This window comes from Enterococcus sp. DIV0561 (assembly GCF_050539875.1).
GTDB classification, from domain to species: domain Bacteria; phylum Bacillota; class Bacilli; order Lactobacillales; family Enterococcaceae; genus Enterococcus; species Enterococcus faecalis.
In genome coordinates, this window is record NZ_CP172927.1 from 731,543 (window position 1) to 957,500 (window position 225,958).

204 protein-coding genes, 2 tRNA genes, 1 rRNA gene, 5 pseudogenes, 1 riboswitch and 2 other annotated features (2 of these 215 cut by a window edge) are annotated in these 225,958 nt (G+C 37.3%); of the genes and pseudogenes, 160 read left to right on the plus strand and 52 right to left on the minus strand.

Annotation, left to right across the window (positions count from 1 at the left end):
* The 16 genes from IGM13_RS03585 to lepB form a co-directional block, all read left to right on the plus strand.
* On the plus strand, positions 1–38 hold the final stretch of the coding sequence (locus IGM13_RS03585) for an amidohydrolase/deacetylase family metallohydrolase (RefSeq protein ID WP_002420099.1). 1,072 nt of this gene lie to the left of the window's left edge; 38 of the gene's 1,110 nt are visible here — the last part of the coding sequence; its start codon lies off the left edge, out of view; the stop codon is at positions 36–38.
* The gene (locus IGM13_RS03590) at positions 28–1,134 is read left to right on the plus strand and encodes a DgaE family pyridoxal phosphate-dependent ammonia lyase (protein WP_010816354.1); all 1,107 of its coding nucleotides are present in this window, start codon (positions 28–30) and stop codon (positions 1,132–1,134) included. Before IGM13_RS03585 ends, IGM13_RS03590 begins: the two co-directional genes overlap by 11 nt.
* A 3-nt stretch (positions 1,135–1,137) precedes the next feature.
* Positions 1,138–1,881: a 2-dehydro-3-deoxy-phosphogluconate aldolase gene (gene dagF / locus IGM13_RS03595; RefSeq protein ID WP_010816355.1), complete on the plus strand. Its 744-nt coding sequence runs from the start codon at positions 1,138–1,140 to the stop codon at positions 1,879–1,881.
* A 9-nt stretch (positions 1,882–1,890) separates the two neighbouring features.
* Positions 1,891–2,901 carry a sugar kinase gene (locus IGM13_RS03600; RefSeq protein WP_002415894.1) on the plus strand — a complete coding sequence of 337 codons (1,011 nt, stop codon included), beginning with the start codon at positions 1,891–1,893 and terminating at the stop codon, positions 2,899–2,901.
* Between the two features lie 93 nt (positions 2,902–2,994).
* Positions 2,995–4,023, plus strand: a complete 1,029-nt coding sequence (locus IGM13_RS03605; RefSeq protein ID WP_002419389.1) for a hypothetical protein — start codon at positions 2,995–2,997, stop codon at positions 4,021–4,023.
* A complete protein-coding gene (locus tag IGM13_RS03610; RefSeq protein ID WP_002376042.1) occupies positions 4,020–4,466 on the plus strand; it encodes a YaiI/YqxD family protein in 447 nt (148 codons plus the stop codon). The genes IGM13_RS03605 and IGM13_RS03610 overlap by 4 nt, the downstream gene beginning before the upstream one ends.
* Positions 4,467–4,606: 140 nt before the next feature.
* Positions 4,607–5,677, plus strand: a complete 1,071-nt coding sequence (locus IGM13_RS03615; RefSeq protein ID WP_002355721.1) for a D-alanine--D-alanine ligase — start codon at positions 4,607–4,609, stop codon at positions 5,675–5,677.
* A gap of 78 nt (positions 5,678–5,755) precedes the next feature.
* Positions 5,756–7,129 (plus strand): UDP-N-acetylmuramoyl-tripeptide--D-alanyl-D-alanine ligase, encoded by a 1,374-nt coding sequence (locus tag IGM13_RS03620; RefSeq protein ID WP_033591598.1) that lies wholly within the window; start codon positions 5,756–5,758, stop codon positions 7,127–7,129.
* Positions 7,130–7,431: 302 nt separating this feature from the next.
* Entirely contained in the window at positions 7,432–8,979 is a 1,548-nt protein-coding gene (cshA, locus tag IGM13_RS03625) for a degradosome RNA helicase CshA (protein ID WP_002355724.1), read from the plus strand.
* Positions 8,980–9,610: 631 nt separating this feature from the next.
* Positions 9,611–9,964 carry a holo-ACP synthase gene (gene acpS, locus IGM13_RS03630; RefSeq protein WP_002355727.1) on the plus strand — a complete coding sequence of 118 codons (354 nt, stop codon included), beginning with the start codon at positions 9,611–9,613 and terminating at the stop codon, positions 9,962–9,964.
* Between the two features lie 29 nt (positions 9,965–9,993).
* A complete protein-coding gene (gene alr, locus IGM13_RS03635; RefSeq protein WP_002419384.1) occupies positions 9,994–11,109 on the plus strand; it encodes an alanine racemase in 1,116 nt (371 codons plus the stop codon).
* 15 nt (positions 11,110–11,124) lie between these two features.
* Positions 11,125–11,502 (plus strand): type II toxin-antitoxin system PemK/MazF family toxin, encoded by a 378-nt coding sequence (locus tag IGM13_RS03640; protein ID WP_002355729.1) that lies wholly within the window; start codon positions 11,125–11,127, stop codon positions 11,500–11,502.
* Between the two features lie 322 nt (positions 11,503–11,824).
* Positions 11,825–12,520 (plus strand): hypothetical protein, encoded by a 696-nt coding sequence (locus IGM13_RS03645; RefSeq protein ID WP_010816360.1) that lies wholly within the window; start codon positions 11,825–11,827, stop codon positions 12,518–12,520.
* A gap of 24 nt (positions 12,521–12,544) precedes the next feature.
* Complete coding sequence (locus IGM13_RS03650; RefSeq protein ID WP_002419382.1) at positions 12,545–13,840, plus strand: hypothetical protein; 1,296 nt, start codon at positions 12,545–12,547, stop codon at positions 13,838–13,840.
* The gene (locus tag IGM13_RS03655; RefSeq protein WP_002368127.1) at positions 13,821–14,147 is read left to right on the plus strand and encodes a hypothetical protein; all 327 of its coding nucleotides are present in this window, start codon (positions 13,821–13,823) and stop codon (positions 14,145–14,147) included. Before IGM13_RS03650 ends, IGM13_RS03655 begins: the two co-directional genes overlap by 20 nt.
* Before the next feature lie 58 nt (positions 14,148–14,205).
* Positions 14,206–14,955, plus strand: a complete 750-nt coding sequence (lepB, locus tag IGM13_RS03660; protein ID WP_048945249.1) for a signal peptidase I — start codon at positions 14,206–14,208, stop codon at positions 14,953–14,955.
* Positions 14,956–15,009: 54 nt separating this feature from the next.
* Here the strand turns inward: lepB and IGM13_RS03665 are convergent, their stop codons facing one another.
* Positions 15,010–16,488 (minus strand): helix-turn-helix domain-containing protein, encoded by a 1,479-nt coding sequence (locus tag IGM13_RS03665; protein ID WP_002419380.1) that lies wholly within the window; start codon positions 16,486–16,488, stop codon positions 15,010–15,012.
* A 173-nt stretch (positions 16,489–16,661) separates the two neighbouring features.
* Here IGM13_RS03665 and IGM13_RS03670 point away from each other — a divergent pair, with 173 nt between their 5' ends.
* The 5 genes from IGM13_RS03670 (at position 16,662) to IGM13_RS03690 (ending at position 24,060) form a co-directional block, all read left to right on the plus strand.
* Positions 16,662–17,414, plus strand: a complete 753-nt coding sequence (locus tag IGM13_RS03670) for a tyrosine-protein phosphatase (RefSeq protein WP_010715057.1) — start codon at positions 16,662–16,664, stop codon at positions 17,412–17,414.
* A gap of 78 nt (positions 17,415–17,492) precedes the next feature.
* A complete protein-coding gene (locus IGM13_RS03675) occupies positions 17,493–17,723 on the plus strand; it encodes a hypothetical protein (protein ID WP_002355737.1) in 231 nt (76 codons plus the stop codon).
* Positions 17,724–17,843: 120 nt separating this feature from the next.
* Entirely contained in the window at positions 17,844–20,549 is a 2,706-nt protein-coding gene (locus IGM13_RS03680; RefSeq protein WP_080348966.1) for a YhgE/Pip domain-containing protein, read from the plus strand.
* A 220-nt stretch (positions 20,550–20,769) separates the two neighbouring features.
* Positions 20,770–21,939 carry a cation diffusion facilitator family transporter gene (locus tag IGM13_RS03685; RefSeq protein WP_002419378.1) on the plus strand — a complete coding sequence of 390 codons (1,170 nt, stop codon included), beginning with the start codon at positions 20,770–20,772 and terminating at the stop codon, positions 21,937–21,939.
* Positions 21,940–22,236: 297 nt separating this feature from the next.
* Positions 22,237–24,060, plus strand: a complete 1,824-nt coding sequence (locus IGM13_RS03690) for an APC family permease (protein ID WP_002379167.1) — start codon at positions 22,237–22,239, stop codon at positions 24,058–24,060.
* Between the two features lie 35 nt (positions 24,061–24,095).
* Here the strand turns inward: IGM13_RS03690 and IGM13_RS03695 are convergent, their stop codons facing one another.
* The 6 genes from IGM13_RS03695 to IGM13_RS03720 form a co-directional block, all read right to left on the minus strand.
* On the minus strand, positions 24,096–24,560 hold the full coding sequence (locus IGM13_RS03695) for a GNAT family N-acetyltransferase (protein ID WP_002361333.1): 465 nt from the start codon (positions 24,558–24,560) through the stop codon (positions 24,096–24,098).
* A gap of 71 nt (positions 24,561–24,631) precedes the next feature.
* Positions 24,632–25,294 carry an ABC transporter permease gene (locus IGM13_RS03700; RefSeq protein ID WP_002363261.1) on the minus strand — a complete coding sequence of 221 codons (663 nt, stop codon included), beginning with the start codon at positions 25,292–25,294 and terminating at the stop codon, positions 24,632–24,634.
* A 3-nt stretch (positions 25,295–25,297) separates the two neighbouring features.
* Positions 25,298–26,218, minus strand: a complete 921-nt coding sequence (locus tag IGM13_RS03705; protein ID WP_002355743.1) for an osmoprotectant ABC transporter substrate-binding protein — start codon at positions 26,216–26,218, stop codon at positions 25,298–25,300.
* 2 nt (positions 26,219–26,220) lie between these two features.
* Positions 26,221–26,856 carry an ABC transporter permease gene (locus IGM13_RS03710; RefSeq protein WP_002355744.1) on the minus strand — a complete coding sequence of 212 codons (636 nt, stop codon included), beginning with the start codon at positions 26,854–26,856 and terminating at the stop codon, positions 26,221–26,223.
* A gap of 3 nt (positions 26,857–26,859) precedes the next feature.
* Positions 26,860–28,053 carry a betaine/proline/choline family ABC transporter ATP-binding protein gene (locus IGM13_RS03715; RefSeq protein ID WP_002355745.1) on the minus strand — a complete coding sequence of 398 codons (1,194 nt, stop codon included), beginning with the start codon at positions 28,051–28,053 and terminating at the stop codon, positions 26,860–26,862.
* Positions 28,054–28,679: 626 nt separating this feature from the next.
* On the minus strand, positions 28,680–29,570 hold the full coding sequence (locus IGM13_RS03720; protein ID WP_002361334.1) for a ring-cleaving dioxygenase: 891 nt from the start codon (positions 29,568–29,570) through the stop codon (positions 28,680–28,682).
* A gap of 165 nt (positions 29,571–29,735) precedes the next feature.
* On the opposite strand from IGM13_RS03720, the gene queA reads away from it, so the two are divergent.
* Positions 29,736–30,767, plus strand: a complete 1,032-nt coding sequence (gene queA, locus IGM13_RS03725) for a tRNA preQ1(34) S-adenosylmethionine ribosyltransferase-isomerase QueA (protein ID WP_002355747.1) — start codon at positions 29,736–29,738, stop codon at positions 30,765–30,767.
* 344 nt (positions 30,768–31,111) lie between these two features.
* Here the strand turns inward: queA and IGM13_RS03730 are convergent, their stop codons facing one another.
* Positions 31,112–31,417, minus strand: coding sequence for a helix-turn-helix transcriptional regulator (locus tag IGM13_RS03730; RefSeq protein WP_002355748.1), 306 nt, complete (start codon positions 31,415–31,417; stop codon positions 31,112–31,114).
* An 823-nt stretch (positions 31,418–32,240) separates the two neighbouring features.
* Here IGM13_RS03730 and IGM13_RS03735 point away from each other — a divergent pair.
* Together IGM13_RS03735 and IGM13_RS03740 are read left to right on the plus strand one after the other, a co-directional pair.
* Positions 32,241–34,886, plus strand: a complete 2,646-nt coding sequence (locus tag IGM13_RS03735) for a calcium-translocating P-type ATPase, PMCA-type (protein ID WP_002415907.1) — start codon at positions 32,241–32,243, stop codon at positions 34,884–34,886.
* Positions 34,887–35,219: 333 nt separating this feature from the next.
* Positions 35,220–37,226 (plus strand): KUP/HAK/KT family potassium transporter, encoded by a 2,007-nt coding sequence (locus IGM13_RS03740; protein ID WP_086269742.1) that lies wholly within the window; start codon positions 35,220–35,222, stop codon positions 37,224–37,226.
* Between the two features lie 69 nt (positions 37,227–37,295).
* Here IGM13_RS03740 and IGM13_RS03745 read toward each other — a convergent pair whose 3' ends face one another.
* The gene (locus IGM13_RS03745; RefSeq protein ID WP_002415909.1) at positions 37,296–37,994 is read right to left on the minus strand and encodes a helix-turn-helix domain-containing protein; all 699 of its coding nucleotides are present in this window, start codon (positions 37,992–37,994) and stop codon (positions 37,296–37,298) included.
* A 125-nt stretch (positions 37,995–38,119) separates the two neighbouring features.
* Here IGM13_RS03745 and IGM13_RS03750 point away from each other — a divergent pair, with 125 nt between their 5' ends.
* The 16 genes and pseudogenes from IGM13_RS03750 to IGM13_RS03825 all read left to right on the plus strand — a co-directional run bounded on the left by IGM13_RS03750 (position 38,120) and on the right by IGM13_RS03825 (position 59,096).
* Complete coding sequence (locus IGM13_RS03750; protein WP_025189178.1) at positions 38,120–40,264, plus strand: heavy metal translocating P-type ATPase; 2,145 nt, start codon at positions 38,120–38,122, stop codon at positions 40,262–40,264.
* A 123-nt stretch (positions 40,265–40,387) separates the two neighbouring features.
* Entirely contained in the window at positions 40,388–41,812 is a 1,425-nt protein-coding gene (locus tag IGM13_RS03755) for a helix-turn-helix domain-containing protein (protein ID WP_002419375.1), read from the plus strand.
* A gap of 68 nt (positions 41,813–41,880) precedes the next feature.
* Entirely contained in the window at positions 41,881–42,792 is a 912-nt protein-coding gene (locus IGM13_RS03760) for an aldo/keto reductase (protein WP_010715059.1), read from the plus strand.
* Positions 42,793–42,979: 187 nt separating this feature from the next.
* Positions 42,980–45,628 carry a DNA polymerase I gene (polA, locus tag IGM13_RS03765; protein ID WP_002415913.1) on the plus strand — a complete coding sequence of 883 codons (2,649 nt, stop codon included), beginning with the start codon at positions 42,980–42,982 and terminating at the stop codon, positions 45,626–45,628.
* Positions 45,629–45,727: 99 nt separating this feature from the next.
* Entirely contained in the window at positions 45,728–46,570 is an 843-nt protein-coding gene (gene mutM, locus IGM13_RS03770; RefSeq protein WP_002419374.1) for a DNA-formamidopyrimidine glycosylase, read from the plus strand.
* A complete protein-coding gene (coaE, locus tag IGM13_RS03775; RefSeq protein ID WP_002390402.1) occupies positions 46,567–47,166 on the plus strand; it encodes a dephospho-CoA kinase in 600 nt (199 codons plus the stop codon). The genes mutM and coaE overlap by 4 nt, the downstream gene beginning before the upstream one ends.
* Positions 47,167–47,345: 179 nt before the next feature.
* The gene (gene nrdR, locus IGM13_RS03780) at positions 47,346–47,828 is read left to right on the plus strand and encodes a transcriptional regulator NrdR (RefSeq protein WP_002381296.1); all 483 of its coding nucleotides are present in this window, start codon (positions 47,346–47,348) and stop codon (positions 47,826–47,828) included.
* A 15-nt stretch (positions 47,829–47,843) separates the two neighbouring features.
* Entirely contained in the window at positions 47,844–49,253 is a 1,410-nt protein-coding gene (locus tag IGM13_RS03785) for a replication initiation and membrane attachment family protein (protein WP_002385033.1), read from the plus strand.
* Positions 49,253–50,182, plus strand: coding sequence for a primosomal protein DnaI (gene dnaI, locus IGM13_RS03790; protein ID WP_002355760.1), 930 nt, complete (start codon positions 49,253–49,255; stop codon positions 50,180–50,182). The genes IGM13_RS03785 and dnaI overlap by 1 nt, the downstream gene beginning before the upstream one ends.
* An 81-nt stretch (positions 50,183–50,263) precedes the next feature.
* Positions 50,264–51,472, plus strand: a complete 1,209-nt coding sequence (locus IGM13_RS03795; protein ID WP_002415916.1) for a hypothetical protein — start codon at positions 50,264–50,266, stop codon at positions 51,470–51,472.
* 13 nt (positions 51,473–51,485) lie between these two features.
* Positions 51,486–53,006: pseudogene (locus IGM13_RS03800) on the plus strand (hypothetical protein).
* Positions 52,996–54,579 carry a hypothetical protein gene (locus IGM13_RS03805; protein ID WP_002419371.1) on the plus strand — a complete coding sequence of 528 codons (1,584 nt, stop codon included), beginning with the start codon at positions 52,996–52,998 and terminating at the stop codon, positions 54,577–54,579. Before IGM13_RS03800 ends, IGM13_RS03805 begins: the two are co-directional and overlap by 11 nt.
* Positions 54,576–55,838 (plus strand): glycosyltransferase, encoded by a 1,263-nt coding sequence (locus IGM13_RS03810; protein WP_002415919.1) that lies wholly within the window; start codon positions 54,576–54,578, stop codon positions 55,836–55,838. The genes IGM13_RS03805 and IGM13_RS03810 overlap by 4 nt, the downstream gene beginning before the upstream one ends.
* Positions 55,839–55,852: 14 nt before the next feature.
* Complete coding sequence (locus IGM13_RS03815; protein ID WP_002419370.1) at positions 55,853–57,919, plus strand: cellulose biosynthesis cyclic di-GMP-binding regulatory protein BcsB; 2,067 nt, start codon at positions 55,853–55,855, stop codon at positions 57,917–57,919.
* Positions 57,909–58,769, plus strand: a complete 861-nt coding sequence (locus IGM13_RS03820) for a hypothetical protein (RefSeq protein WP_002419369.1) — start codon at positions 57,909–57,911, stop codon at positions 58,767–58,769. The genes IGM13_RS03815 and IGM13_RS03820 overlap by 11 nt, the downstream gene beginning before the upstream one ends.
* 15 nt (positions 58,770–58,784) lie before the next feature.
* Positions 58,785–59,096: a hypothetical protein gene (locus tag IGM13_RS03825; RefSeq protein WP_002419368.1), complete on the plus strand. Its 312-nt coding sequence runs from the start codon at positions 58,785–58,787 to the stop codon at positions 59,094–59,096.
* 46 nt (positions 59,097–59,142) lie between these two features.
* On the opposite strand, the gene IGM13_RS03830 is transcribed toward IGM13_RS03825, so the two are convergent.
* From IGM13_RS03830 to IGM13_RS03840, 3 genes are read right to left on the minus strand one after another with little or no spacing between them, the layout of a single operon-like run.
* A complete protein-coding gene (locus tag IGM13_RS03830) occupies positions 59,143–60,297 on the minus strand; it encodes a pyridoxal phosphate-dependent aminotransferase (protein ID WP_002355768.1) in 1,155 nt (384 codons plus the stop codon).
* Between the two features lie 15 nt (positions 60,298–60,312).
* Entirely contained in the window at positions 60,313–61,035 is a 723-nt protein-coding gene (locus IGM13_RS03835; RefSeq protein ID WP_002355769.1) for an amino acid ABC transporter ATP-binding protein, read from the minus strand.
* Positions 61,028–62,491: an ABC transporter permease subunit gene (locus tag IGM13_RS03840; protein ID WP_002355770.1), complete on the minus strand. Its 1,464-nt coding sequence runs from the start codon at positions 62,489–62,491 to the stop codon at positions 61,028–61,030. The genes IGM13_RS03835 and IGM13_RS03840 overlap by 8 nt, the downstream gene beginning before the upstream one ends.
* 170 nt (positions 62,492–62,661) lie before the next feature.
* Between IGM13_RS03840 and IGM13_RS03845 the strand changes: the two genes are divergently transcribed.
* From IGM13_RS03845 to adhE, 5 genes are all read left to right on the plus strand, one after another.
* Entirely contained in the window at positions 62,662–63,768 is a 1,107-nt protein-coding gene (locus tag IGM13_RS03845) for an iron-containing alcohol dehydrogenase family protein (RefSeq protein ID WP_002376081.1), read from the plus strand.
* Between the two features lie 158 nt (positions 63,769–63,926).
* On the plus strand, positions 63,927–65,072 hold the full coding sequence (gene tgt / locus IGM13_RS03850; RefSeq protein WP_002355772.1) for a tRNA guanosine(34) transglycosylase Tgt: 1,146 nt from the start codon (positions 63,927–63,929) through the stop codon (positions 65,070–65,072).
* A 60-nt stretch (positions 65,073–65,132) separates the two neighbouring features.
* Complete coding sequence (yajC, locus tag IGM13_RS03855) at positions 65,133–65,531, plus strand: preprotein translocase subunit YajC (RefSeq protein ID WP_002383336.1); 399 nt, start codon at positions 65,133–65,135, stop codon at positions 65,529–65,531.
* 261 nt (positions 65,532–65,792) lie between these two features.
* On the plus strand, positions 65,793–66,098 hold the full coding sequence (locus IGM13_RS03860) for a post-transcriptional regulator (protein WP_002383337.1): 306 nt from the start codon (positions 65,793–65,795) through the stop codon (positions 66,096–66,098).
* A gap of 155 nt (positions 66,099–66,253) precedes the next feature.
* Positions 66,254–68,851 (plus strand): bifunctional acetaldehyde-CoA/alcohol dehydrogenase, encoded by a 2,598-nt coding sequence (adhE, locus tag IGM13_RS03865; protein WP_002388933.1) that lies wholly within the window; start codon positions 66,254–66,256, stop codon positions 68,849–68,851.
* A gap of 44 nt (positions 68,852–68,895) precedes the next feature.
* Here adhE and fni read toward each other — a convergent pair whose 3' ends face one another.
* The 6 genes from fni to IGM13_RS03895 all read right to left on the minus strand — a co-directional run bounded on the left by fni (position 68,896) and on the right by IGM13_RS03895 (position 74,946).
* The gene (gene fni / locus IGM13_RS03870; protein WP_002381302.1) at positions 68,896–69,939 is read right to left on the minus strand and encodes a type 2 isopentenyl-diphosphate Delta-isomerase; all 1,044 of its coding nucleotides are present in this window, start codon (positions 69,937–69,939) and stop codon (positions 68,896–68,898) included.
* Entirely contained in the window at positions 69,923–71,029 is a 1,107-nt protein-coding gene (locus IGM13_RS03875) for a phosphomevalonate kinase (protein WP_002355777.1), read from the minus strand. Before IGM13_RS03875 ends, fni begins: the two co-directional genes overlap by 17 nt.
* Positions 71,030–71,031: 2 nt before the next feature.
* Complete coding sequence (gene mvaD / locus IGM13_RS03880; protein ID WP_002355778.1) at positions 71,032–72,027, minus strand: diphosphomevalonate decarboxylase; 996 nt, start codon at positions 72,025–72,027, stop codon at positions 71,032–71,034.
* Positions 72,027–72,971: a mevalonate kinase gene (gene mvk, locus IGM13_RS03885; RefSeq protein WP_002383342.1), complete on the minus strand. Its 945-nt coding sequence runs from the start codon at positions 72,969–72,971 to the stop codon at positions 72,027–72,029. Before mvk ends, mvaD begins: the two co-directional genes overlap by 1 nt.
* Positions 72,972–73,240: 269 nt before the next feature.
* Positions 73,241–73,876 carry a pentapeptide repeat-containing protein gene (locus IGM13_RS03890; protein WP_002383343.1) on the minus strand — a complete coding sequence of 212 codons (636 nt, stop codon included), beginning with the start codon at positions 73,874–73,876 and terminating at the stop codon, positions 73,241–73,243.
* Positions 73,873–74,946: an FUSC family protein gene (locus IGM13_RS03895; RefSeq protein WP_002383344.1), complete on the minus strand. Its 1,074-nt coding sequence runs from the start codon at positions 74,944–74,946 to the stop codon at positions 73,873–73,875. Before IGM13_RS03895 ends, IGM13_RS03890 begins: the two co-directional genes overlap by 4 nt.
* Positions 74,947–75,189: 243 nt before the next feature.
* Here IGM13_RS03895 and opp1A point away from each other — a divergent pair, with 243 nt between their 5' ends.
* Entirely contained in the window at positions 75,190–76,860 is a 1,671-nt protein-coding gene (opp1A, locus tag IGM13_RS03900; protein WP_002381303.1) for an oligopeptide ABC transporter substrate-binding protein Opp1A, read from the plus strand.
* Between the two features lie 78 nt (positions 76,861–76,938).
* Here the strand turns inward: opp1A and IGM13_RS03905 are convergent, their stop codons facing one another.
* Positions 76,939–77,289, minus strand: coding sequence for a DUF3899 domain-containing protein (locus IGM13_RS03905; protein WP_002355784.1), 351 nt, complete (start codon positions 77,287–77,289; stop codon positions 76,939–76,941).
* Between the two features lie 90 nt (positions 77,290–77,379).
* Here IGM13_RS03905 and opp1B point away from each other — a divergent pair, with 90 nt between their 5' ends.
* The 8 genes from opp1B to rplT all read left to right on the plus strand — a co-directional run bounded on the left by opp1B (position 77,380) and on the right by rplT (position 84,162).
* The gene (gene opp1B / locus IGM13_RS03910) at positions 77,380–78,321 is read left to right on the plus strand and encodes an oligopeptide ABC transporter permease Opp1B (RefSeq protein WP_002381304.1); all 942 of its coding nucleotides are present in this window, start codon (positions 77,380–77,382) and stop codon (positions 78,319–78,321) included.
* The gene (opp1C, locus tag IGM13_RS03915; RefSeq protein WP_002355787.1) at positions 78,321–79,373 is read left to right on the plus strand and encodes an oligopeptide ABC transporter permease Opp1C; all 1,053 of its coding nucleotides are present in this window, start codon (positions 78,321–78,323) and stop codon (positions 79,371–79,373) included. Before opp1B ends, opp1C begins: the two co-directional genes overlap by 1 nt.
* Positions 79,374–79,382: 9 nt before the next feature.
* Entirely contained in the window at positions 79,383–80,441 is a 1,059-nt protein-coding gene (opp1D, locus tag IGM13_RS03920) for an oligopeptide ABC transporter ATP-binding protein Opp1D (RefSeq protein ID WP_002355794.1), read from the plus strand.
* Positions 80,441–81,397 carry an oligopeptide ABC transporter ATP-binding protein Opp1F gene (gene opp1F, locus IGM13_RS03925; RefSeq protein ID WP_002355795.1) on the plus strand — a complete coding sequence of 319 codons (957 nt, stop codon included), beginning with the start codon at positions 80,441–80,443 and terminating at the stop codon, positions 81,395–81,397. Before opp1D ends, opp1F begins: the two co-directional genes overlap by 1 nt.
* Positions 81,398–81,437: 40 nt before the next feature.
* Positions 81,438–82,508, plus strand: a complete 1,071-nt coding sequence (locus IGM13_RS03930; RefSeq protein WP_002413564.1) for an RNA-guided endonuclease TnpB family protein — start codon at positions 81,438–81,440, stop codon at positions 82,506–82,508.
* A gap of 212 nt (positions 82,509–82,720) precedes the next feature.
* Positions 82,721–82,852 (plus strand) — a sequence feature (ribosomal protein L20 leader region).
* A 54-nt stretch (positions 82,853–82,906) separates the two neighbouring features.
* Entirely contained in the window at positions 82,907–83,428 is a 522-nt protein-coding gene (gene infC / locus IGM13_RS03935; protein ID WP_086269743.1) for a translation initiation factor IF-3, read from the plus strand.
* Between the two features lie 113 nt (positions 83,429–83,541).
* Complete coding sequence (rpmI, locus tag IGM13_RS03940; RefSeq protein ID WP_002355798.1) at positions 83,542–83,742, plus strand: 50S ribosomal protein L35; 201 nt, start codon at positions 83,542–83,544, stop codon at positions 83,740–83,742.
* A gap of 60 nt (positions 83,743–83,802) precedes the next feature.
* A complete protein-coding gene (gene rplT / locus IGM13_RS03945; RefSeq protein ID WP_002355799.1) occupies positions 83,803–84,162 on the plus strand; it encodes a 50S ribosomal protein L20 in 360 nt (119 codons plus the stop codon).
* 45 nt (positions 84,163–84,207) lie between these two features.
* On the opposite strand, the gene IGM13_RS03950 is transcribed toward rplT, so the two are convergent.
* The gene (locus tag IGM13_RS03950) at positions 84,208–84,588 is read right to left on the minus strand and encodes an MmcQ/YjbR family DNA-binding protein (RefSeq protein WP_002419367.1); all 381 of its coding nucleotides are present in this window, start codon (positions 84,586–84,588) and stop codon (positions 84,208–84,210) included.
* A gap of 67 nt (positions 84,589–84,655) precedes the next feature.
* On the opposite strand from IGM13_RS03950, the gene IGM13_RS03955 reads away from it, so the two are divergent.
* The 3 genes from IGM13_RS03955 to IGM13_RS03965 all read left to right on the plus strand — a co-directional run bounded on the left by IGM13_RS03955 (position 84,656) and on the right by IGM13_RS03965 (position 86,110).
* The gene (locus IGM13_RS03955) at positions 84,656–85,015 is read left to right on the plus strand and encodes a DUF1304 domain-containing protein (protein WP_002370721.1); all 360 of its coding nucleotides are present in this window, start codon (positions 84,656–84,658) and stop codon (positions 85,013–85,015) included.
* Positions 85,016–85,082: 67 nt separating this feature from the next.
* Positions 85,083–85,577 (plus strand): GNAT family N-acetyltransferase, encoded by a 495-nt coding sequence (locus tag IGM13_RS03960; RefSeq protein ID WP_002383352.1) that lies wholly within the window; start codon positions 85,083–85,085, stop codon positions 85,575–85,577.
* A 17-nt stretch (positions 85,578–85,594) separates the two neighbouring features.
* Positions 85,595–86,110: a GrpB family protein gene (locus IGM13_RS03965; protein ID WP_048945250.1), complete on the plus strand. Its 516-nt coding sequence runs from the start codon at positions 85,595–85,597 to the stop codon at positions 86,108–86,110.
* A 15-nt stretch (positions 86,111–86,125) separates the two neighbouring features.
* Here IGM13_RS03965 and IGM13_RS03970 read toward each other — a convergent pair whose 3' ends face one another.
* Both IGM13_RS03970 and IGM13_RS03975 read right to left on the minus strand, forming a co-directional pair.
* Complete coding sequence (locus IGM13_RS03970; RefSeq protein WP_002419366.1) at positions 86,126–87,301, minus strand: SulP family inorganic anion transporter; 1,176 nt, start codon at positions 87,299–87,301, stop codon at positions 86,126–86,128.
* Positions 87,302–87,583: 282 nt separating this feature from the next.
* Positions 87,584–88,612, minus strand: a complete 1,029-nt coding sequence (locus IGM13_RS03975; protein WP_002383354.1) for a YeiH family protein — start codon at positions 88,610–88,612, stop codon at positions 87,584–87,586.
* 112 nt (positions 88,613–88,724) lie between these two features.
* Between IGM13_RS03975 and IGM13_RS03980 the strand changes: the two genes are divergently transcribed.
* From IGM13_RS03980 to IGM13_RS04020, 9 genes are all read left to right on the plus strand, one after another.
* On the plus strand, positions 88,725–89,555 hold the full coding sequence (locus IGM13_RS03980) for a LysR family transcriptional regulator (RefSeq protein ID WP_002358839.1): 831 nt from the start codon (positions 88,725–88,727) through the stop codon (positions 89,553–89,555).
* Between the two features lie 64 nt (positions 89,556–89,619).
* A complete protein-coding gene (locus IGM13_RS03985; protein ID WP_002355807.1) occupies positions 89,620–90,492 on the plus strand; it encodes a VOC family protein in 873 nt (290 codons plus the stop codon).
* A gap of 274 nt (positions 90,493–90,766) precedes the next feature.
* The gene (locus IGM13_RS03990; protein WP_002355808.1) at positions 90,767–90,991 is read left to right on the plus strand and encodes a hypothetical protein; all 225 of its coding nucleotides are present in this window, start codon (positions 90,767–90,769) and stop codon (positions 90,989–90,991) included.
* A gap of 88 nt (positions 90,992–91,079) precedes the next feature.
* Positions 91,080–91,754 carry a two-component system response regulator SapR gene (sapR, locus tag IGM13_RS03995; protein WP_002355809.1) on the plus strand — a complete coding sequence of 225 codons (675 nt, stop codon included), beginning with the start codon at positions 91,080–91,082 and terminating at the stop codon, positions 91,752–91,754.
* Positions 91,755–91,767: 13 nt separating this feature from the next.
* Positions 91,768–92,793 carry a two-component system sensor histidine kinase SapS gene (sapS, locus tag IGM13_RS04000; protein ID WP_002358842.1) on the plus strand — a complete coding sequence of 342 codons (1,026 nt, stop codon included), beginning with the start codon at positions 91,768–91,770 and terminating at the stop codon, positions 92,791–92,793.
* 147 nt (positions 92,794–92,940) lie between these two features.
* Positions 92,941–93,804 (plus strand): GRP family sugar transporter, encoded by an 864-nt coding sequence (locus IGM13_RS04005; RefSeq protein WP_002355811.1) that lies wholly within the window; start codon positions 92,941–92,943, stop codon positions 93,802–93,804.
* Positions 93,805–93,844: 40 nt separating this feature from the next.
* Positions 93,845–95,236 carry an amino acid permease gene (locus IGM13_RS04010; protein WP_002383357.1) on the plus strand — a complete coding sequence of 464 codons (1,392 nt, stop codon included), beginning with the start codon at positions 93,845–93,847 and terminating at the stop codon, positions 95,234–95,236.
* 187 nt (positions 95,237–95,423) lie between these two features.
* Positions 95,424–97,433, plus strand: a complete 2,010-nt coding sequence (gene metG, locus IGM13_RS04015) for a methionine--tRNA ligase (RefSeq protein WP_002355813.1) — start codon at positions 95,424–95,426, stop codon at positions 97,431–97,433.
* A 99-nt stretch (positions 97,434–97,532) separates the two neighbouring features.
* The gene (locus IGM13_RS04020; RefSeq protein ID WP_002366304.1) at positions 97,533–97,754 is read left to right on the plus strand and encodes a hypothetical protein; all 222 of its coding nucleotides are present in this window, start codon (positions 97,533–97,535) and stop codon (positions 97,752–97,754) included.
* 57 nt (positions 97,755–97,811) lie between these two features.
* Here IGM13_RS04020 and IGM13_RS04025 read toward each other — a convergent pair whose 3' ends face one another.
* Both IGM13_RS04025 and IGM13_RS04030 read right to left on the minus strand, forming a co-directional pair.
* Positions 97,812–98,417 carry a hypothetical protein gene (locus IGM13_RS04025; RefSeq protein WP_002419364.1) on the minus strand — a complete coding sequence of 202 codons (606 nt, stop codon included), beginning with the start codon at positions 98,415–98,417 and terminating at the stop codon, positions 97,812–97,814.
* A 120-nt stretch (positions 98,418–98,537) separates the two neighbouring features.
* Positions 98,538–100,760, minus strand: a complete 2,223-nt coding sequence (locus tag IGM13_RS04030; RefSeq protein WP_002419363.1) for a HelD family protein — start codon at positions 100,758–100,760, stop codon at positions 98,538–98,540.
* Between the two features lie 134 nt (positions 100,761–100,894).
* On the opposite strand from IGM13_RS04030, the gene IGM13_RS04035 reads away from it, so the two are divergent.
* The 4 genes from IGM13_RS04035 to IGM13_RS04050 all read left to right on the plus strand — a co-directional run bounded on the left by IGM13_RS04035 (position 100,895) and on the right by IGM13_RS04050 (position 103,896).
* Positions 100,895–101,665 (plus strand): TatD family hydrolase, encoded by a 771-nt coding sequence (locus IGM13_RS04035; RefSeq protein WP_002358846.1) that lies wholly within the window; start codon positions 100,895–100,897, stop codon positions 101,663–101,665.
* The gene (gene rnmV, locus IGM13_RS04040) at positions 101,662–102,246 is read left to right on the plus strand and encodes a ribonuclease M5 (protein ID WP_002358848.1); all 585 of its coding nucleotides are present in this window, start codon (positions 101,662–101,664) and stop codon (positions 102,244–102,246) included. Before IGM13_RS04035 ends, rnmV begins: the two co-directional genes overlap by 4 nt.
* An 18-nt stretch (positions 102,247–102,264) precedes the next feature.
* Positions 102,265–103,152, plus strand: coding sequence for a 16S rRNA (adenine(1518)-N(6)/adenine(1519)-N(6))-dimethyltransferase RsmA (gene rsmA, locus IGM13_RS04045; RefSeq protein WP_002358849.1), 888 nt, complete (start codon positions 102,265–102,267; stop codon positions 103,150–103,152).
* Between the two features lie 126 nt (positions 103,153–103,278).
* Positions 103,279–103,896: a hypothetical protein gene (locus IGM13_RS04050; RefSeq protein ID WP_002355821.1), complete on the plus strand. Its 618-nt coding sequence runs from the start codon at positions 103,279–103,281 to the stop codon at positions 103,894–103,896.
* A 50-nt stretch (positions 103,897–103,946) separates the two neighbouring features.
* Here the strand turns inward: IGM13_RS04050 and IGM13_RS04055 are convergent, their stop codons facing one another.
* Positions 103,947–105,050 carry an ABC transporter ATP-binding protein gene (locus tag IGM13_RS04055; protein ID WP_002355822.1) on the minus strand — a complete coding sequence of 368 codons (1,104 nt, stop codon included), beginning with the start codon at positions 105,048–105,050 and terminating at the stop codon, positions 103,947–103,949.
* A gap of 185 nt (positions 105,051–105,235) precedes the next feature.
* Between IGM13_RS04055 and mgsA the strand changes: the two genes are divergently transcribed.
* A complete protein-coding gene (mgsA, locus tag IGM13_RS04060; protein WP_002355823.1) occupies positions 105,236–105,658 on the plus strand; it encodes a methylglyoxal synthase in 423 nt (140 codons plus the stop codon).
* Between the two features lie 66 nt (positions 105,659–105,724).
* A riboswitch (THF riboswitch) is annotated at positions 105,725–105,892 on the plus strand.
* Between the two features lie 30 nt (positions 105,893–105,922).
* Positions 105,923–106,471: a folate family ECF transporter S component gene (locus IGM13_RS04065; RefSeq protein WP_002385065.1), complete on the plus strand. Its 549-nt coding sequence runs from the start codon at positions 105,923–105,925 to the stop codon at positions 106,469–106,471.
* A gap of 51 nt (positions 106,472–106,522) precedes the next feature.
* On the opposite strand, the gene IGM13_RS04070 is transcribed toward IGM13_RS04065, so the two are convergent.
* Positions 106,523–108,289, minus strand: a complete 1,767-nt coding sequence (locus IGM13_RS04070) for an ABC transporter ATP-binding protein (protein WP_002355825.1) — start codon at positions 108,287–108,289, stop codon at positions 106,523–106,525.
* Entirely contained in the window at positions 108,279–110,006 is a 1,728-nt protein-coding gene (locus tag IGM13_RS04075; protein WP_002419362.1) for an ABC transporter ATP-binding protein, read from the minus strand. The genes IGM13_RS04070 and IGM13_RS04075 overlap by 11 nt, the downstream gene beginning before the upstream one ends.
* 125 nt (positions 110,007–110,131) lie before the next feature.
* Between IGM13_RS04075 and IGM13_RS04080 the strand changes: the two genes are divergently transcribed.
* The 3 genes from IGM13_RS04080 to IGM13_RS04090 all read left to right on the plus strand — a co-directional run bounded on the left by IGM13_RS04080 (position 110,132) and on the right by IGM13_RS04090 (position 113,028).
* Positions 110,132–110,899, plus strand: coding sequence for a putative ABC transporter permease (locus IGM13_RS04080; protein ID WP_002383366.1), 768 nt, complete (start codon positions 110,132–110,134; stop codon positions 110,897–110,899).
* 248 nt (positions 110,900–111,147) lie between these two features.
* Complete coding sequence (locus tag IGM13_RS04085) at positions 111,148–112,368, plus strand: 3D domain-containing protein (RefSeq protein WP_002383367.1); 1,221 nt, start codon at positions 111,148–111,150, stop codon at positions 112,366–112,368.
* A gap of 96 nt (positions 112,369–112,464) precedes the next feature.
* Entirely contained in the window at positions 112,465–113,028 is a 564-nt protein-coding gene (locus IGM13_RS04090; RefSeq protein ID WP_002383368.1) for a GNAT family N-acetyltransferase, read from the plus strand.
* A gap of 184 nt (positions 113,029–113,212) precedes the next feature.
* Here IGM13_RS04090 and IGM13_RS04095 read toward each other — a convergent pair whose 3' ends face one another.
* The gene (locus IGM13_RS04095; protein ID WP_002355833.1) at positions 113,213–113,737 is read right to left on the minus strand and encodes an LURP-one-related/scramblase family protein; all 525 of its coding nucleotides are present in this window, start codon (positions 113,735–113,737) and stop codon (positions 113,213–113,215) included.
* A 51-nt stretch (positions 113,738–113,788) separates the two neighbouring features.
* Positions 113,789–114,658 carry a Cof-type HAD-IIB family hydrolase gene (locus IGM13_RS04100; RefSeq protein ID WP_002383369.1) on the minus strand — a complete coding sequence of 290 codons (870 nt, stop codon included), beginning with the start codon at positions 114,656–114,658 and terminating at the stop codon, positions 113,789–113,791.
* A gap of 133 nt (positions 114,659–114,791) precedes the next feature.
* Here IGM13_RS04100 and IGM13_RS04105 point away from each other — a divergent pair, with 133 nt between their 5' ends.
* From IGM13_RS04105 to IGM13_RS04125, 5 genes are all read left to right on the plus strand, one after another.
* A complete protein-coding gene (locus IGM13_RS04105; RefSeq protein ID WP_002363309.1) occupies positions 114,792–115,472 on the plus strand; it encodes a uracil-DNA glycosylase in 681 nt (226 codons plus the stop codon).
* Positions 115,473–115,627: 155 nt separating this feature from the next.
* Entirely contained in the window at positions 115,628–116,611 is a 984-nt protein-coding gene (gene pta, locus IGM13_RS04110) for a phosphate acetyltransferase (protein ID WP_002355836.1), read from the plus strand.
* A gap of 141 nt (positions 116,612–116,752) precedes the next feature.
* The gene (gene tsaE / locus IGM13_RS04115; RefSeq protein ID WP_002419361.1) at positions 116,753–117,247 is read left to right on the plus strand and encodes a tRNA (adenosine(37)-N6)-threonylcarbamoyltransferase complex ATPase subunit type 1 TsaE; all 495 of its coding nucleotides are present in this window, start codon (positions 116,753–116,755) and stop codon (positions 117,245–117,247) included.
* Entirely contained in the window at positions 117,240–117,761 is a 522-nt protein-coding gene (locus IGM13_RS04120) for a GNAT family N-acetyltransferase (RefSeq protein ID WP_002383374.1), read from the plus strand. The genes tsaE and IGM13_RS04120 overlap by 8 nt, the downstream gene beginning before the upstream one ends.
* Positions 117,762–117,930: 169 nt before the next feature.
* A complete protein-coding gene (locus IGM13_RS04125; protein ID WP_002355840.1) occupies positions 117,931–118,140 on the plus strand; it encodes a hypothetical protein in 210 nt (69 codons plus the stop codon).
* A gap of 73 nt (positions 118,141–118,213) precedes the next feature.
* On the opposite strand, the gene bopD is transcribed toward IGM13_RS04125, so the two are convergent.
* The 4 genes from bopD to IGM13_RS04145 are packed head-to-tail and all read right to left on the minus strand — an operon-like array spanning position 118,214 to position 123,200.
* Positions 118,214–119,224, minus strand: coding sequence for a LacI family transcriptional regulator BopD (gene bopD / locus IGM13_RS04130; protein WP_002358859.1), 1,011 nt, complete (start codon positions 119,222–119,224; stop codon positions 118,214–118,216).
* 23 nt (positions 119,225–119,247) lie between these two features.
* Positions 119,248–120,255 (minus strand): aldose epimerase family protein, encoded by a 1,008-nt coding sequence (locus tag IGM13_RS04135; protein WP_002419360.1) that lies wholly within the window; start codon positions 120,253–120,255, stop codon positions 119,248–119,250.
* Positions 120,245–120,913, minus strand: a complete 669-nt coding sequence (pgmB, locus tag IGM13_RS04140) for a beta-phosphoglucomutase (protein WP_002355844.1) — start codon at positions 120,911–120,913, stop codon at positions 120,245–120,247. The genes IGM13_RS04135 and pgmB overlap by 11 nt, the downstream gene beginning before the upstream one ends.
* Positions 120,906–123,200 (minus strand): glycoside hydrolase family 65 protein, encoded by a 2,295-nt coding sequence (locus IGM13_RS04145; RefSeq protein WP_025188637.1) that lies wholly within the window; start codon positions 123,198–123,200, stop codon positions 120,906–120,908. Before IGM13_RS04145 ends, pgmB begins: the two co-directional genes overlap by 8 nt.
* 280 nt (positions 123,201–123,480) lie before the next feature.
* Here IGM13_RS04145 and IGM13_RS04150 point away from each other — a divergent pair, with 280 nt between their 5' ends.
* Both IGM13_RS04150 and mapP read left to right on the plus strand, forming a co-directional pair.
* Entirely contained in the window at positions 123,481–125,649 is a 2,169-nt protein-coding gene (locus IGM13_RS04150) for a PTS transporter subunit IIBC (protein WP_002419358.1), read from the plus strand.
* Between the two features lie 65 nt (positions 125,650–125,714).
* Positions 125,715–126,539, plus strand: coding sequence for a maltose 6'-phosphate phosphatase (gene mapP, locus IGM13_RS04155; protein WP_002383379.1), 825 nt, complete (start codon positions 125,715–125,717; stop codon positions 126,537–126,539).
* 59 nt (positions 126,540–126,598) lie between these two features.
* Here the strand turns inward: mapP and proC are convergent, their stop codons facing one another.
* Positions 126,599–127,414 carry a pyrroline-5-carboxylate reductase gene (gene proC, locus IGM13_RS04160; RefSeq protein WP_002419357.1) on the minus strand — a complete coding sequence of 272 codons (816 nt, stop codon included), beginning with the start codon at positions 127,412–127,414 and terminating at the stop codon, positions 126,599–126,601.
* Positions 127,415–127,540: 126 nt separating this feature from the next.
* On the opposite strand from proC, the gene IGM13_RS04165 reads away from it, so the two are divergent.
* From IGM13_RS04165 to IGM13_RS04175, 3 genes are read left to right on the plus strand one after another with little or no spacing between them, the layout of a single operon-like run.
* On the plus strand, positions 127,541–128,503 hold the full coding sequence (locus IGM13_RS04165) for a helix-turn-helix domain-containing protein (protein WP_002419356.1): 963 nt from the start codon (positions 127,541–127,543) through the stop codon (positions 128,501–128,503).
* Positions 128,484–128,783: a hypothetical protein gene (locus tag IGM13_RS04170; protein WP_002419355.1), complete on the plus strand. Its 300-nt coding sequence runs from the start codon at positions 128,484–128,486 to the stop codon at positions 128,781–128,783. Before IGM13_RS04165 ends, IGM13_RS04170 begins: the two co-directional genes overlap by 20 nt.
* Complete coding sequence (locus tag IGM13_RS04175; RefSeq protein ID WP_002419354.1) at positions 128,776–129,090, plus strand: nucleotide pyrophosphohydrolase; 315 nt, start codon at positions 128,776–128,778, stop codon at positions 129,088–129,090. The genes IGM13_RS04170 and IGM13_RS04175 overlap by 8 nt, the downstream gene beginning before the upstream one ends.
* A 159-nt stretch (positions 129,091–129,249) precedes the next feature.
* On the opposite strand, the gene IGM13_RS04180 is transcribed toward IGM13_RS04175, so the two are convergent.
* From IGM13_RS04180 to IGM13_RS04200, 5 genes are all read right to left on the minus strand, one after another.
* Positions 129,250–129,930: a peptide ABC transporter permease gene (locus IGM13_RS04180; protein WP_002401553.1), complete on the minus strand. Its 681-nt coding sequence runs from the start codon at positions 129,928–129,930 to the stop codon at positions 129,250–129,252.
* 37 nt (positions 129,931–129,967) lie between these two features.
* The gene (locus IGM13_RS04185; RefSeq protein WP_002385078.1) at positions 129,968–130,609 is read right to left on the minus strand and encodes an ATP-binding cassette domain-containing protein; all 642 of its coding nucleotides are present in this window, start codon (positions 130,607–130,609) and stop codon (positions 129,968–129,970) included.
* Position 130,610: 1 nt separating this feature from the next.
* A complete protein-coding gene (locus tag IGM13_RS04190; protein ID WP_002378120.1) occupies positions 130,611–131,363 on the minus strand; it encodes a hypothetical protein in 753 nt (250 codons plus the stop codon).
* Positions 131,347–132,315, minus strand: coding sequence for a YydG family radical SAM peptide epimerase (locus tag IGM13_RS04195; protein WP_002383387.1), 969 nt, complete (start codon positions 132,313–132,315; stop codon positions 131,347–131,349). Before IGM13_RS04195 ends, IGM13_RS04190 begins: the two co-directional genes overlap by 17 nt.
* 74 nt (positions 132,316–132,389) lie before the next feature.
* A complete protein-coding gene (locus IGM13_RS04200) occupies positions 132,390–132,539 on the minus strand; it encodes an epipeptide YydF family RiPP (protein WP_002383388.1) in 150 nt (49 codons plus the stop codon).
* Positions 132,540–132,902: 363 nt separating this feature from the next.
* Here IGM13_RS04200 and IGM13_RS04205 point away from each other — a divergent pair.
* The 3 genes and pseudogenes from IGM13_RS04205 to IGM13_RS04215 form a co-directional block, all read left to right on the plus strand.
* A pseudogene (locus IGM13_RS04205) lies at positions 132,903–133,103 on the plus strand (MerR family transcriptional regulator); the annotation flags it as partial.
* A gap of 144 nt (positions 133,104–133,247) precedes the next feature.
* Positions 133,248–133,679, plus strand: coding sequence for a VOC family protein (locus tag IGM13_RS04210; protein ID WP_025187508.1), 432 nt, complete (start codon positions 133,248–133,250; stop codon positions 133,677–133,679).
* A gap of 241 nt (positions 133,680–133,920) precedes the next feature.
* Positions 133,921–135,813, plus strand: coding sequence for a TPM domain-containing protein (locus IGM13_RS04215; protein ID WP_002419353.1), 1,893 nt, complete (start codon positions 133,921–133,923; stop codon positions 135,811–135,813).
* An 87-nt stretch (positions 135,814–135,900) separates the two neighbouring features.
* Here the strand turns inward: IGM13_RS04215 and IGM13_RS04220 are convergent.
* Positions 135,901–135,974 (minus strand) — tRNA-Arg (locus IGM13_RS04220).
* 172 nt (positions 135,975–136,146) lie between these two features.
* Positions 136,147–136,222, plus strand: a sequence feature (ribosomal protein L21 leader region).
* A 19-nt stretch (positions 136,223–136,241) separates the two neighbouring features.
* Here IGM13_RS04220 and rplU point away from each other — a divergent pair.
* The 4 genes from rplU to psiE all read left to right on the plus strand — a co-directional run bounded on the left by rplU (position 136,242) and on the right by psiE (position 137,877).
* Positions 136,242–136,550, plus strand: coding sequence for a 50S ribosomal protein L21 (rplU, locus tag IGM13_RS04225; RefSeq protein ID WP_002355866.1), 309 nt, complete (start codon positions 136,242–136,244; stop codon positions 136,548–136,550).
* 32 nt (positions 136,551–136,582) lie between these two features.
* Positions 136,583–136,927: a ribosomal-processing cysteine protease Prp gene (locus IGM13_RS04230; protein WP_002355867.1), complete on the plus strand. Its 345-nt coding sequence runs from the start codon at positions 136,583–136,585 to the stop codon at positions 136,925–136,927.
* Between the two features lie 12 nt (positions 136,928–136,939).
* Complete coding sequence (rpmA, locus tag IGM13_RS04235) at positions 136,940–137,227, plus strand: 50S ribosomal protein L27 (RefSeq protein ID WP_002355868.1); 288 nt, start codon at positions 136,940–136,942, stop codon at positions 137,225–137,227.
* Positions 137,228–137,424: 197 nt separating this feature from the next.
* Positions 137,425–137,877 carry a phosphate-starvation-inducible protein PsiE gene (gene psiE / locus IGM13_RS04240; protein ID WP_002355869.1) on the plus strand — a complete coding sequence of 151 codons (453 nt, stop codon included), beginning with the start codon at positions 137,425–137,427 and terminating at the stop codon, positions 137,875–137,877.
* A gap of 70 nt (positions 137,878–137,947) precedes the next feature.
* On the opposite strand, the gene IGM13_RS04245 is transcribed toward psiE, so the two are convergent.
* A complete protein-coding gene (locus IGM13_RS04245; protein ID WP_002355870.1) occupies positions 137,948–138,763 on the minus strand; it encodes a metallophosphoesterase in 816 nt (271 codons plus the stop codon).
* A gap of 171 nt (positions 138,764–138,934) precedes the next feature.
* On the opposite strand from IGM13_RS04245, the gene IGM13_RS04250 reads away from it, so the two are divergent.
* From IGM13_RS04250 to IGM13_RS04305, 12 genes and pseudogenes are all read left to right on the plus strand, one after another.
* Positions 138,935–139,999 carry a M24 family metallopeptidase gene (locus tag IGM13_RS04250; RefSeq protein WP_002391500.1) on the plus strand — a complete coding sequence of 355 codons (1,065 nt, stop codon included), beginning with the start codon at positions 138,935–138,937 and terminating at the stop codon, positions 139,997–139,999.
* Between the two features lie 13 nt (positions 140,000–140,012).
* Positions 140,013–140,333: a MazG nucleotide pyrophosphohydrolase domain-containing protein gene (locus IGM13_RS04255; RefSeq protein WP_002383393.1), complete on the plus strand. Its 321-nt coding sequence runs from the start codon at positions 140,013–140,015 to the stop codon at positions 140,331–140,333.
* A 332-nt stretch (positions 140,334–140,665) separates the two neighbouring features.
* Positions 140,666–141,097, plus strand: coding sequence for an Asp23/Gls24 family envelope stress response protein (locus IGM13_RS04260; RefSeq protein ID WP_002355874.1), 432 nt, complete (start codon positions 140,666–140,668; stop codon positions 141,095–141,097).
* Positions 141,090–141,542, plus strand: a complete 453-nt coding sequence (nusB, locus tag IGM13_RS04265) for a transcription antitermination factor NusB (RefSeq protein ID WP_002355875.1) — start codon at positions 141,090–141,092, stop codon at positions 141,540–141,542. The genes IGM13_RS04260 and nusB overlap by 8 nt, the downstream gene beginning before the upstream one ends.
* Positions 141,543–141,645: 103 nt before the next feature.
* Positions 141,646–142,491, plus strand: a complete 846-nt coding sequence (locus IGM13_RS04270; RefSeq protein WP_002419352.1) for a bifunctional methylenetetrahydrofolate dehydrogenase/methenyltetrahydrofolate cyclohydrolase — start codon at positions 141,646–141,648, stop codon at positions 142,489–142,491.
* A gap of 9 nt (positions 142,492–142,500) precedes the next feature.
* On the plus strand, positions 142,501–143,847 hold the full coding sequence (gene xseA, locus IGM13_RS04275) for an exodeoxyribonuclease VII large subunit (protein ID WP_002419351.1): 1,347 nt from the start codon (positions 142,501–142,503) through the stop codon (positions 143,845–143,847).
* Position 143,848: 1 nt separating this feature from the next.
* Entirely contained in the window at positions 143,849–144,079 is a 231-nt protein-coding gene (locus IGM13_RS04280) for an exodeoxyribonuclease VII small subunit (RefSeq protein WP_002383396.1), read from the plus strand.
* A complete protein-coding gene (locus IGM13_RS04285; RefSeq protein ID WP_002355879.1) occupies positions 144,079–144,960 on the plus strand; it encodes a polyprenyl synthetase family protein in 882 nt (293 codons plus the stop codon). Before IGM13_RS04280 ends, IGM13_RS04285 begins: the two co-directional genes overlap by 1 nt.
* Positions 144,961–144,973: 13 nt before the next feature.
* On the plus strand, positions 144,974–145,789 hold the full coding sequence (locus IGM13_RS04290; RefSeq protein WP_002419350.1) for a TlyA family RNA methyltransferase: 816 nt from the start codon (positions 144,974–144,976) through the stop codon (positions 145,787–145,789).
* 138 nt (positions 145,790–145,927) lie between these two features.
* Positions 145,928–146,377, plus strand: a complete 450-nt coding sequence (locus tag IGM13_RS04295; RefSeq protein WP_002358881.1) for an arginine repressor — start codon at positions 145,928–145,930, stop codon at positions 146,375–146,377.
* 17 nt (positions 146,378–146,394) lie between these two features.
* Positions 146,395–148,068, plus strand: coding sequence for a DNA repair protein RecN (gene recN / locus IGM13_RS04300; protein ID WP_002419349.1), 1,674 nt, complete (start codon positions 146,395–146,397; stop codon positions 148,066–148,068).
* A gap of 102 nt (positions 148,069–148,170) precedes the next feature.
* A pseudogene (locus IGM13_RS04305) lies at positions 148,171–149,573 on the plus strand (IS3 family transposase).
* A gap of 102 nt (positions 149,574–149,675) precedes the next feature.
* Here IGM13_RS04305 and IGM13_RS04310 read toward each other — a convergent pair.
* Both IGM13_RS04310 and IGM13_RS04315 read right to left on the minus strand, forming a co-directional pair.
* Positions 149,676–149,786: a DUF4044 domain-containing protein gene (locus IGM13_RS04310; protein WP_002383399.1), complete on the minus strand. Its 111-nt coding sequence runs from the start codon at positions 149,784–149,786 to the stop codon at positions 149,676–149,678.
* 67 nt (positions 149,787–149,853) lie between these two features.
* Positions 149,854–150,818, minus strand: a pseudogene (locus IGM13_RS04315) (magnesium transporter CorA family protein).
* Between the two features lie 244 nt (positions 150,819–151,062).
* On the opposite strand from IGM13_RS04315, the gene IGM13_RS04320 reads away from it, so the two are divergent.
* The 17 genes from IGM13_RS04320 to ileS all read left to right on the plus strand — a co-directional run bounded on the left by IGM13_RS04320 (position 151,063) and on the right by ileS (position 169,557).
* Positions 151,063–151,455 (plus strand): DUF3397 domain-containing protein, encoded by a 393-nt coding sequence (locus IGM13_RS04320; protein WP_002383401.1) that lies wholly within the window; start codon positions 151,063–151,065, stop codon positions 151,453–151,455.
* Positions 151,456–151,688: 233 nt separating this feature from the next.
* Positions 151,689–152,174 carry a division/cell wall cluster transcriptional repressor MraZ gene (gene mraZ, locus IGM13_RS04325; RefSeq protein WP_002383402.1) on the plus strand — a complete coding sequence of 162 codons (486 nt, stop codon included), beginning with the start codon at positions 151,689–151,691 and terminating at the stop codon, positions 152,172–152,174.
* 14 nt (positions 152,175–152,188) lie between these two features.
* Complete coding sequence (gene rsmH, locus IGM13_RS04330) at positions 152,189–153,145, plus strand: 16S rRNA (cytosine(1402)-N(4))-methyltransferase RsmH (RefSeq protein ID WP_010710705.1); 957 nt, start codon at positions 152,189–152,191, stop codon at positions 153,143–153,145.
* A gap of 16 nt (positions 153,146–153,161) precedes the next feature.
* Positions 153,162–153,569: a cell division protein FtsL gene (ftsL, locus tag IGM13_RS04335; RefSeq protein ID WP_002419342.1), complete on the plus strand. Its 408-nt coding sequence runs from the start codon at positions 153,162–153,164 to the stop codon at positions 153,567–153,569.
* Entirely contained in the window at positions 153,569–155,797 is a 2,229-nt protein-coding gene (locus IGM13_RS04340; protein ID WP_002383404.1) for a penicillin-binding protein, read from the plus strand. The genes ftsL and IGM13_RS04340 overlap by 1 nt, the downstream gene beginning before the upstream one ends.
* A gap of 26 nt (positions 155,798–155,823) precedes the next feature.
* Positions 155,824–156,789, plus strand: a complete 966-nt coding sequence (gene mraY / locus IGM13_RS04345) for a phospho-N-acetylmuramoyl-pentapeptide-transferase (RefSeq protein ID WP_002419341.1) — start codon at positions 155,824–155,826, stop codon at positions 156,787–156,789.
* A 22-nt stretch (positions 156,790–156,811) separates the two neighbouring features.
* The gene (murD, locus tag IGM13_RS04350) at positions 156,812–158,182 is read left to right on the plus strand and encodes a UDP-N-acetylmuramoyl-L-alanine--D-glutamate ligase (RefSeq protein ID WP_002419340.1); all 1,371 of its coding nucleotides are present in this window, start codon (positions 156,812–156,814) and stop codon (positions 158,180–158,182) included.
* Positions 158,183–158,186: 4 nt separating this feature from the next.
* On the plus strand, positions 158,187–159,278 hold the full coding sequence (gene murG / locus IGM13_RS04355) for an undecaprenyldiphospho-muramoylpentapeptide beta-N-acetylglucosaminyltransferase (RefSeq protein WP_033591586.1): 1,092 nt from the start codon (positions 158,187–158,189) through the stop codon (positions 159,276–159,278).
* A gap of 8 nt (positions 159,279–159,286) precedes the next feature.
* A complete protein-coding gene (locus IGM13_RS04360; RefSeq protein ID WP_002419338.1) occupies positions 159,287–160,411 on the plus strand; it encodes a cell division protein FtsQ/DivIB in 1,125 nt (374 codons plus the stop codon).
* Between the two features lie 173 nt (positions 160,412–160,584).
* A complete protein-coding gene (gene ftsA, locus IGM13_RS04365) occupies positions 160,585–161,907 on the plus strand; it encodes a cell division protein FtsA (RefSeq protein WP_002355898.1) in 1,323 nt (440 codons plus the stop codon).
* Between the two features lie 26 nt (positions 161,908–161,933).
* Complete coding sequence (ftsZ, locus tag IGM13_RS04370; protein ID WP_002355899.1) at positions 161,934–163,166, plus strand: cell division protein FtsZ; 1,233 nt, start codon at positions 161,934–161,936, stop codon at positions 163,164–163,166.
* 16 nt (positions 163,167–163,182) lie between these two features.
* Entirely contained in the window at positions 163,183–163,860 is a 678-nt protein-coding gene (locus IGM13_RS04375) for a YggS family pyridoxal phosphate-dependent enzyme (protein ID WP_002358890.1), read from the plus strand.
* Between the two features lie 13 nt (positions 163,861–163,873).
* Positions 163,874–164,518, plus strand: a complete 645-nt coding sequence (locus IGM13_RS04380; protein ID WP_010713807.1) for a cell division protein SepF — start codon at positions 163,874–163,876, stop codon at positions 164,516–164,518.
* 28 nt (positions 164,519–164,546) lie between these two features.
* The gene (locus tag IGM13_RS04385; protein WP_002355902.1) at positions 164,547–164,804 is read left to right on the plus strand and encodes a YggT family protein; all 258 of its coding nucleotides are present in this window, start codon (positions 164,547–164,549) and stop codon (positions 164,802–164,804) included.
* Between the two features lie 26 nt (positions 164,805–164,830).
* Positions 164,831–165,613, plus strand: coding sequence for an RNA-binding protein (locus IGM13_RS04390; protein ID WP_002355903.1), 783 nt, complete (start codon positions 164,831–164,833; stop codon positions 165,611–165,613).
* Between the two features lie 151 nt (positions 165,614–165,764).
* A complete protein-coding gene (divIVA, locus tag IGM13_RS04395; protein WP_002355904.1) occupies positions 165,765–166,466 on the plus strand; it encodes a cell division protein DivIVA in 702 nt (233 codons plus the stop codon).
* A 310-nt stretch (positions 166,467–166,776) separates the two neighbouring features.
* Positions 166,777–169,557 carry an isoleucine--tRNA ligase gene (gene ileS, locus IGM13_RS04400; protein WP_010715079.1) on the plus strand — a complete coding sequence of 927 codons (2,781 nt, stop codon included), beginning with the start codon at positions 166,777–166,779 and terminating at the stop codon, positions 169,555–169,557.
* A gap of 51 nt (positions 169,558–169,608) precedes the next feature.
* Here the strand turns inward: ileS and zwf are convergent, their stop codons facing one another.
* The 3 genes from zwf to IGM13_RS04415 form a co-directional block, all read right to left on the minus strand.
* The gene (zwf, locus tag IGM13_RS04405) at positions 169,609–171,132 is read right to left on the minus strand and encodes a glucose-6-phosphate dehydrogenase (RefSeq protein WP_002383412.1); all 1,524 of its coding nucleotides are present in this window, start codon (positions 171,130–171,132) and stop codon (positions 169,609–169,611) included.
* Positions 171,132–171,800, minus strand: a complete 669-nt coding sequence (locus IGM13_RS04410; protein WP_002358896.1) for a metal-dependent transcriptional regulator — start codon at positions 171,798–171,800, stop codon at positions 171,132–171,134. The genes zwf and IGM13_RS04410 overlap by 1 nt, the downstream gene beginning before the upstream one ends.
* Positions 171,801–171,971: 171 nt before the next feature.
* Positions 171,972–172,340, minus strand: a complete 369-nt coding sequence (locus IGM13_RS04415) for a DUF4828 domain-containing protein (protein WP_002355908.1) — start codon at positions 172,338–172,340, stop codon at positions 171,972–171,974.
* A gap of 198 nt (positions 172,341–172,538) precedes the next feature.
* On the opposite strand from IGM13_RS04415, the gene sfsA reads away from it, so the two are divergent.
* From sfsA to IGM13_RS04495, 16 genes are all read left to right on the plus strand, one after another.
* Entirely contained in the window at positions 172,539–173,270 is a 732-nt protein-coding gene (gene sfsA / locus IGM13_RS04420) for a DNA/RNA nuclease SfsA (protein ID WP_002355909.1), read from the plus strand.
* Between the two features lie 105 nt (positions 173,271–173,375).
* Entirely contained in the window at positions 173,376–174,374 is a 999-nt protein-coding gene (locus IGM13_RS04425; RefSeq protein ID WP_002383416.1) for a Gfo/Idh/MocA family protein, read from the plus strand.
* Positions 174,375–174,400: 26 nt separating this feature from the next.
* Complete coding sequence (locus tag IGM13_RS04430; protein WP_002419336.1) at positions 174,401–175,702, plus strand: DEAD/DEAH box helicase; 1,302 nt, start codon at positions 174,401–174,403, stop codon at positions 175,700–175,702.
* Between the two features lie 44 nt (positions 175,703–175,746).
* The gene (locus IGM13_RS04435) at positions 175,747–178,452 is read left to right on the plus strand and encodes a sigma 54-interacting transcriptional regulator (RefSeq protein ID WP_002355912.1); all 2,706 of its coding nucleotides are present in this window, start codon (positions 175,747–175,749) and stop codon (positions 178,450–178,452) included.
* 228 nt (positions 178,453–178,680) lie between these two features.
* Entirely contained in the window at positions 178,681–178,998 is a 318-nt protein-coding gene (locus IGM13_RS04440) for a PTS sugar transporter subunit IIB (RefSeq protein WP_002355913.1), read from the plus strand.
* Positions 178,999–179,139: 141 nt separating this feature from the next.
* Positions 179,140–180,603: a PTS sugar transporter subunit IIC gene (locus IGM13_RS04445; RefSeq protein WP_002364646.1), complete on the plus strand. Its 1,464-nt coding sequence runs from the start codon at positions 179,140–179,142 to the stop codon at positions 180,601–180,603.
* A gap of 43 nt (positions 180,604–180,646) precedes the next feature.
* Complete coding sequence (locus tag IGM13_RS04450; RefSeq protein ID WP_002355915.1) at positions 180,647–180,865, plus strand: hypothetical protein; 219 nt, start codon at positions 180,647–180,649, stop codon at positions 180,863–180,865.
* Positions 180,866–180,878: 13 nt separating this feature from the next.
* A complete protein-coding gene (locus IGM13_RS04455; protein ID WP_002355916.1) occupies positions 180,879–181,079 on the plus strand; it encodes a DUF3188 domain-containing protein in 201 nt (66 codons plus the stop codon).
* Positions 181,079–181,489 carry a DUF3284 domain-containing protein gene (locus tag IGM13_RS04460; RefSeq protein WP_002355917.1) on the plus strand — a complete coding sequence of 137 codons (411 nt, stop codon included), beginning with the start codon at positions 181,079–181,081 and terminating at the stop codon, positions 181,487–181,489. The genes IGM13_RS04455 and IGM13_RS04460 overlap by 1 nt, the downstream gene beginning before the upstream one ends.
* Before the next feature lie 275 nt (positions 181,490–181,764).
* Positions 181,765–182,091, plus strand: coding sequence for a PTS sugar transporter subunit IIB (locus IGM13_RS04465; RefSeq protein ID WP_002355918.1), 327 nt, complete (start codon positions 181,765–181,767; stop codon positions 182,089–182,091).
* A gap of 22 nt (positions 182,092–182,113) precedes the next feature.
* A complete protein-coding gene (locus IGM13_RS04470) occupies positions 182,114–182,434 on the plus strand; it encodes a PTS lactose/cellobiose transporter subunit IIA (RefSeq protein ID WP_002355919.1) in 321 nt (106 codons plus the stop codon).
* 65 nt (positions 182,435–182,499) lie between these two features.
* On the plus strand, positions 182,500–183,777 hold the full coding sequence (locus IGM13_RS04475) for a PTS sugar transporter subunit IIC (RefSeq protein WP_002355920.1): 1,278 nt from the start codon (positions 182,500–182,502) through the stop codon (positions 183,775–183,777).
* An 83-nt stretch (positions 183,778–183,860) separates the two neighbouring features.
* Positions 183,861–185,255 (plus strand): glycoside hydrolase family 1 protein, encoded by a 1,395-nt coding sequence (locus IGM13_RS04480; RefSeq protein WP_002355921.1) that lies wholly within the window; start codon positions 183,861–183,863, stop codon positions 185,253–185,255.
* Between the two features lie 57 nt (positions 185,256–185,312).
* Positions 185,313–186,506 (plus strand): GNAT family N-acetyltransferase, encoded by a 1,194-nt coding sequence (locus IGM13_RS04485; protein WP_010816387.1) that lies wholly within the window; start codon positions 185,313–185,315, stop codon positions 186,504–186,506.
* Positions 186,507–186,826: 320 nt separating this feature from the next.
* Positions 186,827–186,900, plus strand: a tRNA-Arg gene (locus tag IGM13_RS04490).
* A 34-nt stretch (positions 186,901–186,934) separates the two neighbouring features.
* Positions 186,935–187,267, plus strand: coding sequence for a putative quinol monooxygenase (locus tag IGM13_RS04495; RefSeq protein ID WP_002358903.1), 333 nt, complete (start codon positions 186,935–186,937; stop codon positions 187,265–187,267).
* Positions 187,268–187,380: 113 nt separating this feature from the next.
* On the opposite strand, the gene ppdK is transcribed toward IGM13_RS04495, so the two are convergent.
* Positions 187,381–190,026 (minus strand): pyruvate, phosphate dikinase, encoded by a 2,646-nt coding sequence (ppdK, locus tag IGM13_RS04500; protein ID WP_430598724.1) that lies wholly within the window; start codon positions 190,024–190,026, stop codon positions 187,381–187,383.
* A gap of 169 nt (positions 190,027–190,195) precedes the next feature.
* Between ppdK and IGM13_RS04505 the strand changes: the two genes are divergently transcribed.
* Together IGM13_RS04505 and IGM13_RS04510 are read left to right on the plus strand one after the other, a co-directional pair.
* The gene (locus IGM13_RS04505; RefSeq protein ID WP_002355926.1) at positions 190,196–190,825 is read left to right on the plus strand and encodes a helix-turn-helix transcriptional regulator; all 630 of its coding nucleotides are present in this window, start codon (positions 190,196–190,198) and stop codon (positions 190,823–190,825) included.
* Between the two features lie 12 nt (positions 190,826–190,837).
* Complete coding sequence (locus IGM13_RS04510; protein WP_002355927.1) at positions 190,838–191,650, plus strand: pyruvate, water dikinase regulatory protein; 813 nt, start codon at positions 190,838–190,840, stop codon at positions 191,648–191,650.
* A 70-nt stretch (positions 191,651–191,720) separates the two neighbouring features.
* Here IGM13_RS04510 and mprF read toward each other — a convergent pair whose 3' ends face one another.
* Positions 191,721–194,252: a bifunctional lysylphosphatidylglycerol flippase/synthetase MprF gene (mprF, locus tag IGM13_RS04515; protein ID WP_002419110.1), complete on the minus strand. Its 2,532-nt coding sequence runs from the start codon at positions 194,250–194,252 to the stop codon at positions 191,721–191,723.
* Positions 194,249–194,983, minus strand: coding sequence for an alpha/beta fold hydrolase (locus tag IGM13_RS04520; protein ID WP_002358908.1), 735 nt, complete (start codon positions 194,981–194,983; stop codon positions 194,249–194,251). The genes mprF and IGM13_RS04520 overlap by 4 nt, the downstream gene beginning before the upstream one ends.
* A 176-nt stretch (positions 194,984–195,159) precedes the next feature.
* On the opposite strand from IGM13_RS04520, the gene IGM13_RS04525 reads away from it, so the two are divergent.
* The 3 genes from IGM13_RS04525 to IGM13_RS04535 are packed head-to-tail and all read left to right on the plus strand — an operon-like array spanning position 195,160 to position 197,495.
* Positions 195,160–195,744, plus strand: coding sequence for a hypothetical protein (locus IGM13_RS04525; RefSeq protein ID WP_002419111.1), 585 nt, complete (start codon positions 195,160–195,162; stop codon positions 195,742–195,744).
* Positions 195,745–195,766: 22 nt separating this feature from the next.
* A complete protein-coding gene (locus tag IGM13_RS04530; RefSeq protein ID WP_002419112.1) occupies positions 195,767–196,822 on the plus strand; it encodes an endonuclease subunit UvrC in 1,056 nt (351 codons plus the stop codon).
* A gap of 16 nt (positions 196,823–196,838) precedes the next feature.
* A complete protein-coding gene (locus tag IGM13_RS04535; protein WP_002379209.1) occupies positions 196,839–197,495 on the plus strand; it encodes a 5'-methylthioadenosine/S-adenosylhomocysteine nucleosidase in 657 nt (218 codons plus the stop codon).
* Positions 197,496–197,598: 103 nt separating this feature from the next.
* Here the strand turns inward: IGM13_RS04535 and IGM13_RS04540 are convergent, their stop codons facing one another.
* Positions 197,599–199,836, minus strand: a complete 2,238-nt coding sequence (locus tag IGM13_RS04540) for an ATP-binding cassette domain-containing protein (RefSeq protein ID WP_002383429.1) — start codon at positions 199,834–199,836, stop codon at positions 197,599–197,601.
* Between the two features lie 161 nt (positions 199,837–199,997).
* Between IGM13_RS04540 and IGM13_RS04545 the strand changes: the two genes are divergently transcribed.
* From IGM13_RS04545 to IGM13_RS04570, 6 genes and pseudogenes are all read left to right on the plus strand, one after another.
* Positions 199,998–202,154 carry an amidase family protein gene (locus IGM13_RS04545; protein ID WP_002419113.1) on the plus strand — a complete coding sequence of 719 codons (2,157 nt, stop codon included), beginning with the start codon at positions 199,998–200,000 and terminating at the stop codon, positions 202,152–202,154.
* 76 nt (positions 202,155–202,230) lie between these two features.
* Entirely contained in the window at positions 202,231–203,175 is a 945-nt protein-coding gene (locus IGM13_RS04550; RefSeq protein WP_002419114.1) for an aminoglycoside phosphotransferase family protein, read from the plus strand.
* A 42-nt stretch (positions 203,176–203,217) separates the two neighbouring features.
* A pseudogene (locus IGM13_RS04555) lies at positions 203,218–203,860 on the plus strand (DUF4767 domain-containing protein).
* 109 nt (positions 203,861–203,969) lie between these two features.
* A complete protein-coding gene (gene ndk, locus IGM13_RS04560; protein WP_002419116.1) occupies positions 203,970–204,383 on the plus strand; it encodes a nucleoside-diphosphate kinase in 414 nt (137 codons plus the stop codon).
* Between the two features lie 159 nt (positions 204,384–204,542).
* On the plus strand, positions 204,543–206,153 hold the full coding sequence (gene aspD, locus IGM13_RS04565) for an aspartate 4-decarboxylase (RefSeq protein WP_033591557.1): 1,611 nt from the start codon (positions 204,543–204,545) through the stop codon (positions 206,151–206,153).
* 142 nt (positions 206,154–206,295) lie between these two features.
* The gene (locus IGM13_RS04570) at positions 206,296–207,381 is read left to right on the plus strand and encodes a hypothetical protein (RefSeq protein WP_002419118.1); all 1,086 of its coding nucleotides are present in this window, start codon (positions 206,296–206,298) and stop codon (positions 207,379–207,381) included.
* Between the two features lie 115 nt (positions 207,382–207,496).
* Here the strand turns inward: IGM13_RS04570 and IGM13_RS04575 are convergent, their stop codons facing one another.
* Positions 207,497–208,300, minus strand: a complete 804-nt coding sequence (locus tag IGM13_RS04575; RefSeq protein WP_002383439.1) for a Cof-type HAD-IIB family hydrolase — start codon at positions 208,298–208,300, stop codon at positions 207,497–207,499.
* A gap of 205 nt (positions 208,301–208,505) precedes the next feature.
* On the opposite strand from IGM13_RS04575, the gene IGM13_RS04580 reads away from it, so the two are divergent.
* The 3 genes from IGM13_RS04580 to IGM13_RS04590 all read left to right on the plus strand — a co-directional run bounded on the left by IGM13_RS04580 (position 208,506) and on the right by IGM13_RS04590 (position 212,044).
* The gene (locus IGM13_RS04580; RefSeq protein ID WP_002383440.1) at positions 208,506–209,081 is read left to right on the plus strand and encodes a DUF1361 domain-containing protein; all 576 of its coding nucleotides are present in this window, start codon (positions 208,506–208,508) and stop codon (positions 209,079–209,081) included.
* 151 nt (positions 209,082–209,232) lie between these two features.
* Complete coding sequence (locus IGM13_RS04585; protein WP_002419119.1) at positions 209,233–210,639, plus strand: NCS2 family permease; 1,407 nt, start codon at positions 209,233–209,235, stop codon at positions 210,637–210,639.
* 208 nt (positions 210,640–210,847) lie between these two features.
* Entirely contained in the window at positions 210,848–212,044 is a 1,197-nt protein-coding gene (locus tag IGM13_RS04590) for a multidrug efflux MFS transporter (protein WP_002381323.1), read from the plus strand.
* Positions 212,045–212,098: 54 nt separating this feature from the next.
* Here the strand turns inward: IGM13_RS04590 and IGM13_RS04595 are convergent, their stop codons facing one another.
* Positions 212,099–212,284, minus strand: a complete 186-nt coding sequence (locus tag IGM13_RS04595) for a YjzD family protein (protein WP_002355945.1) — start codon at positions 212,282–212,284, stop codon at positions 212,099–212,101.
* 117 nt (positions 212,285–212,401) lie between these two features.
* Between IGM13_RS04595 and dnaE the strand changes: the two genes are divergently transcribed.
* The 9 genes from dnaE to IGM13_RS04640 all read left to right on the plus strand — a co-directional run.
* Positions 212,402–215,731, plus strand: a complete 3,330-nt coding sequence (gene dnaE, locus IGM13_RS04600; RefSeq protein WP_002419120.1) for a DNA polymerase III subunit alpha — start codon at positions 212,402–212,404, stop codon at positions 215,729–215,731.
* A 172-nt stretch (positions 215,732–215,903) separates the two neighbouring features.
* Entirely contained in the window at positions 215,904–216,866 is a 963-nt protein-coding gene (gene pfkA, locus IGM13_RS04605) for a 6-phosphofructokinase (protein WP_002355947.1), read from the plus strand.
* Positions 216,867–216,930: 64 nt separating this feature from the next.
* Positions 216,931–218,688: a pyruvate kinase gene (gene pyk, locus IGM13_RS04610; RefSeq protein ID WP_002355949.1), complete on the plus strand. Its 1,758-nt coding sequence runs from the start codon at positions 216,931–216,933 to the stop codon at positions 218,686–218,688.
* A 372-nt stretch (positions 218,689–219,060) separates the two neighbouring features.
* Positions 219,061–219,630, plus strand: a complete 570-nt coding sequence (locus IGM13_RS04615) for a YceD family protein (protein WP_002383443.1) — start codon at positions 219,061–219,063, stop codon at positions 219,628–219,630.
* A gap of 56 nt (positions 219,631–219,686) precedes the next feature.
* Positions 219,687–219,866 carry a 50S ribosomal protein L32 gene (gene rpmF, locus IGM13_RS04620; RefSeq protein WP_002355952.1) on the plus strand — a complete coding sequence of 60 codons (180 nt, stop codon included), beginning with the start codon at positions 219,687–219,689 and terminating at the stop codon, positions 219,864–219,866.
* Positions 219,867–220,070: 204 nt separating this feature from the next.
* On the plus strand, positions 220,071–221,492 hold the full coding sequence (gene gndA / locus IGM13_RS04625) for an NADP-dependent phosphogluconate dehydrogenase (RefSeq protein WP_002383445.1): 1,422 nt from the start codon (positions 220,071–220,073) through the stop codon (positions 221,490–221,492).
* Positions 221,493–221,649: 157 nt separating this feature from the next.
* A complete protein-coding gene (locus tag IGM13_RS04630; RefSeq protein ID WP_002355954.1) occupies positions 221,650–222,336 on the plus strand; it encodes a response regulator transcription factor in 687 nt (228 codons plus the stop codon).
* A 10-nt stretch (positions 222,337–222,346) separates the two neighbouring features.
* The gene (locus IGM13_RS04635; RefSeq protein ID WP_002416339.1) at positions 222,347–223,876 is read left to right on the plus strand and encodes a HAMP domain-containing sensor histidine kinase; all 1,530 of its coding nucleotides are present in this window, start codon (positions 222,347–222,349) and stop codon (positions 223,874–223,876) included.
* A 768-nt stretch (positions 223,877–224,644) separates the two neighbouring features.
* Positions 224,645–225,958: ribosomal RNA gene (locus IGM13_RS04640) — 16S ribosomal RNA — on the plus strand; it runs 247 nt beyond the window's last position.

Here is a 225,958-nt window from a genome sequence, read left to right on the forward strand (position 1 = left end):
TCAAAACAATTATTGGAGGAGAAATCTATGACAATTAGTTACGAAAAATTCCACTTAAAAGAAGTCATTAATGCTTCTGGGAAAATGACCATTCTAGGTGTCTCAAAAGTTTCGGAGGCAGTCCTCGCGGCTCAACGATTCGGCGGCGAACATTTCTTTGAAATGAGTGAACTTAGTGTGCAAACAGGGGCCTTTTTAGCCAACTTGTTGAAGGTAGAAGATACCCAAATCGTTTCCTCGGCTTCAGCGGGGATTGCCCAATCGGTGGCTGCCCTGATTGGAAAAGGCAGCTTGTACCACGCGTATCATCCCTATACAGAAAAAATTGAACAGCGAGAGATTATTTTACCTAAAGGGCACAACGTGGACTACGGCACGCCTGTAGAAGTCATGGTAGCGCAAGGCGGCGGCCAAGTGGTGGAAGCTGGCTACGCCAACATGTGCAGTCCAGAACACGTGGAAATGATGATTTCTGAAAAAACAGCGGCCATTCTATACATCAAAAGCCATCATACCGTGCAAAAAAGTATGCTGACGGTGGCCGAAGCGGCCAAAGTGGCGCAACGCCACAAGGTGCCGCTAATTGTTGACGCGGCAGCAGAAGAAGATCTTTTCAAATACACTGAAGCAGGCGCTGATTTGGTGATTTACAGCGGCGCCAAAGCCATTGAAGGGCCAAGTGCCGGTTTAGTGGTCGGGAAAAAAGAATACATTGATTGGGTGCGCCTACAAGGCAAAGGCATTGGTCGAGCAATGAAAATTGGCAAAGACAATATCCTGGGCTTTACGCAAGCAGTGGAAGAATACTTGGCGCATGGCAGTGAATCAGGGGCTTCGATGCAAGAGCGCTTAAAACCGTTTGTTGAAGCTATCAACAACTTGTCAGATTTAACCGCCAAAATCGTCCAAGATGGCGCTGGCCGAGACATTTATCGCGCCAGTGTCAAAGTGGACGGCAGAAAAACCGCTAAGGAAGTCATCCAAGCATTAAAAGCAGAAAGTCCAGCCATTTATACGCGAGAATATCAAGCCAACAATGGCATCATTGAATTTGACATTCGTTCTGTCAATCAAGAAGAAATGAACAAAATCGTGCAACGATTACAAGAAATTATGGACACAAAGGAGAAATAAGTCATGTCATTAAAACCTAATTATTTAGAAGAACGCATTTGTTTAAACGTCTTAGCCAATTCAGTAGAAAATGCCCAAGCCTGTTATGAAGCAGCAGAAGGGCATGTTGTGTTAGGCGTCCTTTCAAAAAACTATGAAACCGATGAAGCAGCCATTGAAGATATGAAAAAATACCAAGCAGCAACCAACAACGCTTTATCTGTCGGCTTAGGGGCTGGCGATCCTAATCAAAGTCAAATGGTGGCTCGCTTATCAGAAGTTCTACAACCGCAACACGTGAATCAAGTCTTCACAGGTGTCGGCGCTTCGCGGGCCTTACTTCGTCAAGACGAAACAGTGATTAATGGCTTGGTGTCACCCACAGGCAAAGTTGGCTATGTTAATATTGCGACAGGTCCGTTAAGCTCGGGTGCGCCAGCGGCGGAAGTACCTATCGAAACTGCCATCAAATTGTTGAAAGACATGGGAGGCAGTTCTATTAAATATTTCCCGATGAAAGGCTTGGCTCACAAAGAAGAATACCAAGCAGTAGCAGCAGCTTGTGCCAAGTATGACTTTTATTTAGAGCCAACAGGGGGCATTGATTTAGAAAACTTTGAAGAAATTGTTCAAATTGCGGTGGATGCCGGCGTTAAAAAAATCATTCCTCATGTCTACAGCTCAATTATCGATCAAGAAACAGGGGACACTAGAACAGAAGACGTGAAAACGTTACTAACCATGATGAAAAACACATTGAATAAGTAGGTGGCAAAGATGAAAATTGCTGCGTTTGGTGAAGTCATGCTTCGTTTCACTCCGCCAGAGTATCTAATGTTAGAACAAACAGAGCAGTTAAGAATGAACTTTGTAGGGACTGGCGTAAATCTCTTAGCAAATTTGGCTCATTTTCAACTAGAAACAGCATTGATTACGAAATTACCTGCCAATCGTCTTGGTGAAGCTGGCAAAGCAGCGTTAAGGAAGTTAGGAATTTCAGATCAATGGGTAGGAGAAAAGGGCGATCATATTGGTAGTTTTTTTGCAGAAATGGGTTATGGAATCCGACCCACACAAGTAACTTATCAAAATCGCCATCAGAGTGCTTTTGGCATCAGCGAGGCGAAGGACTACGATTTTGAGGCTTTTTTAGCGGAAGTAGATATGGTGCATATTTGTGGTATTTCGTTAAGTTTAACTGAAAAAACTCGTGATGCTGCTTTGATACTTGCTCAAAAGGCGCATGCTTGTCAAAAGAAAGTTTGTTTTGACTTTAATTATCGACCTAGTTTGAATACAGCAAATAGCGCACTCTTTATGCGTCAACAGTACGAACGCATTTTACCCTATTGTGATATTGTTTTTGGCAGTCGACGTGATTTGGTCGAGCTATTAGGTTTCATTCCGCGAGAAGATTTAGAAGGTGAGGCACAAGAAACTGAACTGATTCAGCGCTTCATGTCTCAATACAATTTGGAATGGTTTGCTGGGACAACGAGAAGTCATTCCCAAAATCAAAACTACTTAAGTGGGTATTTATATACCCAAAATGAGTACCAACAGAGTGAAAAAAGACCGCTTCTTAATCTTGATCGAATTGGTGCTGGTGATGCTTATGCGGCGGGGATTTTATATGGCTATAGCCAAAATTGGTCGTTAGAAAAGGCAGTTACCTTTGCCACAGTCAATGGGGTCCTTGCACATACGATTCAAGGAGATATTCCTTTGACAACGGTCAAACAAGTGAATCATGTTCTCGAGCATCCGAATATTGATTTAATTCGTTAAAGAAGAAAACCAGAAGAAAAGTCGTGTGTGGCTTTTCTTCTGGTCTTTTTTTCATTATAATTAAAAGAAACAGATTGCAAAGGAGGCAGCAGGATGAGTGTTGCACATCTTTTAACAGTTTTAGAAAATGATGAATTTATTGAACGGATTCAAAAACGACCAGAAGCGTTCATTGGAACGACTGGCTTAGTCGGCTTAGAGAATTTACTTGTTCAGACAATTAACGGTTTATTAGAGTTTTTCATTGAAAAGAATCAAGGGAAAATTGCAATACAGTTATCGCGTCAACAAATCTCTTTTCAGGTATCTTCCACACGACCGCTTGTTTTTGAACAAAAGCAAGTCGATTTAGAACCACCTTTTCTGTATTTATCTGTTTTACAAGCCTTCTCAAAACAAGTAGGAATCAGTATCGATCAAGAAAAACAGCGGACTATTTTTATTTACCATCGAGGGCAATTGAAAAAACGATTATTATTACCTATTGAAGAAACCCAGGAACGAATTGAAGTCTTGTTTTGGCCAGATACGCAAATTTTTGGTACAGAATCACTTTCTTATATGCGTGTTTTACAACAATGTCAACAGATTGCCATGTTGAATCCAGGCTTAAAGATTCTCTTAACACAAGAAGAGGAACAAAAAAATCTTTGTTATTACCCTAAAGGTTTAAGTAATTATTTATTTGAAAAAGATAACCCATTAACTAGAAAAGCTGCACCGATTATTCAAGCAAAGCAAACAGAATTGGCCCTTGTTCAATTTATTTTGAGTAAAAATCATGCGCCGCAAGTGCAAAAAACATTTGTTAATGGGCATTATCCCAGTCTTGGTGGAACCCACTATGAGGGTTTTCTTGATGGCGTAGTGGTCGCCTTTAATCAATTTTTAGAGGAGCAACATTATTCATTATCTGTGACAGCAGATAGTTTTTTAGCAGAATTTGATTTTGTTTTAGCCATTACGATACCAAAGCCCCGCTACACGGATGCAACGAAAACCATTTTAAGAAATACAGAGTTATATGAAGTGGTTAAAGAAGTCGTTTTTGACGAATTACAACACTACTTTCAACGTCATCCCAAATGGTTAGAGCAAGGAAGAATCGAGGGAAATGAATGAAAATTTTTGTCGATGGCGATGGTTCACCTGTGAAAGAGACGGTTATTGAAGTCGCTGTAGAGAAAGCTTTAGATGTGGTGATTGTTACTAGTGTAGATCATTATTCCTTAAAAGATTATCCAGAAAATGTCTCTTTTGTGTATGTTGATAAAGGAGCGGATGCTGCTGATTTTAAAATTGTGCAGTTAATAAAAAAAGGGGATCTTTTAATTACACAAGATTATGGCTTAGCTTCCTTGGTTTTGCCAAAAGGAGTGTTGGTTTTACATCAACTGGGTTATCAATATACGAAAGAAAATATTGATGGATTGTTAGAACAACGCTATTTTAGTGGCCAAATTCGGCGAAAAGGTGGCCGAACGAAAGGACCTAAACCTTTTACAGACAAAGATAGAACAACGTTTAAACAAGCCCTTATTGAGCTGGTGGAACGGAGTCTTTAGTAAGGAAAAGGCAAGCAAAGAATTTTTCCTTCACTAAATTTGCTTCTATTATGAAACTGGGTTTTATGCTAAAATAAGTAAGGATAATTTGAAAAATAATTTTTTCTAAAAGACAGGAAAGAAACTAGGAGGACAAGCATTTGAAGATTATTTTGTTGTATGGCGGCAGAAGTGAAGAGCACGATGTGTCTGTTTTGTCTGCATATTCCGTTTTAAATGCAATCTATTATAAATATTATCAAGTACAGTTAGTCTTTATTAGTAAAGATGGTCAATGGGTAAAAGGCCCTCTCTTATCTGAACGACCACAAAATAAAGAAGTTTTACATTTAACTTGGGCACAAACACCTGAAGAAACAGGCGAATTTTCAGGAAAACGAATCAGTCCTTCGGAAATTTATGAAGAAGAAGCGATTGTTTTCCCTGTTTTACATGGACCAAATGGCGAAGATGGAACAATTCAAGGATTCATGGAAACCATTAATATGCCTTATGTGGGCGCAGGTGTCTTAGCTAGTGCTAACGCAATGGACAAAATCATGACGAAATATCTTTTACAAACTGTTGGAATTCCACAAGTACCATTCGTGCCAGTTTTAAGAAGTGACTGGAAAGGAAATCCAAAAGAAGTCTTTGAAAAATGTGAAGGTTCTTTAATCTATCCGGTCTTTGTTAAACCTGCCAATATGGGTTCTAGTGTCGGAATTAGCAAAGCGGAAAATCGTGAAGAATTGCAAGAAGCATTGGAAGAAGCTTTCCGTTATGATGCCCGAGCAATTGTTGAACAAGGGATTGAAGCACGTGAAATTGAAGTAGCCATTTTAGGAAATGAAGATGTCCGTACGACTTTACCTGGTGAAGTGGTGAAAGATGTCGCTTTCTATGATTATGATGCAAAATACATCAATAACACGATTGAAATGCAAATCCCAGCGCATGTTCCAGAAGAAGTAGCTCATCAAGCGCAAGAATACGCTAAAAAAGCGTATATTATGTTAGATGGAAGTGGCTTGAGTCGCTGTGATTTCTTCTTAACAAGCAAAAACGAATTATTCCTGAATGAATTGAACACCATGCCTGGTTTTACTGACTTTAGTATGTACCCTTTACTATGGGAAAATATGGGCTTGAAATACAGTGATTTAATTGAGGAATTGATTCAGTTAGCTTTGAATCGTTTTAAACAACGCCAAGAATTTTATAATAACTAAGAAGAAAAAATCACACAAGACTGGGACATGACAAGACTTTGGCATGTCCCAGTCCCTGTGTCAGAGGAGCAAAACATAATGAAATTAACCTTCTGGGAAGTAGCGCAAGCGGTTGAAGCCAGTAATGATTGGCAACAATGGCCTGATTTTCCTTTAACAGGCATTGAATTTGATAGTCGTAAAATTGTGAAAGGAAATCTCTTTGTTCCTTTACAAGGTGAAAATGATGGTCATCGTTTTATTGAGAGTGCCATGGCTAATGGCTGTCAGGCCGCTTTTTGGGGACAGGATTTAGTCGATGCACCGCAACAATTGCCTGTTTTGCATGTTACTGATCCACTGGTTGCTATGCAAAAATTAGCTACCTATTATTTAAATAAAATGCAACCGAATGTCGTCGCTGTGACTGGCAGTAATGGAAAAACCACCACTAAAGATTTGATTGCTGCTGTGTTATCTGAAAAGTTTGTGACTTACAAAACGCAAGGCAATTACAATAATCAAATTGGCTTACCCTATACTATTTTACACATGCCTGATGAAACAGAAAAACTGATTTTAGAAATGGGGATGGATCACGCTCAGGAAATTTCTTTCCTTTCCAATCTGGCTCAGCCAGAAGTTGCCGCCATCACAATGATTGGCGAAGCCCATGTGGAAAATTTAGGCTCACGAGCAGGCATTGCACAAGCAAAAATGGAAATCGTAGATGGTTTAGCCAAAGACGGTAGTTTATTTGTGCCAAGCGATGAACCTTTGCTAGAACCATTGGTGGAAAAAGTCACGCAACAAGTGATTACTTTTGGTTTTAGCCAGGAAAGTCAACTTCAAGGAATCGTCACAAATGAAGCCAAAGAGCAAACCTCATTCAAAATCAGTGATACACAAATGACGTTTACGATTCCAGTGCCAGGAACCTATAATGTCACCAATGCATTAATCGCAATTGGCATTGGTCGGTATTTCCAATTAACGGATAGTGAGATTCAAAAAGGGTTGGCTACAGCGGAACTAACAAAGAATCGGACAGAATGGCTGAAAGCAGCGAATGGGGCCGAAATTTTAAGTGATGTGTACAATGCCAATCCGACAGCTATGGGTCTTGTTCTGGACAGTTTTAGCAAAATGTCCAAAGTAGGAAAACGAATTGCTGTTTTAGGAGACATGCTGGAATTAGGTCCTGATTCTGCTGCCATGCATCAAGCAATGGCGCAGCATTTAGCCCCAGATGCGATTGAAGAAGTCTTTTTATATGGTTCTGAAATGGCTTATTTAGCTGATAAATTGCAAGAAACCTATGCACCAGCTAACATTCATTCTTTTAAAAAAGAAGAAAAAAATGAGTTGATTGAAGCTGTCAAAAAAGTCTTACAGCCAGAAGACATGGTGGTTTTAAAGGGAAGTAACGGGATGGGACTTCGTGAAGTCATCGATGCACTTTTGGAAAAGTAAATAAGTTTCATAAAACTTGCTGAAAATAGGATTCTATGATAGAATGACCTATTGCCGGAAGATGACGAGAAAAATTGAATCGTAGTAAATAAAATAGATCTATTTCTATGTTTAATAATAAATGTGAAGCTGAACGACCACGTTTGGCTTTTCTAATGCCATAAGGTGAATTTTTCGGTGAAATCAGGAAAGAAGAAATAGTTGGCACACTATAATGGATTTCTTTTTAACAACTGAAAGTGAAGACACCTGAAACTAGGAAGAAATCGTTCTTTCCGAAACAAAATCTAGGAGGATATCATTTGAAATTTAAAGAACTTGGTTTAGCGCCAGAATTATTATCAGCGGTAGAACGCGCAGGCTTCGAGGAAGCAACCCCTATTCAATCAGAAACAATTCCGTTAGCGTTAGCAGGAAAAGACGTAATCGGACAAGCACAAACAGGAACAGGGAAAACCGCTGCTTTTGGCTTACCAATGCTTAACAAAATTGACGCAGACAACCGCGTTATTCAAGGATTAGTCATTGCACCAACCCGTGAGTTGGCTATCCAAACACAAGAAGAGTTATTCCGTTTAGGCCGCGATAAAAAGATTCGCGTCCAAGCCGTTTACGGTGGGGCTGATATCGGTCGCCAAATTCGTGGACTAAAAGATCGTCCACATATCGTTGTAGGTACACCAGGACGTTTACTAGACCATATTAACCGTCGTACCTTGAAATTAGAAACTGTTGAAACATTAGTTTTAGACGAAGCAGATGAAATGTTAAATATGGGCTTCTTGGAAGACATTGAAAAAATCATCTCACAAGTGCCAGAACAACGTCAAACACTTCTATTTTCAGCAACTATGCCGCCAGCAATCAAGAATATTGGCGTGAAATTCATGAAACAACCAGAACATGTGAAGATTAAAGCCAAAGAAATGACGGCTGATTTAATTGATCAATATTATGTACGTTCAAAAGACTTTGAAAAATTTGACATTATGACACGTTTACTAGACGTGCAAACCCCAGAATTGACCATTGTCTTTGGTCGGACAAAACGCCGTGTTGATGAACTTGCCCGCGGGTTAGAAGCGCGTGGTTACAAAGCAGAAGGCATCCATGGCGACCTATCACAACAAAAACGGATGAGCGTTTTACGTTCATTCAAAAATGGTAACTTAGATATCTTAGTGGCAACAGATGTAGCAGCACGTGGGTTAGATATTTCAGGTGTCACCCATGTCTATAACTACGATATTCCACAAGATCCAGAAAGTTATGTTCACCGTATTGGTCGGACAGGTCGTGCTGGTAAAGGTGGTATGTCTGTGACGTTTGTAACACCAAACGAAATGGGTTACTTACATGTCATCGAAAACCTAACGAAAAAACGGATGACACCATTACGTCCACCAACCGAAAAAGAAGCATTTAAAGGACAATTAAGTGCAGCTGTTGAAACCATCGAAAGTGATCTAGAAGAAAATGGTTTAGACAAATATCTAGAATCTGCTGAAGCATTATTAGAAAAATATTCAGCGACAGACTTAGCTGCGTTATTATTAAAAACAGTAGCGAAAGATCCAGCAGATGCGGTTCCTGTAAAAATTACCCCAGAACGACCATTGCCTTCAAATAAAAAAGGCTTTAACAAAAATGGCCGTGGTGGTGGCGGTGGTAACAACCGTAATCGTAACCGTGGTGGCAATGGTAAAGGTGGCAGCTATCGTGGCAACAAAAACCATAAAGATGGCGACCGTAATTACAAAAATAGCGACCGCAAAAATAAAGATCAACGTGGCGGCAAACGTCATAACGATAAAAAACGTGGTTTCGTCATTCGCGAAAACGCTAAATAATCAAAAGAGCGAGTGTTCCGTCTATGAACGGAACACTCGCTCTTTTTTGGTAGATAATCGTTAAATAGAAAAACTCAAAAAAAGTAAAAAAGGCATCAAAATGATATAAAAAAAGAAAAACGCCAAAATCATCCAAGTTTTCAACGAGGAAGTTAGACTGAAGAGTTTCAGTTTTTGTTGTAGCAAATGAATGGTTATAATCCAAACCAGTTGCAAGAGAAAAAATAGGCTGGGATTTTTAAAGAAGATTGGAAATATGTAGAGTAACAAAGTAAAAATAAATAGGGCGCAACGAAGTAACTTTTTTTGCCGAGAAGTTAAAGTCATACGTTTTTCTCCTTTTTCTTTTTATTCTCCCATAAGTAGCCAAAATTTGCTATAAAATATTAGAACATCCGCTTAGTTTCCTGATTTTTTTCCGATACTTCTTAGTTGTTGTCTTACTTTTATAAAAATTCAGAAAAATTTTATAAAAATGTAAATAGGAAGAAAACGTATGGTACTTCAATTTGTGTGAGGATCTTGTAAAACATTCTTTATTTTTTTAGCGAATCAGTGGAAAAATTTTGAAATTTTGTTAAAATGAAAGGTAATTCGGAGTAACTATATTAAATAGGAAGTAAGGCGGAAAATGATAAAGGGAATTGGTATTGACGCAGTAGAATTAAGTCGGATAAAACCGATTGTTGAAAAACAAGGATCGTTTATTCAACGGGTTTTAACACCTAACGAATTGACCCTTTTTGAAAAGTTATCTACAAAACGTCAAATAGAATTTTTAGCTGGTCGTTTTGCTTGTAAAGAAGCGTTTTCTAAAGCATGGGGCACAGGGATTGGTAAAGTTGGTTTACAAGATATTGAGGTGCTGACTGAAAAGACAGGTGCACCGTACGTAGCAAATTCGCCCCATAATGGTAAAGTGTTTGTCTCGATTACGCACACAGATACTATGGCGATTGCACAAATTGTTTTAGAAAGCGAATAACAGAAGCAACGAAGAAAGAAGGATGTACAATGGTCGTTGGATGGCATCGTCCTACACGGTTACATATCGATACGCAAGCAATTACTGAAAATGTCCAAAATGAATGTCAACGTTTGCCAGAAGGAACTGCTTTATTTGCGGTTGTGAAAGCGAACGGCTATGGGCATGGCGCCGTAGAATCCGCCAAAGCGGCGAAAAAAGGTGGCGCGACAGGTTTTTGTGTCGCCTTATTGGATGAAGCAATTGAATTGAGAGAAGCAGGTGTTCAGGACCCCATTTTAATTTTGAGTGTGGTAGACTTAGCTTATGTGCCTTTGTTGATTCAATATGATTTATCTGTAACGGTAGCTACACAAGAATGGTTAGAAGCTGCTCTTCAACAACTAACGCCTGAGAGTAACACGCCATTACGTGTTCACTTAAAAGTCGATACTGGCATGGGACGGATTGGCTTTTTAACCCCAGAAGAGACTAAGCAAGCAGTGCGGTTTGTTCAATCCCACAAAGAATTTTTATGGGAAGGGATTTTCACTCATTTTTCAACAGCTGATGAAATCGATACAAGCTATTTTGAAAAACAAGCAGGGCGTTTTAAGGCTGTTCTAGCAGTTTTAGAAGAGTTACCTCAGTATGTCCATGTTAGCAATAGTGCGACAGCGTTATGGCATCCTGATGTGCCAGGAAACATGATTCGCTATGGTGTAGCCATGTATGGGTTGAACCCTTCAGGTAATAAGCTGGCCCCAAGCTATGCGTTAAAGCCGGCCTTGCGGTTGACCAGTGAACTCATCCATGTAAAACGCTTAGCGGCTGGCGAAGGAATTGGCTATGGCGAAACCTACGTGACTGAATCCGAAGAGTGGATTGGGACAGTGCCAATCGGTTATGCAGATGGCTGGTTGCGTCATCTCCAAGGATTTACAGTGCTCGTGAATGGCAAGCGTTGCGAAATCGTTGGACGAGTGTGTATGGATCAATGTATGATTCGTTTAGCAGAAGAAGTTCCTGTCGGCTCAGTCGTTACATTAGTTGGAAAAGATGGCAATGAAGAAAATACGTTACAAATGGTAGCCGAAAAATTAGAAACCATTCATTATGAAGTTGCATGTACTTTCTCACAAAGAATCCCCAGAGAATATAACTAGATAGGAGGTTCCACTATGGTCAAACGCGGAGATATTTATTTTGCAGACCTTTCCCCAGTAGTGGGCTCGGAACAAGGTGGCGTCAGACCTGTCCTTGTTGTCCAAAATAACTTAGGTAATCATTTTAGCCCAACGATTATCGTTGCGGCGATCACAGCCAAAATGGCAAAGCCAAAATTGCCAACACATATCGGGATTAATTCTGATGAAACAGGCATTGAAAAAGATTCAGTGATTCTTTTAGAGCAGATTCGAACAATCGATAAGGGCCGCTTGAAAGAAAAAGTTTGTCATTTGAGACTTGATATTATGGAAGAAGTTGATCGTGCCTTAGGCATCAGTGTTGGACTTAGTAGCGATTCAGCCCCAGCAAAAGCAAATTCAGCTACATAAAGAACGATAGCTACTATGAAATCAACAAAGACGAATTGGATTTTTGAAAAAGCAACTGATTGAATTTGGTTTGCTAAACATAGTTTGAGTAAAAGCGAGAGGGATAGCCAAGTGGCATCTCTCTTGTTTTTTTTGTTTTGTATTTAAAAAATTAAAATATAAATATAAAATTCAAATTTTTATCATCTTATTTTAAATAAAGTTGTTGGCAAGGCTTAAACGGAATGTTACAATCAATACTATATAGAGTTTTTAAAGAGCGTAACAGGTGATTTTACAAGTTTTGATTGTTGAGTGATGACATAAAGGAGATTATATTGGTATGATGATTGTTGTACTTTTAATGAGTAGTTGCTTATTTTTATTTGTAAGCTATCAATTGTATTTGCGATTACTTGTCGAAAAACTGGATTCAGAGGACAGGACATTAAAGAGGAAAATAAATTTCTATAAGTATCAGAAAAATAGTCGTTTAATGATTTATTTATTGTTTAGTGTTTGTCTACTTAGCGTATTATTGTTAGGAATTGTTTATACATATTATCAATTAAATCAACGAAATATCCGCATGGAACAGCGGATCGAGCGTTTGGCACAGGGCCAAGCTACTCAAGGTGACAAAATAAAAAAACAAGCGATTAAAAAAACAGCCTTAAACCAGTTTCCCTGGAAGCAAGCTGTTTCGACAGAATCGGCCGCTGTCTTGACTAATTATGAATTACAATTAGCGCGTGAATGGCGTCCTTACTTCGGAGAGACGAGTATCACAATAATTAGAAGTGAAAAAACACAAACCTTGACACTGTCTGTTTTTTCAGTTGGCTTAAGTTACCCTGAATTTCAAACAGCCCAAGACAATATTTTAGCACTTATTTCAGCATTGGATTCAGTCAAAGAAATTACCATGATTGATTTTAATTTTACTTATCGAGATCAAGAGCAAACCCTTGTCAAATCCATTGATACGTATGCTCGTGAGACACTTGAAACAAATTTGGAGCCTGTCGTGATTAGTTAAAAGGACGAGAGAAAGGACATATAAATGACAAAAAGACGTTTAATCAAAAAAATTAAAGATATTTCGGATGATACGCTTGAAAAAGAAGTCTTTTTTCAGCCAGGATTCGAACCAGAAAAAATAATTAGCGGAATCAAACCAGAACAACAGGAAAAAGAAATGGCGACGTTAAGAGAAAGGCTCGCCTACTATCAGAAAAAAGAAACAGCCTTTAAAAAACTTCAAGAAGAAAATGAGCAATTAAAGAACCAACAAGAAACGGAAAAACAAGCATTAGAAGAAAAAAATCAGGCATTACTTGAAACACTAAATCAAAAAGAACATGAAATTTTTGAATTGGAAGAGCAACTGGAAACAGACAGTGAAACCACGACAGAGGCTACTACTCTTCAAACAAATCTGCAAAACGCAGAAAAACAATTAACCACTGTACATAATCAAATGGAACGTTTAGAAAGTGAATTAACGCAGCAAGTGGCAGAATTAGAAAAAGAATCGGCTGAACAGCAACAACATATCCAGACATTATACAACCAGTTAGCAGAAGAAAAAGGAAAGTTGGAGAAAAAAGGGGATATTACAGGAATGGAAAAGCAAGTAGAAACGTTAACGACAGAATTAGAAGAAAGCACAACGACTCAACAAGCATTGCAGGAACAAATTGAAAAACTAACTGTACAATTACAAAAAGTAGAAGCCGAAAAACAAACCTTACAAGAGGCTGCCCAACAAGAAGTGATTGTGCAACAACGCATGGAGGAGTTAAAGAATGAGCTTCAGAATAGTTTACAGCAAAAAAATGAAGCGGAAGTAAAATTAGGGCGACTGCAAGGTGTCAATGACAAACATCTTGCTGAAAAGCAAGTTTACGAAGGGGAATTAGCTGCTCTAAGAAAAGAAGTAGAGTCCAAAGAAGACAGTTTGGAACAAGTTCAAAAAGAATTGAAGACACTACAAGCCGTTTCAAAAAATATTGAACCGAGTAGTGAGCAGTTAACAGAACTGCTACGCGCAAAACAGCAAATTAACGATTTATTAATGAAAAATCAGCAATTACAAGAAGAGGCTTTAAAATCGCAACAAGAAATTGGCGAAGTGATGGTTTCTGCCAAAAAAGAAGCCAATCGGATTGTTAATGAAGCGAAAGTAGAAGCAAAACACCTAATCAATTCTGCAGAATTAGAAATGTTAAATATTGGTAATCGAGCGAAAAGTATTTCGAATGAAGTCGAAGCGTCAAAAGTAGAAGTACTTGAGATTTATCGCGAATTAGAGGAACGCTTAACTAAACTGACACGTCTTGAACAAGATAATTATTAATAAAATGGTCAGTAAAAAGTTAATGGGAGCAAGGAAACTACATTGTCTTGGAGTCCTTTTTTTAGCTGTTACACTAAGTGGCTCTGCAGAACGATTACAGGCTGCTGTTGTCTCAAAGGAAGAGCAGTCACTAAGGCAACCGCTTATCAGGAAAAACATAGTAACAGAGAAGAGCGAATATCTTGTACAAGCAAATCAAAGTATCTGGGAGCTGGCACAAGATGCGCAGAAACCACTGAATCAGTTTATGAAGGAGAACCAGTTACGTAGTAGTTATATAAAAAAAGGAACGCAATTAGTCAAATAGAAAAAAGGAGTAAAGAAAGGAAAAGTTTATTTAAGGAGCTTTTCCTTTTAAGAAAACGATGGAAGAATGGATAAAGCCAGTTATGCGAACAATTTGCCACATTAAGCGCGCCTTCTTGAAGCAAAAGTTGCCTGCGACATATCAGCTAAAAAAGCAAAAGACTAACAAAGCAACGGAATATTTGCTTGAGCAAACAGATAACCATCGATCAATAAGAGGACCGCAAAGAAAAATGACCGCTGAAGAGATTAAAAAAAAGCGGCAAGCCTACCAAAAGAAACAACGCATCCAAGTCGTTAAATTTTTTATGCCAGCTATTCTTTTCGCCATTTTTGTGTTCTTTTTTGTGTTAAAGACATCTAGCTACCCAATTGCTGGGCAATCCATGAAGCCGACACTTAACGAAGGGGAACGAGTCTTAGTACAACGGACGAAGCAAGTAACAAGGTACGATGTGATTGCATTTAAAGCACCGCTAGCTAACAAAGGTACGTACGTCAAGCGAATTATCGGGGTTCCTGGTGATCGAATTTGGGTAAATGAGGGAAAACTTTATCTTTCAGAAGAACCTATAGCAAGCGATAATGAGGCACTGCCTGAGAATGCCAGTCGTTTTGACTTATCAGAAGAAGCAGCAGCCCAACTTCACCTATTTCAGAAGATTCCAGCCGGTCATTACTTTGTCTTAGGGGACAATCGTACGCATTCAAGTGATAGTCGTACGTTCGGCTTTGTCGAGATACAGACGATTGAAGGCATCGTGGTGTTTAAAATGGCGCCGTTTAAGGAAATAGGGAAAGTAAAATAAAAAGCTTAAGTCAGCCATCTGAGAGTCGGGCACTTAAGCTTTTCTTATTAGAGATTATTTACCCAATAACAATTGAATGATTTTTTCAATTGATTGCAGGTCATAACGATTACTAATATCCGAAAAAATATAGTAATGGTCATACTGGGCAACGAGCGGTTCATTATTGGTATTCATTAAAAGCAAATCATAATGGTTTTCTGCGTTGTAAGGCTCAATTTTCAGCGGATATTTTCCAGCGATACTCTGTTGTATTTTTTGTGCTACCAACTCGCTATAGGCACTGCTCAGTGAGTGATAAACACCAATCGTTATTTTTTTTTCATTTAATTCAGCAATGTGATTCAAAATAAGCGTATAATTAATTTCAGTAAATTGATTTTGGTATTTAGAAATAGTGGCTTCTGTGGCAAAGTTCGTTGTAGCGATTTCCACTAATTCGTAAACTTCACTTTCACTAAAAGGATGACGTAAGACTTTCAAAAGTGACTGAATTGTCCAATAATCAAAGGGTAAAATAAATCCAGAAAAATAGTAGAGTTGCGCATGTAATTGAAAAAGTAAATTTTCAATATAAAGTAATCGAATAGGCAGTACGTAATGAGATAGATAACCATGTGCTTTAAGATACGTTAAAATAACTCGGTTCATTTCGTTAAGATACGTTTTTTCGATTCGTTGTTGTTTTGCTAAACGAAAGGCGAAAGCAGCATTCGCAGAATAATTATGCATGGAACAAAAAAAGTCATAAAACATATAGGCTTCGTTGCTTGTATATGGACGGTCGATTCTTTTCATATATGTATGTATAGATAAATTAATTTCTTCAAATAAAGGTCGATCGAGTTGGGCATCCTGTGGACTAATCGTTGGCAGGGGTTCTAAAATCATGCGACGAAAAGAAATTTTCATCCAAAGTTTAATTTGGAGAATTTCTGTATGATCAAAGGTAATTCTGGGAATTTCTTGTAATATCTCAATTAATCCTAGGTATTGATTGGCCAGCTCTTTTTCCAAATCTGTTTTTTCTTCAAAGATAAACCAGAAAAAATTAAAAAAGAAAAAGCGAATTTGTTTTTCTTCGCCAACAAGTTTTCCTCGTTTGATACGTAAATTAAACTCATTGAGTAAATCATTTAATTCAACAATTTTTCGATAATACGTAGCAGAGCTAATGGCATAATTCTGTTGAAAATACCCGCCATTTATTTCATTCTTATGGAAGAGCTGCTGGACCATGTGAAACTTAATAGATTTATCCAAGAACAACATGATCATTGATTTCATGGAAAAGGTTGGTGCTTTGTTTAGATAAAGGGTATCACCTAATGCAGTCACGGTGAGGCTTTCTTGAAGTTGCTCTTCTTTCAAAAATTGCTCTAAAAAAGAAAGGTATTCATTCAATGTTGGTAAACTAATATTGAAAAAATCTATTAATTCATTTCGTGTTGCTTGGCCTTTATTATTATATAGGAATAATAAAATATCATTCATATAATCATAAGGTTTCTCTAAAAAATCTCTTTTTAACATCGTTGCTCACCTCTCTTTTAAGAATACTGCATCTATGATAAAATGGCAATAAACAACTGATAAAAAGATTGCTTTTTGAAGTGTTTTTTATTATCATTGAAAAAAAGAAATAAAAGAAAAAAACAAAGCATTTAAATGACAACAAAATAATTAAAATGAAGGAGCGACAGAATATGAACAGCGTAGTGAATTTTAGAGATATCGGAGGATTTCCAACGAAACAAGGCACATCCGTCAAGACAGGGCATTTTTTTCGGAGTGGGGAACTCGTTAATGTTGCACAAGAGGATCAACAGATGCTAGTAGAGGATTATCAAATTAAACGGATTTATGATTTTAGAAGTGCAGCAGAAACGCAAGAACGACCAGATGATTCAATTCAAGGAACCAACTATTTACATATAGATATTTTGGCCGATATTCAGGCACAGACCGCTTCATTAGAAGGAATGCTTAAAACGGTTGGTTCACCCGATGCAGCAATGGACATGGCTTATAAAGAGATGGTTCTTTCCAATTCGGGCCGCAAAGGTTACCAAACATTTTTTGAAAACTTTTTAAGTTATCCACAGGAAGCTATTTTATTTCATTGTTTCGCAGGAAAAGATCGAACAGGAATCGGTGCAGCCTTGATATTAAGTGCTTTAGGTGTGGAACATTCATATATTTTAGAAGATTATTTAAAGACGAATGAGCAAAGAAAAGCCGCTAACGAGCAGATTATTGCACAATATCAAGCAAATGGAACCTCTTCAGCAGAAATTCAACAATTAGAAACGATGCTTTATGTGAAAAAAGAGTACTTAGCGACCGCTTTACAGGCGATTGAAAAAGAATTTGGTTCGGTAGAGGGCTATTTAAAAGAGGGACTCGGCTTACCTTTATCCGCCAAAAAAGACATGCTAAGTCTGTACACAAAATCATAGATCCTAAAAAAAGGACTATCCTTTCTAAAAAAGAAGTTTTATAATAGAAAAGAATCTGTTTGTAAGGAGGGATAGGGAATGAAAGAAGGACAAGAACAATTCTTAACGTTCATACTAGATCGAACAAAAGAAGATAAAAAAGAAAAAATGCAAGCGCTACTTGCAGAAATGTTTGAACGCCAACAAACAGGCAAACTAGATAAAATGTACTTGATGACAAAAGCACCAAAACTTTTGGCTTATTTAAAACCAGAAGCCATTGATGAAGTTAAACAAGTCGTTTCGGAATTTTCTAAAAATATGAAATAAACAATCTTAGCTTGAACTTACGACATTTTAAAAATGTGTCGTAACATTCAAGCTTTTGTTTGTTATTCTCTTGTATTTTATGCTAAAGTTATTCAGGCACAAAAAAAAGCAGGTGATTTTATGAAACATATAAAAAATACATGGGAACTATTTATTTTAGATTGGAAAAGAATTTTTAAAAACCCAGTAGCAACATTTTTGATTGTTGCCTTAATGATTATTCCATCATTATATGCATGGTTTAACATTAAAGCACTATGGGATCCGTATTCAAATACAGGAGAGTTACCAATAGCGGTCTATAGTGATGACCAAACAGCAACTTTTCAAGATAAATCGGTCAATATTGGTGATGAAGTCTTGAAAAACTTGAAGAAAAACAAGCAATTAGGTTGGCGTTTTGTTGATTCGAAAAAGGAATTAGACAAAGGGGTCCAATCAGGAAAATATTTTGCCGGGATTTATTTACCTAAAGATTTTTCCAAGGATTTGCTAAGTTTTACTTCTGGTGATATCAATAAACCTAAAATTGAATACTCAATTAACGAAAAAATTAATGCAATTGCGCCGAAAATTACGTCAAAAGGCGCTTCTTCCATTCAGTCACAAATTTCGGAAGAATTCATTAAAACGGCAAGTAGTACGTTAATCAAAACATTCAATGATATTGGCTATGATATTGATAAAAACATGGTCAGCATTCAAAAAGTTAAGAGCATGATTTTAGATACAGATGCCAACATTGGAACCATTGATACGTATGCAAAACAAGTCACAGACTTACATGGTAAGATGCCTGAGCTAAAAGAAAAATTAGCGAAAGCCAACGATGCGATGAAATATTTACCTGAAGTTGATGCTTTAGGAGAGAAGATTGTTGAGCTAAATGGCAAAATGCCAAGCATCAAAGAGCAAGCTAGTGTTATTTTGACGTTACAAGAAAAAATTCCAGAAATTCAAAACGCTGGCCGACAAATTGCTATGATTGATGAAGACTTTGCCTCTGTGGAACAAACAATGAGCGAAGGAATCCAAGAAGCAAAACAAGGATTAGAAATCATTCAACAAGTTCAAACGGCGTTACCAGATATTCGTAAACTAGGTGATCAAGCCAATGATTTAGGGAATGTCACATTAGATGGCGCTAATAAATTGCAAGAGGCGTTACCAAGCATTACGAATAGCGTTGAAGTGACTTTGAAATCTATCCAGCAAGTTGCTACAACAACAACTTCCGTAGTCGCTACTATTCGTCAAGCGTTAGATGATGGACAGTTAACGCCAGAAGAAAAACAACATATTAATGAAGTAGTACAAGATTTCACAACTAATATCCAACGGCAACAGCAAGCAATTAACGACATTATTGCGTTTATGAAACAACTCCAAGAAAATGCTGGTAATCATGACTTAGATGGTGCGATTGCTCAATTAAGCCATGTAAATGATTTATTAACAGATTTTAGCAATCGCTTGAATCAATTAAATGCTTTAGTCCAAGCGGGTGATATCTCTGGAGTACAAAATTATTTAAATGAGATTGACGCAATGGCAACTAATATTTCTAATATTGTGGGCAGTGTTGATGTAAACGGAATTAGTAATACCGTTTCAACCATTTTAAACAAATTAACCAGTACAATCCAAAACGCTCAAGGCCAACTAAACAAAGCACAACAAATTGACTTTGAAGGATTATTGAGCTCAACAAGTCAAACGGTCACTAATGCGATTTCTTTATTAGAAAAATATCAAGCCGAAATGCCGGCAATTAAACAAGAAATTCATGATGCGAATACGATGTTGAATGGCAATATGGAAACCATTGTCAATGGCATTAATCGTGGTGCTGATTTGTATAAAAACGATTTACCAGTCATTCAAGACAAAGTCAGCAAAGCGGCAGCCTTTATGCAAAATGACTATCCAGGTATCCGAAAAGATTTAACGAATACCTTGAAAACAGTCAATGAGAAAATGCCAGATGTTGAAGCGGCCTTAGACAAAGCCAACGAGCTGATTATTAATGATTGGCCAAATATCAAAACAGGATTACACAAAGCAGCGAATGCAATCCGTAAAGGTGAAAAAGAAGTTGATTTAGGTGAAATTCTTAAATTACTAAAATTAGATGCCAATAAAGAAAGTGACTTCTTTACACAACCAGTTGAAGTCAAAGAACATGCTGTTTATCCGATTGCTAATAATGGTTCGGCAAGTACGCCATTCTATACAGCTTTGTGTTTATGGGTTGGCGCTGTGTTATTCTCAAGTGTTGCGACAACGGATGTTTATCTCGAAGGAAAAGATAAAAAACGCTTCTCTAAACGGGAACAATTTTCAGCACGGATGTTTACCTTCATTGTCATGGGGATTGGTCAAGCACTGATTGTAACCTTAGGTAATTACTTTGCGTTAGGCGTAGATGTTCGTAATCCAGCGTATAGTGTCTGGTTTGCTGTATTGATTGCCATTACGTTTATGATAATGGTTTATGTGCTCGTTGCTCTCTTTGGCAATGTAGGGAAAGGAATTGCGATAATAATCTTGGTACTATCCATCTCTGGTGGGGGTGGGAACTACCCAATTCAAGTCTCAGGTAAATTCTTCCAAATGATTAATCCGTTCTTGCCGTTTACGCATGCCGTGAACTTGCTAAGGGAATCAGCAGGAGGCATTTACTGGCCAAATGCTTGGTTTGCAATTTGGATTATGGTGGGGATTTCAGTCGTCTTTAGTATTGGCGGTGCAATTCTTTATCCACATCTGGAACACAGATCGAAAAAATTTGCGGCTTTAGCACAAAAGAGCCATTTATTCCATTAAAAAACAAAAAGCTGAAAACGTCTCTAGCGTTTTCGGCTTTTTGTTTTTCTTTATTTTCAAGGCATCCCTAACAAAGAAGTTTTGGGGGCTCTTGCTTTTGACTTTTTGGCAATGCTAAATAATAAAATCTCCCTCAGAAAGTGAGGTTTTTTGTGTACAAATGTATAAAAAGGTTTTATAGTATTTTTTTAAGAAATAAAAAGTGGGTAGGGGTTGTAAAATGATTCAAGCATTGCTTCAACGATATGAGAAAAAAATTGAACGTCGTAAATTGGAAAAACGAACAGCATTCGGTGCTTTTGCCGGGCGGATTGGGCTTGTTTCTAATTTATTTTTATTCGTTAGTAAATTTATGATTGGCTTGCTTTCAGGTAGTGTTTCAATCATGGCAGATGCCATTAATAGCTTGTCCGATACTATTTCTTCAGTTTTAACATTAGTCGGTTTTTATATTGCTGGTAAGCCAGCGGATAAAGAACATCCCTATGGCCATGAACGTTTTGAATATATTAGTGGAATGCTTGTATCATTAGTGATTACGTTTATTGGATTTGAGTTTCTAACGACCTCCGTTGATCGCATCCTGCATCCAGAATCAATCAAGGTGACACCCATTTTATTTGCTGTTTTAGCTTTGTCAATTGGGATTAAAATTTGGCAAGGGCTGTTTTACAAAAAAGTATCAGCAAAAATTGATTCTCAAGCATTAGTTGCTTCTGCTAAGGATAGCTTTAATGATGTTTATACTACATTAGCTGTTTTGATTTCTGCATTTATTGAAGGCGTCACTGGTTTGCGAATTGATGGATATATTGGTTTTTTTATTGCTGCATATATTATTTATAGTGGCTTGCAGTTAATTCGCGAATTTATTAATGAGTTGATGGGCATGCGTCCGAGCCAAACAGAAATTGATGAAATGAAAAATGTCTTATCAAAAATGGAAACAATTGTAGGATATCACGATTTACTGATTCATAATTATGGTCCCAGCCAAACGTTTGCGTCTGTTCACATTGAAATTGATGATCGCTGGGATTTAAATAAAGCCCATCAGACAATCGATGCGATTGAAGCGAAGTTTAAAGAAGAGTTGGATGTTAATCTTGTTTGTCATATTGATCCAGTGAATTTGTATGACCCAACACAACAATTTGTTCATCAAACAATCAAAAAGATTATTCGTTCTTTTGATGCGTCTTTAAAAGTCCATGATATCCGCTTAGTTACTTATGGTGAAGAACCGAAGATTTTGTTCGACTTGGTTTTGCCTACAGAATCAAAATTATCTGAATTTGAACTGGGTGTGGAAATTCAGCGGCAAGTTTATGAAAAAATTGGTCGTTATAAAGTGGAAATTACCTTCGATCATACGTACTTGTTACAATAAAAGGGAATAATTAACTAAGTTTTCAAGCGTGAGCCAAAAGGTCAAATAGACTTTTAGCTCTCGCTTTTTTGTTTAGAGAATGCAAATCCTTTTGTTATCTAGATTCTCTTGATAAGATAAAGGAAGCGGGGGACTGTAAATGAGTGTCTGATTAAAAAAAAATGGTGATTTTTTTATCTTTTTCAGTAACATAAATCAATTGACTTTTCATTGTGAGAAGCGTAGCATATGGATTTGTTTGATAAAAAATAATGAAAAAAGTGAGCGGGTCACTCTAGAGAAAAGGAGTCGAAAAAAATGGCGGATTTAAAACGACTGTTCATTGGGAAACCATTGAAATCAGCCGAAAATGATGAACATAAATTAAGCAGATTTGCAGCGCTTGCGTTGTTATCTTCTGATGCACTTTCATCCATTGCGTATGGTACAGAACAAATAGTGGTGGTTCTGGTTACTTTGTCGGCGGCTGCGATTTGGTATTCATTGCCAATTGCTGCATTTGTTATTATTTTACTTATTTCTTTAACATTGTCGTACCGACAAATTATTCATGCTTATCCGCATGGCGGCGGTGCATACGTTGTTAGTAGTGAAAACCTCGGCAGAAATGCCGGTTTATTGGCTGGTGGTTCGTTGTTAGTCGATTATATGCTAACAGTAGCCGTTTCAGTTTCAGCGGGCGCAGAGGCGATTATATCGGCGATTCCGGCGTTATATGGGCATCAAGTAGCAATTTCTATTGGGATTGTGATATTGATTACCTTAATGAACTTGAGAGGCCTGCGAGAATCTGCTTCGTTCTTAATGTTGCCAGTGTATAGTTTTATCGCAATTATTACCTTACTGATTGTTGTCGGGCTATTTAAAATTGTGACTGGCGCACAGCCATTGAATGCGACAGCTTTACCAGGAGCCGTGGTTCCAGGAATTTCTATTGCCTTAGTTCTACGGGCTTTTTCATCTGGTTCTTCTTCCTTAACAGGGGTCGAAGCAATCAGTAATGCAGTGCCATTCTTTAAGAAACCACGAGCAAAAAATGCTGCTGGGACGTTAGCGTTAATGGCAACGATTTTAGGGTTCTTCTTCGTGGGGATTACGTTTATTAACTATTGGTATGGGATTGTGCCAAAAGAAGAAGTGACAGTTCTTTCCCAAATTGGGAAAGCGGTCTTTGGTCAAAATATTTTATATTATTTATTACAGTTTGCGACAGCCTTAATTTTAGCGGTTGCCGCTAACACAGGATTCTCAGCCTTTCCAGTTTTGGCTTATAACTTAGCCAAAGATAAGTTTATGCCGCATATGTATATGGATCGTGGCGACCGTTTAGGCTATTCAAACGGTATTTTAACTTTAGCTGCTGGTTCCATTGTTTTATTATTGATTTTCCAAGGTTCCACAGAACGTTTAATCCCATTATATTCAATTGGTGTGTTTATTCCGTTTGCTTTGTCTCAATCGGGGATGGTTGTAAAATGGCGAAAAGAAACTAAAAATTGGTTGCCAAAATCAATTGCTAATATTGTCGGCGCCTTTATCTCTTTCGCAATTATCGCCATTTTGTTTATTTATCGATTAGGGGACATCTGGCCGTTTTTTATTATTATGCCAGTGTTGATTTATGCATTTTATCGGGTCAATACTCACTATAAAAATGTGGCGGAACAGCTACGTTTAGAAGATGGGGCACAGTTACATGAGTTTGACGGGAATACAGTTATTGTTTTAGTAGGGAACGTAACCAAGGCAAATGTCGGCGCCTTGAACTATGCGCGTTCCATTGGTGATTATGTTGTTGCCATGCATGTCTCAATGGATGAAAACGTTGAAAAGGAAAAAGAAATTCAGGAAGAGTTTAAAAAACACTTCCCAGACGTTCGTCTATCAATTGTCCATTCTTCGTATCGCTCACTGCAAAACCCTATCTTACGTTATGTTGATTTAGTTAGTAAAAATGCTACGAAGCATAACTACAGTACAACGGTTTTAGTACCACAATTTGTACCAAATAAACGTTGGCAAAATATTTTGCATAACCAAACAAGTTTACGCTTGCGGATTCGTTTAGCGTGGCGGGAAAATATTATTGTGGCTACCTATAGTTATCACTTGAAAAAATAAATAAAAAAGTCTGCCATTTTGATGGCAGACTTTTTTTATTGACGTAATTGTTTTTGATAAATTCTAGCGCAAGACTGCTCTTCAGTGGTTACCATTGTCAAAAATTCCCAGTCATATCTTTCATAAAAAGTAGTATGGTCTGTAAGCAAATAAAGCTTTTTAAATCCAGAATTAGCAAGAAAATCACCAACTGTTGTTAAAAGAATTCCTGCTAAGCCTTGGTGACGAAATGTTGGTTCGACATACAATGCACAAAGGTTTGGCGTAAGGTCTGCACGATTGTGGAAGTCATTATCAATTACGCCCACGCCTGCAACGATGTCCTGCTGCTTATTCAAGCAGACCCACCAATGTGGTACGTGGTTTTCGCTAGTTAGCATTTCCTGCATACTTGCTTGATACGCTTCAGCGGGGATTTGCCACTTTTGGCTAAACCATTGAGCAGCTGACGGAATTAAGTGTGGCTGTTGGTTTAAATCGATAATAGTATAGTTAGACATTATTGATCTCCTAGATAAAAGAACAGATCCCATTGAAAAGAAACAATGTTGGATCTGCTCTGTATTTTTTATTAATTGGAATGTTTGCTAGCTGGGTCTAAACGACGTTCAATAATCCCTAGAACCCAATCTGTGATAATCGCCATAAAGGCCGTTGGTAAGGCACCGACTAAAATGATAGAAGCACCATCTGTGGCATTGGTTCCACGAATAATAATATCCCCTAAACCACCAGCACCAACGAAAGCACCAATCGCAGTAATCCCGATTGCGACGACTAACGCATTTCGAATACCTGCCATGATGACTGACACAGATAAAGGTAACTCGACCATATAAAGAAGTTGTACTTTTGTCATACCCATTCCTTTACCAACATCTAAAATATTGCGATCTACTTGAATCATGCCAGTGTACGTATTTTTGATGATTGGTAGGAGAGAATAAAGGAAGACCGTTACAACCACCGTGTTGACGCCTAAGCCCATCCCCAACATTAAAATCGAAAGCATTGCCAAAGCTGGTACTGTTTGGATAATGTTCGCTAAACGGATAATCCAGTTGGCTAAGCTACGTTTACGTGAAATCATAATCCCGATAGGAATCCCGACAATTGCAGCAAAGATTACGCCATAAATCGAAATTAAAAAGTGACGTAAAAATTGTTGAAAGACGTAGCCGCCATTTTGTTGGAAATAGTAGATAAATTGTTGGAATAAATTCATATTATTCATCTGTTACTCCCCCTCAAAATAGTTGTTTTCTTTTAAGAAACGTTCGGCTACGACAGCAGGTTCAATTAAATCATTATCTGCTTGATAGTTCAATTCTTGCATTTTTTTGGTAGAAATTTTACCATCTAAGCGATTTAATACATCTTTGATTTCCGGCGTTTCTTTTAATAATTTGTCACTAACCACAGGAGCGGCATCATAAGGCGGGAAGAAGCGCTTGTCATCTTTTAACATGACTAAATCGTAACTACCAATCCGGCCATCTGTTGAGTAACCTAAGATAACGTCCATTTTTCCAGCGTTGACTGCATCGTACACCAAGCCAATTTGCATTGGTAAAATAGATTTAAATTGGAAGTTGTATTCCTTTTTAAAGCCTTCATAACCGTCGCCTTCACGTGTGATCCACGCAGTATCGACACCAGCAACTAATTTGTCTGCGACTTTCCCTAAATCACTGACTGTTTTTAAATTGTATTTCTCAGCCGTTTCTTTTGTAACTAAGAATACATAAGTATTTTCAAATCCATATGAAGGGAACCAAGTTTGTTGATAACGTTTTTCAAATTCTGATTGAACTAGATTGAACGCTTTTTTAGGGTCTTTTTCCGCTGGTAAACCAAGCGTAGTAGTCACGTCAGTACCAGTATAACGAGCTGCAGAAATTGAGGCATCTCCGTTTAACATTGCTTGGTGATTGATGGTAGTAGTGGCTAAGTTGTTAATCACATTTGTTTTTTTATCTGTGTAATGCTCAACCATATCCGCTACAATGCTCCCTAAAATCTGCGCTTCTGAAGTAATCCCACCTGTAATGGCGACAGTGTTATCATCAGAAGTTGAAGCGAGACCAGGTAAAGAACAACCTGCCAATAAAAGTAAACTACTTAAGAAGAGTAAGCTTAACTTGAGTTTCTTTTTCATCATTATTCGCCCTCCCTTAAAGCTTTTGGCGTTAAACGATTTTCTAATAATCCAAGAAGAACATCTGCTAAAAGCGCTAAAATAGTTACCGGAATAGTCCCGCCAAAGATTAATTCTGGCTGATAGTTATTTAATCCACTGAAAATCATATCACCAAGACCACCTGCACCAATATAAGAAGCCAGTGTAGCCCAAGCAATGACATAGACAGCAGCTAAACGAATGCCGGCCATAATTGTTGGCATGGCAATGGGTAATTCAACACTAAAAATAGACTGTAAATTGGTCATGCCCATGCCTTTAGCAACATCTCGGTAATTTTCATCGACATTTTTCATTCCGATATACGTGTTTCTTAAAATAGGTAGAAGGGAATAGATGAATAGCGCGATAATAGCGGGTGTTTTGCCGACACCAAAAATTGGAATCATCAAAGCTAATAAAGCCAACGAAGGAACCGTTTGTAAGGCACTTGTTAAACCAATGACAATATTGGCTACTTTGGGCAAACGTGTTAACCAAACGCCAACGGGCACAGCGATAGCGACCCCTAATAAAAGTGCAAAGAATGAAATATAAATATGTTCAATACTTTTTGAAATCATTTCTGATCCATATTCTTGAAAGAAGCTACTCATTGCTTACGCCTCCTCTTTATCAGTTTCGGACTCGCTTTGTTTTGCTTCTACAGCTTCACTAATCGTTGTTTCATCGCCCCAGATAACATCATAAACAATGTCAACAAGGGAAGCACGTGTTAAGATGCCCACCACTCGTTTTTGTTCATCAACGACTGGCACATATTTTAAGCCACGTTTTAAGATTCTTTGTAAAGCATCACGTAAAAGAGCGGTTTTTTGAACAAAGAAGACATCTTTATTCAAGATATCACCAACACTAGAAGCTTTGCCACGTTGCTGATCTAATGTTTCAACATCGATAAAGCCTTTAAGCACATGGGAATTATCAACAACTAATAAGGTATCAACCCGTTTTTCACGCATCAATTTAATCGCTTCTTGTAAAGATTTTTCCGGCGTGATAGTAATAGCTGAATTTAACATGACTTCATCCACTGTGGTGAAATCAGGTTTGGCTTGTAATAAGCGATCTTCTCCGATGAGTTCTTCTACAAATTCATTGGCTGGATGACGTAAAATATTATCTGGTGTGTCAAATTGAATTACTTTGCCTTCGCTCATAATGGCAATTTTATTTGCTAATTTCAACGCTTCATCCATATCATGGGTAACAAAGACAATCGTTTTTCCTAAACGTTCTTGCAAATCTTTCACTAAATCTTGTAATGAATCACGGGTGATAGGATCTAAAGCACCAAAAGGTTCATCCATTAGAATAATATCTTGATTGGCAGCTAAAGCCCGCACAACGCCGATTCTTTGTTGTTGTCCCCCAGAAAGTTCATTGGGATAGCGGTCCAACATTTCTCGTGGTAACTCAACCAAATCAATCATTTTTTCGGCTATCTTATTGCGTTCTTCCACAGGTACTTTTAATAATTTAGGCACTAAAACGATATTTTCACGAATGGTCATGTGAGGCATCAAGCCGATATTTTGAATGACATACCCAATTTGGCGACGTAACTCTACAGGATTGATTTTTTGAATATCTTGGCCATCAATTAAAATTTTTCCTTTCGAAGGGTCGGTCATGCGGTTAAGCATCCGCATTGATGTCGTTTTTCCACTACCACTTGTTCCGATGAAGCAGATAAATTCACCTTTATCGAAAGACAAATTAATGTCATCGACGGCGACTTTTCCGCCTTTATAAAATTTTGATACATGCTGAAATTCTATCAACTTACTCACCTCAACTAAATATTTTGAAAATGTATCTTATTACTAGTATGCTATAAAAATGCGATTTCGACAAATGTAATCTATTTTTAATGGGAAAAAGAAGGCGGTAAAAATTTTTTAATTCGTTCTAAAAAAAAGAAAAGACAACTATTGTTTAGTAAAAGTTGTCTGAACGAAACAAGATGTTAAAAAGAGTATTCTGAGAAGGGGAAAAAGCCGCTATAACAAAGAAAAGTGTCCTTTATAGCAAGTTGACGGGAGCTGAGTTTTTCATTAGAATGGAAAGAGAACAAGGGAATAAAATAAAAAAAGGCGCTTCATGATTTAGCGGCAACTAAATCACGAAGCCTTGAATAGTCACCTGTGCAAGTGGACCATCAAGTTGCCCGTTCAATCAATGGAAACCATTGATCACTTTTATTTTACTGAATTTTTGAAAAAATTACCAGTTTTTTTAAGAAGTAAGAAGTGGAAGAACGAAGGATGCTTTTTATGGAATGTGCAATGACGTTCAGAAAAATCTGAAGGTCATTTTTTATTCTCTTGTTCAAACATTCAAACATAGGGGAAGAGAGACGGACGTAATTTTGTCACCGATTATTACGTCCGTTTTCCGCTGTCTTCTGAAGCGTTGGTTACATGTCTTTGTAGAGGTTGGCTTCAATTGCAGTCCGTTTTGGTTCTAAAAAAGGCGGTAAAGCCAATGTTTCCCCTAAATGTTCCAGAGGCTCATCCAATGTAAAGCCAGGAGCCAAAGTAGCAAATTCAACCCGATTCCCGCCTGGTTCACGAATGTATAAACTTTTAAAATATCCACGACTTACATACATTTCAATCTCCCAGCCTTGTGCTAAAGCGCGCGTGTGTAGTTCTTGTAATGCTTCATCATCAGCCACAGAAAAAGCGATATGATCCATACTACCACGCCCCATTCGACTTGTTTTATCCGACGTTGTTTGATGAACAGAAAAGCTTTCCGTCTCACTTAAAATAATCGTATTGCCAACTGCTTGCCAACCAAGAAATGTTTCAAAAAAGGCCAAGGTTTTTTCAGAATCTGGTACATGAAATTCAGTAGAGGCCAAACCGATAATTTGAACCGCTGCTGGAATGTCGTTAGAAACAACGAGTGTTTCTTTTAATGGATTTTCAGGAACTTCTGTCAGGATAATATGCGTATCATCTGGATCACTGAAATGGAGGCTCTTTTCTTTTTTGTTAAATGGAATTTTGTTTTCTGTTAAACGTTGTTCCCAAAAGGAAAGGCTGTTTTGGGGAATTTTTAAGCCAATCGTGGCTAAATAATTTTTTTCTTCATAGCGGTTGCCTAATAAGGGCACGATAAAAAAAGTTACTAAGCTTCCCGGCGTGCCTTGATAATCGCCATAAAAATAATGAGGCATGCGATTGTTGTCTTGATTGACGGTATTTTTGACAAAACGTAAGCCTAACAATTTTGTATAGAATGATTGGTTTTCTTGACCATGACGCGCTAATAGTGAAACATGATGAAATTGAGCATGCATTTTGAGTTCCTCCTCTAAATAACTATGTATACTTACTTAAAGTAAGTATAGAGCTTCTGACATTTTTTGACAACTATTTAGTTTGATTCAGAAGGCTGACATAGCCAGAAACAAGAAAAAGTGTTAGAATAACCAAGATAAAAACTAGTAGAAAGAGTGACGGAAATGCTAAGTACAGAAGATTTTGATTTTGATTTACCAGAAGAATTAATTGCTCAAACCCCACTAAAAGATCGCGCTAGTTCACGATTATTAGTTGTAAATAAAGAAACAGGGGACATGGAGGATAAACATTTCCATGATATTCTTGATGAATTACAGCCTGGGGATGCATTAGTCATGAATAATACCCGGGTACTGCCGGCCCGTTTATATGGAGAAAAACCTGAAACAGGCGGTCATTTGGAAGTTTTACTTTTAACAAATACAGAAGGCGATACATGGGAAACCTTGATTAAACCTGCGAAACGTGCAAAAGTCGGCACGGAAATTCAATTTGGTGATGGTCGCCTAAAAGCGGTGGTTAAAGAAGAGTTGGAACATGGTGGTCGAATCATTGAATTTAAATATGATGGTATTTTCTTAGAAATTTTAGAATCGTTAGGAGAAATGCCATTGCCGCCATATATCAAAGAACGTCTAGATGACCCAGATCGTTATCAAACGGTTTATGCTGAAGAAAATGGTTCAGCTGCAGCACCAACAGCGGGTTTGCATTTTACAAAAGAACTATTAGAAGAGATCAAAGCAAAAGGTGTTCATCTCGTTTATTTAACTTTACATGTCGGTTTAGGAACATTCCGTCCCGTGAGCGTTGATAATATAGAAGAACATCATATGCATAGCGAATTCTATCGTTTAACTGAAGAAGCGGCTAAGCAATTAAATGAAGTGCGCCAAGCAGGCGGTCGGATTGTTGCCGTTGGAACAACTTCTATTCGTACGTTGGAAACAATTGGCACAAAATTTAATGGTGAAATCCAAGCTGACAGTGGCTGGACTGATATTTTTATCACGCCAGGGTATCAATTTAAAGTCGTAGAGGCTTTTTCAACGAACTTCCATTTACCAAAATCTACGTTAGTGATGCTTGTGAGTGCCTTTGCAGGAAAAGACTTAACATTGGCTGCTTACCAACATGCAATTGAGGAAAAATATCGTTTCTTTAGTTTTGGCGATGCAATGTTTATTAAATAAGCGACACTTTGTGAGCAGAATACTTGGGATTGAAACAAAAATATATTATGATAAACACGTGATTTTTGGAATCACAGTAAAGGTGTGCTTTATTTTTTCTTCCCCTGTAAATAATAAAGTTAGAAACCAAAACGCTACTAGAGCAAAAGTGCTTAGTAGACAATCTTAGAATAAAAAGAACGGCGCAACCACGGTTGCGCCGTTCTTTTTTTATGTAAGAAAAGATTAATTATTGAAACAACAATACGAAGAAGTGCTTTCTTCGTATTGCCGGTACTAAGTTGTACCTCGGCAACTCCAAGTACAATCAGAAAAATTGTCTTGTTAAGTACAGCTTATACTGTTTAGGCTTCTTGTTCTACATCGTCATTCAGTGTTTCTTTGAAGGTGAACACATCATCAATGGTTACGCCAAAGACGTTCGCGATGTCATGCGCAAGAAGTAATGAAGGATTGTACTTGTTTCGTTCCAGTTGAATAATTGTTTGTCGAGAGACACCGACTCGATTGGCCAAATCTTGCTGGGTCATACGAGCCATAGCACGATAAACATGAATTGAACTTTCAAACGAAGATTTTTTCTTTTTTCGCATAGCATTCCCTCCTTTAAAAGAAGATAAAATAGAATGTGCACCTTGAATATAACACATATGATTATTTGATACAAATATATTTTATTGCCTAAAAGAAAAAACCGAGCTTAAATTTAAGCTCGGCCTTGTTAACGGGAAGACATCAATTGGTTGAATAAGTGTTTACATTTCGCGATACATGTAAAGCAAAAGGTGAACGTGATGTGGTGAAACTAAAACCTTGTTTTCATACAGTTTCGACGCTTGGATGGTGGATAACTTGCGTTAGGTGATAACAGATAGGGTAAATGCTTTATAGAAACTCCATCCTTCTATAACCTTTCCCTATTTTCCGATACGAGTTATCACTAACAATTACTCTACACGTATTGTTTACAGGTGAATCTTGCAATTCTAACAACTTTGAGTTTACCGATTTTTATCTACTGAGAAAATCTTCAACCAATTGATTTGCATGTCCTCCTTACACTTAAAGAATAGCACCTTTTGGAAGCGTTTGCAAGTTATAACACTTATTAATAAGATTAAATATAATATTTTTCTGGTTATTTTATAACATGTAAAATAAATAATCGTGCGAACCAAATAACATTGTATTTTTTGTTGTTTTTGTGTTGAATATATAGAAATAAACTATTTTTTTTATCAGACAAAATGAAAAAAATGTCCATTGCTTTTTGGCTGAATTCGTTTCTTTTTTCATAAAATTCCCATAATTGAATAGAAACATTGTTGTAGCAACAACGAAAATACCAGTTTTTTTCGGGCATATGAGAGAACGCTAAGCCAAAGATGAAAAAAGTTGCGTGTTCAAAAAAAATCATGTTATATTTAATAGAGACACTATTATATAGGAAGAAAAAATTAGAGGGGGAATAGGATGGAAGCTTACAAGCAAACTGTCGATACTGTCACAAAAGAAGTTTCAGTCAATACTGAAACTGGTTTAACACAACAAGAGGCCCAACAACGGCTGAAAGAAAATGGCCGCAATCAATTTGAAGAGGCTAAGAAGGATTCTGTGTTAAAGAAATTCATTCACAGTTTATCTGATTTTACGACGATTATTTTATTAGTTGCTGCGGCAATTTCGTTTTATACAGCAATCGTAACAGAACATGGCGAATATTTTGAAGGAATCTTAATTATTGCAATTGTGATTATCAATGCTGTTTTAGCCATTGTTCAAGAAGGAAATGCTGAAAAATCTCTGGCGGCTTTACAAGACATGAACAAGCAAAGTAGTGCAGTCTTACGAGATGGCAAGGTAATCGAAGTCGATGCTGAAGAACTAGTAGTAGGAGATGTTCTAGTTCTTGAAGCTGGTTCAATGATTACAGCCGATGCACGACTTATTCAAGCTTCTCAAATGCGCGTAGAAGAGTCAGCACTAACAGGTGAAAGTGAACCTGTTGAAAAAGATCCTACATACGTGGGGCATGACGATGATGGCTTAGGAGATCAAATAAATATGATTTTCAAAGGCTGTACCGTTGTGAATGGCCGCGGACGAGCAGTAGTAACTGCAACAGGAATGAATACAGAAATGGGTAAAATTGCTGGGTTACTGAATAACAGCGATCAGCAAAAAACACCATTACAAAAACGCTTGAATCAATTAGGCAAACGTATTAGTTTGTTAGCCTTAGGGGCTGCGGCAATTGTTTTCATTATTGGTGAACTGCAAGGAGAACCGCTTCTTGAAATGTTTATGACAGCCGTTTCCTTAGCGGTGGCAGCTGTACCAGAAACACTAACCGTGATTGTAACGTTAACCTTAGCATATGGTGTTCAAAAAATGGCTAAAAAACATGCGATTATTCGCCGATTGCCAGCAGTAGAAACGCTAGGAACTGCGAATGTTATCTGTTCTGATAAGACAGGAACACTGACACAAAATAAAATGCGTGTCCGCCGAGTATGGCATCGTGGTGATGAAGTAACGGATACGGAAGATGCCATGACCGATGAAGCCATGGAAGTACTGAAAATGGCTGCTTTATGTACAGATGTCATTGTGGAAAAAGAAGGCGATGAACTAACTGTTACAGGGAATCCGACAGAAGCGGCAATTGTTCGTGCTGTCGAAGAGAATTATCATACGAAAGAAGAACTTGAAGAAAAATATCCTCGTATTGGTGAAATTCCCTTTGATTCAGAACGTAAAATGATGACTACGGTCCATCAATGGGGGAAAAAGTACATCTCAATTACTAAAGGAGCCTTTGATGTGTTACTACCTCGTTTTGGTTTCGGGGATGTCGATCAAGCGGCTATTGTTAATGATCGTTTCGGAAAACGAGCGTTACGAGTTATTGCTGTCGGTTATGCCGTATATGATGAACCACCCAAGGAAATTACATCGGAGGCTTTAGAAAAAAATCTTCGCTTGTTAGGCTTAATTGGCATGATTGATCCACCACGTCCAGAAAGTAAGGGCGCCATTGCTCGTGCGAAAAAAGCTGGAATTAAAACAGTCATGATTACTGGTGATCACGTGGTAACAGCCAGTGCAATTGCTAAAGAATTAGGAATTTTAAAAGATAAAAGTGAAGCCTTATCTGGTTCAGAACTGAAAAAAATGAGTGATGAAGAATTAGATAAACGGGTTAAAGATTTATCCGTTTATGCACGTGTAACCCCTGAAGATAAAATTCGAATTGTTCAATCATGGCAACGTTCTGGCGCTGTTGTAGCAATGACTGGAGATGGCGTGAATGATGCGCCAGCCTTGAAAGCTAGTGATGTCGGTTGCGCAATGGGGATTACTGGAACAGATGTGGCTCAAGGCGCTTCAGATATGATTTTGACGGACGATAACTTTGCAACCATTGTTGATGCAGTGGCGCAAGGACGTGCCGTGTACCGAAATATTCGTAAAGCCATTAACTTCTTGTTAAGCTGTAATATTTCTGAGATCTTTATTGTTTTAATTGCCATGTTACTTGGTTGGGGTGCGCCATTTACTGCAGTTCAACTGTTGTTTGTTAACGTGGTCGCAGATGGGTTACCTGGTTTTGCATTAGGAAAAGAACCAGCAGAAAAAGGAATTATGGATGAGGCACCAATTCCTAAAAATGAAGGGATTTTTGCACGAGGCTTATGGCAAAAGATTGGGATTAATTCAGCAGTGTTCACAGTCATTACTTTGTTTGGTTTTTACCTAGGTGCTTTTGTACCAGGTGTTTCAGCCTATGTTTCAAACAGCTATGAAGTTGGACAAACAGTGGCATTTTTAATCTTAGCTTATTCCTCTATCTTACATGTCTTTAATGTTCGTAGTGCGAACTCTGTTTTCCGTGTAAAATTATCAAGCAACAAGTCCCTCTTTGAAATGGTCGTTTTAGCATTACTAATTACCACAACCATTGCTTTATTACCATTCACACAAGAACTATTCGGATTAGTGCATATTAGTTTAAATCATTGGATGTTAGCAATTTTCCTATCCTTTGTGCCAATTTTCGTCAATGAAATGATTAAGTTCCATTTCTCTGAAGTTGATGAGGAAGAAGAAGTGATTTAAATTTAACAGGAATAAAAGGAGCTACTTTTGTTCAGAAAATTATCTTAATAGTTAGCAAGTGGGGCAGCAGTCGTTTCGACTGCTGCCCCACTTATTTTTGATTTTCCTTTTTTCAAAATAGGTGGGTTTCTTATCTAAGATGAACATTCTCTAATAAAAAGACTTGCTAAACGATTTAAAACGTATTATAGTGAGTAGCATCGTTAGTCAAAAAGCGCTTTTTGACTAATGAAAAAGATATATAAAACGTTATATAATAAAGAGTTTTAAAAGTTTTTATGGAGCTGTTGGTTAAACTAAACGAAGTCATTTCTTTTGTAGGAGGAAAGTATTGTGTTACACAAAGCAGAGGGGTTTGATCGTCGGAAATTTACGATGGCAGGGATCTTAGTTGCCATGGGCGTTGTCTATGGAGATATTGGAACGAGCCCTTTATATGTAATGAAAGCTATTGTAGGAGATAATGGTGGCTTGGCACGGGTCTCTGAATCGTTTATTTTAGGTTCGGTCTCGTTAATTTTTTGGACATTGACTATCTTAACCACGATTAAATATATTGTTATTGCTTTAAATGCTGATAACCATGGAGAAGGTGGGATTTTCTCTCTTTATACATTGGTTCGTAAAAAAAGTAAGTATTTGATTATTCCCGCAATGATTGGCGGTGCCGCTTTACTGGCTGATGGCGTTTTGACCCCAGCTGTGACAGTGACGACAGCGATCGAAGGCTTACGGGGGATTCCGGCATTTTTTGAACGTTTTGGTAATGACCAAACGATTATAGTGGTTATTACGTTGACGATTATTTTAATTCTTTTTTCTGTTCAACGATTTGGAACAGAATTGGTCGGGAAAGCTTTTGGGCCGATTATGTTCATGTGGTTTACTTTTTTAGGCATCATTGGTTTAATGAATTTTAGCCAAGATTGGACGGTTATTCGTGCATTAAATCCATATTATGCTTTGCAATTACTAGTCAGTCCAGAAAATAAACTAGGTCTATTTATTTTAGGGAATATTTTCTTGGCTACAACTGGTGCTGAAGCTTTATATTCTGATTTAGGGCATGTAGGAAAAATGAATATCCGCATTAGCTGGCCGTATATTAAGATTTGTTTGATTCTTAATTATTTAGGTCAAGCTGCATGGTTGTTAACGGTCAAAGAAAACCCTGAAATGCAGGCATTAGCTGAAATTAACCCATTTTTCCAAATGATTCCACGAGGTATTCTCGTATTTGGCGTTGTTTTTGCAACAATCGCCGCAGTGATTGCTTCGCAAGCGTTAATATCAGGTTCGTATACTTTAGTTTCTGAAGCGATTAAATTGAAGTTATTACCAAGACTCAAAATTATTTATCCTGGGAGCAATATCGGTCAAATGTATATTCCAGCGGTGAATTTAATTTTATGGTTAGCTTGTTCAGCAATCGTGCTGGCTTTTAGAACATCGACACACATGGAGGCTGCGTATGGTCTATCGATTACGATTACGATGTTGATGACAACCATTTTATTGTTGTTTTATCTTTTGGATAAAATTCCAGCTTGGTCTGCGTATCTAATTTCCTTGTTCTTTGCTGCCATTGAAGTTGTCTTTTTCTTTTCAAGTGCTGCGAAGTTTTTCCATGGTGGATATGTTGCTGTGGGAATGGCAGTCTTCTTGTTATGCATCATGATTATTTGGGAACGCGGCAACGAGATTAAGGAAGCAACGGCGGAACAAGTGTCGTTGGAAAAATATGTACCACAACTTAAAGCTTTGAAAGAAGATACATCTGTACCTATGTATCAAACCAACGTGGTCTTTTTAACCTCCGATCGAGTGGACGGCGAAATTAATCGTAATATTATTTATTCGATTTTGGACAAACAACCAAAACGAGCGAATGTTTATTGGTTTGTTAATGTTCAGGTAACAGATGAACCCTTTACTCAAGAGTATTCTGTTGACATGTTAGGAACTGATTTTATTGTGCAAGTTCAGCTATATTTAGGCTTCCATATTTCTCAAGAAGTGAATGTATATTTAAGACAAATTGTTCATGACTTGATGAAAACAGGCCGCTTGCCAAAACAGCCACAACGTTATTCATTAACGCCAGGAAGAGAAGTTGGCGATTTCCAATTTGTATTAATTCAAGAAGAATTATCTAACGTTTCTGAACTGAAAAAATGGGATCGACAAATTATGCAGGCAAAATTAGCTATCAAAAATTTAACTACCTCTCCTGAAAGCTGGTTTGGCTTGGAATACAGTGAAGTCAAATATGAATCCGTTCCTTTAATCATTGGCCCACAACGGAAAACGCACTTAGTCGAACGAAAGAATCGTTCATAAATAGAAGAAATTTAACTAAAAGATTGAGCCTAGGTCCTTGAGATACATGGCTCAATCTTTTTTGTAGAATCAGAGTAAATACTGTAATTCCACAAAGAATTCATTTAAAAGTGTTTGGTCTTTAAAGGAATTCATTCGCTTAAAGATGGCCAGTAAGACTTCTTTTTGTGGTTCAGTTAATTGATCTACTTTTAACAAAGGAAGAAAAGCGATAATCAGAGAATAATCCAATTCTGGATTTTGAGAATGTGTAAATAATTCATGGAGTTCCGACAAAATAAACGGATGATAATAAGATTGGTCAGACTGTTCTTCTGCAGTTGTTGGTTCATAAATAGAAATACTCTCTTGGGAATGAGAGGGGGCTTCTACTGTTAAAGGAAAAGCATAAAAGGACTGCTGTAACTTTTGCGCTTGAATCATAATTTTTAAGGAATCGTGATAGGATAGCTGTTCTTCAGATAAACGTATCATCAACTGAGTAAAAAAAGGTGGTTTTAGCAGTTGTTTATTTTGAAAATTTTCTTTTAATAGCTGGCGCACAAATCGATCGAAATCACCATAAAGTAGCCAATCTACTGTTGTGTCGCAGGCTTTAGCGATTTTTTTTAAGTATCGTTTATTGGGTAAATTCAAACCTAATTCCCAGTTACTAATTGTACTTCCACTAGATAAACCAATTTTATTGGCTAAATAACGTAAAGTGTACTTCTTCTTTTTTCGAGCTTCACGCATGCGCGCCCCGACTTGCTTTGTAGTAATTTTCATTGAAACACTCCTTTTGTAATAAATATGAGGATAAGGTGTTCTTAAAATATACATACGCAAAATTCGGCTCTTTTTTTTTCTAAACTAAAAAAAGTAATTATTTCTAACAATTTTCATCTTGTGCTATGCTTAAGATGAAAATACTTAAGAAGAGAAGGGATCATATGTCAGCAAAACATAATCATGAACAACACCAGGAAAAACAGCCAACAATGTCCCACGATAAAATGAATCACATGAATCATGATATGGCGCATGAACAAATGGCTATGTCACACCAACATGAAGGAATGAAGGGAATGGACCATTCAATGCATATGGGGAATTTTAAACAAAAATTCTGGCTGTCATTGATTTTAGCTATTCCGATTATTGTTCTTTCACCAATGATGGGTTTTCAATTACCTTTTCAATTTACTTTTCCAGGTTCTGATTGGTTGGTCTTAATTTTAGCAACTGTGCTATTTTTTTATGGTGGACAACCATTTTTAAGTGGCGCTAAAATGGAATTACAGCAAAAGAGTCCAGCAATGATGACGTTAATTGCGATGGGGATTTCGGTATCATATTTTTACAGCCTATATGCGTTTTACATGAATCATTTTACGAATCAGGCCCACGTGATGGACTTTTTCTGGGAATTAGCCACTCTGATTGTTATTATGCTTTTAGGCCATTGGATTGAAATGAATGCTATTTCTAATGCTGGTGATGCCTTGAAAAAAATGGCTGAACTGTTACCTGACACAGTCAAACGAATGACTGAACACGGGGAAGAAGAAATTCCTTTGCAAGATGTTCAAGAAGGCAATCGCTTGATTGTTCGTTCGGGAGATAAAATTCCGACAGATGGTAAAATTTTGAAAGGAAGCACAACAGTCGACGAATCGATGGTTACAGGGGAATCAAAAACAGTAGAAAAAAACATTGGTGACTCCGTGATTGGTGGAGCTGTCAATGGCAACGGAATGATTGAAATTTCGGTAACTGGCACGGGTGAAAATAGTTACCTGTCAAAAGTTATGGAGATGGTTAAACAAGCGCAATCGGAAAAATCAAAACTAGAATCCATTTCAGACCGTGTAGCCAAGTGGTTATTCTATATTGCCTTATTCGTAGGTGTGTTAGCATTTATCGGTTGGTTACTCGTAACGAAAGATTTGTCGCTAGCATTTGAACGAATGGTTACAGTTTTTATTATTGCCTGTCCCCATGCGTTAGGCTTAGCAATTCCTTTAGTAATTGCTAGAAGTACCTCCATTGCTGCTAAAAATGGCTTACTTTTAAAAAATCGGAATGCATTAGAACAAGCCAATAAGGTTGAATATGTGTTGCTGGATAAAACTGGTACTTTAACAGAAGGACAATTTACAGTTACTGGTTTAGAATTAATGAGTAAACAATTCACTAGAGAAGAAGCACTTAAATATATTGGGGCATTGGAAAAAAATGCAAACCATCCGTTGGCAATTGGGATCATGAACTATTTAAATAAACAAGCCGTTCAACCTTATGAAGCCCATAATCTGCAAGCTTTATCAGGCGTAGGACTGGTTGCTACTGTTCAAAACCAAGAAGTCAAAATAGTCAATGAAAAAGAAGTTGCACGGTTACAGTTAACCTTCGATGAAACAATTAAAACAAACTATCAAGAGCAAGGAAATACTTTGAGCTATTTAATCATCGCTGGTCAATTAGTCGCACTGCTTGCTTTAGGAGATAAAGTCAAACCAGAAGCTAAAACATTTATTGCAGAGTTACAAGCGCAAGGCATTACGCCAGTCATGTTGACAGGGGATAATCAAACAGCTGCCAGTGCAGTTGCTAATTATTTAGGAATGAAGGAATACTACGCAGAGCTCTTACCAGAAGATAAAGAAAAAATTGTGCAACAGTATCTTACTGAGGGGCATCAGGTCATGATGGTAGGAGACGGTATTAACGATGCACCAAGTTTAGCCCGTGCTTCAATCGGCATTGCGATAGGCGCTGGTACAGATGTAGCGATTGATTCGGCAGATGTTGTACTGACGGATAGTGATCCTAAAGATATTTTAAGGTTCTTAGATTTAGCCAAACAAACACGACGTAAAATGATCCAAAATCTTTGGTGGGGAGCTGGGTACAATATTGTCGCTATTCCTTTAGCGGCTGGGGTCCTTGCACCAATTGGGATTGTTTTAAATCCAGCTGTAGGTGCTGTGTTGATGTCATTAAGTACAATTATTGTAGCAGCAAATGCTATGACACTGCATATTTCAAAAAAATAATTCGATATAATTGTAGAGAATGGAAAGTAATCAATACTTTTTGTTCTCTATTTTTTTCTTCTTAAAAAAATTTTTGCCTTATTTGACGTATTCTTATAACAAGGGAGTGAAAGGGGACGATATATGGATTTTAAGGAATTATTGTCTTTTGAACATAAAAATATGTTGGAATTGTTGGATTTACTGCAACAAGAGCAGACATTTTCTGTTTTGATGGCTGCAGAAAAACTAAAGGTGAGCGACAAAACCATCCATTGTTACATTCAACGTTTTGAAAAAAAGCAGGAAACGTTTAAGATAGAAGGGCTTTGTAAGATTTATACAACGACTAAAGGAATTGTAAAATATCATGAATTATGCGTTTGTGGCTTGGCTCGGTTTAGACAAAAATTTTGTTATTTTATTCCCGAATTTTATATTTTACGTTGTCTAATTGAAGAGCGAATCAATTATGCGCAATTGACCCAGGTATTGGGATTACAGGAATCAACTCTTCGGAAGAAACTGTCTAATATTCGACGTTGGCTAGTTAATTTTGATATTATTGTACGTCAAAAACATTACGATTTAACTGGCAATGAATGGCAAATTCGACAGTTAATCCTTTGTTTTTATTTGTTTTTTCAAGAAAGCTGTCTGGAAGAAAACAGAGACATGACTCGGAAAATCATTACCTTTTTTGAGTTGGATTTAAATGTGGCACAACAGAATCATCTTAGTTGGCTAATTTATATTTGGGAGAGACGATATCGAGACGGGCATGGAATTTCAGTGCCAAATGCTAATTTATTTCAACAAACAAGTGCTTTTTTTTATTTATTTCGTGTGGAAGTGTTGAGCACTTCCTTTATATCTCTTAAAGAACAAAAAGCGTTATTTGTGATTCTTGAAGCACATTTTGGTGGTTGCTTTGGCAAGAGAGCGCGAAAGTATTTTATTCATGAGCAAATGAAAATAGAAAGTTTATGCTTAAAAACAGCTATTTTTATTATGAAAGAAATTAGGAGAAATTTTACACAACATCATTTTAATTATCAAGAAATTCATTTATGTCGATTTTTAAGTACGCATATGAATAGTTTATTAGACGGACAAACATGGTTGCCAGCTCATAAACAGGAACAAATACTCGCTGTACGTTATCAGCAAACTTGGCACAGATTACAGAAACTAATTAGGCTTTTAAAACGCCTGTATCCAGTCTTTACTTCAGTAAAAGAACGGGAATTGACGAGTTGCTATTTTTATCACATCCTAGATTTATTTGACCCGATTTTATATGAAAAAAAATATATTATTTGCCTATTGACGGACTTTCCTCCAGAAAAGGAACAAGCGCTGGGGCAATCTATAAAAAACTATTTCAGTGAAAAAAAGAATATTACAATTATTCATGGAAAACCAACGTATCAACTTCACCAAGCACACCTCTTAATTGTCAATCATTTGTTTCAGATGAACGTAGCGCTTTCTTCTGAGACAGTTGTTTATTTGCCAGAGGAATTATCTCCTGCTTTTTTTGAAAAAGTCGAAGCGAATCTACCATAAGAAGTCCAATTTTGTCTAAATAGTGTTAAAATGAAGAAGTAAGAGGAATGGATGAGGAGGATATTAAAATGAAACAACTGCAATTTGGTACAAGTGACGAAACTGTTTCTTCGGTTGTCTTAGGATGTATGCGCTTAAATGGTGCTGAAAATCCTCAACAGGTAATTGAAACTGCTTATGATCACGGCATTACATTTTTTGATCACGCCGACATTTATGGTGGCGGCGACTGCGAAACCATTTTTGGTAAGGCCTTAAAAGAAAGTGCCATTCGTCGTGAAGATATTTTTATACAAACGAAATGTGGGATTCGCCAAGGCTTTTTTGACTTTTCGAAAGCACATATTTTAGAAGCGGTTGAAGGGAGTTTACAGCGTTTAGGTGTAGATTCAGTCGATGCATTATTGTTGCATCGTCCAGATACTTTAGTGGAACCAGAAGAAGTAGCTGAAGCTTTTCATTTATTAGAAAAACAAGGGAAAGTTCGCTATTTTGGTGTAAGTAACCAAACGCCAGGACAAATTGAACTTTTAAAAACAGCTGTTAAACAACCATTATTAGCCAATCAATTACAATTTGGCATCAAGCATACTGGCATGGTGGATCAAGGCTTACAAACAAATATGGAAATATCAGGAAGCATTGATTATGATCATGGTATTTTAGATTATTCACGGTTGAAACAAATGACTATTCAAGCATGGTCACCGTACCAATATGGTTATTTTGAAGGTGTCTTTATTGGAAATGAAAAATTCCCTGAGTTAAATCAAAAATTAAGCGAATTGGCTGAAAAATATCAAACAACGCCAACTGGCTTAGCCAGCAGCTGGATTCTGCGCCACCCTGCTAATATGCAAGTCATCGCAGGAAGTATGAATCTTGGTAGAATTGAAGAAATTGCTAAAGCAGCAGACATTGTGATTAGTCGCGAAGATTGGTACGATATTTATCGTGCAGCGGGAAATGTTTTGCCGTAAAAAGATTTTCATACTTGTGAAGATCCAGCGTGTATTGCTGATTGATTTTGGTATTTGATATAGTTGTCACTAAGGAACTATGTCAAATACCTTTTTCTTTCATTCTGCAATCGCCGTCTACTGCAAATTCTGTAGTTTTTTGTTAAAATAGAAAGGAAACTAGTTTGCTAAAGATGAGGGGAAAAAAATGACCAAAAAAAAATTATTACTCGTTGATGGAAACAGTGTAGCCTTTCGTGCATTTTTTGCGCTACATAACTCATTAGAACGATTCAAAAATAAGAACGGCTTGCATACAAATGCTATTTATGCATTTAACAATATGTTTGAAAATGTAATGCAAAAAGAAATGCCTACTCATGTTTTAGTCGCTTTTGATGCAGGGAAAACCACATTCAGAACAGAATTTTATTCAGAATATAAAGCCGGACGTTCAAAAACACCGGGCGAATTTAAAGAACAAATGCCGTATATTCGTGAACTTTTAGAAGGTTTAGGCGTAAAATATTATGAACTACCTAACTATGAAGCAGATGATATTATTGGTACATTAGCCAACAAAGTTGATAAAGATGAATATGATGTTGTCGTGTTATCAGGGGACCGAGATTTGACACAATTAGCGACGGACACTGTCAAAGTAGATATCACTGTTAAAGGAGTTAGCGATATTGAATCATATACGCCTGAGCATATTGCTGAAAAATATGATGGATTAACGCCTAAGCAAATTATTGATATGAAAGGGTTGGCTGGCGATACATCGGATAATATTCCAGGTGTAACGAAAATCGGTGAGAAAACCGCGATTAAGCTGTTAAAACAATATGGCTCAGTTGAAGGGGTTTATGAGAATATCGATGAAATGAAAAAAAGCAAAATGAAAGAAAACTTGATTAATGATAAAGAGCAAGCCTTTCTTTCTAAACGTTTAGCGACAATTGAAGTCAATGCACCAGTCGAAGTCAATGTGGAAGACTTGGCATATGAAGGGAAAAACTTAGAAAAATTGGTTCCTTTTTATAAAGAAATGGACTTTAAACAATTTTTAGCTAAGTTGGACATTACAGAAGAACCTGTTGAAATGGAAGATATTTTATTTGAAGTAGTCGAAGATCAGTTAACCAATGAAATGTTTACAGACGATATGGCTCTTTATGTTGAGATGATGGAAGATAACTATCACACGTCACCGATTGTCGGCCTTGCTTGGGGCAACGACAAGAAGATTTATACCACGAATAATTTAGCTGTTTTTGAAAGTCAGCCATTTATTGACTGGTTGATGGATGAGACACGTAAAAAAAATGTCTACGATGCAAAACGGACGTACGTTGCACTAAATCGCTATGTAGGAAAAATGACAGGGATTGCCTTTGATGTTTTATTGGCTGCTTATTTACTTGATACCAATGACAATAACGCTGATATTGAAGGTGTAGCACAACATTACGGATATGATGCGATTCAATCTGATGAAGCCATTTATGGAAAAGGGGCCAAAAAAGGCTTGCCAGAGGACGAAGAAGTTTTCTTTGGTCATTTAGCACGTAAGATTAAAGCAATTCAATTTTTAACAAGCAAATTAGATAGCGAATTAACAGAAAAGAATCAAGCTGATTTATTCTATAAAATGGAATTACCACTTTCTCGTATTTTAGGCGATATGGAAATAACTGGGATCCGTGTTGATGCCACGCGCTTAAAAGAAATGCAAGTAGAATTTTCAGAACGCTTGAAAGAAATCGAAGAAAAAATCTATGCAGAAGCTGGCGAAGAATTTAATTTGAATTCACCTAAACAATTAGGCGTTATTTTATTTGAAAAAATGGGCTTACCTGTGATCAAAAAGACGAAAACTGGTTATTCAACAGCGGTGGATGTTTTAGAACAACTAAAAGAACAAGCACCAATTGTGGCAGATATTTTAACTTATCGTCAAATTGCCAAAATTCAATCAACCTATGTTGAAGGACTCTTAAAAGTAATTCAGCCAGATAATAAAATTCATACTCGGTATGTACAAACACTGACACAAACAGGACGACTAAGCTCAGTAGATCCTAATTTACAAAACATTCCTATCCGTTTAGAAGAAGGCCGAAAAATTAGAGAAGCGTTCGTACCAAGAGAGGATAATTGGTTGATTTTCTCTTCTGATTACTCTCAAATTGAGTTGCGTGTGCTCGCGCATATTTCTAATGATGAACATTTAAAAGAAGCGTTTGTGGAAGGACAAGATATCCATGCCAGCACTGCAATGCGAGTTTTCGGTGTTGAAAAAGCAGAAGATGTCACACCTAACATGCGTCGTCAAGCTAAAGCGGTGAATTTTGGAATTGTCTATGGTATCAGTGATTATGGCTTGTCTCAAAACTTAGGCATTACTAGAAAGCAAGCGCAACAATATATTGACACCTATTTTGAAAAATATCCAGGCGTGAAACAGTACATGGAAGAGATTGTCCGCGATGCCAAAGACAAAGGATATGTGGAAACATTGTATCATCGCCGTCGTTATTTAAGTGATATTAATTCAAGAAACTTTAATCTACGTTCGTTCGCTGAACGTACAGCGATTAATACACCGATTCAGGGAAGTGCCGCAGATATTTTAAAAATTGCGATGATTGAAATGGCGCGTCGTTTAAAAGAAGAAAAATTACAAGCGACAATGTTATTACAAGTGCACGATGAATTAGTTTTTGAAGTACCAGAATCAGAATTAGAACAATTAAATCAACTCGTCAAAGAAGTGATGGAGCACGCAGTTTCCTTACATGTGCCACTTATCACCGATAGCAGTTGGGGAAAAACATGGTATGAAGCAAAATAATAGCTTACCCATTAAGAACGATGAATAAAATAAGGATAAGTAGGATCTGGACGTTGGTATCTAAGCGTTCAGACCTCTTTATATAAAGGAGCAAAAATAATGCCAGAATTACCAGAAGTAGAAACAGTGCGAAAAGGACTTGAAAAACTTGTTGTAGGAAAAACCATTCAAGAAGTCATTGTTTTTTGGCCAAGAATTATTGAATCACCAGAAGTTGATGTATTTCAAGGTCAATTAGCTGGTCAAACGATTGAAGGGATTGAGCGAAGAGGAAAATTTCTGATTTTTAAATTGTCTGATAATGATATGATTTCTCACTTACGAATGGAAGGTAAATATGAGTTTCATCAGGCTGATGATGAAATTGCCAAACATACCCATGTAATGTTTACTTTTACAGATGGCACACAATTACGTTATTTAGATGTACGGAAATTTGGCCGTATGACATTGGTTCCTAAGAATCAAGGTCATCAATATAAAGGGATTTTAGCTTTGGGCCCAGAGCCAACACCAGACGTTTTTCAATTAGCTGCTTTTCAACAAGGATTGAAAAAGCATCATAAGGCAATTAAGCCATTACTGTTAGATCAAAAGCTAGTGACGGGCTTGGGGAATATTTACGTAGATGAAGCACTTTGGCAAGCGCAAATCCATCCAGAGCAACCAGCAGATTTCTTAAAGCCTGCGGAAGTTGCTACGTTGTATCAAGCAATCATTGATGTCTTGGCACGCGCTGTTGAAGCAGGTGGAACCACTATCCGCACCTATCTAAACGCGTTAGGAGAAGCAGGGACTTTTCAAGTAGCGTTGAATGTCTATGGGCAAACAGGCTTACCTTGCAATCGTTGTGGTACGCCAATTGTTAAAACAAAAGTGGCACAACGTGGTACGCATTATTGTCCACAATGCCAACAATTGAAAGGTCGTCGATTGAAATGACAAAAGTTTTAGGCATTACAGGAGGGATTGCGACAGGTAAAAGTACGGTTGTTGCTCTTTTTAAAAAAGCAGGTTATCCAATTGTTGACGGCGACATTATCGCCCGCGAAATTGTTGCAAAAGGGCAACCAGCCTTAGCCGCAATCGTTGAAACTTTCGGACCAGAAATAGTATTAACAACTGGTGAATTGGATCGGAAAAAATTAGGACAATTAATTTTCGCTAATCCTCAAAAAAGAGAGCTATTAAATGAAACGTTGAAACCTTTTTTAAGAAAAGAAATTTTACGTCAAATTGAAGAAGCTAAAAAGAAAGCCGCCCTGGTTATTGTTGATATTCCTCTCCTTTATGAAGCTCATTATGAGGCGATTATGGATCAAGTTGCTGTGGTATATGTACCAGAAAAGATTCAAAAAGAGCGTCTGATGGCCCGAAACCAATTAACAGAAGAAGAAGCACAACAACGAATTGCTAGCCAATGGCCGATTGAAATGAAAAAAGAACGAGCAGATATCGTGTTTGATAATCAAGGAACTAGAGAAGAAACGGAACAACAAGTGAAGAAGTGGCTAGAGGAACAAACTGAAGAGAAGTGAATATTTTTTTAATGGCGTAAAATATTTTGAAAATTTCAGAAAAAACAGTGAAAGTCTTTGTTTTTATTAAAAAATGGCAAAGATTCAACGAAGAACCAGTTCTAAAGACCTAGTAATAGCGCAATTTCATGTTATAATATAGGCAACAAAAATTATACAGAATAGAAGAGGTGAACGTTATGCGTTGTCCAAGATGTCATCATAATAATTCCCGTGTTATTGATAGCCGTCAAGCAGATGATGGACGAGCAATTCGCCGTCGTCGTGAATGTGAAAATTGCAGTTATCGGTTCACTACATTTGAAAGAATTGAAGCGGCGCCATTACTTGTGATCAAGAAAAATGGGGATCGTGAAGAATTTAATCGTGATAAAATTTTGCGGGGGCTCATTCGCTCTGCGGAAAAAAGACCCGTTGCTATGGAACAAATGGTTCAAATTGTCGATAATGTTGAAAATCGAGTGCGTAGTTTAGGGGAAAATGAAGTCTCTACAACGCTTATCGGTGAATATGTGATGGAAGATTTAGTCAATCTAGATGAAATTGCCTACATCCGCTTTGCGAGTGTTTATCGACAATTCAAAGATATGAGCGTGTTTTTGAAAGAGTTACAGGACATTGTCGACAAAGCAAAATCTTCTTCTCCTGACTCAGAAAATTAAAAAGGAGGTCTTTCTTTGAAAGGAAATCGGCAAAGAATCCAACCAAAAAATATTTTTCAAGCGGTTATTGATTCACCGCTTTCTGATCAAGAGAAAGAGGTTTTAACCTTTTTATATCAACCAATTGTCGGCGCCAATGCGTTTAGTTTATATTGGCTTTTGTTATCTGAAACAACAGACTCAGAGGAGAATGGCTCGCTGTTTCATGCAGATTTAATTAGTTTGCTGGACTTGAGTTGCCAACAATTAGAAGAAGCTTGCTACAAATTAGAAGGCATTGGGTTGCTAGAAACGTATAAAAAAACAGATCGGGAATTAGGAGATTGTTATTTATATTATTTAAAAGCACCTGAAACAGCCGCTCGTTTTTTTAAAGATGAAGTGTTAGCTTTAGTGTTATTTAACCGGGTTGGACAACGGAAATTTGATCAATTAGTGCAAAAGTTCCAACCGCATCCTACCAAAACAGAGGGCTATCAAAATGTTTCCGCTAGCTTTCAAGAGGTTTATGCCTTTAAAGAAGAACAAATTGTTTCCGAGGCGAACCGATTGACAACGATTCAAGAAACTTTTTCTCAACAAGAAAAATCGAAGAAAATTTCTGTATCAACGGATTCTTTTGATTGGCACTATTTTGTGGAAGGTTTGCACCGCTTAGGTTTACAATTGCCTGAAGATGAGGCTAGTTTTCAAGAAGAAGTCTATGTTTTTCATCAATTATATGGCATCAATGAGTTAGATATGGTAGACTTTGCTTCGAAATCATTTGACTATTATACAAGTCGAATTTTGCCTAAGGAATTAGTGCGAACGATTCATCAAGCGTTTGATCCTGATAAAAAACCACAACCAACAAACGTAGTGACAAACAAGCAAGCACAATTGACGGTGGAAGAGCAACAAACGTATCGATATAACGCATTAAAAATGAATGGTTTTTCTGAACTGGATATTCAAATGATTATGGATAGTGAAAAGAATCCGCCTATTCAATATTTAGAAGCTTTAAAAAATAGTCGAGGCGGCTATACGACACCACAAGAACGTTCATTAGTGAAATATTTGGTTGCCAAATCAGGCTTACCGACTAGTGTGATTAATATTTTGATTAACTATGTTTACAACATTCAACAACAACCGACTTTAAAAGCGGAGTATGTGAATCGAATTGCGAATGAATGGGGACAAAGTGGCATTCATTCACCAGAAAAAGCAATTGAACATGTCAGAGAATTGGCAAAACAAAGCCAAACCAAACAAAAACAGCGACAACAAAATTATTCAGGGAAACGCCAAACTGTTCGACAAGAGCGATTGCCAGAATGGGCCGATCAGCCAAACGATGAAACAAAACTTTCCCCAGAAGAACAAGCCGAGTTAGATCGCCAAATTCAAGAATTTTTAAACCAAGGAGGTGACCAATGATGGAAGACGTAGGAAAAGAAATGTCAAAAATTATCCAGAAGCGTGACATCAATGAACGATATGAAGAGCTGGTTAACGAAGTATTGAAAGATCAAGATGTTCAAGCCTTTATACAAGCAAACCGAGAGCGTTTAACCGATGAAGATATTCGTAAAAGTTATGCTAAGCTGTATGAATTTGTTCAAGAAAAAAAGAAATTTCAATTAAACGATCCGGCAATGATTGCCCCCGGCTATGAGCCAAGATTAATGTTGAATTTTCATTACATTGATGTAACATATGTCCCAACGGCTGATTTAATCGCCCGTCAGAAGGAAGAAGAAATTCGCAATCGAGTAAGGGCAATGGACATGCCAAAAGATGTCCGAGAAGCAAATTTACGAGATTTCGATCCATCTTCTCAAGGTCGAGCCAAAGCGTTAGCAGAAGCAATGCAATTTTTAAGAGAATATCCTGCGACACCAAAAGAGTTTCATAAAGGGCTCTATTTACAAGGCCCCTTCGGTGTAGGAAAATCTTTCTTATTAGGTGCGATGGCTAATGCTTTAGCAGAACGTGGATTTACTACGACAATTGTTCATTTTCCAACATTTACAGTAGAAATGAAACAAGCCATTGGTCGCGATCAAGTTGGTGAAAAGCTCGATGCAGTAAAAAAATCCCCTATATTAATGATTGATGACATTGGTGCGGAATCCATGACTAGTTGGATTCGTGACGACGTTTTAAGCGTAATCTTGCAATACCGAATGCAAGAACAATTAGTTACTTTTTTCTCTTCCAATCTAGATTTAAAAGCTTTAGAAGAGCATTTAACCGTGACGCAACGAGGAGAACAAGAGCCGCTAAAAGCCAGACGAATTATGGAACGTGTGCGTTATCTGTCAAAAGAGATTACGATGACAGGAAATGATCGACGAAACGGTTAAAGCAATCCTTTTATTTTTATGGATTGCTTTTTTTCTTGCGCTTGAAGAGGTAGCGTAAGTTTCGCAAAAACAAGTACTTTTGTGTACACTGACAATAAAGAAGTGAGGAAAAGAGGCGTAACAATGAAGAGAAAACTTTGGATTTTTATTGGGGTATTCGTGGTGCTTCTGGGAGGATATTTTCTTTTGTTTAGAGAAAAATCCTATAAAGTAGAGGTGGAAAAAGTGAATCCAAAAATTCAACGCTTAATGTCGACAGACAAACAACATTTTTTAACAAAACATGAATTTCACACAAAAGAAACAGCTGAGCGCAAAGATTTGTTGAAGTTTTTTATTGAAACCCGGCTCAAAACAGACGGCGGTTTTTTAACCAATTATTTACCAGATGCTGAACGCAAAGATGTCGCTACAGGACATGAGTTGCTAAGTGAGTCTTCTGGTCTATATTTGCGGGATTTAGCTTTTGATACGCAGGGACGTTTTGATAACTTTTATAAGCAGACGAAAGACACTTTTTATGACGGCGTCCAATTTAGTTACCGAATTGACGAGCAAGGCAATAAGTACAATGTCAATGCCTCGATTGATGATTTACGGATCATTCGTTCGTTGATTGAAGCAGGTGGGCATTTTAACACAGATCAGTATGATCAAGAAATTAAAAAATTAGGTAAGAGTTTTATGAAAACCTCTATGAAAGATAATATTCTAATTGATTTTTACGATAGTAAATCAAAACAACAGTCTTCAGAAACTTCTTTGTTTTATATTGACTTAATTACGCTGGGTTATCTATACAAAGAATTTGGGATTTCAGCAGACTACTTGCAGTATCATTACCAATTAATAGACGATGGCTATATTTCTGATGATTTACCTCTTTATCAAACGAAGTTTAATCATCAAACAAATAAATACGAAAACAACGGAACACTTAATATTATTGAATCTTTATTAACGATTGTCCATTTAAGTGAAGTGGGTATGGCGAAGCAGACTAGTATTGATTTTGTGCGAAAACAAGTTCAGCAAGGAACGCTTTTTAACTCGTATGATTTAAATGGATCGCCTGTGGATAAAAATCAATCTGCAGCCAGTTATGCGATAGCGGCTTTAATTGGTGTTGCCGAAAATGACAAAGAGTTGTATCGTGCGGCAATTACAGTACTTAATAATTTTCAAATTATGGATTCAAGCAGCCCGATTTATGGAGGGTTTGGTGATAAAGTTACGAAACAAGTCTATTCCTATAATAACTTAATGGCTCTTTTGGCCTATGATTTCTAGATGAGGTGAAAGCATGGAAAAGATCAAAAAACACATGAACTCGGCTTTTGAATGGTTGAGTCGTTATATTTCTCCAAGTCTTTTGGCCGTTTTAGGGATTGGGTTAGTGACAAGCATTTTGTTATTTGTTTATCCGATTAATGGCTTGGGAGATAATGGCGAGTATTTTCGTGTGTTAAATTCAAATAGTCTTTATCGTGTCAATGGTGATAGCTACGACAATGTGGCCTATTTTGTTAAGGACTTTTCAATTATGCGTTATTTTAATGAAACAACGACGCACTTTGTTTCCACTTAACAATTTTTCATTACCGTTGCCATTTGGCTTAATAAACTTTTTTATAGTCAAACACTTTTCGATATTCGTTTCTTAGGTTTCGTTTATCTTAGTTGTTTTTTAGTGTCAATTTATATTCTGGTACGAGGCTTAACCGAAGACGTATCTTTGAAAAAAAGTTATCTTATCTCCTTGTTGGTTATTTTCATCTTAGGGGATACCTCCTATACGATTTATTTTAATTCCTTTTATACAGAAGCGACGAGTTTTTTACTTTCTGTGAGTGTCTTAGCATTTTCTGTCTATTTTTATCGGGTGACGAAACCACGAACTTGGCTCAGAAGAATAATCTTAGTTATCTTGGCACAAGCAGTAGTACTTTTAATAGGAACAACACGCCAAGAATATTTGCTGATTATTGGTGTAATTATTGCTGGATTAGGATTTTTTGTCTACTTGTCACAACGTTATCAACGATTGTCAATGACGGCCTTTTTAATTGCACTGATTGGTTTTACAACGTTAGCAGCTTTTATTGTCCCTAACGATATCTATGAACGTGATGTCTACCATAGTATGACGCGCGGTGTAATGAAGGATAGTAAGGTTCCAGATAAACGGATGTCAGAGGGCGGAATTAACCCGCAATATGGGTTGCAAAAGGGACGTTCCTACTTTGAAGAATACAGTCCTGTATCACCAACTTCTGAACAAATGAAAAAAGATTTTTTTGATAAAACGAGTTTTGGATGGGTGTTATTGAATTATTTAAATTATCCATCTGAATTATGGCAAGGACTGAATTCAGCGGTCCCAAATGTTTACTTAGTAAAGCCTAATAATGTGGGGAATTTTGAGAAAACGACGGGGCGTGCACCGCTAGAACAATCTAAATTTTTTATGGTGTATAACCGTATTAAAGCCAGCTTTTTTCCTAAAAACTTTGCTTTCTATCTATTATTAGGCGTGATCCTGTTTGGTTTATATGGCGTTGGTTTATACAGAGGACTCAAGAGAAACGAACCGAGATTAGTTTTTCGCTTCTTTTTAATGACAGGGATTTATCTAAATTTATTAGTTGTTTTCATTTCAACAATTATTATTGATGGGGATAGTGACTTAGTACGTCATTTGTTTTTAGTCTCAGTATTTTTAGATTTTCTCTTGTTACAAATTGTTTCTGATGTTATTGGTAAACGAATGTGGCAAGATACAACACCACAAGTCATTGGGGAGGTAGAGAAAATTGAAAAATAAACAATATCTTATTGGCTGGGTGTGTGTCTTACTCTTTTTCGTTTTTTGCGGCTTTGCTAAACCGGCGCTGGCTGCACCAAGTAAACATGTCTTACTTGTCTATGACAGCTTGAATATTGCTGGAAAAAAAGAAAATGATGTGGATGCTTTACAACGAGTGTTGACGAGTTTTGGAGTAGAAGTTCAGAGTGTGGCGGTGTCAGATTATGTGCCTGGCGAATTGCTAAATGATGGCTATGACAGTTTGATTTCTATGGTGAATTGGCCTGAACAAGCCGGCGTTATTGCCTCTGATTTTCTAGCAGATCGAGTTCATTTTAAAGGTAAACAATTACACATTGGTCGAAACATGCGTGACGATGAAAAACAATATTTTAGCGGTACGTGGAAAGAATTAAGTCATCGTCAATATCGGTTAGAAGATGAAAAAAAACGCTTTTCTCAAGTATTGCCTTTTCAAGATCAATCAGTTGTGCTGGAAAATACGCAAGGTCAGACAGTTGGTCGATTAAAAACACAAGAATTAGTACCAGAAGAATATCCATTTGGTGTAATTGAGAATGGGCATGCTTTTCTACCAATGTTTGAACGCAAAGGCGCTGTTTTTTTAGAAAGCTTGGACGTGATTAGTCAATGGCTGGAAAGTGAAAAAATGTCACGGCCGTTTTTGACGATTTCTGATTTTAACCCGTTAAGAGATATGTCTGTGGCAACCTATTTGCAAGAAGAATTAGTTAAAACCACGTATCCTTATATTTTATCCAGTACGAGCGTTTCACAAAACAATACGATTTTACCTTATAAACTATTTACGAATGCGTTACGTGCATTTGCTTCGACGGGGGTTATTTTCTTAGAAACACCGGTCGTTAATAATGTTGATTTAAATGACCAACGTGCCTTGAAACAATTGATGGCGCAGCAGATTAGTTTATTGGTCGACAGACATGTCTATCCAGTAGGCATTTCTGCTCCAGGATATTGGAATCAAGACCTTCAATACCAAGAGGATGGTCTAGCAATTAGTGATACAGTGATTCTAAGAGAAAATCCGCCGATTGAACGTGTTTTTTATCGGAACCAAACGGGAGAATCAATCACTTATAAGAATGCTTTGTTTGATTTACCGTATGATTATTTATCGGGGATTGAATGGACGGATAAAGATAATCCGAATGACTATCGATTTCCAATGCCGACCACCATTAGTTTTTCATTTCCAAATTCTAAAAAAGAAGTGGATCATCTAATTCAAGAAGTCAAAGAAGCACCAATAGTGTTTAGTGTTTCAGAAGCGGATCAACATTTCACTGTTCAAACACAAACGCAGAAAATCGAATTTCGGAATAATCGGTTCTTCTTAAACAATCAAATTGTCAATGGTTTGGCTGATACAGGGGCCTCAACAGTTGAAAAACAACGATTTACAGGGTTATTTTCATTCTTTTTCAGTATCACAAACAATATTTTGATTGGCGTTGTTACACTGACTTTAATCATCCTGATTATTTTGTTTATGATTGGACGAAAGAATTATCGGTCGAAATATATTAATAAGGAGGAAGACAAATGACCATTGCTGACATTGTAATGTTAACAGCAACTATCATTATTTGGAGTCTACTAATTGTAAATATTCTCTTAGTTATTTTTGGCTATGTTTATTATTTAAAAACAGATCCTGTCGCACCGCCACCTGTAGAGGACGAAGATGCACCGTTTGTTTCAATTATGGTGCCGGCCCATAATGAAGGAATTGTCATTGTGCGGACAGTTGAAGCGTTATTGAATTTTAATTATCCGCAAGATCGCTATGAAATTATTGTGATTAATGACAACTCAAGTGATAATAGTGCCGAGCTTTTAGCGAATGTCAAAAAAAAGGCGGTTAATCGAAATTTGCAGATTATTAATACAGACAATATAACAGGTGGGAAAGGTAAGTCTAATGCCTTAAACATTGGTTTCAAGCAAGCCAAGGGGGACGTGATTGCCATTTATGATGCGGACAATACACCTGAACCGAATGCACTCCGTTATTTAGTTGGAGAGTTAATTGCTAGTGAGGAATACGGCGCGGTTATTGGTAAATTTAGAACGAGAAATCGCAATGCAAGCCTGTTGACACGCTTTATTAATATCGAAACACTTGCCTTTCAATGGATGGCACAAGCCGGTCGTTTTCAATTATTTAAGTTATGCACGATTCCTGGCACAAATTTCATTGTTCGTCGCAGTATTATTGAAGCCATTGGCGGCTGGGATGACAAAGCGTTAGCCGAAGATACAGAAATCAGTTTTCGCATCTATATGATGGGCTATAAAATTAAGTTTCAACCAAAAGCAGTGACGTGGGAGCAAGAGCCGCAAACTTTGTCTGTTTGGTTCCGACAACGGACGCGATGGGTCAAAGGCAATATTTATGTCATTGTTAAAAATGCTAAATTATTGTTTAATCCTAAAGCGAGTCGGATCCGTTTTGATATTTTATATTTCTTGTCTATTTATTTTCTCTTAATGACATCGCTCGTTTTGTCAGACATCATGTTAGTTTTATCAATGTCTGGTTACTTAACAACGACCCTGCAAGGATTTAGCAATTCCTTATGGTTGTTAGCGATTTTGTTATTTATTTTCAGTACTTTTGTCAGTATTACAACCGAAAAAGGCGAAATGACTTTAGAGAATATCTTAATTATTGCCTTGATGTATATTACATACAGTCAGATGTGGCTAGTAGTCGCCGCTTATGGCATGGTGATGTATATTAAAGAAAATGTTTTTCATAAACAAACACAAACAAAATGGTACAAAACTGAACGATTTAAATAAGGAGGAAACGTGCAATGAAACAAAAAACAGTCACTTTAATAGGGTTGTTCTTTCTGGCAATTCTAATTGGTGTCGCAAGTCCGACCGTATACGCCGAAAACAAAGAACAAGACAACCATACCTTTACACAACCTTTTCAAAATAAAACAATCTCTTTAACAGGTACTTCTGTCCGTAGCACCATGTATTTTACAAAAATTGATTATTGGGATGTAAAAAAAGCATCATTCAATATGACCTACCAAATCACACAATTAAAAAATAATCAGACCTCAGATTTAACTGTGGCAGTGAATGGTGTGAAGTTTTATTCTTGGCGTCCTGAAAATACGACTGGTATTCAACAAAAGACGATTGAAATCCCTTTAGAACTGATTAAAGAGACAAATACATTGACTGTTGAGGGCCAAATTATTAATCAGGCAGGAAACGACATGTATAATTTAATTGAAACTCCGGCAAATTGGTTAACGATGTATGAAGGATCTAACGTAAACTTCCAATACGATTTACAATTACCAGAGAATACGATTCATTCTTTTTATAATCATTTTGTGGGAGCAGACACGATTGCGAATAAACACAGTGTTATTTTGACACCAGAAAATGCATCGGAAAAAGAATTAGCTGCAGCGACCCATGCGTTAGCTGGTGCTGCTCGTTTGATTACTACCTCAGAAGAATTGTTACCAATGGCTTCTTTGAACAAAGAACAGTCAGCACCCTATCAGTTGATTATTGCCAGCTATGATAAATTACCAGATCAGTATAAAAGTCAAATCGATAGCAAACGTGTGGAGGACCAGGCTGTCTTAAAATTTTTCAATCAACCAGATAAGCATGTTTTAGTAGCTACTTCTAAAGATGAGGACTTACTTGTTCGTGCGGGACGTTATTTAGCAAACTATGAATTAATGACCCAAACAGATAAAGAAGAGACAACAGTTGATGAGAATACCGATACGTTTAGTTCAACTTTAGAATTTGATGGAAATTATCCATTAACCTCAACGGGGGATAAGCTAGAAGGGGCCTATCACCAAGAACAAACGTACTTTGTCAATTTACCAGTGGATCGAAACAATGCCAATGGAAGTCGCGTGCATTTTCATTTTAAATACGCTGAAAACTTAGATTTTGATTCTTCTTTAGTGACGGTCTATGCCAATGATAAACCAATTGGCAGCAAGAAATTAAGCGCTGCTCGTGCGAACGGTGATGAATTAAATCTCGAATTTCCAAAGAACTTAGAAATTGCTGATAGTTTTGTTTTAAAAGTTGCTTTTGATTTGAATGTTAAATCACCAGAAGTTTTGCGAAATGGTCAGACTCCATGGGCCTTTATTGAAAATAATTCAAATGCGTTTATTCAAACAGAAGAACTGAATGACATATTATTTAACAACTATCCGAACATTTTTATCAGAAGCCGTTCTTTTGCTGATTTAGCGATTTTATTACCAGAAAAAATGGACGACAACTATTTTAAAGTGTTGACCAATTTATTTAACTTAATTGGTAATTATGCCGAAAGTAATGTCGGTGAGATTACGTATTATAAAAAAGCGCCTAAAAATGCGGCATTAGAAAATCATAACTTGATTATTTTTGGTACGCCTAAGGATAATCCGATGATTCGTAAGTTAAACGATCAGTTGTATTTCCATTATGATAAGGACTTCACACGTTTTGTTTCAAACGAGAAACTGAGCATTGAAAAAGATTATGGCAAACAAATCGGTACGGCGCAGTTAATGTTTTCTCCATATAATGCGAAAGCTGCGGCGTTAATCTTAACAGGAGCTAAATCACAAGGTGTCTTTTTAGCCTCTACACAAGTAAATACAGAGAAGAATACTTCTATGTACAAAGGAGATGCCATTGTGGTCGATCCGAACTATCGTCGCTATGATTATCGTTTCAAAAAACGTGTAAGCAACGTTAGCAACGAATCATTAGGTAAACGAATTGTCAATAATCATAAATTAATGATTTATCTATTTGTCTTCTTAATTGGTATGACCATTATTGGATTAAGTGCGTTCTTCATCGTGAAGAAGAATTTGAAAGGTGGGGAATAGAGTGAATCAAAAACGAGTGACCTTACTTTTGGATTTAACTTTGTTGGCAGGAATTGTTTTGGTTGTCGGCACAACCATCTTTATGGCCTTAGGAACGAATGATTTCTTTGTGGACTTAAGTTGTCTATTAATTTCAGTTATCTTAATTATTGTTACCTATTTTGTAGGGATTACAGCGGGGTTAACATTTTCGCTTATATTTATTTTTCTACAATTGACTTATGTTGTATATCAGTATGTCTATCATGATTTGTTTAGCTATGGCTCATTATTTTGGCTAATCATGCCGCCGCTCTACTGTTTAACAATCTATGCAGTGACTTATCAAATTCGTACGATTGAAGAAGAAAATATTCGCTTACGTAAAGAAACTTCTCAGTTAAATGCGTTAGATGCAGTAACCAATTTAAGAACAGCAAAAATGTACGAAGAAGGATTCGATTTATTTTCTGACATTTCTACACGTTATGAAGCGCCGTTATATTTAGTCGTGATCCGAGTGGCCTATTGGGAAAGTATTCGTAACTTATTAAGTCCTGAACAAAAAAATGAATTGCTACAAATCGTGACAGCGGCGATTAAAGAGACAACGGATGATCGCTTCTTACCATACTTTATCGACGGCACACCGCCAACTTGGGCGTTATTAATTTTCCGCGATGGGGATGACGGATACACTACTAGAAAAGAATTCAAACAACAAGCTCAAGAGAAATTTGCCCATTCTGAAACCTTAAGGAATATTACTTTGACATTACAAGTTTCCTATACCAAATATGATCCTGCCGAATTTAACAACGCTTCAGAATTTTTAGGGGATGGAATTAATTCTCTTCAATATGATGTTTAAAAAGGAGGCAAACAAATGACTGAAAAAATTGCTGTTTTTACAGGGAATTTAGCAGAGGCTGGTGTGATAAATGAGACGCAGCCATTGTCAATGCGATTGCATTTAGAAAATATCCAAGCAGAAAGTGATCCAGAATCCATCGTGCCCTTATTTTCTCATGGGGTAATTTTAAACATACTTGTTGAACAGTTAGAGGAAAGTATCCCACTGTCTCACTTGAAAAAAGGGACAAAAGTCCGTTTCACAGTCGTAGGCTTGCCGCCGATGACTATGTCGATTCCACCGCATGTTGGTGGGCAAGCGATTGAATTGATAGAAGAAATCTAAAAAGCTTCTGCATTAGCTATGATTATTAGCTAATGCAGAAGCTTTTTTATTCAAAGGTCATTCTTTCAATTCGATCGAACGCTTCCTTTAATAAATCTAAATTTTGTGTTGCGGCTAAGCGAATGTACTCATCGCCCGTTGTTTCACCAAATGCTTTTCCAGGAATCACTAATACCTGTGTCTCTTTTAAAAGCTTTTCCACAAAAGGGACGGAAGTTAGTCCAGTTTTTTGAATATTAATGAAGGCGTAAATACTTCCTTTGACTGGATGAAGCGAAAGGAAAGGGATCTTTGCTACTCGTTGGGCCACATACTCTAAACGTGTTTGGAACACTTCAACGATTGGGTCTACAAATTCGTCAAAATGTTGTAACGCATAGATTCCTGCTTGCTGTGACAACGTAGGCGCAGAATACGTAACGCCTTCATTAATTAATTTGGCTACTTCGTTAATATAGTCTGGGGCAATCATATAACCAATACGCCAACCAGTCATTGCAAAGGCCTTTGAAAAGCTACCAAAAGTGATAGTATTTTCTGGAGCAAACGTAGCCATGGGAGTAAACGTTTCTTGGAAACAAAAGGCTTCATAAACTTCATCTGAAAGAATGTATAAATTGTGTTCAATCGCTACCTGTGCGATTTCTCTGAAAGTTTCTTCAGAGAAAACAGCGCCTGTCGGGTTATTCGGTGAATTTAGAATAATCGCTTTGGTTTTAGGCGTGATTTTTTCTTTCAAAAGAGCTACATCAATTTGGAAACCATCTTCTTCATAGGTTGGCAAAAAGACCGGAACACCATCTGCTAAAAGGACTTGGTCTTTATAAGGAGAGAAGTAAGGTTCATGAATAATCACTTCATCTCCAGGATTTAGAATCACTTGTAAGGCAAGGTACATTCCGTGCAGAGCGCCAACTGTGGCCCGGACTTGATTCGGTTGAAAGGATAATTGATAATGTGACTGATAAAACTGAATGACCGCCTCAATGAATGCCTCGCTACCATCAGAAGCGGTATATTTTGTATGCCCATTTTTGGCATCGTTAGCTGCTTGTTCGATAATCCGCTCATCGGTAATTAAGTCAGGGTCACCAATCGATAAATCGATTAAATTTGGGGTCTTTTTCGCCAATGTTGCAATATCCATGAGTAAATTTTCAGTAGGTTGTTGGTAACGTGTTGCGATATTCTTGCGATCCATACCAGGTGCTCCTTTTTATAAAACTTTTCTTAGAAAATCTTGTGTTCTTGGGTTTTGTGGCGCATCAAAAATTTCTTCAGGTGTGCCTTCTTCTTGAATAATTCCTGCATCCATAAAAATGACACGGTCCGCAACTTCTTTTGCGAAGCCCATTTCATGGGTAACCACTACCATTGTCATCCCTTCAATAGCTAAATTTTTCATAACGGATAGCACTTCGCCCACCATTTCAGGGTCTAAGGCAGAAGTTGGTTCATCGAACAGCATCACGTCAGGACGCATGGCTAAAGCGCGAGCAATCGCTACCCGTTGTTGTTGCCCACCAGAAAGTTGAGCGGGATAATTTTCTTTTTTATCTGATAAACCAACTTGTTCCAGTAAAGAAAGAGCATGTTCTGTGGCTTCAGCAGCGGCTTCTTTTTTTACTTTAACAGGACTAATCGTTAAGTTTTCCAAGACATTTTTATGCGGGAAAAGATTGAAATTTTGGAATACCATTCCCATTTTTTGACGAAGTTGATCAATGTTGGTATTTTTATCTAATAAATTTTTTCCTTCAAATTCAACGCTGCCACCAGTTGGTGTTTCTAATAAGTTCAAGCAACGTAAAAAAGTACTTTTACCACTGCCAGAAGGGCCAATAATTACGACAACTTCACCAGCTTCAATTTCTAAGTCAATTCCTTTAAGTACTTCATTTTTTCCGAATGTTTTCTGTAAGTTTTTAATGTTAATCACTAGTACTCATTCTCCTTTCAGCAACACCTAATAGACGCGAGATAGTAAAGGTTAGGACGAAATAAATCAACGATACAATTAAGTAAGGTAAGAAGGGTTTAAAACTTGCTCCTTGAACGTTGCCAGCTTGGAAAATTAGTTCCGAAACGCCAATGACTGAAACAACGGAAGATTCTTTAATTACTGTAACAAATTCATTGCCTAACGCTGGTAAAATATTTTTAATAGCTTGTGGGAAAATGATGTATCGCATTGCTTGGTTTTGATTCATTCCCAAAGAACGAGCAGCTTCCAATTGTCCTTTATTAACTGCCTGAATACCAGCACGAATAATTTCTGCTACATATGCACCACTGTTTAGAGAAAGGGCAATACAACCAGCTGCTACTTTTGATAAGTCTAAACCAAGAACGCCTGTCCCGAAATAGACAATAAAAATTTGAACAAGCAAAGGAGTGCCACGAACATATTCGATATAAGCAATGGCAATGCCACGTAAAATTTTGGAATTGGCTAACTTCATTAAGGCAAGTAATGCCCCTAAAATGGCACCAAACAAAACACCAATGAAAGCTAGGAAAATGGTATAGCCTGCACCGTTAAGGTAGAACTTTCCATACTTTTGTAAAAAGCTTTGATCTTTTTGGAACATTAATTGATTGGCTTCTTTTTTATAACCGTCCATTAATTTTTGATCATTAATTTGTTTAATAGAGGCATTTACTTTCTCCGTCAAAACGGGCGCATCTTTAGGAAAAGCAACGGCAGTATCTTTTGAGCCTTTTTCAAAGGTAACATCAGCAAAAGCTAAATCCTCATTTTGAGAAACATAGGCTTCGCCAACCGGTTCTTCCATAACGACTGCATCTAATTTATTATTTTTTAGATTCATAATTAAATCTGGAATTTTTTGAAGAGAAGTAGGGACAGCACCGGTTAATTCGGTTTTAATTAATTCTTCTTGTGTCGTTTGCTTTTGGGCACCTGCACGAACGCCTTCGAAATCTTTAGTGGAATGAAATTTATCTTTGTCTTCTTTCCGAACAATGACTCTTTGTTGAACGTTCATATATGGTTGAGAAAAAGCTACTTCTTTTAATCGTTCAGGCGTTGGCGACATGCCAGAGATGACCATGTCAATCTTGCCAGTTTTTAAGGCCCCTAACAGAGCATCAAAGCCTAGTTCTTCGATTTTTAATTTAACGCCTAAATCGTCAGCAATTTTTTGAGCAATAGAAATATCAAAACCGACAATTTTATCTTCACCATCTACTTTTGCATGAAATTCATAAGGGGCATAGTCTGCGGATAAGCCGACAACTAGTTCTCCCTTTTGGATGATTTTGTCATAGACTGGATCGTTTTCGGCTGCAAAAGTTTCTTTAATAGGTAATAATGAGAGCAACAAGAATAAAATTGGTAAAATCGTCTGTAGCCATTTTTTACATTTGGTCATTTGCGTAAACTCCTTTTTGTATTATTTTTATAAATATTCAAAAAAAGCGAATAAATGTATAAAAATTTATTGTGTTATGATGTGGTTTATCATATCATAGAATATGTAAAAGGAAAAGTAGTAGAGTTGAAAAAATACAACTTTTTCAAAAAAATTTTCAAAAGTCAAAAATGAAGGGGATTTTCAAGATGGAACAATCATTAATTGTGAGAGGGACACCACAAGAGTATCTTTGCGAAATTGGTTCGTGGGAATTATTAGAAGGACAACTATTATGCAGAAATATTCATCGTGTATTCATTTTACACGGGACTGAGTCATGGCAAGCGGCAAAACCGTATTTTCCGACGTTTCAAAAAGTAACAGCTGTTTTTGAAAACTATGGAGGTGTTTGTACAGATCAACGTGTGCAAGAGTTAGAAGCGCAAGTGCTGGACAATCATTTAGAGGCCATCGTCGCTGTCGGTGGAGGAAAAGTGGCCGACTTGGGCAAAGCCTTAGCACACAAAATGGCGTTACCGGTAATTATTTTGCCCACTTTAGCAGCTACTTGTGCACCGTGCACGCCATTGAGTGTAATGTATCGAGAAGATGGAGCAATGGAACGGTATGACGTTTTTCCGCAAGCAAACGCTTTGGTGTTGGTAGAACCAAGAGTGTTATTGCATTCGCCTCGGTCCTTAATGGTGGCAGGTATTGGGGATACATTAGCTAAATGGTACGAAGCAGATGCGATTATTTCGCAGTTAGACGTCCAAGTGTTACCTATTCAAGTTTCTCATTTTGCCGCGGAAAAATGCCGCGATATTTTGTTAAATGAAAGTATCAATGCTTTAAAAGCGATGGAAGAGCAACAATTAAATCAATCGTTTATTGATGTCATCGAAACAAATTTAATTATTGGTGGAATGGTGGGTGGCTTTGGCGATGATTATGGTCGGACAGCGGGTGCCCATTCCATTCATGATGCACTAACTTTGCTGCCAGCTAGCCATCAACAATTGCATGGAAACAAAGTGGCGTATGGTGTGTTTGTTCAATTAGCCATTGAAGAGAAATGGCAAGAAATCGCTGAATTGATTCCTTTCTATCACCAACTAGGTTTGCCTATTTCTTTAAAAGAAATGGACATGGACTTAACTGAAGCCGAGTATCAAGAAGTAGCAGAACGTGCTTGTATAGAAGGCGAAACGATTCATTATATGAAACAAAAAATTACCCCTGAAATTGTGAAAACAGCGATGCAAGATTTAGAAAAATATACAGCGACAAAATAAGCGCCAAACAGCAACTAGTTCATTTGAATTATTTGAACTAGTTGCTGTTTTTTAAGGATCCTTTTTTGAAAAAAGAAACCTTGAGAAATCCTTGCAAATTCAATAAAAAAAAAGTATGATGATGGGAGGACAAATTATAGTAGAAAGTAGGGAAATGAATGACGGAACCAGCCATTCGTTATCGTTTAATTAAAAAAGATAAACACACAGGTGCGCGTTTAGGTGAATTAATTACTCCTCACGGCACATTTCCAACACCAATGTTTATGCCGGTAGGTACACTTGCGACAGTTAAAACAATGTCACCAGAAGAATTAAAAGAAATGGGTGCCGGTGTTATTTTAAGTAATACTTACCATTTATGGTTACGCCCAGGTGAAGATTTAGTCGAAGAAGCAGGCGGTTTACACAAATTTATGAACTGGGATCAACCTATTTTAACTGATTCAGGTGGCTTCCAAGTCTTCTCATTAAGTGATATGCGGAAAATCGAAGAAGAAGGTGTGCATTTTAGAAATCATTTAAATGGTTCAAAAATGTTCCTTTCTCCAGAAAAAGCGATCAATATTCAAAATAAATTAGGATCAGATATTATGATGAGCTTTGATGAATGTCCACCATTTGATGAAAGCTATGAGTATGTCAAACGCTCGATTGAACGGACTTCTCGTTGGGCCGAGCGTGGCTTAAAAGCCCATGCGAATCCTGATAGACAGGGATTATTCGGTATTGTTCAAGGTGCGGGATTTGAAGATTTACGTCGTCAAAGTGCTAAAGATTTAGTGAGTATGGATTTTCCTGGCTATTCGATTGGTGGCTTATCTGTTGGTGAGTCTAAGGAAGAAATGAACCGAGTCTTAGACTTTACGACACCGTTAATTCCTGAAAATAAACCACGTTACTTAATGGGTGTGGGTGCCCCTGATTCATTAATTGATGGAGTGATTCGTGGGATTGACATGTTTGATTGTGTGTTACCAACACGTATTGCGCGCAATGGTACTTGTATGACTTCACAAGGTCGCTTGGTTGTTAAAAATGCCCAATATGCAAGAGATTTTCGTCCGCTTGATGAGAAATGTGATTGTTATGTTTGTCGTAATTATACGCGGGCCTATATTCGTCATTTGATTAAATGTGATGAAACATTCGGAATCCGTTTAACATCGTATCATAATTTATACTTCTTGTTAGACTTAATGAAAAATGTCCGTCAAGCAATTATGGACGACAATTTATTAGAATTCCGACAAGCGTTTTTTGAAGAATATGGCTTTAATAAAGCGAATGCAAAAAGTTTCTAAAAATTAGAGGAAAAAACTAGTTCTTCAAGCATTTTTTTGATACAGTTAGTAGTGTGAATAATGCAGAGTGAGGTGAAACAAATGGGTGGCGGATTTACAATGATTTTTACATTAGTCCTTCTAGGAGGAATGATGTTTTTCATGACACGTTCTCAAAAGAAACAACAGCAAGAACGTCAAAAACAACTAAACGCAATGAAAACTGGCGATAGTGTTGTCACAATTGGTGGTTTACATGGTGTTTTAAGTGAAATCAACGAAAAAACAGTTTTAATCGATTGCGAAGGTATTGTCTTAGAATTTGACCGTGCAGCAATTCGAACTGTAACACCTGGAACTGCTGTTACAAATGATTCAGCAGTAACTAGTGTACCAGTCACAGAAGTTGAAGAGACAGTCACAGAAGAAGTAACTGAAGTTCCTGAAACATCAGATCCTTCAAAAGAAAAGAAAGACTAAACGAATCAACTGATTCATTTAATGGTTAAAGAGAGCGGAACAGGCTTTTCAAAGGCGAAACTGTGACCAGTAGTCACGCGAGAAAGCCAATAAGAAGAGATAATTCCTATTCCGCTCGTGTCGTTTATCTTAAAATGTAGGACTAGGAAGGTAGGTCATTTGGACTTACGTCCTAAGTCCTTTTTAACTATTAAGTTTACAAAAAAGGTTCCTTTTTATAATGTTGGAAGATAGTTAAATAGTGAGCAATCTTTCGCTTGGTTGGAAGGAGAAGAGCCCATGACAAAGGAAAAATTAAGTTGGTTACAACAAAAAATGCTCAATAAAAGTATTAAAAAGAAGTGCCAAAATTTTCGTGAACTAGGTTATTCTTCCATCAACGAAGAAGATTTATTGACTTATTTACTCACCTATCGTTGGAAAAAACAAACCCATTTATCTGTCAAAGACTGTCGTAAAGACATTCAGAAGGTTAAGCCAAATGAATTTTTTGACTATCAACAATTATTGGCACAGACATCAAAAAAACCTTTAAGGGACTGGCATGATATTGAAGACTTATTCTAGAAAAAAGAATAGGTCTTTTTTTTGAGATAAAAAAATTATAAATAGTTGTGAAAAATATCACAAAAACTATTTACAAGATCCATTTTATGTTGTATGATGTGAATGTGAAATAGTTAACAAAGTTTTTTTAAAATGAAACTCTTAGGAGGATGAACATGGTTAAAACAGTAAAAAAAGAAAAGACAGAAACAGTTGATGTTTCATCAATGATTGATGAATTAGCAACAAAAGCGAATGTCGCTTTAAAAGCAATGGAAGATTTTACACAAGAACAAGTAGATCACATTGTCCATCAAATGGCAATGGCGGCGTTAGACCAACATATGCCTTTAGCAAAAATGGCTGTCGAAGAAACTGGCCGTGGAATCTATGAAGATAAAGCAATCAAAAATATGTATGCATCTGAATACATTTGGAATAATATTAAACATGATAAAACAGTGGGTGTAATTAACAAAGACGAACAAACCGGTTTAATGGAAATTGCTGAGCCAGTTGGCGTGGTATGTGGGGTCACACCAACAACAAACCCAACGTCAACAACTATTTTTAAATCACTAATTGCCTTAAAAACAAGAAATCCAATTGTTTTTGCTTTCCATCCTAGCGCACAAAAATGTTCGGCAGAAGCGGCACGTATTGTACGGGATGCGGCGATTGCAGCAGGTGCACCAGAAAATTGTATTCAATGGATTGAACAACCATCGATTGATGCAACATCTGCTTTGATGAATCATCCAGGGATTGCCATTGTTTTAGCAACTGGTGGCGCAGGTATGGTAAAATCTGCATACTCAACAGGTAAACCAGCACTAGGCGTTGGTCCTGGGAACGTACCAGCTTATATTGAAAAAACGGCTAAAGTAAAACGTGCTGTTAATGATTTAATTGTTTCAAAATCATTTGATAATGGAATGATTTGTGCTTCTGAGCAAGCGGTCATTGTGGATAAAGAAATTTATGCTTCTGTCAAAGCTGAGTTTGAAGCACACAATGTTTACTTCGTGAAACCGAATGAATTACAAAAACTAGAAGATGCAGTGATGAATGAAGGCAAATACGCAGTAAATCCAGCGATTGTCGGTAACTCTGCAGAAAAAATTGCTGAATTAGCAGGAATTAGCGTACCAAAAGGCACAAAAATTTTAGTCGCTGAATTAGAAGGTGCAGGTCCAGAATATCCATTATCAAGAGAAAAATTATCGCCAGTTTTAGCAATGATGAAATCAAACAATGCAGAGCATGCTTTTGAACTATGTGAAGCGATGTTAAACTTAGGTGGTTTAGGACATACAGCAGTAATTCATACAGAAGATGAAGAGTTACAAGTTGCTTTTGGTTTACGTATGAAAGCTTGTCGTATTTTAGTGAATACTCCATCAGCAGAAGGCGGTATCGGTAACATTTATAACGAAATGATTCCATCCTTAACACTTGGTTGTGGTTCATACGGGAAAAACTCTGTTTCTAAAAACGTATCAGCCATTAACTTAATTAATATTAAAACGGTAGCGAAACGGAGAAATAATATGCAATGGTTTAAATTACCTCCAAAAATTTTCTTTGAAAAAAATTCTTTACAATATCTACAAAAAATGGAAAATGTTGAACGTGTCATGTTAGTTTGTGACCCAGGTATGGTTCAATTTGGCTATGCAGATATCGTACGTAAAGAGCTACAAAAACGTAAAAATGATGTGAAAATCGAAGTATTTTCTGATGTTGAACCAAACCCATCAACAAATACTGTTTATGCAGGTACCAAAATGATGGTTGATTTCCAACCAGATACAGTGATTGCCTTGGGTGGCGGTTCTGCAATGGATGCGGCGAAAGGCATGTGGATGTTCTATGAACACCCAGATACAGAGTTCTTTGGTGCAAAACAAAAATTCTTAGATATCCGCAAACGGACATATAAAATTGCCAAACCAGAAAAAACACAATTTGTTTGTATCCCAACTACTTCAGGAACTGGTTCAGAAGTTACACCATTTGCCGTTATTACTGATAGTGAAACACACGTGAAATATCCGTTAGCAGACTATGCGTTAACACCAGATGTAGCGATTGTTGATCCACAGTTCGTAATGTCTGTGCCAGCTTCAGTCACTGCAGATACAGGTATGGATGTTTTAACACATGCTATTGAATCTTATGTTTCCGTGATGGCTTCAGATTACACACGTGGTTTAAGTTTACAAGCAATCAAGTTAGTTTTCGATCATTTAGAAAATTCAGTGAAACGTCCAGATATGGAATCTCGCGAAAAAATGCATAATGCATCAACCATGGCAGGGATGGCATTTGCCAATGCATTCTTAGGTATTTGTCACTCTATTGCTCATAAAATTGGTGGGGAATATGGCATTCCACATGGTCGTACAAATGCGATTTTATTACCACATATTATTCGTTACAATGCGAAAGATCCATCAAAACACGCAATGTTCCCTAAATATGATTACTTCCGCGCCGATACTGATTATGCAGACATTGCAAAATTCTTAGGCTTAAAAGGAAATACTACCGCAGAATTAGTAGAAGCTTTAGCAACAGCAGTAGCAGACTTAGGTAAATCAGTCGGAATTGACATGAACTTGAAAGCCCAAGGTGTCTCACAAGAAACATTAGACACAACGGTTGATCGTATGGCAGAACTTGCATATGAAGACCAATGTACAACTGCAAATCCGAAAGAACCATTAATTAGTGAACTAAAACAAATTATCTTAGATGCTTATGTAGGATAAAAGAACTCAAATAAAGAGACCAGAACATTAATGTTCTGGTCTCTTTAACGTTTTGCGAAAACAGTGCTGTCGATACCACGGTTATGACACCAATTAACTAAAACTGGATCGAGGATAAGTGCGGTACTCGTCAATTCTTCTGTCGTCTTTTTTCCTAAAAGAGTATAAAGCATTTTCACTTCTTCTTGCCATTGCTGTACAAGGGCTAAGGTATTTTCTAAACCATTTTTACTCATAAGGGAAGCTAAGATAGTCCCAGCAACTCCCATGCTTTTGGCACCTAAAGCGAGTCCTTTGACAATATCAAGAGAGTTACGCACACCGCCAGAGCCGAGAATAGTTAGTTTCTTTTGCCAATTTTGTGATTCCAGAAGAGAGATAACCGTTGATTGCCCCCAATCATCTAAGAAAGAAAGTTCGCGTTTTTTCCGCCGGGCATTTTCAATTTGTGTAAAACTCGTTCCGCCTTGGCCGCTCACATCCGCTGCTTGAACGCCGATAGAGGTGAGTTTTTCTAAGGTTTCTTGGCTCATGCCAAAGCCAACCTCTTTGACAATGACAGGCACTTCAACGGCCTGTACGATAGCTTCAATCTTGGTTAGCCAATTAGTGAAATCACGATCTCCTTCAGGCATGACCAATTCTTGGGGCACATTTACATGGATTTGTAAGGCATTCGCTTGAAATAAATCAAGCGCTCGCTTTGCTTCTTCCACACCCAAACCTGCACCAATATTGGCAAAAATGAGTCCATCTGGGTTTTCTTTTCGCATAATTTGATACGTATCCGCTAAACTAGCATCTTTTAACGCTGCCGAGACAGATCCTGTCGCAACTAAAAGGCCAGTTTCTTTGGCAATAATGCCTAATTGCTGATTAATTTCTTTTGCACGCTGACTACCACCTGTCATTGCATTGACATAAAAAGGTTGGGGAAGCTGAAAAGAAAGAAACGAAGTGGAAATATCCACTTCGTTAACAGCGGATTCAGCAAACGATTGGTGAACAAAACGCACACGATCAAAGTCATTACTTTTTTCTTTGTGGAACGCTTTAGCTAATGATAGATGTTCATCTTTTCGATTCATGCTTCTCCTTACACTCCTTTTGACCATAGGTATAGACGTGAAGTGGCAGTGGGGTAATTCCGTCTTTTTCCCAAGCAGTCATTAATGGTAAAATCCCAGATTTTTGGCGGAAAATTACAATCCCACAATCGCCCCCGCCAGCGCCAGAAGATTTCGCAGCTCCTGTATAAGATTCAGCCAAATCACAAAGATTTTTCAAGGCTTCTGTTTCGATTACCACACCAGTTAGTGAAGATAATTCGGCGAGCAATTGGCGATTTTTAGTAATTTGTTTTTGAATAACAGAAATTTTTCCTGTGTTAAAGCCATTAATCATTGTTTCGACACAAAGCCGACTTTTCATTAAGAACTGCTCATAAGCCGCTTGTTTTTCTTCTTTTGATTGATGGACTCGATCAACTAAGTCAGAAGTGGACGCAGGGCTACCTGTCCAACCAATTAGTAAACGTAGTTGTTTCGGTACTTTTAACGGAAAAATCATTAATTCAGGCCAGTCCATTGCTAACAAATCAGTTAATGTTTCAGTGGCTACTTTTTGGTTGACCCAATCATGATCGAAGGTTGAAAAGGCAATCCAGCCCCCGTAACAGCTGGCAGCGATATCTCCACAGGAACCATTTCCTTGAACGGCTAAGTGAGCTAATGCTGATAATTTGAAAATTTCCTCATTTTCCAAACCTAAATCATAAAAAATATTCAAGGCTTTGACAGTTCCAACGGTTACCGCACCGCTTGAACCAAGACCATATTTTCGTCCATTTGAACTATCTAATTCACTCGTCACTTTTAAATGATAAAATGACAATTCTTTGTTTTGCTCTTGCGCATATTTTTCAGTTAGATGAATCGCCGCTAAAACATAATGAAAAGGATTTTCGCGAATATCTAATACAAGCTCACCATTTCGGCGTGTCCAACGAATAGGTAACGAGCTGTATTGTGCAGATTGAATACTGCCTTCATCTGTTGTTTCTTCGACAGTTACAGTTACGAATTGATCCACAGCAACGATAATGGCAGGGTGGCCAGGTTCAACAACGGCATATTCTCCTGCAATAAATAACTTTCCTGGCGTAGTAACTTCAATCATGCTTATTTATCCATTCCTTTCGTTTCAAACAATTCAATTCCGGGACCAGCAAAAGCTGGGACTAACTGCTCTTTTGAAAAATGTTCACTTAAAAATGTTTTTAATGCTTCTAAGTTTTTCTTTTCGACTAAGACCTTGACATTCGGACCTGCATCCATTGTAAAGTAGCAAGGAATTCCTTTGGCCCGTGCTTGGCGAACTAAAGCCATCGCTTGTAAGCTGCCTGGGGACCAGTAAGTAAATGGCGGGACAGCGCCTAAGGTTGTTCCATGCATCCTTAACCCATTGGCTTCAATGATTTCTCCTAAACGAGGGAAGTCTTTTGTTTTAATTGCTTCATGAACTTGGGATAAATCTTTTTCCACATTGTCCAACCAACCTTGATAAAAGCTAGAAGTTTCTACTGTTCGTTTCATTCCATCACGGCTGGAAACATCTTTTTCGCCATCGTTAATTAAGATAAAGAGCATGGCCAATTCGTTTTCCCAATTATTGGCTGGAATATTTTCAGCAAACGAAGTTTCATCAGAGTGGCCTTTGTTCCATTGAGCAAAACCACCAAAAATGCTGCGACAAGCAGAACCTGAACCACGTCGCGCTAAACGTGATAAGTCTTTTGCTGAAAGATTTAATCCTAAGGCTACGTTACAGGCCCCTGCTAAAGCAGCTAGACCACTCGCTGAAGAAGCCAAACCAGCTGCAGTAGGCACAAAATTTTGACTTTCTACTTTTGCAAACCAAGTACAATCGGCTTGTTGACGAACAAGGTTCAAAAATTCTTTGACTTTTTTTGTTTGTTTTTCGTTTTGCAAGATACCATCTAAAATAAATACATCTTCTGAATAATGGGCATCAAATGTCACAGTTGTTTCTGTGTAAAAGGCATCTAATGTTAATGATAAACTACTATTCATTGGTAAAATGTATTCTTCATTGGCTTTTCCCCAATATTTAATCAGAGCAATATTTGTATGCGCTCGTGCTTTTCCTGAAAGCATTACTTTTTCACCTCTAATGATTGAATCCATGTAGCAACAGCTCCATTTTCTTCTAAAGTCTGTGCAATGGTTTGTGCGGTCTTTTTATTATCTGTTAAGGCAATCATACAGCCACCGCGACCGCCGCCGGTTAATTTTGCTCCTAGAGCGCCATGTTCTAAAGAGAGAGCCACTAGTCGATCCAGCATATCGTTGCTGACGGATAATTGCTGGAGTTGCTCTTGCGCTAACGTCATTAGCTGACCTAATTTTTGTTTATCATCTTGTAAAATCGCTTGCTTTGCTTCTTTAGTAAAAGAACCTAATTGTTTCATTGTTTCAGCGATTGCGGTGGGATTATTTTGAGCTAGCTGCGCAATGTCTTTCACGGCTTCACGTGTTTGACCTTTAATTCCCGTATCAGCTACTACTAAGTAGGCATTAGATAAATTCATCGAGAAATGTGTGGGCGGAAATCCTCTAGTAAAAAATAATGGATCAGCGCCGCTTGTTGCTGCGGCATCGATACCACTAGGATTGCCATGAGCAATTTTCTCACTTAAAGAAACAAGCTCAAACAATTCTTGATATGTATAAGCGTAATCAAAATAATCAAAAAGGCTTCGAACGATGGCCACAGCGGTTGCTGCGCTTGAACCCATTCCTCGTTCAGCGGGAATCGTACTTGTTAAGGTCAAAGTGCCTTTAACTGTATCTTCCTTTAAAAAATGTAAGGTTTGCTGAACAACTTCCTTGATATTTGCTAGCTCTTGGGGCACGTCTTCAAGCAATCCTGTAAAATATGCACAATCAATCTGCATAGTTTTTGCCGGGGTAAAGACGGCTGTGATTTCTGTCGCTTGAAAAGGAAAGGCGATTGCTGGTTCGCCGTAAACAACGGCGTGTTCTCCCATTAAAATGATTTTTCCCGTCGCTTGACCGAGGCCTTGTTTTTTTATATTCATTCACTGACATTCCTTTTGAGTAGAATCGAGTATAGGACAAAAGACGTTCTTGGATTAGAAGAACGTTTGTCATAATCTCTTCATGATTTATAGGAAATGATTCCAAAAGTTTCTCTTGTTCCAAAAAAAGAGATTGCTTAACCTAAGATAGTTTACCTAAAAATAAGGCACAAGTAAAATGGTTCCGTTGGTTTTTCCAAAAAATTAATAACAATTTAATAAGAAAGAACCGACAGAACCAGTTATTCGGCTATTTTTTTAAAATTTTCTTAGGTAATCACCAAACCAAGGGCACTTGCTAAATAAATGGCTTGTTCAGGGGTGACTTTAAGACCTGATAAATAGTTTGGCGAGAAAGTCAAGCGTTCAAAGGTGTTTTGGGAAAAATCCAATCCTTTTAAAGAAGTATTTAGCCAATTACTTTCGGTTAAATCGCAAGCTTCTAGAAGGAGTTTCTTCCAGGTGACCTCGAAAAATTCACTTTCGACTAAACGAGTCTGATTAAAGTGAACAAGATTAAAATTTGCAAAACGAAAAGAAGCATAATCGGCTTTGCAATCCTCAAACAGACAATCTTTTAAATAGCTATCTGCAAAATTCGTTCCTGTCAAATTGCAACGAAGGAAAGTCACTCGATGAAAACTGCCAGACAGCCATTCGACGTTAGAAAAATCGCAAGCTTCAAAACGAACATTACTACAATCAAAAGAAGCAAACTGGCCATTTGCTAATGAAAGATGATCGAAAACAGCATCCCGAAAGACTAAGTTACGAACTTCTTGATTCGGTAAATCAATCTGCTGATACAAATGACTTTCTAAGATTGCCTCATCTTCTAATTGACAGTTCGTTAATAGAGGAAGTTGTTCTGGTAGATTTGGTGGCAAGGGATAAGTTATTTTCATAAAACGCCTCTTTCTTCTTGTTGATTTTCAAAGGTTTCATCAATTGAGTAGGCCCGATTATAGAAACGTAGCGCAGTTGTGAAAACATAAGCGCCGGCAAAACCAAGTAAACTACCTAACACAATCCCGACTAATCGATAGTTTAAAAGATTACTAATGACTTGCTGTCGTGCAAGATTTGATAATAATAAGGACATCGGGGTAATAAAAAAGCTGGCAATCGCATAGTTTCTGTTAATGAATCCTTCAAAAGCTGCATATAGAATACTAATGATACCGATTGTTTGTAAAGGTGTAAAGGGAATCATTAATAAAATTGCAGAAAGCAACAAACCAAGACTCGTACCTAGAATCCGTTGAACATTTCGCTGCATCACAGAATGTAAATTTTCCCCTTGTAAAATGGCTGCGCAAGTAAACGTCATCCAATAAGCGTTGACTAAATGAAGCGATTGACTTAAATAAGCCGCTAAAAATAAAATGGCCGCATAATGCAAAGCATCTAATAAAGAAGCGGGATCAATATAAAGTCGTTCTTGAAGAGACATCCGTTTTTGAAAAACGTAGGGGCGCTTGTCGATGAAATGAAGCACAATGCCCATGATAATGCCGGTCACTACTCCTAAAAGAACAAAACTGGCCATGATGGGAATCTTATGTAAAGGAAAATTGTTGCTTGTTCCCATTGCGGTTGACATGATAACTAACAAAGCACCAGGCTTCTCAATGCCATACAATCTAAAAAGTAAGCGTGCAAAAAAAGCGACGATGGCAATTGTAATAGGAATCAACCAAGGTACATGGTGACTTAGCATTCCTAAGCTGTTGCCCAGAACAATAAAAAAGCCAACAATATTCAGTCTGCGCAATAATTGAGGCAAAGGAAGCGGCTGATAATAAATAAACGTATAAATGCCCATCGAGCCAAAGGTCCCAATGAGTAAATTATTGGAAAAATAACCAATTAATAATGGAATTGCCATACAAATTGCGACACCAACTAACCGAAATAATTCGTCATTTGCTTTATCAATAGCAAACAAATCCTTTAAAAACGTAGAATTTTTCATATTTTGTCACTCCTTTACTTCCTAATTTACCATAATGTTTAGAAAACTGACAAAAGAATTGCAATAAAAGACAGGAAGAAAAAGAGTGGTTTCTGATAGGAAGAGAAGAAAAATTAAAAAAAGTTAACATTTTGACTTGCAATTTTAATATGAAAAATGTAAGATATATTCCATAGCAATAAATAATTATTAAATTCTGATTTTTCAGAAAATACAGATTGTATTATTTTAGGAGGCAACACTATGAAATTGAAAAAGTCATTAACATTCGGTGTGATTACATTATTTAGCGTAACAACTTTAGCGGCTTGTGGAGGCGGCGGAACGTCAGATAGCTCAAGTGCGTCTGGTGGCGGTAAGGCAAGTGGCGAACAAGTTTTACGTGTCACAGAACAACAAGAAATGCCAACAGCTGATTTATCACTAGCAACAGACAGAATTAGTTTTATTGCATTAAATAATGTATATGAAGGAATTTATCGTTTAGACAAAGATAACAAAGTCCAACCTGCAGGTGCAGCGGAAAAAGCAGAAGTTTCTGAAGATGGACTAACATACAAAATTAAATTAAATAAAGATGCAAAATGGTCAGACGGTAAACCAGTGACTGCGAATGACTATGTTTATGGATGGCAACGAACAGTTGATCCAGCGACAGCTTCTGAATATGCTTATCTGTATGCCTCTGTAAAAAATGGCGATGCCATTGCTAAAGGGGAAAAAGATAAATCAGAATTAGGAATTAAAGCAGTCAGTGATACAGAATTAGAAATCACTTTAGAAAAAGCAACACCATACTTTGATTACTTATTAGCTTTTCCATCGTTCTTCCCACAACGTCAAGATATTGTGGAAAAATATGGTAAAAATTATGCATCAAACAGCGAAAGTGCTGTCTACAATGGTCCATTCGTCTTAGACGGCTTTGATGGTCCTGGTACAGATACAAAATGGTCATTCAAGAAAAACGATCAATATTGGGATAAAGACACAGTGAAACTGGACTCAGTAGATGTGAATGTCGTGAAAGAATCACCAACCGCGTTGAACTTGTTCCAAGATGGACAAACAGACGATGTCGTTCTTTCTGGTGAATTAGCCCAACAAATGGCCAATGACCCAGCTTTTGTTAGTCAAAAAGAAGCATCAACACAATATATGGAACTAAATCAACGTGATGAAAAATCACCATTTAGAAATGCGAACTTACGTAAAGCCATTTCTTACTCAATCGACCGTAAAGCGTTAGTTGAATCAATCTTAGGGGATGGTTCTATCGAGCCAAACGGTTTAGTACCAGCAGATATGGCAAAAGACCCAAGTGGCGGCAAAGACTTTGCTAAAGAAGCAGGTAGTCAAATTGAATATGATACGAAAAAAGCTAAAGAATACTGGGAAAAAGCGAAAAAAGAATTGGGGATTTCAACCTTAACAATGGATATTCTTTCTTCAGATGCAGATTCTTCTAAGAAAACAGTTGAATTTGTTCAAGGGTCAATTCAAGATGCTTTAGATGGTGTGAAGGTAACGGTTAGTCCGGTTCCATTCTCTGTTCGTTTAGATCGTTCAAACAAAGGCGACTTTGATGCAGTAATCGGTGGTTGGAGTGCTGACTATGCTGATCCAAGTAGTTTCTTAGACTTATTTGCTTCAGATAACTCATATAACCGTGGACGTTATAACAATCCAGAGTTTGACAAGTTCGTGAAAGCTGCAAGTAGTGCAGATGCGACAGATCCTGAAAAACGTTGGGATGATATGTTAAATGCAGAGAAAACGATTATGGGAGACATGGGTGTGGTACCATTATTCCAAAAATCAGAAGCGCATTTACGTGCTGAAAAAGTCAAAGATGTCGCAGTTCATCCTGCTGGCGCAACGTATGACTACAAATGGGCATACATTTCAGAATAACCTGACAAAAGATCGATAGCAAACAAAAAAGGACCTTTGCCATGGAATAAAAGGCAACGGTCCTCTTGCTATCTTGTCTTAGACCAAGTAAAATAGTAGAAAGCCTAAAGACAGAATCAGTAAGATGCCCCCAGTTTTTAGCCAGAAAGAGCGATGTGCATCGCCAATGACTGAAAGCGGGATAAACTCTTTCGGTTCATTTTTCTTTTTAAAACGAAACGCGTTTTTCATTGAGCGCTGAAAGTTATCGAAAAAGCCAGAGGACATAATCCATAAAGCAATGCCGATAATTAAAAAGAAAAGCGAAACGATAAAGAAGGTATCTGATAATGAGGAGGTAGTGATAGGTTCTTTACTTATTAATAAGTAAAGAAAAATGCCGATACTGGAAATAACGGCTGTAATAATTGGCCATTTAAAAGTTTTCATGTGTTCACCCTATCTATTATTGTGGTCTATCTAGTCATTACTTTAACGAAAATAACTGAGGAAGTCAAAAAAATCTCGGAGGTGTCATTATTGAATAGTTTTGGAAAATATTTTCTTAAACGGATCTTTTTCATGATTATCACTTTGTGGTTAATCGCAACGATTACGTTTTTCTTAATGCAATTATTACCAGGTACGCCTTATACCAACCAAGAAAAACTTAGTCCAGAAACAATCGCTATGTTGAATAAACAATCTGGCTTAGATAAACCAGTGATTGTTCAATACGGAATTTACTTAAAGAACCTGGTAACAGGAGACTTTGGTATTTCATTCCAATTTAAAAACCAACCTGTTGCTAAGTTATTAGCTGGTCGAATTGGGCCGTCCCTTCAACTGGGAGGACAAGCGATTATCTTTGGTACGTTAGTCGGTATTTTATTGGGGATTATCGCAGCGATGCGTCAAAATACTTGGGTAGATACGTTGGCAACATTGTTAGCCATTTTAGGTCGTTCTATTCCAAACTTTGTTTTCGCGGTATTATTACAATACATTTTTGCAATGAAATTAAGAATCTTACCAATTGCTATGTGGAATGGTTTTGCCTACACAATTTTACCAACTATTGCCTTGGCAATGAGTCCAATGGCCGATTCGGCTAGGTTTATTCGAACCGAGATGGTAGAGGTCTTGCATAGTGATTATGTCGAATTAGCCAAAGCAAAAGGCTTGAGTCGCTGGCAAGTTGCATTCCGCCACGGGTTAAGAAACAGTTTAATTCCATTGATTACCTTATTAGGACCTTTAGCCGTTGGTTTAATGACAGGTTCTTTAGTAGTAGAAAATATTTTTGCCATCCCTGGAATTGGGGAACAGTTTGTAAAATCAATTATGACAAACGACTATCCAACAATTATGGCAGTAACTATTTTGTATTCAACAATGTTAGTTGTTGTAATTCTGATTGTTGACTTACTTTATGGTTTAATTGATCCAAGAATTCGCGTATCAGGAGGTGCAAAAGGCTAATGGAAACAGTCAATAAAAATAATCTACCACAAGCGATTAAAGATATTCCGGCAGATGAGTTTCAGCCTCTAAACACTTCAACTCTAAAAGAAAGAGAGCGTATTGCCACACCGTCTTTAAGTTTCTTACAAGACTCATGGCGTCGTTTGAAAAAGAATAAAGCTGCAGTTATCTCAATGAGTTTCTTAGCAGTTATTATCTTTATCTCTATTATTACCATTTGGGTTTCACCACATAACCCAACGAAACAAAATGTTTCTTACATTAACTTACCACCACGAATTCCTGGCTTGGAAAGCGTGAATGGTTTAAATGGTAAAACAACAGTTGCTGGTCAATTAGTTGATAAATATGCACAAGCAAACGTTCCAGATAACGTAAACTTTTATCTAGGAACAGATGGTTTAGGTCGTGATGTCCTAAGTCGTTTATTTATGGGAACACGTATTTCCTTATTAATTGCGTTTATCGCGGCAATTCTAGATATTACGATTGGGGTAACGTATGGACTGATTTCCGGGTTAGTCGGCGGTCGTGTCGATACAGTAATGCAACGTATTTTAGAAGTTCTTTCTGGTATTCCTAACTTAGTTGTTATGATCTTGATGCTAACAGTCTTTGATCCAGGGATTGTTTCGATTGTTTTAGCCATGGTTATTACAAACTGGATATCAATGGCCAGGATTGTGCGAGCCCAGACCATGAAACTAAAAGACCAAGAGTTTGTCATGGCAGCAGAAACATTGGGCGAATCTCGTTGGAAAATTGCTATTAAACATATTTTACCGAATATCTCAAGTGTCATTATTGTCCAAATGATGTTCAGTATCCCATCGGCAATTTTCTTTGAAGCGTTCCTAAGTTTTATTGGGTTAGGCTTACGTCCACCAACCGCATCTTTAGGAACCTTGTTAAACGAAGGATACAAAACTTTCCGTTTCCTTCCATATTTAATGTGGATTCCAGCGGCAACACTTTCAGTTATCATGATTTGTTTCAACTTGTTAGCTGATGGGTTACGTGACGCATTTGATCCTAAGATGAAAGAGTAAGAGTGGTGAATGACTATGGAAAAAGTATTAGAAGTTAAAGACTTAAGAATCTCCTTTGATACATTTGCAGGTAAAGTCAACGCCATTCGTGGTGTGAGTTTTGATCTTTATAAAGGTGAAACGTTAGCCATCGTAGGTGAATCAGGGAGTGGTAAATCTGTAACAACTCGCAGTATTATGCGTTTGTTGAGCAGTAATGCCAATATTGATAACGGGGAAATTTTGTTTAAAGGGCAAGATATTGTTCATAAAACAGAAAAACAAATGCAAGCCATTCGTGGTAAAGAAATCGCAATGATTTTCCAAGATCCGATGACTTCATTAGACCCAACGATGCCAATTGGCAAACAAGTGGCGGAATCATTAATCAAACATAATAAAGTCTCAAAAAAAGAAGGCTTAGCGCAAGCATTAGAATTACTAAAATTAGTCGGCATTCCTAATGCTGAAAAACGTTTGAAAAACTATCCACACCAATTTTCTGGTGGGCAACGTCAACGGATTGTCATTGCAATTGCTTTAATTTGTTATCCCGAAGTTCTAATTGCAGATGAACCAACTACAGCGTTGGATGTAACCATCCAAGCACAAATTTTAGAGTTATTAAAAGATTTACAAGAAAAAATTAGCACTTCGATTATTTTCATTACCCATGATTTAGGGGTAGTAGCAAACGTGGCTGACCGTGTCGCTGTCATGTACGGTGGACGTCTGGTTGAAGTGGGAACAGCAGAAGAAATTTTCTATAATCCACAACATCCATATACTTGGGGACTTTTAGGGTCAATGCCAACGATGGAAGGAACAGAAGACAAACTTTATGCGATTCCAGGTTCACCTCCAGATTTATTAGATCCACCAACTGGAGATGCCTTCTATCCACGGAATGAGTTTGCTTTAAAAATTGATACAGAAAAAGAACCACCTTATTTTGAAGTATCACCAACCCACAAAGCAGCAACGTGGTTATTAGCACCACAAGCACCAAAAGTTACGCCTCCAGCAGAGATTGTTCGTCGTTGGGCAATTTATGCAGAGCGTCAAAAAAATCCAGGAGGTAGTAATTAATGGCAGAAGAGAAAAAAGTCCTATTAGAAGTCACTGGTTTGAAACAGTATTTCAATGTTGGTCGTAAAGACGAAGTAAAAGCCATTGATGACATTAGTTTTCATATTTATGAAGGCGAAACCTTTGGATTAGTTGGCGAATCAGGAAGTGGAAAATCAACAACTGGTCGCAGTGTCATTCGTTTATATGATCCAACTGCTGGTGAAATTCTTTTCGATGGAAAAGACATTAGCAAAATTAAATCAAAAGCGGACATGCAAGCATTCCGCCGCGATGTTCAAATGATCTTCCAAGATCCATATGCTTCATTGAATCCAAGAATGAAAGTCAATGATATTATTGCTGAAGGAATCGATGTCAATGGATTAGCTAAAACACCAAAAGAGCGGGAAGAAAAAGTCAATGAACTTTTAAAAACGGTGGGCTTAAATCCAAGTCACAGTACGCGTTATCCTCATGAGTTTTCTGGTGGGCAACGTCAACGGATCGGGATTGCTCGTGCTTTAGCGGTTAATCCACGTTTCATTATCTGTGATGAGCCGATTTCGGCTTTGGATGTGTCGATTCAAGCCCAAGTAGTAAACTTATTACAAGATTTACAAAAAGAACAAGGCTTAACTTACTTGTTTATCGCACATGACTTATCGATGGTAAAACATATCAGTGACCGAATTGGCGTAATGCACAGTGGGAAATTATTGGAAATGGGCACAAGTGATGATGTCTATAATTTTGGCGTTCATCCTTATACAGAAAGTTTGCTTTCTGCGATTCCATTACCAGATCCAGACTATGAACGCACACGTAAACGGATCGTTTACCAGCCTGCAGCGGCAGATGGGAAAGATCGTGAGCTCCGTGAAATTCTCAATGGACACTATGTTTATTGTGCTGAAGACGAAGTTGCAATGTACCGTGAAAAAATTGAAGAGAAGAAAAGAAAAGCTGGTTTATAACCAGCTTCTTTTCTAACTATCTTGGTAGGGTGGTTATGAGATGAAGGCTCTGAAAGCTTATAAATACAGACTTTATCCAACCTCAAAACAAGAAGAGTTTATTCAAAAAACATTTTCTTGTGTTCGCTTGGTGTATAATTTAATGTTACAAGACCGGATTGATATCTACAAAGAGATGCGAAAAAATCCTCAACAAACGTTTAAAATGCCAACGCCAGCTAAATATAAGAAACAATACCCTGTCCTCAGAGAAGTTGATAGTTTAGCCTTGGCAAATGCACAAGTTTATTTGGATCGAGCCTTTAAAAATTTTTATCGGGAAAAAGGGATGGGCTTTCCAAAAAAGAAAAAGAAAGAAACGGTGCATTCCTACACTACGAACAATCAACATGGCACGGTCAAAATTTTGGATAATCGTTATTTGAAAGTACCTAAATTGAAATCTTTAATTAAAATGAAGGTACACCGCCAACCACTGGGGGAGATAAAATCTGTAACTATTTCTATGAGTGCGAGTCACAATTATTATGTTTCCATTTTGTGTGAAGCGCCGGTTGAAACGAAAACAAAGCAACAAAAAATGGTGGGAATTTGTAGCAGTAGGGAAAAATTTGCGCTGCTTTCGAATGGTGAAAGCTTCGAAAAAAGCTATTGTTCAAAGCATTTAAAGCAAAAACTACGTCAAGAAGAACGAAAATTAAACAAGCGTAAAATGATTGCTTTAGAAAAAGGTGTCGATCTTTCGCAAGCAAAAAATTATCAAAAACAAAAAATAAAAGTCGCAAAAATTCGCGAAAAAATAGCCAACCAACGAACGGATATTTTAAACAAAATTACAACGGAATTGGTTTCAAGTTACGATGTTATTTGTATTGAAAAAGCCCATCACAGTAATGAGCGGCCGCCAAAACATGATCGTTCGGAATTGGCTTGGTCTTTATTTTTAGCTAAACTGTTGTATAAAGCACAATGGTATGGCAAAGAACTCATTTGTATTGAGTCAGAGGAGATCGAAACAGAGTTGTCTTTTTCTGAAAGTACAGAAAATTCAGAGTATCTTAGAAGCCAAAAAATCTTAGAACGTGGCTTGTCTAAACGAGAAACCTTATAAATAGAAGAACTGTAGGGACTACAGGGATCGCCTAGGGGATAGAAAATGCACACCATGTGTTGAACCATTTGTTTCTAGGAAGTCATATTGGGACAGTCCACTAATTATTAATAATCAAAATACGAGTTCAAACGAATCTAATGCTAGATTCGTTTTTTTTGAGGAAATATATTGACAACTAGGATAAACTAAGGTAAACTAGTGAAGTTGAGAAATGAAAGCAGAAGCACCCGCTTCTCGCCTTAGTTGAGTATATCGCTGGGCTAGATAAAGTATTCCTTATTTTTTTAAGTAAGGCAGACTGTTGGCGGGTTCTGGATAGGAACCTGTTTTTTTATTGCATTTAGCAAACAAAGCAGACTTCCGTTAGGATTTTCTCTTAAAAATTTTGGAGGTGAATGACCATAGCAAAGGATATGATGGTTAACGACGGCATTCGTGCACGCGAGTTACGTTTGATCGGACAAGATGGTGAACAATTAGGTGTAAAAACCAAAGCAGAAGCATTACAAATCGCTGAATCTGCAAACTTGGATTTAGTACTTGTAGCGCCAGGAGCGAAACCACCAGTTGCGCGAATTATGGATTATGGAAAATTCCGTTTCGAACAACAAAAGAAAGAGCGTGAAGCTCGCAAGAAACAAAAAGTGATCAACGTCAAAGAAGTTCGTTTAAGTCCAACAATTGACGTAAATGACTTCAATACAAAACTTCGTAATGCGCGTAAGTTCTTAGAAAAAGGAGACAAAGTGAAAGCTTCTATCCGTTTCAAAGGCCGTGCCATTACCCATAAAGAGATTGGTCAGAAAGTTCTTGTTCGCTTAGCTGAAGAAACTGCGGACATCGCCACAGTGGAACAAAAAGCGAAAATGGACGGACGCAGCATGTTTCTAACGCTGGCACCGAAAAACGACAAGTAAACGAAGAGACCGAGCATTCGGACTTTTGGTAATTTCTACAAGAAGGATATTCGACAGTTGTGACTGTTAGAGTCTTTCACTTGAAGCAAAGATTTTGAGGAGGAAAATTAGTCATGCCAAAACAAAAAACACACCGCGGATTAGCAAAACGTGTAAAACGTACTGGTGGAGGCGGCTTAAAACGTGGCCGTGCCTTTACATCTCACCGTTTCCACGGTAAAACTAAAAAACAACGCCGTCAATTGCGTAAAGCAAGCATGGTTGCAAAAGGCGATTACAAACGTATCCGCCAACAATTAGCAAGAATGAAATAAAACAACTCGGTGACTTTTAGATTACCGTCAAGAGAAACAAGATATTAGGAGGAATTCAACATGGCACGTGTTAAAGGTGGAACAGTAACCCGTAAACGTCGTAAAAAAGTCCTTAAGTTAGCGAAAGGCTACTACGGATCAAAACATACTTTATTTAAATCAGCAAAAGAACAAGTAATGAACTCTTATTACTATGCATTCAGAGACCGTCGTCAAAAGAAACGTGACTTCCGTAAATTATGGATTGCACGTATCAACGCGGCAGCTCGTATGAATGGCTTAAGCTATTCTAAATTAATGCACGGTTTGAAATTGGCAGAGATTGATATCAACCGCAAAATGTTAGCTGACTTAGCCGTTAACGATGCAGCAGCATTTACAGCGTTAGCTGAACAAGCAAAAGACGCTTTAAGCAAATAAGCTTAAATAATCTTTCACACCCTACTCCTTGAGTAGGGTGTTTTTTTAATAACTCCGTTGGTAACTTTCATCTATAAATGAAAAAACTTGTGAGAGCGGAATTTCTTCAGAAAGACTTAACCAATGTTCTTTGTTCATATGATAGGCAGGAAAATAGCCAGGTTGGTTCTTTAATAAGGTAATCAATTCAGGCGCAAGTTTAACGGTTAAAATAGTGAGCTGCTTATTCTCGGTAGCGCCGAGCAGTTGTGCATCCAGTGGCATAATTAAAGCAAACCATTTCGCATTTCTAGGATGACGAAAGACGAGATAGTCTGGGTGTTTTTTAAAAGGAAAATCGGGCGTTATCTGATAACGTTCTTGGATATAGGCGCTAATAGTTTCTTGAAAAGTCATAGGTTTCTTCCTTTCGTTAAGGCTAGGCATATCTATTTACATCATAGCAAAAATTACATAAAATTACTTCGTTCAAAGGAATGGGAGGAGGGAGCAGATGACATTAATTTCAACAATTTTAGTAACCTTGGTGGCGGTAGAATTTTTCTACATTATGTATTTAGAAACGATTGTACCAACATCTGAGACAACAAGCCGTGTTTTTAAAATGGATAAGCAAGAGTTACAAAGAAAATCAGTCACTACATTGTTTAAAAATCAAGGAATCTATAATGGACTAATCGGTGCAGGACTTATTTATAGTGTCTATTTTGCGCAAGCAACGATGGAGATGACAAAATTTTTATTGATTTATATTATTTTAGTGGCGGCGTACGGTAGCTTAACTAGTGATAAAAAAATTATTTTAACACAAGGCGGTTTAGCCATCGTGGCTTTGCTTAGTTTACTCGTTTAGCCATCAGAGTTAATAGAGAGAGACAGTCAAATCGACAGAAAAAACACGGTTGATTTGACTATTTTTTATGGAATTGAGAGAGACAAAATGTGGTATACTTTGTTTATTAGATAGGGAGGAATTAAAAATGCTGAACCAAAAAGAAGTAAAAAAAAACGATTATCCTCAATTAATTTCTCTATGGCGTTCTTCAGTAGAAGCTACCCATTTGTTTTTGAGTCAGGCAGATATTGATAAAATCGAAGTAGTTTTACCTGATTATTTTCAACAAGTTCAATTAAGTATGTGGTTAAATGAAGAACAGAAATGTGTGGGCTTTAGTGGAACAAATCAACAAACGTTGGAAATGTTATTTATTGACCCAGTCTATTTTCGTAAAGGCTATGGTGGAGAAATTATCAAAAAGTTAATAGAGCAAGAATCAATTGTCTTTGTTGATGCCAATAAACAAAATGAAGGGGCTGTGAAGTTCTATCAATCTCAAGGGTTTCAAGTAATTGGTGAATCAAAGGAAGACCCTCAAGGAAATCCGTTTCCTATTTTACATATGAAACGGATATAGAAAAGAGGGAAGAAATCATGCGGGTAATCGTTACTGAATACCAACCAGCCTGGGTGGAACAGTTTGAAGAAGAAGCCCAAGCGTTGAAACAGATTCTAAAGAAAAATTGTCTTAAAGTTGAACATATCGGTAGCACATCTGTGCCTAATTTAGCAGCCAAACCAATTATTGATTTTTTGGTCATTGTTGAAGAAATTGAAAAAGTAGACCTGTTACAAGGGGAATTTGAAAGAATCGGTTATGAATATATGGGGGAATTTGGGCTATCAGGACGTCGTTATTTACGAAAAGGCCCGATAAAAAGAACACATCATGTGCATATTTATCAGTTTGACAATACGCAAGAAATTTTGCGCCATCTTGCTTTTCGAAATTATTTACGAGAAAATCCGGCAATTGCTACAACCTATGGTACATTAAAAAAGCAATTGGCCCAAGCACACCCCGATAGCATTGATAAATATATGGATGGCAAAGATGCGTTCATTAAGAAAATAGAAAAAGAAGCGTTGAAGAAATATTGGGAAAAATAAAAAAAGTTGCTAAAGCTAGCAACTTTTTTTTGGTTCTTTTTTGAAAAAATGATAAAGAAGACCACTTAAAAGAACACCTAGAATAATTCCAATCGCTAAATTATGCGTATAGACGATCACACCCACTGTCACGAGTAAAATAACAATTTCAGTAATTTCAAAAGTTCGGAAAAGCTGTAAACTTTCCCAATCAAAGGTGTCGACTGCCACTGTCATCATGATCCCAATCAATGCAGCTGTAGGAATGGCTACCATCACGGATTTAAAAACAAAAATGAATAGAAGGAGGGTAATACCTGAAATCAAAGTAGAAAGCCGTTTTCGTCCCCCTGATTTAACATTAATGACCGCTTGCCCGATCATCGCACAGCCAGCTTGGCCACCAAAAAAGCCGGTAATTATATTAGCGAATCCTTGCGCCTTAACTTCTCGTTGGCTATCACTTTGGCTCGTTGTCATTTTGTCCACAATGGGGATCGTCAATAAAGATTCAATTAACCCGACCATTGCTAAGGCAACAGAACTAGGTAAAATAATCCACAACGTTTCTAAGTTGACGGGTACATTAGGCCAACGGATCGCTGGATGAAACTGACTCATTTCACCAAGATCACCTACCGTTTGCAAATGACCTTTTAAAAAATAGGACAGGATAGTCATGAATAAAATAACAATTAAAGCAGGAGGCACGATTGTAATAAACTTAGGTAATAGATAAATAAGTAAGATACTACAGATAATCATGCCGTAGGACCACAGTGTTTGATGAGGCAATTGTTGTACTTGCGCCATGAAAATTAAAATGGCTAACGCATTGACGAATCCGTACATCACTGTCTTGGGAATAAAGCGCATTAATTTATGGATACCTAAATAACCTAAAATAAATTGTAGAAAGCCTGTTAAAATAGTCGCAGCAAGCATGTATGACAAACCATGTGCTTGAATTAAGCCTGCAAGGACTAAGGCCATTGAGCCAGCAGACGCCGAAACCATTGCCGGACGGCCGCCCGTAAAAGTAATCACAAGTAAAGTAACAGCTGAAGCAAACACTGCAGAAAGCGGGTGAACACCAGCAATAATTGCAAACCCGATTACTTCTGGTAAAATGGCGACAGAAGAAACGAGACCGGCAAAGAGATCATTTTGTTCATTGCCTAACCATTCGCTTTTTTTAATACTAAATAACATCGAAAAACTCCTTTAAGTTAATAAAACCTTATTCATAATAGCATGAATAAGCTGAAATGAGCGTGGGACAAAAATCACTTTGGATTTTTGCTCCACGCTCAAAAACTGATAAACGGCGGGAACAAAAGCAACTCCTTCGGAAATAAGCCGAAATTGTTGAGAATCACGAAGAACGTAGTGTTTCGATGATGAACAATACCTACTTGGTCTCCAAAAATTACAGAACAATTTTCGGAAATTCCTTCTTATTTCTCGGAGTTAAACGCTTCTGTCCCGACCTCATTAGAACTGTAACAGTGCCAACAACAAAATGGCTAGGACGACTTGAACAGTTCCTACTGATAAACCATAGATTAAGAAACGTTTACCTTCTTGGAAAAACTTTTTAAAATCGAGTCGTAACCCGATTGCTGCCAAGGCAGTAATTTCAAACCAAGAACTAAAGAAATGAGCAGTCTCACTGATCACAACGGGGAAATGAATCAAACTATTAAAGACACAGGCAATGAAAAAGCCAACTACATACCAAGGTAGGGCACTGCTTTTTTTGGTGACTTCTACCAACTCAGCTTCTGATTCTGCCGTCTTACTTTGCTTGAAACGTCCAAATAAATAGACAACTGCTACGAGTAGGACAATTCGCATAATTTTAAAGAGCATCGCAAGTTGAACTGCGTTCTCATTGACCATATTGGCACTGGCGACAACCTGACCAACTGATTGTAAAGTCCCTCCGATTAGTGCGCTACGAGCTAACAAATTGGTACCATAGAGAATCCCACTTAAAATGGGTAAGGTCAACATTAAAACGGTTCCTAATAAGTTTACTAAAGTAATGATTTGGCCTTTTTCTTCCTCATCTGCTTGAATTGCTGGAGCAATCGAAGCAATAGCAGAAGACCCACAAACAGCATTACCACCAGCCATCAATAAAGACATATTATCAGAAAAAGCCAGTTTTTTACCGATCAAATAGGCAAAAATAATGGTCAGCGACATTTGAATGAGAATAAATGCGACACCTTGTAAGCCAATTTGGGCAATCGTTTGAAAGGTCACGGTGGTTCCCAATAAAACAACAGAAAATTCTAGTAATTTACTTTCGGCTACTTTGGTTCCGCGATTTAAATTGGCACCGCGAACAAAGGTATTTCCCAAAAAGATTCCTAGTAAAATAGCTATCGTTGCGGCGCCTAAGCTAGGTAACCAGATGGCAAAAAACTTGCTAAGGCAGGCGACAAGGAAAGCTGTTAGCAAGCCGGGAAGAATTTGTAATAAAGATTGGATATAATCATTTTCTGAATTTTTCATTGAAAAAATCTCTCTTTCTTGTTCATTACTTCCAGTATAACGAAATTTTTTACATTTGAGAAATAAATAGTTAAAATAATATTTATAATAGAAAGTTATCGAAAGGATACCTATGTTTAAATTATTAAAGACTTTTCAAATTGTGTATGAGCAAATGAACTTTTCCAAAGCAGCTACCTGCCTATATATATCACAACCAGCCGTTTCTAATCAAATCAAACAATTAGAAGAAGAATTAGGCTGTTCATTGTTTTTAAGAAATGGTCGACAAGATGTAGTCCCTACTAGGCAAGCGGAAGTCTTGTATAATCGTTTGCTAAATTTAGCTGATGATTGGCAAGAAACATTAACAGCTCTTCATCAGGCGAGATTACCTAAAGAAACTTGCCGAATTGCTGCGTCTAATACTTTTGCAGTTTATTATTTGCCGCAACTGATGCAGCATTTACAGACACAGTATGCAACGATCAATTTTGTTTTAGAAATGAACAATTCAGAAGAAGTAGTAGAAAAAGTTGAAAAACATCAAGTTGATTTTGGCTTTATCGAAAAACCATTAATTACGAAAGGCGCCTCTCGTGAAGAAATTATTCAGGATCAATTGGTTTTAGCTGGGGACCCTGCCAATCAGAATTGGTTGGTACGTGAAAAGGATTCTGGGGTCTTTCATTATACCCAACAGTATTTAGAAGAAAGTAATCAAAGCCCAACACTCATGACGGTTAAAAATAATGAAATGATTGTTAAAATGTTGGAATTGGGCATGGGGCAATCGTTGCTTTCAAGAAAGGCGATTACTGAAAAAATTCCTTTCCAAACGTTAGGCGAAAAGTATTGGCGTTCCTTTTATTTTTTGACACGGGGACATTTAAAATCCTCCTTGCTTCAAGAAGTAAAACAAGCAATTTATCGATTCTATCAGACGGAAATGAATAAATACTAAAACGTTCTCTTTGTTTATTTATCAATCTTTGACTACACTAAAGAAAACGAAGGAGGGAACCACAATGCCTAAATTTTCACCATGTTTATGGTTTGACACACAAGCGGAAGAAGCTGCTAACTTCTATACAACAATCTTTGAAAAAGGTGCGATTCTAAGTAAAACGAACTACGTTAATGAGGAGCATCAACCTCAAGGAACATCATTAATGACCATTGAATTTACCTTGGCGAACCAAACAATCATTGGTTTAAATGGCGGACCAGAATTTTCCTTTACACCAGCTAGTTCATTTTTTGTTGAATGTAAAACGTTATCACAAACAGAAACGTTGTGGAAAAATTTAACAGCAGACGGACAGATTTTGATGCCTTTTGGGGAATATCCTTTTAGTCCTTTATATGGTTGGGTAGTGGACAAATTTGGTGTCTCTTGGCAAGTGTCTTTTTCAGGAAAAGAACAAACAATTGTACCAACCTTTATGTTTGCTAATGAAAAATATGGCGAAGCAGCCAAAGCTCTATCAGAATGGTTGGCGATTTTCGGTCCAGGCGAAATAATTGAAAAAGTTGAATATGAAGATGGGAACATTGCGCAAGCACTTTTCACATTACAGGAGCAACCGTTTCGAGTAATGGATGCACGAGATAAACATGACTTTGATTTTACCATGGCTTTCTCCATTTATATTGATTGTGAAAATCAGGAGGAAATAGATCGACTATGGCAACAAGTGACTGCTAAAGGGAAAGAATGGCCGTGTGGCTGGATGGAAGATCAATTTGGAGTCAGTTGGCAAACAGGCAATCCTGAACTGAAACGTTATTTATCTGACTCAAATCCAGCTAGAGCAAATGAAGTGACCAAAAAATTGTACCAAATGAAAAAAATAGATTTAAACCAGTTAAAAGAAGTGTATGACAAATATAATCATTAGAAAAACTGAGGTTGTCTGATCCACTACACTTTGGTACGTTGGTATCAATTCCAATACATGGAACATACTAGAGTTGAAGGACTTGTCTTTTAAGGATCAAGACCTTCAACTCTTAAAAAAAGCTCGATTCTTGCGAGTTCCAAAGAGGCTGCTTCTATTTTGTTGTTTATCTTAAGGGTTAGGACTCTGCCGATTTTTTTATAAGATTATGCTATAATTAAGAGTAGTAAATTATTGAAGGAAAAATGAAAAGTCCAAAATAGGAAGTGGTAAAATGATTGAGTTAATTGTGTTGTTAACAGTTTTTACTTATGGAACGAACTTTGTTTTATATCTTATTTTGAAAAATAAAAAGTCCATGCCAATTGTCGAAAAAGCTTCTATTGTATTAGGAATTAATATGTCTGTGTTATTATTAGATGGTATTTTTGCTTTTGTTGGTAAATTCATCATGTTATCAGAATGGGAATTATTAGCGCCTATTTTTGAAATAGTGTAAAAATCATCATAAAGTCCTATATCCAAAAAGAATGAAGTTTGTTAGGATAAGAAAGATGAAAATTTAGAAATAAAAGAGGTGGGATTGCATGGCTAAAATCATGATTGTCGAAGATGAAACAACCATTCGAGAGTTAATTAGCGAGGAATTACAAAAATGGCAATTTGAAACGATTGGAACAACCGATTTTAATGATGTATTGGATGATTTTCAAGAGGAGAATCCTCAATTAGTCTTGATGGATATTAATTTACCTGTGTACGACGGGTACTATTGGTGTCAAAAAATTCGTGAAGTTTCTAAAGTACCAATTATTTTTATTTCGAGTCGTAGTACCAATATGGATATGATTATGGCGATGAACATGGGCGCGGATGATTTTGTTACAAAACCGTTCCAGATAGATGTTTTAATTGCTAAAATCAATGCTTTGTTGCGCCGCTCTTATAACTATTCCGATACAGATAGTGAAGTGCTTTCACATAATGGCATTACTTTAAATGTGGACAATGGACGAATGGAAATCAAAGGCGAAATGATCGATTTAAGTAAAAATGAATACCGATTACTGTATCTTTTAATGAAAAAGCACGGAAAAATTTTAACACGTGAAAAACTATTGCGCGCTTTATGGGACGATGAACGTTTTGTGGATGACAATACGTTGACGGTAAATATCAATCGTTTACGAAAAAAAATTGAGCAAGCAGGGATTGCTGGCTATATTGAAACCAAAGTGGGCGTCGGTTATATGGTGCCCTAGATAGGAGTAGACAATGACCATTCTAAAGTATTTAAAAGATCGCTGGTTATTACTAATTGGTTGGTTATTTTTTCTGTTCTTAACTTGTTTTATTTTATGGTTGGCTCCTAATGTCCGCTTAGATTGGACAGTGGTTGGCTATATCTTTTTACTGCAAAGTGTGTTTTTATCGCTATTTTTAACAATTGATTATTATTTAAAACGTAAGTGGTGGCTTTCGTTGGCAACGGAAAAAGAGCCGCCTTCTTTACAAGAATATTTGAATACAGCAGAAAAAGAAGAAGAGCTACTTGTCCAAACGTATATTAACGGTTTATTGCAAGAGCACCAACAAACCATGCAGCAAGCAATTAACAACCAACAGGACCAAAAAGATTACATTGACTCTTGGGTTCATGAAATCAAAGTCCCCCTAGCGGCTATCACTTTACTGGTACAATCTGTCGAAGATGATATTCCAGAGAAAAAATATTATCTATTGGAAAATGAGTTAGGGAAAATTGATGAATATGTCGAGCAAGTCCTATATTATGCTAGACTGGACAGCTTTTCTCGAGATTATTTACTCCAAGAATATTCTTTAAAAGAAATTGTGCAATCTGTTGTTCGTACGCAGGCAAATTATTTTATCCAAAAAAGATTGCAATTCTCAATTGAAGGAGAAGATGAAGCGGTTTTAACCGACCGAAAATGGGTCATTTTTATTTTCCGCCAATTATTAAGTAATGCAGTCAAGTATACGCCAGAAGGCGGCACAATTACGGTTCTAATTTCCAAAAATAAACAAGGTATTTATTTATCTTTAAAAGATTCTGGGATTGGCATTCCGATGCAAGATCAACGACGCATTTTTGATAAAGGATTTACTGGAGAAAACGGGCGGAAAAGTGAACAGCATTCGACTGGTCTTGGCCTGTATTTGGCCCATAGCTTAGCGAAAAAGTTAGGTCATGATTTAACAGTCGAATCGACAGAAGGGCAAGGTACGACGATGACATTGTTTTTCCCTTCCCTCAGTTATTATAATGAAGTGAAATAAAAAGTAGGTCTATCAGCAAATTAAAGAGGTGATAGGCCTTTTTTTATTTATTAAAACTTTCTTGCTAACTTCTCTTACTCTTCTTAGTTGTTTAGAAAACGTTTTTATTGTTAGAATGAAATGAAATAAATTTGTTAGGAGAATATTATGAGTTTACTTATCGCTTTAGTGCCCATGATTGCGTGGGGCAGTATTGGTTTAGTCAGCGGTAAAATTGGTGGAAGCGCCAATCAACAAACGTTAGGTATGACAATCGGCGCATTACTATTTTCAATTGTTGTCTTTTTTGTTATCCAGCCTACGTTGACGACAGCCACATTAATTGTTGGATTTATATCTGGTTTATTCTGGAGTTTGGGACAGAATCAACAATTTCATAGCATGAAATATATGGGCGTTTCAGTTGGCTTACCAATTTCAACTGGGATGCAGTTAGTTGTTAATACCGTTGCAGGGGCTGTTTTTTTCCATGAATGGACAAAAACAAAAGACTTTGTTGTAGGCTTTATCGCTTTAGCCTTTTTAGTTTTTGGGGTGTATTTAACAGCTCGACAAGATGATGACAGTCAACCGAAAACCTCAAACAGTATGTTAGATTTTAATAAAGGGATTCGGGCCTTGATTTTCTCAACAGTTGGGTATGGTGTCTATACCATCATTATTAATGCCACTGGTTTGGATCCGTGGGGAATTATTTTGCCACAAAGTATTGGTATGTTAGTGGGGGCTAGTTTCTTTGCCTTCAAAAAAGTCAAAGTTGATCGTTTTGTTTGGATGAATATGACGACGGGTCTGCTTTGGGGCTTAGGAAATATTTGTATGTTATTAACCATGCGTGAAATTGGCTTAGCTATTAGCTTCTCTTTATCACAAATGGGGATTATTATTTCGACTCTTGGGGGCATCTTCCTTTTAGGCGAAAGAAAATCAAAAAAAGAAATGTTTTATGTTATTTTTGGTTGCATTTTTGTTATTCTAGGTGGTATTCTTTTAGGGTATATGAAAGCGTAAATAGTTTATTTACGCTTATTTTTTTTACGGGGGTAAACACATGTCTATTTTCAGAAAAAAAGAAATCACTGTGCCTGTCAATGACAGTGGTGGGATGAAAAAAAATCTTAAGACGATGGACTTAATTTTTCTAGGAATTGGGGCTGTAGTAGGAACAGGGATTTTTGTTGTGACAGGTGTCGCAGCGGAACGCTATGCAGGTCCAGGGCTCGTCTTATCATTTCTGGTAGCAGCAGCCGCGATTATTTTATCTGGTTTATGCTATGCAGAATTTGCATCACGTATTCCGGTCATTGGTGGGCCGTATGCCTACATGTATGTGGTCTTTGGAGAAATTGTGGCTTGGATGACTGGTTGGATGATTATTTGTGAGTTTTTCTTGGCGGTTTCATCCGTTGCTTCAGGTTGGTCAGGCTATGTCCATGGCTTTTTGGATAGCTTAGGTTTTTCTTTGCCGCAAGCGTTAAGTGGCGCTTATAATCCAACAAATGGTACATATATTGATTTGATTGCCATGTTGGTCGTTGTAGCCGTAACTTTTTGGGTATCTTTAGAAGCGAAAACAGCGTTACGTTTAAATAACTTAATGGTTTTCGTGAAGTTTGGGATTATTTTATTATTTGTTCTCGTTGGGATCTTTTATGTGAAACCAACGAACTGGCAACCATTTATTCCTTATGGTTTTTCAGGCGTTTTCAGTGGTGCTGCCTTAGTTTTCTTTGCCTTTCTAGGGTTTGATGCGGTTAGCATGGCCGCGGAGGAAGTGAAGAATCCGAAAAAAGATATTCCAAAAGGGATTATTGGTTCCATTATTATTTCAACATTGTTATATATTGTTGTTACGTTAGTTTTAACTGGGATTGTTCCATTTACGGATTTAGGGGTCAAGGATCCGGTGGCTTTTGCGATGCGCTTCATTAATCATGGCGCAATTGCGACAATCATTTCAGTTGGTGCTATTTTAACCTTATTAACAGTGACGATTGCGATGATGTACAGTTTAGCCCGTGTGATTTATGCGATTAGTAAAGATGGATTATTGCCGAAGTTTATGAGCAAAATCGATGAGAAGCGGCACACACCTAAGAATGCAACCTATGTAGCTGGATTTTTAGCAATGGTTTTTGCTGGTGTTGTTCCAATGGAGATGTTGGCTGAACTTACAAATATCGTGACACTCTTTTATCTGATGTTTCTCGCTTTAGGAATTATCAAATTACGAACAATGAAAGGAGAACCGCAAGCAGGTGAATTTAAAGTACCACTTGTGCCGGTTCTACCATTAATTTCAATCGTGGTTTGCGCGGCTTTGATGTTCCAATTGTCTTTAGCTACTTGGCAAGTATTTGGCATAGCCGTAGTGATTGGTTTGGCTATTTATTTCTTTTATGGACGACACCATAGTATCGTTCGTTTCGAGACAAAAGAATAAAAGTGAACGAAAAAAGAGAGGAATACTTGTCAAATAGACAGGTGTTTCTCTCTTTTCTTTCTGGCATTTTCTTCATTTTCAAGAGAAAACCGACAAGAAATATAGTTTAATAATGTCTAATTATGGTATACTGTTTAGGAGTAAATCCTGAGGGTTTAGGAAAATGACTAAAGGAGGTTTTTTCTGTATGTCACAGAAAGAAACATTTTATATTACCACCCCAATTTATTACCCAAGTGGGAAGTTACATATTGGGAATTCATATACAACAATCGCCTGCGATGCAATGGCCCGTTACAAGCGTTTAATGGGTTTTGATGTATTTTATTTAACAGGTGTGGATGAACATGGCCAAAAAATTGAAAAAAAAGCTGCTGAGTTGAATGTGACACCAAAAGAGTACGTTGATAAAATGGCAGCAGATGTTCAAAAATTATGGAAAACATTAGATATCAGCTATGATAAATTTATTCGGACAACGGATGATTATCACATGGCAGCCGTGCAACAAATTTTTGATCGTTTAGTAGAACAAGGAGATATCTACCTTGGAGAATATGAAGGTTGGTATTCAGTTTCTGATGAAGAATTTTTCACTGAAACACAATTAGCTGAAGTATATCGTGACGATGAAGGCAATGTCATTGGTGGGAAAGCACCAAGTGGTCACGAAGTCGAATTAGTTAAAGAAGAATCCTATTTCTTCCGCATGAGTAAATATGCGGATCGCTTGGTACAATATTACGAAGAACATCCAGAATTTATTCAACCAGAATCTCGTAAAAATGAGATGCTAAATAACTTCATTAAACCAGGATTAGAAGATTTAGCCGTTTCAAGAACGACTTTCTCTTGGGGAATTCCATTGAAAAATGATCCAAAACATGTGGTTTACGTATGGATTGATGCGTTATCAAACTATATTACAGCACTAGGTTATGGCTCAGAAGATGATTCATTATTCCAAAAATATTGGCCTGCGAACGTGCAAATGGTTGGGAAAGAAATCGTGCGTTTCCATACTATTTATTGGCCAATTATGTTAATGGCCTTGGATTTACCATTACCGAAAAAAGTCTTTGGACATGGTTGGTTATTGATGAAAGACGGAAAAATGTCTAAATCTAAAGGAAATGTTGTTTACCCTGAAATGTTAGTAGAACGCTACGGTCTAGATGCGTTACGTTACTATTTATTACGAGCAATTCCATTTGGTAGTGATGGCGTCTTTACGCCAGAAGATTTCGTTTCTCGCTTAAATTATGATTTAGCTAATGACTTAGGAAACTTGTTGAATCGAACAATTGCGATGATTAATAAATATTGTGATGGCAAAGTACCAGCCTATGCTTCAAAAGTTACCCCATTTGATAGTGAACTATCGACAACTGCGGCGAATGTTATTGGAAAATATCATGAAGCAATGGAAAAAATGGAATTTAATACGGCCATTGCAGAAATCTGGACGCTAGTTTCTCGTGCAAATAAATATATTGATGAAACAGCGCCTTGGGTATTGGCTAAAGAAGAAGAGAAACGCAACGAATTAGAAAGTGTCATGATCCATTTAGCGGAAAGCTTACGAATTGTGGCAATCTTATTGCAACCAGTCATGACAGAAACACCAGGGAAAATTTTCGAACAATTGGGCTTAGATCCAGAAACAATGAACATGGAAAATATTCATTTTGGTGAGTTCCCAACAGACGTAACAGTAACAAGTAAAGGAACACCTATTTTCCCACGTTTAGAAATTGAAACAGAAGTAACGTATATTCAAAAGAAAATGTCCCAAAGCGAAAGTGCTACAGAAGAGGATATTAAATGGAATCCAGAAGAAACAACGTTAGTTTCAACGAAAGAAAAACAAATTAAGTACGATGATTTCGATAAAGTGGAATTAAAAGTTGCCGAAGTTATTGACTGCAAAAAAGTCAAAGGAGCAGATAAATTATTGCAATTCCGTTTAGATGCTGGAGATGAAAACCATCGTCAAATTCTTTCAGGTATTGCTGAATTTTATCCAGATCCAGCTGCGCTAATTGGCAAAAAAGTAGTTATTGTGGCTAACTTAAAACCAAGAAAAATGCGTGGTCAAATTAGCCAAGGAATGATTCTTTCAGCTGAATCACCAGAAGGGAAACTTCAAATTGTTGAAGCACCAAAAGAAATGCCAAATGGTGCAGGAATCGCATAAAAGCATAAGTAGTAAAGATAAAAGGTGAATTGTAACCTTTTATCTTTACTACTTTTTTTGTATACTAGAAGAAAAGTGATTTGATGTGGGGGAAGTTTGATGGCTTATCATACTTATGAATTTTTAAAAAGACGTAAAAATGATCCAAAATGGAGAAAGGCCTATACATCTGCTAGGAATAAACGTATTATTGGTGCTTTAGTTACGATAAATATAATTATTTGGGGCTTTGTTTTGTGGAAAAAAATAGAAAGTGGCGATATAGAAGTAAATAATATTATCGACGTCCTAAAATCAAAAATCAACGAATTTTTAAATTAAAAGAATCGAAGAAAAGCCTAGAAAAATCATTTGCGATTTTTCCTAGGCTTTTCTATTTTAGAGTTTCACTTTTTTAGGTATTCGTTTTTTACCAAAACGGCCTTTCGTTAGGCGACTTGGTAAAATGATCAGTAAGAGTGAAAAAGGGACACTAATAATTTGCCACGTGAGTAAACGACCTAAGCTATTATTTTTATAGAGCCACTCTAATATAAAATGCAGTCCTAAAATACTTAACAAAGCCAAGCCTGTCAGGAAATAAGGCGTTGATACCCAGTCGGTCGTTTTCAAGAGACTAAAACCTAAAGGAATTAGATAAAAGTAAGCACTTGTTAAAGTAATACGCCAACTTTTCATAACGGTGCCTAAATTAATTATAAAAAAAAGTAAAGATAGGACTAAAGCAAAAGGTGGAAACAAAGCCACTAACGCCGAATAGATGGTTCCCCAGACGAGCATTAAGGGACCTTTAACAATAGCGGCAATAAGTGTAAACAAGCCAATTAGGAGTAACTGCTGTGTCAGTGAGCCAAAAGTTAGTAAGCCAAATAAAATAAGCAGTAGCCAGTGCCAAATGGTTTGGTTTTGTTGTTTTCGCTCAATAGTTACATTTTTTTGGATAGAGGTTTTTAAAAAATTTTCTAAATCAGGTGATTGTTGCACCTTATCACGCTCCTCTCAACTTAAGAGACAACAAACGAGTAGGTCTGCTAATTAAAAAGCAGTGCCTACTCGTCTATTATAAGTGGTTTTTCTAAAAATAAAATCCGCCTTAAGTCTCAGTTACTGGGATGCCAAGTAAGGTGTAAACCATTCAGAAAGTGTGCCGGTATAAGGTAAAACGACCCGTTTCATTCCACGAGAAATAGCAGTATACAGGATTTTTTTATCTCGTTTATTGTCGGAATAACGATTAACATTTGGGTTATGAAGAATTACATTATCAAATTCTAGACCTTTTGCCATATCAATTGATAAAACTTGCAGTGACGGATGCTCTTCCAATGAAAGAGAAGCACTGAGTTCTTTTGTTAATTGTTCTTTTTCTGCAAAAGTTTTAGTAATGATGGCGGTGCTTTCTTTCGGATCAAAAGTTGCAATGGAAGTGACGATTGCTTTAAGATAGTCAGACGCAGAGTCACAAGGAATAAATGTCGGCTTTTCTCCATCATGCCGGATGGGCACAATGGTTAATTGCTCTGGTTGAGTGCCTAATGTTTGGAAGAGTCGTGTAATTTCTTTACTTGAACGGTAACTGTTTAATAATTGATACGTTCCAACAGAACGGCTGGTTTCGTTAACCAATAGATCATGGGCTTCAGAAAATTCAATGGCTGTATTAAAAATGGCTTGATTTTCATCACCAGCTAAAGTAAAACTAGCTTTAGGGAAAAGTGTCAGCAGTAATAATAATTGGGCTTCTGTATAATCTTGGACTTCATCGACTAGGATAAAAGCCATTTGCTGGTTGGCGAGGTTTTCAATAAATGCATGTTTCACCAAAATAAGGGCCACAATTTCATCGGCTGTGAAAACAGCTGTCTCTTTTTGATACGATTTTCCAGTGAATAAAGAATAAAACGTTTCAAAAAAGGCCCATTGATCTAGCCAAGCATCATTTTTAATAGCGGCAGTAATAGAGCGATATTTTTTCTTCAAACGTTTTAAAGCAAAATCAGCCAGATGTTTTTCATTATCTTCGGTAATCACTGTGCCAAAATAACGAACTTGTTCAGCTTCTGTTAAATCTTGGAATTGATCCAACATTTTTTTAGAATGGGCTTGTTTTAATAAGTACCGTGTCCAAAGACTGGTTAATTTTTCTTTTGTGGCTGAAATTCGTTGGCGAATACTCAAGTCAGCTGGTGTTTCTTGATAAAGTTTAAAAATTGTTTCTGAAGTAAATAAGGTCTGCTTTTTAAAAGTTAAAGGACGGAAAAAATGTGGCTGCACAACTGCTTTTTCAGGATTGCTTAAAAGAAACGTTGCAAATTCTTTTGAACGAATAACGTGCTCTTGCTCCGTTACCTCAGAGCGAGTAATGCGTTCGAAATAGTCCGTTTCTTCTTCCATTGGCCATGCTTCTTTGGTAGTGAAGCGCAAAAATTGTAAAAGAGTCAAATTCAAGGGATTTCGTTCGCCTAAATTCGGTAAAACTTGAGAAATATAATCAATAAATGTTGAATTTGGTGAAAGTAATAAAATATTATCCGCTGTAATTTCTGCTCGATGTTGATAAAGTAAATAAGCAATCCGTTGCATAATCGCAGACGTTTTCCCACTACCAGCAATCCCGTTGACTAGTAGGAGTGGCTGCGTTTCGTCACGAATTATTTGATTTTGTTCTTGTTGAATGGTTGTCGTAATGTCCTTCATGTAAGGAGAAGCATCTTCTTCTAAAGAATGCAATAACACATCATCTTGAATCGCAATGGTTATGTCAAAATAGTTGATTAATTGATCTTTTTCAATAATTAACTGTCTTTTCAAATCAAGTTGTACAGGAATGGTTTGTTGATGTGCCATGTAGGCTGTTTTCCCTAAAACATTGTCATAAAATAACGAAGCAATCGGTGAGCGCCAATCGTGAATGCGCGTTTCTTCTTCTAAAGAAGTAAAATCGTTTACGCCAATATAAAAATTTTCTGGCTCTTCAGGGCTGTCTTCAAAAGTCACGCCAATTTTGCCAAAATAAGGAACTTGTAATAGGCGTTTCACTTTGTCTAAATTTTTAGCCGTTGCTTCATTTTTTAAGTTCCATTGATCAATTTCACGGTTCTTCATTTCCAACATGGCAAACGTTTCTAGATTATCGGCATAACTATCAAAATTCAGCTTAGAATCGCGACCAAATTCTTCTAGCATATGTTTGCCATCTTTCATTGTGTTCGCCAATTGCTCTTCGTAAACTTTTTTAGCCGCTTGCAGCTCATGATAAACCGTTGTTAAATGCTGTTGTTCATAAATTTTTTCATCGGTCATGGAGATTCCTCCTTTTAATAACATGACTGAATAGTATACGTTACTTTTAACATAAATGCAAGCGCTGTTTATGAGGAAATGGCGAATCTTGTCGCCTAGTCATTCAGATTTTTCAAGAAATATGATAAAGTAGAGAGGAGATAAAGGAGGCAATCATAATGATTTTTGATACACATACACATTTGAATGCAGAACAATTTAATGATGATATTCCAGAAACGATTGCACATGCCCAAGAATTGGGTGTTACAGAGATGGCCGTGGTCGGTTTTGATGAACCAACGATTGAAAAATCTCTTTTACTTAGTCAGGAATATGCCAATATTTATAGTATCATTGGTTGGCATCCAACAGAAGCGGGTAGCTATACGCCAGAGGTTGAACGACGATTACAAGAACAATTAACGTTGCCAAAAATTGTCGCATTAGGTGAAATCGGTCTTGATTATTACTGGATGGAGGATCCTAAAGAGGTGCAAGAAAAAGTCTTTCGCCGCCAAATTGCGATTGCTAGGGAAATGAATTTACCGTTTAGTGTGCATACGAGAGAGGCATTAGAAGATACCTATCGAATTTTAAAAGATGAAAAAATTTCAGATATTGGTGGAATCATGCATAGTTTCAGTGGTGATGCCGAGTGGATGAAGAAATTTTTAGATTTAGGTTTGCATATTTCTTTTAGTGGAGTCGTAACGTTTAAAAAGGCGTTGGATGTTCAAGAAGCGGCGATGGCGGTACCACTTGAACGAATGTTGGTGGAAACAGATGCACCCTATTTAGCTCCCGTTCCTTATCGTGGTAAACGGAATGAACCAGGCTATACACGATACGTAGTGGAAAAAATTGCTGAATTACGACAACTAACCTTTGAAGAAGTGGCAGAACAAACGAGAGTCAACGCTCATCGCTTGTTTCGGATAGATAAATGAAGGAAAAAATGAAAGTTGCAGAAATCATTGTCGTTGAAGGAAAAGACGACACACGCCGCATCCAAGAGGTAGTTGCAGCGGATACGATTGAAACGATTGGCTCTGCTATCAATGATGAAATTTTGACACAAATTGAACACGCACAAGAAACGAGAGGCGTGATTATTTTTACAGATCCAGACTATTCGGGCGAAAAAATTCGTAAAACAATAATGGAAGTCGTTCCTGATGCAAAGCATGCTTTTTTATCAAGAAAAGTTGCAGTGCCTAAAAAAAATGGTGGTAGCCTAGGGGTTGAACATGCTAGTGATGAAGCAATTATTGAAGCATTAAAAAAAGTCGTAACACCTGTTCAAGCTGATGAAGACTATCAAGAAATTCCTAGACAAACACTAGTTGAATATGGTTTAATAGCGGGAGCAAATGCCAAAAAATACCGTGAATTATTAGGAGATGACCTAAGAATTGGCTATACAAATAGCAAACAGTTAGTCAAACGGTTAAGCATGTTTCGGATTACAGAAGCAGAATTGAAAGAAAGCATGACACGTATTTTAAAAGAACTTGCAAACGAAGAATAACTACATGGAGGAACAAGCGTGACGGACTATAAAGAAATTGCCACACCATCCAGAACCAAAGAAATACTAAAAAAACATGGATTTTCATTTAAAAAGAGTTTAGGTCAAAATTTTTTGACAGAGCCTAATATTTTAAGAAAAATTGTAGAAACAGCGGGAATTAATCAGCAGACAAATGTTGTCGAAGTCGGGCCTGGAATTGGTGCATTAACAGAGCAATTAGCGATGAACGCGGCACAAGTTGTGGCTTTTGAGATTGATGATCGCTTGATTCCTGTCTTAGCGGATACCTTAAGTCGCTATGATAATGTGACAGTGGTTCATCAGGATGTTTTAAAAGCTGATTTGGTCGAGACAACCAACCAAGTTTTTCAAGAGAAGTATCCGATTAAAGTGGTAGCTAACCTACCTTACTATATTACTACGCCAATTATGATGCATTTTTTAGAATCTTCTTTAGATGTAGCCGAAATGGTTGTGATGATGCAAAAAGAGGTCGCTGATCGAATTGCTGCTAAACCAGGAACGAAAGCTTATGGCTCATTATCAATTGCTGTCCAATATTTTATGGAAGCAAGTGTCGCCTTTATTGTGCCAAAAACAGTTTTTGTGCCGCAACCCAATGTTGACTCGGCGATTATTAAATTGACGCGTCGTGCTACACCAGCGGTGACAGTGACCAATGAAAAAGAATTTTTCAAATTAACCAAAGCCAGTTTCCAATTAAGACGTAAAACATTGTGGAATAACTTAACGCATTTTTATGGGAAAGATGAACAAACGGTAGCTTGGCTAAAAGAGAGCCTAGCTGAAGCAGAAATTGATCCTTCTAGACGTGGTGAAACATTGTCTTTAGAAGAATTCGCTCGTCTAAGTAATGCTTTAGAAAAAAATAAACCAGTATAAAAAAGAACTTTCTGTTATTTATGAGAAATAACAGAAAGTTCTTTTATGTGTCTTGACACATTGCGACTGTTCAGCTACACTTGAGAAAAACAAAAGGTGTCATGACACCTTCAGGAGGCAGTTTTAATGAAAACAAACTCAGTAAAACGTTTAACAATTTCAGCACTTTTAATTGCAATGGGGATTATCATTCCAATGGTTATGCCAAGAATTACCATTGGTCCAGCCAGTTTTACATTAGCAAGTCACGTCCCAGTTTTTATTGCCATGTTTATTTCTCCAGTGGTGGCAATTGCGGTTAGTCTAGGAACAGGTTTTGGTTTTTTCTTATCCGCAACACCGATTATTGCTTTGCGGGCCTTATCTCATTTGATTTTTGCAGTCATTGGCGCAGTGATTTTACAAAAGCATCCAGAAATTTTAATCAATAAAGAGGGGAAATTCACTTTATTAAATGGGAAATTACAGTTGTTTAACGTGGGAATTGGAGTGATTCATTCCGCTGCCGAGCTAGTGGTTGTTTCTGTATTTTACACAATGGGCAACTTGCCAGGAACCTATTATACAGCCGGCTTCATGTATTCTATTTTTCTTTTGATGGGCGTTGGTGGATTAATTCATAGTTTGGTGGATTTCAGTATTGCCTACTTTTTAGCAAGTACCTTAAGTAAACATGTAGATATTCCAACTTTTACAGAAGCAAAACAACCCAAAGTGATAAAGAAGAAGGTTAAATTAGCATAAAGAGAAACAATCGAGGCATCCGTCATTGCGACGGATGCCTCGAGATTTTTTTATTTAATGACTTCTTCTGTTTGAGGGTCGAAGAAATGTCCTTTGTTAATATCAAAAGCTAAGTCAATCATTTCACCAGGATGGTGGAAGTCACGAGCATCTACTTTTGAGATAAACTCTGTATCACCAATTTTTGTATAAAGCATGGATTCAGCCCCTAATAATTCAGAAACAACGACTTCAGATTTAATCACCGCATCTTTCATTGCCGTTAAAGCCACTTGTTCGCTATGAATATCTTCTGGACGAATACCGAAAATTAATTCTTTGCCTTCATAACCATGTTCAACAAGCTCTTTGTTTCTTCCTTCAGGAATTGCTAGTTTTAAGCCATGTTGGTTAGAAATAACCCCATTGTTTAAGGTAACTTTGAAGAAATTCATGGCAGGTGAGCCGATGAACCCAGCTACGAACATATTTTTTGGTGTATTGTAAACTTCTTTTGGTGAACCAATTTGTTGAATAAAGCCATCTTTCATAATTACGATTCGATCAGCCATGGTCATCGCTTCGGTTTGGTCATGTGTCACATAAATTGTCGTAGTTTCTAAACGTTGGTGTAGTTTAGCGATTTCAGCACGCATGGCTACACGTAATTTTGCATCCAAGTTTGATAAAGGTTCATCCATTAAAAAGACTTTGGCATCACGGACAATTGCCCGGCCAAGTGCAACACGTTGGCGTTGTCCACCAGAAAGCGCCGCAGGTTTACGTTGTAAGTACTCTGTTAAGCCCAGAATATCCGCAGCATTTTCCACCCGTTTTTTAATTTCAGCTTTATCATATTTTCTTAGTTTTAAACCAAAAGCCATGTTATCAAAAACAGTCATATGCGGATAAAGCGCATAGTTTTGGAAAACCATGGCAATATCACGATCTTTCGGTGCAACGTCATTCATGACTTTGTCCCCAATTGATAATTCACCTTCAGTAATATCTTCTAAGCCAGCAATCATTCGCAATGTTGTTGATTTACCGCAACCAGAAGGTCCGACAAAGACGATAAATTCACGGTCTGTAATTTCTAAGTTAAAATCTGTAACAGAATAATGTTCTGCATTGTCATATTTTTTATACACATTTCTAAGCGCCATTTCCACCATTTGATACGTCACTCTTTTCTTTTTGATTTGTTACTCATAGTTTAAATGAAAACGCTATCTTTCAGCAAGGGAGAGTTGCACAAGAAAAAGAAGACTTTTTCGTCAAGGTGACAAAGGACAAACACTCTCAGCGGATTTATCGCTAAACTTTTGTTATAATATAACAAAGACAGGAGTTGGATAACATGAAAATCGCTTTAATCGCTCATGATCGTAAAAAAACATTAATGATCAAACTAGCAACCGCTTATAAACATATTTTAGAAAAACATGAATTGTATGCAACGGGAACGACAGGCATGAAAGTGATGGAAGCAACTGGCTTACCCGTGCATTGCTTTAAATCGGGGCCATTAGGTGGGGATCAACAGATTGGCGCAATGATATCAGAAGACAACATTGATTTAGTTATTTTTTTAAGAGATCCTCTTTCCGCGCAACCGCATGAACCAGATGTGACGGCTTTGATTCGTCTAAGTGATGTCTATGAAATTCCTTTAGCGACCAATATCGGCAGTGCTGAAATTCTTTTGAGAGGTGTCGAGGCGGGGTTTGCGGACTTCCGTGAGGTTATCCATGAAGGGGATCGTCGACCGTTAGCTTTTTAGAGAACCTTAATGGTTATTTTGACTATTTTGTGGTATATTTTATGAGGACTTTTGTCCAAATAAAATAACAGAGTAGGAGACAAAGCGTTAAGTGCTAAAAGGATGGGATGTTGCCTTTTGGACGAAGAACATAAACAGTGTGTTGCTAGAAAGCAAAGGTTCTTACTTTGCTTATCATCAGAACAACACGTTCAGCTTTTTAATGTTCGCGGTTTTGTTTTCGCATTCGCTGCATGGTTCGTCATGTAGCAGCTCTTAGAGGAGATGCTAAAAATGACAAAGAAAAAATTTGGCACAAAATCCATTGCGTTAATGGGCGTACTCATTGCGGTGGTCGTTGTCTTTTCACGCTTTTTTGCGTATGAAACAACGTTTTTAAAAATCAGTTTCACGTTTATCCCAGAATCATTGATTGGGATGATTTTCGGACCTTTTTGGGCTGGAATCGGCACGGCGGTGGCTGATGTAGTAGGAATGCTGCTTTTTCCAAAGGCAGGCTATTTTCCTGGGTTTACTTTAAATGCCTTTTTGGCTGGTGCTATTTATGGTTATTTCTATTATAAGAAAGAAATGACATGGCAACGAGTGATTTTGGCGACATTGTTGGTCACCGTTTTAATTAATATCATTTTAACTCCTTTGTGGTTAAGTTTAATGTATGGCGTCAATCTAGCAAATTTTGCTTGGTGGGTGCCACGCTTAATTAAAACAGTTATTTTCTTTCCTATTCAAGTAATTGCCACTTATTATTTAGGCAATAAAATTCCCTTTAAACGTTTATTTGGAAAGCCATTATCTGAATTAGATCAATAAATTTAAAATTAAAAGAGTCACTTTTCATCATCCCAGAAAAGTGACTCTTTTTTATTGTGCTTTTTGATTAAACTGTGCTTCGTAAAGGTCACGATAATAACCCTGTTCTTTTTGCAATAATTCGTCATGGGTGCCAATTTCAACTACTTGACCATTGTCCATAACTAGAATTTTTTCAGCACTTTTGATTGTTGCTAAGCGATGGGCAATAACAAAACTGGTCCGGCCAGTCATCATTTGTAAAAAAGCATCCTGAATTTTTTGCTCAGTCAACGTATCAACTGAACTGGTCGCTTCATCTAAAATAAGCATCGGCGGATTACTAATCATCGTGCGTGCAATAGTCATTAGTTGTCGTTGTCCTTCAGAAATTTTAACGCCTTGAGAACCAATCTCGGTATCTAGTCCTTGAGGTAAACGCATGACGAAATCAAAAATATGGGCTTTTTTCATGGCTTCTATAATTTCTTCGTCAGAGGCTTCAGGATTTCCGTACGTTAAATTTTCCCGAATGGAACTATCGAATAGCCAAGTATCTTGGAGAACCATACCAAAACTTTTTCGCAAGCTATCCCGAGTAATTTGAGTAATGTCGTGAGTATCAACCGTAATTTGGCCACGGTCGACCTCGTAAAAGCGCATTAACAAATTCACTAATGTTGATTTACCCGCACCAGTTCGCCCAACAATGGCAATTGTTTCTCCTGGTTCAGCAATTAAATTAAAGTTTTCGATTAAAGGTCGCGTCGGCGTGTAAGAAAAATCAACGTCTTTAAATTCAACACGGCCTCGCGCTTCTTTCAAAACAATTGCGTTCGGGGCATCAGGACGTTCAACTGGTTGATCCATCATATCAAAAGTACGTTCCAATCCAGCTAAGGCTGCTTGGATTTGGTTGGTGATTCCTGAGAGTTCAATAAAAGGTTTAGAAAACTGACTAGAGTAAATGGTGAAACTGGAAATAACACCAACTGTGACTAAAGGATTGCCACTTAAAACTAACAAGCCACCGACTAATCCAATCGATAAATAAGATAAATGGTCGATAAATCGAGAAAGTGGGTTGGTTAAGGAGGAAGAAAACTGAGCCTTCTGTCCTTTTTCATACAACGTTTGATTCAATGCTTCAAATGTTTCTTGCGTAGCTTGTTCTTGTTGAAAGGCTTTAACAATTTTTTGGTTGCCAACCATTTCTGAAACGAAGCCGGAAATTTCACCAACAATCGTTTGTTGTGCAGCAAAGTTTTTTTGTGAAGCTTTTGCAACAAGCCAGTTTACAATAAAAATAATCGGCGTACTGATAAGAACCACTAATGTGAGCAGAGGACTTAGCCGAATCATAAAGAGCAAAGCAACAACGACGGTGGCCATGCCAGAAAATAATTGGTTGAAGACAGCCGAGCAAGCCATTGAAATATTGTCAATATCGTTGGTAAAGCGACTGACGATATTTCCGTGTGATGTTTGGTCATAATAACTTAACGGTAATTGATTTAAATGGGCAAAGGCATCTTTTCTCAGCTGTGTGGTCGATAAATAAGACACGCGATTACCGAGACGTTGAATCAGCCATTGACTTAGAACGGTTACGAGTAAAATCCCTGCTAATAAACCTAAAATTTTGATGAGTTGTGCAGCATTGACTTGCCCTTTACCAACCATTGTATCAACGGATTTACCTATATAATAAGTCATGAGGACAGTCGAAAAACCACTGAGAATTCCTAGGATTAAGGCGCCGATAATTTCTTTTGGATAGCGTAGTAAATACGGCTTAAAACGTGAGAAGGCACCAAAATGAATTTTTTTAGTTTGCATGGGTATCCTCCTCCTGTGATGCAACGATTTCTTGATACTCTTTAGAAGAAGTAAGTAATTCTTCGTGGGTGCCAAGGCCAGCGACTTTTCCACTATCTAGGACTAAAATTTGATTCGCCGTAGCAATCGAACTCACGCGTTGTGAAATTAAAATAACGGTTGTCTCTGCTCGTTCTTTTTGTAAAGCACGGCGCAGATTCAAATCTGTTTGATAGTCGAGGGCACTCAAGGAATCATCTAAAATAAGTAAATGTGGTTTCCTAATCAAGGCACGGGCAATGGTCAACCGTTGTCTTTGTCCACCAGAAAAGTTTTTTCCGCCTTCGTTAACAGGCGTGTCTAACCCTTGGTCTAATTGTTCAACAAATTCTTTACATTGGGCGATAGCTAATGCTTCCCAACAGTCTTCATCAGTTGCATTTGGTTTGCCCCATTGTAAGTTTTCTCGAATAGTCCCTGTAAATAAGACGGCAGTTTGTGGGACACTTGCCACTTGTTGGCGTAAAGTAAAGAGCGGCCAATCGCGCACATTTATACCATTAATAAAAAGGTTTCCTGCACTCACATCATAAAATCTGGGAATGAGTTGGGTTAAGGTACTTTTCCCGCTGCCGGTAGGTCCTGTGATGCCGAGAATTGAGCCTTTAGGAATCGTAAAATTGATATTTTCCAAAGCCAAACCGGCCTCTGGTTCATAGCGAAAATCTACATGGTCAAAGGTAATATCACCAAATTGTGGCGATGTTTTTGCTGATTCTGGTGTATCTGTTAACTGACTTTCTACAGTTAAAACCTCATTGACACGGTTTGCGGAAGCGGCGGCTCGCGTAAAAATTACCACGAGATTAGAAGCAACAATTAAAGCGAGCATCATTTGATTCATATAATTGATCAAGGCTAAAACTTCCCCTTGTTGCAGAGAACCAAAAGAAACTTTTAAGCCACTAAAATAAAGTAAAAATAAAATTCCAACATTCATAATCAAAGTGGTTAAAGGCGTTAATAAAGCAGAGACATTCGATACACGAATGTAAATATCGCCTAAATCCTCTGAAGCTTTATCAACATGTCGTTGCTCTGTTTCCTTTCTAGCAAACGCACGGATCACACGGACACCGCTTAAGTTTTGGCTGATTTGACGGTTTAACCGATCCAAATATTCTTGGACTTTTTGATATAAAGGCACAGTCACTTTAATGATAATAAAGAGAATAAGGCTAAAAATTGGTAAAAGTAATAGGAAAAGAAAGCCCATCTGCACGTCAATGTAAAAAGCCATGACCACAGAACCGATACTTAAAAAAGGTGTCCGAATGACCAACCGAATAAACATCGCTAAAGCCAATTGAAGCTGGTTGATATCGTTTGTGATCCGAGTGATGAGGGTATCTGTACCAAAACTATTCAATTCTTTGTGTGAAAGCTGATTAATTTTTTTCATTAATTGATTTCTTAGCTCCGTCCCAAAACCTTGCGAAGCGACTGAAGCATAATATTGACAAATCATGACAAAAAATAAACCAACTAACGACATAACAAGCATCCAGAGGGCCATTTCTATGACAGTCTGTCGGTCGTTTTGACGAATACCGACATCGACTAAGTGAGCCATGAATAAGGGCAAGACTAACTCGAAACAAGCTTCTAAAAATTTGAAGACTGGACCGAGGATAATTTGTTTTCGATAATTTTTTGCGTATTTCAATAAACCAAACATAAGATTCCTCCCTTTGCTGCTCTCATTGTAGCCTAATCTTTCAATGAAAGAAAGTTGTTCGCTACATTTTCTTAACTTCTGGTAAAATAGAAGAAAAGAGTAAAGAAGTGGAGAGTGGTAGAAACATGGAAAAAATGAGTCAGATTATTTTGTTATTTTTTATTTATTCCTTTATCGGTTGGTTATGGGAAACGGTGTATTGTTCATTAAAAGCTAAAAAATTTGTTTATCGAGGATTTTTGGTAGGGCCCTATTGTCCTATTTATGGATTTGGGGTCTTAAGCGTTCTCTATTTTGTGGAACCCTTTGAAAACAATCTCTTGGTATTGTATATCGGATCGGCTGTTTTAGTGACAATTTTAGAATATGTCACTAGTTATGGCTTGGAAAAACTGTTCCATGCCTCTTGGTGGGATTATCATGATGTACCTTTTAATTTAAACGGTCGCGTGGCTTTACCGGTTTCTCTTTTTTGGGGATTGGGGTGTGTCTTGATTGTCAAAGTTATTCAACCAGAAATCGCCAAAGTTGTCAGCTTTTTACAAGTAACCTTTGGCAACTACTTAGCCCTTTGCATAGTGATTGTAATGGGGCTTGACTTAATTTATACGTTGCTGAACATGCAAGGTTTCAAAAAACTTATTACCGAGATGGGACAAACGTTGGAAACGAACCAACAAGAATTTAAGCAACGGTTGAACACAAAAATGGAAATTGCTACAGCTGATTGGCAGAAGTTAAAAGAGCGAACCAAAAAAGAGCATTTCCAAAATCGATTAAATTTCCAACAACGTCGTTTTATTAACAATTACCCAAAACTAACTTTAAAAAACATTAAAAATTCCAAAGAAGTGCGGCATCTCTTAGAAGATTTGAAGAAAAAAGGCCAATAATTAACAAAAAATATTACAAAATATTTCAATCAATGGTCTAATGGGATGAAAAAAAGAAAAATCGTCAAAAGCTAGTTTTTAAGGCGTCTTAAGAAATTCTTAAAGAATTGAGATAGAAATGGACTAATGAATAAACGCAGGATAAAAAAAGAGTTGCATTTAAATTGTAACAAATTGTAACACGATTGAAATAAAACAAGCCCTCCTGACTAGTATAATGAGTAGGTGTTTTAGATAAGTTAGGAAAGGTGTTGGATTTAGTGAAGGTTAAAAAGTTGATACCATTTTTAACAACAATGATGCTTATCAATTTTGGACTTCCAGTCGCTGCGGCAGCAGAATCACTTGATTCGTTGCAAGAAAAAGAAGCGCAAGCGAAACAATCTGGGGAGTTAATTAGTAAAGAAATCAATTCAGCCTTAGATGATGTAAATGCTAAATATGCGGAAATCGAACGTTTAAAAACGCAAATTTCAAAAGCGGAAGAGACGTTGAAAACTTCGAAAGAGGAAATAGAAAAAACAGAAAAAAATATTTCTCGTCGTAAAGAAGCTGTTGGCGATCGTATGAAGGATATTCAATTAAATGGCGACCAACGTACTTGGCAAGCCTTATTAGATGCAGAAAATTTATCAGATTTCTTTAATCGGGCCTACGCCATGACCGTTTTACAAAACTTTGAACGGGAAAAGATTGAAAGCTTAACTAGCGAAAAAGAAAAGTTAGCTGCATTACAAGAAAAAGTTGAAAATACGCAAACAACTTTAAAACAAAATGAAGAGAAATTACAAGTTGAAGCTTCTTCAATGAATAATAAAGTCTCTGAGTTAAAAGAAAAAATGGCGAATAATGAAGAATTATTGGCTCAAATTTCGACAGACAAACAAAAAGAGCAACAACGCTTAGTCAGCGAAAAAGCAGCAGCTGAGGCACAGAAAAAACGTGCGGCAGAAACTGCCAAAGCAGAAGCAGCGAAGAAACAAGCAGCTGCCGACAAACAAGCGCAAGCAGATGCGGCGGCTAAACTAGAAGCCGAAGCTGCTGAAGAGTCAAGCAGTCAAGCATCAAGCTCTTCTACAAGTACAGAAAGCAGTAGCACTGAATCTTCAAGTTCTGCTAGTTCATCCGAATCGTCATCAACGACAGAATCAACGACAGACGAATCATCAACACCAGGAACTGGCTCTGGTCGTGTGCTTCAGATGGAATCAACTGCTTATTCTTGGCGCGAAGCTGGTGCAAGTAATCTAAGTGCTACTGGCATTGACTTAAGTAAACAAAGCAATGTGATTGCAGTTGATCCGAGCGTAATTCCTCTGGGGTCATTAGTGAAAGTCTCTGGTTATGGCTTTGCTATTGCTGGAGATACAGGTGGCGCTATTCAAGGGAATATTATTGATGTTCATTTTGATTCGGTAGAGCAATGCATTGCTTGGGGACGACGTCAGGTTACAGTAGAAATTCAATAATAAATTTGTTATACTAAAGACAAGATAAAAGGAATTGGCTAAGTCAGTAATGATAGTAGCCAGTTTTTTTTTAGTTAAATGTAAAGGAGAATTACAATGATTCGCTCGGCAACAAAAGAAGACGGTCAAGCGATTGCTCGGCTGGTCCTAGTTATTTTAAAAGATATGGAGTTACCAATTTTAGAAGAAGTCTCAGAAGAACAAATGATTGACCTATTAGCAGAGGCAACGGCGTATCCAACCTATCGCTATGGCTATCAACGAATTTTAGTTTATGAACATGCAGGTGAAGTTGCAGGGATTGCTGTCGGCTATCCTGCGGAAGATGAAAAGATTATTGATGAACCTTTAAGAGAAGTCTTTAAAAAACATGGCTTAGCAGAAGATGTTCGGCTATTTATTGAAGAAGAAACTTTGCCTAATGAATGGTATTTAGACACGATTTCAGTGGATGAACGTTTCCGTGGAATGGGCATTGGTTCTAAGTTATTAGATGCTTTACCTGAAGTAGCTAAAGCTAGCGGGAAGCGAGCTTTAGGTCTAAATGTTGATTTTGACAATCCAGGGGCGAGAAAGTTATACGCAAGCAAAGGCTTTAAAGATGTCACAACAATGACTATTAGTGGTCACTTATACAATCATATGCAAAAAGAAGTGTAAAAATAGAGGTCGGGACAGAAGCGTTTAACTCCGAGAAATAAGAAGGAATTTCCGAAAATTGTTCTATAATTTTTGGATAATTTCGGCTTATTTCCGAAGGAGTTGCTTCTGTTCCCGCCGTTTATCAATTTTTAAGCCTGGGACAAAAATCCAAAGTGATTTTTGTCCCAGACTCTATTTTTCATTAATCCGTTAAAGGATCAAAATCTAATCCAAAATCATCGGAAGTTTTTTGTTTTTTCTTATTATATAACCAGTAGTCAAGGACAGCTGCTATGCAGATGCACAACGGTGCGTCCTCATCATTGGCAACAGTTAAAACAAAATAGTCGCCTGTACAAAGCATGGTTTTATCCATTGACATGATTTTTTTATGGACTTGATAAATTGAATATTGGTGCGCTTTGATATCCCCAACAACTGCCCAGTGAAGGCCTTGAACATAATAGAAATCAGCATTCAAATTGAACAGTTTCCGTAGAGTACCCACTTTTTCAAAACGCTGATATAACTCAAATCGTGTGCCAAAAGTCCAAGAAACTTGTTTAATACTGGCTAAAATTTCTCCGTTCATTGCATATAAAGAAAGCGCATCTCCTCGTGTGCCCCAGCGCCCCACCAATAGAAAAAGTGAACGGCCTGCTTGGTCTTTCACGATGGTTCGCGTAACTTTTCCTAACTGTTGTTCTTGAATAAAAAATTCAGACACGACACGATCTCCTTTCTATATATAAATGAGTGCTGTAACTGGTAGTGCTTATTACAAATCTTCTCTTATTGCACGCAGGATGGCTTCGCCAACACCATTTTCTAAATTAGTGGCTGTTTCATATTTAGCATATTCTTTTAATTCCAGTTCGGCATTGCCCATTGCAAAACTTACCCCAGCCCATTGAATCATGCTGACGTCATTTAAATTATCACCAATAGTCATGACTTGTTCAGCGGGAATCCCACGTTCTTTAGCGACGCGCGCAACCGCAATCCCTTTTTGTGCTAGGCGGTGGTTAATTTCAATATTATTAAGCGCAGAAGAGGTAACAACCAAATCATCTAGTTCTTCTACTTCCATCCCAGCAGGACCTAATACTTTCGGCCCATCCATACTGAAGCCAATAATTTTAAGGACTTCAATCGAATCATCTTTTAAAATGTCGTCTAAACGATCGACATAGGTAATATGCAATAAAGATAGGTGTGCTGAAGCCATGGCAATCGCCACTTTATAAGTTAAATGGGGCATGGATTCTGCAATATGAGCGGCAAAGTTTTCAATTCTTTTTTCTTGATGTTCAGAAAAAATACCTTTATTTGTAGAGATTTCATAGTAAACATTGTGTTGACTCAAAATAGTTAGTACTTCTGTTACTGTTTCTTTTTCGATCCCAGCCGTGAAAAGTGAGTGTCCATCTTTGTCGAATACTTGGGCGCCGTTTAAAGTAATCATGGCGCAGTCAATTCCGGCTTCTTCTAACGCGGGTTTCGCTTCGGTATATGCGCGGCCAGTAGCAACCATAAATTCGATTCCTAAACGTTCCGCTTCGCGAATTGCTGAAGCGTTATCATTTGTGATGCTCATTTTTGCATCTAAAAGTGTTCCATCCATATCTGAAGCAATTAATTTAATCATCGATTCTCTACACCTCATTATCTATTTAAAGCTTACCTATAGTTTACCACGTTTTTCCAAGAGAAAGTACCCAGAAATTTCTTGTCAGGTTTGGAGAAATTCGTTATGCTTAGAGAGCGAAGGAGTGAGCATTATGAAAGAAATTATTCACAATAGTTGGCAAACCGTTTTATCTGCTGAATTTGAAAAACCGTATTATCAAGAATTGCGGGAATTTTTGAAAAAAGAATATCAGACACAAACGATTTATCCAGATATGTATCATTTATTTTCAGCGTTAGAACTAACCCCTTTTGAAGAAGTAAAAGTAGTAATTTTGGGACAAGACCCATATCATGGACCCAATCAAGCACACGGACTAAGTTTCTCTGTCCAGCCAGGTGTGAAAGTGCCGCCATCTCTTGCGAATATTTACAAAGAATTACAAGCTGATTTAGGGTACCAACCCGTCAACCATGGCTTTTTAGAAAGCTGGGCCAAACAAGGCGTGTTATTATTAAATACTGTGTTGACTGTTCGGGCAGGTCAAGCCTATTCCCATCGAGGTAAAGGGTGGGAGCAACTGACAGATGTCATTATCGAAAAGTTGAATGAGCGTGAAAAACCCGTTGTTTTCATTTTATGGGGACGTCCAGCTCAAGAAAAAATTAAAATGATTGATACGACTCGGCATGTGATTATCAAATCGCCACATCCAAGTCCATTGTCAGCGCATCGTGGTTTTTTTGGCTCACGTCCGTTTTCTCAAGCGAATGCTGCTCTAGAACGTTTAGGGGAAACGCCGATTGATTGGCAACTTCCTGAAACAGTGTAGTGTAACAGTGTATGCTGTTATAGTGTAGAAGAGTTAGTTTGTGAAAAGTTTATCGGATTATTGGTTTTTTTGACTAATACAGCTAGAAAAAACTGTTATTTTCTTTGAGAATAGTGTATGATGGATTTTGTAAATATAAAACTGGAGGGTTTATCGTGGAATTATTCGATAGCTTAAAATTTAAAGTCGTACGCCGTAATATCAAAATTGTTTTCCCTGAAGCAACAGATCCTAGAATCTTAGGTGCTGCTGCCCGCTTAAAATCTGATGAATTAGTAGAACCAATCTTAATTGGTGATCCAACAGATATCGCAAATGCTGCTATGGCTCGTGGAATCAACACATCAAACTTTATTATTATCAACCCCAATGATTATGAAAAATGGGATGAAATGGTCGAAGCATTTGTTGAACGCCGTAATGGAAAAGCTACTAAAGAAGATGCTGAAAAAATCTTAAAAGATGTCAACTATTTCGGTACTATGTTAACTTACATGGGTATTGCTGATGGTATGGTTAGTGGTGCTATCCACTCAACAGGTGATACAGTTCGCCCTGCGTTACAAATCATTAAAACAAAACCAGGCGTGAGCCGTACAAGTGGTGCTTTCTTAATGATTCGTGGTCGTGACCAAGAAAGATATTTATTCTCAGACTGCGCGATTAACGTGAACCCAACTGCACAAGAATTAGCTGAAATTGCTGTTGATAGTGCCAAAACAGCTGAATTATTTGACATTGAACCAAAAGTTTCATTGTTAAGTTTTTCAACAAAAGGTTCTGCAAAAGCACCAGAAGTAACAAAAGTTGCTGAAGCTACAAAAATTGCGCAAGAATTAGCACCTGAATATGCGATTGATGGTGAATTACAATTTGATGCTTCTTATGTATCTTCTGTCGCACAATTAAAAGCGCCCAACTCAAAAGTGGCTGGAGAAGCAACAGTCTTTGTATTCCCAGATTTACAATCAGGAAATATTGGCTACAAAATTGCTCAACGTTTAGGTAACTTTGAAGCAATTGGCCCAATCTTACAAGGATTGAACAAACCAGTTTCTGATTTATCACGTGGTGCAAACGAAGAAGATGTTTATAAATTATCAATCATTACAGCTGCTCAAACATTAATGAACGACTAATTAACTATGTCAAAGCATGATAAATAAGCAAAGTAGAAGTTGAGGTTCCCAGGACACTTGGGCCTCAACTTTATTTTTTTGAAGCTGCCACTAGTCAACTTATTGAATTTTCGGTATACTTTCATACATAGATTCTTGCAGATGGGAGGCAAAAAAATGAACATTGTCCTGAACAATCCATTGGAAACAGAAGCAATTGCTAAAATCATTGGACAAAAGGCACAAGCTGGTGATGTAATTGTCCTGACTGGTGATTTAGGGGCCGGTAAGACGACAATGACGAAAGGGATTGCTTTAGGATTAGGCATTTCCCAAATGATTAAAAGTCCCACCTATACGATAATCCGCGAATATCCACAAGGACGACTTCCGTTATACCATATGGATGTTTACCGTGTTGAAGAGGGTGCGGATGAATTAGGGTTAGATGAGTATTTTGAAGGAGATGGGCTATCCGTTGTAGAATGGGGCAGCTTGATTGAAGAAGAATTGCCAGAAGATTATTTAGAAATTATTTTAAATAAAGATTCTCAAGAAGCTGACAAGAGAGTTCTTGAATTCCGTGGAACTGGTCCATTGGCAGAAGAAAGAATAGCAGAGATTCTGAATACATGGGAGGCTCGTGAATATGACTGAACAAACATTTTCTATTCGAGAAGCAGTGCCTACTGATGCGGATCAATTACTATCTGTGATGTCAAAAATTGGGAGTGAAACGCCCTATTTGGTAATGGATGAGCGAGGAATGGCCATGTCGACAACAGAATTGGCTGAAAATCTAGCAACACTCTATGAATCACCAAATAATGTTTTATTGGTGGCATTAGCGGGAAAAGCGATCATTGGGACCGCTTCTGTGTCTGCTTCTTCTAAAAAGCGGATGGAGCATATTGGTGAAATTGGCATTAGTATTTTAAAAGAGTACTGGGGCTATGGACTGGGCAGTATCCTGATGGAAGAACTTATTCGCTGGGCGCATGAAAGTCATGTTATTCGTCGCTTGGAATTAACGGTACAGGATCGCAATCAACGAGCGATTCACGTCTATAAAAAATTAGGGTTTGAAACAGAAGCAATTATGCCTCGAGGCGCCAAAACAGACCAAGGTGAATTTTTAGATGTTCATTTAATGCGTTTGCTGATTGATTAATTATTGGTTAATAATTTTAATTTCTTAAATAATCGAACGATAATTGCATGAAAAAACAAAATTTTCGCAATTATCGTTTGTTTCATATTTATTTTTCTGATATTTTTGTTATAATTATAGAAGAATTTAACGAAAAAATGAAAATTTATTTTGGGAAGGAATGTAAGAAATGGCGAAGGCGACGAAAATGAATGTTAACTATCGAGAGTCGATTTTGGATCGTGCGTATCGTTTAGAGCTAATAAAAAAAGATGAGTATGCAAAACATCAAGAAAAATTATCATTATTAAATGAAAAATTGTCTGACGGGGAACCAGCTCAATTTGATGCAAAAGAAGAAACGTTTTGGAAAAAAATTTCGCAAAAAGTTATTTTATAAAAGTAATACATACGAATAAGAGCGTACACATAGAAAGAAGCGTAAGCAGTGTCAAACTGCTTACGCTTCTTTTTTAATGAATAGGAATAACTGTTTCACGCTTAATTAATTTGTGAGGAATAACGAGACGGACACCATTCGTCAATTCTTCATGGATTAATTCATATAATTTTTTCATCGCCATTCGACCTAATTCTGACGTGTCGATGTCAATGCTTGTTAGATAAGGATGTGTCAATGTTGAAAAGATTGAGTTGTTAAAACTAATAATGGATAACGTTTCAGGAACTTGATAACCATAGATTTGCGCAAGTTGCATCGTCCGCAAAGCAAAGATATCATCAATCACCACCAACGCCGTGGCATTATTTTGATGAAGAATGTCATCGAAAGCCATGTAATCTTCAGGTTTTTCTAACGCAACGCTTGGTAAAACAGTTAATCCTTGCATCATCATTGCTTTTTGATAACCAAAGTAACGTTCAAAGTACAAACTTTCATGCGTTGTATTGGTCACAAATAAAATATTTTTATGGCCGTTTTCAATTAAAAATTCTGTCGCTTGTTTCCCTAATAATTGATTATCATTATCCACGTAAACTATTTCCGTTTCATGTTGGTAAGGTTGACCGATTAAAGTAAAGGGAATGTTGTTTTCGTATAAGTAATCAATGACGGGGTCCTTACTATCTGAATACACAAGAATAAAACCGTCCACTTGTTTTTGAAGATGCATTCTTTTAACGTTTTCCAATAGTACATCAAAACTTTTGGCAGTTGCAATAGCAGTAGTCATATCGTAAAGACGGGCTTCCTCGTTGATGGCTTCCATAATTTCTAAATAAAATGGATTCCCTAACCGTTCTTTCGAATCTAAAGGAGGTAAAATTACGCCAATGGCACTTGAAATTCGTTTACCCAAATTCCGTGCCGTCATATTTGGCACATAGCCTAAGTCATCCATGACTTTTCGCACTTTCTTTTTTGTCGATTCAGAAATACTTGGATGATCGTTAATGACACGCGAAACGGTTGAAGTTGCAACCCCCGCTTTCTTAGCGACATCTTTTACTGTAATTGCCATTTTTGCCACGCCTTTCTTAGTGATTATAGAAGGTTAAATTGATAAACCGTTTGGTAGGTTTGCTTTTTATTAGCTGGTAATAAAATAGAGCCCCACTGAGGATGATGAACAATGTCTGGATACTCTTGAGGTTCAATTGCTAAGCCATAGTTTGAATGCATCGCTTGTCCATTAATAGAAAAAGGAGCCTCAAAACCAGTCGTAGAAAATAATACCATACTTTGGTTCGTTGTTGCTATCGTCATTTTTCTTCCAGAAGTAGGTTCTTGTAAGCATAATTGTGGCTGTCTTAAGTCAGAGCCAACTAAGGGGAAAACATCATCTAACCCAGTTGGATAGCGTTGGAGGATTGTTTCGATAGGTGTCAGTTCATTAAAACGTATGGATAGTTCAGAAGCTGGTAAAATCCGTCCAGTAGGCAGCTTATTATCGTCTAATTCTAACATACCTTGACAGTTCAAAGATAGCAAATGTGACAGAATGTCTAACTTTCCATTGCCAGATAAATTAAAGTAGGCGTGGTTTGTAGGATTAAAAAGTGTTTCCTGTTTACTCCGTCCAGTACTGATCATTCGTAAATGATTATCCTCTAGCTGGTAGGTGATGGTGGCCTCAATTGGTCCGGGATAGCCAGAAAGGGTGTCGGTTAAATGAAAAGCAACGCCAATGATATCCTTTTTTTCAAAGGGCTCGACTGTCCAATATTGAAAAGACCACCCCTTTGAGCCACCATGGATATGATGACTGTCGCTATTTTGTTCTAATATTCCATTCTGCCAATGGCCATTACGAATGCGTCCAGCAACTGGTCCAACAGTGGCGCCAAAAAAGCTTTGATCCTTTAATACATCTTGATAAGAATCATACGATAAAAGGATATTTTCCCAATGATTATTTTTGTTTGGCATCAAAAGTTGATGGAGGCGCGCGCCATAATTGAGAAGAACGACTTCTAAAAAGTCGTTCTTCAAAGTAATTTTTTTTAAGTTTGTGTTTGGAATATCGGTTACGGTGATACGATTATCCTTCATGATCAAGCCACACTTTTTTTAAGTAATCAAACGTTAAAGCGCTCGTCTCTGGCACGATGGGCAACCCTTCGCCTAACTCTTCTTTGCGGCCAACGCCAACAGGCTGCGCTCCACTAGCAAGAATCGCTTGAATCCCAGCTTTGGCATCTTCAATGCCAAGACATTCTGCTGGTGTCAAATCAATTTCTTTCGCAGCTAAAATGAAAATATCTGGAGCGGGTTTGCCTGCCTGGACGTCTGCTGGATTAGCAATGGCATCAAAAAGGGGCGTCAATTGCATTTTTTCTAAAAGGAAAGGCCCATTTTTACTTGCAGAAGCCAAGGCGATTTTAATATTGGCTTCACGTAATTCCGTTAATAAAGAAAGAATTCCTGGATAGACATCTTCAGGCGTAATTGCTTGGATCATTTCCAAGTAATAATCGTTTTTCCGTTGCGCTAACTGGGCAAATTCTTCAGAAGAAAACGTGCCTTCTTTTTTTCCGTATTTTAACAGTAACTGCAGAGAATCTTCACGGCTTACACCTTTCAATTGTTCGTTGAAAACACGGTCAATGGAAATTCCAATTTCGTTCCCTAATTTTTTCCAAGCGTGGTAATGAAATTCTGCTGTATCAGTAATAACGCCATCTAAATCAAACAAAACGCCTTTAAACATGAACTTCTTCCTTTCTGATCGGTAAAACCAATCGATCTTTTAATGTGTGTTTTTGATCGTAAACAGTTAATGGAATTGCAGGGCCGTCGAGTAAAGTGAAGGCTACTTGGTCTGCTGCAACTTCAACAAATAGTAAACGATTCCGGTAATTAATGTGGAACGAGTAGGCTGTCCATGTCGCTGGTAAAAAGGGTGCAAATTTTAGTTGTTGATGGTCCGTTTTCATTTGGGCAAAACCTTGCACAATCGCTAGCCAACTACCAGTCATTGAGGTAATGTGTAAGCCATCTTCTGTATCATTATTGTAATTATCTAAGTCAAGGCGCGCTGTTCGTTGATACATTTCCACTGCTTTTTCTTCCATGCCTAATTCAGCAGCTAATACAGCATGAATGCTTGGTGAAAGGGAAGATTCATGGACAGTCATTGGTTCGTAAAAATTAAAGTTCCGGCGTTTTTCTTCTAAAGAAAAGGCGTCATTAAAGAAATAAATTCCTTGAAGAACATCGGCTTGTTTAATGAAACAAGACCGCAAAATTTTATCCCATGACCAATGTTGATTTAAAGGCAGCTCACTAAGTGGTAAATCAGAAACAGGCATTAAATCTTTATCTAAGAAAGTGTCATGTTGTACAAAAATGCCTAATTCATTATCCACTGGGAAGTACATATTCTCTACAATGTCTGCCCATTTAGCTAATTCGTCGTCTGCAATTTTGAGCGTTGTTTCTTCTTGGAATTTTAAATAAGACTCACGTGTGTAACGTAGAACCCACGCAGCGATGGTATTGGTATACCAGTTATTGTTGATATTATTTTCATATTCATTTGGCCCCGTTACGCCATGAATCATATATTGTTTATGACGTTGGGAGAAGTGGACCCGATCTGCCCAAAAACGAGCGATTGCCACAAGCACTTCTAGACCAGCATCTTTTAGATAGTCTTCGTCTCCTGTATAGTTGACATAATTATAAATCGCATAAGCAATCGCACCATTTCTGTGAATCTCTTCAAAAGTGATTTCCCATTCGTTATGACATTCCACACCAGTAAAAGTAACCATTGGGTAAAGCGCACCCTTTAACCCTTGTTGTTGGGCATTATGAATGGCTTGAGGCAATTGATTGTGGCGATATTTCAGTAGATTTTTAGTAACTTCGGGCTTAGCCAACGCCAAGTAAAGTGGGACAGCATATGCTTCGGTATCCCAGTATGTGGCACCGCCATATTTTTCGCCAGTAAAGCCTTTTGGTCCGATATTTAAACGATCGTCTTCACCATAGTAGGTTGAGAAAAGTTGGAAAAGATTAAAACGAATGCCTTGTTGGGCTTCGTCATCTCCTTCAATAACAACATCAGCTAATTGCCAACGTTTTGCCCAAGCGGCAGCTTGACCAGCTTTTGCTTCAGGGTACAAGGTAGTCATTTCTGCAAATAATTCGTTTACTCGTGTGATTTGTTGCGTTTCTGGCACATCACGGCTGGTAACGACAAGCACTTCTTTTGTGATGGCGGTCGTATCACCTTCTTTTAAGGACACTGTCAATTCTGCGGTTAAAGCCAAGGGCTGTTGTGTATATGTAGGCACAACAGCGGCTCCATCGATGAAATGGCGCATGCCTGCAGTCACTGTAAAACGCTCTATTTTAAAGTTGTTAGGAATGGTCTTAGTCGTAACAAAGCCAAGTGTTTCTTGTGTTTCAATAGCTCTTTCTTCCCAAAAATGTTCTTCATAATTGCTGTCTTCATTTTGAACATCGCCATCCAATTTTGAGTGAAGAGTGATTGTGCCTGTACCTTCCAGCATTTCAATTGTTAAGTGGATGTAAGCTGCTTCTTTTTTTTCTAAGCTTAAAAAACGTTCAAAAGAGAAGCGCACTTTGTTCTTCGGTGTTTGGATGGTGAATTGCCGAGAAAGGACCCCATTTTGCATGTCTAATTCTAAAGAAAAATCTTCGTAAGGTGTAGTGGCTAAATCAATTGTTTGTCCATCAATTTGTAAGTCCATTGCGATGAAATTAATTGCGTTAATCACTTTGCCGAAATATTCAGGATAACCATTTTTCCACCAACCAACACGTGTTTTGTCTGGATACCAAACACCTGCTAAATAGGTTCCTTGATGGTGGTCGCCAGAATAGTGTTCTTCAAAATTTCCCCGCATCCCCATATAGCCATTGCCAATGCTCGTTAATGATTCTTGTAAACGTAAATTTTCTTTATCTAAGTGTGTAGTACGGATTTTCCAAGGATCAATTTGGAATAAACGTTTGATTTGTTTCATGAGAATCCCCCTCAGTGATTTTATTGATAGGTCTATCATAAACGCAACCGATTGCATTAGTCAATAGTCAATGCTTAAAAAGTGTAATCTTATGAATAAAAGCTGAAACAAAGGTAGGATAGAAGGAGCTTTATTTGCTCTATTAAAAGACAAAATAAAAAGGGATTAAGTAGTAGAGAGTTGTTTTCCACAATATTTTTGAAATTAAAGCATTTACAAAAAGGAAACAGGAGTATATAATGGCAACATAACGAAACCGATTGCGTAAGGAGTGGCAGGAATGAAAAAAATGTTTAGTTTTGAGTTTTGGCAAAAATTCGGGAAAGCTTTAATGGTCGTTGTGGCAGTAATGCCCGCAGCGGGTTTAATGATTAGTATTGGGAAATCGCTTCCCTTAATCGATCCTAATTTAGGTTTGTTAGTAACAACAGGCGGAGTTCTAGAGAGTATCGGTTGGGCAATTATTGGCAACTTACATTTACTATTTGCGTTAGCAATAGGTGGCAGTTGGGCCAAAGATCGTGCAGGTGGCGCATTTGCAGCGGGGATTTCTTTTGTTTTAATCAATCGTATTACTGGAGCCATTTTTGGTGTAACAAATGAAATGTTGGCAGATGAACAAGCTTTCACGCATACCTTATTTGGCACCAAGATTATGGTGAAGGGATTCTTTACAAGTGTCTTAGAAGCTCCGGCATTAAATATGGGTGTTTTTGTAGGGATTATTGCTGGTTTTGTCGGTGCGATGGCTTACAACAAGTATTACAATTATCGGAAATTACCAGATGCGCTATCATTTTTTAATGGTAAACGGTTTGTCCCATTTGTCGTTATTTTGTGGTCTACAATTGTCTCAATTGCATTAGCACTTATTTGGCCAAATATTCAAGCGGGAATTAATAATTTTGGGTTATGGATTGCGCAATCTCAAGATAGTGCACCTATTTTAGCGCCATTCTTATATGGAACGTTGGAACGTTTGTTATTACCTTTTGGGTTACATCATATGTTGACGATTCCAATCAACTATACACAATTAGGTGGAACGTATGAAATTTTATCTGGCGCACAAGCTGGAACCCAAGTTTTTGGTCAAGATCCTTTATGGTTGGCTTGGGCAACAGACTTAGTGAATCTTAAAGGCGCTGGTGAGATGAGCAAGTATCAGTTTGTCTTAGAAAATTGGACACCAGCTCGATTCAAAGTAGGCCAAATGATTGGTTCTTCAGGGATTTTAATGGGGATGGCTTTGGCGATGTATCGTAATGTCGATGCAGATAAAAAAGCTAAATATAAATCAATGTATTTTTCTGCTGCCTTAGCTGTTTTCTTAACTGGTGTGACAGAGCCGTTAGAATTCATGTTTATGTTTGCTGCAGTGCCGCTTTATGTGATTTATGCCGTAATCCAAGGTGCTGCTTTTGCAATGGCTGATATTTTACCATTGCGTGTGCATTCGTTTGGAAATATTGAATTGTTAACAAGAACACCGCTAGCAATAAAAGCTGGTTTAGGTGGCGATTTAATCAATTTTGTTTTAATGGTCATCATTTTTGGTGTTGTCACTTATTTCTTAGCGAATTTCTTAATTAAAAAATTTAATTACGCAACACCTGGAAGAAATGGAAACTATGACAATGATAACGGCGAAGAAATCGCATCTGGCGCGGCTGGTTCAGGCGTCGTCGATCAGCAAATCGCGCAAATTGTCTACTTACTTGGTGGTAAACAAAATATCAAAGAAGTTGATGCGTGTATGACACGCTTACGTGTCAGTGTAAAGGATCGAGAAAAAGTCGGTTCGGAAGAGGCGTGGAAACGGGCAGGTGCAATGGGCTTGATTGTGAAAGATAATGGCGTTCAAGCCGTTTATGGACCAAAAGCCGATGTTTTAAAATCCGATATTGAAGATTTACTAGCTTCCGGCGTTGACATTCCAGAACCAGTTATAGCAGAAAGTACAACAGGAGTGCCAACAACGAATTTCTTAGGCAAGAAAAAAGATTTCGTGGCTGTGGCGACAGGGGAAGTTATTCCAATGGCGCAAGTCAATGATCCTGTCTTTTCACAAAAAATGATGGGGGATGGATTTGCGGTTAAGCCTCTAGAAGGAGAAGTGGTGGCACCAATTTCGGGGAAAGTTCTAAGTGTTTTCCCAAGCAAACATGCGATTGGGCTACAAACAGAAGAAGGTATTGAAGTACTTGTCCATATGGGGATTGATACAGTCGAAATGGCAACACCTGCTTTTGAATCTTTTGTTAAAGAAGGACAATCATTGAAAGCTGGGACGAAACTAGCTAAAATGAACTTGGATGTGATTGAACAAGCTGGCAAAGAAACAACGATTATTGTCGCTTTTACAAACAGCGACAAAGTGGAACAAGTAGTCATTAATCAACTAGGAACCGCCACTGCGGGAACTGTGATCGGACAGATTGAAATTTAAATGATTATGTCGGGCACAATCAATAATTGTGCCCGACATAATCACATGTAAGGGAAGGTGAAAAGATGAATCTTTTAACAATCAATACTCATAGCTGGTTAGAAGAAGAACCGTTAAAAAAATTAGAGGAGATTGCCAAGGTGATTTTATCTTCTGAAAGTGAAATAATTGCCTTACAAGAAGTGAATCAGAAAGTCGCTTCCAAGAAAGTGCCGTTAGAACAGTTAACTACTTTTTGTCCCGTAGCGACCCAAACACCGGTCCATGAAGATAATTTTGCATATCTAATCGTTCAATATCTAGCTGAAAAAGGCCAACACTATTATTGGAGTTGGGAAATGAGCCACATTGGTTATGCTATTTATGAAGAAGGGAACGCACTACTTTCGAAATGTCCGTTGACTAGTGAAGCTCTCCTTATTTCAGAAAGCCAAGAACCAACGAATTATCGAACAAGAAAAATCTTAGTAGCGGAGACAGAGAGTTCAAAAGGTACGCTTACTGTTGTCTCTGGTCACTTTTCTTGGTGGGAAACACCCTGTACAGGTTTTGCCTATGAATGGCTACAATTAGAGAAATACTTAGCGACGGGGCAACAACCGTTAGTCATTTTAGGCGATTTAAACAACCCAGCTGGTACAACTGGCTATCAATTAGTGGAAAATAGTTACTTGCCGATTCAAGATGCATTTGTTGTAGCGGAAGAGACAAGCGGTGAAGCGACAGTAGAGAAAAAAATAGATGGCTGGGAAGAAAATGAAGCAGCCTTGCGGATTGACTACGCATTTGTTCCAAAACAGTGGCACGTACGAAAATATGAAGTAATTTTTGATGGTAGGAAAACACCGATAGTCAGTGATCATTTTGGCTTACTCATTCAACTAAAATAAGAAAAAGCGCTGAATTTTCAGCGCTTTTTCTTATTTATTCGCTCATGTAATTATTCTTCTCAGTCTTGTTTGGCTAATTCTTGATCCCGAAAAATGGTGGCCTCAATCCCTTTGATGACTGTTGAAATAAACGCATTGTTTTCTAATTCGACAATCCCAGCAACCGTGGTTCCACCAGGAGAACTGACTTGGTCGATTAAAGTCCAAGGATTCTCTGTGCTATTTGCCAAAGTTTGAGCGCTGCCTAGTACAGCTTGTGTGGCAATTTCTAAGGCTAACTCTTTGTTCATACCATTTTTAACGGCTGCTCGGGCAATCGAATCAATAAATAAGAAAGCATACGCAGGAGTGCTACCTGCAATAGCAGTAAAAATCGAAAAATACTGTTCCTCTAATTCCCAAGCTTGGCCAACTGCTCGAAATAATGATAAAACAGTCTGGATGTCTTCAGGGGATGCAAAAGTGTTGCCACAAACAGCTGCTGCACCTGCGCCAATTAATGCATTCATATTGGGCATCACACGAACAAGACGAAGCGGTTGGGTAGTCTCAAACAGTTGATACAATTCTGCAATAGTCGTACCTGCTGCAATGGAAACAATTAACGGTTGCTTGTCTAAAATTGCTTCTTTCGCTTCAAGTAAAGCTGCTTGAACGAATTGCGGTTTCACCGCTAAAATAACTAAGTCTGCTACTGCAATAGCTTCTTGAGGCGAAGCAACCGCATGTGCACCAATTTCTTGTGCAAAAGCGGCGGTTTTTTCGACTTGAATATCATAAAAATAAAGGTTTTCTGCGGTAATAAATTGCTTTTTTAGCGCACCTTTGGCAATAGCGGATGCCATATTTCCAGCACCGACAAAACTAATTTTCATAAAAAATTCCTCCTAAAAACTGTTGAATCTCTTTTTTCGTGTTACCATGTATCTAGTATAGAAGGAAACGCCAAAGAAAAAAATAGAGGGAGTAAAGTAAAAAGTGTTGGATTATGAGGTGATTAATTGGCAAGCAAAGAAGAGCAATATGCAGCATTTTATCAGTTTTTAGAGACCTTAGATTGTTATTTAACCACTACCAATGCTCTTGAGAATGAAGTAGCGCAATTTAAGGAAAATCCGCATCGAGAAATTGCGGGCTTTATGCTGGCATCTTCGGAAACCATTGACGTTCCGAAAGGATTTATTCGGATGCTCTATTGTTTAGAGCAAGATGGCAATGCTTATTTGGATCAACAAAGGTGTTCGTTTTCGGCTGGCCAAGTCATGATTGTCAATGAGGCCACCTCGGTTAGCTATCAGGGGCAAGGAATGTCTATGATTATATTTTATTTTAAAAAGCACTATTTTCTTGATACGCTCTTAAACCAGCTGGCGGAAGAACCAGTCATGTATCGTTTTTTTACAGAAATTGCTAGCAGTGAATTTGAAAACATTCCTCGATATTTCGTTTTTGCCAGCCAGCCAAATTCGGATGTTCACGTCTATTCGCTATTATTACTGAAACAAATTGTGAAAATGGCCTATTTTAATAATAAAGTGACCAAAGCGGCCTTTGTTTTGCTAGTGGTGGAACTAGGTCAACTGCCTAGAGAAGCTTTAAAGATGCAAGATAATTATTTGTCGAATCATCAACGTGTTGAGGTGATTTTAGCGTATATTGAGCAACAGATTGCGCATGTCACTTTAGCAGAAGTCGCCGCTAAATTTCATTTTCATCCGAATTACTTATCGAATTTTTTAAAAGACAAAACAAACAAAACGTTTACGGAAATTGTCTTAGCCTACCGAATCCAATTGGCGAAAAACTACTTGAAGCAAACAGATTTATCGATTCAAACGATTGTTGAACGAATCGGCTATCAAGACAAAGCCTTTTTTTATAAACGTTTTAAAGAAGAAATGGGCATGACCCCAAAACAATATCGACAGAAAGAGGGAATGACAGATGTACGAAGAAGTCTTTGAAGAATTTCAGTTAACTGTAGTAGAATTACCAATCGAATTTGTTGATGATTTGCCTGTCTATCGCGGACACTTAAAAGAATTAACGTTTCTTTCAGTGGAAGCCTCTTCACGAAAAAAACTCTACCAACAGCTTTTACAGGCTTATTTGTTGTATAGAGAAGAGAATCAAGCAGTTGTTGAAGAGGAAAAAATAACTTCCTCATTATTGTCTACAGAACAGTTATTAAAATACTATGATGGTGAAACGTTCGATGGGTTTCAGTTGCCATCAAATGAATAAGAAAGCAGGAGAACAGATGGATATAATGGAAAAAATTAATCAATTTCGTGATGAAAGAAATTGGCGCCCCCACCATAATGAAAAAGATTTGGCGCTCTCAATTTGTTTAGAAGCAGCAGAATTGCTAGAACTTTTTCAATGGAAAACAGCAGAAGAAGGCATCAAACAAGAAGAACGAATCAAAGAAGAATTGGCTGATGTTCTCATTTACTCCTACATGATGGCTGATAATTTAGGGTTTGATTTGGACGAAATTATCGAAGAAAAGTTGAAGAAAAATGCGGTGAAATATCCGGTGCCACACTAAGAAGCTTGTATTTTGATTACACGCCCCAAAGTTTAGAAAAATATCAGTTTGGGGCGTATCAAAATTGATGCTTTTTTAGTTTCAACTAGTTGTATTTTATTTGATTTAATCTATTGTCTCGAATAAGTAGATGAATCCTATCTGCGAAGTGGGTGTCGTTTATACTCCTAGTCTTAGCCAACGTTTATTATTTACCCTTGCAATAGCCAGCGCGATGACTGTTAGAACTATAATATACAAGATAATTAATAAATTGTGGTCAAAACTAATTGAGTTTTCTGAGCCTTCTAAAAAATTCTGGACGTTTAGATATAATTCGTTTGAAGCATCAAATATTGCAAAAAAACGTAAAAATCCACCAATTGCAACAAAAAGTACTGTTGTAATCCAATAGAGTATGCTAAAACCGATAGATAAAAGAACGTTAGCAGATAAAAAACTGATCAACGCAACAATTAAAATATACTGAATTGAAATCATCGATAATAAAAAAAACATTTGCAGAATTACAGAAAAATCCATAAAAATAAAGGAAACGATAAATAACAGAACTAGAATACTGCCTAGGGTCTCTACCGTAAGTGTCAAAACTTTTTTTATATAAAAAGTAAGGCTATTGGTATTCATCATACGATAAAATAAAATTGTTTTTCCTGAGTACTCTTTATTAATAAAGAAAGATACTAGAAACGAAAACATTAGAAAGCCAAATTGTGTAAATACAGTATATGTACTAAATAAGTATTCTCGGTAACTTAACCTAGTTACTTTATCGATGCCAATAGGTAGAATCCATCCCATTGCAAAGATTGCAACGATAATTGCAATTAAAATAATCATTATTTTGTTGGAAATCGTTTTTTTTAATTCCAAAATTTCACCCCTCAATATACTTCTGAATAACTTCAGTTTGATTAGTAAAACGAATCATTTTGAAATCTTCAATTAAGTAATAGTTGCCTTTTAAATTTTTTAAATCTGATAAATTGTGTGTGATGTTTAGAATAATTTTTTTAGGATGATTTTTTATATATGCAAGTAGAAATAGATAGATTTCATTAATTGTCTGTTTATCTAAGGCGTTGGTAATTTCATCTAATACAATAATTGATTTATCTTCCAGAAAAAAAGAAAGTAATTTTAGTTTTTGTTTTTGTCCATCACTTAATTGTCCAATTAAGGAAGTTTTAGAAATATTTGTAGCGTGCAAAGAATGAGCCAAGTGTGCGACTGAATCTAAACCAAATCTTTTCTCTAGAAGAATAAATAATTCGCAGACTTTTAAATCATTAGGGACATTAGAAAAGCTTGAAATAATCGTAACATTTTTACTTATTTCAGAAGGGATTAAACCACTCCGGTTTAACAATAAATCCTTAGCAAATTGTGATTTCCCTACACCGTTTTTCCCTAAGATATGATTAATCACCCCTTTTCTAAATGAAACTTTTGTATGTTCTAAAAGTAATTTATTATTTATTTTCAATGTGTAATCATTTAGTTCTAACAACTTAGTCACCTCACACAAACCAACTAATGACTGTTTCAATGACCAATAACAAACTAATTGCTTGTATTAGCTTTACAATCAAGTGATTTTTTCTTTTATTTTCTAATTCATCTACACTGAATAACGTGATTAAAACTTTATAACCATCAGAGTTTAACACAGGAACTAGATTCCATAACAACGCATATGAAAAAAAAATGAATGAACTGTCGAGTATTTTATTTTTCAAAAATAAGAGATTGATGACCTGAATAAAGTTAATGGTTAGATAATTTGTAATTAATCCAGCTAAATGAACTATTATTTTTTCATTTTTTGAAATAAGATAAATTTCATTCATTTCAACATAGATTGCTGGAAAAATATAATAATTCATCTTAAATCCAATTTTTTGATGTTTTTTTCCAATGTAGTTTAAAGATTTTATATGCCCTAATTCATGTATAAAAATATTCAAAGAAAGATAGAAAAATAGGAAGATATAGGCAAGGTGTAGATTAGCAGATATTGATTGTATTTTTGTATCAGAATGGTTTAAAAGAATCACATTTATAAAAAGAAGAAAAATAAAGAACGTGATGATTGATGCGAACTTGATTACAGTCACCTTAGGAGTATATTCGTTTAGTGATTCTTGTATACTTTTTGGTAAATTTTTCAATTCGCTTTTTAAATATACATTCTTTTCTTTATCTTTAATAAATACGGAATTTTCAACAAAAACCTCATATTTTTCATCTGTATATTTATAACATTTGCTCATAATATTTCCTCATATATGGCGTAAGTAATTTAATGTTATTTTCTGTTTTAAACAATTGACGACAAATACTACAGATAGATGAAAATTCTTTATTAATTTTTATATGAGAAAATTCATTATTATTTGAAACTATATTGATAAACCAACTGAAACCTTCTCTTCTCATGATATATAATAACAAATTTGAGTTCATTTTTGTTATTGTTTTATCAAACTCCTGATATAATTCATCGTTCAAAATTAGTGCAGTATCAAAAATAGCAGGTGAACAGCAAGGGTAAACATTACCATTAAAATGATAGACTGGTTCAAAACCTGGACATTTTAGTTGATTTGGATGACTTAGTGAATAAATATTTTGAAATTCATCATCATTTATATTTTTGGCTTCTCCTACAGGAATTAAAGGGAATTTAGTCACAGGTATTCCTAAAATAGCTTCTCCTAAATCGTGGATTATTTTATCTCCTGTACTATTTTTACTAACAGCTATATTTACAGTAATTTGAATATCGGGATATTTTCTACTTTCTATTAAAATATTTCTTATGTAGTCAGTTTTAATAAATTTTGAGTGAAAATCATCATGGCTTATTGAAAGGTTCGTAACTCCCATTCTATTCATATCTAAAAAATATTTTTTTACTGTTTCAATTTCTCTTCCCCAAAAACCGTTAGAAATTAAAGTACTGATTTTTCCAGAGGAATTAACTATTTTTAATAGGTTATATAAAAAGGGATAATTTAAAAATATTTCTCCCCCAGTAAAAGAGATAGTTTTTATTTTTGGATTGTTTGAAAAATTCTCTACTAAGTTGATCACTTCGTTTTTATCTAATGCTTCTTTTTTTGTAGGTGAACAAGAGAAACAGCAATGCTCGCAAGAAGCATTGCATCTTGCACCTAAATTCACAACAACACTATCATACAAAAGATTCACACCTTCTTTCATTAATATCTAATAAAACTGAACAGCTTTCACTTAGAAAGCTGTTCAGTTTTATTTTGTTAAAGCACTCACTGGATTTACTTTCCTGAACCAGCAATCCAAGCGCCACCTTTGGATTTCACAAAATACCATAAGTCATTGATTTTTGCTAATTTTTCAGATTTTTCAACCAATTCTTTCATTTCCAATTCTTTCATAATAATATCTCCTTTATAATTATTCCACATAAGTGGTATTTAAATGTTAGCAAATTTTTTTTTTGAGATGTAAAGGTAAATTTACTTTTAAATAGAGATTAAACCGTTTTTCTAAAAAATATATTTATTAATTTATATATTTTCAGTTTATATTTATTAATTCATATAAAAAACATAAATATAAAATGATATTAAAATATAATAAGTGGTGAAGTAGAATTAATGCTTAAAAGAAGACTTCAAATATCTTAGTTCCAAAATGATAAGTTTGTTTAATTTACGGTTATAGCTAGTGTAAATATATAGAATATATGGTATAGAAACTTTTTCATTGACTTTCACATGGTGTCAAGGTTTATGATAAGAATATCAATTGAATGAAAAGGAGACTCTATGTATCAAATTGGGCAATTTGCCAAGTTAATGGATATTTCCCCACGGATGCTGCGTCATTATGAAAAAGCAGGAATTTTTGTTCCAAATGAAATTGATAAAAAAACAGGATATCGCTATTATAGCGCACATCAAATTCCTTTATTGAAACAAATTTTACTGTTAAGAGATTCAGGGTTTAAAGTTGAAGAGATGGCGGAAACTTTGAGAAAACTTAAGGATGCTTCTTTTTTGGAAACTATTTTGTTAAGAAAACGAGATCAATCGCGACATTTAATTCAAATGGAGGAGCAAAAGATTAAAAAAATTAATCAACAGTTAGTAGCTTTGAAGGAGGAAAAACAAATGATTAAAGGGACAGAAATCGATTTTATTGTTAGTGATAGCCTTAAGGCGCTTGCCTTATATAAAAAGGTGTTTGAAATAGAGGTAGTGGAAGCAACCGAATACCCTATCGGAATGAATGAAGCGGTTTTTCAACTTTATGGCACGAGGTTTCACATGTTAGATGCCAATGAAGAATATGGGTTAAAAGCACCAACCCAAGAACATCCCAATACTATCTGGTTTAATATAACAGTAGAAAATATTGAAGAGACACATCAACTGGCAATGGAAAACGGTTGTCAAGAAGTACAGCCTATTACTGAAATGATGGAAGGAGCGCTCAAAAATTCATTGTTTGTTGATCCGTATGGGTACATGTGGATGCTCCATCAAATCTATCAAGAGTTGAGTTTTGATGAGCGGATTGAGATTTTGGAAAACGAGCTGTAAAAATCACTATTCTTGTGTTTGTTTAACTAGTTATCTGAAAAGAACGTAACGCTTATCAACTAAGCGTTACGTTCTTTTTTTGCGTGTTAACAGAAGTTTAGTTAAAAAGATAAAGATTTGAACGTCTATATTCGGTATACTAACTATTAAGAAAATAAATTTTTAATACAAAAAAATTTATTTAGCTCTGTGGAAAATCAGAGCTAGAATATTCGGTAGGAGTGGAAGGGAGAAAAAATCAGTGTATGGGAAAAATAAAGTAGGGATAAAATTACAAATGAGCGTGGGGGAGTATCGAAAAACAAAAGTAAAAAGTATTATAATGAAGAATTTAGTTTATCTAGCTGTTCTTTTAATAGGGATCTATTTGGGAATGAGTTTCTTAAAACGATTTGAAAGGACTTATTCAGCTCCAACAGACGATGTCGTAGTAAAAATTAATCAAAATCATCTTTTTGTTTCAGATAATGCACAAATTTTGAACGAAGAAGTCATTAATAATGTACAAAAAATTAATCAAGAACTTAGTAAGACGGAAACGAAACCACAACTAATGGTTATCACAGTTGAGCAAGTTCCTGAAAACGAAACGATTGAAAGCTTTACTAATCAAATAGGTAATAAATTAGGTATCGGAAATAAACTTTATAATAATGGAGTGATTTACTTAGTATCTGTCAAAGACAGGCAAGCAAGACTTGAAGTAGGCTATGGGCTTGAAGAGATAATCCCAGATAGTTTAACCGATGAAATAACAGATAGTACCGTGAAAGATTTTTATAAATTAAAGGATTTTAATGCAGGAATACATATTGTCACCACTCGGATTAAGGAACTACTTACTACTGATACTATGTCTAAAACGACCTCGCTACCTAAGATTAGTTTTTTGCAGAAAATTTGGTTATATTTATTAGGAATAGGAAGGTCGTTAAAGCCTTGGCTAATTATAGTTTTTATTATTGTTATGTTGTATTTTTTATGGGAATTACGTAATGCGGGGAAAGAACTTAGTGCCCGCTTGGCTCTAGTTGACATGGCAAATCGCTATAAGGAAGATGTAGCTATGTTTTATAATGGCGGTATTTCCTCTAAGGCAATTGTTTTAGGAGAACAATCAGTTGAATTTAAAGCTGCCAAGGCGCGTTTGGAGAAAAATATTTTATATCCTGAAAATTCGAAAAAAGAGATAATAATTCCCGCATACTATGATATGGATTTTGCATTTGGCGAGGTGACACCAAAGAAATTTATTTATAATTATGTTGCACAGTGGAAAGATTTAAGAAGCTCTTCTATGTGTGCTTGTTTTTGGAAGGTGAATCAACCATGGATCTACTTACCGCGTTTTTGGATAGGTGAAGTGTATTGGGAAAAAGTTCCAGAAACGAAACTGCCTGCGTGTCGGATTAGTGGAATTAATGATAACTTAATACCTGCTTACCTAAAAATTATTTTGTTTCCTCTTTCGATTTTATTAAAACATCCTTTTTTGGTATCGGTGACTCTGATTATTTATGTTCAAGTTAGTTTATCAGAGCAGTCGTTTCCTTCGACAGTTTTCACACTAATCACAGAGATTCTGACATTTTTAGAAGACGAAGACTCTTTAGTACCCATGGTTAGTCTGGTCTATTTTTTGATTCCGGTCTTTTTCTTATTTGGTTATATAAAATCAATAGGTGTTGGCTTACAAAATAGATTGCACCTGGATTCTATGATCCGTAGGTTTTTAAAAGATATCCAGCAAGTAAGTTCAGAAAAATCAAAATCATTAAAACAATTAGCAAACGATTTAGACAACCAGCACTATAAAATTGAAAAAAAATTATTGCGGAAAAAAATTAGAGAGAAAAAGATTACCAACAAAAAAGCTTCAAACTCCTTCTATCCGATAAGATTTATTAAAACTACGTATCCTGAATACTATGATATGCGTTTTGCTTATGGAAATGTGTCTATTGCTAAATTTCTAGCAAGTTCACGTTCTGACAGGCAACTAAAAAAGACCAGTATGTATGTGAATCGTCATGATTGGTGGGTTACAAGCAACGAGGGTTCTTCTGATGATGGCTCCGGTGACAGTTTCGGAGGTGGTAGTTTTGGCGGAGGTGGAGGTACTTCAAGTTGGTAGAAAGTTAAACTAGTTTAGGATGAACTTGGGATAACAAAAGCGCCTCTTAGAAACAAGGGTTTCTAAGAGGCGCTTTTGTTATCGTTACGTCACAGGAGGGATTCGAACCCCCGACCGTCCGCTTAGAAGGCGGATGCTCTATCCTGCTGAGCTACTATGACAATAGTTGTAACACAACAAAGCTAATTATAATGGAAGTAGTGTTAGAAAGTCAATCGGAAATTTAAATAACAGAAGAAGTTTTTTTGGAGAGAGAAAGTGAAGAAAATAGAGAGTTTATATTGACGAGGTTTTCTGGTTCTGTTATTATAGTTAGTGTTGTAATTGTGGTCTCCACAGCTACAACCGCACAGAACAAGTTTTTAAGCATGAGCAATCATCACTTGGGATGGCGAGTCTAAGTCTAGAAGAAGGAGGTGCTGTATAGCATGTACGCAATTATCAAAACTGGTGGTAAACAAGTGAAAGTTGAAGTAGGTCAAGCAATCTACGTTGAAAAATTAAACGTTGAGGCTGGCGAGAAAGTTGTTTTTGACGAAGTTATCTTAGTAGGTGGCGAATCTACAAAAGTTGGTGCGCCAACTGTTGCAGGCGCAACTGTTGAAGGAACTGTTGAAAAACACGGCAAACAAAAGAAAGTCGTGACTTTCCAATACAAACCTAAAAAACACTCTCACCGTAAACAAGGTCACCGTCAACCATATACAAAAGTTATGATCGAAGCAATCAACGCTTAATCTCTCTTGTTGACAGGAAAGAAGGCCTATCAATGATTAAAGGTTCTTTTAAACGAACAGGCTCCGGCCGAATCGTTTCATTCGAATTAACCGGGCATGCTGAAGCGGGTCCTTATGGTAGCGATGTGGTTTGCGCGGCAGTTTCTGCCTTAGCAATCAGCACAGTCAATGGGATTGATGCCTTAGCAGGTTTTGAACCGATTGTGGAAGTTGACGATGTAGAAGGTGGCTACCTTTATGTCGAGATGTTAACAACTGTCAATCAGGAACAAAAAAATATTGCCCAAATTCTATTAGAAAATCTTTTATTAGGTTTACAATCAATAGAGAACGAAAATACTGAATTTATTCAAATAAAAACAATCACTGAGAAATAGGAGGTGCAGACTATGTTATTGACTATGAATTTACAATTATTTGCCCATAAAAAAGGTGGCGGTTCTACATCAAACGGCCGTGACTCTGAATCTAAACGATTAGGCGCTAAAAGTGCTGATGGCCAAACAGTTACAGGTGGTTCAATTTTATACCGTCAACGCGGAACTAAAATTTATCCAGGTGTGAACGTTGGAATCGGTGGCGACGATACGTTATTTGCAAAAGTTGACGGTGTGGTACGTTTCGAACGTAAAGGCCGCGACAAAAAACAAGTATCAGTTTATCCAGTAGCTAACTAATACGATTAAAAAGCTGAATCTGCGGATTCAGCTTTTTTTGTCTTGTTAAAGGGTTAGACGGAAATAGAGGAAGATCTTAAAATAAAAAAAATCTCACATTGGGTTTAACTGCTTGTCTGACAAGGTTAATTGATGATATATTTAATGTAATAACAAGCATGTTATAAAATAATTGAGTCAAAAGAAAGAAGGGTATTATGCAGAAGAATTTTAGTGTAGTAAAGAAGTACGTGAATTTGATTTTGGATATTGTATTAGGGATTTTAGGAGTTTTCTTATTAGTATTTATGGCTAGTTATTTAGTTGACCTCGCTACATATCTCATGAAGCCAATGACGCCGGATAATTTTTCAGTTATCATGCAAGAAATTATTTCATTCTTTATGTTATTTGAGTTTATTATGATGATTCTTCGCTATATTCAAGAAGGACACCATATTCCGATTCGTTATTTGATTTTAATTTGTTTAACCGCAATTTTACGTCAATTAATGGTTGCGCATGGCGATGGCTTGCAGACCTTATTGTTATCTTTATCAATTCTTTTACTAGTGGTTGTGCTATTTATTCTCGGGTTAAATGGCAGCAAATTTTATACGCTAGGAAAAGCGAAAGTAGAAGAAGATCACGAGCAAGATTTTCATCATTAATCGAACATAATCAAAGACCGTCCAACGTGAGAAGTTTTCTCTAACGTGGGGCGGTCTTTTTAATGCGTAGTTAAATAGTTAACTCAATCAGTTCAATTGTTGGTAAGACACCAAAGCGTGCGCTGATTTTAGTGGTTCCGATTCCTGGGTGAACAATTAGCGGCGTTTCATCTTCTAAATGATAAAGCCCATGTGTATATTTTTTGGCAAGCTGATTTTTGTAAGTGAAAAAAGGCAAGCGAATCTGTCCGCCGTGACTATGTCCTGCTAAAATGAGGTCAATGTTTTTGTTGACTGCTGAGTCTGCGACATCTGGCTCATGGGTTAGTAGCAGAGTGGGCGTTCCAGTAGGGCGGTTGACTAAAGCCGCAGCTAAGTCGGTTTGTCCATATAACGAATCTTCTAAACCAGCGACGTACAAGGAGATACGGTGTGAGACAGGCAGTAATTTGCCCGTGTTTTTTAGTACGGTAAAGTCGGCAGCTTCTAAGATTGTTTCGTAAAAATTGGTATCTAACCCGCTATACTCGTGGTTGCCATAAATAGCGAATTTGCCATAAGGGGCGTTAATTTTACGGAAAAGTTGACTCACTTCATCCTGAATTTCGATACCAAAACGGGCATAATCGTCGAACAAGTCTCCTGTAAAAACGACTATGTCTGGTTGTAATGTATTTGTTTTTTCAACAATCTGTTTTAAGGCTTTCACAGAATAATTCTTTTTTAAATGAATATCAGAGAGTTGAACAATCCGTAAGGTTTTCCCTGATTCTGTTACTTTAATTTGATTTTTGTGTATGACTAAGCAGTTAGGTTCAATAAAAAAACTATAGCTTAAAATGCCGATAATAATGAAAAATAGTGCCAGAAATAAATAAACGTTCATAATTTCCTCCTTGAAGTCGCTAAATTAGTTTACTACAAAAGTGTTAAGCAAAAAATAAGGAAAGGTAAAATTTTCAGTAAACTTTCTCGATGGAGTTTTTTGGTGATTCATGCTTTTCTGAAGTAAATTTGCTATAATGAAAAATGAGAAAAAAGAAAGAAGGTCGAACCAATGATGGCAAGAGTCGAAAAGCTACGGGAGTTAATGAAAGAAAATAATTTACAAGGATTTTTAGTGACAAGTCCGTATAATTTACGTTATTTAACCAATTTTACTGGGACAACAGGCTTGGCAATGATTACATTAGATAAAGCTTTTTTTGTAACGGATTTTCGTTATACGGAACAAGCTGCGGAACAAGCAACTGGTTTTACTATCGTTAAAAACACAGGACATATTTTTGACGAAGTAGCAGATTTAGCTGAACGGTTGCAATTAGATAATTTAGCTTTTGAAGAAACGCAAGTTAGTTTCGCTGATTATAGCTTATTGGAAGAAATTTTACCATGTGAATTAGTTCCTGTAATGGGTTTGATTGAAGAATTAAGAGAAGTGAAAGATGAAGAAGAAGTAGCGATTATTGAAAAAGCGTGTGCCATCGCGGATCAAGGATTTGCCTTTGTCTTAGAGATGATTAAACCTGGAATGACAGAGATTGAAGTGGCTAATCAATTAGATTTCTTCATGCGTTCAAAAGGAGCCAGTGGTGTTTCTTTTGAGACAATTGTGGCCAGCGGTCTACGTTCGGCGATGCCACATGGCGTTGCTAGCCATAAAGTCATCGAAAAAGGTGAGTTAATCACTTTAGATTTCGGTTGTTATTATGAAGGCTATGTTTCTGATATGACACGGACATTTGCCATTGGTAGTATTCAGCCAAAACTAAAAGAAATTTATGACATTGTTTTAGAAGCACAATTAAAAGTGTTAGCAGAAGCTAAACCTGGGTTGACGGGCATTCAATTAGATGCGATTGCACGGGATCATATTGCTTCCTATGGCTATGGCGATGCGTTTGGCCATAGCACTGGTCATGGCATTGGGTTAGAAATTCATGAAGGACCAAATGTTTCATTCCGAGCAGATAAACAGTTTGTACCAGGGAATGTGATTACGGACGAACCTGGAATTTATTTGCCAGGAATTGGTGGCGTGCGTATTGAGGACGATTTATTGATTACTGCTGAAGGTAATCGTGTATTAACACATGCGCCAAAAGAATTAATCATTTTATAAAGGTTGGGAGAACATGGATATCCAAGAGTATCAGCGGTTTATTAGTGAGTTTTATAAAAAACGTAACTGGTATCAATATGATCCGTTTATTCGTTCCAACTTTTTAACAGAAGAAGTCGGCGAAGTTTGTCGGGCCATTCGGACAATTGAAATTGGCCGTGATCGACCGGATGAAACAGTTTTGGCGGATGAAGAGAATCTGGAAAATTTAACGGAAGAGTTAGGCGATGTGTTGGATAATTTATTTATTTTAGCCGATAAATATGACATCTCTTTAGAAATGATTATGCAAAAGCATCGGACGAAACTAATGGAACGTTATCCTGAAGAATAAAGACGCAAAAATAAGAAAGCCAAAATTACTTGGTCTTTCTTATTTTTACGTCTAAAGGCTTGGATTAGAAATTTATGACAAGAAATTATCTGTTCTTTTAGTCAGAACTTAGCTTTTCTGGTAGCGAAATAGGCTAATTAATGATAAACTAAGAACGAGTATTGATAAGCAAAATTTGGACGTTCTTTCACAACTAACTGAAGAAACCAGTGTTGTTTTAATTTTTAAGAATCATCCGTTGCTTAAAAGAGAATCCTTAAGAGACTTAGTGATTCATCAAATAAATCGTTTATTTAACGATTTTGTGCGTAATAGATAAGGAGGACAACCAAATGTCAGAAGAAAAAAATCTTGTAATCAATGCAAACGATTCTTTAGGAGAAATCGTGATTGCTCCTGAAGTCATTGAAGTAATTATCGGAATCGCTGCTTCAAAAGTAGAGGGCGTTTATGGGATGCGTGGCACGTTCGCCAATAATGTGAATGAATTATTAGGCCGTGCAGCACACGGCAAAGGTGTATATTTACGAACAGAAGAAGAAGGCTTAAAAGTCGATATCTATTGTTACTTGAACTACGGTGTTTCTGTGCCAAAAGTTGCGTTAGAAATGCAAGACCGTGTGAAACAACAAGTCTTATTTATGACAGATATTGATTTAGTTGAAGTGAATATTCATGTTGTAGCGGTAGTACCTGAAAAAATCCCTCAACCAGACTTAAATGAATTATTCCCAGAAGATGAAGATGGAGAAGAGAATGAGTAAAACAGAATTAACCCGTCACGAGATTCGTGAAAAAGCGCTCCAAGCCCTTTTTCCTTTAGATTTTAATGCTGATTTAACCAAACAAGATGCCATTGATTATGCATTGGCTTATGATAATCGGGAAATCGTCAGTGAAGATGGCGAAGACCTAGTTCCTACGTATTTAGATTTACTTGTCGGTGGTGTGTGTAGCCGCAAAGCAGAATTAGATGAAGTAATTACGAACCATTTAGGTAATAACTGGTCTATGCAACGCTTAGCAAAAATAGATATTGTTATTTTACGCTTAGCTATTTTTGAAATGCTATACGTTTCAGATGTGCCAAACATTGTGGCATTAAATGAAGCCGTTGAGTTAAGTAAAAAATACAGCGACGACCGTTCACGTAAATTTGTTAATGGTGTGTTATCAAATGTAATGAAAGAAATTGATTCAGAGGCGTAAGCTCTGAATCTTTTTTTACTATCTAACTGGTGTTAAGATACTGGGTTATATGCTAAAATAAATACTATTAAAGAAGTAAAGAAACAATAGAGGGAGCGAAGGAATGAGTACAGTAATTAACGGTCGTGAATTAGCAGATCAAATGCAAGCAGAGATTCAAAAAGATGTAGAAAAGATGACACAACAAGGCATCCAACCAGGATTAGTTGTTTTATTAGTTGGGGAAAATCCTGCCAGCCAAACGTATGTGAGAAATAAAGAACGTGCAGCAGCCAAAATTGGCATTCTGTCAAAGGTCGAAAAACTGCCAGAAACTATTTCAGAAGAAGAATTATTGGCTGAGATTGACAAATATAATCAAGATTCACGCTTTCATGGCATTCTTGTACAACTACCTTTGCCAAAACATATTGATGAAGAAAAGATTTTATTAGCGATTGATCCCAAAAAAGATGTAGATGGGTTCCATCCAATGAATTTAGGCCGTTTGTTTGTAGGCAAACCTGAAATGATTCCTTGCACGCCGTATGGAATTATGAAGATGTTTGAAGCCTATGATATTGATTTAACAGGTAAACGTGCGGTGGTTATTGGTCGAAGTAATATTGTTGGCAAGCCAATGGCACAATTATTGTTAATGAAAAATGCGACCGTGACGATTGCCCATTCTAAAACTGAACATTTAGCAGAAGTTGCAAAAGAAGCGGATATTTTAGTTGTAGCAATTGGACGCGGGCATTTTGTCACCAAAGAGTTCGTGAAACCAGGTGCGGTAGTGATTGATGTGGGTATGAATCGCAATCAAGAAGGAAAACTGATTGGTGATGTAGCATTCGATGAAGTTTCTGAAATTGCAAGCTATATCACGCCGGTTCCCAAAGGTGTTGGCCCAATGACGATTACCATGTTAATGTATCAAACAGTCGAGGCAACAAAAAAACAAAAGTAAGGTGAAAAAATGACGCAACAGTATTTAACAGTAACAGCCTTAACGAAGTATTTAAAACGTAAATTTGATGCAGACCCTTACTTAGGACGTGTCTATTTAACAGGTGAAATTTCGAACTTTCGCTTCCGAGCGAACGCGCATCAGTACTTCAGTTTAAAAGATGATCATGCGAAGATTTCTGCAATTATGTTTAAATCAGCCTTTCAAAAATTGAAGTTTCAACCAAAAGAAGGCATGAAAGTCATGGTGGTGGGGCGGATTTCGCTTTATGAAAACAGCGGCTCCTATCAAATTTATATTGAACATATGGAACCAGATGGTGTCGGTGCACTTTATCAAGCATTGGCAGAATTAAGAGAAAAACTAGGAAAAGAAGGACTTTTTGAAGGGCCTAAACAACAGTTGCCTCGTTATCCCAAACGAATCGCTGTGGTTACAAGTCCTAGTGGTGCTGTCATTCGGGATATCATTACGACAGTCAAAAGACGCTACCCAATTGCACAACTGGTCCTTTTTCCAACCTTGGTCCAAGGCGAGCAGGCGGCGGATGACATTGTGCGGAACATTCAGCGAGCCGATGCGCAAGGCGATTTTGATACGATGATCATCGGCCGTGGCGGTGGTTCAATCGAGGATTTATGGCCATTTAATGAAGAAAAAGTGGCTCGAGCCATTCATGCTGCTACCACACCGATTATTTCATCGGTTGGTCACGAAACAGATGTGACAATTGCCGATATGGTAGCAGATGTTCGTGCAGCAACGCCAACGGCAGCAGCGGAACTAGCGGTACCAGTTTTAAATGAAGAACTATTAAGAATTAGTGAACGGCGTAGTCGTTTAGAACAAAGCTTTTTACATCTCTTACAACAACGAACAGAACGTTTCCAACGACTACAAAACTCTTATGTGTTTAAGCAACCTGAGCGACTTTATGAAGGTCAAACGATTAAATTAGATCGAATGACGCAACGTCTTTTCCAAGCAATGACAACGATTCATCACCAAAAGCAACGTCAAGCCCAAGGAATTATCGCTCAATTGCAACAACAGACACCAAAGGGACAATTAAGAGAAAGTCAGCAACAGTTGGCGTTTTTACAACGAAACTTGCAAACACAAATGACACAATTGTTCCTAAACAAACAAAAGCAATTCACGTCTGCTGTTCAACAATTAGACTTACTCAGCCCACTCAAAATTATGGGTCGAGGATATAGTTATACTACAAAAGAGGACCGTGTCGTTAAAACTGTTACCGAGTTACAGCCAGCAGATCAATTAACGATTCATTATGCTGACGGTACAGTTCAAGCAAACGTCGAAACAATAACAGCGAAAAAAGAGGAGTTTTAACATGCCAGCAAAAGAAAAAACGTTTGAAGAATCATTAAATGCCTTAGAAGAAATCGTTCAGCGCTTAGAACGAGGAGATGTTCCTTTGGAAGAAGCCTTAGTTGCCTTTCAAGAGGGCATGGCATTAAGTAAACAATGTCAAGATACATTGGAAAAAGCGGAAAAAACTTTAACGAAAATGATGACAGAAAACAATGAAGAAATTGTTTTTGAAGAGAGCGAGGAAGCGTAATGACGAATTTTAGTCAACAGCATTTACCGTTGGTTGAAAAAGTCATGGTCGATTTTATCGCAGAATATACTGAAAATGAGCGTTTGAAAGAAGCAATGCTCTACTCAATACACGCAGGTGGCAAACGATTACGCCCGCTATTAGTGCTAACAACAGTGGCCGCTTTTCAAAAAGAGATGGAAACACAAGACTATCAAGTGGCTGCCTCTTTAGAGATGATTCATACGTATTCATTAATTCATGATGATTTACCAGCAATGGATGATGATGATTTACGTCGTGGCAAACCAACCAATCACAAAGTGTTTGGTGAAGCGACTGCCATTTTAGCAGGGGACGGCTTATTAACAGGCGCATTTCAGTTACTTTCTTTGAGCCAATTAGGCTTAAGTGAAAAAGTTTTACTGATGCAACAACTGGCAAAGGCAGCGGGGAATCAAGGCATGGTTGCCGGCCAAATGGGTGATATTGAAGGAGAAAAAGTCAGCTTGACTTTAGAAGAGTTAGCGGCTGTTCATGAAAAGAAAACCGGAGCGCTAATTGAATTCGCCTTAATTGCTGGGGGCGTATTAGCCAATCAAACAGAAGAAGTCATTGGTTTACTGACACAGTTTGCGCATCACTATGGCTTGGCTTTTCAAATTCGTGATGACTTATTAGATGCCACAAGTACAGAAGCAGATTTAGGTAAAAAAGTAGGCCGAGATGAAGCGTTGAATAAAAGTACGTATCCAGCTCTTCTAGGGATTGCTGGCGCGAAAGATGCGCTAACACATCAATTAGCAGAAGGCAGCGCTGTTTTAGAAAAAATCAAAGCAAATGTTCCCAATTTTTCAGAAGAACATTTAGCAAACTTGTTAACTCAGTTACAATTGAGATAGAAAGAAGGCACTTATGAAAAAAGAACGCGTCGATGTCTTGGCGTTTAATCAAGGACTATTTGAAACACGAGAAAAAGCAAAACGCAGCGTGATGGCTGGTTTGGTTTACAATGATAAAAATGAACGTTTAGATAAACCAGGGGAAAAAATTTCTGTGGAGACACCCTTACATACTAAGGGCCAAGTAATGCCTTATGTTTCTCGTGGGGGCTTAAAACTAGAGAAGGCACTAAATGTTTTTGCAATCAACGTTCAAGGCAAAACAATGCTAGATATTGGCTCCTCCACAGGTGGTTTTACCGATGTCGCTTTACAAAATGGGGCTCGTTTGAGTTACGCTTTAGATGTTGGCTATAACCAACTAGCATGGAAAATTCGGCAAGATGAACGCGTGGTGGTAATGGAACGTACCAATTTTCGCTATAGTAAACCCGAAGATTTCACCGAAGGGGTGCCGGATATTGCAACGATTGATGTTTCCTTTATTTCATTACGCTTAATTTTGCCACCTCTTCATGATATTTTGAAAAAAGGTGGTAGTGTGGTGGCGTTAATTAAGCCACAATTCGAAGCTGGCAAAGAGTTTGTTGGGAAAAAAGGAATCGTGCGTGATCCAGAAACCCATCAAATGGTTGTGGAAGAAATCACACGCTTTGCCATGAATAACGGTTATGATGTGAAAAACTTAGATTTTTCACCAATCACTGGTGGCGAAGGAAACATTGAATTTTTGGCACATTTAGTTTCTGTTGAAGGAGAAGGATCCTATCAAGCGACAGAATCCATTGAAGAAGTTGTCGCGCATGCGCATCAAAAATTAGTGGAATGATGAGAAAAGTTAGAAGAAAGAAGTGGACGCCTACGGGTGAAAGCTTCTTTTTTGTATAAATCTAGTAATTCATCTTTTAAAATGCATAAAAATAAGCTATGATGAGGGCAAGAGTAAACTGAAAAGGAGAGCGGCGCCATGAGAAAGCAAGATAGACACCGTTTAATTACACGTTTATTGACTGAAAAAAATATTCAAAAGCAAGAAGATTTTGTCAACTATTTACAAGAAAAGGGCGTAGCTGTTACACAAGCAACGATTTCTCGCGACATTAAAGATATGAAACTGATTAAAGTTCCTTCTGCAGAAGGGGGTTATCGATATAGCCTTCCATTAGAGACACAAGCTAATACGAGTGCTAAACTTGCAAAGCTTTTAAAAGATGCCTTTGTAGCTGCAGAACAAATGGAAAAATATGTCGTATTACGAACCATTCCTGGCAATGCAGCGGCGTGTGGTAGTTTAATCGAAAAGAATTACCAAGAGAAACTTTTTGCCGTCATCAACGATGATGATAGTGTCCTCATGATTGCACGAACTGAGGAGGCGGCAGAAAAACTTCATAAAGAGCTGTTAAGCTATCTATAAAGAATGAGGTGAACAAGATGTTACAAGAACTTTCCGTGAAAAATTTTGCGATTATCTCTTCGTTACAATTAGAGTTTCAAATGGGTATGACCGTTTTAACGGGAGAAACGGGTGCGGGGAAATCCATCATTATTGATGCAATGGGATTACTCACAGGCGGACGCGGCTCCAGTGACTATATTCGTCAAGGAGCAAATAAATGCACTTTAGAAGGACTTTTTTCAATGCCGAAAAGTCAAGAATTAAAGCAATTATTAGAAGAATTAGGTATTGAAACAGAAGAAGATTCTTTAGTGATTCAACGAGATATTTCCGCTTCTGGTAAAAATGTTTGCCGTGTCAACGGACGAATTGTCAACATTACTAATTTAAAAAGAATTGGGGAATATTTAGTAGATATTCATGGCCAAAACGAACATCAAGAATTGATGCAAAGTGAACGCCATATTGATATGTTAGATGAATTTGGTGGGAAAAAACTTTTAACAGTCAAAGAAAAATATACACGGGCATATCAAGAGTATCGCGCACTCGAAGCCAAAGTCAGAAAGCGACAAAAAAATGAAAAAGAATTTGCCCAAAGAATGGACATGCTTCATTTTCAAAGTGATGAAATTGCTAGTGCACAGTTAGTCGCTGGTGAAGAAGAACAATTGCTAGAAGAACGCAATAAACTGAACAATTTTCAAAAGATTGCTGATGCACTGACGATTAGTTATGCCGCGCTAAATGGTGAAGACGATAGTAGTTTGGATAAAATTGGAACAAGTATGAATGAACTCGCTTCGATTGAATCCCTTGATTCAGAATATAAAACATTGTCAGATACTGTTCAAAATGCTTACTACTTACTACAAGAAGCCAGTGGAGATCTTTCTAGGTTAATTGATGGCTTAGAACTAGACGAAGGTCGCTTGAATGAAGTAGAAAATCGTTTGGAATTAATCCGTCAAATGAAACGTAAATATGGCGATTCAATCGAAACGATTTTATCTTACTATGAAGAAATCACCAAAGAGTTAGCAGAGGCTGATTTTTTGGAAGGTGGTACAGGTGACTTAGAAGCGTTGCTTGCAGAGAAACAACAAGCGGCTCATCAACAAGCGTTAGTTTTACGAAAAGAACGAAAGCGCCTAGCCAAAGAGCTCGAACAACAAATTTTAACCGAATTAAAAGAACTATATTTGGAGCGAACTGAATTTGAAGTCCGCTTTACAGAACTTGAGCATTTACAAGAAAATGGCTTAGACGGAGTAGAATTTTATATTACTACTAACCCAGGGGAACCATTAAAACCGTTAGTTCGGGTGGCTTCTGGCGGAGAACTTTCGCGAGTGATGCTGGCTATGAAAACAATCTTTTCTCAAACGCAAGGGATCACTAGTATTGTTTTTGATGAAGTGGATACAGGAGTCAGTGGCCGAGTAGCACAGGCGATTGCCGATAAAATTTATCAGATTTCAGAAAATTCGCAGGTGTTGTGTATCACGCACTTGCCCCAAGTGGCGGCCGTTGCCGATGAACATTATTTTATTGAAAAAGAAATCGTGGCGGGTCGGACAGAAACAAGCGTCCGAATTTTATCTGAAAAAGAGCGAGTAAACGAAATTGCGCGTATGCTCGCAGGAAGTGAAATTACGAAATTAACCATTGAACATGCACAAGAGCTGTTGGCGATGGCGAAAAAATAGCCGCTCTATTTGAGCAAGTAAAAAAACAGCCCCTTCAATTGATAGAATGAGCCGACCCCCAAAAGTTAGACCTAGAAATCTAACTTTTGGGGGTTTTTTTGTATGGCAAAATACAGTTTTGAATTTAAACTTAAACTTGTTCATGACTACTTATCTGGTCAAGGAGGTCTAAGGTTTCTCGCAAAGAAGTATGGGTTTAAAGATAGTTCTCAAATAAGCAAATGGATAAATGCCTATAAAGAACTTGGTGAAGAAGGCCTACTTCGCAGTCAAAAAAATAAGAATTACTCTGTTCAATTTAAGCTAGATGCGATAGAGTTATATTTAACAACAGAGTTGTCCTATCAAGAAGTAGCTAATCTTCTAAAAATGAACAATCCATCATTGATTGCGAATTGGCTTAGAACGTATCAGAAGTTTGGTATAGAGGGACTCTCTAAACAGAAAGGACGTCCACCTACCATGCCTAAGAAGAAACAAAAGGAAAGCCAACCATTACCAAGTGAACGATCTCAAGTAGAGAAACTAGAAAAAGAAAATAGAATGTTAAAAATTGAGAATGCCTATTTAAAAGAATTGAGGAGACTGCGTTTAGAGGACGAACAAAAAATGAACGAATCGCACGAATCATTCACAGTCTCCGAAGACACTTTCGATTAAAAGATATTTTGGAAACCCTAAGGTTTCCAAAATCTACTTACATGTACTGGCAAAAACGCCTCGACAGAACAGCTTCAACACAAATCATTGAAGAAGAAATTCAAGCGATTCGTAAAAAACATCAACATTATGGCTATAGAAGGATGACCCAAGAATTGAAACGACGTGGATTTCAAGTGAATAAAAAGAAAGTCCAGCGATTAATACAAAAGTTAAAGTTACAAGTCAAAGCTTTTACTAAGAAATCCAGAAAATATAATTCCTATAAAGGAACCGTTGGTAAAATCGCTAAAAATTTGATTCGTCGCCGATTTAAAACCTCTGTTCCTCATCAAAAAATTACAACTGATACAACTGAATTTAAGTACTTTGAAGCAGATAACGCAGGCATCTTTCGTCAGAAAAAACTATACTTAGATCCATTTATGGATATGTATAATAGTGAAATTCTAAGCTATAGCCTTTCTACTCAACCAAATGGTAAAACAGTTATGGAAGGTCTGAAAGAAGCAATTTCTCAAACAAATGATTGTCCCTATCGGCGCACCTTTCACTCTGATCAAGGCTGGGCTTATCAAATGAATGTCTATATACAAACATTAAAGGACAATAATATCTTTCAAAGTATGTCTCGAAAAGGAACCTGTTTAGATAATTCTCCTATGGAGAATTTCTTCAGTATCCTAAAACAAGAAGTGTACTATGGAAAAATCTATCAAAGTCAAAATGAATTGAGAGAAGCAATTGAGAACTACATTTATTATTACAATCATCACCGAATCAAAGAAAAACTTAACTGGAAAAGCCCAGTAGAATTTCGACAATTCAATCAAAAAACTGCATAAAAAATAGAGTGGAAAAATCCACTCTATAAAAAGTCTAACTTTTTGGGGTCGCTACAGAAGGGGCTGTTTTTTTACTTTTAATGTGTGAAAAAGTTCTCCAGTTTAAAGACTAAGAATTGCTGTTAAAACAGTTGAACCTACAATTGCGATCAGCATTAGCCAAACCACGACTTTCGTGATTTTTGAAAAGCGACTTTGTTCTTTGTCGTTCATAAATGACACGTCCTTTTTAATTTCTGCTAATAGTGTACAACCTTTTCCTGAAAACAGCAACCTAAAGTTATAAGAGATTCTTTTTCTTTAAAATTCGAATACTAATTACGCAGATTAAGGTAGTGATAGCAAAAATAATCCAAAAAGAATATTCATGCTCTGCAAAAGGGAGTTTCACATTCATGCCGTAGATTCCCCGATGATGGTCGGGATGGTTAGGACAATTGTTAAGGATGTTAAAATTTTCATGACATTATTTAAGTTATTTGAAACGATTGCTGAAAAAGTATTACTAATGTTATCAACTAATTTTAGTTGTATTTTAGTCGTATTTAGTCCTTGTTCTAGTTCAATCAAAATATCCCTTAAAAATGGCAAATGTTTTTCTGGATGATTAAAAATTTCAGCGCTATATAAACGTTTTAATACTTTTAAATTATCCGTTAAAGCTGCTTCGAAATAAACTAGACTTTTTTGAATGTCCATAATCTGATACAATTGACTATTTTCTGTGGCTACTTGGAGCTCTCCTTCAAGTTTGTTGGTTTGTTGGATAAGTGCTTGTAAGTTTTTATTGAAGGAAAGGGCCATCTTCCATGAAAGGGCTAAAATTAGGGCCTTCTCAATAGAAAGATCTTGATGCGTGAACGCCTCTTTTTGAATCCTATGAACGATGTCGTTAGGCCCATTGCTAACAGTAATTAGTTTGTTATCGACGGTTGCGATTAAAGCAATCGGCACCGTTTCTACTTGCAGATAGCCACTAGGACTGATACTAGCTTTGGGATAACGGAATAAAAGTAACGTAGGCGTTTGTAATTTTTCGTGGCGGAAACCTTCCACTCGAGCATTTTCTTCATCATCTAAAACGCCGGTAAGATAATCTGTTGGTAAGTGGTATTGATTGACGAGACGCTCGATTTCTTCTTCTGTAGGAGATTCTACCGAAATCCAACTTAGGGCTTCATCGTCTGGTGAACAAGGTTCAAAATAGTCATTTTTCAATAATAAATAATTAATCAAAAGATTCACCCCGAATCAACATTTTTTGTTCTAAATCCATTATAATAGAAGTATGACACAATACGAGAAGAAAAGCTTATAAAAAACATTCAAAAATAAGTGGCCGCGATAGGTGAGGCCTCGTTTTGAAAATGGTTTGATAAGTAATCCGTTTTTTATATGAAAAAGCAAGCAAAAAGGGCTTTTAGCACATATATTTAAACGAAATGAAACATCTGTGTAACGTTGATGAAGTATAGTTATAGCAGGTGGAATGAAAGGATTTGTTGAGAGAATGGTGTCGTTTTCGGCAATAATGTTATTTTGGTATATTTTTCCGGTAATTGTGCTCTTTGCGTGCAATTTTCTCGTGTCCACTTTTTCCCTAACGGAACGTTGGAAAATAAAAGCACCGGATTTGGCCATTCCGTTTTTATTCATAGGGATCCATGAGTTATCCAAAGATAGTTATGATGAATCGATTATGCCGTATTTTGTGATTTCTATTTTGTTATTAGGAGTCGCTGTTGCCCTGTTTCAAGCTTATTATTATGGAGAGATTTTATATAGACGATATTTCAAGATGTTTTGGCGGTTGACGTTTTTACTAACGTTTGTGTTGTATGTGTTGCTTATCTTGCTAAATATCAGTCATTATCTACTGTAATAAAGCGTGGAGACAATAGGGGAAATACGCTGTAGGAAAATGTCCCCCACAACTCCCCACTCCGTGGGGTTTTTTTGTTATTTTGGGGGTTATTTGATAAAAAACATAGTAAAAACCTTGTTATAATAACATTTTTTGTTGGATGATGCTTGTTACATAAAACCCTGTAAATATTACAGAAATTTTAAATAACAGTTAAAAAATAGAAGTTTTTAGATTTGTAGTGGTAGAAAGTGGTGGGATGTGGTAGACTTGTTCTATCAAGTGGAAAAGCGGGTGTATTGGCTATGCTTATGGGTGAATACCAACATAATATCGATGCCAAAGGCCGCCTAATCGTTCCATCAAAGTTTCGTGAGGAACTTGGTGAAAAATTTGTGGTAACGAGAGGGATGGATGGCTGTTTATTTGGTTATCCTTTAAATGAATGGTCACAACTTGAAGCAAAACTTCAAGAAATGCCCTTAGCTAAGAAAGATGCACGTACCTTTGTGCGATTCTTTTATTCCGCTGCAACAGAATGTGAGATTGATAAGCAAGGTCGTATCAATATTCCGGCGAATTTACGAACACATGCCAGTTTAGAAAAAGGCTGTGTTGTTATCGGCGTCTCTAACCGAATTGAAATTTGGAGTGACGAACGTTGGCATGCATTCTCTGATGAAGCTGAAGAAAACTTTGATGAATTAGCAGAAACAATGATTGATTTTGGATTTTAGGAATGAGGCAAATGATGACTGAAGAATTTCGCCATTACACCGTTCTTTTAAAAGAAACAGTGGATGGATTACAAGTGAAGCCGGATGGCGTATACGTAGATTGCACACTCGGTGGTGCCGGACATAGTGAATACTTACTGACACAATTGAATGAGCACGGTCATTTATATGCCTTTGATCAAGACCAAAAAGCGTTGGCACATGCTAAGACTCGTTTGCAGAAATATGTAGACAAAGGTCAAGTGACCTTCATCAAATCAAATTTTAGAAATATTAAAGAAGAATTGGCAGAACACGGGGTGTTCCATGTTGATGGAATTCTATACGATTTAGGTGTTTCGTCACCACAATTAGATGAAGCAGAACGTGGTTTTAGCTATCATCAAGACGCGCCCTTAGATATGCGCATGGATCAAGACGCACCCTTGACGGCTCGCGAAGTGGTGAATACGTATAGCTATGGTGAGTTAGTAAAAATTTTCTTTCGTTATGGGGAAGAGAAATTTTCGAAACAGATTGCTCGAGAAATTGAACGTGTTCGCGAAAAGCAACCAATTGAAACAACAGGTGAACTTGTTGAGATTATTAAGACGGCGATTCCAGCTCCAGCAAGACGCAAAGGTGGACATCCCGCAAAACGAATTTTCCAAGCAATTCGCATTGCCGTTAATGATGAATTAGGGGCAGTTGAAGAGTCGCTAGAACAAGCAATTGATTTGCTAGCGAAAAATGGCAGAATCAGTGTGATTACGTTCCATTCGTTAGAAGATCGTATCGTTAAAACAATGTTTAAAGAATACAGTACGGTACAAGATTTGCCACCAGGCATTCCAGTGGTACCAGAAGAATTTCAACCAGAATTAAAAGTAATTACCAGAAAACCAATTTTACCAAGTGACAGTGAGTTATCTGAGAATAATCGTTCACGAAGTGCGAAGTTACGCATTGCCGAAAAAATAAAATCTAGTTAGAGAGAGGGGTAGACACATGGCTGAATTGAAGAAAGTAAATGATTTCCATTATGAAGCACCAGAAATGGATCAGCCAACTGTGGCAACAGAGCAAGACAGAAAAATGCAAGAGGAAACACTACCTGTCCCCACTCTATTACCCAAAAAGAAACTAAAAAATGTCTCTTTACTAGAAAAATTAATCGGTGTTGTATTAGTTTGTGCAACGATTGGTATTGCAATTGCGACAATTCAAGTAAGAACGACAATTGTCCAAACCATGAACGATATTACAGATACACGAACAGTCATTAAAGAAAAGGAAGATAACGCTTTGAAATTGGAACAAGAAAGAAGCGAACTTTCTAAATCAGATCGAATCAAAGATGTCGCTAAAAAACAAGGGCTAGAAAATAACGGCGACAATGTTAGGACTGTTAAATAATGAGTAAAAGACATAAATTTAAACAATTCATGAAAAAGAAAAACTTAAATCCGATGAACAATCGTAAAAAAGTAGGCATCATTTTATTCGCTACGAGTATTGGATTGTTCTTTTTATTTGCCTTTAGAACGACATACATTGTGGCAACAGGAAAAGTAGCCGGTGTCTCACTAAAGGAAAAAACAGCTTCTTTATATGAAGGAAGCCAAGTGGTAAAAGCTAAGCGAGGATCAATTTTAGATCGATATGGTAATCCAATCGCAGAAGATGCTACCTCCTACTCGTTATATGTTGTATTATCAAAAAAATATACGGGACAAAATAATGAAAAGCTCTATGCGGAGAAAAAAGACTTCGATGATATTGCTGAAATTTTAGCGAAATATACCAAACTAGACAAAAAAACAGCATTGAAATACTTGAATAATGGGATCCATGAAGATGGGTCAACACAATATCAAGTGGAGTTTGGTGCAGGTGGTCAAAACATTACCTTGGAAACACGCCAAAAAATTGAAGCAGATTTGAAAAAGAAAAAAATCTCAGGTGTTTATTTCAATGAACATCCAGCCAGATTATATCCCAATGGGCAGTTTGCTTCTCACTTTATTGGCTATACGAAAGCAGCCAATCCAGATGATGATAAAGAAGGCTTAGTAGGCGCAATGGGACTAGAACAGACCTATAATGATATTTTAAGCGGAACCGATGGCCGTGTATATTTTGAAAAAGATATTTATGGCAATGCCTTACCAGGAACTGTGGCGGAAGAGAAAAAAGCAGTGGATGGTCAAGATATTTACACAACGCTGGATAGTCGCTTGCAAAATACCTTAGAAGATTTAATGACGCAAGTTAATGAAAAATATGAACCAGTTTCTATGACTGCCATGTTAATGGAAGCAAAAACAGGCGAAATTGTTGCCATGTCTCAACGCCCAACATTTAATCCTGAAACGAAACAAGGGTTAGACGATAATGGCACGTGGCAGAACCTATTAGTTGAAAGTCCTTATGAACCAGGCTCAACAATCAAATTATTTACAACAGCTGCTTCTATGGAACAAGGACAGTTTAATCCTAATGAATTATTCAATCGTGTTGGTGGAATTCAGGTTGGGGATGTAACTGTGAATGACCATGACTACACTCGGTTGAACGGCAAAGAATATTTGAATTATCGTCAAGCCATTTCTTGGTCTAGTAATATTGGTATGGTAAAACTAGAACAAAAAATGGGTGATGAAAAATGGATGGAGTATTTGAAAAAATTTGGTTTTGGTACGAGCACGCATTCAGGTTTAAGTGGTGAATCTGCTGGTAAATTGCCAGGAACAAACTTTGTAGATAGAGCAATGTCGGCATTTGGTCAAGCAATTACGGTTACTAATTTCCAAATGATGAAAGGTTTCTCAGCTATTGCAAATGACGGTTCAATGTTGCAACCTCATTACATCAGCAAAATTGTTGACAAAAATACAGGAAAAGAAACGATTACGGAACCACAAATCGTAGGAACCCCAATCAAAGCGCAAACAGCTCAACAGATTCGTACGTACATGATTGATACTGTTGAAGACCCGACTTACGGGATTGCGTATGATATTTATAAAGTACCAGGCTATCATGTTGCTGCCAAAACAGGAACTGCCCAGATTTCAGATGGTAAAGGGTACGTTGATGGAGCAAGTCAAGTCTTGTCTTCTGTAGTGGAAATGGTCCCAGCGGATAATCCTGAATATGTTTTGTATATTACACTTAGACAAGCAAAATCAGGTTCGCCTTCAGAAGCAATGGCGGCAATTGCAAACCCATTAATGAAATTAGCGTTAGACATTAAAGAGACAGATCCGGAAACAACGAAAGTAGCTTCTGATAAAGTCACAGTTGCTGATTATAAAAACATGACGCCAGCGGAAGCGTTGGCCAATGCCAAAGTGAACGGGGTTGATCCTGTGATTATCGGCGATGGTGAAAAAATCAAGAAACAATCAACGCCGTCTGGTCAAACATTAATGCCTAATCAAAAATTGATTTTGATCACAAATGGAACAAACTATATGCCTGATTTAACCGGCTGGTCGAAGAGCGATGTTACCAAGTTTGGCGATCTATTAGGTTTGACTGTCGAGTTTAAAGGTGAAGGCTATGTGACGAAACAAAGTATCGCTGCTGAAACTGAAATTACGGAGAAAAAATTAACCGTGACTTTAGAAGGCACAGAATAATAACGTAGAATATTAGGAGAGATAACATGGAGTGGACACAGATTTTTATTCCCATAGTGGTGAGTTTTGCCATTACAGTGAGCGTAATGCCACTATTCATTGGCTATTTTCAAATGAAAAAACAAGGGCAGGTTACTCGTGAAGATGGCCCAACTTGGCATAGCGTGAAAACAGGTACCCCTACAATGGGGGGAGTCGTTTTCCTTGTAGCCAGCTTGATTACTTCATTAGCAATGGGGTTGTTTTTCCACCAATTTACGCCGTCTCTACTAATTATTCTATTTATTTTAGTATTATACGGTTTGCTAGGTTATTTAGATGATTTCATAAAAGTCTTTAAAAAACGGAACATGGGCTTGAACTCTCGTCAAAAATTAATTGGTCAAATTTTTGGTGGGTTGGTTTTCTACTTTGTTTATCGAAGTGAAGGCTTTTCAGACACCTTAGATTTGTTTGGAGTAGCAGAAGTTCCGTTAGGTATTTTTTATGGCGTGTTTATTATTTTTTGGTTAGTCGGTTTTTCTAATGCCGTGAACTTGACAGATGGAATTGATGGCTTAGTTGCTGGTTTAGGAACAATTTCATTTGGTACTTATGCAATTATTGCCTGGAAACAACAACAATTTGATGTTGTGATTATCTGCCTAAGTGTGATTGGTGGGCTGATTGGCTTTTTCCCTTATAATAGAAAACCAGCAAAAATCTTCATGGGTGATGTTGGTTCATTAGCATTAGGTGGATTGTTAGCAGCAATTTCAATTATTTTGCATCAAGAATGGACGCTACTTTTAATTGGACTTGTCTACGTTTGTGAAACAGCAAGTGTTATTTTACAAGTTGCTTCATTTAAATTATTTGGTCGACGGATTTTTAAAATGTCACCAATTCATCACCATTTTGAAATGTGTGGTTGGTCTGAATGGAAAATTGATTTTGTCTTTTGGTTTGTCGGTTTAATCTGTTCAGGAATCACATTATGGATTCTTTTCTAATCTATCAAAGGGGAAATTGACAATGAAAAAAATAACAACCTATCAAAACAAAAAAGTGTTGGTTTTAGGACTAGCTAAAAGTGGTGTCAGCGCAGCGAAACTCTTACATGAGTTAGGTGCGCTCGTTACCGTTAATGACGCAAAACAATTTGATCAAAACCCTGACGCCCAAGATTTATTAACCTTGGGTATTCGTGTTGTTACAGGAGGGCATCCAATTGAATTGTTGGATGAAGAATTTGAACTAATCGTTAAAAATCCTGGTATTCCTTATACAAACCCACTTGTGGCAGAAGCACTAACTCGGAAAATTCCTATCATAACTGAGGTGGAATTAGCAGGTCAAATTGCGGAATGTCCAATTGTCGGCATTACGGGCACCAATGGCAAAACAACCACGACCACGATGATTGGTTTATTGCTAAACGCTGACAGAACGGCTGGTGAGGCACGTTTGGCGGGAAATATTGGTTTTCCAGCGAGTACGGTGGCTCAAGAAGCAACAGCCAAGGATGATCTTGTGATGGAACTTTCTAGTTTTCAGTTAATGGGAATTGAGACGTTTCACCCACAAATTGCAGTAATTACAAATATTTTTGAGGCACACTTGGATTATCATGGTTCGCGGAAAGAATATGTTGCTGCAAAATGGGCCATTCAAAAAAACATGACCGCAGAGGACACCTTGATTTTAAATTGGAATCAAGTAGAGCTTCAAACGTTAGCTAAAACCACAGCAGCCAACGTATTGCCTTTTTCAACAAAAGAAGCAGTAGAAGGAGCTTATCTTTTAGATGGGAAATTATATTTCAATGAAGAATATATTATGCCCGCCGATGAGCTAGGGATTCCTGGCAGTCACAATATTGAAAATGCACTCGCAGCGATTTGTGTAGCTAAATTAAAAAATGTATCGAATGCTCAGATTAGACAAACTTTGAAAAACTTTTCAGGCGTTCCCCATCGAACGCAATTTGTTGGCGAAGTTCAGCAAAGACGTTTTTATAACGATTCAAAAGCAACCAATATTTTAGCTACAGAGATGGCGTTAAGTGGGTTTGACAACCAAAAGCTACTTTTACTTGCGGGTGGCTTGGATCGCGGTAACTCATTTGATGAATTGGTTCCTGCTCTGCTGGGACTCAAAGCAATTGTTTTATTTGGAGAAACCAAAGAAAAATTGGCGGAAGCTGCTAAAAAAGCGAACATTGAAACAATTTTATTTGCTGAAAATGTTCAAACGGCGGTTACCATTGCCTTTGATTATTCGGAAAAAGATGATACTATTTTACTATCACCTGCTTGCGCAAGTTGGGACCAATACCCGAATTTTGAAGTACGCGGGGAAGCCTTTATGCAAGCTGTTCAACAATTAAAAGAAAGTGAAATGTGAGAAAATGAAGATACTAGTAACTGGTGGTGGCACAGGTGGGCATATCTATCCTGCGTTATCCTTCGTCGAACACGTCAAAAAAGAAGCACCTGCAACAGAATTCTTGTATGTGGGAACAGAAAATGGTTTAGAAAGTCAAATTGTGCCAAAGGCGAAAATTCCATTTAAAACGATTAAAATTCAAGGATTCAAGCGTTCGCTGAGTCCTCAAAATTTTAAAACAATTTATTTATTTTTAACAAGTATTAATAAAGCAAAAAAAATTATTCGTGAATTTCAACCAGATGTGGTCATTGGTACAGGCGGTTATGTTTCTGGTGCAGTAGTTTATGCGGCCCACCAATTAAAAATACCGACAATTATTCATGAACAAAATAGTATCCCTGGAATGACAAATAAATTTTTAAGTCGTTATGTGGATAAAATTGCGATTTGTTTTCCGGATGTCGCTAGTTTTTTCCCGAAAGAAAAAACAATTTTGACAGGGAACCCGCGGGGACAAGAAGTCGTAACGGTGGAAAAGTCAGCTATTTTATCAGAGTTTGGCTTGGATCCAGCAAAGAAAACGGTGGTTTTATTTGGCGGAAGTCGTGGCGCCTTGAGAATCAATCAAGCGTTTGAACAGGCCTTTCCTTTGTTTGAAGAGAGAGAGTATCAAGTTTTATACGCTTCAGGAGAAAGATATTATCAGGAACTTCAAGAAAGTCTAAAGCTTTCTGAAAAGAAATTGACAAACATAAGTGTGCAACCGTATATTGATAAAATGGTTGAAGTGATGGCTAATACCGATTTAATGGTGGGACGTGCAGGAGCAACCTCAATTGCGGAGTTCACCGCATTAGGATTACCAGCAATTTTAATTCCGAGTCCTTACGTCACGAATGATCATCAAACGAAAAACGCGCAAAGCTTAGTAAAAGTTGGTGCTGTTGAAATGATTCCAGATGCAGAATTGACCGGCGCTCGTTTAGTTGCGGCAATTGATGATATTTTATTAAACAATGAAAAAAGACAACAGATGGCAACGGCGTCCAAAGGGGAAGGCATCCCAGATGCAAGTGATCGTTTGTATCAAGTTGTTAAAACGTTAGTCTGAGATAGGAGGTGTGGAAGATTAGTAACGAGAACGATATATTCAAAAAAAGAAAACCATTACCTCCAAAAAAATCGGAAGAGTCTCAACCTGAACTGACACCTTGGCAAAAACAAAACCAAGAATATTTGAAGAAGCAAGCGGAAGAAGCTGCTTCAAAAGGTGAAAACGAACAAGCAGAAGTCACCATCACTTTACAAGAACAAAGTCAAGAAGAGCCTCAACAACATCTTCCACAAGAAACAGTGGAAGAAGAGGAGCATTTTGCAGATCGTTTACCGAACGTTAAGAAAACACGGAACAAGCGCTTATATAGGCGTTTAGCCTTTATTTTAACTTGTTTAGGGACAGCCATTTTAGTGGCATTGTATTTTGTTTCGCCTCTTAGTCGATTGAGTGAAGTAACAGTTTCAGGTAACAAAAGTGTGGAGAGTCAAGCGATTATTCAGCAGTCAAAACTTGAAACGGGCAGTGGCTTATGGGAGCAGTATTCAAATAGAAATTATTTTTCTGCAAATATTCAGAAAAAGTTTCCAATTATAAAAAAGGCGAACATTAAGTTAAATGGTATTAATTCATTTAAAATTGATATTCAAGAGTATCAAATTGTCGCTCTTGCTGCGACTAAAGGCGGCTATCATCCGATTTTAGAGAATGGTAAAACTTTGGCGGAAACCACCAAAGCTGCTGAAAGTGGCAAACCAATTTTTGAGAATTTCAAAGAGGATAAATTAATCCCTGAATTAATGGCCTCTTACAACAAATTACCTCAAGAAATTAAACAAGGAATTTCAGAAATTAAATATGCACCATCCAAAACCAATAAAGACTTGATTAATGTCTATATGAATGATGGAAATCGAGTGATTGTTAATATTTCTGATTTAAGTGAAAAAATGGCTTATTATTCACAAGTAGCCGAGCAAATGGACAAACCTGGAATCGTTGATATGGAAGTCGGCATTTTTTCTTATCCGTATGAAAAAGAAAGTGAAGAAACGGGCAGTGAAGTTTCCGAAGATTCAGCGGTTGAAAATCAAGAAGTTGCGGACCCAAATGCAGGCGTAGCAACGGATGAAGCGAATAACGGTACGCCGACAAATGGAGAAAATCAAGAAGTGCAACAAGCAGAATAAGTTTTTTACAAAAATGTTTCAAAAATTAACGAACAAATTCGTATAATCTGCTTTCTAAAACCCCCATTTTTATGGTAAAATTGGAAGAAGTGAATAATACTAAAAAAGAGATAGTTAAACGGACGCCTTTGTCCGCTTAGATATTGGAATTAATAGGAGGAGGAATTCCGTTCATGGCAAAAACAGGAATGTATGTAGGCCTCGATATTGGTACAACTTCTGTCAAAGTAGTTGTCGCTGAATATATTGAAGGTCAAATGAACATCATCGGCGTTGGAAATGCAAAATCAGACGGTTTGAATCGAGGGATTGTCGTCGATATTGATCAAACAGTTCAAGCAATCCAACGGGCCGTTCGACAAGCCGAAGAAAAAGCCGGCATTCAAATTAAAAGCGTAAATGTTGGATTACCAGCGAATTTATTAGAAGTAGAAAGCTGTCAAGGAATGATAGCTGTTAGCAGTGAATCAAAAGAAATTACAGATGAGGATGTGCGCAACGTCGCATCTGCAGCTTTGGTTCGTTCAACTCCTCCTGAACGTCAAATTGTTGCAATCTTACCGCAAGACTTTACCGTCGACGGCTTTGAAGGCATCAAAGACCCACGTGGAATGCTTGGCGTTCGCATGGAGATGTTTGGCGTTGTCTATACTGGACCAAAAACAATCATCCATAACATCCGTAAATGTGTTGAAAAAGCTGGCTTAGGAATTAACGAATTAGTGATTACACCGCTTGCTTTAACAGAAACAATTTTAACAGATGGCGAAAAAGACTTTGGAACAATTGTCATTGATATGGGTGGCGGTCAAACAACGACATCTGTTATCCACGACAAACAATTGAAATTTACTCATGTTAACCAAGAAGGCGGCGAGTTCATCACGAAAGATATCTCAATCGTATTGAATACTTCTTTTAACAACGCCGAAGCCTTAAAAATTAATTATGGGGATGCTTATCCAGAAAGAACTTCAGCAAACGAAGAGTTTCCTGTTGATGTTATCGGTAAGTCAGAGCCTGTAAGAGTGGACGAACGTTACCTTTCAGAAATTATTGAAGCGCGTGTGGAACAAATTTTGAGAAAATCAAAAGAAGTTCTGGATGAAATTGATGCGTTTGAATTACCTGGAGGCGTTGTGTTAACTGGAGGCGCCGCTAGTATGCCAGGTATTGTCGATTTGGCGCAAGAGATTTTTGAAGCCAACGTAAAACTATACGTACCAAATCACATGGGCTTACGTAACCCAGTCTTTGCTAATGTCATTAGCATTGTGGAATATTCAGCGCAACTAAACGATATTTATCACATTGCCAAATATGCAATCCCTGGTGAAAAATCGAAACCAGCACAATCAGTCGCTGTCCAACAAGAAGTTCGCTATGACACATATGCTGAACAGCCTCAAGAAGAATACGAAGAATTCAACGAACGTGAGTCTGGTGAAAAAGTGACAGGCAAAATCAAAGACTTCTTCTCGAACATTTTCGACTAATTACACAAACAGGAGGATACGATATCATGGAATTTTCATTAGACAATAACATTAACAACGGTGCAGTCATTAAAGTTATCGGTGTAGGTGGCGGCGGCGGAAACGCTGTAAACCGTATGATCGAAGAAAACGTTAAAGGCGTGGAATTTATCACAGCCAATACAGACGTTCAAGCATTAAAACATTCAAAAGCAGAAACAGTGATTCAATTAGGCCCTAAATACACTCGTGGTTTAGGTGCCGGTTCACAACCTGAAGTTGGCCAAAAAGCTGCAGAAGAAAGTGAACAAGTGATTTCAGAATCATTACAAGGCGCGGATATGATTTTCATTACTGCTGGTATGGGTGGCGGAACTGGTACAGGTGCTGCGCCAGTAGTTGCAAAAATCGCTAAAGAATTAGGCGCTTTAACAGTTGGTGTAGTAACTCGTCCATTTAGTTTTGAAGGTCCAAAACGTGGTCGTTTTGCCGCTGAAGGAATTGCCTTATTAAAAGAAAACGTTGATACACTATTAATTATCTCAAACAACCGCTTATTAGAAGTCGTTGACAAGAAAACGCCAATGCTTGAAGCATTTAGAGAAGCTGATAATGTATTACGTCAAGGTGTTCAAGGGATTTCAGATTTAATCACTGCGCCAGGTTACGTAAACTTGGACTTTGCTGACGTGAAAACAGTGATGGAAAACCAAGGAACAGCTTTAATGGGAATTGGTGTAGCGAGCGGCGAAGAACGCGTAATTGAAGCAACGAAAAAAGCTATTTCTTCACCATTGTTAGAAACATCAATCGATGGTGCGGAACAAGTCTTATTAAACATTACTGGTGGCTTAGATATGACCTTGTTTGAAGCGCAAGATGCTTCAGATATCGTTACAAATGCTGCTTCAGGTGATGTGAACATCATCCTAGGTACATCAATCAATGAAGATTTAGGCGACGAAATTCGTGTAACAGTAATCGCTACAGGTATTGATGAATCAAAAAAGGATAGAAAACCGCACCGTCAAACTAGACAAGCGGTTCAACCAATGCAACAAACAACTCAATCTGTGGAAATGGATCAACCAAAATCACAAGAAGAAGCAAGTGCTTTTGGCGATTGGGATATTCGCAGAGAACAAAATACACGTCCAAAAGTTGATGAATCTTCATTAGAACAAGTAGACAAAAAAGAATTTGACACATTCCACCGTGAAGAACCAAATCACAATGATGACGAATTAAGTACGCCACCATTTTTCCGCAGAAAACGATAAGGAGCATCGATGAGAAATGATAGCTGAAAACTTAACAAATATTAATAATCAACTTCAGCTAGCATGCAAAAGCTCACAGCGCTCTGTTGCTGATGTGACAATGATTGGCGTCACTAAATCAGTAGGAATTGAGGAAGCAGCAGAGCTTGTTCAGCTTGGTGTCCAGAATTTAGCTGAAAACCGAGTAGATAAGTTACTAGAAAAGAAAGCTGGATTGGAAAAATTTAATGATATTCAGTGGCATTTAATTGGTAATTTACAACGTAGGAAGGTAAAATTAATTATTAATGAGATAGATTATTTTCATGCATTAGATAGTCTGAGTCTAGCCAAAGAAATTCAAAAAAGAGCAACGAAAGTTATTCGTTGTTTTGTTGAAGTGAATATAACTGGGGAAGAAAGCAAGCACGGCTTTCGTAAAGAAGACGTCTTACCTTTCATTCAAGAACTTGCTGATTTGGACAAAATTCAAATCGTCGGTCTAATGACTATGGCACCTTTTGGGGCAAGTGAAGAAGTATTACATGCAACATTTAGAGAATTAAAAGAGCTGCAAATGACCGTAAATGAGAAACATTTATCTTTTGCTCCTTGTACAGAACTTAGCATGGGAATGAGTAACGATTTCCCAATCGCAGTTGAAGAAGGTGCAACTTTTATACGAATCGGAACAGCGTTATTCAGAGATGCGTAAAGGAGAGGAATTTATGTCAATTTTTAACAAGGATGCGTTATCGAGCTTTTTTGGCTTATCTGGCGAAGAAGATGATTATTATGATAACTACGAAGAATATGAAGAGCGCAAAGCAGTTAATGAACCACCGCGTCGTGCAGCTCGGCCTAAACCACAACGCCCTGTTCAACAACAGGAAAGTTACAGTCAGCCAGCTTATACACAACAAAGTGAGCCTGTAGTTGAAAAACCTTCTGCACGCTATCGTTCTGCTGAAACGCATCAAGAAAGAGACACACAACAAGCTGCTTACACAGAGAAAAAAGTGGTTTCTATGCGTAGTTCTAATCAATCAGCGACTACGAATACAAGACGAGCACAAGAAAGCACCGCCAATGCAAAAACACATAAAATTACTATTATTGAACCACGTGTGTATTCAGAAGCAATGAGCATTGCGAAACATTTATTTGCTGAAGAAGCTGTGCTAGTTAATTTTACATTAGTAGAAGAAGACCAAGCACGACGCATCGTTGATTTCTTAACTGGTACTGTGTATGCTTTAGACGGAGATATTCAGCGCGTTGGCAATGAAATCTTCTTATGCACACCAGCGAATATGGAAATTGATAGTGCGACAGCACAATCTTTAGCCAACAAACAATTCTTTGATTTCTAAGCCTTAGGGAGGTGTTATTATCGCAACACTGATTACTCTATTATACAAAGGCGTTCAAATCTATTCAGGATTACTAGTGATTTACGCGCTACTTTCATGGTTTCCAGGAGCGTATGATTCTGCTTTCGGGCGTTTGCTCTCTAGAATTTGTGAACCATACTTAAGTTTGTTTGACCGTTTGAATTTAAGGATTGGAATGGTTGGATTTAACGTAATGGTAGGGATTATTGTCCTTAACCTAGCAGCGGGTGGCTTAGCAGTCATTTTACGAGCTATTGTTTATTAATAACTTTTAGAAAGGATGATTTATCTATGAACGCAAATGTGTATCAACATTTCCGCAAAGATGAACATCCTTTTATTGACACTGTCGGGGATTGGCTAGAGCAAGTGGAGATGCAATACGCGCCTTATTTGACAGACTTTCTTGATCCTAGACAGGCGTATATTTTGGAAACGTTGATTCGACAAAACAGTGATTTATCGTTTACTTTTTATGGTGGTTATGAGCAAGCAGAACGAAAACGCTGCTTGATTTATCCAGCGTATTACATACCAGAAGAGACAGATTTTGGTGTTGTATTATTTGAAATTATTTATCCATCTAAATTTGCGACATTATCTCATGGGAAAATTTTAGGCACCTTGATGAATGTTGGGGTTCGTAGGGAAGCCTTTGGAGATATTATTTCCGATGGTGATAAGTGGCAGGTTTTTATAGCACAAGAAGTAGCTGGCTTCGTTGTTAACCAAGTCGACAAAATTGGTAAAATTACTGTTCGCTTAGAAGAGCGGGATTATACACAAATTTTGATACCGAAGGATGGTTGGCAAGAAGAGCGAACGACTATGAGCTCTTTGCGGCTGGATAGTGTAATTTCCGCCGTATTTAATATTTCAAGGCAGCGATCAAAACAATTGATCGAATCTGGTAAAGTAAAAGTCAATTGGACAGAAACGACACGACCAGATTTTGCCTTAGACTTATTAGATATTGTTTCGATACGAGGATTTGGGCGCCTTCAGATTCAAGAATTAGAAGGAAAAACAAAGAAAGAAAAATTTCGTGTCCTCTTAGGGGTATTGAGAAAATAATCTCGAACTTTTGTTTAAGAAAACCATTTTGGCTGTTCATTCAGACGAAGTTGTGTATAATAAAAAAAGTAAGATATTTGCTATTTCAGGATTAGTATGAGAATGTGTTCATAAGGGGTTTTACAAAAATAATCCAAAGAGGTGAAGGAATATGGCATTAACTCCATTAGATATTCAAAACAAAGACTTCTCAACAAAAATGAGAGGCTATAACCAAGACGATGTAGATGACTTTTTAGATCAAGTCACACGTGATTATGAAGATGCATTACAAAAAAATCGTGAACTTGAGAAATCATTAAAACACGCAGAAGAAAAATTACAATACTTCAATGAATTGAAAGATGCATTGAATCAATCAATTATTGTTGCACAAGATACCGCTGATAAAGTGAAATCAAGTGCCAATAAAGAATCAGAAATGATTATCACTTCGGCAGATAACCAAGCCAAAGAAACCTTGGTAGAAGCTGAACGTAAATCAAATGCAATGATTGCAGATGCTGAAGCGAAATCAACACAAATCTTAGCAGAAGCAATTGAACGTGCCCGTCAATTAGCTGGGGAAACAGAAGACTTGAAGAAGAAAACACGTGTCTTCCATCAACGCTTAAGCTTAATGCTTGAAACTCAATTAGAGCAAGTAAAGAGTGAAGAGTGGGAAGAGATTTTAAAGCCTTTTTCTAGTTATGTCGGAGACAAACATACAGCAGTTAAGGAAATTCTTGATGAACAAGACCTTGACAACGAAAATGAAACTGTTGTAAACTCTGAAGAGAACACAGATGCTGTAGTAGAAAAAAAGCCTGTAATTGAAGTCACTGAAGAAACAATTGAAGAAGAATCAAAATAGATAGAACAGAACGTTTAATGTTTATTCTTAGCAGCGAGTCAATGATAGTGAAAGTTTGACAGACACTGGCATTAAACAGATCCTCTATCCTAGATGCAATTCTGAACACTTGAGTAGGAACTGCCGGATAATTACCGTTATCAATTTCAGAGAAAGTAGGGGCAACTCTACTTTGAATTTGGGTGGTAACACGAGTACTTCGTCCCTTGGGATGGAGTACTCTTTTTTTATCTACTTTTATCAGCTATCGTTCATCTTTAGTATGAACTAACACAATTAAATCGATAAAATGAAAGCGAGGCAAATGCATATGAAAATGAAAGAAACATTGCAATTAGGAAAAACAGCTTTTCCAATGCGTGGGAACTTGCCAAACCGTGAAGCAGAATGGCAAAAAGACTGGGAAGAAAAAGGCTTATATGAACAACGTCAAAAATTAAACGAAGGAAAACCAACCTTTGTTTTACATGATGGCCCTCCGTATGCAAACGGAAATATTCATTTAGGACATTCTTTGAATAAAATCAGTAAAGATATTATTATTCGTTCAAAATCAATGTCTGGTTTCCGTTCTCCTTATGTGCCTGGTTGGGATACCCATGGTTTACCAATTGAGCAAGTGTTAACCAATAAAGGAGTTAAACGTAAAGAAATGACTGTCGCTGAGTATCGCGAAAAATGTAAAGAGTATGCCTTATCACAAGTCGATAAACAACGTAACGATTTTAAACGTTTAGGTGTGTCAGGCGATTGGGAACATCCATACATTACGTTAGATCCAGAGTATGAAGCAGCAGAAATTCGTGTTTTTGGTAAGATGGCAGAAAAAGGCTATATTTATAAAGGCTTAAAACCAATTTATTGGTCTCCTTCAAGTGAATCTTCTTTAGCAGAAGCAGAAATTGAATACAAAGATGTAAAATCACCTTCTATTTACGTAGCTTTTAATGTGGTCGATGGTAAAGGTCTTTTAGATAACGAGACAGCCTTCGTCATCTGGACGACAACCCCTTGGACATTACCAGCCAACTTAGGTATTTCAGTTAATCCCGATTTTACGTATGTTGAAGTGAAGGCAGACGGTCGTAAATTTGTAATTGCTAAAGATTTATTATCAACAGTTAAAGAAGCGATTGGTTGGGAAGAAGTAGAAGTCTTGCGAGAATTTTCTGGTGAAAAATTAGATCGTATGACAGCTCAACATCCATTCTATGATCGAACATCACTTGTTATGCTAGGCGACCACGTGACGCTAGATGCCGGGACTGGCTTAGTTCATACCGCACCAGGACATGGGGAAGATGACTATATTGTTAGCCGTAAATATGATTTACCTGTTATTTCTCCTGTTGACAGCCGTGGGGTCTTTACAGATGAAGCACCTGGTTTTGAAGGAATTTTCTATGACAAAGCGAATCCAATGATTACTGAGTTATTAGAAGAAAAAGGCGCGTTATTAAAATTAGATTTCTTTACGCATAGTTATCCACATGATTGGCGTACCAAAAAACCAGTTATCTACCGTGCAACGCCACAATGGTTTGCTTCAATTTCTAAATTCCGTCAAGATATTTTAGATGAAGTTGAGAAAGTTGACTGGCTAATTCCTTGGGGAAAAACACGTTTATATAATATGATTCGTGACCGTGGTGATTGGGTAATCTCTCGCCAAAGAGCGTGGGGTGTGCCATTACCAATCTTCTATGCTGAAAATGGGGAAGCCATCATTACGCCAGAAACAATTGAACATGTAGCGAATTTATTTGCAGAACATGGATCAAATATCTGGTTTATGCGTGAAGCAAAAGAGTTACTACCAGCAGGCTTTACACATCCAGGTTCACCAAATGGCGAGTTTACCAAAGAAACAGATATCATGGACGTTTGGTTTGACTCAGGTTCTTCACATGAAGGAGTTTTACGAGAAAGAGAAGAGTTAACTTTCCCAGCAGATATGTATTTAGAAGGTTCTGACCAATATCGTGGTTGGTTTAACTCAAGTATTACAACAAGTGTCGCTATCAATGGGGTAGCGCCTTATAAATCAATCATTTCTCAAGGAATGGTTCTCGATGGCGAAGGCCGTAAGATGAGCAAATCGTTAGGCAATACCATCTTACCTGAAAAAGTTATCAACCAAATGGGGGCAGATATCTTACGTTTGTGGGTAAGTAGTGTTGACGCGGAAGCCGATGTGCGTGTCTCAATGGATATCTTAAACCAAGTATCTGAAGTGTACCGGAAAATCCGTAATACTATGCGTTTCTTGTTAGCGAATACGAGTGATTTTAATCCAGCTGAGCATACTGTAGCTTATGCTGATTTACGTTCTGTAGATAAATACATGACGGTTCGTTTAAATCAAGTCATTCAAGAAATCCGTGAAAATGGTTATGAAAAATATAATTTTATGCATATTTATCGGACAGTTATGAACTTCTTAACTGTAGATTTATCTTCTTTCTATTTAGACTTTGCGAAAGATGTCGTTTATATTGAAGCAGAAAACGATTATCAACGTCGTTGTATGCAGACTGTTTTCTATCAAACATTGGTTTCATTAACAAAATTATTGACACCAATTATTCCACATACAGCGGAAGAAATTTGGAGTTTCTTACAAGAAGAAGAAGAGTATGTGCAATTAGCTGAATTCCCAGGTTACGAAACGTTTACTAATGAAGAAGAATTGATGGATACATGGGCAGCCTTTATGGATTTCCGTGACAATGTCTTAAAAGCGTTGGAAGAAGCTCGTCATTCTAAATTAATCGGTAAATCGTTAGAAGCTAAAGTGACCGTTTATCCAAATGAACAAATTCGTCAATTAATGACAGCTGTTGATGCAGATATTTCTCAATTACTAATTGTTTCCGACTTTGAAGTATCAAAAGAAGTAGCACCTAGTGAAGCTGTTCAATTTGAAGACATGGCTATTTTAGTTGAAAAAGCAGAAGGCGAAACGTGTGACCGTTGTCGTTCCGTTCGTCAAGATGTCGGCTCAGATGAAAAATTACCAACACTTTGTGGCCGTTGTGCACACATTGTTGAAGAAAATTATCCAGAAGCGGTTGCTGAAGGATTCGAATAAACAAGGAAAAAGATCCGCTAGTCGTTAACTAGCGGATCTTTTTTGGCTTATTTATTGATCAAGTTGACCGCGGTCACGGTACCAGTTATCTGGTTGCCATTCCCAAGTAAAGCCATCTTTTTCTAATAAGTCGAAGGCAGCTTGCGGGCCCATTGTGCCAGCGGCATAATTAGGGAAAGAAACGTCTGTTTTATCCCAAGCATGTCGAATAATGTCAACAATGCGCCAAGATTGGGCAACTTCGTCCCAATGAGAGAAGTTTGTACTATCGCCATTTAGGCAGTCTAATAGAAGTTTTTCATATGCTTCTGGACTATTTTCAGTCATTTCAGCACTTTGACGGAAATCAAGTTTCACTGGAGTTGTATTAAACCCTTGACCGATTTCTTTTCCATTTAAGGTTAATGAAAATCCTTCAGTTGGTTGGATATAGATAGTTAAAACATTCGGTGGTAAATCGGTTTTATCGCATTCTTCACACGTATCATCTTTGAAGACATTAATAGGTACTTGTTTAAAGACGATGTTAATGCGTGTACCTTTTTCAGTTAATCGTTTACCTGTGCGAACATAGAAAGGGACGCCAGACCAACGGAAATTATCAATTAAAAATTTACCAGCAACAAAAGTTTCAGTGGATGAAGTTTCTGCCACATTCGGTTCATCACGATAGGCTGCAAATGTTTGATCAGCTAGCTGACCTTCGCCGTATTGTCCACGCACGAAATTTTGAAGGGCTTCTTCTTCAGAATAAAGGCGGATGGCACGTAAAGCTTTTACTTTTTCAGTCCGAATTTCTTTTTCAGAAAAGGCAACAGGAGGCTCCATAGAAAGCAAAGCAACGACTTGTAAAATATGATTTTGAACCATATCTTTTAGTGCACCACTGTGGTCATAATAGCCGCCACGATCCTCGACACCTAAGCTTTCAGCGAAGGTGATTTGGACATTATCAATGTAACGATTGTTCCATTGTGATTCAAAAATATTATTGGCAAAACGAATGGCTGAAATATTTTGGATCATTTCTTTGCCTAAGTAATGGTCAATTCGGAAAATATCTTGTTCAGGAAATGCAGCACGAATTTCTTCATTTAATTCGTAGGCAGATTCATAATCAGAACCAAATGGCTTTTCGATAATTAGTCGATCAAAGCCTTCTTCCGAAATAATATGTTGTGATTTCAAGTGATTAACAATGGTTCCAAAGAATTGAGGGGCCATAGCTAGATAGTAAACATGATTACCTTCTAAGTGGTATTGTCCATTTAGGCGATCAGATAATTCTTTTAAGGTATTATAATGTTCCGTATCATTCACATTATGTGATTGGTAATAGAAATGACTAGAAAATTCAGTCGCCTCTTCGGCCGTGGGATTTAAGTCTTGAATGGTTTCACGAACGATTTCCCGATAGTATTCGTCTGTCCATTCCCGACGTGCGGTACCAATCACCGCAAAACGCTCAGCTAATAATCCTTTTTTATATAAGCGGAACAGGGAAGGATACAATTTACGTTTGGCAAGATCACCTGTCCCCCCGAAAATAGTAAATAATGCTACTTTTTCATTCATTAGTTTTCCTCACTTTCTCTAATCAATGGCTCAACAAAAATTGTGTTTGCTGCTTTAAAGCTGACGGATAATTCTTTGTTTTCATTATAAATGGTGATCGGTCCTTCATATGCAGCAATTTCTTTAATCGTATATTCTTCTTGAATATTTAAATCAATGGAAACTAAATAATCCAGTAATTCTTTTTCGTCTAAGACACGTGCAATCCGAATTTTTGTGCCAACAGGGTAGTCTGTTAACGTTTGGCGTTTCTCCTCATGAATGGGTTGATTATCTTCGGGAATAACACCACCGTGTGGACAAAATTCTGGATGATTTAAATAATCCGCTAAACGGTTCACAAGTGTTTGTGAAGTAACATGTTCTAAAACTTCTGCCTCTTCGTGCACATCATTCCAAGTGTAATTTAAGTGCTCTACTAAAAAGACTTCCCAGATTCGGTGTTTGCGAATTAACGTACTCGCTTTTTTTAAGCCTTTTTCAGTTAATTGTACCCCTTGATAAGGAGAATGCTCAACCAAATCTTCTTTTACTAACTTTGAAATCATCTCACTAACCGAAGCTGCCGAAACATCGAGTCCAGAAACAATTTGTTTATTATTCACTTTAACTTCGTCGCCACCTAATTCAAAAATTAATTTTAAATAGTCTTCGCGATTTGGTGTCATAGGGGCTCATCCTTTCAAAAAAACATCATCCTAAGTTTATCAGAAAAAGGCGCATTTGACTATTTAATAATATTCAAGTTGTAAGAAAACTTTCTGAATGCTTTTGCAAGGGATGTAAAAAAATAAATCACCCACCGCACATACTTCATTTTATGTGTCGTGGGTGATTTATTAATTGTAAATGGCCCGTTCTAGTGTGTAGGTTTCGTCGTCGGCTTCATCGTAAAGCGTCGCAGGGACACCATTTTCACATTGAATGATTAAATGGTAACCTAACTTGTCTAAGATAACTAAGCGTTTAGGGGTTAATTCAACAAGCAAGGCATGCGTTTGTTTGCCATCAATGAAAACATTGAAAGATGAGGTGATTTCTAAGGTGTGTTGCGTGGCTTTCTTCACGTCCACAAACCACCAATGCCCAGTATAGTTGTGTTGAAGCTCCTGTGGGGAAGGGAGCTGTTTATTTTTTTTCCAGAGGATAGAGCCTGCTAATCCAGTAAGTAAAGATGCACCAACCAAGAAAGTCCAATGTTTTTTCAAAGAAATTCCTCCTAACTTTCATTTTCATTTATTCGTCTTCGTTACCTTTATTATATAGAACTTGTCTAAAATATTCGACTAAATCGCTGAGAATTGACAAATATTTAATGATTGACACAAGATAGTAAAATTGTTGGTTTTGGTCTATACTTTTCCTTGTTTTTTTATGGTATAGTGTGTAAGAAAGGAAGTCTGTGTATGAAGTACCCGAATGTCCAACTTGCTTATTTTATCGAACGACCCAATCGGTTTATTGCACACTGTCGTTTAATGGAAACGAATGAAGAAGTAATCACACATGTCAAAAATACTGGCAGAGGGAAAGAAGTTTTTTTACCAGGTGCTGTTGTGGCGCTTAGTTATCAACCATCGCCTAAAAGAAAAACAGATTACGATTTGATTGCAGTAAAAAAAGGTTCTTTTTGGATTAATATTGATAGCCAAGTACCGAATACATTAGTCAATGAAGCGTTAAAAAATGGTCAAATTGTGCTTCCTGGTTTAGTTGGTACGATCCAAACTGTTAAACGTGAGCAACGATTTGCACATTCAAAATTTGATTTTCTAGTGGAAACGGATGCAGACGAACAAGCTTTTGTCGAAGTGAAAGGCATGACTTTAGAAAATAAAGGCATCGGTGCTTTTCCTGACGCGCCAACACTTCGTGGCTTGAAGCATGTCACTGAACTAATGGCTGCAACTAAAGCGGGTTACCGCTGTTACATTTTGTTTGTGGTCCAATTTGAAGAAATTAAGCAAGCAACGATTCACCAAGAGATGCAACCTGCCTTTGCTGAAAATGTGGGTGCTGCAATTGATCAAGGTGTGCAAGTCCTTGCTTACAATTGCCACGTAACACCAGCAACGATTGAACTTAAGTCACAGGTAACCTTTGATTTATTACAGGCATTTGATGATCCTAATAAATAACTTGAAGAACTCCTAGCGCTTTAAGGCAGGGTAATTACGTGACTTTTGTACGAGAGATTACTATTATAAAGAGAGTAAATAAACAAAAAATGGAGGTTTTTGATTATGATACATTTAGGCGTAATTGGTACCAATTGGATTAGTCATCAATTTGTTGCAGCAGCTTTAGAAACGGGTGCGTATGATTTAACGGCTGTTTATTCTCGGAAACTAGCAACGGCACAAGAATTTGGTTCTCGCTATGGGGATGTGGAATATGCAATTGATTTAGAGACGTTTTTTGGTATTGCACATATGGATACGGTTTATATTGCCTCACCAAATTCATTACATTTTGAACAAGCGAAACAAGCAATTTTAGCGAAAAAAAATGTAATTGTTGAAAAACCAGCTTTTTCAACGCCTGATGAGATGGCAGAAATTATTGAATTAGCGAATAAAAATCGTGTGTATTTCTTTGAAGCGGCCCGTAATATTCATGAGCAAAGTTTCCAAAAAATTGCTGAATTATTGCCATTAAAAAACCAAATTTTAGGTGCGAATTTTACGTATATGAAATATTCTTCTCGCTATGATCAAGTATTAGAAGGCAAAGAGCCAAATATTTTTTCTCCTCATTTTTCTGGGGGAGCCTTAGCGGATTTAGGCGTTTATTTAGTTTATGCAGCCTTAGGTTGGTTTGGCGTACCAAAGGAAAGCCATTATTTTGCTAGTAAAATTGCGACAGGTGTCGATGGCTTAGGAACAATTATTTTACGTTATGATCAGTTTGACGTGACGTTAAATACTGGGAAAATTAGTGATTCTTTTGCGCCATCCGAAATTTACTTTGAAAACGGGACCTTGATTTTAGACAGTGTCAATGCTATTTCTTCGGCTGAGTACCATGATCGCGCACATGAAGAACGTGATGTCTTAGATATTCAAGTAGCCGATAATCCAATGATTGAAGAAGCTCGTGATTTTGCAGCAGTTTTAAATAACCCAACAGATAAGTATTGGGGCACCAAGTATGAAGAATGGGTTGAGCTTGCTCGAAATGTCAATAAAGTAGTCACTGATTTACGTCATAGTGCCGGCATTATTTTTGATGCTGATAAATAAGAATTAAGCGATAGGAAAGGAACAATATGAGATTTTTAGAACAACTTCCAGAGGCTTGGCAAGAACAGTGGCAAGCTTCTGGCTTTAACGAACCATCAACAATTCAAGAAAAAAGTTTTACGCCCCTTCGCGAAGGAGAAAATGTTTTAGGAATTTCGCCGACAGGAACTGGAAAAACACTTGCTTATATGCTGCCTTTACTCTTAACTGTTGAAAAAGGACAGGGAAATCAATTGTTGATTATTGCTCCGTCTCAAGAATTAGCTATGCAAATTGCTGAAGTTGCTCGGACTTGGGCTAAGCCACTTCAATTAACGGTTCAAACGTTAATCGGCGGGGCAAATGTTTCACGCCAGATTGACAAGTTAAAAAAACGTCCCGAAGTGTTAATCGGAACGCCAGGTCGGATTTTAGAGTTAATGAAGAACAAAAAAGTCAAAGCTCAGTTGTTAAAAACAATTGTAATGGATGAAGTTGATCAACTTTTCCAAGAGGAAGAGCTAAGTTTAACCAAGCAAATTTTGACACACACACCAACCGAATACCAACTTGTTTTTTATTCAGCGACTGCTGATCGTGTCGTGAATCAAGCGCAATCTTTAAGTCAAAAATTACAGGTGATTGATGTGACGGAAGAAGATACTTCAGCAGGTCAAGTCGCCCACTACTTTATTCGGTTAGCACCAAGAAAAAAAGCTGATTACTTACGTCGTTTGGCCCATACAGAAGCATTCAGAAGCATGGTCTTTTTCAATCAAGTTGCTGATTTAGGTGCAGCAGAAGAAAAATTAGTTTATGAGAATGTGCCGGCTATTGGTCTGGCTTCAGATCAAAGTAAACAGTTGCGTAAATTGGCGATCGATCAATTTAAAGCAGAACGAGTGAAGTTGTTATTAACCACGGATATTGCGGCACGGGGCTTAGATTTCACTGGGGTCCCTTACGTCGTAAACGTAGATGTTCCTTTAACCGAAGAGAGCTATATTCATCGTTCTGGTCGCGTTGGCCGGATGGGTGCACAAGGGGCAGTGATTACGTTTATCAACGATGGCACCAAAAGGGATTATCAACGTTTGATGAAACAATTGGCCATTCCTTATCAGGAAATCTTTTTATATGATGGTGCACTTCATGAGCAGTCAAAAGCCAAAGATGAACTAGAAAAAAAGAACGTAGTCAAAGATACGTCTTCAGAAAAAAAGAGTACGAAAGAAAGAAAACCAGAAACAGTAAATTCTGTTGTCAAAGAACCACAAGAAACACGCAAAAAGAAGAAAAACAAAAAGAAAAACACGAAAAATAAAGGAGCTCGTAAAGCGAAGAAATAACGCTTTACGAGCTTCAAGCAGAACGTTGTATCGAGGAGGATTCCATGAAATCTCGGAAGGAAGAAATCTTAGCGTTACTTCAAAAAAATGAAACTGGCTTAACGGCAGGAGCGGTAGCAGAACAGTTAATGATTGATCGCAGTAATGCCAGCCGTTATTTAAATGAATTATTCAAAGAAAAGAAAATTACTAGAAGTACTGGACGTCCTGTTATCTATTCAGTGCCAACAATCAATGAAGGAGAACAAGTCCATGTAGATGAGTCCACCTCTGTTAGTTTTGACACATTAGTAGGTGCCAATGATTCTTTAAAAGTGAGTATTCAGCAGGCCAAGGCGGCTATTTTATATCCACCAAGAGGTTTGCATACGATTATTTTTGGGAAAACAGGAACAGGTAAATCTCTTTTTGCTGAATGTATGTACCGTTTTGCAATTGATTCAAAAACCTTAGATGAAGATGCCCCTTTTGTCTCTTTTAATTGTGCTGATTATGCACAAAACCCACAATTATTATTTGGTCATATCTTTGGCGTAAAAAAAGGCGCCTATACTGGTGCGAATGAAGATAGTCCAGGCTTAATGGCAAAAGCAGATGGCGGGATTCTCTTTTTAGATGAAATTCATCGCTTACCGCCAGAAGGTCAAGAAATGCTCTTTACGTTTATTGATAAAGGCGTGTACCGTCCATTAGGAGAAAGTGGTCAAACCTATGAAGCCTCTGTTCAAATTATTGGTGCGACAACGGAATCCTCAGAAAACTTTTTAACCACTTTTAATCGGCGGATTCCGATGTCGATTACATTACCATCTTTAGATGCACGGACGCTAGATGAGCGTTATGCCATCATTTCGTTATTTATTCAGCAAGAGGCAACACGTTTGGGCCAACAAATTGATATCGAACGCGAAGCAGTTTTGGCGTTCATGTTATACGATGCAGAAGGAAATATTGGTCAGGTGAAGCGGGACTTAAAATTAGTTTGTGCTAAGTCATTTCTTTATTACCGGACGCACAATTTAGAACACTTGGTTATCCGTAAACGGGATTTGTCGTTACCTGTCCAAAAAGGATTATTAAAAATTAAAGAAGTACCTGAGCGCTTGGATCAATTTGTCGACAGTAAAAGTAATTATTTATCTTTCCAGCCAGGTACTAACAAAATTGTTTGGTCGCAAGATCCAGCTAGAGACATGCAAGTTTACAATGAAATCGAAGAAAAAGTCGCTGACTTGTCCGAAGCTGACTTAGAAAATGTTGATTTAGAAGAATTGATTTCTAAAGATATGAATGCGTATTTTAAAAATTATGTCGAAGAATTAACCCAACATTCTTTACATAAGGAGTTACTACCAGAAGCTATTTGGGACTTAACGAATCGTCTTTATGATATCGCAGAAGAGCGTTTGGAACACACGTACAATGAAACAGCGCGCTTTGCCTTTGCGCTTCATTTACAAAGTACGATTGAACGTGTCAAAGAAGGTCATGTGATTGTCCATCCTGATTTAAATAATGTCCGTAAAAACATGAAAAAAGAATTTCAAGTAGCCTTAGATTTATCTTCTATTATTGAAGAAGAGAACAACATAGAGATTCCTTTCGATGAAATTGGCTTTATTAGTATGTTTTTATCTATTAATGTCGGTAAAGAAGAAAGAACTCCAGAAAATAATGTTGGTGTGTTCGTCTTAATGCATGGGGATTCTACTGCCTCAAGTATGTTGAAAACCGCCCAAGAACTTTTAGGAACGTCAATCGGAACAGCGATGAATATGCCGTTAACGATGGAAGTTCAAACAATGTATGAACAATTACGAAACCAAGTAATTACGCAAAAAGAATCGTTAAATAATGGGATTTTATTACTGACCGATATGGGTTCATTAAATTCGTTTGGAAATATGTTGTTTGAAGAAACAGGTATCCGAACGAAGGCGATTACAATGACGAGCACAATGATTGTCTTAGAAGCTATTCGAATGGCAAGCGTGGGACGAAGTTTAGAGGACATTTACCAAAATATTCAACTTTCTTTTGAAAGCGTTGTGAGAGAACAATTTCGTTCTAGTCTGCAAAAACGTCAAAACGTTAAAAAAGCAGTAATCGTGACGTGCTTTACTGGAGAAGGGGTTGCCGCAAAACTATACCAACGAATCTTACCAGTTATTGATGAAACAAAAGTGGAACTGATTCAAATGCAATTTATTGAACGAGAAACGTTTAAAAAGCATATCGACAACTTGATGGAAGAATATGAAATTAAGGCCATTGCGGGAACTGTGGATGTTGAATATCAAAATATTCCCTTCTTTTCCGTCTATGATATTTTTGATGATGAAAAATTAAATGTACTGAAACGGATTGCTAGCGATGAAGTGGCGATTGATACAATTGTTCATTCACTAAGTGGCGTCATTACTTCTGTGGACTCCTTACAAAAATTAATTCTCATGTTACAAAAAACAGTTCATCAAATACAAACAGACATGCATATTATTGTTGAACCAGGGGTGGATGCCGGAATTATGATTCATTTGGCTTTTCTGGTAGATGCTTTAATTAAAGGAGAAGAAGCAAGAACTTTTCCAAACTTAGCGGAATATGTTAAAACACATCGTTTAGAAATCGATGTCGTACGCACGAATTTTATGTTAATTGAACGGGCGTATCGTGTGACGATTCCAGAAGCGGAAGTTGCGCATGTTACCCAAATGTTTTTAGAAAATGAAATTAAAAGTAAACAATAATAAATAAAAAAACATCAAGAAATGAGAAAACGCTCTCTTTTTTCTTGATGTTTTCTTTTTGTAAGTTACACACAATTTTATGTGTGTAAGCGTTTTCTTTTAGTGTGTGCACGCTTTTTTTGATAGCGAAAGCTGTTATATCAGTATTTTAATGAGGAAAAAACTTGGCACAATTATTGCTATAAATAAAGTGTATAACGTCATAACTTTTAAGGAGATGAAGAAAAAATGGCAAAAAAAACAATTATGTTAGTTTGTTCCGCAGGAATGAGCACAAGTTTATTAGTAACAAAAATGCAAAAAGCAGCAGAAGATCGTGGCATGGAAGCAGACATCTTTGCAGTATCGGCTTCTGAAGCAGATACAAACTTGGAAAATAAAGAGGTAAATGTTTTATTATTAGGCCCACAAGTTCGTTTCATGAAAGGACAATTTGAACAAAAATTACAACCAAAAGGGATTCCTTTAGATGTAATCAACATGGCAGATTATGGCATGATGAATGGCGAAAAAGTTTTAGATCAAGCAATCTCATTAATGGGATAAGGAATTAAAACGTTTAAGAAAAGTGAATAGCAAACAAGGATAGTGCATGTTACCAAAGGTTTTATTTTGTACGCTCGATTCATTCGTTTAATGAGGCTACTGCCTTTTTAATAAATATAAATGGATACAGGAGGAATAAAAATGAACGGATTAATGGCATGGATGGAAAAATATATCTTACCAACTGCCGCAAAAATTGGTGCACAGAAACATCTGGTGGCACTAAGAGATGCTTTTATTGGTACATTACCTGCGACAATGGCTGGATCAGTCGCCGTAATGATTAACGCAATTATTCGAGATCTTCCCCAAGAGTTTGTCTCAACTTATGCGGCAAGTTTGGAAGCAGACAAAGGTATTTTTGCAGTATTGAATGTCATCATTGGGATTAATGGTTTTGTTTGGAATGGTACATTGGCTATCGCTGGTTTGATTTTCGCTTTTTCTTGGGGCTATAACTTAGCGAAAGCATACAATGTGAATGAGCTAGCTGGTGGGATTGTCAGTTTAGCTACCTTAATTTCAGGTGTTGCTTTTGCACCAAATAACACAGCTGAATTAGCTGTGAAAGTGCCAGAAAAGATTGCCAACGCAATTAATGGGGCAGAAATTGGTGCGTCAATTGCTAATAATCAATTGACTGTCAATCCATGGGGTTGGTTAAATCTCAACCATCTAAATGGTAACGCTTTCTTTACAGTGATGATTATGGGGGCTTTATCAACCATTATTTTTTGTAAATTAATGCAAGCGGATTTAACAATAAAAATGCCTGATTCTGTTCCGCCAGCAGTTTCAAAAGCGTTTGCGGCAATTTTACCAGCAACAATCGCGTTGTATGTCGTAGCAATTATTAACTTTACGGTGTCAAAACTTTCAGGCGGTCAATTATTAATTGACTTAATTCAAAAATATATCGCGGAACCGTTCCTTGGGTTATCACAAGGACTAGGAGCTGTGTTAATCGTAACGGTTTTTGTTCAAATTTTCTGGTTCTTTGGTATTCACGGTCCAAACGTTTTGGCACCAGTTCTTGAAGGAATTTGGGGACAAGCACAATTAATTAATATTGATATTTTCCAAAAAGGTTATGAAGGAAAAACAGGAACAGCTGCGGTTTTAGCCGCTATTGACGACGGTAAAGCCTACATGTGGGTCCGTGGTTCGTTTGATGCTTTTGCTTGGTTTGGTGGTTCAGGCGGTACAATTGTTCTAATTATTGCAATCTTGTTATTCTCCAAACGAGCAGATTATTTAACAGTCGGTAAATTATCATTAGGACCTGGGATCTTTAATATCAATGAACCGATTATGTTTGGTTTACCAGTTGTTCTGAATCCAATTATGTTTATTCCATTTGTAATTGCGCCATTAGTTGCTACTACAATTGGCTGGGTTGCAACGTATCTTGGGTTAGTAGCCCCAGTTTCTCAACAAGTCGCATGGGTGACACCGCCGTTGCTATTATCTTTCTTAGCGACAGGTGCCGACTGGCGCGCACCAATCGTAGCATTGGTATGTATGGTAGTCACTTTCTTGATTTGGACACCGTTTGTTATCGCTGCTAACAAAATGGATCCTGCATTAGGCGAAAGTGAGCAATAGGCAATAAAAACAGCAATTACTTGTATAGAAAGGAGCGAGCGGCATGATTTCGATTGCAAGTGCAATGAAGCAAGAGGAAATTATTACTTTATTAGAGGCATATCAAGGGGAAAATGAAACATTTACTTTTAAAGAAAAGAATGGTATTAAGTTATTTTTTGAAGTTGAAGGAGACCCTGAAACTGCTGCACAAGTTGCAAAACAGTTGATTAAGGAACAACCTTGGGGTGGCGTTTTATACTTCCAAGCAACGGTAGTCTAAAAAGATAGGATGGATGAAAATGATTAGAAATGGATTATTTTTATGTAGTATTGGCTTCTTGATTGTTTTGTATTCGTTGAATCCCAGCTCCTTAAACTATGATTTATTAAGTCTGACAACGGGGATTTTTTTCATTGGACTTGGTGGTTACCTGTTTTTTAAAGGAAAAAAAGTTGCTGAAGAAGAGGCGACAAAGGATGAGGTGAAACGGTAATGGAAATTACGAAAACATTAACTATTTCAGCAGATGAATTTTACACGCAATTAATGAATTCTGTTATTTTTGATATCCGTAAGCAAACAGGCAAAACTCTTACAAGAAAGCAGTTGCGTAAGTTTGAATACATCAAAGAATATAGTAAAAATAGTCGCGCGAAAATAGTTATTGAAGAAGCTGTAGAAAATAAGACCTATCAATTTCGAACATCCACAACTAAAAATGATTTCTCGGTGCGGTATGAGCTCCAGCCAATTGATGAAAAAAGCTGTGAACTGCGTTATACAGAAACAATGGTTTCTTATGGGGCGTTACAAAAACTGAATGATGCAGTATTAGGTATCTTTTTAAGTTATTTTAAAAAGAAACAGTTTTATAAAATGCTTAAAATGATGGAAACTGCTTAAAGGGAAAAAGCGGCTTTTGTCCAGTTGATTCTCTTCAGCTTTAGAAAGTGAGCGATGAGTCGTTTCGACTTATCGCTCACTTTCTTTTGTTGCCCTATTATTTTGGAAACGCACACAAAAAAGCTGTGTGTAATCGTTTTATTTTTAGTGTGTACACGCTTTCCATGTTGAAAAACGTTGTCATATCAAGGGTTTCAATGTGTTAAAACTTGGCACGCTTCTTGCTTATATAAAGGTGTAAAGCAAAACAAAGAGAATTTAGGAGATGAAGGAAAATGGCAAAAAAAACAATTATGTTAGTTTGTTCCGCAGGAATGAGCACAAGTTTATTAGTAACAAAAATGCAAAAAGCAGCAGAAGATCGTGGCATGGAAGCAGACATCTTTGCAGTATCGGCTTCTGAAGCAGATACAAACTTGGAAAATAAAGAGGTAAATGTTTTATTATTAGGCCCACAAGTTCGTTTCATGAAAGGACAATTTGAACAAAAATTACAACCAAAAGGGATTCCTTTAGATGTAATTAACATGGCGGACTATGGCATGATGAATGGCGAAAAAGTTTTAGATCAAGCAATTTCATTAATGGGATCATCAAACTAGAGCAGAAAATGGGGTAGAGGTAATGGACGGACAACAGAACTTAGAAGCAATCATGGGTTTAATCATGTATGGCGGAAATGCTAAAAGCGATGCAATGGAAGCGATTGCCGCAGCAAAATCGGGGGATTTTGAATTAGCAGACAAAAAAATTGCAGATGCAGAAGAATCACTTGTACATGCACATCATTCGCAAACAGGAATGTTAACAGAAGAAGCAAAAGGCAATAACATGCAAGTAACATTGTTAACAGTGCACAGTCAAGATCATTTAATGACTGCGATTGCATTTACAGATTTAGCAAAAGAAATTATCGATCTTTATCGCCGTATTGATAACGAGTAATCTCGTTGTCAATACGTCTTATAAGAAAAACGCGCTTGAGAAAGCGTTAATTAGGAGGAATAACAATGGACGGATTTGTTCAATGGATGGAGAAACACTTTATGCCGAAAGCGTCAGTAATCGCAGCGCAACGGCACTTGGTAGCAATTCGTGACGCGTTTGTCGTAACGATGCCATTAATGATTTTAGGGGCTTTGGCGGTATTAATTAATAATATTCCAATTCCAGGATATGAGGACTTTTTAAACAAAATTTTCCCAATGATGTATAACGATGCACCAATTTGGAAAAGCTTTGGTGGCAACATTTGGAACGGTACATTCGCAATCTTTGCCGTTTTAGTAGCCTTTTTAGTAGCACACAATTTAGTTAAATCTTATGGAAAAGACGGCATTGCAGCCGGTACAGTTTCTGTAGCTTCATTCTTCGCAGTTGGCGGCTTAGAAGGCATGGGCGCAACTGGATTATTTATTGCTTTGATTATTGCACTTATTTCAGGAGAACTATTCCAACGTTTATCTGGCAATCCTAAATTAGTTATCAAAATGCCTGATGGTGTACCACCAGCAGTAGCAAAATCATTTGCGGCATTATTACCAGCAATGATTACAATCAGTTTATTTAGTTTAATTACATCAATTCTATTTGCTTTAGGAATTGACAATATCGTTATTTCATTCTACGAAGCAGTTCAACAACCATTTATGGGACTTGCAAACAGCTACCCATCAGCATTATTGTTAGCTTTCATTACACCATTCTTGTGGTTCTTTGGTTTACATGGTGCCAACATGGTTGACCCATTAATGCAAACAATCAACGTACCAGCGATTGATGCGAACATTAAAGCTTTAGAAGCAGGTAAAGCAATTCCTTATATTGTAAACAAACCTTTCTTTGATTCATTTGTAAACTTAGGTGGAACAGGGGCAACATTAGGTCTGTTAATTGCTATCTTTATCGTAGGTCGTCGTAACAAACCATACAAAGTCATTACAAACTTAAGTTTAGCACCAGGACTATTTAATATTAATGAACCAGTCATGTTCGGTTTACCAATTGTTTTAAACCCAATTATGTTTATCCCATTCATTTTAGTCCCAATGGTTCTTGTAACTGTTGCGTATGTGGCGACAGCAACTGGTTTAGTACCAGCTGCAACCTTTATGCCACCTTGGGTAACACCACCAATTATTGGCGGATTTTTAGCAACGAAGAGTATCGCCGGCGGAGTTTTAGCAGCTGTTAACTTATTGATTTCTATTTTGATCTACATGCCTTTCGTAAAAGTAGCAACAGATCAATACTTGAAACAAGAAGCAGCCGCAGAAGCAGCTGAGTAAAAAATCGAAGGATTGAATCGTCCGGACTCTTACGGAGGGTTCAATCCTTTTTTTAATGATTAAATCGTAAAGGAGCAAACAACATGAAATATCAATTTCCAGAAAATTTTTGGTGGGGTTCTGCAGCCAGCGGTCCTCAAACAGAAGGCGTTTTTGAAGGTGATGGTAAAGGTCAAAATATTTGGGATTTTTGGTATCAAGAAGCGCCAGAAAAATTTTTTCAACAAGTCGGTCCAGATAAGACCTCACAATTTTATAAAAAATACCAAGAAGATATTCAGTTAATGAAAGAAACGGGACATAACTCTTTTCGAACATCCATTCAATGGAGCCGTTTAATTCCAGACCCTACAACAGGGAAAGTCAATCAAACAGCAGTTGATTTTTATAATCAAGTGATTGATGATTTATTAGAACACGGGATTGAGCCCTTTATGAACTTGTATCATTTTGATATGCCGATGGTACTTCAAGAAAAAGGCGGTTGGGAAAGCCGTGAAGTGGTTGATTTGTATGTCGACTTTGCCAAAACCTGTTTTGAATTGTTTGGCGATCGCGTGAAAAAATGGTTTACGCACAATGAACCAATTGTACCAGTTGAAGGTGGTTATCTCTATGGCTGGCATTATCCTGATAAAGTGAATCTAAAAGAAGGGATTCAAGTACTCTATCATGAAGCTTTAGCTAGTGCCAAAGCGATTGCTGTTTATCATTCTATGAACTTATCAGGTGAAATTGGCATTATTTTAAACTTAACGCCGACTTATCCTCGTGATGAGCACAATGAAGCCGATGTAAATGCGGCTAAATTTGTCGATGGTTTCTTTAACCGTTCGTTTTTAGACCCGGCTGTTAAAGGTCATTTTCCAGAAGATATGGTTGCCTGGGCGAAAGCAAATGACTTGTTGCCAGAAACAACGCCAGAAGATTTAGCAATAATTGCTGAAAATACTGTGGACTTATTAGGAGTAAACTACTATCAACCACGTCGTGCCAAAGCAAAAGAAACACCTGTTGAAACACGACCAGAAGGCTTACTTCCAGAAGATTTTTATGATGTCTACGATATGCCTGGCAAAAAAATGAATCCTTACCGTGGCTGGGAAATCTACGAAAAAGGCATTTATGATACATTAATGAATTTAAAAGAAAATTATGGCAACATTCGCTGCTACATTTCAGAAAATGGCATGGGCGTAGAAGGAGAAGAACGCTTTGTCAATGAACAAGGAGTCATTGAAGATGATTATCGGATTGAATTCGTGCAAGATCACTTGAAATGGGTGCATCAAGCGATTCAAGAAGGTAGTAATGTTCAAGGATATCATATGTGGACGTGTATGGATAACTGGTCTTGGCTTAATGCCTATAAAAATCGTTACGGCTTCATCGCTGTGGATTTAGATGATGATGCGAAACGGACCATTAAGAAAAGTGGTCGTTGGTTCAAAGAAATGACAGCAAATAACGGCTTTTAGAAAGAGAACCGTTTCTGTGATAAAATGAATTGATACAATGTGCGAGGAGGAAAGAAAATGACAACTAAAAGAGTCAAAAAAATGGGCAAAGAAGAAATGAAAGAGATGTTTGATCTTGTCATCTATGCTTTTAATCAGGAACCCACGGCGGAACGCCAAGAACGTTTTGAAAAATTGTTGTCACATACGCAAAGCTATGGCTTCCTAATTGATGAGCAATTAACAAGTCAAGTGATGGCGACACCTTTTCAAGTGAATTTCCATGGTGTCCGCTATCCCATGGCTGGAATTGGCTATGTGGCTTCTTATCCAGAATATCGTGGTGAAGGCGGCATCTCTGCTATTATGAAAGAAATGTTGGCTGATTTAGCGAAACAAAAGGTTGCCCTTTCTTACTTAGCACCGTTTTCATATCCATTTTATCGTCAATATGGCTATGAACAAACATTTGAACAAGCGGAGTATACAATTAAAACGGAAGACTGGCCACGTGTTAAACGAGTTCCGGGTACCATTAAACGAGTTTCTTGGGCTGACGGTAAAGAGGTCATTAAAGACGTATACCTTGAAAATCAAAGAGCGCACTCTGGTGGTGTGATCCGTGAAACTTGGTGGCTGGATTATACGCTGAATCGTGCCAGTAAACCAAATAATCAAGCGATATATTATTCGTCAGAAGGGAAAGCAGAAGGCTATGTGATTTATCGGATAGCTGCCGGCACCTTTGAAATCGTAGAATGGAACTATTTAACTAATACAGCTTTTAAAGCTTTAGCTGGGTTTATTGGCTCACATAGTGGTTCCGTTCAATCGTTCCATTGGATTAATGGTTTTGCTGGAAAAGATTTAAATGATTTAATGCCAACGCCAGCAGCTTCTGTAAAAATTTCACCTTACATGATGGCACGAATCGTTGAGTTACAAACATTTCTGGAAAAGTATCCATTTCAATCAGGAGAAAAAGAAACGTATTCTTTAGAGATTGAAGATTCCTATGGGCCATGGAATGAAGGCATTTGGACAATCACAATTGACGAACAAGGAAAAGCAACAGTGACTAAAGGTGCTGCGGAAAAAGAAGGGACTGCTGCTTTGAAAGCAGATATCCAAACGTGGACGCAACTATTCTTGGGCTATCGTTCAGCAGAAACGTTATCTTTTTATGAACGCTTGCAAGGAGACGCAACGACAGCTCAACGTTTAGGCCAACGTTTAGTCAAAGGCATGCCAATTTTAGAAGATTATTTTTAAAAGTGTGTTTATTCGCAAAAAATGACAGAACCTACTATAATAAAAATGTAAAAAGAATTATTTTAGAAAGGTGATGGGGACAATGGCGAAAACGAAACAAGAAAAAGTTGCACGCAATAACAAAATTGGGCAATATATAGCTATTGCGACAGGACTTTATTATTTAGGAAAAATGATTCTTGATCGGCGGCAAAAAAAATAATAGATAAAAGAACGACGTGTTTCACTGAAAGAAAGTATCTCGCATAATTGTTTATGCGGGATACTTTCTTTTTGTCTATTGACAGATGTAGTGAAGACTTCTAAAATTAAAACAGATTGTTCTCGTAGCTCAGTAGGATAGAGCAACCGCCTCCTAAGCGGTAGGTCGCTGGTTCAATTCCAGTCGGGAACGTAAAAAGGCAAGTAAATTTAGGGGGGGAAGACAGATGGCGATTACTATAAATATTTATTATAGTGGGACAAATGGACGTGCAAGAGAATTTGCCAAAGAAATGATTGCCAGCGGAATTGTAGAGGCGATTCGTGCAGAAAAAGGGAATAGTCGCTATGAATACTTTTTTCCAATGGACGATGAAGAAACAGTTCTGCTAATTGATAGTTGGACAGATCAGGAAGCATTAGACAAACACCACGCTTCTCCAATGATGACCCGTATTACGGAACTTAGAGAAAAATATGATTTGCATATGAAAGTAGAAAGATATGTATCAGATGTAACAGACCCCTTGACAAAAGATGCTGCGTTTATAAGAAAATAACCAGAGTGCAATCATTGATCTTAAAATTTAGTGCTAGGAACATCAATCGTTTCGACTGATGTTCCTAGCACTTTTTATCTTGTAAGGATGAATCATTTGTTACACACGTTAAATTAAAGAAGGACCATTTGTTCTTCAGTCACAGCCGGTTCGGTTAAAATTTTGGCTTGGGCAGCTGCGAGTTTCGCAATAGGTACCCGATAAGGTGAGCAAGAGATGTAGTTTAGGCCAAGTGTTTGGAAAAACGTGATGGATTGCGGATCACCACCGACTTCTCCACATACGCCAATACTCATGTTTGGTTTAGTGCGACGCGCTTTCTCTACAGCTAATTGAATCAGTTGACCAACACCTGTTTGATCTAGTGATTGAAACGGATCTTGGGTAATGATTTTCTTTTCCCGATACGTATTAATGAATTTACCGATATCATCACGAGAAAAGCCATAGGTCATTTGTGTTAAATCATTTGTTCCAAAGCTGAAAAAGTCTGCTTCTTCTGCTAACTGATCCGCAATCAGACAAGCTCTAGGTAGTTCAATCATTGTCCCGATTTCGTAAGGGAAAGGAGTCATTTTATGTTCTTCAAAGAGACCGTCAATCGTTTCTTTTAAAATGCGTTTGAGATAGAGAAGTTCTTCTTTTTCGGCGATTAGAGGAATCATCACTTCTGGATAAACAGTAATTCCTTCTTTGACTAATCGAATGGCACTAGTAAATAAGGCTGTAACTTGCATTTTGTATATTTGTGGTTGGGTCACACCTAAGCGACAACCACGATGGCCCAACATTGGATTGGTTTCTTGTAACCGTTCAATTTGTTTGGCGATGGTCACCGGGAACCGTTGTAGTTGCTTCGCCAATAATTGAATATCATTCTTTTCATGAGGTAAAAACTCATGCATCGGCGGATCTAACAAGCGGACCACCATGGGCTTGTCTTGAACTACTTTCAGCATTTGATAAAAGTCTTCCTGTTGAAAATGAAGAAGTTGCTCCAACGCATAGGCTGCTTCCTTTTCAGACTCTGCTAAAATCAGGCGACGCATTTCCAAGACACGCTCTTCACCGAAAAACATATGCTCTGTTCGCGCTAAACCAATCCCCGCTGCGCCAAAACGGATAGCAGTCTCTAAATCTTGTGTAGTTTCTGCATTGGCACGAACAGTTAAATCAGCATACGCATCTGCCCAAGACAAGAGCTCTTGAAGGTCATCGTTATTATCAGCAGAAATTGTGGGAATTTCGCCAAGATAAATTTCCCCCGTTGAGCCATCGACGGAAATGATTGTTCCTTCTAAGATGACTTGTGGACCGCAGTGTAGTTGTTTGGTTTCTTCATTGACGGTTAAACTTTCACAACCAGTCACACAGCAAGTTCCCATTCCTCGTGCGACCACAGCGGCATGAGAAGTCATTCCGCCACGACTGGTCACAATTGCTTCGCTTACAACCATGCCTTCAATATCTTCTGGTGAAGTTTCTTGACGAACAAGAATGACTTTCTTTCCTAGATTGGTCAGTTCTTTGGCTTTTTCTGCTGTAAAAACAATTTGGCCACTTGCTGCACCAGGACTAGCAGGAAGTCCCATAGCTAAGCGTTCCATGTGTTGTCGTTTCTCTTGATCAAACACGGGATGAATTAATTGATCAATCGTATCAGGTGTCACACGCAACAGTGCTTCTTGTTTAGTAATACGATTTTCTTTGGCTAAGTCTAAAGCAATTTTAACCGTAGCTGCGGCGGTTCGTTTTCCGTTTCTTGTTTGTAAAATATATAATTTTTCATTTTCAATGGTAAATTCAATATCTTGCATGTCACGATAATGATATTCTAAAAGTTCTGCGTAATGGCGAAAATCTTGATAAACTTTTGGCATAGTCAAACGTAAACGACGAATGGGTTCTGGCGTCCGAATACCAGCCACTACATCTTCTCCTTGCGCGTTCAAAAGAAACTCTCCAAACAGTTGATTTTCCCCTGTGACCGGATTTCTAGTAAAGACAACGCCAGTGCCACTGTCTAGTCCACGATTGCCGAAAACCATTTCTTGAATGTTGACAGCTGTACCTAAATCATGTGCAATATGATGTAAGTTTCGATAAACCACCGCACGTTGATTATTCCATGAATCAAAAACAGCTTTGATTGCTTCAAAAAGTTGTGCGACAGGGTCTTGCGGGAAGACCACCTGATGTTGTTCAAAAACTTCTTGGTAGCGGACAATCAAGGCGAAATGATCTTCTTCTTGAAAAGCGGTAATTTTTTTGTTGAGCTCTTGTTCCAAGCGCTCTTTTTGTTGGTCAAATAATTCTTTGGGAATGTGATAGACGACGTCTCCAAACATTTGAATAAGTCGGCGATAACAATCAAAAGCAAAACCAGGAGAGGTTAAGGTCGCAAATTTTTTCACACGTTGATCATTTAAACCCAAATTTAAAATAGTATCCATCATACCAGGCATCGAGAAGGCAGCACCACTGCGAACAGAAACTAAGAGAATCTCATTATCCGCGGTAAAAGATTTGCCTGTTTCAGTTTCTAAGTTTTTAACCGCTTTCAAAATTTTTGATTGTAAGTGTTCTTCAAAGAAAGTAGCATCTGCCAAATAGTCCATACAGCAACGGGTTGTAATCGTGAATCCTTGCGGAATCGACAAACCTAAGCGTGTCATTTCTGCCAAGTTCGCCCCTTTACCACCAAGAGTCTCTTTACCTTCATTGTGTGTTTCGTTAAAAGAATAAATAAACTTTTTCATGCGTGACCTCCGTTTAATATGTGTCTTATATGTTCAATAAACATCATAATAGACGGAAATAAGTTTGTCAATAGAAAAAGTTTCTTGTCAATATGTTGAAAAAACAATAAATATGTGTATAATTGTAAGCGAATGCACAATTTGTTTAAGAGGAATTGAGGAGGAAATGATGAAATTAAGTAAACGACAAGAGCAAATTATCGCTGTTGTAAAAGAGCATCAGCCAGTTAGTGGTGAACGCATTTCGGACATACTAGCCGTTTCACGTGCGACATTGCGTTCTGATTTGTCTTTTTTAACACTTTCAGGAATTTTAAAAGCAAGTCCGAAAGTTGGTTATACTTACGAAAGTGATAACATGGAGGCTTTTTTCTTTTTTGACGTTTTTCAAACAAAAGTTCAGGAGATCATGAGTCCACCATTGATGGTTGCCCAAGACACCTCAATTCGAGATGCGATTACCAACTTGTTTATGTATGATGTCGGTTCTCTTTATGTCATGGATGAAGCAAAAGAATTATTAGGGGTTTTGTCACGAAAAGATTTATTACGAGCCTCTTTAAATACAAATATTGATGGCACACCTGTTGCTGTTTGTATGACAAGAGTGCCACATGTGAAAACCTGCACACCAGAATTTACTATTCTTGAAGCTGCTGACACTTTGCAAAAATACGAAGTGGATTCTTTGCCAGTCGTTGAAAAAGAAAATCCTAAAAAAGTTATTGGAAAAATTACGAAAACGAAAATTTTAACCTATATTACGCAACAAGCGAAAGAAGCCGCACAAAACAGATAAGGGAGCTTAATTATGAAAAAAGAAATCATTGTTTATACTATTTCCGATTCACTTGGAGAAACATCACAAAAATTGTTAGCTGCAGCAAGCGCACAATATCCAGATATTTCTTTTCTTAATCGATACAATTTTTCTTTTGTCACAACAGAAGAAGAATTATTAGAGATTTTAAAAGATGCCTTAAAAGATAAAGCCTTAGTTGTCAGTACATTAGTCAGTAAACAACTAATCACAGCGGCGAAAGAATTTAGTGAACGAACAGGGTTGTTATATTTAGATTTAATGGCGCCATTTTTTGAATTAATTCAAGCGAAAGCCGGAGTAGATCCTATTGAAGAGCCTGGACGACGCCACCAACTAGATCGTGCCTATTTTGATAAAATCTCAGCGATTGAATTTGCTGTAAAATATGATGATGGCAAAAATCCTCAAGGGTTTCTTGATTCTGATATATTGTTGTTAGGCGTTTCGCGGACCTCAAAAACGCCAGTCAGTATGTATTTAGCGAATCAAGGCTACCGCGTTTCTAACTTACCATTAATTCCAGAAGTTCCATTGCCGCCAATTTTGGAAGAAATGGATCCACAAAAAATGATTGGTTTAGTTTGTTCGCCAGAAACATTAGGACAGATTCGTAGCAGTCGGTTGGCTTCCTTAGGTTTAGGTAATGAGACCAGTTATACCAATGTTGAACGGATTGAACAAGAATTAGCTTATGCCGAAGAAATTTTTGCGAAGTATGGTATCCCAGTGATTGATGTAACCGCAAAATCTGTCGAAGAAACAGCCTTTTTGATTAAAGAAAAACTAGATGAAAGAAATTAAAAAGCTTGGCAACCTCACTAAATTTCAGTGAAGTTGCCAAGCTTTTTATACTTAATTGGGCTTCTTTTTGTTAGTCAATATTTTTTTGATCGACAATGAGTAAAGCGATCATCACGTAGACAATCCAGCTACTTTTAGAATAAAGTGTATAGCGGGGTTGCCATTTGCTAGCAAATTTTTCCTTGTATTCGCGTAATCCTTGGAAGGAGTAAATTTCTGAACCAAATTCATAAATTAACGCAGCAATCCGTTCTTGAATAAAACTTTTTCTTGATTGACCAACGTTGGCTAACGGAGCCATCCCTAAATTGAAATAATGAATATTTTCTATTTTCATATATTCAAATAAATGAATAAATAGGAAATCCATACTTCCAGAAGGGGCTTTTTCTTTATGGTGACGCATCAAGTCAATGGTACCAACTTCATTTGTGTAACTAGGAATGATATTAGCGAAAGAGACCATTTCTCCTTCAGCATTTCTGACAACAGCAATTGGGTTTCTTTGAAGATACGCTTCATCGAAAAATCCCAGTGAAAAGCCTTTTTCTTTTCGATTGTCTAACCAACTATCTGAAATAGCTTTTAATTCGTGCATTTGTTCGGCACTAAAAGGAGGTTGGAGTACGTCAAATGAATAGCCGGCTTTGGTAATTTTATTAAACACTGCGCGGGTACCTTTGAATTTTTTCCCAGACATCGTAAATGTTTCTAGATTAACTAAGGCTTCTTCGCCCATTTTGATAAATTCGTAGCCGTATTCGTGTAGTAACATCACGCTGTCCTCATTGGTTTCGTAAAAGACGGGTACATAGCCGAAACGATCTGTTTCTTTAAGGAATGCATCAATCGCCGCAGGAAAATCTTCTTTGTTCCCCGAAGGATTGCCCATCACAACGCATTTATTATTAATGGTGTTGAATTGTAAAAAGACAGTCGGTTCTTCTTTGGGATATAAGAAAACCTGTTTATCATGAAGAAAGACAAGTTCACTGTCAATATTCCCGCCATAAGTTGTTAAGATATTATGCAAGATACTATCTTCTGGAAACTCACCCACTTGGTGTTTTTTCCCTTGGAGGTAGCGAACAAATAGAAAGTTAAAACTCATAACTAAGAGGATAGCGATAAATCCTGACAACCAGATCCGTTCGGAAGGGAACAAGAAAAATTCCACAAAATGATGACGATGGTGTGGGAAGTTCGGTAAATTATAAACACCAATTACCAGGTATAACAAGGTCAACAAGCCAAAGATAAACCCATCAATCGTCATCCACTCCCAAGAGTAAACCAGTTGTTCACGGTACAATTCTGATTTTGAAAAAATAACGATAAATAATAAAATAGCTAAATAGAAAATGGAAAACATACTAAAGTCAACAACAAATGAATACAAGATAGCACCAATTAATAAAATAATCGTTGGATAATAGGCTCTTTTAACACGATCAGCAATCCCACGTCCCATAATTAATAATGCAAAGCCTAAAACAATACTCGGAATTTGAATAATAATATGTGAACGGAAGGGGTTAATATCTCTTAACCAATGCACTTGAGTGAAGGCTTCTGGAATAGTGGCTAGGAGCACCATCATAATTCCTGAAAAATAAAGTAAAACCACTTCCAATTTGTGGGCAATTTCCAAAGTAATTTGTTTCAGTAATTGTCGATAATGAGTATCCAATTTTTGGCTTAAGTGTTTTGTAAAGAACAAACAGCCAATTAAGAAAGGGATAATATAATAGAATAAACGATAGAGCAATAACCACAAAACAATAATTTCACGATCGACACCTAAGTTGCTCAGTCCTAAAATCATCATGACATCAAAACTACCTAAAGCCCCTGGAATCATCGAAGCAATCCCAATAATCGAAGCTGCTACATATAAAGGAACAATATCAATTAAAGGAATCGGTACATCTAATAAGTAACCAATACTGATAAAGGTAATTAAAACACCTGTCCATTCTAAAAACGAAGAAACAACTAGAGATAAGCGATTTTTTGCATCGAGGTTACCAAAGGAACTATTTTTTTGGAAATGTAAAATAAGATAAAGTAATGGGAAATAAAGACCGCCACCTAATAACCAAATCCAATATTGCTGTAAATAAGCCATCTTTGGATCAAACTGAACAAGGAAAAAGCAAAGAATACTATAAATAGATAGACCGGATAACACAAAAAGTAAAATATGGGTTAACGCAGGTAAAATTTTCTTTTCCTCTGTTTTATTTCCATAAAATTCAGAACGAAGTCCCATGCTGACCAAACCACCGAATCCACCAATATTATTGATTGTATTGACAATCCAGCTAGATTCAAGGAGTTCCCGTTTTGAGACTTTCAAGTTTAAAATGCGATTTAATGTTAAGTCATAATTTAGCATCGGAGTAACGGAAACTAAACCGATAACCATCATCAATAACAATTTCCATAGCGGAATCTCATCAAAAATCTGTTTTAACTGTTCAAATGAGATCGTTTTACCAATTGATAAAAGTTGGGCAACAACAATAATTGAGACCGCGATAACAAACAGTGTTTTTAGTAATCCTGTATGCGTTTTGATCCAATGAATAATTTGTTTCATTTAGACACCTTCATTTCCTTTAAGAATTTTTCGATTGTTTTATTAAAAATATCTGGTGAGTTTTTGGCAAATAAATGACCTTGTTTATTTACCAAGACCAATTTGCCAGCAGGAATGGCATCAGCAATCGCCCGTGAATGGGAAAGCGCAATTAAATCTCGACTGCCAGTAATAACAAGAGTAGGACAGGGGATGTGTTCTAAATCTTGTTTTGTCAGTCCAGTATCTTCAAATAACAGAGCCACGATAGGGAGCCGTGCGCGCAATTTTTTTGAAAAAAAGGCGCCAATACGACAAAACCAATATTGAAAATAAGTGGCAATCGTTACATATTTTTTTAGACCAGACATGGTGACATTTCCAGAATTTAAGACGAGTTTGTTGACGAAATCAGGATATAAATGGGTAAAAACCATGGCAATATTTGCTCCGTCACTAAAGCCCAATAAATTAATTTTTGTTAAGTGTTCTTGTTGAATAATACCAGCTAAATCTTCTGCCAAAAGCGGAAAAGTTAATTGACTTTGTGTATTGGTGGAACGTCCATGTCCGCGGGTATCCACCGCAATAACTTGATACTCCTTGGAGAAATAAGAAATTTGATAATTAAAAAAAGTATGATCATTGCCATTACCATGAAGTAACACAAGGGGGTAATTTGTTTCTTTGCCAAAAATTTGATAAAAAATTTGACTGCCATCTATTGTTTGAAAATATTTTTCTATTGCCATTCTCCGTCACCTATCTCATCTATAATCAATCGAGTCCTCTCTCATTATAGAGTCTTTTGTCTTTTTTTTGTAATAAAAAACAGAAAATTTTCCGAACAGTTTTGTAAGGTGTTGTAATATAGTGTGATATAGTAGAAGATAGCCACCTAAAAATTAGACTAGAGGAGGGAAAGTTGATGTCTTTAATCGTTTTAATTGGTGCCCAAGCTGTCGGGAAAATGACCGTTGGCAAGGCTTTAGAAAAGCAGTTAGATGCTAAATTACTATTTAATCATCAAACCATTGACTTATTTGCAAACTATCTTGGGTATACGGAACGTGCGTTTCAATTGTCTGATTCCGTTAGAAAGGAACTTTTTCATGCCTTTGTAGAAAATCCAGCCACAAATACAACAAAAAACATTATTTTTACAGTGGTGATTGCTTTTGATCAAGAACAGGATTTTCAATTTTTAGAAGAAATATCAGAAATTTTTCTTAGTAAACATGAGTCCGTTTATTTCGTCGAACTCGTCTCTTCAACAGAAATCCGCCTAGAACGGAATGTTCATCCAGAGCGGCTAGAGGAAAAACCTTCAAAACGCGATGTCGACTTTTCTCGAAAAGAATTACTCAATACCTTTAAAGAACATCGATTAGTAAGCCACGAAGGTGAACTAGAAAGTACATTTCCAAATGTAAAAATAACGAAAATAAATAATTCAAACATGACACCAGAAGAAGTAGCAACGAAGATAATTACTACTTTTGGTTTGACATAATGTGAAGGGAACATCGGAATCAATGAAAAAGTTTTTTAAATATCTCGGTATCTTGATGGTCCTTCTTCTAAGCATAGCTTTAATTTTGATAGGATATTTAACCTTCCGAGAGTTTCGACCGCGAGCGATTGAACCAGTTGCTATAAATAAACAATTTTCAGAGCAAACCATCGAAAAACAGCAATCCATTTCTTTAGTCACGTATAACATTGGCTATGCCGGCCTAGGACAAACAGAAGATTTTTTTATGGACGGTGGCAAAACTGTCCAACCAGTTAATAAGGCAATGGTCCAACAGAATTTAACGGGCATTGAAGAAACCTTAAAAGAATTACCGGCGATGATTTACTTATTCCAAGAAGTCGATCGTCGCTCGCAACGTTCTTATGAAGTCAATCAAGAGGAAGAATTACAAAAACAGCTACAGCTGAACAGCGCATTTGCTTATAATTTTAAGGTAGATTATGTGCCCATTCCTTGGCCGCCGATTGGACGAGTAGAAAGTGGTTTATTAACATTATCAAATGAAAAAATAACAGAGGCCAAACGCATTGCTTTACCCAATCCCTTTCGTTGGCCCGTTAGCATTAGTAACTTAAAACGAGCGCTTCTAGAAACGCGCTTTCCAATTAAAGGCACAGACAAAGAATTAGTGGTTTTTAACTTACATTTGGAAGCCTATGACAATGGGGAAGGGAAGATTGCTCAAAGCAAAAAGTTAGCTGACGTATTATCCCAAGAATACGCTAAAGGAAACTATGTAATTGCTGGAGGTGACTTTAATCAAGTTTTCAAAGGCAGTCATCGATATCCTGACCTAGGGGAAGCTGGTTGGGCACCAGGAGAAATTGATCCTGCAGACTTACCTAAACATTTTTCACTTGCTTATGATGACCAACAACCGACTGTGCGGGTGCTTAATAAGCCTTACACTGGCTCTTATGAAACATCTCAAGTGTATGTAATTGATGGTTTTATTGTTTCTGATAATGTGGCTGTTCATAGCGTGAAAACAAAGGACGAACAATTTAAATATACAGATCACCAACCTGTGAAGATGGAAGTTGGGTTGAAATAGAAAAAGGAGGAGATAGATGAAATTAGGGGTTATTGCCGCAATGGATTTAGAGCTTCAAAAATTATTGGAATATTTTCCACCACAACGAAAGATACAGCTAGCAAAAAATACATTTTATATTTATGAACAAAAAACATCGCAAGTCATTATGGTTTGTGCAGGACAAGGAAAGACGAATGCTACGCTATATAGTCAAATACTTATTGATTCATTTCAAATAGAACAACTAATTAATATCGGTATTTGTGGCTGTTTAAATGAAAAACTGCAACTCTTTGAGATGGTGCTAGGTGAGGAATACTGCCATTACGATATTCGTGAAAGACAGTCAATCAATAAATTTCCTTATCAGCTGTACTATAAAGGAGATAAAGGAATGCTGGCCGAACTTCAACATCTAGATGAAAAGATAAAGTGTGTTCGTTTTGGAACTGGAGAAGGCTTCGTTTGTGACACAACTGAAAAAAGAAACTTAATTGAACAATTCTCTATTGACTGTGTGGATATGGAATCCGCAGCTATTGCACAATGCTGCTTTTTAAATGATTGTGCTTTTGTTTCTATAAGAATTATTTGCGATAGAGCGGATGCTAACGCAGTCAAAGTAACAGAAGATACACAAACACAGGCAATGGAAAAAGTATTTGAATTGGTCTGTGCATATATAAATTAAAAAAGAAAGAGCTTGGAACAAAAATCCAGAAAGATTTTTGTTCCAAGCTTAAAAAGTAATATAGGTTGGGGATAAAAGTAACATTGTTATTGTTCCAATTATTTTATAGATAGCCTTTAGTAATAGAATGAGTGGAATTTAGCATATTTGCTGGGGTTCCTGTAAAAAGAAGCTGTCCGCCGTTTTCTCCACCTTCGGGACCTAGTTCAATCAACCAGTCGGCACTTTTAATCACGTCAATGTGATGTTCTAATAAAATTAAGCTGTTTCCTTCTTCTACCATTCGATTGAAAAGTTGAAGACTTTGTTGGATATCAATTAAGTGTAAACCATCTGTAGGTTCATCCATTAAATAGATAGCTTTTTTTTGGTGAAGTGTGTCTGCTAATTTTACCCTTTGCAATTCGCCACCAGATAATGTTGAGAGCGATTGATTGAGTTTAAGGTAGCTTAAGCCAACTTCCAGTAAATTTTTTAATGAAAGAGCAAAAGGCTGGTCTTTGAAAAAATCATAGCCATCTTTAACGCTTAAAGCTAGTACTTCAACGATATTTTTTCCGTTATACAGATAATGAAGCACCTCTTCTTTGTAACGCGTTCCGTGACAGGTTTCGCAAATACTAGTAACATCCTCCATAAAAGACATATCGGAGACAATTATGCCTTTCCCCTTGCAAGTAGGACAGGCGCCTTTGGAATTATAGCTAAATAAAGCTGGACTAACATGATTTTCTTCCGCAAACAGTTTGCGGACCTTATCAAAAATATTGAGATAGGTCATTGGTGTGGATCGTAAATTTGCGGTAATGCTTTTTTGTGAAAGATGAATAATTTCTTGGTTATCAGCTTGGGCTTTTTGATAAATTTCTTCCGCTAATGATGATTTACCTGAACCAGCGACCCCACAAATAACAGTCAAAACTCCTAACGGAACTTCGACAGATAGATTGTTTAAATTATGCAGTGTCGCATGTTCGATTGTTAAAGACTTCCTTGCTTTTCTTGGTTGGTCGTTTAAAGGGAGCGGCTCTTGAAGCGCTTGACTAGTCAAGGTTTTGGAGGCTAGAAATGCGTCATACGTTCCTGAAAACTGGACATGGCCACCATTTTCGCCTGCGAAAGGTCCTATATCGATGATAAAATCAGCTTCTCTAATTAATTGTGGATTGTGTTCCACCAGAACCACGGTGTTTCCTTTATTTTTTAAATTGAGCAACGCACGACTGATCCGTTCGATGTCCTTTGGATGTAAGCCAGCACTTGGTTCATCTAAAATATACATAATATCGTTTAAGGCGCTGTTTACATACTTAGCAATTTTAATCCGCTGTGCTTCACCACCAGAAAGTGTTTCAGTTGCTCGTCCTAATGTGAGGTAGGAGAGACCGATATTAATTAATGCTTCTAGACGTACAAGTAGCTCTTCTTGAATATTTTTTATTAAGGATAGGTCCATTGAACGAATAAAAGAATGTAATTCAGTGAGTGGCATGTCAACAGCATCAGCAATACTTTTCTGATTAATTTTGCAGCTACGAACACGTTCATTGACTCTACTTCCTAAACAATCAGGACATCTTTTTACGGTAACAAAGTGATTAAGGTATTTTTGATGACGTTTGCCTTCGTCTGTATGCAATATGCTACGTTGCATGCGCGGGACGATTCCTTCATACAAAGCTGTATGAGGCCACTCTTTGGGTGGATTAGCTAGTTTTTGTTGTGGAGCATATAAAAATAATGCTAACTCTTCAGGAGAATAGTCCTTGATTTTTTTATCCAAATCAAATAGACCACTATGGGCATAACGCTTCCACCGCCAGTTGCCAACTGTAAATGTGGGGAAATCGATAGGCCCTTCGTTTAATGATTTGTCATAATCAACTAGCTGATGAAGATTGATTTCGGTAATCTTTCCTAAGCCGTCGCATGTTGGACATTTTCCATCTGGATGATTAAACGAAAAAGTATCTGAATAACCAACAAATGGAGAACCTGCTCGTGAAAACAGCAAACGTAAAAACGTATAAATATCTGTATACGTTCCCACTGTCGAACGAGAATTACCTGCTACTTTTTTCTGGTCAATGACAATTGCAACAGGAAGATTCTCGATTTTTTCAACTTCTGGACGACCATATTTGGGTAAGTAATTTTGAACAAACGAACTAAATGTATCATTTAGTTCACGACGTGATTCAGCGGCTAATGTGTCAAATACTAAGGAGGACTTTCCTGAACCCGAAAGTCCAGTAACAACAGTTAGTTGCTTTTTAGGGATATTGACAGAGACATTCTTCAAATTATTTTGTGTTGCGTGCTTAATTTCAATCCATTCCATTAAAAAACCTCCGTTTCTATTCTATTTTAGCATATAAAAAGAACCTAGCCTAAAAGTTGAACATTGGAATTTTCAAGAGAACTTTACTTTTTAATCGCTTTCATTTATGCTATAAGTAATACAGATTTTTTATCTGTATTAATAGATAAAGGATGTGACTTATGAAGAAGTCGATTTTGTTCAAAAAGTTAGGGATTATTTTATTAATTAGCCAAACACTGGTAGGGGTACCAATGTTGGCACAAGAAAGTATACTAGAAACAACCGTTCAAACAGAGACGGAATCAGTAACAACAGAAACCAGTCAGACTGTAGCTAATTTAGAATCTGAAACTACTAGCCAAACGGTGATGCAGGAAAAAGAATCCTCTTCGGCAATCGCCGAAAGCAGTAGCGGAAATGTGGTGGCAGTAACTACTGAAACCACAAATGAGATACAAAATAGTGATACAGATAGAAAAGCTGTTTCTGCAGAGAATGTTTTTTCAGAAGCAGATTATAAACAAGCAACTGCACTGGAGTTAGCAACTTTAGTAAGAGAAAAAAAGGTAACGAGCGAAGAATTAGTAAAAATTGCGTTGGCCATCACTAAACGTGAAAATCCTACATTAAATGCGGTCATTACTTTACGAGAAGAAGCGGCTTTGACAGAAGCAAAAGCTTTACAAGATACAGGTCAACCATTTCTAGGTGTGCCGCTCTTACTAAAAGGGTTAGGACAATCCTTGAAAGGTGAAAGCAACACGAACGGTTTTGGTTTTCTCCAAGATCAAGTAGCTGGTGGGACATCGACCTTTGTCAAAGCACTACAAAATGCTGGATTCATAATCATTGGTCAAACGAATTATCCAGAATTAGGTTGGAAGAATATTTCAGATTCAAAGTTATATGGCGTTTCCGTCAATCCATGGAATCCTAACCATTATTCAGGTGGATCTTCAGGCGGAGCGGGTGCTAGTGTCGCCGCGGCATTTGTTCCCATTGCTTCTGGAAGTGATGCTGGTGGTTCTATCCGCATCCCTGCTTCTTGGACAGGCACCGTAGGCTTGAAACCTTCTAGAGGAGTAATCATTGGTAATTCTAATAGTGCAAAAGGTCAAACTGTTCACTTTGGTTTAAGTCGAACCGTGGCGGATACAAATGCATTATTTGAAACCTTATTAACCAAAAAAGATCTTCCTGCGGGACATTTAAGTCAAGCGCAACCCATTGCTTATACAACAGAATCCCCTGCCGGAACGCCTGTAAGTGCCGAAGCAAAAGAGGCGGTCGCTGAAGCTGTTGCTTTTTTAAAAGACCAAGGGTACACATTGGTTGAAGTGAAGCACCCTGTTGATGGGGAACGTTTAATGAAAAATTATTATACTGTAGCTGCTGGCTCAGCAGGAATTGCCGATTTTATGGCGCGGCAGAAATTGAAAAGACCGCTTGAACGAAATGATGTAGAACTGTTAACATGGGCGCTTTTTCAAACAGGAAAAAATATAACGAGTGAAGAGACAACTGCGGCTTGGACAGATATTGCTTTACAAGCACAAGCGATGGACGAATTTTATCAACAGTATCCTATCTTATTAACACCAACGACAGCTGCCACCGCACCTAGTATTGATAATCCGTTACTAAAACCAGAACATGCAGCACAGATGGAAAAAATTGATCAATTGTCACCAGCAGAACAAAAACAATTGATTTATGACCAATGGCTGACGGCGTTCACATATACACCGTTTACACAACAAGCAAATTTATTTGGACATCCAGCATTAAGTGTGCCAACTTACGTTTCAAAAGAAGGACTGCCTTTGGGGATTCAATTTAATAGTGCATTAAATGAAGACCGAACATTGCTACAATTAGGCGCTTTATTTGAAAATAACCACAAGATAAATCAACCACATGTAGAAGAACCAGAAAAAGACAAAGAGCCAGATACAAGCGGCGAGCCAAACAAAGACAAAGAGCCAAATGCAAGCGGCGAACCAGACAAAGACAAAGAAACAAAAACAAGTGAAGGACCAATCGAAGGAAAAGATCAAAACCAAAACCAAAACCAAAACCCAGACAAAGCTGGAAAAACTACTAGTGAGTCATCCTTAGATAATTCGCTGAATTCATCAGTAAATCAGGGAACCAAATCAACAGAAAGTACGCATGCTTTTTCTAATAAAAGTATGATTGGGAAACAAGAACAGCTTCCCAAAAAAGTATTACCAAAAGCAGGTGCAGAAGTACCTAGTACTTTCTGGATTGTTTTAGGAGGAGCTTTCTTAGTAACGAGTGGAACGATTTATATAAGGAAAACTAGAAAACGATAACCAGTGAAGGCTGGAGACAATTTATCCCCAATTGTCTCCAGCCTTTTTTCTTTGGTATACTAAAACCAATAGGGAAATGGAGGCGAAAGTAATGAGGGCGTTTGAGAAGATTCCAGCGTTTCAGCAATGGCAAAAAGTTGAAGTTATTCACCGTGGTTGGTCAACTGATTTAAAGTTTAAAGTTACCAAAAATCAAGAAACCTTTTTATTGCGAATTTTTCAACAAGAAGAGTTATTAGCCAAACAACAAGAATATCAATTTATCAAAAAAGTAGCGGCGTTAGGATTTCCCAGTTCTAAACCTTTTTTATGTGCACCTATTCCTGAAAGTGAACAAGGATACATGTTATTAACGTATCTAGAAGGTGAAGACTTAAGCGATGTTTTACCCGCTCTTTCTCCCAAAAGACAACTGAACTTAGGCGTAGAGGCGGGCCGCTATTTAAACAAAATCCATAAGCTTTTGTTGCCTGAAAGGATTAGTCAAAGAGAGATTGCGCAAAATTTATACGAAAAAAAGCAGAGCCAACTAAATAAGTATAAGGAATCTCAATTTTGTATGCCGTACCAGCAGCCAATAATTTCATATTTAGAAAAACAATTACCATTATTGCAACAACGGCCTGTGGTTTATCAGCATGGAGATTTCCATGTGGGAAATTTTATTTACTTGCCAACTAGGCAGGTCGGTGTGATTGATTTTAATCGATGGGATTTTGGGGATCCTTATGAAGAATTTTACAAGTTACAATTTTTTTCAAGAAAGGTTTCGCCATTGTTTGCTTATGGTCAATTACAAGGTTATTTTGCTGGGAAAGTTCCTACCTTATTTTGGCAGTTTCAAAAGCTTTATACTTTTCACGCAGGACTCTATTCTTTAGTTTGGGCACTGAGCTTTGGTGAAAAAGAAATCAGGACTATGGAACAGCAATACCAACAATTACTAGAGGACTATAATTGTGGAGAATTACTAGTTCCCAAATGGTTTTCAACTATCCAAAGAAAGGGATTGAGATTTTAGGTTTATTTCGATAGAATAAAAATAAAAACAGGAGTTTAAGGAATGAAACTAAACGGGATTATTATGATAGCGGTTGTTGGAAGCGTTTTATCTGGCTGTGGTTGGCAAAAATCGAAAGAGGAATCACAGAAAGTGCGAACCGTACAAACAATGTGAAGAAACAAGAGCAATTTCAGCAACCGAAGTTAGTCAAACCACGGCGTTGGAATTAGAGCAAACAACGCAAACACAAGAATTAACTGAATTAGTTACAGAAGAAGGGACGATTTGGAATCAGCAAAAAGCAAAACAGTTAGGACAATACATGGAAACCTGGGGTCAAGAACGCAATCAGAACTATCAAGCGTACCAACCAGGTCACTCTGTAGCTTTTTACACGATTCAAGTGCCTGATGATTTATTGAGTTATGAACCTAAAATACAACCAGCTATTGGGAACAATCCCATTTGGTTAAATTGGTCAGAAACTGGCAACGAAGGGGGTTATTGTCTGGTGGCAGTATACTCTGACAGTGCGACACAAGTTGCCCAGAAGCATGTCTATTTATTTACTTTAGTGAATGGTGAAGCCAAAGTTTATGTGAGTAAAGAACAGCCAGTAGAAGAGCAACCTTATTTGTTTTTAAAAGAAACAAGTAATACAGAACTGAAAGAACAATTCACAAACCTTGTGAATAATCTTTAATTTTTTATTTAATCAAAAGGAAAAGAAAATTTATCATTGACAAAGTATCCGCTTTCATTTTATTCTGTAGCTACCCCTTGGGAAAGGGCAAAAGGAAGTTTTGAAAGGGATGGAAGAAAAAATGAAGGAAACAAGTTTAGTAATTATTAAGCCAGATGGCGTTGAACGAAAGTTAGTTGGCAAAATCATTCAACGTTTTGAAGATAAAGGTATTGACTTATTGCACCTTAAATTCGAACGACTAACAGTAGAAACAGTGAAGGAACACTATGAGCATTTAAAAGATGAACTATTTTTCCCTGAATTATTAGCCTATATGACAAGTGGCCCAGTGGTTGTGATGGTCGTTGTAGGGGACAATGTGGTTAAAAAAGTGCGTAAATTAGTTGGAGCAACGAATCCGTTAGATGCTGAAAGTGGCTCCTTACGAGCGGATTATGGGTTGTCTGTCACCAAAAATTTAATCCATGCTTCTGATTCTGTCCAATCAGCAAAAATTGAGATGCAACGGTTCTTTGGTTAATCAGCGAAAAAGAAGCAATCCTTTATTTTTTATAAAGGATTGCTTCTTTTTTATTAATTGTCAGAATATTCCGCTTAAATGGTTGACATCTGGAGGTAGAAGAGTAGTATAGACTACATACTAAATACTAAATGACTGCGTGTGCTTCAGGAGGATAAAATGATAACAAGTGATGAATTGACAGAAAACCTTAGTCCGTTTGAATTAAGTCTATTTTTAGAGAAGAAATTACATGAAGAAAATCATAATTTAGAAACATTGTTAAATGCAGGGCGAGGCAATCCTAATTGGACGGCGCCAACACCAAGGGAAGCCTTTTTTTTATTAGGTCAATTTGCTACAAAAGAAACGTTAAGAGAGGGGAGCGAACAAACGGCTGGTATGATTCAGCCAAGTTTTGGTAGAACGCAACGCTTCTTAAACTTTTTAGCAGAAAATCCTAGCAAAGGGGCAACCTTCTTACAAGAAATTTGGACAGCAGAGCATAACTATTTTGGGATGGATAAGGAAATGTGGTTAGATGCCATGTTAGACTATGTGATTGGGGATAATTATCCGAATCCTGTTCGTTGCTTGAAGGCGTGTGAACAACCGATTAAAGCATATTTAAATCAAGAATTATTTTCCAGTGAAGCACAACCGTTTGATATTTTTGCCGTTGAAGGTGGTACAGCAGGGATTTGTTACTTGTTTGATACGTTGGCAAATAATTATTTACTAGAAAAAGGTGATCGTATTGCGTTGTTATTACCAACGTTTGCTCCTTATCTAGAAATTCCAGAACTACCACGTTATGATTTTGACGTAGTTAAAATCAAAGCAGAGCAAATGATTATTGATGGAAAAACGACGTATCAATACTCAAACAAGGAAATTGATAAACTAAAAGACCCGTCCATCAAAGCGGTTTTTGTCGTAAATCCCAGCAATCCAACTGCTAATGCTATGGGAAAACCTACCATTGAACAAATCAAACAAATCGTTGCAGTGGATAACCCTAAGTTAATGATTTTAACAGATGACGTTTACGGAACCTTTGTGCCAGCTTTCCGTTCATTATTTACGGAGTTACCTTACAATACAGCTTGTATCTATTCTTATTCTAAATACTTTGGTGCTACCGGTTGGCGTGTGGGGACCATTGCGGTCAGCCAAGAGAACATCTTTGATCAATTATTAAAAGAATTGCCAGCGGCTCGAAAAATGGAATTACAGGCACGTTATGCTACATTGAATGCAGACACAAGCCAAATTAACTTTATCAGCCGCTTAGTCGCAGACAGCCGCGATATTGCGTTGAACCATGCAGCGGGACTTTCTTCTATTCAGCAAGCGATGATGGCTTTATTTAGTTTGTATGCTTTGTTAAAAGACGGTCAAGCATATAAAGACGAAGTGATGGATATTTGTCATACGCGTGAAAAGCTCTTGTTCCGCACCTTAGGCATTGAAGAGCCTTTAGCAAGTTTAAATACAGCATACTATTGTGAAATTAACTTTAGAGACTGGACAGAAAAACGTTATGGCCCAGAATTTTCAAGTTATTTAACGAAATCGTGGACGATCACAAAAGTATTAACCTCTTTAGCAGAAAAAGAAAAATTAATGCTTTTAAAAGCGGATGCTTTCGGGAGTGACAAATGGTCAGTTCGAATTTCTTTAGCCAATTTAGCTACTAACCAATATAGTGAAGTTGGTAAACGAATGATTCGCCTATCTGAACACATTAAAGAAGAGTGGTTGCGCCAAAAGCGCCAAGCAATTAAATAAAAAAACGCTAAGTCTCTTAAGCTACAGGAGACTTAGCGTTTTTGTTTATTATTTATTCATTTTTCCGTCAGTTTTGGTTTATAAATGTTTGCTACACTGGAGATAAGAGGAAATTAAGCGTTTATAAAAAGGAGAAAAGTGAATGAAACATATTAAAGGAATGTTGGTTTTTATCGGATTATTTATTTTGGTTGGTTGTGCGCCAGATCAAGAGTCAACGAAACAAACAACAAGTGGACCGCAAGAGACAAAGCAAGTGAAGCAAGTTACCGTCACCAATCAAACGACTTCTGCGGTGGAAAAACAAGCGCCGACTAAAAATGACGAACTGATTGCTAATCAATTGACTTTTGATTCTCATGAATACACGTACGAAGTGGTTACAGGGGCCACACAAACGACATTTGGGACAACCCCACCAGCAAAATATACACCAGAAGAAAAAAAGGAAAAAATGTTTTGGTCCAATCAACCGCCTTTGGGATTAATGACGGGTAACTATTATAAAAATGAAGGTGTATTTACTGGCGGAAATTACGGCATTGTAGAGATTATTACGGAACCTGAAACGCAACGGATTCTGAATGTTGAGTTTACAGAGTTTGCTAGTGATCCTTATTACGATACACGCTATTCGGGTGTCAACAAACGCCTGTCGGATTATCCTGAATTTCAAGCAAGCAACACGCGTACAGACGATACGTTAGTCACCGTTGTTAATGGTATTACTTATGTAGAAAAACAAATGCGTGACGAAAATCGTGTCACAGGTAATTTTTATACGGTACGCGGTTCATCAACTTCTGCTCGTGAAGGTTTAATGCCTTTAGCAGCAGAGATGGACACTTGGCTAAAAGAGCCATCGAAAGAAACGTATATCGGTTACGCAGAAGATTTAGGTAATGGCCTAATCGGTCGACTTCAAGTGATAACAGAAGAGCAGAAAATAAAACATGTCAGCTATGATGAATACTTTTCAGATGAACAGGAAAAAATCACAGAAACAGCCCTGCGGCCTTTTTATCGTCAATCGAAATATTATTCACCAGGATATAATAAACAAACCAACAATTCTTTTATTCATTTTGTAGATGCACTAACAAAGGCCATTACGACACAACAAACTTTATCCGTTAACGAAGAACAAGAGCTACAGCATCCGTCTTTTACTACTTATCAAAGATTGGCTGAAAAAATCAGCACGTTTCAAAATTCATTGAAGGAATAAGAAAAACGAAAGTAGGGCATAAGTCGTTTCGACTTATGCCCTACTTTTGTAATCTTAAGATTATCAGCTAAACCAAAGTGAGTTCTTTTTAAAGAAATACTTTTATTTTAGCCTTTTATAGATCTAAATAATTTTCTAAGTAATCTGCTAAACCATCTTGATCATTTGTTTTTTCAGTGACATCGTTGGCTACGGATTTAATTTTATCCGTGGCATTGTTCATAGCAACACCCCAACCAGCATAACTTAACATTTCTTCGTCATTATGTTCATCGCCAAAAGCAATGATATCAGCTGGTTTGACAGATAAAAAGTTCGCCACTTGATCAACGCCATGGGCCTTTTGAATTCCTTTTGCGACCATTTCTAAAATAGGCATTGGACCGCCCCAAGTGCGGACATCAATATAATCACCATATTGTTTTGTCAATGTATCAGCAACTTTTTCAGCTTGGTTTGGCGTGGTCCGAACCATCATTGAGGTAGGATTGGTTCGTAAATTTTTAGCATTAAGTAAATTATCTAAGGTTGCTTTGGAAGCAAAAAATTTCGGATCGAACCCATCTAACGTATCGATATAAAATGTTTCTTTGTTTTCAGCAGCAACAAAATCTAATTGTAATTCTTTTTTCTGTGCCAAAATGTCAAAGACTAGGTCACGCTCAATATTGGCTTCGCTTTCCAAGTCCCATTTTTTCTCTGGAATGTGAACTAAAGCGCCGTTAAAGTTAACCATAGGGGTCGTTAGGCCAAGTTGTTGGTAAAATTGATGACTCATTCTATAGGGACGTCCAGTGGCAATACTGACGTAATGACCGTTGTCAATCGCTTTTTTTAGTGTTTGTTCGGTTTTTGGACTGATTAAAGACTGTGCATTTAATGTTGTGCCGTCTAAATCAATAGCAATTAATTTTTTCAAGTAAAAATTCCTCCTAAATGCCTTTTACTCAGTCTAGCATAAAACCGAAGATTATCAAGGGGAGAAGCATGTTCATTTATAAGGTTTAAAAAAAAGCTTAAGAAGTATGCTACACTAAAATAAACCGTTTGAAAAAGGAGCGCAGAGCATCTTGAAAAATTCTAGAAATTATTTACGAGTGATCACCTTAATCTATTGTATCTATATGTGGTTATTTGCTACGCATTTTCATTTTATGGCGTTGAACGTGTTGTTAGCCTACATTCCAATTGAACTTAGTTATCTTTTAAACGCAGAAAAACGTAAAAGGGATTGGTTGATAGGTTTTGCTTGGTTAATTTTTTATCCTAATGCGCCGTACCTATTTACGGATTTTTTTCATTTAGAAACGCTATCTATTTATCGAGGCTTTAATACGATTTTTGCAAACCAAATTGGTGATTGGTGGGCGTTTGTTTGCTTAACTAGCGGGATTGTTATATATGGACTTTTAGGGATGAAAACAGTAACAACTGTTAGCCAGAAATTGCAAAGTTATTGCGGCTATAGAACAATTATAGGCTTTCAAGCCAGCCTTCATTTCTTGTCTGCTTTGGCGATTTATGTTGGACGTTTTGATCGATTACACAGTGTCTATCTTTTTATGAATCCAATTGAAACAGTGAAAATTATCTTTTTTGACTGGTCCCTTCAAAAATTAATGTTTATTTTATTAATGATGTTTCTACAGATGCTGTTGTTTGGGCTAATCCAATTATTAGGAAAAGAAGAAGCAATGTAAAGCTTTTTCTTTTTTTATATCCGTAAAATACGAACATTATATAGATAAATATATATAATAGTTAATATTTTGTTGTAAAAAGATAGCGATTCTCTTATAATCAAAGAGTAATTATTCGAAAACATGGATTTTAAGGGAGAGAAGTGCAATTATGAATACGTTTTTCAAATTAAAGGAAAACAAGACAACGGTATCAACTGAAATAATGGCGGGGGTTACGACCTTTTTTGCAATGAGTTATATTTTATTTGTTAATCCGTCCATTCTTTCAGAAACAGGGATGCCTTTTCAGGCTGTTTTTTTAGCGACCATTATTGCTTCAATCATCGGTACATTAATTATGGGGCTGTTTGCTAATGTACCTTACGCTCAAGCACCGGGAATGGGACTCAATGCTTTCTTCACGTTTACGGTCGTTTTTGGGATGGGGTATACTTGGCAACAAGCATTAGCAATGGTTTTTATTTGTGGTTTGATTAATATTTTGATTACAGTGACAAAAATTCGCAAAATGATTATTAAAGCAATTCCAGAGAGTTTACAACATGCTATTGGTGGTGGGATTGGAATTTTTGTCGCTTATGTAGGGTTGAAAAATGCTGGCTTACTAAGTTTCACAGTACAAGCAGAACCTCAAAATGGTGTTGTGAATGGTTCGAGTATCGTGCCCGCTTTAGGAAATTTTGATAATCCAGCTATTATTTTGGCGGTAATTGGGTTAGTTTTAACAACGATTTTAGTTGTCACCAATGTTCGTGGGGCTATTTTAATTGGCATCGTGGTTACTACGTTAGTCGCAATTCCAATGGGGGTGGTAGACACTGCTTCGGTTGATTGGCATGCTAATTCGTTGGGCAATTCATTTAAAGAATTAGGTACAACTTTTGGCGCTGCTTTTGGTGCTGAGGGCTTACAGTCATTGTTTAGCGATTCTTCAAAAATTCCTCAAGTTTTAATGACCATTATTGCCTTCAGTTTATCAGATACGTTTGATACAATTGGAACATTTATCGGTACGGGACGTCGAACAGGAATTTTCTCTAAAGAAGATGAATTAGCTTTAGAAGATAGTAAGGGCTTCAGCACTAAAATGGACAAAGCTCTATTTGCAGATGCTATTGCAACATCTATCGGTGCGATTTTTGGTACATCGAATACGACAACTTATGTAGAAAGTGCAGCAGGAATCGGTGCGGGTGGTCGAACAGGTTTAACATCGGTAGTGGTAGCAATTCTATTTGCCCTAAGTAGTCTTTTTTCACCACTTATTGCTATTGTACCAGCACAAGCTACGGCTCCAGCGTTAATTTTAGTGGGAATTATGATGTTAGCTTCTTTCAAAGACATCAATTGGACGGATTTAGAAGATGCGATTCCAGCATTTTTTGCTTCAATTTTCATGGGATTATGTTATAGCATCTCTTATGGGATTGCTACTGGGTTCATCTTTTATGCAGTGGTGAAAGTAGTCAAAGGGAAAGCCAAAGAAGTTTCACCAATTATTTGGGTCATTGATGCGTTGTTTATCTTAAACTTTGTAATCTTAGCTATTTTATAGTAAACAGAAGTGAGGCTGAGATAACAGCGGTTAGCTTCGAAGGTGTTGCATTTATTCAGCTATTTATCTTAAGCCCAAGTGTTAAGAAGTCTGGCAGATTGGTCGTTTTGACCGGTCTGCCAGACTTTTTTTAAAAGAATTTTCTTTTGAGAGATTCACTCTTTTAGAGTATAGTGGTAGGTGAAGAGGTGATAAGGTGGATAAAAGTATGAAAATAAAATGGAAGCAGAATTTATTAGTCGCATGGATTGGTTGCTTTTTTACAGGGGCGAGTATTAGCTTAGTTATGCCGTTTATTCCAGTATATGTTGAACAATTAGGGACGCCTAAGAGTCAAGTAGAGTTGTTTTCTGGATTGGCAATTTCTGTCACGGCATTTGCTGCTGCGATTGTTGCGCCGATTTGGGGAAATTTAGCTGATCGAAAAGGTCGGAAAATTATGATGATTCGGGCTGCAGCAGGAATGACGATCACAATGGGGGCGTTAGCGTTTGTCCCTAATGTATACTGGCTGCTGATTATGCGTTTTATGAACGGGATTTTATCCGGCTATATTCCTAACGCAACAGCGATGATTGCGTCGCAGGCGCCAAAAGAGAAAAATGGCTGGGCTCTAGGAACATTATCAACAGGTGCAATTGCTGGGACGTTAATTGCGCCATCGATTGGCGGTGCGTTGGCACAGTGGTTTGGAATGGAAAATGTCTTTATTATTACCGGCGTTATTTTATTCATTACAACGTTGTTGACTATCTTTTTAGTTAAAGAAGATTTTCAACCAGTTGAGAAAAAGGATTTATTAACGACGAAAGAAATTTTTAGTAAGATGGATCATGTTTCAGTATTGATTGGTTTGTTTGTGACTACGTTAATTTTACAATTAGGAATTACAAGTATCAGCCCAATCTTAACGCTATATATTCGATCTTTAAGTGGCGATACAGAGAATGTATTATTTGTTAGTGGTTTGATTGTTTCGATTGCCGGCGTTTCAGCAATTATTTCTTCTCCAACTTTGGGAAAAATTGGGGACCGCATTGGGAACCAAAAAGTTTTATTAGGCGGATTAATTCTTTCTTTTATTTGTTACATTCCCATGGCGTTTGTGCAAACACCTTTTCAGTTAGGCGTTTTACGATTCCTTTTAGGTTTTTCAACAGGCGCATTAATGCCATCAATTAATACGTTAATTAGTAAAATAACGCCAACGGAGGGCGTAAGTAGAGTTTATAGTTACAATCAGATGTGTAGTAATTTCGGTCAAGTTTTAGGACCGATGGTAGGGTCAACAGTTGCCCATGGTTTTGGCTATTCTTCTGTTTTTCTGGTAACCGCTTGTTTCGTTTTAGGAAACATTGGGTTGTCCTTCTTTAATTTCCGAAAAGTTTTAAATAAAAAGCTCTAAACAGTTGAAAAGATAAAAAAACCAGTTACAATAACTTTAGTAACTGGTTTTTTCTTATTTAACAGGTTTGGTTTCTTTCGGTACTGCAAAGTGTGCAATTAATAAAATAATAACGGCTGTTGCCAACGATAGAATCGTTGTCATTTTAAAGTCGTATGAACCACCAGATAATGCACCGCCGATATATCCAACGACTTGGCCTAATGCGAAGGTCCAGAAAAATACAACAAGATAACGCATATGAGCACCTCTTTTCTAGCTCTTAGTTTAGCATATTTTCTTTAAAAGTAAAGAATCCGCGATAGGAAAATAAGAGAAGAGGCAAAAAATAGCAAGGATTCAAAAAGGAGCTGTCCAATGTCATTTCCACAATTACATACCGTTACTTCCTATTCGCTTTTATCTAGTACGGTTAGGATTCGTTCCTATGTAAAACAAGCGAAAGCGTTAGGTTATCAAACATTAGCGATTACCGATATCAATGTCTTGCATGGGGCGGTTGAATTTTATGAAGCATGCCAAGAAGCGGGAATTCAACCAATTATCGGTTTAAGATTAGAATATACCCCAGCAGAAAAAGAAGGGCATTCCGAATTGCTTTTATTTGCTAAAAATTTAAAAGGGTATCAGCAATTAATGCAACTATCTAGCAGCAAAATGACGACAGAGGGTCCCTTTTACTTAGCAGAACATCAATCCTTATTAAGTGATTTATTTGCCGTGACTTTGTCAGCTAAAGGAGAAGTCGCCCAAACATTTTTTGAAGATGAACAACAAGCGGTTCACGCTTTCCAACAACTTGCTTCATATTTTGATCCCCAGTCGTTATTTGTTGAACATTCTTTTTCAATGAATCAACAACGCAATCCAGCGCTCTTTTCTTTTTACCAAAGAGAACAATTACCTGGCGTGGCTTTGCAAGAGGTACGTCATTTAACAAGGGAAGAAGGCTTTGCCGTAACTGTTCTTGAGAGCATCAAAGAAAATAATCAATTGAATATTACAAGCCAAACACCGGAAATAGAAGGTCTGAATTACTTGCGTGAAGCAGAGACGACGATGGAACAAATGCTTCAAATAGCTGGTGCAGAAGTGGTCCAGAATACGATTCAGCTAGCTGAAAATTGCCGAGTTGACATTCCTTTACATCAAAAATTATTACCGCATTTTCCTGTGCCTGATAATCAAACGGCTGGTTCTTATTTACGCACATTGTGTTTAGAAAAATTACCAGAAAGAGTGCCTCATCTAAATGAAGTTTACCAAAAACGATTAGAAAAAGAGTTAACCATCATTCACAATATGGGCTTTGATGATTACTTTTTAATCGTTTGGGATGTGATGGACTTCTGTCATAACAATCAAATTGTTACAGGCGCTGGCCGAGGTTCAGCTGCGGGCTCTTTAGTGTCCTATGTGTTATCAATTACAGATGTAGATCCAATCAAATATGATTTGCTTTTTGAACGTTTTTTGAATCCAGAACGCTACACGATGCCCGATATTGATTTAGATATTCCTGATAATCGGCGGGAGGAAGTTTTAGCTTATGTCAGTCAAAAATACGGTCATTATCACATGGCGCAAATTGCCACGTTTGGTACGATGGCTGCGAAAATGGTTTTACGGGACGTTGCACGTGTTTTCGGGTTGTCACAGAGTGAAGCGAATCGTTGGTCGGCAGCTGTCCCAAACAAGCTGAAAATTACGTTAGAAGAAGCGTACCAAGAGTCGAAACGGATGCAAGAATTGGTCAATTTTTCGCCAAATAATCAATTGCTCTATAAAACAGCTGTTCAGCTAGAAGGATTGCCTCGTCATGTTTCTACGCACGCAGCAGGTGTGGTAATTAGTGATGAAAATCTTTTGAATTTGGTTCCGTTACAACTAGGATCGAATGAAATTTTATTGACCCAATTTACTATGAATGATGTTGAAAAAATTGGTCTTCTGAAAATGGATTTCTTGGGCTTAAGAAATTTATCTATCATTGATGATACCCTCACAGATATTAAACGCGTCTATAATCAAACCATTCATTTAAATCAGATTCCATTAGATGACGAAACAACGCTGGCTTTATTTAGAAAAGGGGAAACAAGTGGTGTTTTCCAGTTTGAATCTGCTGGAATTCGGAATGTATTAAGAAAATTAGGACCAACTAGCATTGAAGATATTGCTGCTGTCAATGCCTTGTATCGTCCTGGTCCGATGCAAAATATTGATGTTTTCATCCGCCGGAAAAAAGGCTTGGAACAAATTAGTTATCCAGAGCCTAGTCTCGCCCCCATTTTAGAAAATACGTACGGAATTATTGTTTACCAAGAGCAGATTATGCAAGTTGCTGCGAAAATGGCAGGCTTCTCTTTAGGGCAAGCTGACATTTTACGTCGGGCCATTAGTAAAAAGAAAAAAGATGTGCTAGATGAAGAACGGAATCATTTTGTTAATGGTGCGTTACAACAAGGCTATCCCCAAGAAACAGCTAACCAAGTGTACGATTATATTGAGCGCTTTGCTAATTATGGCTTTAACCGCTCGCATGCATTTGCCTATTCCTTTATTGGTTTTCAAATGGCTTACTTGAAGGTTCATTATCCGAGTGCTTTTTATGTCGCATTGTTGCATTCTGTTCGTCATAATCCAACAAAAATTAAAGAATATATTGGCGAAGCTAGAAAAAACAAGCAGACGATTTTGCAGCCGTCAATTAACCAAAGTCACTACAGCTTTTACCTAAATCAGCAACAGCAAATTTTATTTGGTTTTAGTTCTTTAAAAGGAATCCGCCGAGACTTCATTCAAAATATTTTAAATGAACGCCGAGAAAATGGACCGTACAAAACGTTCGATGAGTTTCTTTTGCGAATTGATCGTAAGTGGTTGAAAGTTGAAAATATCGAACCATTGATTGCCATCGGTGCATTTGACGAAATTGCACCCAATCGCCGTCAATTAGCGGTAGGTTTAGAGAGTAATATCCAAAGTATTCTTCTCAGCGGTGGTAGTATGGATTTGTTAGAAACGTTGAAGCCCAAGGAAGAAGAAATTGCCGATTATCCGCTAGAAGAGCGACTAGAACAAGAAGAACAATATTTAGGGGTCTATTTATCAGGACATCCGACAGAAGAGTTCAAAAAAACACGCTTAGCCAAGCAAACGCAACTTGTTCATGAACTTGTTGAAAATCAGCCCACGAAATTATTGATTTATGTCAAAAACATTCGGACGATTCGGACCAAAAAGGGAGAACAAATGGCCTTTGTTGATGGGGATGATACAACAGGAAGTATTTCACTAACGTTGTTCCCAACTGTTTTTCGCCAGTTAAGACAGAGTGTCGAGAAAGGGCAAGTTTATTATGTGGAAGGAAAAGTGGAACGCAGTACGTACAATCAAGAATTGCAAATATTGGTTCAACGAATAGAAAAAGCGCAACAAGTAGAAACATCAATTAGTGACGAAACGTGTTTTATCAGAATTACAAAAGATGTCGAACAAACGGACGTTTTTCAGAAAATGAAAGAGGTACTCAGTCGTCACGCTGGACACATTCCAGTGATTGTCTATTTTGAAAAAACAGGAAAGAAAATAGTATTAAATGAAGAAAATTGGGTCGCTCATACAAGCGCTAGTCAGCAACAATTAGCTTACGTTTTAGGTGAGCAAAACGTCATTTTCAAATGATTTACGGTAAAAAATACTAGTTGTTTTCAACTTTTTTCATTTTTTTCTTCTTAACTCAAGACATTTTGGTTCTTTAATGGTAAAATGAATGACGTAATATTTTTGTATATCAATTTTTGCGAAAAGGTTTCTTTTGGCAGTTGAAAGTATATTATATGAGGTGAAATAGCGAATGAAACGCATTGGTATTTTAACCAGCGGGGGAGATGCCCCTGGAATGAACGCTGCAATTCGTGCAGTCGTACGCAAAAGTATTTTTGATGGAATCGAAGTTTACGGTATTAACTATGGATTTGCCGGTTTAGTCGCAGGCGACATCCGTCGTTTAGATGTTGCTGACGTTGGCGATAAGATTCAACGTGGTGGAACATTCTTGTATTCTGCTCGTTATCCTGAATTTGCTACTGAAGAAGGGCAATTAAAAGGAATCGAACAATTGAAAAAATTCGGTATTGAAGGCTTAGTTGTTATTGGTGGAGACGGTTCTTATCATGGCGCAATGGCTTTGACAAAACGTGGTTTCCCCGCTGTTGGAATTCCTGGAACAATTGATAATGATATTCCTGGAACAGATTTCACAATCGGTTTTGATACAGCGATTAACACTGTTTTGGAATCAATTGACCGAATTCGTGATACAGCAACTTCTCATGTTCGTACATTCGTTATCGAAGTAATGGGACGTAACGCTGGTGATATCGCATTGTGGTCAGGCGTGGCAGGCGGAGCAGATGAAATCATTATTCCTGAACATGATTTTGATATGAAAAACGTTGCCAAACGCATTCAAGAAGGCCGTGACCGCGGGAAAAAACATTGCTTAATCATTTTAGCAGAAGGCGTAATGGGCGGAAATGAATTTGCTGATAAACTTTCTGAATACGGTGATTTCCATACGCGTGTATCAATTTTAGGACACGTGGTTCGTGGGGGCTCGCCAAGTGCTCGTGACCGTGTATTAGCAAGTAAATTTGGGTCATATGCTGTTGAACTTCTAAAAGAAGGCAAAGGCGGTTTATGTATCGGTATGTTAGATAACCAAGTAGTTGCAGCTGATATTATTGACACGTTAGAAAACAATAAACACAAACCAGATTTATCTCTTTATGAGTTAAATCATGAAATTTCTTTTTAATCTTGTATATTAGCTAATCTTATTAGCTTTGTATAAACAAATTTGGAATAGGAGCGTTTTAGTAATGAAAAAAACGAAAATCGTATGTACGATTGGACCAGCTAGTGAATCCGTTGATATGCTAGTAAACTTAATTAATGCAGGTATGAATGTTTGCCGTTTGAACTTTTCACATGGTGACTACGAAGAGCATGGTGCTCGTATTAAAAACATTCGTGAAGCTGTAAAAATTACAGGGAAACGCGTAGCGATCTTACTAGATACAAAAGGTCCTGAAATCCGCACAAATGACATGGAAAATGGCGCAATCACAATGAAAATTGGTGATTCAGTACGTATTTCTATGACAGAAGTTTTAGGAACAAATGAAAAATTCTCAATCACTTATCCAGAATTAATCAATGATGTAAACGTAGGTTCACACATTCTTTTAGATGATGGTTTAATCGATTTAGAAGTAACTGATATCGACCGTGATGCAAACGAAATCGTAACAGTTGTTAAAAACGAAGGCGTCTTGAAAAATAAAAAAGGCGTTAACGTACCAGGCGTTTCTGTAAACTTACCAGGGATCACTGAAAAAGATGCTAACGATATCCGTTTCGGAATTGGTCAAGGAATTGACTTTATCGCAGCTAGCTTCGTTCGTCGTGCTTCTGACGTTTTAGAAATCACTAAAATTTTAGAAGAAGAAAACGCAACACACATCCAAATCATTCCTAAAATCGAAAACCAAGAAGGTATCGATAATATCGATGAAATCTTAAAAGTTTCTGATGGTTTAATGGTTGCTCGTGGTGACATGGGTGTTGAAATTCCAACAGAAGATGTTCCAGTTGTCCAAAAAGCTTTAATTAAAAAATGTAATGCTTTAGGTAAACCAGTTATCACTGCAACACAAATGTTAGATTCAATGCAACGTAACCCACGTCCAACACGTGCGGAAGCAAATGACGTAGCAAACGCAATCTACGATGGAACAGATGCAGTAATGTTATCAGGCGAAACTGCAGCAGGGGATTACCCATTAGAAGCTGTTCAAACAATGGCTCGTATTGCAGTTCGTACAGAAGAAACATTAGTTAACCAAGATTCATTCGCATTGAAATTATATAGCAAAACAGATATGACTGAAGCAATCGGACAATCTGTTGGCCATACAGCACGTAACTTGGGTATCCAAACAATCGTTGCGGCAACAGAATCAGGCCATACAGCACGTATGATCTCTAAATACCGTCCAAAAGCACATATCGTTGCAATTACGTTCTCAGAACAAAAAGCACGTAGCTTATCATTATCATGGGGTGTTTACGCAACAGTTGCTGACAAACCATCAAGCACAGATGAAATGTTTAATTTAGCTTCAAAAGTATCACAAGAAGAAGGTTATGCTTCAGAAGGTGATTTAATCATTATCACTGCTGGTGTTCCAGTTGGCGAAAAAGGCACAACAAACTTAATGAAAATTCAAATGATCGGTTCTAAATTAGTTCAAGGTCAAGGTGTCGGCGAAGAAGCAATTATTGCAAAAGCCGTTGTTGCAGGAACTGCTGAAGAAGCAGTTGCTAAAGCGACTGAAGGAGCTATTTTAGTTACAAAAACAACAGATAAAGAATACATGCCTGCAATTGAAAAAGCATCAGCATTAGTTGTTGAAGAAGGTGGTTTAACTTCTCATGCAGCTGTTGTAGCGATTGCACAAAATATTCCAGTTATCGTAGGTGCTGCAGATGCAACATCATTAATTAATAATGACGAAGTGATTACTGTTGATCCTCGTCGTGGTATTGTTTACCGCGGAGCAACAACAGCTATCTAAGTCTAATTAATTCAATCATTTGATTTTAAGCAATATGTACTCGGACGCAAAGCTGGGACAAACCGATTCGTCAGTTTGTCTCAGCTTTTTTACAAGGAAGACAGTAGTACGAAATGTTCAGAAAACACGTATTCAGTAAATAAAGAGTTGGGCGCAAATAGTAAAATTATGTCTTAGTTTTAAATTATTTATGTTATTTCACACAAAAATTTTGTTATTTAATTAAATAAGCGCTAAGTTATCTTCAACAGAAAAACAATTATAAAAAAAACGAAAGAAAAACAGGAAATAAGAAAGGGCTGTCAAGAAAATTTCATTGACAAAGCTTTCATACCCCTGTATAATAGCTTTTGTTGCTTAGGAGTGATAATTATGAAGTGGTCTTTGTTAGAATTAAATAAATACAAAGAAGAGCCGCTAGTGTTTTCAGAAACATTGCATCTTAAAGAAGAGCTTCTTCAACGAGATGATACCTTGTTGGATGTTAGTCCAATCAAAGTAGAAGGCTTATTAGCAGTCAATAAATCAGAATATTTACTTCATTACACTATTCAGGTAACTGTAACCGTTCCTTCATCCCGTTCTTTAGAACCTGTGGCTTTGCCAATGCAAATCACGGTCGATGAAGTCTTTATGACAAAAGAACAAATGGATACAAGAGATGAACGATTTGCAGCTGAAGAGATTATTTTATTGGACAAGCCAACAATTGATTTAGATGAATCTGTCGAAGACAACATTCTATTGTCCATTCCAATTCAAGTGCTTACAGAAGAAGAACAAAACAGTCAAGAAATGCCAAGTGGCAATGACTGGGAAGTGATTTCAGAAGAAGCATATTTGGAAAGTAAGCAGAAAGCAGCAGAACAAACAGTGGATCCTCGTCTGGCTAAACTATCAGAATTACTCAGCGATAATGCTGAAAAGGAAGATAACAGCTAGGTTGGAATATATTGTGTATGTAAATACACGCATCTTTACAAGGAGGTGGAACAACAATGGCAGTACCAGCTAGAAGAACTTCTAAAGCGAAAAAAGCAAAACGTCGCACACACTACAAATTAACAATCAAAGGCTTAAATGCATGCTCAAACTGTGGTGAAATGAAAAAAAGCCATCACGTATGTCCAGCATGTGGTCACTACGATGGAAAAGACGTAATGTCTAAAGAAGCATAAGCATAAAAACATTTTTTGAAATGTTGAATCCCCTAGGCTAACCATGGAGCCTAGGGGATTTGTATTTTTTTAAGAAAATATGAAGAAATTGGAAATTTATTGGCACTATATTGTTTTCATATGAAAGATAGTGCGTTATAATAGTGAGGATTATAAGAGAATGCTCATAGAATTTTCGTTGATTATAATATAGGAGGTCATAAAATGACAAAACAACAATTTGGCGTAGTCGGCATGGCTGTCATGGGAAAAAATCTTGCTTTAAACATTGAAAGCAGAGGCTATACAGTTGCGCTGTATAACCGTACAGGATCAAAAACAACAGAAGTGGTTGAAGAACATCCTGACAAAAACTTTCAAGCAACATACTCAATTGAGGAATTTGTGAATGCAATTGAAAAACCTCGTCGAATTATGTTGATGGTTAAAGCTGGACCTGCAACAGATGCGACAATCCAAGAATTGTTACCACACCTTGATAAAGGCGACATCTTAATTGATGGCGGTAATACGTTCTTCAAAGACACAATGCGACGTAATGAAGAACTAGCAAACTCAGGAATTAACTTTATTGGTACTGGCGTTTCTGGCGGAGAAGAAGGAGCCTTGAAAGGACCATCTATCATGCCTGGCGGACAAAAAGAAGCATATGAGTTAGTTGCGCCAATTCTTGAAAAAATTTCAGCTAAAGCAGAAGACGGTGAACCATGTGTGACTTACATTGGCCCAAATGGTGCTGGACATTATGTAAAAATGGTTCATAATGGGATTGAATATGGGGACATGCAATTAATTGCTGAATCCTACGATTTAATGAAACAAATCTTAGGTTTATCTGTTGATGAAATGGCAGAGATTTTCAAAGAATGGAACGAAGGCGAATTAGACAGTTACCTTATCGAGATCACGGCTGACATTTTGACACGTAAAGATGATGAAGGAACCGACCAACCAATCGTTGATGTTATTCTTGATGCAGCAGGCAACAAAGGAACAGGTAAATGGACAAGCCAAAGTGCGTTAGATCTTGGCGTACCATTACCATTAATTACAGAATCAGTATTTGCACGTTTTATTTCAGCTTACAAAGAAGAACGCGTAAAAGCAAGTGGCATTTTATCAAAACCTGCAGCCTTTGACTTTGCAGGCGATAAAAAAGAATTGATTGAAAAAATTCGCGAAGCATTATACTTTAGTAAATTAATGAGTTATGCGCAAGGTTTTGCACAACTCCGTGCAGCTTCTGAAGAATACGGATGGGATTTACCATTTGGTGAAATTGCAAAAATCTGGCGAGCAGGTTGCATTATCCGTGCACAATTCTTACAAAAAATTACCGATGCATATGAAAAAAATCCAGCACTTGAAAACTTGTTGTTAGATGAATACTTCGTAGAAATTACGAAAAAATATCAACAAGCCGTTCGTGAAGTTGTTGCGATTGCTGTTCAAGCAGGTGTTCCTGTACCAACATTCTCATCTGCAATTGCTTATTACGATTCTTATCGTTCAGATCGCTTACCAGCGAATTTAATTCAAGCACAACGTGATTACTTCGGTGCTCATACGTACGAACGCACAGACAAAGAAGGAATCTACCATTATAGCTGGTACAACGAAGAATAAACACGCTGGAGACCATGAGTGTGGCTCACCATGCTCATGGTTTTACTGTGGCTTAAAAAAGAACCAGACAGATTGAGTAGTAATTCTCTAATAAGTAGTAAGGAATAAAAAGGTTGAGCTTGAGTATAGCTTTTAAAGAGAAAGGACAATTAATCAAATGAGCAACATTTTAATTATTGAAGATGAAAAGAACTTAGCGAGATTCGTTGAGCTTGAATTAAAACATGAGGGGTATACGACAGAAGTACACTACAATGGTCGTACAGGATTGGAAGCCGCTCTTAACAACGAATGGGATGCTATCCTTCTTGATTTGATGTTACCAGAATTGAATGGATTAGAAGTATGTCGCCGTGTTCGCCAAGTGAAAAATACACCAATTATTATGATGACTGCGCGTGATTCAGTAATTGACCGTGTTTCTGGTTTAGACCATGGAGCGGATGATTATATTGTTAAACCATTTGCAATTGAAGAATTGTTAGCTCGTTTACGTGCGTTACTTCGTCGTATTGATATTGAGGGCGATAAAAACGTTGCAAAACAAACAACGATTACATATCGTGACTTAACAATTGAAAAAGAAAATCGTGTCGTTCGTCGTAATTCTGAAATGATTGAATTAACAAAACGCGAATACGAATTACTATTAACGCTAATGGAAAACGTGAACGTTGTCTTGGCACGTGATGTGTTACTAAATAAAGTTTGGGGCTATGAAACAGAAGTAGAAACAAACGTTGTGGATGTATATATCCGCTACTTGCGAAATAAAATTGACGTACCTGGAGAAGAAAGCTACATCCAAACTGTCCGTGGAACTGGCTACGTTATGCGTTCGTGAGAACTAATTAATGAAAAGAACGATTAAAAAAGAACTGGAAGGCCCATCTTTAACTATAAAGTGGGCTTTCGCAAGTTCTTTCTTTATATTTGTAGTTTTTACCATTTTTGCGGTGATTACCTATAAGTCTTCTGTCAGTCTTATTGTTGCCAAAGAAAAGGAAAATGTCGAAGCAACGATTGCAGAAGTAACAAATCGATTAGCTAATGCCAATGAAAATTTAACGGTAACAGACGTTTTTGACTATTTAAAAACGCCGAGTGAAAGAGATGAAAACTACTATAATAAGCATACAGCAGTAGAAGGTTCGTTTATGGAAATGGACAGTTTCATATCTGAACTAGGACAACCAGAACTTTATTTATCTGTGTATGACACAAACCAAAAGCTAGTTTTTAAAACGCAAAATGAATATGATAAGTTATTACAATTGGATCGACAATTACCTGTTGTTCGAACTGTTTTTGATAAAACCGGTTTTTATTCCGTGGAACCTATTTTTTCAAAAGAAACACGAGAAAAGATTGGCTATATTCAAGCGTTTTATGAACTTTCTTCTTTTTATGAAATTCGTAATCATTTATTATTAACACTTGTAGTTTTAGAAGTGATTTCTCTGATTGTAAGTAGTGTCTTAGGCTTTATCCTCTCTTCTTATTTCTTAAAACCATTAAAAGTATTGAGAGACACGATGGATACAATCCGCAAAGACCCGCAATCAGATGTCCACATGCCGGAGATTAATACGAGAGATGAGTTAGCAGATATCTCGGAAATCTTTAATGAAATGTTAGATCGTATGAGACGCTACATCGAACAACAAGAGCAGTTTGTTGAAGATGTTTCCCATGAATTAAGAACGCCCGTTGCGATTATGGAAGGCCATTTAAACCTTTTAAATCGTTGGGGGAAAGACGATCCTGAAATTTTAGATGAATCATTAAAGGCCAGTTTACAAGAAATTAGTCGTATGAAGAGTTTGGTCCAAGAAATGCTTGACCTTTCACGCGCTGAACAAGTGGACACCCAATATGCAAATGAACGAACAGATGCTAAACAAGTAGTCTACCAAGTATTTAATAACTTCCAATTGGTTTATCCTGAGTTTCATATCACATTAGATGACGATTTACCAACCGAAGTTGAACTGAAAATCTATCGTAATCACTTTGAACAATTGCTAATTATTCTATTAGATAATGCGATTAAATATTCAACAGATCGAAAAGAAGTGCATATTTCCATTTCTCGAACGATGAATGAATTTGAAATAGCTGTGCAAGATTTTGGTGAAGGAATCACTGAAGAAGACTTGGAGAAAATATTTGATCGATTCTACCGAGTAGATAAAGCCCGTGCAAGAAATAAAGGTGGTAATGGCTTAGGACTATCGATTGCAAAACAATTAGTCGAAAACTATAAAGGACGTATTGATGCAGAAAGCGTATTGCATCAAGGAACGATCTTTAGAATTTTTATTCCAATCGCTGGAATAAAAGAAGAGGAGGTCGGGACAGAACCGTTTAGCTCCGAGAAATAAGAAGAAATTTCCGAAAATTGCTCTTTAATTTTTGGAGAATTTCGGCTTATTTCCGAAGGAGTTGGTTCTGTTCCCGCCGTTTATCAGTTTTTGAGCGTGGAGCAAAAATCCAAAGTGATTTTTGTCCCACGCTTTTTTTTTACGAATGATTAACGAACATTTCAGTAAGAGAAAAGGGATTATAAGATAAAGAAACGAATGTTTTCTTTGCAGAAAATATTCATCGTTCGAAATTGAAAAAAATGTTATTTTTCTGCAAAATAATAGTTGCGTTTTAGAAAAATCCTTGGTATATTAATATCTGTTCTGACAAACAGTTTGTTAAGAAAAAAGTTTTAAAAAGTTGAAAATTTTTCTTGACGAAAAGATAAATAACATGTTAGAATAACAAAGTCGTTAAAGAGATTGCTTTTAAATCAATCATTTGATCAAAAAAACTTGTTATAAAATAACAAAAAAGTTTTAAAAAGTTGTTGACAAACAACTGAGATAATGATAAGATATAGAAGTTGTCACAACAGACAACAACAACCAAGCAAAACAACTTAAAAAAACTTTTTTAAAAAAGTTCTTGACATTCAAACGAAAGTTTGTTATGATATAAAAGTTGCTGCGAGGTAACGTAGACCTTTGAAAACTGAACAAAGAATAGACGAACCAAATGTGTAGGGCGTCTTGATTCAATTCAAGACAACAAACATTTTTAACAAGCAAGCAATATGCTAGCAAACAAATTGAGCTTAACAATCGCAAGATTGTTCTAACTTTTATTATGAGAGTTTGATCCTGGCTCAGGACGAACGCTGGCGGCGTGCCTAATACATGCAAGTCGAACGCTTCTTTCCTCCCGAGTGCTTGCACTCAATTGGAAAGAGGAGTGGCGGACGGGTGAGTAACACGTGGGTAACCTACCCATCAGAGGGGGATAACACTTGGAAACAGGTGCTAATACCGCATAACAGTTTATGCCGCATGGCATAAGAGTGAAAGGCGCTTTCGGGTGTCGCTGATGGATGGACCCGCGGTGCATTAGCTAGTTGGTGAGGTAACGGCTCACCAAGGCCACGATGCATAGCCGACCTGAGAGGGTGATCGGCCACACTGGGACTGAGACACGGCCCAGACTCCTACGGGAGGCAGCAGTAGGGAATCTTCGGCAATGGACGAAAGTCTGACCGAGCAACGCCGCGTGAGTGAAGAAGGTTTTCGGATCGTAAAACTCTGTTGTTAGAGAAGAACAAGGACGTTAGTAACTGAACGTCCCCTGACGGTATCTAACCAGAAAGCCACGGCTAACTACGTGCCAGCAGCCGCGGTAATACGTAGGTGGCAAGCGTTGTCCGGATTTATTGGGCGTAAAGCGAGCGCAGGCGGTTTCTTAAGTCTGATGTGAAAGCCCCCGGCTCAACCGGGGAGGGTCATTGGAAACTGGGAGACTTGAGTGCAGAAGAGGAGAGTGGAATTCCATGTGTAGCGGTGAAATGCGTAGATATATGGAGGAACACCAGTGGCGAAGGCGGCTCTCTGGTCTGTAACTGACGCTGAGGCTCGAAAGCGTGGGGAGCAAACAGGATTAGATACCCTGGTAGTCCACGCCGTAAACGATGAGTGCTAAGTGTTGGAGGGTTTCCGCCCTTCAGTGCTGCAGCAAACGCATTAAGCACTCCGCCTGGGGAGTACGACCGCAAGGTTGAAACTCAAAGGAATTGACGGGGGCCCGCACAAGCGGTGGAGCATGTGGTTTAATTCGAAGCAACGCGAAGAACCTTACCAGGTCTTGACATCCTTTGACCACTCTAGAGATAGAGCTTTCCCTTCGGGGACAAAGTGACAGGTGGTGCATGGTTGTCGTCAGCTCGTGTCGTGAGATGTTGGGTTAAGTCCCGCAACGAGCGCAACCCTTATTGTTAGTTGCCATCATTTAGTTGGGCACTCTAGCGAGACTGCCGGTGACAAACCGGAGGAAGGTGGGGATGACGTCAAATCATCATGCCCCTTATGACCTGGGCTACACACGTGCTACAATGGGAAGTACAACGAGTCGCTAGACCGCGAGGTCATGCAAATCTCTTAAAGCTTCTC

Coding starts and splice junctions, on each gene's coding strand:
- IGM13_RS03590 (WP_010816354.1), top strand. CDS start 28: ATGACAATTAGTTACGAAAAATTCCACTTAAAAGAAGTCATTAATGCT.
- dagF (WP_010816355.1), top strand. CDS start 1,138: ATGTCATTAAAACCTAATTATTTAGAAGAACGCATTTGTTTAAACGTC.
- IGM13_RS03600 (WP_002415894.1), top strand. CDS start 1,891: ATGAAAATTGCTGCGTTTGGTGAAGTCATGCTTCGTTTCACTCCGCCA.
- IGM13_RS03605 (WP_002419389.1), top strand. CDS start 2,995: ATGAGTGTTGCACATCTTTTAACAGTTTTAGAAAATGATGAATTTATT.
- IGM13_RS03610 (WP_002376042.1), top strand. CDS start 4,020: ATGAAAATTTTTGTCGATGGCGATGGTTCACCTGTGAAAGAGACGGTT.
- IGM13_RS03620 (WP_033591598.1), top strand. CDS start 5,756: ATGAAATTAACCTTCTGGGAAGTAGCGCAAGCGGTTGAAGCCAGTAAT.
- acpS (WP_002355727.1), top strand. CDS start 9,611: ATGATAAAGGGAATTGGTATTGACGCAGTAGAATTAAGTCGGATAAAA.
- alr (WP_002419384.1), top strand. CDS start 9,994: ATGGTCGTTGGATGGCATCGTCCTACACGGTTACATATCGATACGCAA.
- IGM13_RS03640 (WP_002355729.1), top strand. CDS start 11,125: ATGGTCAAACGCGGAGATATTTATTTTGCAGACCTTTCCCCAGTAGTG.
- IGM13_RS03645 (WP_010816360.1), top strand. CDS start 11,825: ATGATGATTGTTGTACTTTTAATGAGTAGTTGCTTATTTTTATTTGTA.
- IGM13_RS03650 (WP_002419382.1), top strand. CDS start 12,545: ATGACAAAAAGACGTTTAATCAAAAAAATTAAAGATATTTCGGATGAT.
- lepB (WP_048945249.1), top strand. CDS start 14,206: ATGGAAGAATGGATAAAGCCAGTTATGCGAACAATTTGCCACATTAAG.
- IGM13_RS03665 (WP_002419380.1), bottom strand. CDS start 16,488: ATGTTAAAAAGAGATTTTTTAGAGAAACCTTATGATTATATGAATGAT.
- IGM13_RS03670 (WP_010715057.1), top strand. CDS start 16,662: ATGAACAGCGTAGTGAATTTTAGAGATATCGGAGGATTTCCAACGAAA.
- IGM13_RS03675 (WP_002355737.1), top strand. CDS start 17,493: ATGAAAGAAGGACAAGAACAATTCTTAACGTTCATACTAGATCGAACA.
- IGM13_RS03680 (WP_080348966.1), top strand. CDS start 17,844: ATGAAACATATAAAAAATACATGGGAACTATTTATTTTAGATTGGAAA.
- IGM13_RS03685 (WP_002419378.1), top strand. CDS start 20,770: ATGATTCAAGCATTGCTTCAACGATATGAGAAAAAAATTGAACGTCGT.
- IGM13_RS03690 (WP_002379167.1), top strand. CDS start 22,237: ATGGCGGATTTAAAACGACTGTTCATTGGGAAACCATTGAAATCAGCC.
- IGM13_RS03695 (WP_002361333.1), bottom strand. CDS start 24,560: ATGTCTAACTATACTATTATCGATTTAAACCAACAGCCACACTTAATT.
- IGM13_RS03700 (WP_002363261.1), bottom strand. CDS start 25,294: ATGAATAATATGAATTTATTCCAACAATTTATCTACTATTTCCAACAA.
- IGM13_RS03705 (WP_002355743.1), bottom strand. CDS start 26,218: ATGAAAAAGAAACTCAAGTTAAGCTTACTCTTCTTAAGTAGTTTACTT.
- IGM13_RS03710 (WP_002355744.1), bottom strand. CDS start 26,856: ATGAGTAGCTTCTTTCAAGAATATGGATCAGAAATGATTTCAAAAAGT.
- IGM13_RS03720 (WP_002361334.1), bottom strand. CDS start 29,570: ATGCATGCTCAATTTCATCATGTTTCACTATTAGCGCGTCATGGTCAA.
- queA (WP_002355747.1), top strand. CDS start 29,736: ATGCTAAGTACAGAAGATTTTGATTTTGATTTACCAGAAGAATTAATT.
- IGM13_RS03730 (WP_002355748.1), bottom strand. CDS start 31,417: ATGTGTTATATTCAAGGTGCACATTCTATTTTATCTTCTTTTAAAGGA.
- IGM13_RS03735 (WP_002415907.1), top strand. CDS start 32,241: ATGGAAGCTTACAAGCAAACTGTCGATACTGTCACAAAAGAAGTTTCA.
- IGM13_RS03745 (WP_002415909.1), bottom strand. CDS start 37,994: ATGAAAATTACTACAAAGCAAGTCGGGGCGCGCATGCGTGAAGCTCGA.
- IGM13_RS03750 (WP_025189178.1), top strand. CDS start 38,120: ATGCTTAAGATGAAAATACTTAAGAAGAGAAGGGATCATATGTCAGCA.
- IGM13_RS03755 (WP_002419375.1), top strand. CDS start 40,388: ATGGATTTTAAGGAATTATTGTCTTTTGAACATAAAAATATGTTGGAA.
- IGM13_RS03760 (WP_010715059.1), top strand. CDS start 41,881: ATGAAACAACTGCAATTTGGTACAAGTGACGAAACTGTTTCTTCGGTT.
- polA (WP_002415913.1), top strand. CDS start 42,980: ATGACCAAAAAAAAATTATTACTCGTTGATGGAAACAGTGTAGCCTTT.
- mutM (WP_002419374.1), top strand. CDS start 45,728: ATGCCAGAATTACCAGAAGTAGAAACAGTGCGAAAAGGACTTGAAAAA.
- coaE (WP_002390402.1), top strand. CDS start 46,567: ATGACAAAAGTTTTAGGCATTACAGGAGGGATTGCGACAGGTAAAAGT.
- nrdR (WP_002381296.1), top strand. CDS start 47,346: ATGCGTTGTCCAAGATGTCATCATAATAATTCCCGTGTTATTGATAGC.
- dnaI (WP_002355760.1), top strand. CDS start 49,253: ATGGAAGACGTAGGAAAAGAAATGTCAAAAATTATCCAGAAGCGTGAC.
- IGM13_RS03810 (WP_002415919.1), top strand. CDS start 54,576: ATGACCATTGCTGACATTGTAATGTTAACAGCAACTATCATTATTTGG.
- IGM13_RS03815 (WP_002419370.1), top strand. CDS start 55,853: ATGAAACAAAAAACAGTCACTTTAATAGGGTTGTTCTTTCTGGCAATT.
- IGM13_RS03825 (WP_002419368.1), top strand. CDS start 58,785: ATGACTGAAAAAATTGCTGTTTTTACAGGGAATTTAGCAGAGGCTGGT.
- IGM13_RS03830 (WP_002355768.1), bottom strand. CDS start 60,297: ATGGATCGCAAGAATATCGCAACACGTTACCAACAACCTACTGAAAAT.
- IGM13_RS03840 (WP_002355770.1), bottom strand. CDS start 62,491: ATGACCAAATGTAAAAAATGGCTACAGACGATTTTACCAATTTTATTC.
- IGM13_RS03845 (WP_002376081.1), top strand. CDS start 62,662: ATGAAGGGGATTTTCAAGATGGAACAATCATTAATTGTGAGAGGGACA.
- tgt (WP_002355772.1), top strand. CDS start 63,927: ATGACGGAACCAGCCATTCGTTATCGTTTAATTAAAAAAGATAAACAC.
- yajC (WP_002383336.1), top strand. CDS start 65,133: ATGCAGAGTGAGGTGAAACAAATGGGTGGCGGATTTACAATGATTTTT.
- adhE (WP_002388933.1), top strand. CDS start 66,254: ATGGTTAAAACAGTAAAAAAAGAAAAGACAGAAACAGTTGATGTTTCA.
- fni (WP_002381302.1), bottom strand. CDS start 69,939: ATGAATCGAAAAGATGAACATCTATCATTAGCTAAAGCGTTCCACAAA.
- IGM13_RS03875 (WP_002355777.1), bottom strand. CDS start 71,029: ATGATTGAAGTTACTACGCCAGGAAAGTTATTTATTGCAGGAGAATAT.
- mvaD (WP_002355778.1), bottom strand. CDS start 72,027: ATGCTTTCAGGAAAAGCACGAGCGCATACAAATATTGCTCTGATTAAA.
- mvk (WP_002383342.1), bottom strand. CDS start 72,971: ATGAATATAAAAAAACAAGGCCTCGGTCAAGCGACGGGAAAAATCATT.
- IGM13_RS03890 (WP_002383343.1), bottom strand. CDS start 73,876: ATGAAAATAACTTATCCCTTGCCACCAAATCTACCAGAACAACTTCCT.
- IGM13_RS03895 (WP_002383344.1), bottom strand. CDS start 74,946: ATGAAAAATTCTACGTTTTTAAAGGATTTGTTTGCTATTGATAAAGCA.
- opp1A (WP_002381303.1), top strand. CDS start 75,190: ATGAAATTGAAAAAGTCATTAACATTCGGTGTGATTACATTATTTAGC.
- IGM13_RS03905 (WP_002355784.1), bottom strand. CDS start 77,289: ATGAAAACTTTTAAATGGCCAATTATTACAGCCGTTATTTCCAGTATC.
- opp1C (WP_002355787.1), top strand. CDS start 78,321: ATGGAAACAGTCAATAAAAATAATCTACCACAAGCGATTAAAGATATT.
- opp1D (WP_002355794.1), top strand. CDS start 79,383: ATGACTATGGAAAAAGTATTAGAAGTTAAAGACTTAAGAATCTCCTTT.
- opp1F (WP_002355795.1), top strand. CDS start 80,441: ATGGCAGAAGAGAAAAAAGTCCTATTAGAAGTCACTGGTTTGAAACAG.
- IGM13_RS03930 (WP_002413564.1), top strand. CDS start 81,438: ATGAAGGCTCTGAAAGCTTATAAATACAGACTTTATCCAACCTCAAAA.
- infC (WP_086269743.1), top strand. CDS start 82,907: ATGACCATAGCAAAGGATATGATGGTTAACGACGGCATTCGTGCACGC.
- rpmI (WP_002355798.1), top strand. CDS start 83,542: ATGCCAAAACAAAAAACACACCGCGGATTAGCAAAACGTGTAAAACGT.
- rplT (WP_002355799.1), top strand. CDS start 83,803: ATGGCACGTGTTAAAGGTGGAACAGTAACCCGTAAACGTCGTAAAAAA.
- IGM13_RS03950 (WP_002419367.1), bottom strand. CDS start 84,588: ATGCCTAGCCTTAACGAAAGGAAGAAACCTATGACTTTTCAAGAAACT.
- IGM13_RS03955 (WP_002370721.1), top strand. CDS start 84,656: ATGACATTAATTTCAACAATTTTAGTAACCTTGGTGGCGGTAGAATTT.
- IGM13_RS03960 (WP_002383352.1), top strand. CDS start 85,083: ATGGAATTGAGAGAGACAAAATGTGGTATACTTTGTTTATTAGATAGG.
- IGM13_RS03965 (WP_048945250.1), top strand. CDS start 85,595: ATGCGGGTAATCGTTACTGAATACCAACCAGCCTGGGTGGAACAGTTT.
- IGM13_RS03970 (WP_002419366.1), bottom strand. CDS start 87,301: ATGTTATTTAGTATTAAAAAAAGCGAATGGTTAGGCAATGAACAAAAT.
- IGM13_RS03975 (WP_002383354.1), bottom strand. CDS start 88,612: ATGAAAAATTCAGAAAATGATTATATCCAATCTTTATTACAAATTCTT.
- IGM13_RS03980 (WP_002358839.1), top strand. CDS start 88,725: ATGTTTAAATTATTAAAGACTTTTCAAATTGTGTATGAGCAAATGAAC.
- IGM13_RS03985 (WP_002355807.1), top strand. CDS start 89,620: ATGCCTAAATTTTCACCATGTTTATGGTTTGACACACAAGCGGAAGAA.
- IGM13_RS03990 (WP_002355808.1), top strand. CDS start 90,767: ATGATTGAGTTAATTGTGTTGTTAACAGTTTTTACTTATGGAACGAAC.
- sapR (WP_002355809.1), top strand. CDS start 91,080: ATGGCTAAAATCATGATTGTCGAAGATGAAACAACCATTCGAGAGTTA.
- sapS (WP_002358842.1), top strand. CDS start 91,768: ATGACCATTCTAAAGTATTTAAAAGATCGCTGGTTATTACTAATTGGT.
- IGM13_RS04005 (WP_002355811.1), top strand. CDS start 92,941: ATGAGTTTACTTATCGCTTTAGTGCCCATGATTGCGTGGGGCAGTATT.
- IGM13_RS04010 (WP_002383357.1), top strand. CDS start 93,845: ATGTCTATTTTCAGAAAAAAAGAAATCACTGTGCCTGTCAATGACAGT.
- metG (WP_002355813.1), top strand. CDS start 95,424: ATGTCACAGAAAGAAACATTTTATATTACCACCCCAATTTATTACCCA.
- IGM13_RS04020 (WP_002366304.1), top strand. CDS start 97,533: ATGGCTTATCATACTTATGAATTTTTAAAAAGACGTAAAAATGATCCA.
- IGM13_RS04030 (WP_002419363.1), bottom strand. CDS start 100,760: ATGTTATTAAAAGGAGGAATCTCCATGACCGATGAAAAAATTTATGAA.
- IGM13_RS04035 (WP_002358846.1), top strand. CDS start 100,895: ATGATTTTTGATACACATACACATTTGAATGCAGAACAATTTAATGAT.
- rnmV (WP_002358848.1), top strand. CDS start 101,662: ATGAAGGAAAAAATGAAAGTTGCAGAAATCATTGTCGTTGAAGGAAAA.
- IGM13_RS04050 (WP_002355821.1), top strand. CDS start 103,279: ATGAAAACAAACTCAGTAAAACGTTTAACAATTTCAGCACTTTTAATT.
- IGM13_RS04055 (WP_002355822.1), bottom strand. CDS start 105,050: ATGGTGGAAATGGCGCTTAGAAATGTGTATAAAAAATATGACAATGCA.
- mgsA (WP_002355823.1), top strand. CDS start 105,236: ATGAAAATCGCTTTAATCGCTCATGATCGTAAAAAAACATTAATGATC.
- IGM13_RS04065 (WP_002385065.1), top strand. CDS start 105,923: ATGCTAAAAATGACAAAGAAAAAATTTGGCACAAAATCCATTGCGTTA.
- IGM13_RS04070 (WP_002355825.1), bottom strand. CDS start 108,289: ATGCAAACTAAAAAAATTCATTTTGGTGCCTTCTCACGTTTTAAGCCG.
- IGM13_RS04075 (WP_002419362.1), bottom strand. CDS start 110,006: ATGTTTGGTTTATTGAAATACGCAAAAAATTATCGAAAACAAATTATC.
- IGM13_RS04080 (WP_002383366.1), top strand. CDS start 110,132: ATGGAAAAAATGAGTCAGATTATTTTGTTATTTTTTATTTATTCCTTT.
- IGM13_RS04090 (WP_002383368.1), top strand. CDS start 112,465: ATGATTCGCTCGGCAACAAAAGAAGACGGTCAAGCGATTGCTCGGCTG.
- IGM13_RS04100 (WP_002383369.1), bottom strand. CDS start 114,658: ATGATTAAATTAATTGCTTCAGATATGGATGGAACACTTTTAGATGCA.
- IGM13_RS04105 (WP_002363309.1), top strand. CDS start 114,792: ATGAAAGAAATTATTCACAATAGTTGGCAAACCGTTTTATCTGCTGAA.
- tsaE (WP_002419361.1), top strand. CDS start 116,753: ATGGGAGGCAAAAAAATGAACATTGTCCTGAACAATCCATTGGAAACA.
- IGM13_RS04120 (WP_002383374.1), top strand. CDS start 117,240: ATGACTGAACAAACATTTTCTATTCGAGAAGCAGTGCCTACTGATGCG.
- IGM13_RS04125 (WP_002355840.1), top strand. CDS start 117,931: ATGGCGAAGGCGACGAAAATGAATGTTAACTATCGAGAGTCGATTTTG.
- bopD (WP_002358859.1), bottom strand. CDS start 119,224: ATGGCAATTACAGTAAAAGATGTCGCTAAGAAAGCGGGGGTTGCAACT.
- IGM13_RS04135 (WP_002419360.1), bottom strand. CDS start 120,255: ATGAAGGATAATCGTATCACCGTAACCGATATTCCAAACACAAACTTA.
- pgmB (WP_002355844.1), bottom strand. CDS start 120,913: ATGTTTAAAGGCGTTTTGTTTGATTTAGATGGCGTTATTACTGATACA.
- IGM13_RS04145 (WP_025188637.1), bottom strand. CDS start 123,200: ATGAAACAAATCAAACGTTTATTCCAAATTGATCCTTGGAAAATCCGT.
- IGM13_RS04150 (WP_002419358.1), top strand. CDS start 123,481: ATGAAAAAAATGTTTAGTTTTGAGTTTTGGCAAAAATTCGGGAAAGCT.
- mapP (WP_002383379.1), top strand. CDS start 125,715: ATGAATCTTTTAACAATCAATACTCATAGCTGGTTAGAAGAAGAACCG.
- proC (WP_002419357.1), bottom strand. CDS start 127,414: ATGAAAATTAGTTTTGTCGGTGCTGGAAATATGGCATCCGCTATTGCC.
- IGM13_RS04170 (WP_002419355.1), top strand. CDS start 128,484: ATGTACGAAGAAGTCTTTGAAGAATTTCAGTTAACTGTAGTAGAATTA.
- IGM13_RS04175 (WP_002419354.1), top strand. CDS start 128,776: ATGAATAAGAAAGCAGGAGAACAGATGGATATAATGGAAAAAATTAAT.
- IGM13_RS04180 (WP_002401553.1), bottom strand. CDS start 129,930: ATGATTATTTTAATTGCAATTATCGTTGCAATCTTTGCAATGGGATGG.
- IGM13_RS04190 (WP_002378120.1), bottom strand. CDS start 131,363: ATGAGCAAATGTTATAAATATACAGATGAAAAATATGAGGTTTTTGTT.
- IGM13_RS04195 (WP_002383387.1), bottom strand. CDS start 132,315: ATGAAAGAAGGTGTGAATCTTTTGTATGATAGTGTTGTTGTGAATTTA.
- IGM13_RS04200 (WP_002383388.1), bottom strand. CDS start 132,539: ATGTGGAATAATTATAAAGGAGATATTATTATGAAAGAATTGGAAATG.
- IGM13_RS04210 (WP_025187508.1), top strand. CDS start 133,248: ATGATTAAAGGGACAGAAATCGATTTTATTGTTAGTGATAGCCTTAAG.
- rplU (WP_002355866.1), top strand. CDS start 136,242: ATGTACGCAATTATCAAAACTGGTGGTAAACAAGTGAAAGTTGAAGTA.
- IGM13_RS04230 (WP_002355867.1), top strand. CDS start 136,583: ATGATTAAAGGTTCTTTTAAACGAACAGGCTCCGGCCGAATCGTTTCA.
- rpmA (WP_002355868.1), top strand. CDS start 136,940: ATGTTATTGACTATGAATTTACAATTATTTGCCCATAAAAAAGGTGGC.
- psiE (WP_002355869.1), top strand. CDS start 137,425: ATGCAGAAGAATTTTAGTGTAGTAAAGAAGTACGTGAATTTGATTTTG.
- IGM13_RS04245 (WP_002355870.1), bottom strand. CDS start 138,763: ATGAACGTTTATTTATTTCTGGCACTATTTTTCATTATTATCGGCATT.
- IGM13_RS04250 (WP_002391500.1), top strand. CDS start 138,935: ATGATGGCAAGAGTCGAAAAGCTACGGGAGTTAATGAAAGAAAATAAT.
- IGM13_RS04255 (WP_002383393.1), top strand. CDS start 140,013: ATGGATATCCAAGAGTATCAGCGGTTTATTAGTGAGTTTTATAAAAAA.
- IGM13_RS04260 (WP_002355874.1), top strand. CDS start 140,666: ATGTCAGAAGAAAAAAATCTTGTAATCAATGCAAACGATTCTTTAGGA.
- nusB (WP_002355875.1), top strand. CDS start 141,090: ATGAGTAAAACAGAATTAACCCGTCACGAGATTCGTGAAAAAGCGCTC.
- IGM13_RS04270 (WP_002419352.1), top strand. CDS start 141,646: ATGAGTACAGTAATTAACGGTCGTGAATTAGCAGATCAAATGCAAGCA.
- xseA (WP_002419351.1), top strand. CDS start 142,501: ATGACGCAACAGTATTTAACAGTAACAGCCTTAACGAAGTATTTAAAA.
- IGM13_RS04280 (WP_002383396.1), top strand. CDS start 143,849: ATGCCAGCAAAAGAAAAAACGTTTGAAGAATCATTAAATGCCTTAGAA.
- IGM13_RS04285 (WP_002355879.1), top strand. CDS start 144,079: ATGACGAATTTTAGTCAACAGCATTTACCGTTGGTTGAAAAAGTCATG.
- IGM13_RS04290 (WP_002419350.1), top strand. CDS start 144,974: ATGAAAAAAGAACGCGTCGATGTCTTGGCGTTTAATCAAGGACTATTT.
- IGM13_RS04295 (WP_002358881.1), top strand. CDS start 145,928: ATGAGAAAGCAAGATAGACACCGTTTAATTACACGTTTATTGACTGAA.
- recN (WP_002419349.1), top strand. CDS start 146,395: ATGTTACAAGAACTTTCCGTGAAAAATTTTGCGATTATCTCTTCGTTA.
- IGM13_RS04310 (WP_002383399.1), bottom strand. CDS start 149,786: ATGAACGACAAAGAACAAAGTCGCTTTTCAAAAATCACGAAAGTCGTG.
- IGM13_RS04320 (WP_002383401.1), top strand. CDS start 151,063: ATGAAAGGATTTGTTGAGAGAATGGTGTCGTTTTCGGCAATAATGTTA.
- rsmH (WP_010710705.1), top strand. CDS start 152,189: ATGACTGAAGAATTTCGCCATTACACCGTTCTTTTAAAAGAAACAGTG.
- ftsL (WP_002419342.1), top strand. CDS start 153,162: ATGGCTGAATTGAAGAAAGTAAATGATTTCCATTATGAAGCACCAGAA.
- IGM13_RS04340 (WP_002383404.1), top strand. CDS start 153,569: ATGAGTAAAAGACATAAATTTAAACAATTCATGAAAAAGAAAAACTTA.
- mraY (WP_002419341.1), top strand. CDS start 155,824: ATGGAGTGGACACAGATTTTTATTCCCATAGTGGTGAGTTTTGCCATT.
- murD (WP_002419340.1), top strand. CDS start 156,812: ATGAAAAAAATAACAACCTATCAAAACAAAAAAGTGTTGGTTTTAGGA.
- murG (WP_033591586.1), top strand. CDS start 158,187: ATGAAGATACTAGTAACTGGTGGTGGCACAGGTGGGCATATCTATCCT.
- ftsA (WP_002355898.1), top strand. CDS start 160,585: ATGGCAAAAACAGGAATGTATGTAGGCCTCGATATTGGTACAACTTCT.
- ftsZ (WP_002355899.1), top strand. CDS start 161,934: ATGGAATTTTCATTAGACAATAACATTAACAACGGTGCAGTCATTAAA.
- IGM13_RS04375 (WP_002358890.1), top strand. CDS start 163,183: ATGATAGCTGAAAACTTAACAAATATTAATAATCAACTTCAGCTAGCA.
- IGM13_RS04380 (WP_010713807.1), top strand. CDS start 163,874: ATGTCAATTTTTAACAAGGATGCGTTATCGAGCTTTTTTGGCTTATCT.
- IGM13_RS04390 (WP_002355903.1), top strand. CDS start 164,831: ATGAACGCAAATGTGTATCAACATTTCCGCAAAGATGAACATCCTTTT.
- divIVA (WP_002355904.1), top strand. CDS start 165,765: ATGGCATTAACTCCATTAGATATTCAAAACAAAGACTTCTCAACAAAA.
- ileS (WP_010715079.1), top strand. CDS start 166,777: ATGAAAATGAAAGAAACATTGCAATTAGGAAAAACAGCTTTTCCAATG.
- zwf (WP_002383412.1), bottom strand. CDS start 171,132: ATGAATGAAAAAGTAGCATTATTTACTATTTTCGGGGGGACAGGTGAT.
- IGM13_RS04410 (WP_002358896.1), bottom strand. CDS start 171,800: ATGACACCAAATCGCGAAGACTATTTAAAATTAATTTTTGAATTAGGT.
- sfsA (WP_002355909.1), top strand. CDS start 172,539: ATGAAGTACCCGAATGTCCAACTTGCTTATTTTATCGAACGACCCAAT.
- IGM13_RS04425 (WP_002383416.1), top strand. CDS start 173,376: ATGATACATTTAGGCGTAATTGGTACCAATTGGATTAGTCATCAATTT.
- IGM13_RS04430 (WP_002419336.1), top strand. CDS start 174,401: ATGAGATTTTTAGAACAACTTCCAGAGGCTTGGCAAGAACAGTGGCAA.
- IGM13_RS04435 (WP_002355912.1), top strand. CDS start 175,747: ATGAAATCTCGGAAGGAAGAAATCTTAGCGTTACTTCAAAAAAATGAA.
- IGM13_RS04440 (WP_002355913.1), top strand. CDS start 178,681: ATGGCAAAAAAAACAATTATGTTAGTTTGTTCCGCAGGAATGAGCACA.
- IGM13_RS04445 (WP_002364646.1), top strand. CDS start 179,140: ATGAACGGATTAATGGCATGGATGGAAAAATATATCTTACCAACTGCC.
- IGM13_RS04450 (WP_002355915.1), top strand. CDS start 180,647: ATGATTTCGATTGCAAGTGCAATGAAGCAAGAGGAAATTATTACTTTA.
- IGM13_RS04455 (WP_002355916.1), top strand. CDS start 180,879: ATGAAAATGATTAGAAATGGATTATTTTTATGTAGTATTGGCTTCTTG.
- IGM13_RS04460 (WP_002355917.1), top strand. CDS start 181,079: ATGGAAATTACGAAAACATTAACTATTTCAGCAGATGAATTTTACACG.
- IGM13_RS04465 (WP_002355918.1), top strand. CDS start 181,765: ATGGCAAAAAAAACAATTATGTTAGTTTGTTCCGCAGGAATGAGCACA.
- IGM13_RS04470 (WP_002355919.1), top strand. CDS start 182,114: ATGGACGGACAACAGAACTTAGAAGCAATCATGGGTTTAATCATGTAT.
- IGM13_RS04475 (WP_002355920.1), top strand. CDS start 182,500: ATGGACGGATTTGTTCAATGGATGGAGAAACACTTTATGCCGAAAGCG.
- IGM13_RS04480 (WP_002355921.1), top strand. CDS start 183,861: ATGAAATATCAATTTCCAGAAAATTTTTGGTGGGGTTCTGCAGCCAGC.
- IGM13_RS04485 (WP_010816387.1), top strand. CDS start 185,313: ATGACAACTAAAAGAGTCAAAAAAATGGGCAAAGAAGAAATGAAAGAG.
- IGM13_RS04495 (WP_002358903.1), top strand. CDS start 186,935: ATGGCGATTACTATAAATATTTATTATAGTGGGACAAATGGACGTGCA.
- ppdK (WP_430598724.1), bottom strand. CDS start 190,026: ATGAAAAAGTTTATTTATTCTTTTAACGAAACACACAATGAAGGTAAA.
- IGM13_RS04505 (WP_002355926.1), top strand. CDS start 190,196: ATGAAATTAAGTAAACGACAAGAGCAAATTATCGCTGTTGTAAAAGAG.
- IGM13_RS04510 (WP_002355927.1), top strand. CDS start 190,838: ATGAAAAAAGAAATCATTGTTTATACTATTTCCGATTCACTTGGAGAA.
- mprF (WP_002419110.1), bottom strand. CDS start 194,252: ATGAAACAAATTATTCATTGGATCAAAACGCATACAGGATTACTAAAA.
- IGM13_RS04520 (WP_002358908.1), bottom strand. CDS start 194,983: ATGGCAATAGAAAAATATTTTCAAACAATAGATGGCAGTCAAATTTTT.
- IGM13_RS04525 (WP_002419111.1), top strand. CDS start 195,160: ATGTCTTTAATCGTTTTAATTGGTGCCCAAGCTGTCGGGAAAATGACC.
- IGM13_RS04530 (WP_002419112.1), top strand. CDS start 195,767: ATGAAAAAGTTTTTTAAATATCTCGGTATCTTGATGGTCCTTCTTCTA.
- IGM13_RS04535 (WP_002379209.1), top strand. CDS start 196,839: ATGAAATTAGGGGTTATTGCCGCAATGGATTTAGAGCTTCAAAAATTA.
- IGM13_RS04540 (WP_002383429.1), bottom strand. CDS start 199,836: ATGGAATGGATTGAAATTAAGCACGCAACACAAAATAATTTGAAGAAT.
- IGM13_RS04545 (WP_002419113.1), top strand. CDS start 199,998: ATGAAGAAGTCGATTTTGTTCAAAAAGTTAGGGATTATTTTATTAATT.
- IGM13_RS04550 (WP_002419114.1), top strand. CDS start 202,231: ATGGAGGCGAAAGTAATGAGGGCGTTTGAGAAGATTCCAGCGTTTCAG.
- ndk (WP_002419116.1), top strand. CDS start 203,970: ATGGAAGAAAAAATGAAGGAAACAAGTTTAGTAATTATTAAGCCAGAT.
- aspD (WP_033591557.1), top strand. CDS start 204,543: ATGATAACAAGTGATGAATTGACAGAAAACCTTAGTCCGTTTGAATTA.
- IGM13_RS04570 (WP_002419118.1), top strand. CDS start 206,296: ATGAAACATATTAAAGGAATGTTGGTTTTTATCGGATTATTTATTTTG.
- IGM13_RS04580 (WP_002383440.1), top strand. CDS start 208,506: ATGTGGTTATTTGCTACGCATTTTCATTTTATGGCGTTGAACGTGTTG.
- IGM13_RS04585 (WP_002419119.1), top strand. CDS start 209,233: ATGAATACGTTTTTCAAATTAAAGGAAAACAAGACAACGGTATCAACT.
- IGM13_RS04590 (WP_002381323.1), top strand. CDS start 210,848: ATGAAAATAAAATGGAAGCAGAATTTATTAGTCGCATGGATTGGTTGC.
- IGM13_RS04595 (WP_002355945.1), bottom strand. CDS start 212,284: ATGCGTTATCTTGTTGTATTTTTCTGGACCTTCGCATTAGGCCAAGTC.
- dnaE (WP_002419120.1), top strand. CDS start 212,402: ATGTCATTTCCACAATTACATACCGTTACTTCCTATTCGCTTTTATCT.
- pfkA (WP_002355947.1), top strand. CDS start 215,904: ATGAAACGCATTGGTATTTTAACCAGCGGGGGAGATGCCCCTGGAATG.
- pyk (WP_002355949.1), top strand. CDS start 216,931: ATGAAAAAAACGAAAATCGTATGTACGATTGGACCAGCTAGTGAATCC.
- IGM13_RS04615 (WP_002383443.1), top strand. CDS start 219,061: ATGAAGTGGTCTTTGTTAGAATTAAATAAATACAAAGAAGAGCCGCTA.
- rpmF (WP_002355952.1), top strand. CDS start 219,687: ATGGCAGTACCAGCTAGAAGAACTTCTAAAGCGAAAAAAGCAAAACGT.
- gndA (WP_002383445.1), top strand. CDS start 220,071: ATGACAAAACAACAATTTGGCGTAGTCGGCATGGCTGTCATGGGAAAA.
- IGM13_RS04630 (WP_002355954.1), top strand. CDS start 221,650: ATGAGCAACATTTTAATTATTGAAGATGAAAAGAACTTAGCGAGATTC.
- IGM13_RS04635 (WP_002416339.1), top strand. CDS start 222,347: ATGAAAAGAACGATTAAAAAAGAACTGGAAGGCCCATCTTTAACTATA.